Below are 228,549 nucleotides of genomic sequence, written 5' to 3'. Positions count from 1 at the left end.
GGCGACATCCCGGTCGGCTATCTGGAAGTCCTCGGTCGCCACCTGGAGAAGGTCCGTGATCTCTACACCGCGGCCGATCAGGCAGGCGAAGGCGTCGCGAAACTCCTCCAGGGCTGAGATCCGCCGCCCCGGGCGACGGCCGGTAAGGGCTGCGGCGGTGGTGACGGTGTCGGACGTGCCGTCAACTGGGCGGTGACAGTCCGGTGAGGAGGACTCCGGCCACGTTCTCCGCGCAGAGGCGCACGCGCGTTTCCTCCGTCGGCGTCAGCTTCGGGTTCATCATCGAGGCGAGCGCGATCTGGCCATGGAGTGCGCTCCCGCCCCGGCCCGGGTGGTCCGCGGGGCGGAGGCCCGCCGGGGGCGAGGTGGCCGACGAATTCCCGGGCCGCCGGGGAGGCGGGATTCCCCGGTGACGCGAAACGAGCTGACGATCATTACTGACGTGCAGTCAAATATTGCTGTAAGAACGGTCGTTGACGGCCTTATGGCGATATCGAAAGGGCGTACGCACGCCATCCACGCGGTGTAGCTTCTACCCGTCAGTAAAGGCCTGAGCAAGGGGGGACGCGTGGTTGCCTCTCCGCGGACCGAAAAGTTCGCCGCCCACCTGCGGATGCTGAAGGACCGCAGCGGCCGGGGGTACGACCGTCTCGGCAAGGAGGCGGGCGTCAGTGGTTCCAGCCTGCATCGGTACTGCTCCGGCCTCAGCGTCCCGACGGACTACCGGGTGGTGCACGCCTTTGCCAAGGTGTGCGGCGCCAGTGCGGAGGAGCTCCGCGAACTGCACCGGCTGTGGGCGCTGGCGGACACCGACCGGGACGTACCGGCCGCGACCGTCGAGGAGAACCCGGAGCGGGAACCGCGGGCGGAGAAGGACGAGCCCACCGTGCCCGCGCGGACGGGCGCCGGACCCGGCGACGGCACCGGGTCGGAGACCACCCCCGAAGAGACCGTGAAGCCGCGCCGGTCCCGGTGGGCCGTGCGGCTGTCCTCCCGTCCCGCGATCCTGGCCGCCGTGGTCGCGGTGGTGCTGGTGGCCGGCTTCGTGTGGCTGCCCGTCGGGAGCTCCGCCGGTGACGCGCCGGCGACCGGCGGCGGGCTGCTGTACTCACCCGCGTGCGGGTCGGTGAGCATGGGGCAGCACGACGAGTGCGTGCGCGAGGTCCAGACCCTGCTGACCCGGGCGAGGGGCACGCTCGCCGTCGACGGGGACTTCGGGCCGGAGACCCTGCGCAGGCTGACCGCGTTCCAGGTGCTGGCGGGGCTGCCGGCCACCAACGTGGTCGACGACGCCACCAAGAAGGCGCTCTACGCACAGCAGGTGAGCATGACGACCTGGTCGCCGGCGAAGGTGGCGCGGCGGATCCGTGAGGTGTTCGCCGAGGATCCCGACACCGCCGTGGCCGTCGCCCGCTGCGCGTCGTTCCTCGACCCGCTGTACGTACTGCCCAACACCAACGGCAGCCGCAACTGGGGCGTGTTCCAGATCTCCGACGCCCGCCTGCGGGACCTCGACGGCACCCCGCTGCGGGCGTTCGACCCGGACTGGAACATCAGGGCGGCCCACCGGCTGTGGAGCGTCCGGCACGACTTCCACGACTGGCCCTCCTGCGAGGCGGCGCTGAAGAGCACGCCGACGGGCACGCCGAAGAGCAGGCGCTGAGACGCCGAAGCCCGGAGCTCCGGGTACCGAAGCGGCGGTACCCGGAGCTCCGCTCCCCCGAGAGCGGCGTCAGACCGTGCCGTTCTCCCACCACCAGTCGCGGCCGAGGTCGGCCCTGCTGTCGACGTGCTGGTGGTCGACGGTGTACGTCTCCAGCCCGGAGAACCCGCAGGTCTCCGCCTTCTGGTAGACGGTCTTGGTGGCCACGCCCGGCACGTCGAGGTCGGCCGCCGTGCCGTACAGGTGCATGCTGTCGCTGGCCCCGCCGATCTCGGCGTTGTGCGCGATGCTGCGGAAGCCGGAGTTGACCGTGATCGGCTTGTCGCCCAGCTTCTTGCGCAGCGCCTCCAGCTTGTACATGCAGCGCCGGACGTTCTCCTTCACCTGCGACGCGCTCAGCTTGCCGCCGTTGAAGGTGCCGTCCGTCTGGTTGTAGAACTCGCTCCAGTTGAAGTGCAGCGTGGAGCCGTCCGACTGCTCCAGGGCGTTGAGCTTCGCCTGGGTGTTGGGCCCGACGCTGGCGTCGGCGGTGAGACCGTACGCCGCCTGGAACCGCTTCACGGCCGCGGCCGTACCGGGGCCGAAGTCGCCGTCGACGCCGACCCGGCTGTGGCTCGCGCTGTCCGCCGCCCAGCCCGCGATCCGGATCTGCAGTTCGGTCACGTCGGCGCCGGTGGCGCCCTGTTCCAGGGTGCGCGACCACGCGTAGGCCTGTGCGGTGCCCGAGAACAGCAGCTGGCCGAAGGCGATGCCGGCACCGGCGGCCAGCGTGCCGCGCAGCATGCTGCGGCGGTCGATGGGACGGAAGGAGGAGGTCATGGTCGTCCTTTCGGGAGAAGTCGGGAAGAAGAGGTCAGTAGGCGATCTGGAACGTCACGTTCTGCGCGTCGATGTCGTAGGCGTGCACGCGCAGGACGAAGTGGGTGCCGTCCAGGACGTCGGTGGCGACGGTCCCCCACTCGGTACCGTGGGTGGTGTACGCGTCGCCGTTGTTGCACTTGGTGGTGTGGTCGATGAACACCACACAGGCGTCCAGGTACACACCCGGCTCGTCCGTGATGAGCCGCAGGTTGATGTCGTTGCACCGCGAGGACGTGGTGTAGGTGCCGTACTCCTTGGCGGCCGCCTGGTAGTGGTACGTCAAGGTCTTCGCGCCGCCGTAGCAGCTGACGGCGGCGGCGGAGGCGGCCGAGGTCTGTGCGGAGGCGGGCGCGACGCCCACTGCCAGCAGGGCGGCCGCGGTGATCAGAGCCGCGGGGAGTGTCCTGATCCGGATCATGGTGGTGGTCTCCGTTCGGCGAGGGGGTGGGCGAGGGGTCAGAAGGCGATCTGCACGACGGCGTCGTCGCCCTCCAGGGGCACGCCGTTGGGCACCGTGAACCTGGTGCCGTCCAGGACGTCGGTGGCGATGGTCGTCCAGCTCCGGCCGACCTTGGTCCAGCGGTTGCAGACGCCGGTCTTCGCGAACTTCACGCAGGCGTTCACGTAGTCCGCGGTACCGCCGGTGACACGCATGTTGATGTCGTTGCAGCGGTCGGTGGTCCAGTAGGGGCCGAAGTCGAGCACGTCCCCGTAGCGCACCGTGACGGCCCCGCCGTAGCAGCTCGTGGCGGCGGTGGCGGCCGAGGCGCCGGACACCGAGGCGGGCGCCGGAGCGGTGGGACCGGAGGCGCGGTTGGCCAGCCGGTCCAGATCGGCCTGGGTGCCGTTGAACACGTCGGCGGTGGCCGGTGCCTGGATGCCCGGGAACAGCGCGGCGTCGGTGTACTGCCACATCGCCCAGGTCGTCGAGCCGTTCGGTACGGGTGGCTGGGTGATCGACTGGCGGTAGTCCGCGAGTTGCAGCGGATACCGGGCGAAGGCGGTGGTCGAACCCAGGCAGTCGTCCAGGAAGGACTTCTGGGTGTAGATGACCGGGGTGCGGCCGAAGGCCGCCTCCACCTTGTCGAGCCAGGCCCTGGCGTCGGCCACCGTGCCGTAGGTGGGGCAGCGTCCGGTGCCGTCGTCCATGCGCTCCAGGTCGAACACCGGCGGCAGGTCGCCCGCCCGCTGTCCGGTGTAGCCGGTCGCCCGTACGGCGGCGATGAACCGGTCGGCCTGCGCGGCACCCGTGCCGGGCGAGGTGCCCGTGTAGAAGTGGTACGGCGCGACGGCCAGCCCCGCCGCCCTGGCCGCCGGCAGGTCGGTGGCGAGGTATTCGTCGGTGACGTTCAGGCCCCGGGTGGCCTTGACCGTCGCGAACTCGACCCCCGAGGCCTTCACGGCCTTCCAGTCGATCGGCGCGCCGCCGGGGTGCTGGTACTTGGCGGTGTCCAGACCGTCGATGGAGTAGCCGGCCGGGCGCGGCGGCGTGCAGTACGTGTTACGGGCGGCCCAGTCCACCAGCTTCGCCCAGGTGTTGGGGCCCACGACGCCGTCGGCGCTGAGGTTGGCGCAGTGCTGGAACTCGATGACCCGGCCCTCGGTGCCGCCCCCGAAGTCGCCGTCGATCGTCAGCGGCGGGTAGTGGAACGGCTCCATGGCCAGATTCAGCCGGCACTGCACCTCCTCGACCTCGGTGCCCTTCGCGCCCTTCTGCAGGGTCGGCCGGGTGTCGGTGTGGCCGCACACGGTCGTCTGCGCCGTGCCCGACGTGCCCTGGGTGGCGCAGGTGTGCGGCTGGGCGGCCCAGGTGTTCAGTGCCGCCCAGGTCTGCGGGCCGAGCACACCGTCGGCGTCCAGCCCGGCGCACCGCTGGAACTCCTTGACCCGCGTCTCCGTCGCCGGCCCGAACGAGCCGTCCGCCGCGATCGGCGTGTACCGGCTCGGCTTCGTCGCCAGATCGAGCTCGCACTGTGCCTCGACGGTCGGGTCCCCCGTCGAGCCCCGCTGCAGTGTGGGCTGTGCGCTCGTGTGCCCGCAGACCGCGACCGCGGCGGCCGCGGCGGACTGCGCCGCCTGCACCGCCGTGGGCCCGTACAGAGGCAGGACCGCTGCCACGGCGAGGGTCAGACCCCGCAGAAGCGTCCTTCGTCCCATCTGGTGTTCCCCCTCAGATCGGTGACCGGGAGGCCCCGGCAGGGAACAGGCTGGCAGGGCTGGTCCCGCAGCGGCTCCGCTGCTCCCCGACAGGGACGCCGGGACAGTCGCAACGCCTGTGACCTGCGGGGACCGTTCACCGCTGGGACGCGGTCGGGACAGCAGACGGCGAGGTCCGTCGTGGCCGGGTCGGGCCGCTCGCCCGGCGGATGCGGACATCGGTCCGGAGAACGGGGCAACCCGGACCGACCCTCGCGGGTCTAGAGCTGTGACCGGAAGGGTTTGCCGGGAAGCTCGCGGCGTCCGGTGCGGTGCATCGGTGCGGTGCATCGCAAGGCGGAGCATCACCCGCGTACGGGATGTACTCGAGTGGTGCGACAACGCGGCGAGGTGCCGTGCCGGGCGTCGCGAGCCGGTGAACCTTTGCGGTCGCGGCACCAGCCACCGGTGACACACCATCAGGCCTCGCGTACGACGAGACGGCGAGGCCGACCATCCCGAAGGGGGACTCCATGCGCATCCGCCCGGCCGTCGCCGTCACGTCCCTGACGACCGCCCTTGCCGTGTCCGTGATTCCGGCGACCGCCCAGGCGGCGGACCGGGCCGCGTCCGGCGGTACGGCGTTCTCGGACGTCGTCGTCAACGGCGGCAAGGACGTCGTGCTCGGCCTGACCACCAGAAAGACCGTCACGATCACCTGGACGGCCGAGGACCCGGACGGCGTCGCCGCGTCCTGGGCCTACCTGTGGCACGGACCGAACACCGACGACGCCGACGGCATCCTGCCGCTGTACCCGCCGGCGGGTACGTGCACCGCGGCCTCCGCCGACCGCACCACCGTCACCTGCGAGGTGAGCTTCGCCGTGGACGCCGCACGGGACGTCCGCCACAACGGCCTCGCCGGCACCTGGAAGGTGCTCGCCGGAGCCCAGGACACCAACGACGACTGGACGGAGACCGACGTCGCCGGCACGGCCCGGATCCAGCGGCTGGCCAAGGTGACGGTGAACGCCTCGCCCGAGCCGGTGAAGAAGGGCGGGACCGTCACGGTCACCGGCAGGCTCACCCGCGCCAACTGGGAGAGCGGCGGCTACACCGGCTACCAGGGGCAGTCGGTACGGCTGCAGTTCCGCAAGAAGGGCAGTTCCGCGTACACCACCCTGAAGACCGTCACCAGCGGCAGCGGCGGCACGCTGAGGACCACGACCGGGGCGAAGACGGACGGCTACTTCCGCTTCCTCTTCCCCGGCACCGCCACCACCGGCCCGGCCACCGCCGCGGGCGACTTCGTCGACGTCAGGTGACGGACCGCCTCGTCCGGAGGAAAGGCCCGGCCCCGGGTCCGAAGGCAGGACTCGGGGCCGGGGCCGGGCCGGATGCGCCCGGTGCTGCAGGAGATGGGGTCAGCCGAGCAGCTTCGTGGCCAGGGTCGAGGCGTTGTACGAGCCCCAGCCGGTGGTGAAGTCCCAGCCGGAGGCCGCGGAGTAGGCGCCGTTGCTGCCGCTGGTGATGTCGTGGAAGCCGGTGCCGCTCGCCGTGTAGAGGGCGGGGTTGGCGAAGCCGAGGTTGGCCTTGCCCTTCGCCGCGGCCTGCTGGTTGTAGAGCGCCGCGAACGCCGCCCACTCGGGGGCCGCCGCGCTGGTGCCGCCGACCGAGGACCAGGAACCCTGCGAGTAGATGGAGACGCCGGGGCTGGGGTTGGCGTGCGCCGAGACGTCCGGGACCTGGCGGTAGCCGCCGCCCGCGCTCTTCTGGACGGCCGTCTGCCAGCTCGGGATCTTGAAGACGGAGGACTTGCCGCCACCGCCGCCGGACCAGGCCACCTCCTTGCTGAAGGCGTTGGCGGAGGTGACGGTCAGCTTGGTGCCGCCGACACCCGTGACGTACGGGTCGCTGGCCGGGTAGTCGACGGAGGTGCCGCCGTCGCCCGCGTCGTCGGAGCCGTCGTCACCGGAGGCCGCGTAGAAGCCGAGACCCTCGGCGGCGCCCGTCTTGAAGACGGCGTCCACGGCGTTGATGTTGGAGGTGGTGCGCTGGCTCTCGGCGGCGCCCCAGCTGATCGAGGTGGTGGGGATGCCGCTGTCGACGATGGCCTGGTACGTGTCGACCTCGCCGGCGTCGGAGTTGGGGCCCTCGAAGACCGTCACGTTCGCCTTCGGGGCGATCGCGTGCAGGACCTCGATGTCCAGCTCTACCTCGACCTGGCCGTCGCCGAGCGAGCCGGAGCCGCCGTCCACCTTGGACACGGTCGGGGTGGGCGACCCCAGGCTGTAGTTGGTGTCGTACTTGGTGATGTTGGACTGCTGGAAGCCGTCGAACTCCAGCAGCGCGATCTTCTGGCCGCTGCCGGTGTACGTGCTGGAGACGTTGTAGCCGCCCTTGAGCTGGGCGGGGGTGTAGCCGCCGCCGGGGCCGTCGTGCGGGGAGACGGTGTGCGGGGTCGCCTGGTGGTGCAGCTGGACACGGTTGTTGAGGCCCGCCACGTCGCTGACCAGGGAGGCGAGGGAGGACGGGAGGGTCGGCGCGCTGTCGTTGGCGTAGAAGGCGCGGCCCGAGGCGGCGTCCTTCCAGGTCGACAGCTCGGTGCCGAAGGCCTTCTGCAGCTGGGCGGCGGTGCCGCTGGCGTCGACCAGCAGGTTGCCCGAGTGCACCTTGCCGACGGTGACCCCCTGCGAGCGGAGGTAGTCCTTGACCTTCTTCACCTCGGCGTCGGTCCGGCCGAACCGGGCCGCGAACTGCTGCTTCGTCAGGTAGTGGCCGTACGAGGCCGAGTGCGGGTCGCTGACCTTGGCCACGAAGGTGTCAAGTGCCGTACCGCCGCGGGGGGTCAGGCTGATCGCCACCGATATCCGCTGGCCTGCGGCGACCTTGCCGGTGCGGGAGGCGTTGTGCTTGAGGCCGGGCAGGACGTCCCCGGCGACGGCGGCGCGGGCCGTGTGCGGGGCGTCGGACGCGTAGGCGGCGGGGACGACCGCCGTGACCAGGGCCGGCGCGGCGACCAGACCGAGCAGTTTCAGGCGTGACTTCACTGAAGTCCTCCGGTGGGGGGTGGGGGGTGGGGAGGTGTCCCGCGAACGGAATCCCGCGAGCGGAATCCCTCGACCGGAACGGGATCACCGTAGGAACTGCGGCCCTGCCCCCATAAGCGGGGTAACCCTTGCGTTGCGTGTTAACTGCGGGTGTCGAAGGTGCGGGGGACGCGGACGCGCGCGGGCTGACTGATCGTCATGGCCGCTGCCGTGGGGACGGGTTGGTCGTCGTCGACCGCGTCCACCGCCGCTCCGGACGCGATGACGGCGACCGCCATCGCGTGCGCCAGCGCGGTGCGCGAGCGGACGCCGAACTTGCGGTAGACCCGGGACAGCGCACCCTCCACCGTCTTGACACTGATGAACAGCTCCGCGGCGACCTCCCTGTTGGTCGCCCCGCCGCCGACCAGTTCGGCGATCCTCGCCTCCGCGGGCGTGAGTTCGGGCCCGCCGGCGCCCGCCTCGGCGCCGCGCTCCCCGGCCGCCAGCCGGGCGAGCTCGTCCCGGGCCCGGGACGCGAGCGGGGCCGCGCCGATCCGGGTCGCCGTCTCCAGGGCCTCGGCGAGCGCCTCGCGGGCCGCGTTGCGGCGGCGGGCCCGGCGCTCGACCGCGCCGAGTGCGATCAGGGTGCGTGCCAGCTCGACGGGGAGCGGGAGGTGACGGAGGCGTTCGACGGCGGTGCGCAGCCGTACCGCTCCCTCCTTCGCCCGGCCGAGGCCCGCCTCGCGCAGGCCCGCCGCCCGTTCCAGCGCCGCCAGTACGCTGCCGGGCGCGCCGTCCGGCAGCCGCGCGTGGGCGTCGTGGAGCACGGCACCGGCCGCGTCCGTCTCGCCCAGGACGACCAGGGCCTCGGCCAGGTCGGCGTACCAGTGCAACAGGGGAGGGTCGGCGGCGCACATGGCCTCGCCCAGCTCCTTGACGCGCTGCAGCGCCTCGACCGCGGCCGCCGCCCCGTGTGGATCGCCGCCGAGCAGTTCGGCCTGCCCGAGCACCGCAAGCGCGCGCAGCAGGAACAGCCGGTCGCCGTCGGCCTCCGAGGCCTGTACCGCTCGCGCGGCCAGCCGCCGTGCCTCGTCGGCGGCTCCGCCGGTGGTCGCGGCGAGCGCCGCCGCGTACAGCGCCGGAGCCGCCTGGGGCAGGGCGCGCGAGCAGCGGGCCGCGGTGCGCAGCGCCTCCCGGCAGTGCCCGGCGCGGACCTGGATCCGGGTCAGCGCCACCAGGGTCGCCGTCACCTCCTCGGCCCCGGCCGAGTCGCCGATCTCCTGGAGGAGCCGGACGACCTGCTCGCGGGCCTCGGTCACCTGGTCGGAGTCCAGGGCGAGGATCGCCCGCATCCGGATCAGCCGCCTGCTCTCCGGTCCGCCGCCGGCGCCGCCGACCAGGGCGAGCGCCTCTTCCAGCGCGGCGTCGGCGGCGACCGGCTCCCCGGCCAGGGACCGCACCCGGGCGAGGGTGGCGAGCGCCCCGATCCTGGTGTCCGTGTCGCCCGCCGCGGCCGCCTGCCGTGCCGCCCGCCGGGCCTGCCCGGCCGCCTCCGCCAACTCCCCGCAGAGCAGCCCCCGTACGGCGGCCCAGTGGTGCAGCCGTGCCTCGGAGCGCGGATCGCCGGCCGCGTCCCGGAGGCCCTCCGCGATCAGGTCCTCGGCGCTCTCCAGCGCCTGTCCGGCGCCGAGCAGCAGGACCAGGCGGGCCCGCACCCGCTGTGCCGCGGAGCCCGACCGGGCGAGGACGGTCCCGGCGGCCTCGCCCGCTTCCTCCGGGCGCCCGGCGTCGCACGCGTACTCGGCCGCGGCCAGCAGCCGTTCGGCACGTTCCGTCGGGCGGCCGGCGGGGGTGCGGCGGGCGGCGAGAGCGGCCAGTTCGAAGGCGGCGCCGGGGGAGCCGTCGCCGCGGGCGGACTCGGCCGCGGACATCAGGGTGCGGGCGGTGGCCTCGTCCTCGTACGGGCGGGCGAGCGCGAGGTGGCGGGCCCGCTCCACGGGCTCGGCCGCCGCGCGGGCCAGCAGGGCGTGCGCCTGCTGCCGGCCGTGCTCGGGGGCGTCGGCCTGCACGGCCGCGCGTAGTACGGGGTGCCGGAACCGTACGATCCCGTCGGCGTCGGCCGTCGCGACGCCGAGCCGTTCGGCCTCCGCGAGGTCCGCGGCGGGATCGGGGAGCCCCGCGGCACGCAGCAGGGTGAGGGTGGGGCGGGCGGCGGCGCTCGCGACGAGGAGGGTGTGCCGTACCGTCTCCGGCAGTGAACGGGCCTGCTCCAGAAGGAGGTTGCGCAGTCTCGGGGGTACGGGCGGGGTCGCGCCGAAACCGAGGGTCGCCGGGGCGTGCCGGGCGGCCCGTCCCAGCTCCCGCGCGTACCAGGGGTTGCCCGCGGCGGTCTCCTGGACCGCCCGCAGCAGTGCCGGCGGCAGGTCGGTACCGAGGTCGGCGCGGACGAGGTGGGCCGTCTCGCCGTCGGTGAGGGGCGGCACGGGGAGTTCGACGGTGCCGGGCGGGCAGCAGTGCAGCCGTTCGGGCTGTCCGCCGTCCGCCACCCGTTCGGCGGCGAGCATCCGGATGCCGGGACCTTCGAGACGGCGTACGGCGAAGGCGAGGACCTCGGCGGTCGGCTCGTCGAGCCACTGCAGACCGTCGACGACGAGCAGGACGGGGCCGGTGGCGGCCAGGGCGCGCAACGCGTCGAGGACGGCGACGCGTACCGCGAGACGGCCCCGGTCGTCCGCCGGCTCCGGGCCGCGCAGCAGGGCCGCCCGCAGCGCTGTCCGGGGCTCGGGCGGCAGGGTGTCCAGGCAGCTGTCCGGGACCCGTGCGAACAGGCCGATGAGCCCCGCGAACGGGAGCCGGGTCTCCTCCTCGGCGGGCGAGCAGTGCAGTACGGTGCCGGCCGGCGGGACGTCGGCGGCCAGGGCCCCGGCGAGAGCCGTCACCAGCGTGGACTTACCGATGCCGGCCGGACCGTGGAGGAGCACTCCGGGCCGTGCCGCCGCCTGGACTCGGGCGGCGTCGAGCAGCGCACGGCGCCCGGTCAGAAGCATGTGTTCATGACAACCGTCGATGATCGGCTTGTCAATGACATCGGTCACCTCCCCGACCCGCCCCCGCCCCCGTCCACGTCCGAGCCCGGTCGGTGAGCGAGCCGCCGGTTCACATGGCGCGGGACCGCGGTCCGACGGGGACCGTCACGGTGGCCTTGCCTCCGTCGCCTTCGGTGACGGTGAGCACCGGGCGGTGGCCGCCCGGCCTCCGGTAGTGCCGGAGGCGTCGGGGATGGTGGCGGCGGCTCCGGGGGCCGCGTCGAGGGGAATCAGAGGGCGAGGCCGTCGGTGTGGGGCGGTGGCCCGGACCGCCGCCGGTGCGGGGAGGGCGGGGCCTTGGAGGGCGAGGAGCGCCGAGGCGGCGGTCAGCCCGGCGAGCCGCGCCGTCCGGCGTCTCGCGCGGCCGGGCGGGCCTGCGGTGTGCGTCATGTGCGCCTGCCTGCCAAGTCCCTTGTCGTTGCGTGGAGATGACGTCACGTTGCGAGAGTGTCAAACGAAGAGCATGGCAGCGGTAAGAGATTTCGAGCGATGCCCGACAGACCGAACGGGATGAGGGCGAGGGGAGCGGCGGTTTGCCAACTCGCGGCGCTCATGAGGCTTGGAGGTGCCGGTCGCGGGGCATGGCCCTCCTACCGGACGGCAGGCCCGGTCAGGGCTCGGCAAGAGGAGGGCGTCATGGACGGTCGGATTCGCGTGCGCGTTGTTCGTCGGCCCGCTCCCCGGGGACAGGAGATCGACCGCAGGACGCCTTCCGGGCGCATCCTGCCGTACTAGGAACCCCCGCACCGGCTGCTTCCGCACCGGCTGCTTCCGCACTGGCTGCTCCTGCACTGGCTGCTCCTGCACCTGCTGCTTCCGCACCTGCTGCTTCCGCACCGGCTGCTCCCGCACCGGTCGGTCCCGTGGCGGGCGGGACGGTTTGCGGCCGGTGTTCACGGGGCAGCCGTACGAACCGGTAGCAGGGAGGCGCCGTGACCAACCCACCGGCACCGCACGAGGTGCCCTCCTCATGAACGACGCACCGTCCGGCCCCTTCGTCCACTCCGCCCTGTTCTACGGCGACGAGGACGAGTACCTGGCCGGGACGGTGCCCTTCGTCCACGACGCGCTGGCCGCCGGGGAACCGGTCGCCGTCGCCGTACCCGGGGAGAACCTCCGGCTGCTCCGTGACGCGCTGGGCGCCGACACCGGACCCGTGCGTCTCCTCGACATGCGGCAGGCCGGCCGCAACCCCGGCCGGATCCTCCCCGGCGTAGTGCACGCCTTCGCCGACGCCCAGCCGCCCGGGCGCCGGGTCCGTGTCGTCGGCGAGCCGGTCTGGCCCGGCCGTACGGCCGCCGAGTACCCGGCCTGCGTCCAGTACGAGGCCGTGATCAACACGGCGCTCCGGGGCCGCGAGATCACCGTCCTGTGCCCGTACGACACCGCCCGCCTGGACCCGCGTACCGTGGCCGACGCCCAGGCCACCCACCCGCTGTACCGCATCCCCGGCGTGCCCGAGCCGCACACCAGCGTCGCCTACGCCCCCGAGGCCGTCTTCGCCCGCTACAACCGGCCGCTGCCACCGGCCCCTTCCGTGGCCTTCGCCTTCGACGCCGGTTCCCTCCCCACCGCCCGGCACTTCGCGACCGCTGAGGCGGCCCGCCTCGGCCTGACCGGCGTCCGTCTGCACGACCTCGCCCTGATCACCGCCGAACTGACCACCAACAGCGTGGTGCACGGCGGCGGTTCGGGCACGCTGTGGGTGTGGGGGGAGGGGGAGTACGTGGTGTGCGAGGTGGCGGACAAAGGGCATCTGACGGACCCGCTGGCGGGGCGCCGTCCCGCGGCCCGGGACCAGCCGGGCGGGCGGGGTCTGCTGCTGGTGAACCTGGTGGCGGACCTGGTGCGCGTGCACACGGGGACGGCCGGCACGACGATCAGATGCCTGGTGGGGCGGGGCAGTTGACGACCGGCCCCGGGCCTGCCCGTCAGGCGGCCAGCGGGTCCAGCACCAGCGGTTCGATGCGGCCCTCCAGCATCGCGCCGATGCCCTGGACGACACACACGTCAGGACGTTCCGCGATGTGCACCGGCATACCGGTGGCCTGCCGCAGCAACTGGTCGAAACCGGGGAGCAGCGCCGAGCCGCCGACCATCATGATCCCGCGGTCGGCGAGATCGGCGACCAGGTCGGGCGGGCAGTCCCGCAGCACCTTGCCGATCCCGTCCAGCACCCCGGTGAGCGGCGTCTGGATGGCATCGCGTACGGCGGCGGTGTCGACCCGCACGCTGCGGGCGAGACCGGTGGCCACGTCCCGGCCGTGGATCTCGGTGGAGGCCGGGCCGTGCGGGGTGAGGCCGTTCCCGGACAGGGCGAGCTGCAGGGGCCGTACCGACTGGCTCGGCAGCATCAGCTCGTGCTCGTGCCGCAGGTGCTGCACGATCGCGTGGTCCACGGCCTCACCGCCGACCGGCATCCGCTCGGCGCACACGATCGACCCGAGGGAGAGCACCGCGACCTGGGTCGCGGCGGCCCCGCAGACCAGGATCATGGTCGCTTCAGGGCGCTCCACCGGCATCCCGCACCCCACGGCGGCGGCGATCAGCGTGTCGACCAGCTCCACCCGCCGCGCCCCCAGCCCCACCAGCGTCTCGATGGTCGCGCGCTGGGCCAGCGGGTCGGCGTCGTGCGGGGTGCAGGCCGCCGCCCGCAGCCGGGGCTTGCGGCGCAGCGAACGGCGGATCTTGTCGCCGAGCAGATGACGCAGCATCCGCTGGGCGATCTCGATGTCGACGACGCTACCGCCCGAGATGGGGCGCACGACGCGGATGTAGTCGGGCGTCCGGCCCGTCATCTTCTCCGCGAACTCACCGACGGCGATCAGGGCGCCGGTCCGGGTGTTCACGGCGGCCACGGAAGGCTGGTCGACGACCAGGCCCATGCCCTTCACGTACACCCGGGTGCGGGCGGCCCCCAGATCGACGGCGAAATGGCAACGGCGCAACTGCTCCAGACTGACGGTCACGGCAGATCCTCCCGAGTGCGCGGGCCGTACGGGGTGGCACCGCCGGTCGGCGGCCTGCTTCGCATCCTCCGGGGGATCCGGACGGCGCGCCTTCGGGGGAGGGCCGGGCGGGGCGCGGCTGAATGGGGGGTTTCCCGACTACAGGGTGCGGGCGGCTGCCAGGAGGGGACGCAGGCCCGGTTCGCCGCCGACGTGGAAGAGGGGAACGTCGGCCTGCCGGGCCGCCTGCCGTTCGGCTTCGGTGGCGCCGACCATCAGACACTTCGAGGGACGGACGCCGAGGTGCACAGGGCCCGCGACACCACGTGCCGGTCGGGCATCAGCGGTGAGTGCGGCCCGTCCCGGCCCGTGGACGCCTCCGTGCAGACGGCCGGGTCATGTCGTTTCGGCAGCCCCTGAGGCCCAGCTCAGCCGTACCACCAACTGCCCCTCGGCCGCGCCCTTGGCGATCACGGCACCCGCCTCCGCGGTCAGCTTCACCCCGAACTCCAGCTCCACCGAGTCGGGCCGCAGCGCGCCGTCCCGGAAGACCCGCAGCGCGGACTGGGCCGCCGCCCGCACCCCGTCCAGGGCCCCCTCGAAGGAACGGGCCGCCTGCGCCGCCGGTCCCGTACCGCCGTCGCGGGACACCGGACGGCTGCCGGCGACGCCCTCGGCCGACTCCACGAGGACGACGGCACCGTCCTCGGTCCTGAACTCCATCATTCTCGCCATGGCGCCCTGGCTCCCCCGTGTCCTCGACCCCGTAACCGGTCCATTGTGTCCGGAGGCGACGCCCCTTGTCCCGGCGCTGTGGCGGAAACCCGCCCGGGCACCTTCCCGCCAGCACCGCTCAACACCCGTGCGGCACCGGCGCCGTGACACTCTTCCCAGCGCTCGACGCACCTGATCGCGTCCTTCGAGAAGAGGCGTGGATGAGAGACGACCAACCATCGGGCGTGGGGCGGCCCTCCTGTCCGCGGGTCGCGTACGTCTCGCTGCGCGCCTCGGCGAGCGACGACCGGGGCGGCTCGGTCATCCAGGAGATCGTCCGGGCGGTGGGGGTGCGGTGACCCGGTTCCGGGGGTGACCCACGATGCCCCGGATCACCCCCAGCTCCACCAGGTCCTGCGGCCGGATCCGCAGCTGGCCGGCGGTGGCCTCGACCTCCTCCGGGGGGCGCTTGAGGATCGCCGCCGCCAGTTCCGGGGCGATGACCGAGAAGTAACTGTCGGGCGTGGCCCAGGTGTTGCCGGGTGCGGCCAGCGCCAGCGCGCCGCCCGAGCCGCCCTCGCCGATGACCAGGGTGGTGATCGGCGTACGGGCGGAAGCCACCGCGCCGAACAGCTCCGCGATCGCCGCGCCCACGCCCTGCCGTTCCGCCTCGGCGTCGTTGGCGGCGCCCGGGGTGTCGACGAGGGTGAGCACGGGGATCCCGAGGCGGTCGGCGAGCCGTATCAGACGGGTCGCGGTCCGGTAGCCGGCGGGCCGGGTCGCCGTGCCGGTCTGCGCGGCGAAGGCGACGGTACGGCCGTCCCGCTCGCCGAACCCGCACAGCATCCCGCCCGGATCCGCGCCGCCGCACCGGTCGCCGACGAGGGCGCCCCGGCGGTCACCGAACCAGGCGTCCAAGTAGGCCAGGGCACGCGGCCGCCGCGAAGACCGGGCCCGCTGGACGGCCTGCCATCCGGTGGCGGGCAGGCCGGTGCTGGGCAGCCCGGTGTCACCCAGGCCGGTGTCGCCCAGGCCGGTGTCACCCAGGCCGGTGTCGCCCAGGCCGGTGTCGCCCAGGCCGGTGTCACCCAGGCCGGTGTCACCCAGCCCGGTGTCGCCCAGGCCGGAGTCACCCAGGCCGGAGTCACCCAGCCCGGTATCGCCCAGGCCGGAGTCACCCAGCCCGGTGTCGCCCAGGCCGGTGTCACCCAGGGCGTCCGGCGGGTCCGCGGGGGCCGTGGCCGGGTTCGTGAGGAGGTGCAGCCACAGCCCGAGCGTCGCCTTCAGCTCTTCCAGCGGCACCACGGCGTCCGCCGACCCCGCCGCGAGCTGCGCCTGGGCCGTGTACGCCGCCGGGTCCGCGTCCGGCGGGCGGACCCGGGAGCCCGCGAAGCCCACCTGCGCCCCGGGCAGTGCCAGGATCACATCGGCACCGGCGCCCAGGGTGGCCCAGCCGCCGCCGGTCGTCGGATCGCGCAGGACCGCGATCTGCGGCAGCCCGGCCTCCCGGGTGAGCGCCGACTGCCGGGCCACCCGCTGGAGTTGGGACAGGGCGAGCATGCCCTCCTGCATCCGGCTGCCGCCGGTGGCTACCAGCGGGACGACCGGGAGCCGGTGCCCGCGGGCATGCGCGTACGCCGCCTCCAGCCGGTCCCCGGTCCGCTCGCCCAGCGAGCCACCGAGGAACCCGAACTCGAACACGATCAGCACGGCCGCCGTGCCCTCGACGCGCGCGGTGCCGACGACGACGGACTCCGCCTCGCCGGTGCGCCCGGCGGCACGGGCGCGCGAGGCGTCGTACCCCTGCCAGCCGAGGGGTCCGTCGGGCCGGGACTCCCGTGCCGGGTGCGGGAGTTCGGCGAAGGTGCCGGGGTCGGCGACGAGGTCGAGGAACTGCCGGGCGGAGAGCCGGTGCGGCCGGTTCTCAGACACCCAGGGACCGCTTCATGATCTTCCCCATGTCGTTGCGGGGGAGCGCGTCCAGGTAGCGGACGACACGCGGGCGCTTGTGCGGGGCGAGCCGGCCGGCCACATGGTCCGCCAACTCACGCTCCCCGGGCGGGGACTGCGGATCCGCCGGGACGATCCAGGCGACGATCCGCTCGCCCAGATCCGTGTCCGGCTCCCCGGTGACGGCGGCCTCCCGCACCCCCGGATACTCCAGGAGCGCGTTCTCGATCTCACCGGCCCCGATCTTGTAACCGCCGCTCTTGATCAGGTCGGTGGCCTTGCGGCCGACGATCCGCACATAGCCGTCGGGCTCGCGCACGGCCATGTCGCCGGTCCGGAACCAGCCGTCGGCGGTGAAGGCGGCGGCGGTGGCGTCGGGCCGGTTGAGGTACTCGGTGAACAGGTTCGGACCGCGCACCTGGATCTCCCCGACGGTCTCCCCGTCGAACGTGGCGATCGCGGTCCCGTCCTCTTCCACCAGCCGCAGCTCCACCCCCGGCAGCGGCACCCCGACGGTCCCCGCCCGCGCCTCCCCATCGGCCCTGACGCTGGTGTTCATCAGGGTTTCCGTCATGCCGTACCGCTCCACGACCCGCCGCCCGGTCGCGGCCGCGATCCGCTCGTGGTCGTGGACGGGCAGCGCGGCCGAGCCGGAGACCAGCAGCCGGGCCCGGCCGAGGGCCTTCGCCAGCGCGGGGTCGTCGGGCAGGGCCTCGGCGATCCGGTGGTACATGGTGGGGACGCCGAACAGCATGGTCGCGCCCTCGGTCAGTTCGCGGGTCACCCCGTCGGTGTCGAACCGCCCGAGGTGCCGCACGGAACCACCGCGCCGCAACGGCCCGAGAATCCCCAGCACCAGCCCGTGCACATGGAACAACGGCAGCCCGTGCACCAGGACGTCGTCGCCGGTCCACTGCCAGGCGTCGGCGAGCGCGTCCAGGGTGGCGGCGAGCGCCCGGCGCGGGATGACGGCGCCCTTGGGCGGGCCGGTGGTGCCGGAGGTGTAGACGACGAGGGCGGGGTCGGTCTCGGTGGTGTGGTCCTCGGGGACCGGGCCGACGGCCCGCACGTCGACGTCGATACGCGGCAGGGCGGCGACGGCTGCCGGGAGTTCGGCCCCCGGTGCGGCCAGCACCACGGCTGGCGCGCTGTCGGAGAGGATGTGCGTGAGTTCCTTGTCGCCGGACTTGGGGTTGAGCGGCACGGCGGCCCGGCCGGCGAGCAGGGTGCCGACGACGGCGACGGCCGTCTCCAGCTCCGGGGTCGCCCAGACGGCGACCCGGCCGGCGTCCCGGACCTGGCCGGCGAGGGCGCCCGCGGCGGCGGCGAGCTGCCCGTACGTCAGCGACCGAGCGCCGAACCGCAGGGCGACCTTCCCCCGGACTTCGTCCGGGGGAACCCCCGTCTCGCTGCGCTCGCCCGGACCGTCCACCAGGGCCGGAAACAGAAGGGACACGCGACGACTCCTCACCGGTCGGAACCTCGACAACCCCTTCCTACACCAGCCACCCCCTCCGGAACCGCCCCACCCGCACTCCGGCCCTCGGCCTTGATCACACTGTCCGGTCGCCCACTCACCGGCCGACAAGCCCCCATGAAGCGACGACACGCGCCGCCCTCTCCGGTTTCAGCAGCCGTTCCCGCCGGGGCCGCCGAAGAACAGGTAGGTGCCCCAGTCGGACGCCGTGTTGTTGGTGATCTGGACCGAGTAGCAGGGGCCAAAGACCGATCCGGCCTCCGACAGGGTCGCGTACACCGCGCCGCCGGTCACGGGGTTGACGGCTGCCGCCCGTTGGTACGCGGCCTTGCGGAAGCCCTCCCTGGCGTGCAGCCCGGAACCCATCGGGGGCCACGTGGACAGAATGGATCCGGCCTCGCCGCCGAACTTGGCGCGGGTGGCTCCGGTGGTCAGCGGCCCGTTGTTGAACCACGAGACCGGGTAGCAGCCGATCGGATGGTCGTCGAAATAGAACCACCACGCGTTGTTGGTGAGATAGAAACCCATCTTGTACTCGACCTGGGTTCCGCCCTGCTGCGAGACCAGCAGGGGGGCTCCCGGAGTCACATAGGGGTTGGCGACAGGAAGGAACGCGCCGCCCTCCAGGTTGTAGAAGGAATGGCCGGTGTGGTAGCTCTCCCGGGTCGCGAAGACGAAAAGGTGGGGTGTGGCGTTGCCGTACCGGGAGATGTCGATATGCCAACCGCATTCCACTGTCTGCAGGAGGGTGCCTTCCTGTCCTGCGTAGTACCACTGCTGGCTGAAGGTCGACTGCCCGCCGCCGGCGAATGGGCTCCACACATTGACCTTGCTCGACCCGCCCAGGGATTTGATGTTCTGCTCACCGGTTGCGTATCGCTTCGGGTATGGTTCCCCGCCCAGCTCGACCGTGTCGGGTGCAGTGCGCTCGATGAGGTGGTTCTTCCCCGAGAAGGCCGCCAGGTTCGGGAATTGACACAGTCGCGACAGGGTGGTGCGGTACAGCGGCGTGGTGCCGGCGGGAAAGGCCCGAGCGGTCTCGGGATCCTGCGGGCGCGGGTGCACGATCTCCCGCGATCTGGGGTCCGGTGGCGTCGGCTCGCCGGCTTCGGCCACCTGAGGCGGACCTTCGGCGGGTGCGGCGGCGAGACCGCCCCAGCGCTGCGCGGCAGGGTGCCGGTCCTCAGGGACGCAGTCGATGACCTGGCCGTCGGTTTCGACGAAACTTTCGACGGCGTTCACGCCCCTGTACAGATCGATGACATACGCCTTCATCTCCTCGAAGGCGGATGCGCTTTCGACGGCGGCGCCGGGAAATTGGCGCACTTCTTCATATCTGGCCGACGCGACGGATTCGAGGAATTCATTGAAGGGGTGCGGGGAAACAGTAGCGGTCATGGGGTGACGCTCCCGTGTAGGAATGTGGTGGCCGAGTGATCGGCGGCCGGATCGTCGGAATTGCGTACCGGCGGCACGTCGGTGACGACTCACTTGTCCTCAAGGTAATCTGGCCGCCTATTCCCCGCATACGTCCATTCGAGTGGTTCCAGGGGGTGTTTCAAGTGGTTGCTGAGGCATTTTCGTAATAGAGGTGAGAGGGAGGCGGCGCCGGCCATTCGGCGGCCCGAAGAAAGCCCGACGTCCGTGCTGCCCTCCGCCACGGCCCGCACGGCCTCGTCCGCGGAACGCACCGCGTCCTCCAGGAGGTTCAGCACGTTCCCCGCCGAAAGCTTCTCGGCGGTGTAGTACCGGTAGCCGGTAGCCGGTGTCCGGGTCGACCCGGGCGGGCCGCAGCAGATCCGGCTCGTCGTACCGGCGCAGCGCCTTCGGCGACAGCCGGCAGGCCTTCGCGAAGGCGTCGATGGTCAGCCACTCCATGCCGTACCTCGGGTTCCTCGGCGTCTGCCACCGATGCCGGGGCTTCACCGAAGGTGAAGGTCAACGGGGCGGCCGCGGTTGCGGTACGGCAGGCAGGAGTGGTTAGCCTGCGGCGGAACGGAAAACCGCCCGTCAACAGGACAAGGGAGCCCCCGCCGTGCCCCGAATAGCCCTCGCCACCTACGATCCCGGCGCGGAGCCGAGCAAGGACCAGGATCTGCCGGTGCTGCTGCGCGCGCTGACCGCCGCGGGGGCGGACGCCGTCGCCCGGCCCTGGGACGACCCCGACGTGGAGTGGGGCGCCTTCGACCTGGTCGTCATCCGCTCCACCTGGGACTACAGCTGGCGCACGGAGGAGTTCCTGCCGTGGGTGGAGCGGGTGGGGAAGGCGACCCGGATCGCGAATCCGGCCGCCGTGGTCCGCTGGAACAGCGACAAGCGGTATCTCGGTGATCTCGCGGCGGCCGGTGTGCCCGTCGTGCCGACCCGGTATCTCGCCCCGGGCGACCCGGTCGAGCTGCCGTCCGACCGCGACTTCGTCGTCAAGCCCACCTTCGGCGCCGGCGCCCGGTTCGCCGCCCGCTACACGCCCGGCGAGCACGGGACGGCCGTACGGCACCTGGCCCGGATGCGTGACGAGGGGCTGACCGCGATGGTCCAGCCGTACGTCGCCGGGATCGACGTCGGCGGCGAACGGGCGCTGCAGTTCTTCGGCGGGCGGCTGCTGCACGCCAGCCGCAAGCGGGCCGTCCTCACCCCGGGCACGGCGTACGACGCGGACAAGGTCGCCCACCCCGAGCTGGAGCGGTGGAACCCGACCCCGGCCGAACTCACGGTCGCCGAGCGCGCGTTGGCCGCCGTACCGGAGGCGCCGGAGCTGTTGTGCGCCCGGGTGGACCTGGTCGACGGGGCGGACGGGCAGCCGCAGGTGATGGAGCTGGAACTGGTCGAGCCGAACCTGTTCCTGTTCCTGCACCCGGGGTCGGTGGACGTGGTGGCGGAGGCGATCCTCAGCGCGGCTCGTCGATGACCGCGGTGCGCTGGAGCAGGCCCCAGGTGAACTCCGCGACCACCTGACGGCCGTCCGGCACTGTGAAGGTGAGGCCCCAGCGGGTGGGGGCCGTGCCCTCCAGGGGGCGGGCGGGGGCGAAGGCGCGGGCGGCCTCGTCGACCGTGCAGGACCAGGGGGTGAGGTCCTCGAGGGTCTCCAGCTTCGGGGCGGGGGCGCCGGGGGCGCGGACCAGCCATTCGTTCCAGACCGTGCCGCCGGGGCCGACCATGACCTCGAAGCGGAGGGTGGGCCACAGGGGGAGCGGCCACTGCCAGGCCAGGCACTCCAGGTCGCCGACGGTACGTCTGGTCTCGGAGCCGGGCGGGCCGAGGACCGAGCGGTAGCGAGACGCCGCGGCGCGGGAGCGGGGTGAGCGGGCCATCGCCTGCCACCGCTTGTTGGCCTCGCGCATGTCCGCGATCGACGCGCCCAGTTCACGCCGGGCGCCCTCGACCAGGTCCGGGTTGTGGTCGGCCATACGGCGCAGCAGCACCAGCTGGAAGTCCAGTCGCATGCCACCCATGGTGCACATACCGGCCCACGGCTGGTTCCCGGCCATTGCCCGGGCAATCCTCGGTGGCTAGCCTGTGTTCGTCATGCCGATCGCCTGTTGATATCTCGAACGTTCCCGCAGCTTTGACGATTTTGACGATATCTGGCGCTTAGACCCAAGGGAGGGGGCCGGACGTGGGACGCCTTGTGCCTGCCGTGACCCGGGCTCTCGACATTCTTGAGCTCTTCCTCGACGGGGACGGGACTCTCTCCGCCCCCGACATAGTGCGCAGACTCCAGCTGCCGCGCACCACCGTGCACGAGCTGGTGACCACGCTCTCCGCCCGGTCGTACATCGTGCCCGTACCCGGACAGCCCGGACGATACCGGCTCGGCGTCCGCCCGTACCAGCTCGGCAGCCGGTACGCCGAGCAGCTCGACCTCGCCGCCGAGGGCCAGCAGGTCGCCCGGTCCGTCGCCGAGACCTGTGACGAGACCGTCCATGTGGCGATCCTCGAAGGCACCGACGTCATCTACATCGCCAAGGTCGACTCCACGCACGCCGTCCGCATGGTCTCCGCCGCCGGCCGCCGCCTCCCCGCCCACTGCACCTCGGTCGGCAAGATGCTGCTGGCCTCGCTGTCGCAGCAGGAGCTGTCCGCGCGCATCCCCGACGACGCCGAACTCGTCGCGATGACCCCGAACAGCATCACCGAGCCGGACGCGCTGCGCGAGGCCCTCACGGAGATCCGCGCCCGCGGTATCGCCGTGGAGAGCCGGGAGTCCAATCCCGACGTCTCCTGTGTCGCCGCGCCGGTCCGCGACCGTACCGGCCAGGTCGTCGCGGCGATGTCCATCTCCGTCCCGATGATCCGCTGGAGCGACGAGCGCCGCGTCGAGCTGGAGCAGCTCGCGGCCAAGGGCGCCGCCGAGCTCTCCGAGCGCCTCGGTCACCGGAGCGTGGCATGACGACGGCGCACACGCCGCACACGCCGCACACGGCGTACGAGGTCGCGGTGGCGGCGGAGGCGACGCTCGGCGAGGGCCCGACGTGGGACGCGACGACCGGCCGCCTCCTCTGGATCGACGTCCTGGGGGCGCGGATCCACACGTACGACCCGGCCACCGGCCGCCGTACGATCCGTACCGCCGAGCAGCACATCGGTGCGGTCAAGCCCCGCGCGAACGGCGGCCTGGTCCTCAACCTCCGCGACGGCGTCGGGCTCCTCGACCCCGACGACACGTTCCGCTGGCTCCACCGCGAGCCGGTTCCCGGCCGCCGCGCCAACGACGCGGCGGTGGCGCCGGACGGCTCCCTGTGGGCGGGCACGATGCGCTACGACGAGACGGTGGGCGGTGGCACGCTGTCCCGGGTGACCGGCGACGGCTCGGTCACGACCCTGCTGCCCGATGTCACGGTCAGCAACGGAACGGGCTGGAGCCCGGACGGCAGCCGCGTGTACTACGTCGACACGCCGACGCGCCGGGTGGACGTCTTCGACTACGACGGCGAACTCCCCGCCAACCGGCGCCCGTTGGTGACCATCGAGGAGGGTGCCGGGTTCCCCGACGGGCTGACGGTCGACGCGGAGGGCTGTGTGTGGGTGGCGCTGTGGGGCGGGGGAGCGGTGCGCCGCTACACGCCTGACGGCGACCTGGACCGGATGATCAGCCTGCCGGCGTCGCTGACGACGGCCTGTGCGTTCGGCGGCGCCGACCTGACGGACCTGTACGTCACGACGGCACGGGTGGGACTGGAGCGGCCGCATCCGACGGCGGGTTCCCTGCTGGTGATTCCGGGGGCCGGGAAGGGAGTCGCCCAACCGGCGTTCCAGGGCTAGCGGTTGCCTCGACCGTCCATGCGGCTGCGGGTGCGGCTGCGGGTGCGTGGGGGCTGATCGCGCAGTTCCCCGCGCCCCTTGCGGGGCGCTGCACAGCCGCGTCTACAGAACCCCCGCCGCCTTCAGCTCCTCCGCGGTCAGCGGGGGGCGGGTCAGCTGCGGTCTCAGCGGGCCCACCAGCGCGCCCAGCACCACACCCGGCGCCAGCAGCACCTCCGCGCCCCGCTCCAGTGCCGTCACGTCCGTCACCCGGCGGGCGATGCGCCCGTTCCCCGTGGCCGTGTACATGAGTCGGGACACGTACGCGGCCAGGACCCGGTCCCGGGCCGTCGGCCCGTGCTCCGTCGCCCCCGGATAGAACACGTCCTGTCCGACGGCGAGGTCCCAGGCCGCCCCGACCGGCCGGGCGGCCGCCTTCTGGACGCGACGGGACAGGCCGGGTGTGCCGAGGCCGTGGCGCCGTGTCGACTCCCGCAGGAGCAGTGCGCTCTGCGCGCCCACGGCCAGTCCGTGACCGTAGACGGGGTTGTACGCGGCCAGGGCGTCGCCGAGGACCGTGAAGTTGTCTGGCCAGGCCGGCATCCGTTCGTAGAAGTACCGGCGGTTGACGGTGGCGCGGGTGAAGGCGACGTCGGACAGCGGCTCGGCCCGCCCGAGCAGGTCGCCGATGAGCGGGTGCCGCAGCCGCTCGCGGGCGAACGGGATGAAGTCGTCGGCGGAGGAGGTCGGTTCGCCCCCGCGGGTGCCGTTGAGGGTGACGATCCAGCGGCCGTTCTCGATGGGCAGCAGGAAGCCCGCCCGGCCGGGACCGCCGTCCCGCGGGTCCGGCTGCACGTTGACCACCGGGAAGCCGGCGCGGGCCTGCTCGGGTGCGAGGTAGAGCCGGCTGGCGTAGGCGACACCGGTGTCGACCTCGCGGCGCTCCGGCGCGGGCAGTCCGAGGGCCGCGAGCCAGCGGGGGGCGCCGGAACCCCGGCCGGTGGCGTCGACGACCAGGTCCGCCTCGACGGTCCGCTCCCGCCCGTCGCGGTCCCGCACCCGGACCCCGGTGACCGCCGCCGCGTCGCCCGTGAGCCCGAGCACCTCCGTGCCCCCGACCACCTCGACGTGCCCGTCCGCGAGGACCCGCGCCCGGACCGTCGCGTCCAGCAGGTCACGCCCGGCCAGGAGCACGTGGTGGGACTCGGGCCAGCGCCGGAACCAGCCGTGCGCCGAGAGGACGACCATGTCCGTGGTGACCGGGGCACGGCGCGCCCCGGCGTCCAGGAGTGCCGCGGTGATGCCCGGCAGCAGTTCCTCCATCGCCCGTACCCCGCCGGACCAGAGCATGTGGGCGTGCCGGGCCTGCGGAAGTCCCTTGCGGGGCGCGGGCGTCTCGGGCAGTTCGTCGCGTTCCACGACGACGACCCGGTCGGCGAGGCCGGCCAGGGCCCGGGCCGCGAGCATGCCGGTGTGGGATCCCCCCAGGACGACGGCGGCTCTGGCGGGGGAGGGACGTTCACTCATGCGTGGACATGCTCTCTGCCTGGACGGCCGCGCGGGTGCGTACCGCCGTGATCTCGTCGGGGTGGCGCAGAACCTCGGAAACGGCCTGGATCTCCTGGAGCAGATACGAGGTGTCGGTCTCGCCGGTGCCGCCGTCGGCCGGGGCGTGCCGTCCGTTCTCGACGGCCTCCAGGATCGTCACGGCGGCGGCGAGGGACTGTGCCCGGCCGGGCTCGTGGCCGAGGGCGAGAGCGGCGTCGTAGGCCCGGCCGCGCAGGTTCTCGTCGAGGAACCGGGACTGTTGCAGGAGCGTGTCGCGGATGTACGTCTCGCGGCGGATCAGGCGCATCTCGGCGGTGGCGCGCAGGGCGAGCGGTTCGCGACCGCCCGCGACGGTCCGCATCAGCTGGGCGAGCGGCTTCAGCCCGCGGTGCTGGCGGCGCACCAGCCAGCGGTCGTGGAAGTACTGGCCGGCGTGCGGGACGATGAAGCCGATCGCGACGAACGTGGCGGCGATGCAGGCGGCCGACGGTGCGATGTTGGCGTTCAGCCAGTCCAGGTCGTGGCCGGTCCAGCGGGCCACCACGGCCGTCAACTTGGCCGCGCTGAAGAGCAGGTTCGTCGCGTAGCCGATAGCCAGGAACCTGAGCCCCCAGCGCAGCCAGGCGTCGAGGCCTTCGGTGCGGATCCAGTTCCACACGAGCCGGGTCGTGATCGTGCAGGCCACGGTGTGCGCGAGGAGGTAGAGCAGGATCTCCTCGCGCATGAACGGCGTGCTCGCGTAGTAGGTGTCCAGGTTCCGGACCTGTTCCACGGGCACGTCGGCGAGCGCGAACAGCACCCACAGGGCGACGACCACGGCCGCGTAGACGGAGACCACCCGGCGGGTCGCGCGCCGTGTCTGCTCCCGGCGGTCGGTGTGGCCGTTGCGCCAGTGCACGACCAGCAGCAGCCAGGACGCGGACAGCGCGGTGATCAGGGAGTACACCAGGGGTGCCGCGATGTTCGGCACGCCGGTGACCCGGTTCGTCCAGGCGATGGTGCCCGGAGCGGCGAAGGCGAACACCGCGCAGGCGAACAGCAGCAGGCCGCCGACGGCACGCAGCAGCGGGTCCCGCCACAGTTTGAGGATGCTGGGCAGCTTGATCACCAGGGCCGCGGTCAGCACGATGCCCGGGAGCCAGAAGGAGATGTACATCCCGGTGAAGAACGCGGCCGGGCCCTCGGCCAGTCGGGAGGACGTCACCGCGCTCCGCCTTCACGCCTGCGGTAGCCGAGGGACCGCTGGACCGGATTGGGCGGAGCCTCGCCGCCCCGTCCGGGCAGGAAGGACCGGAGCGCGGCCGCGAGCCGGTGCCCGAAGTCGTCGGCCTCGGCCTCGTCGGCTTCCCGGGAGCCGTTGCGGGCGGCCACGGTCAGGGCGACGGAGTCCCAGCCCGGCCGCCCGGCGAGAGCGTTCGCCGCGGCCGCGTGATGATGCGTGTGACGTGCGTGCATGTGCCACAACTCATGTCCCAGGATGACCAGTTGTTGTACGGTCTCGGCCCGCTCCTCGACGATCACCAGGTCGAAGTCCCGGAACTCCACCCACAGTCCGGTGACCTCGATCTCGTCGGGGAACCGTTCGAAACGCAGCTCTACGGGCCGGCCCTCGCGTCTGAGGCTCATCTCCGCGCACAGCGCCCGGCACAACTCCCGTACGTCGGCGGGGGTCCGCGGTCTGGCGCCGACGGCGGCGGTGAGGCCGGCGGCGAGCCGGCGCATCTCCGCGGTCGTCCGGGAGCGCCGTGCCGCCGTGTTCGGCCGGGGGTGCCGCAGCCCGGCGGCGATCCGGGCCCACCGGTGCCACGCGCCGGCCAAGTCCATCGCTCCCCCTTCGTACCGCCCCGACGGCGGTCACCGCGCTGCGTCGGCCCGTCCGAGATTACGCGTCCGGATGTGTCCGCGTCATGCCTTCCGGTACCGGTGGTTCACCCGACAACGACCTTCGGCCGCAGGAATATCGGGCCGGACCCATTGACGCGGAAGCGCTTCGATTTTACGGTCCGTTCGAAGTTACGGGCGTGAGTCGATATCTCGAACAAGACGGCAGATCCTCGAAGGTAAGGGCAGGCAATGGGACGACCTGGCCTCAGTCGCAGGCACCTACTGGGCACGGCAGGCGGATTGGCGGCGGCGGCGAGCTTCGGCTTCGCGGCCCTCGGCACCGGAGCCGACGCACTCACCTCCACCGCGCGCACCCGCGTCCGCTACTGGAACCTCTTCAGCGGCGGCGACGGCTACAACATGATCGCGATGCTGGACGCCTTCCGTAAGGCGCACCCGGACATCGCGGTGAAGGACTCCACGCTCCAGTGGGGCAACCCCTTCTACACCAAGCTCGCCATGGCGGCCGCCGGCAACCGCGCCCCGGACCTCGGCGTCATGCACATCGGCCGGGTCGCCGGCTTCGCACCCGGCCGCCTCCTGGACGCCTGGGACGTCGGCCTGCTCGCCGAGTACGGCCTGCGGGAACAGGACTACAACCCCAAGCTGTGGCAGCGCGGCCTCATCGACGGCAAGCTCTACGCCCTCCCGCTCGACGTCCACGTCCAGCTCTGCTTCTACCGCAAGGACGTACTGAAGAAGGCCGGCCTGCTCGGCGCCGACGACCGGATCGTCCCGGTCACGTCCGTCGACGACTGGTTCGGGGTGCTCAAGGAGGCCAAGAAGGCCACCAGGAAGGGCCTGCAGACCATCGGCCTGTGGATCAACGACCAGAACTTCCAGTGGTGGTTCTTCGTCGCCTTCTACACCCAGCTCGGCGGCACCTGGTTCGACGACACCGACACCGAGGTCACCTTCGACACCGACAAGGCCACCCAGGTCCTGGAGTTCCTGCGCCGGCACGTCACCGAGGGATACGCCGACCCGACCATGGGGTCCGTCGGCGCCGAACAGTTCATCAACGGCGCCCCCTTCGCCTGGGAGGGCAACTGGTCGGTGCCCGTCTACAACGCGGCGAAGCTCGACTACGGCGCGATCCCGCTGCCGCCCGTCTTCGGCGGGCAGGCCACCCACGCCGAGTCGCACTCCTTCGTCCTGCCGCACCAGTCCGACCGCGGCGGCGCCACCGACGAGGCCGCCCACCGACTCGCCGCGTACGTGGTCACCCACGCCCGGCAGTGGGCGGCCGGCGGCCACATCCCGGCGTACACGCCGACCCTGTCGACGGCCGCGTACCAGAAGCTGTACCCGCAGAACGAGTACGTGTCGGCCATGGACCACCAGGCCAACGAGCCCAAGGTGTGGTTCGCGGGCTCCACCGGCATCCTCGCCCAGCGCGTCGGCCCGATCGTCGTCTCCTCGACGCTCGGCTCCGCCAGGCCCGACGCGGCGGCCGGCCGGATGAAGGCCGAGCTCGCCAAGCTGCTCGCGATGAAGAACCCCATGGACGGCAGGACCGCCGCGCAGGGAGGTACGACCGCATGACGACCGCCGAGACCGTTCTCGCCCCGGCACGCGCCAGGACCGCCGCCGACAGCGCCACCGTCCGCCGCCGGCAGGGTTTCCAGCACGGCGGCTGGTTCGTGGCGCCCTTCCTCCTCCTCTTCGCCCTCTTCGTGATCTGGCCGCTGCTGCGCGGTGTCTACCTCAGCCTCACGGATGCCAACATCACCGGCGCGGACGAGAGCTTCATCGGCCTCGACAACTACCGCGAGGCCCTCAAGGACCCGCTGATGTGGGACGCCCTCGGCCACAGCGCCTACTTCACGCTGCTGGTCGTGCCCTGCATCACGGTCCTCGCCTTCCTCCTCGCGATGCTCGCCCACCACATCGAGCGCGGGAAGTGGCTGTGGCGCCTGTGCTTCTTCGTGCCCTTCCTCCTCCCCTCCACCGTCGCCGGCAACCTCTGGCAGTGGCTGTTCAACCCCGGCACGGGAATGATCAACTATGTGTTCGGCATCGACACACCGTGGCTCACCGACAAGTCGTACGCGATGCTCGCCATCGTCCTCGAGACCCTCTGGTGGACGGCCGGCTTCAGCTTCCTGCTCTACCTCGCCGCGCTCCAGTCCATCCCCGCCCACCTCTACGAGGCGGCGAAGCTGGACGGCGCGGGCGCCTGGCACCGCGCGGTCCACATCACGCTCCCCATGCTGCGCAACATCACCGGCCTGGTCGTCGCCCTGCAGGTCCTCGCCTCGCTCCAGGTCTTCGACCAGGCCGTGGTCATGATGGACTTCGGCCCCGGCCCGGAGAACTCGACCCGCACCTTCGTGCAGTACACCCTCGAAGAGGGCTTCACCAGCTACCGCGTGGGCTACGCCTCCGCGATCTCCGTCATCTTCTTCGTGATCATCGCCGCCGTCGCCCTCGCGAGGATGTGGCTGCTGCGCAACCGCACCGAGGAGGCCACCCGATGACCACGGCCGTACAGCGCCGCAAGTCCACCTGGACGCCCAGCCAGATCGTCCTCACCCTCCTCGGCACGGCCGTCTCCGTCGTCTTCCTCGCCCCGCTCGCCTGGGGGCTGTTCACCTCCCTCAAGTCGGAGACCGAGGCCGTCGAGGTGCCGCCGCACTGGCTGCCCGAGCACTGGACGGGCCAGGCGTGGCGGGCCCTCTTCGACACCGGCAACATCACCGACTGGTTCGTGAACTCCCTGGTCGTCTCGGTCTGCGTGACGTCCGTCGTCCTGCTGGTGAGCGCGCTCGCCGGATACGGCTTCGCCCGCACCGAGTTCCGCGGCAAGGGCCCGCTGCTGGCCCTGGTCATGTCCGGCCTCATGGTCTCCCCGGCCGTCCTCGGTGTCCCCCTCTTCACCACCGTCCAGCAGATGGGGATGGTCGACACCTACTGGGGCATGATCCTTCCCCAGTGCGCCCCCGCCGCCATGGTCTACATCCTCTACAAGTTCTTCCAGGGCGTCCCGCGCGAACTGGAGGAGGCCGCCTTCATCGACGGCGCGGGCCGCTGGCGGGTCTTCTTCACGATCGTCCTCCCGCTCTCCCGCCCCTCCCTCGCCGCGGTCGGCATCTTCACCTTCATCGCCTCGTGGAACAACTTCCTGTGGCCCTACATGGTGACCAACAACCCCGACCTGATGACCATGCCGAACGGCATCGCGACCGTCATGAACTCCTACGGCATCCAGTGGGCCCAGCTCATGGCCGGCGGCCTCATGGCGGGCCTGCCGCTGATCGTCGTCTTCGTCTTCTTCCAGCGCCAGATCGTGGCGGGCGTCGCCCACACGGGCCTGGCCGGCCAGTGAGGAGCCCGAGTTGAAGCGCTTCCCCCGACTCGCCGCCCTGCTCGCGGCGACCGCGATCGCCCTCCTCCCCACCACCGCCTCCGCCGAGGTCACCTACCCCGACCCGCTCCCCCTGACCGGCCGGCAGATCATCCACGACCCCACCGTCCACCGGCTCGGCGACGGCCGGTACGTCGCCTACTCCACCGGCGGCATCATCGGCGCCCGCCTCTCCACGGACCTCCACGACTGGACCGACGCGGGCAACGCCTTCACCACGCCACCGAGCTGGTGGTACGACTACAACTCCACCGCCGACCCCTGGGCCCCCGACCTCTCCTACCGCGACGGCCGGTACTGGCTCTACTACGCGGTCTCCTCCTGGGGCACCAACCACTCCGCGATCGGCCTGGCCACCTCCCCGTCCGGCCTCCCCGGCACCTGGACCGACCACGGCCCCGCGTTCGCCTCCGGGACCACCGACTCCTGGAACGCCATCGACCCGGCACTCGTCCGCGCCGACGGCGGACTCTGGATGGCCTTCGGTTCGTACTGGACGGGCATCCGCATGGTCCAGCTCGACCCCGGAACCGGCAAGGCGATCCCCGGCGCCCCGGTCGCCCACCTCGCCACCCGCCCCGACGCCCCCTACGCCGTCGAAGGCGCCTCGATCCTCCACCACGGCCGCTACTACTACCTCTTCGCGTCCTACGACGCCTGCTGCGCGGGCGTGAACTCGACCTACAAGATCAGGGTCGGCCGCTCGACGTCGGTGACGGGCCCGTACGTGGACAGCACGGGGACACCGATGCTGGAGGGCGGCGGCGACCTGCTGCTGGCGAGCCACGGCCGCTACATCGGCCCGGGCGGCGAATCGACGTTCCGCACCCATGGCAAGACCTGGCTGGCGTACCACTACTACGACGCCGACGACAACGGCACGCCAAAGCTGGGGCTCAACCCCCTGAACTGGACAAATGACGGCTGGCCCAGCTTGCGTTAGGGGCGCGGGGTGGTGTCCATTCGCGGCTCCGCCGCGTGGGCGCGACCAGCCACAGACCACCTGTACCCGCCCACGATTCAGCACCCACCCACCCCCGAAAGGCGAACATTGCGCACCGCCCGCTTCACCCTCGACCCGGCCTTCAGCATCGGCGAAGTCAACCCCCGCCTCTTCGGCTCCTTCGTCGAGCACCTGGGCCGCTGCGTCTACACCGGCATCTTCGAGCCGACCCACCCCACGGCCGACGCCGAAGGCCTCCGCACCGACGTCCTCGACCTGGTCCGCGAACTCGGCGTCACCACCCTCCGCTACCCCGGCGGCAACTTCGTCTCCGGCTACAAGTGGGAGGACTCGGTCGGTCCGGTGGAGGAGCGCCCCCGCCGCCTCGACCTCGCCTGGCGGTCGACGGAGACCAACCGCTTCGGGCTCGGCGAGTACATCGCCTTCCTGAAGAAGGTCGGCCCGCAGGCCGAGCCCATGATGGCGATCAACCTCGGCACGCGGGGCGTGGCGGAGGCCCTGGAACTCCAGGAGTACGCCAACCAGCCCTCCGGAACCGCCCTGTCGGACCTCCGCGCCGCCCACGGCGACAAGGACCCCTTCGGCATCAGGCTCTGGTGTCTGGGCAACGAGATGGACGGCCCCTGGCAGACCGGCCACAAGACCGCCGGGGAATACGGCCGCGTCGCCGCCGAGACCGCCCGTGCCATGCGCCAGATGGACCCGTCCGTGGAACTGGTCGCCTGCGGTTCCTCCAGCCAGTCCATGCCGACCTTCGCCGAGTGGGAGGCGACGGTCCTCGCGGAGACGTACGACCTGGTCGACTACATCTCCCTGCACGCCTACTACGAGCCCCAGGACGGCGACGTCGACTCCTTCCTGGCGTCCGCCGTCGACATGGAGTCCTTCATCGAGAACGTCGTCGCCACCTGTGACCACGTGGGCGCCAGGCTGAAGTCCAAGAAGAAGATCAACCTCTCCTTCGACGAGTGGAACGTCTGGTACACCTCGAAGTGGCACGCGATCGAGAACTCCGACGCGCGGGACTGGCCCGAGGCCCCCCGCCTGCTGGAGGACAACTACAGCGTCCTGGACGCCGTGGTCTTCGGCTCCCTCCTCATCGCCCTGCTCCGCCACGCCGACCGCGTCACGGTGGCCTGCCTGGCCCAGCTGGTCAACGTCATCGCCCCGATCATGACCGAGCCCGGCGGCCCCGCCTGGCGCCAGACGACGTTCTTCCCCTTCGCCCAGGCGTCCCGGTACGGCAGGGGCCAGGTCCTGGACGTCCGCGTGGACTCACCGACGTACGACACGAAGAAGTACGGCGAGACGAGCCTGCTGCACGCGACAGCGGTCAGGGCCGACGACGGCACGGTGACCGTCTTCGCCGTCAACCGCAGCCGGACGGAGACCCTGCCCCTGGAGATCGCCCTGAGCGGCCTGGGCCTGACCCAGGTGGCCGAACACAGCGTCCTGGCGGACCCCGACCCGGACGCCCGCAACACACTGGAGGACCCGGAGCGGGTGGCGCCGCACCAGGCCGACGGCACGACTCTGCGGGACGGCGTCCTCACCGCTGCTCTGGAACCCCTGTCCTGGAATGTGATCCGCCTGGCGTAAAGGGCCCCGTAAGGGGCGCGGGGCCGTATCAATGTGCGGCTCCGCCGCGTGGGCGCGAGCAACCTCCCACAACCCGCACTCAACGGCCGGGGGAGTCCACCGAAGTCACCGGTACTCCTCCGGCCGCACTCCCCAGCAACTCCAGCCGCACAACCCCCGGCCCGAACTCGCTCGTACCGTCCGAAAGCACGGCCAGGGCCAGCGTATTGGCCCCCCGGGTCCGCAGAATCCCGTTCGGCAGCACGAACGTGTGCTGCGGGCCCACATCGTTGATGTACTGCCCGAGGTTCCACCCGTTCAGAAAGATCTGCACCCGATAGGCCCGCGCCGGATCGTCCTCAAGGACCAGCCCCACCGACGCGTCGACCCCGGCCGGCACGGCCAGCTTGAAGCCGGTGCGGTACCACGTGACGCCCATTCCCTTGTCCGCGCGCGGAAGTTCGGCTGGCTCCCACCCGCCGTCGGCGAACCCGGGCAGATGCCACCCCTGCCGCTCCCCGTAGAGGCCGCCGTTGTTCAGCGGCCCCCGCACCGGGTCGGGCGCGGTCTCGCCCTGGATCCGCCAACTCACCTTCGGCGCGGCGCCCTTGAAGGTCACGGCGGTCAGGCCGCGGGCCACCTTGTGGGTGTCCAGGGAGCGGCCGTCCATGTCGTGCTGCATCCGCCGCACCAGCACGGACAGCACATGCCGCCGCTGCTCGCGCCGTTCCTTCTGCGACGCGTTCTGCGACGCCTCCTCCGACTCCTTCTTCCACTTCTTCCGCAGCCCGGCGACGGAGAACTCGGCCGTGGCCGCCCAACTGCCCTGCCGGACCGTCTTCGTGTCCGGCACCGGCATCCGGTGCGAACCGAGCGGCTCCCCGTCCAGCCAGGCCATCAGCATGCCCTGGGTGCCCGTGCTGTAGGCGAGGGAGAGGGACTCCAGGTCCGCGAGGTCGCCGTCCACCCAGCCCCGGTACCAGACGTCCCCGTAGTGGAAGCCGTAGTCGTCGGCGAACAGCACCGGCTGACCGTCCGGGACGGGCGTCGTACTGAACGACGTCTTCTTGTCCGCGACCACCCACGACGAGTCGTCGAAGGCCATCGCCGACTCGGGGTTCTCGGCCTTCCGGCGCCAGCCGGACAGGACCGGCAGCGCCGGCTTCGGCGCCCCCGCCAGATCCGACGTGGCGACCAGGCTCTCCGAGAGGCCCACCCGGGTCTGTACCGGCCGCCCGTTCCAGGTGACCGAGGTGATCCCGCGCGGCCCCCACACCTCCACGCCGCTCGGCCCGACCGTGTCCCCGGTGAGCTGCACGGTCCCCCCGCTGAGCTTCGCGTGCCGCAGCAGCGCCGGGCCGTAGACCAGCAGGGTGCCGGACGGGGTGTCGTACGGGAACAGCCGTAGCGAGGTCGCCTCGTCGGCGAAGAGCAGCAGCAGCGGGGTGTCGCTCTCGCCGCGCTGCACCAGGACCCGGGTGAGGCCGCCCTGGCCGAGCGGCGCGGTGACGTGCAGGACGCCCTGGTCGTACACCCAGGCCGCTTCGGCGTCCAGGCGCTGGACGAAGGGCTCGGACGGGCACTCCAGGACCAGGTGTGCCATCTCGCCGTACCGGCCGGTGAACAGGGCGATGTCCTGCCGGCCGGCGGTGAACACGGCCATCGGCTGGGCGGTGGCGTACCGCAGCTTCCGCTTGCCGAGGGAGAGCCCGGTGGTGATGAGCCGGGCGTCCTTGGCCGGGACGGTGACCTCGATCTCGTCACCCCCGTCCCGCTTGTGGGTCTTGAGGGTGGACGTCACCTCGCTCGCACCGTCGTTGCGCAGCACGTACACATGCGCCTGGGTGTCCGGGTTGGTGAGGTGGTACGTCTTCAGCCCGTCCGCGTGGACGTCCGCCGCGCGCTCCAGCTTGGCGAAGTCCGGGACGCGTTGCAGGAGGTGGCCGAGCTGGTGCATCGGCGTGATCTTCGGGGTGACGTTGCGGGCCTCGTCGATGGCCGCCCCGTAGTCGTACGACGTGTAGACGACCGGCGCCGGCAGCCAGCCCCAGTTCGTGCCGCCGTAGGTCATGTAGACGTTGTGCAGGGTGATGCCGTTGGCGAGGTTGGTGAGGTAGAAGCGGCGTTCGTAGGCCGCGTCCCGGGTGCGCCGGGACTCGGCGTACCCCTTGCCGCCGAACTCGACCCCGCCCCACGGGTCGAACCAGCCGCCCCCGAACTCCGGTACGAACCCGGGCGTACGCGGGCTGGCGGTCGCGCCGCCCTTGAGGCCGCCGATCCCGAAGTCGCCCCAGTCCGGCGGGGTCTGGGTGGGGGCGGGGTAGCCGTCGAAGCCGTACAGCCACTTCCCGGTCTCGCCGCCGGTGTCGAAGGAGCCGGGGATCCAGTAGCCGTTGCGGCCCTTGTCGTTGTGGAAGAGGGGGACGTCGATGCCGTCCGCCCGGACCTTCTTGTACAGGTGGGACATGTAGGCGGGGCCGGACGGGTCGGCGACGTGGCCGTCGTACTCGTTCTCGATCTGGTACAGCAGGACGGTCCCGCCGCCGTCCGTGTGCTGGTGGCGGCGCACGATGCGGTTGACGGCCGTCAGCCACGCGTCGACGTGCCCGAGGTAGGTCGGGTCGGTGGTGCGGGCCGAGCCCTCCGTGGCGGTGAGCCAGCCGGGGAAGCCGCCGGCGTCGACCTCGGCGTTGATGTAGGGGCCGGGGCGGAGGATGACGTACAGCCCGGTCTCGGCGGCCGTGCGCAGGAACAGGTCCAGGTCGCGGACGCCGGTGAAGTCGTATTTCCCGGGCGCGGGGGAGTGGTAGTTCCACGCCACGTAGACGCTGACGGTGTTGTAGCCGTGCGCCCGCATCTTCTCCAGCACGTCCCGCCACAGGGACGGGCTCGGGAGCCGGAAGGGATGCAGTTCACCGGACCACACCACCAGCCGCCGGCCGTCGACGACCAGGGAGTACTGGTCGTGGCCGATGGCGTGCCGCCGTCCGTCGGCGCGCGGCGGGGCCGGGGCCGGGCCGGTCGGCACGGTGCGTGCCGCGTAGGCCGCGGGCGCCCCGGGGCCGCCACTGCCGCCCAGGGCGAAACCGAGCGCGGCCGAGCCGGCGAGGGCACTGAAGGTACGTCTGCTGAGCGCCAAGGGATCCTCCCGGGCGATCTTACGGGGCGCGGGTGCGCCCATTGTCCATGGGAGTACGCCCCACAATGGACGCATGAGGATCTCGGCACGAGCGGATTACGCGGTACGGGCGGTACTGGAGCTCGCCGTACGGCAGGACGACGGCCCGGTGAAGGCCGAGGAGATCGCCGGGGCGCAGGACATCCCGCACAAATTCCTGGAGGGCATTCTGGGTGACCTCCGGCGCGCCGGGATCGTCGACAGCCGGCGTGGCGGGGGCGGCGGCTACCGGCTGGCGCGGGACGCGTCCGCCATCACCGTGGCGGACCTCATCCGGGCGGTGGACGGCCCGATCGTCTCGGTACGCGGCGAACGCCCGACGGGTCTGGCCTACAGCGGCACCGCGCAGCCCCTCCTGCCCCTGTGGATCGCGCTGCGCGCGAACGTCCGCCGGATCCTCGAAGGAGTCACCGTGGCGGACATCGCGGCGGACGCCCTGCCGGAGCCGGTCCGGGCACTGGCCGCGGAACCGGCCGCCTGGGAGAACCCCTAGGTGTGGGGCGGGAGGCCACGGCGGCTGTGAAATCCGGTGGTGTGAATGGCCGGAGTTCGCCCTGACCGGTCGGCGTGGGGATTCCTACGATGCGAGCGCCCCGTTCTTCACAGGAAACTCACAGGTTCTTCAAAGGTGAACCATATCGAGCCTTGAGGGGCGTGAGGGTCCTGTGGTCCGCGGGTGTCACCCCCCACCCGATCACCGAACCGGAGAAACCATGAAACCCATGAGGCATGGACTCCTGCTCGGCGGAGCGCTCGCCGCGCTGCTCACCGCCGGGTTGCCCGCTCAGGCCAAGGCCTCGTCGTCGGCGGTCTTCGACGACCCGCCGCCGGACAAGATCGTGATCAACGTCGCCACGGTGAACGGCTCCGGCTGCCCGCAGGGCACCACCGCCGTCGCCGTCTCCGAGGACAACGAGGCCTTCACCGTCACCTACAGCGACTACCTCGCCCAGGCCGGCGGCAACTCCGACCCCACCGCCTTCCGGCGCAACTGTCAGCTCAACCTGGTCGTTCACGTGCCGGGCGGCTTCACCTACGCCATCGCCAGCGCCGACTACCGCGGCTTCGCCTCGCTCCAGCAGGGCGCCACCGGTACCCAGCGTGCCTCGTACTACTTCCAGGGCTCGTCCAACACGGCCTCCGCGAACCACCCCTTCCGGGGACCCTACGACGACAACTGGCAGGCCACCGACACCACCGACTGGGCCCAGCTGGTGTGGGCGCCCTGCGGGGTCCAGCGCAACTTCAACATCAACACGGAGCTGCGGGTGACCGCCGGGAGCGCGAACCCCGGCAAGGTCAGCTTCATGACCATGGACTCGACCGACGGTGAGATCAGCACCGTCTACCACCTGGCCTGGAAGCAGTGCCCCGCCAAGTAGGCCCCGTGAAGTCGTCCTGCGCCGCTCACAGGCTCCCCGGGCGGACCAGCCCGGTCCGCTTGATCCCCGTCAGGATGGGCGTGACCTCGATCGTCGTGACGTGTTCGAGGGCGCCGACGGTGTCGCTCAGGAAGAGGTAGAGCGCGTCGAGGTCGGCCGCGGCGACCGCCACCAGCAGGTTGGCCGAGCCGGTGGTCGCCGAGGCGAACCGCACCTGTGGATGGCGGCTGAGCCGCCGGCCGGTCTCCTCCAGGCCGCCGGGGGCCACCGTCATCCACATCAGCGCCTCGGTACGGATGCCCAGCCGGGCGAGATCGACCTCGGTCGCGAGCCGGACGACCATGCCGTGCGCCAGCGCCTCCAGGCGTCGGCGCGCGGTCAGCGCGGAGGTGTCGGCGCGGCGGGCGAGCTCCGTGCAGGAGGGCCCCGTAAGGGGCACGGGGAACTGCGCGACCAGCCCCGACGGCGCCGCAGTCGATAGGCGGCATATCGCGGCACTTCCAGCGGAGTGCTCAGTGCCCTGACCGGGAAGGCGGTTCCACTTGGCCGGTTGCTCCGGCGGGCGGTTCGTCCACGGCCGGCGTCTCCAGGGTGGTGGGCCATCGGCTCACCAGGAAGGGCGGATCGGTCCCGGCGGCGCGAGTCGTGTCAGGTCGGCGACGAGTTCGCTGAAGCGGGCCTCGCCCAGTGCCTGTCGCCACGGTGCGACGGCGGCCCGGGCAGCCTGGTCGGCGGCGCGCGTGGCGGCCCAGCCGGTCTCGGTCAGTCCCAGGAGGCGGGCGCGAGCATCGTACGGGTGTGGATGCCGCTCCACGTATCCCTTTCGGACCAGCTCCTCGACCAGCTGGGCGGCGGCCTGCTTGGTCACCCCCAGGTGCTCGGCCAGGTCGGCCGTGGTGGCGCCGCCTGCCGAGATGCGGACGAAGGCGAAGCCGTGTGCGGGTCGCAGATCCTCGAATCCCTGCCGGGACACCCTGGTGTGGATTTCCTGCACCAGCTGTCCGGAGAGTGCCAGCACACATGCGGAGAAGGCCACGGCGTCGTCCATGGGCTTGACTATAACTCGTCAATCCGCTTGTCTATCTAGACAAGTTACTTGTCTAGATAGGGGGCTGGCATGTCGTTCATCCGCAGTGACGAGGCCGTCGTACACGAGATCCACGGTGGCCGTTTCGTTTCCTACGTCCGTCCGGACACCGGCAGCCGGGACCTTGCCGCCTGGCGCGTCGAGATCCCGGCCGCAATGGCGGGGCCGGCCCACACGATCAGCGAGGAGGAGACGTTCTACGTCCTCTCCGGTCGCCTCCGGCTCACCATCGACGGTGAGAGCGCCGAGCTCCGCGCAGGTGACGCGGCAGTGGCACCTGCGGGTTCCGAACTGGCGATCGCCAACACCGACGACCAGACCGCCCGCATGTGGGTCACCACACGGGTCGGGCTCACCGCCGACATGGCTGACGGCAGCACCGTCACACCGCCCTGGGCGCACTAGGGTGCTGGCGGCGCAGGTTCGCCGGGTCGGCGCTCAGACCCTGCCCGCCACCGATGTCCGGAACGTGTTCCGGTACGTCTGGGGGGAGACGCCGATCGCCGCGTGCAGGTGCTGCCGCAGTGAGGTGCCCGTGGCGAAGCCGACCTCGGCCGCGATCCGGTCGACCGGCAGTTCGCTGGTCTCCAGGAGATGGCGGGCCCGGTGTACCCGCTGCTGAATCAGCCAGCGACCCGGGCTCGTCCCCGTCTCCTCCTGGAACCGGCGCGCGAAGGTGCGCTGACTCATCCGGGCATGCGCGGCCAACTCCCGCAGCGCGAGAGGCCGTTCCAGGTTCTCCAGGGCCCACGCCCGGGTGGCCGCCGTACCGGTGGCGCCCTCGTCCGGCACCGGCAGCTCGATGTACTGGGCCTGGCCGCCGTCCCGCCACGGCGGTACGACACACTGCCGGGCCACACTGTTGGCGACCGCGCTGCCGTGGTCGGAGCGCACGATGTGCAGGCACACGTCGACGCCGGAGGCCGCCCCGGCCGAGGTCAGGACGTCCCCGTCGTCGATGAACAGCACGTCCGGATCCAGTGCCACGTGCGGGAACATCCGCCGGAACCGCGGCGCGAGCGCCCAGTGCGTCGTCGCCGGCCGCCCGTCCAGCATCCCGGCCGCCGCGAGCGCGAAGGCGCCCGTGCAGATGGAGACGATCCGGGTACCGGGCCGGATCCGGGCCAGCGCGGCGGCAACGGGCTCGGGCAGCTCATCGGTGATCCGCGCCATGTCGTACGGCGGCACGACCACGGTGTCCGCACTCTCCAGCGCCTCGGGCCCGTGCCCGACGGTGACCGTGAAGTCGGCGTTGGTCGCCACCGTACGGTCGTCCGTCGCCGCGCAGGTCACCACGTCGTAGGCACCGGGAACACAGGTGAAGACCCGGTTCGGGATGCCCAGCTCGAACGGGTAGACCCCGTCGAGGGCGAGCACGACGACCCGGTGGGGGCGGGCGGGCAGGAAGCTGACGGCGACGGACATGGCACGATTCTATCGCTTGCCGCCCATCCGGCCATCGTGCGTGGCGGCGCAGCCGTACCGGCGTCCGCCGGGACGTCCCGACGGTGACCCCTCCGGAGTCCGGGTGACGCGGCGTTCTTGTCGCAGTGACAAGGGGAACCAGCGGACAGGGGTGTCTCTTCGGTTCGACGATCGGTGCACCCCGACCCTGTCGGCCGGGGTGGCGCAGGGACGCCACGTGCTGTGGAGCGAGCACTCCGACCGCGACCGGCTCCTGACACTCACTGCTCGACGTGCGTGAGGAAGCCGGCCCAGGCGGTGGGGGAGAGGGCGAGCGCGGGGCCCTGGCGGTTCTTGGAGTCGCGGATGTGGATGGTGGTGGGGCAGGTGGCTACTTCGACGCAGTCGCCGGAACCGCCGCTGCTGTAGGTCGACTTGTGCCACTGGAGGGCGACCTCGACGCAGTCGCCCTCGCTGCCGCTGCTGTAGCTGCTCTTGAACCAGGTCAGTTCGGACGTGCTCATAGCGCTCCTCGCATCCGCTCCAACAGGGCCCTGGAGTCCCGGAGGCTGAGGGCCTGCGAGCGCAGTTTTCCATACCGCTGGTGGAGGACGCTGATCTCTTTCGGATCGGCGATGAGGCGGCCGTTCTTCTGGCCTTCCGAATAAGCGAACCACTGATTCTCGGGGGTCTCAAGCAGTTGCAACGGGCCATCCAGGCCGGCGTGCACGGGCTGCTGAAGAGGCATGATCTGGACCTCTACGTTCCGGTGGCGCTCGACCATCTCCAGTAGATGGTCGAGCAGCTCTCGGGTCACGTCGTCGCCGCCCGTTCGCCGCTCCAGCAGGGCCTGTTCGATGATGAAGCTGAACGCGCACGGTCGCTCCCGCCGGGTGGACAGCAGTTCCTGCCGGGCGATGCGTGCGGCCACCCGGTCGTCCAGTTCCTGGTCGTTGGGAATCGGCGGCACGCTCAATGACACCGCACGCGTGTACTGCTCTGTCTGCAACAGACCCGGCACGACTCGGCATTCGTAGGTGTAGAGGTTGATCGCCGTCGCCTCCATCCGAGCCCACCGCCGGAACCACGCCGCCAACCCCGGCTGCCGAGCGAGATGTCCCGCCGCCCGCCGCAAGGCCCCCGTATTCCCCAGCACCCCCTCCGACGCCTCCACCAACGACTCGTCCGGCATCCGCCTCCCCAACTCCACCGATGCCACCGTGTGTTTCGAGAACCGCACCTGTTCCGCGAACTCCTCCCTGCTCAACCCCGCGTGCTCGCGCAACGCCTGGAGCACCGCTCCGAAGGTCCGCAGACTGTCCGACGACTCCGGCTCCACTCCATCGCCCACGTAGGCCACCTCCCACCCCCATGGTCACGGCTAGTGACCGGTACGGTCCAGTGCGTCACCGCGTACGCGGGCCCAGCGTACGCGGCTCTCAGCTGGATAACCGCTGGTCCGGAGCGGCAGATTGGGCGCATGGACGCTCCCCCCACCACCGTCACCGTGAGTCGAGCACTCGCCCAGCGGCTCAGTGCCACCCCGCGTGGCGCCCGTCTCGCCCGTCATCTCGCCGTCGCCCAACTCCACGCGTGGGGAGGGCCGTTCGCCGCCGTGGAGCTGATCGACAAGGTCTCGGTGATCGTCGCGGAGCTGGCGGCCAACGCCGTGACGCACGGGCGGGTGCCGGGGCGGGACTTCGAGCTGCGGGTGTCGCTGGTGACGGGGAGCGTGCGGGTCGAGGTCACGGACACCCTGGCCGAACGGCGGCCGCCCGCACCCGGCGCCGTACGGCCGGGCGGGCCGCTGGACGACGGCGGCCGGGGGCTCGTGCTGGTGGACGCGCTGGCCGATCGGTGGGAGGTGCTGAGCAGGGACTGCGCCGACGCACCGGGCAAGACCGTACGGGCCGAGGTGGACCTGCCGTTCCGGCGCAGACCCTGAGCGGGGCCCCGGGGGACGTGCCTCCGGGGCCCGGGCGTCAGCTGGAGACGCCGAGGGTGAGCGTGCCGGTGTAGCCGGCGGTGGTGGAGCCGGTGACGGTCATCAGGCCGGAGGTGGCGCCGCCGTCGTCGTAGATGGAGTCCTGGGCGAGGGTGGTGCGGGGGGTCGTGTTGGTCGAGTACGGCGAGACCTTGGCGACGGCCGTGGTGATGGTCTCGTCGATGAAGAGCTGGCCCGTGTGCACGGTCCTGCCGCCGGTGAAGGAGCCGTCGGAGGTCAGGGTGACACCCGTGTGGACCTTCACGTGGATGTGGATGCAGCGGCCCCGGTACCAGCCCGGGTAGATGGTGGTGATGTTGGCGACGCCGCTGGAGTTGGTGAGCACGCCACCGCGCAGGAAGGTGCCGTCGTCGGCCTCGTTGTGGCCGTTGTTGCCGACGTACCCGGAGTACTCGCCGAGCGCGTCGGTGTGCCAGACCTCCACGAGGGCGTTGGGGACGACGGTGCAGGCGGAGTTGACGACGGTCAGGGCGAGCTTGAACGTGATGCCGGGCTTGCCCTCCGTGATGTCGGTGCGGACCAGCGCGCCGTCGAGGTAGTAGGGGCCTTCGGTCATCTCCTCCGTGAGCGTGCAGACCGCCGCGGCGGCGGCCGGCTTGAGGTCGGGGGCGGCGGCTGCCGCGGGGGCCTCGGTCGAGACCGCTGCACCTACGGCCAGGGCAGCGGCGGTCGTCCCGGTGGCGACGAGTACGGTACGGCGCCCGACGGAGCGGGCACCTTCTGAGGTGTCTGTCATGGACACGGCACCGTAGGAATGGTTGCTGTCGGAAAGCTGTCAGTTCAGCAAAGTGAACAACCGTCAAGTCCTGAGTTGAGACAGCCGGACGGACGATCACGGTCCGGCGCCACGGAACGCGCGGTACCGGGCACGAAGGGGCCATTAGGGTCGTTCGCCGCGACGAGGGCACTCCTGGAACGGCGAGGGCTCGCGGGAATCAGCGTGGGATCCGGGTCTAATCGCCCCAGAGAACCGTGCTGGAGGAGGATTTCCATGGGTGCCACCCCGCTTCTGCCCACACCGTCCGGTCCCTACCTGGGCGCAGGGCGGCTGCCCGCCGATTTCTACTCCTTCGAGGAACTGCTGACGGACGGCGAGCGGGAGAAGATCGAGCGCGTCCGCGAGTTCCTCGACACGCAGGCCGCTCCCCTCGTCGACGACTACTGGGCGCGGGCCGAGTTCCCCTTCCAGCTGGTGGAGGGATTCGGCAGGCTCGGACTTGTGGACTGGGCGGACCCGGACTCCGCGGAATCCAGGCCGAGCAATCTCCTCTCGGGATTCCTCGCGCTGGAATTCGCCCATGCCGACGCGTCCTTGGCGACCTTCTCCGGCGTGCACACGGGGCTCGCCATGGGCTCGATCCTGGCCTGTGGCTCCGAGGAGCAGAAGCAGCGGTGGCTGCCGGCGATGAGCCGCTTCGAGAAGATCGGCGCCTTCGGGCTGACCGAGCCGCACGGGGGTTCCGACGTGGCCGGCGGCCTGCGGACGACCGCGCGCCGCGACGGCGACGGCTGGATCCTCGACGGGGCCAAACGGTGGATCGGCAACGCGACCTTCGCCGACCTGGTCGTCATCTGGGCGCGGGACACCGAGACGAACCACGTGCTGGGCTTCGTCGTGGAGAAGGACACCCCCGGGTTCACGGCGACGAAGATCGAGAACAAGATGGCGCTGCGGATCGTGCAGAACGCCGACATCGTGCTCGAAGGGTGTCGCGTTCCGGAGGCCAACCGGCTGCAGAACGCGAACTCGTTCAAGGACACCGCCGGCATCCTGCGCCAGACCCGCAGCGGGGTGGCCTGGCAGGCCGTGGGGACGATGTTCGGCGCCTACGAGATCGCGTTGCAGTACGCGAAGGAACGCGAGCAGTTCGGGCGCCCGATCGGCGGCTTCCAGCTCGTCCAGGACCTGCTGGTGAAGATGCTCGGCAATGCCACCGCCTCGTGCGGAATGGTGGTGCGTCTGGCCCAGTTGCAGGACGCCGGGATCTACCAGGACGAGCACTCCGCCCTGGCGAAGGCGTACTGCACCGTGCGGATGCGGGAGAGCGTCGGGTGGGCCCGGGAGCTGCTGGCCGGCAACGGCATCGTCCTCGACTACAAGGTCGGCCGCTTCGTCGCCGACGCCGAGGCCCTCTACTCGTACGAGGGCACCCGGGAGATCCAGACCCTGATCGTGGGACGCGCCGTCACCGGCGGCCTGAGCGCCTTCGTGAAGTGACGGCGATGACCACCGAACCCATGACCACCGAATCCGTCTTCACCGGCCTGAAGGTCCTCGACGCGTCCTCGTTCATCGCGGGACCGGCCGCGGCCACCGTGCTCTCCGACTTCGGAGCGGACGTCATCAAGATCGAGCCGCCGGGGGCGGGTGACCCCCAGCGGCGGCTGAGTTCCGTGCCGCCCAGTCCGCGGGCGAAGGCGAACTACAGCTGGCACCTCGCCAACCGCAACAAACGGGGCATGGTGCTGGACCTGAAGTCGCCGACGGCCGTCGAGGTCCTCAAGCGGCTCGTCGAGTGGGCCGACGTGGTGATCACCAACTTCCCGCACGGCACCCGCGAGAAGCTGCACCTCGGCTACGAGGAGGTCTCGGGCTGGAACCCGAGGGTCGTCTACGCCGATCTCACCGGCTTCGGGGACACCGGCCCCGACGCCCGGCTGCCGGGCTTCGACCTGACCGCCTTCTGGTCGCGCAGCGGCCTGCTGGCCTCCACCCGGGACGCGGGCGCCCCGCCGACCGTCCCGGTGTGGGGCAGCGGCGACTACACGACGGCGATCGCCATCTACGCGGCGATCACGACCGCCCTCTACCGCCGCGAGCGGACCGGACAGGGGGCCAACGTCGGGACGTCACTGCTCGCCACCGGCGTCTGGGCCACCGGAACCCTGGTGGCCGGCGCCCTCGCCGACGGCACCCCCTTCGAGCTGCACAACCGGAAGTCCCCGGCGAACCCGCTGAACAACCCCTACCGGACCGCGGACGGCGAGTGGCTCATGCTGGTCGCCTCACCCGCGCGCTGGCAGGGACTCGCGCGCGCCGTCGGACACCCCGAACTGCTGGAGGACCCCCGCTTCGCCGACCTGGAGGGTCTGATCCGGCACGCCCCCGCACTGGCCGAGCTGCTCGACACCGCCTTCCGCTCGCGGCCCTTCGCCCACTGGAAGGACGCGCTGGACCGGGAACGCATCACCTACAGCCTCATCCAGACACCGGAAGAGGCCGCGCGGGACCCGCAGCTGCGCGAGAACGACATCGTCGTCCCGCTGGCGGGGGTTAGCGGGCTGACCGAGACCGTCAGCAGCCCGGTCAACCTCCGAGGGGTGCCGAAGGTGCCGGCGAGACGGGCGCCGGACCTGGGCGAGCACAGCGACGAGATCCTCGCCGAGCTGGGCTTCGGCCCCGCCGAGATCGCCGAACTGCGCGCCCAGGGGACGGTCCCCGCGACGGAGACGGAGCCGCCGCGATGAGAACGGCGCCGGAGGGTTCCGCGGACCGGGACGCCTCTCCCCGTTCATCTCGGCTTCTCCCGGAAATCGCCCGGACGACGGACTCCGGCCGGTCGGCGTTCACCGGGTGACCCGGCGCCCGTTGATAGCGTCGGCGTACCCGTGCCGTCCGACCGAGAGAGACCTGATGCCCCCGACGATCCGCAGGGCCGTGATCCCCGCCGCCGGACTCGGCTCCCGTCTGCTGCCGCTGACGAAGGCCACTCCGAAGGAGATGCTCCCGGTCGGCGACAAACCGGTGATCGAGCACACCGTGCGGGAGCTGGTGGACTCCGGCATCACCGACATCACCATCGTCGTCTCGGGCGGCAAGAGCCTCATCCAGGACCACTTCCGGCCCAACCCCGGGCTCGTGGAGCAGTTGCGCGCCGACGGGAAGACCGCCTACGCCGACGCCGTCGAGGAGGTCGCCGAGCTGGCCCGCCGCGGTCACATCACCTACCTCGACCAGTACGGCCCGTACGGCAACGGCACGCCTGTGCTGAACGCCGCCCGCTCCTTCGGCGACGAGCCCGTCCTGGTGCTCTGGCCGGACGACGTGTTCGTCGCCGACGTCCCCCGCTCCCAGCAGCTGATCCGCGCCTACGAGCAGACCGGCTGCCCGGTGCTGGCCCTGCTGCCGATGGACCCCGCCGACTCGCAGCGCTACGGCGTGCCCATAGTCAAGGAGGACCTCGGCGACGGCCAGCTGCGCATCACCGGCCTGGTGGAGAAGCCCGCGCCGGCCGACGCTCCGTCCCCGTACGCGGCCATCGGCGGTTACGTCATCACCCCCGGCATCGTCGACGAACTGCGCGAACAGACCCGCCGCTGGTACGAGCACCGCACCGGCGAGGTCTACCTGACCGACGCCATCAACGCCTACGCCGCCAGCCGGGCCGTGTACGGGCAGGTCATCCAGGGCCGCTGGTACGACACCGGCAACCCGGCCGACTACCTCGTCGCCCAGATGGCCTTCGCCCTCTCCCACCCCGAGTACGGGCCCGTCCTGCGCGGCCTGGTCCGGGGACTCGACGAGGAGCTGGAGGACGTGCCGGATACGGTATGATCGTCTCAGAGCTGGTCGCCGCAAAACCCGGTGGCTGGTGATGCGTTGGTGGTCCAAGGAAAGACGCCCCGCTTCCTGCGGGGAAATGCAGGTGCAAGGCCTGCCCGGCGCTCCATCCGGTGCCCGTCCGCCTCATGCGGACGGGCACCGCGGCGTTTGGCCCCCACCTTCTTGGCTCTCGTTGCCCATGGCAACCCTTTCGGGCTAATCATCCCGCTTCACCCCCCTTTGGCCGCCTGTATCCAGAATCCGGCTGATATGAAACCTCCTGGCAAGAAGGAGACTTCGGGGGCGGGTATGACAACAGCACAGGTCGGTGTGGTGATCGTCGGCGCTGGACCGGCAGGGCTCGTGCTGGGGAACCTGCTCCTGGACCGCGGCGTCGACTGCGTGATCCTGGAGCGGCGCGGCCGGGACGCGGTGGAGGGCCGGGCCCGGGCCGGTTTCCTCGCCCCCCACTCGGTGCGGGTCCTGACGGAGAACGGCCTGGGGGCCGGCCTGCTCGCCCGCGGGCAGACCCACACGACCTGCCTGTTCCGCAGCGAGCGGGGCGAATTCACCCTGGACTACGGAAAACTGGGCCCCGGCGAGCCGCACACCGTCTACCCCCAGCAGGAACTCGTACGGGACCTGGTCGCCGCCTACCTGCGGCGCGGCGGGGAGATCCGGTTCGGCGCCGAGGCCGAGGAGGTGACCGGCGGCCGGGTGCGGGTGCGCGGCGGCACGGACGTCACCGGACGGTACGTCGCCGGATGCGACGGACACCGGGGGATCGGCCGCGCCGCGCTGACGGCCCACGGCAACCGGACCGCCCGCTGGGACCACGGCGTGTCCTGGCTGGCCGTGCTGGTCGCGGCCCCGCCCAGCCTGTCGGCCGTCGGATACGCCCTGCACCAGCGGGGGTTCGCCGGCCACATGGCCCGCACCGCCTCCGTCACCCGGTACTACCTGCAGTGCCCGCGCGGCACCGACCCCGCCGAGTGGAGCGAGGACCGGATCTGGACGGAGCTGGCGACCCGGATGCGGACGGCCGAGTTCGGACCGCTGCGCGAGGGCGCCGTACTGGAGAAGACGCTCGTCGACCTGCGCTCCGACGTACTGGAGACCTTGGGCGCCGGACGGCTGTGGCTGGCCGGCGACTCCGCCGGGCTCATCAGCCCCTCGGCGGCCAAGGGGGCCAACCTCGCGATCCTGCAGGCCGAGTCGCTCGCCCGGGCCCTGGAGGCGGCGCTGCTGCGCGGCGACGGCACCCGCCTCGCCCGGTACGCCGGCGACTGCCTGCGCCGCATCTGGCACGCCCACGAGTTCTCGCACTGGATGAGCGGCCTGCTGCACGGCCCCGACGGCGACGACGACACGGCCCGCTACGAGCGGGCGCTGCAGTACGCCCGCCTGGAGAGCCTCCGCACCTCCCGCTCCCACCAGGACTTCTTCGCCGAGAACTACACCGGCATCTGACCCCCGGGACCCACAACCCCCGGTTCTCCCCACCCCACGATCAACGGGAACCCTTCATGAACCTCTCCGTCGTTCAAGCATGTCTGACGGAAACCGACCTGGAACGGATCCGGCACGCGGCCGGCCATGTCCGCGACCATGACACCGACCGGGTCCTCGCCGACCTGCTGCCCGACCTGACCGCCGAGGAGCGGGCCGACGTCTCCCGCCATCTCGTCTACGACCACACCGCCGTGCTGGTCTTCCCCGCCTCCCTGGACGCCCTCCCCGGCGAACTGCGGCGCGCCGGGCTGGAACCGGGACCCCTCACACCGAGCGTGGTGGTACGCGGACGCCTCGCCCGGCGGTACGGCGCGGTCCTCGCCGAAAGCCCGGTCGGAATCGTGCACGTGCCCGTCGCCGAGCGGACCGTGGAGATCTTCGCGCTGCCCGTGCCGCCCGGCTCCCCGCTGGAGGCCGTCGCCGCCGACGAACGCGCCGCCGGCCACGAGTCCCACCACGCGTTCGCCGTGACCGCACCGGGACGGGTGATCCCGGCCGGACTGCGCACCCTGCTGGCCGAACGCGCGGGCGCCGTCCCGGACGGCGGCGGCTACAACGAACACGAGAACGTCACCGTCCTCTACTTCCGCACCGCCCACCACCGCCGCTTCGAGCTGCGCCTCCCCGGTCGCCACGAACCGGTGCCGGACCCGACCCGCTCCCTCCTCGGCGTCATGACCGGCGCCTGGGCCACCCAGGCCGTCCGCACCATGGCCGAACTCCGCATCGCCGACCACCTCGCCGCCCGGCCGGGCCTCGACGCCGACACCCTCGCGGACCGGACCGGCAGCGACCCCGACGCCCTGCGCCGGCTCCTGCGCTACCTGGCGACCCTGGGCCTGCTGACCGCATCGGCCGGCGGCACCTACCACCTCACCGCCCTCGGCGAGCCCCTGCACACCGGCACCGAGTTCTCCCTGCACCCCCTCGCGCTGCTGTACGGCGGCCCGTCTACGACTCCTTCGCGGGCCTGACGTACGCCGTACGCACCGGGCAGGAAGCTTTCGCCCACCGCTACGGACAGCACCACTTCACCTACTTCGCCGAACACCCCGAACTCGGCGGCCGCTTCCACCGGGCGATGGCCGCGAGCGCGGAGATGTTCACGCCGGTGCCCGACCTGGTCGACTTCTCCGGCGTACGGCGCGTGGTGGACGTGGGCGGCGGCAACGGGGCGCTGCTCGGCCGGGTACTGCGGTCCCACGGCCACGTCGAGGGCGTCCTCCTGGAGCGACCGGAGGCCCTGGAGGCGGCGCGGTCGGAACTGGCCGACCTGACCGGCCGGTGCACCTTCGCCGCCGGCGACTTCACCGAGTCCGTCCCGGAGGGCGGCGACGTCTACCTCCTGTCCCGCGTCCTGCACGACTGGGACGACGAACGCTGCGTGACCATCCTGCAGCGGTGCGCCGAGGCGATGCGCGAGGGCAGCCAACTGCTCGTTGTGGAACGCCTGTTGCCCGGCAACACAGCGGCAGCCTGGGACGTCCACATGCTGTGCAACGTGGGCGGCCGGGAGAGGGAAGAGGCCCATTACGGGCGCCTGCTGGAGGGGGCGGGCTTCAAGCCGACGGCCTGCCACGCGCTTCCCCTCGGAGCGTCGCTGTTGCACGCCGTGCGGGGCTGAGCACTCCGCTGGTTGCGCGGTCCGTCCACCGCGGGCCGGTGGGGGCTGGCCGCGCAGTTCCCTCCCCCAGCCTTCGGCCGGGGGGACCCCCAGCGCCCCTCACGGGGCACGGTTCCACCAGCCATGGCGACTTGTGACCCCGCCCGGATCAGGCGCCCCGCAAGGGGCGCGGGGAACTGCGCGAGCAACCACGATGGCGCCGCACCCGCCCCGCAGCCCTAGGGCGCCTGATACTCCAGCTGCAGATCGTGATCTTCATGTCTGGGATACGGGTTGCCGCCGGTAGTGACTGGTGCGTGATCGTGCCTGGTGGCGGCGGCGCCAGTCGGACCAGGCAAGCTGGTGGGCTGCGTCGCGGACGGGCAGGACGACGAGCGTGATGAACAGGCGGCAGATCTCGTAGCGGGACAGCGGGATCAGGTCGTCCGGCGTGGGGCGGTGTGCGTGTTCGTCGGCGCGGACGACGGCGAGGAAGGCGTGGGCCAGCATCGCGAGGGTGACCCAGCGGGCCCATGAGGGGTAGCGGCGGAGGCCGTACCCGTCCACGCACCGGCTCTCACCAGTAAGAACCCGACCAGCAGCTGGAGTTCTAGGCGGTTTCGAGTAGCCGCTTCCGCAGCAGGATTGTGCCGGATTCAGCGAGCCAGTCTGCGAGCGTACGCAGTCCGGGATGGATGACGCGCAGCGCCTCGAGGTCGGCGTGCCAGCGCGATCCGGCTGCCCAGCGTTCCCGCGCCTGGGCGATCTCGGGGTTGAGTGCGGTTGCCTCGGCGTGACTGATCTGCTCGTAGCGAATTGCGGCACCGGTGGCCTCGCTGATCACGGCGACCGCCTCGGCCGGGGTGGGGGCGTCCCCAGCCAGTTCCAGACTCCGTCCCGCGAACCGGTCCGGCTGGTCGAAGGCCAGCGCGGCGAACTCGGCGATGTCCTCCACCGCGATGATCTGGACAGGCTCGTCCGGCGGGAAGATGTGCCGGTGCACGCCGTGGACGATGCCGTCGAGGCCGATGGGCGTCGAACCAAGATAGTTCGACATGAACCGCACCGGACGCAGCACGGTCACCGACCTGATCCGCTCACGCAGGTAGTCCTCGATGCGTTTCTTCCCCTCGGAGCCACCCGGGCGACCCGGCGTGGACGCGACGCCCGTGAACACGACGTGCTCAACTCCCACCGCGGCCGCGGCATCGATCAGTGCCCGGCCCCGGGCGAACTCCCGCTCCACGTCGGAGCCGGCCGGGCCGAACGCCACGGGCGGTACAGCGAACAGTGCCGCCGCTCCCTCCAGCGCAGCGGGCAGACTCGACGGGTCGTCGAAGTCGCCGCGCACGAGCTGCGCTCCCTTGGTTTCAAGCGATTTGGCGGCGGGCGCGGTCGTGTCCCGCACGAGCGCGCGCACCGGCCTTCCGGCCGCCAGGAGCCGGTGTGCGGTGGCTCCGCCCTGCCGACCGGTCGCACCGGTCACGACAACCAAGCGGTCAGTGGTCATGTCGTCCTCCACCCCGGGATGGTCGGTGGGTAGGTCTGGTTGGCCCCGGGGTCGATGTGGAATGCTCCACCCGGTTGAGTCGAACGGACAAGGGATTACGTGACATGACCGCAGATCCCCAGGACGTCGGCCGGGCCGATGCCCGCCGTAACCGCAGGAAGGTGCTCGCCGCCGCTTCGCAGGCGTTCGACGAGCACGGCCTGGACGTCTCGCTCGGCGCGATCGCACGGCAGGCGGGGGTCGGCGCCGGCACCGTGTACCGGCACTTCCCCAGCAAGGAGATCCTGCTGGAGGCCGTACTCGTCCAGCAGCTCGACGACCTGGTGGAGACCGCTCGACAGTGGGCGGCCCGCAACGACCCTGCCGAAGCATTCTTCGGCTTCCTCCTGGAGGTCGTCGAAACGTCCCACGTGCGCAAGCACGCATGCGACGCCTTAACCACGCAAACGAGCTGGCCACGGCCAATCCTCGCCGCGTCGGCGCGACGGTTCAGCCAGGCACTTGACCAACTGCTCCGCGCGGCCCAGCACGCCGGCGGCGTCCGTACCGACGTCAACACGGACGATGTCACAGCCCTCACCGTCGGGTGCGCCACGATACGGGCCGCCCACCACGACCGGAACGGCGGCACCCGCATGGTGCGGCTGGCACTGGAGAGCCTGCGGGCTCCCTCATTCGTCACGCAAGGGCCGGTCTTTCGTGACTCTCCCGGCACGCTTCACGCAGCGTCGCGGTGCGAGGAATGCGGGGCCCAGCTCGAGGCCCGTTCCACTGGCCGCCCAGCGCGCTACTGTGGAGCGACCTGCCGGCAGCGAGCACATCGCCGCCGCCTCGGTACCGCAACGGTTTCCCAGCGGAAACGTATCCCTGAAATCGGACGCGCCAAGTAGGACGGTGCCCACGACCAAGGTTGCTGTTTCGATCCCGTCCCAGCCATTACCGGCGGCAAGCCGCATCCCAGACATGAAGATCACGATCTGCAGCTTGAGTATCAGTACTCCAGGCGTAGATCGTGACCTGATGCTGCTCACGCGCCCCGTCGCCCGCAGCTGACCGCCTAGCGAGGTCAGTTGACCTGGCCGGCAGGCCGTACGACGAGGTGGTTGACGTCCACGCCTTCGGGTTGACTGACGGCGAACAGGATTGTCTCGGCGATCTGCTCGGCGGTCAGTATCGGTGCCGCCGCGGGAGATCCACCGCGCTCGTCCCAGAATGGGGTGTCCACGACCCCTGGGGCGACAAGAGTGACGCGAACGTGGTCCCTGGCCACCAGGAGCCGGACGTTTTCGGCCAGGGCGTGCGCAGCCCACTTGGTGACGGAGTACAGGTTGCCGGGCGTGTTCCTGGTGCCCGCGACCGAACCGACGATCACGATCCGGCCCTTGGACTTCCTCAGGTGTGGCAGTGCCTCGCGTACCAGCAGGGCCGGCCCGAGGATGTTGGTGAGCACCATGGCACGCATGGCCGGAGGGTCGTGGTCCTCCAGCGTGCCGGGCAGGGAGAACCCGGCGTTCGCGATCACTGTGTCCAATCGGCCCCACAAGCCCGCGACTTGACGCACGGCAGCGGCGACATGGCTCTCGTCACCGGCGTCACCGCTGATGGTCAGCACCCGCTCGCCCGCTCCGGTGGACGTGGCGCACGCGGCCAGCCGATCGGCATCGCGGCCGGTGATCGCCACGCGGTGACCCTGCTTGAGCAGGACACGGGCAGTCGCCGCACCGATTCCACTCGAACCTCCGGTGATCAACGTGACGGCTTCCATGGCACGGCCTCCTTGGTGATGGCGCTATCGGTGACGCGCCAGGGCTCCAGGTGTCGATGAATGCAGGCTGGGGGGTGCCGACCTCGGGTGGGATCACCCAGAGCCCGCCGGCGGCTGGTCGAGGAGCCGTTGCGGCCCTCCGCTACTGATCATTGACCGGCTCGCCTAGCCGATCTGAAGGTCGGGGTGCCCCTCACCCGGCCGAGGCGAGGTGAGGAGCGCCCTCACGACGTGCGCCGCCCGGCTCCCTCAGGTTGAGTTCATTACCGGGCCCCGCGCCAGACATCCCCGTCACGGTCCCGTCAGTTACAGCCGCGCGGCAGCATGAGGGCAGCTGCCGTGGTGGCTATCAGCATCACAGCCGCGACGCACAAGGCGACCCGCAGACCCACAATGAACTCACCCCGGTCCGCGACCAAGGCTCCGAAGACCGCCACGGCGAGCGCGCCGCCCGTCTGCCGGAAGGAGTTCAGGATCCCGGCGGCCATTCCGGCCCGATCTGCGGCGATGTCGTTCAGCAGGATGGCGGTCAGGGAAGGTACGAAGAAACCTAGGCCGAGGCCGACCGGGATGAGCATCGCCGCGATCACTGGTCTGCTGGTGCCCTCGTCGATCCAGAGCAGACCGAACATCGCCAGCGCGAAGATCGCCTGTCCCATGACGATCGGCATCCGCGGCCCAAAGCGTGCCGCAGTCCTGGCCGAGGCCAGGTTGGCTCCGGCGATCACGGCCATCATCGGTAGGAACATCAGCCCCGCGGCCATGACGGACAGATTCAGAACATCCTGAAAGAACAGGCTCAGCACGAACACCAGCCCGTAGAACGCGGCATTGATGACGAAGCCGATCGCGACCGAAACCGTCACCGTGCGCGAACGGAAGAGGTCGAGCGGGACCAACGGCGCGGCGGTACGTGTCTCGATCATGATGAACGCGGCCGTCGCCACTGCGGCGAGTCCCAGGCAGCCCAGCACCACGGGTTCGCCGAAGCCGTTCTCCCCTCCGTCGATCACCGCGAAGGTGAGCGCCGCGAGCGCGGCGATCGCCGTGAGCTGGCCGTACGGATCGAGCGGCGTGGCACGGCGCGGCGAGCGCTCCGCGCGGGTCAACACCGCGAGGGTGGCGATGCCGACGGGCAGGTTGACCACGAAGATCGCCCGCCAGCTCAGAGTGCTGGACAGCACCCCGCCGGCCACCGGGCCGGCGGCAACCGCGACGGCTCCGCAGGTGGTCCACAGCGCGATGGCCCGTGCCCGTTAGGCCGCGTCCGGGAAGGCCTGCCGGACGAGGGCCAGCGAGGAGGGCAGCATGATCGCCGCCGCGCTCCCCTGGATCAGGCGGGCGGCGATCAGCTCGCCCAGCCCCGGCGCCAGTCCGCAGGCCGCCGAGGCGACCGTGAAGACCGCGACACCGGCGCCGAACGCGCGGCTCGCCCCGATGCGGTCGGAGAGCGTGCCCGCGGAAAGCAGGAGTGCGGCGAACATCAGCGTGTAGGCGTCCACGATCCATTGCAGTCCCGCCGTGTTGCCGCCGAAGGTCCGCCCGATCCCGGGCAGCGCCACGTTCATCGCCATGGTGTTGAGGTTGAGCAGAAAGATGCCCATGAACGTGGTCGCCAGGGTCAGCTTCGGTGCGGCCGTGCGTTGCCGGGCATCCTGTGAGGCGCGGACTGGTTCAAGAGTGGTCATCCGTCCAGGCTGGTGAGGCTCGCGAGGGCGAGGCAGACCGTGATCTTCCGGGGTGCGCCAGAGGTGGGTGCAACAGGGCCAGGCTCCGGGCTGGACCCGTGATCACACGCTGGCAGAATGACGACATGACCGAGTTCGGGAAATTCCTGCGGGCTCGCCGTGGCGACGTACGCCCGGCAGACGCCGGGCTGCCCGCCGGAACCGGCACGCGCCGTACGCCGGGTCTGCGCCGGGAGGAGGTGGCGGCGCTGGCCGGTGTGAGCATCGACTACTACATACGTCTGGAACGCGGCAAGGAGACCCATCCGAGCCCCTCCGTGGTCGCGGCGCTGGCCGACGCGCTCCGCCTCAGCCAGGAGGAGAGCAGCTTCCTGCACGAGCTGGCGGCGCGCGCGGCGCGGCGTGCGCCCGAGCCCCGTCCCCTGCCGTCACGGCGGGTCCGTCCGACCGTCACGCAGCTTCTGGAGACGCTCCGGCCCAACCCGGCGTATGTCGTGAGCCGCACCAACGACCTGCTGGCGGCCAATCCCGGCGGGCTGCGGCTGCTGCACGGCATCGCCGACTGGCCGGAGCGGCAGCGGAACACTGTACGGTACATCTTCCTGCACCCAGCTGCCCGCGAGCTGTGGGCGGACTGGGAACAGAAGGCCAAGGGGTGCGTCGCCCAGTTGCGGGCGATCGCCGGCAGCGATCCGGATGCCCCGGATCTCGCCGCACTCGTAGGTGAGCTAATCGTCAAGAGCCCCGACTTCAACCGGCTCTGGGAACGGTACGAGGTGCACACGATCGGCGACGGCGAGAAGACGCTCCGACACCCGGAGGTCGGCACGATGACGCTCTCACACGAAGGGCTGTCCCTCAACCGCGCACAAGGCCAGCGCCTCATCATCTACATGGCGCCGCCGGACAGCCCGGACCACGACAAGATGACGCTCCTCGACCTCGCCACCGGCCCGTCCGTCGGATCCGGCGAGACGGCGCCCGTCTCACCCTCTCGGAGACAGAACAGCTAGGTGTTCCAGGTGATCGAGAGGTCGTCGAACTTTGCGTGGTTGATCTCAACCTGTTCTCCGGTCAGGTCGAGCAGGACTGGGCAGTCGGAGAACCACTCGCTGTCCTGCACGTCCCAGACCAGCCAGGCATGAGTCAAGGCCCGCATCCGCCGTCGCAGATCCACCCGCCCGAAGCGGTGACCGATCCGCACCAGCAGCTCTTCCAGTTCCGCCGGCCAGACATCGGACCGCACATCGTCTTGCACGACAGACACAACGTCCCGCCGCACCTGAAGTCACGAACTCCCGCCACCTGACGGAACATCAGCCAAGTACACTCACGAATACACCCCTGACCAGCAGGAATAGCGAACTGCAACTGGAATACTAACCGGCCTGCCCCATACCCGCCGCGTTGGGCCAGCTCTGCGCGTTCGGCCACCCCGTGGCCGGCGCCGGGGCCAGTCCGGGTGGCGGAGGCGCCGGTGCCGTCATCCCCCGTACCTGCGCGGCGGTCAGCCCACCCCGCGCCGGAACCCCGGTCGGGGTGGGCCCGGCCGGAGCAGGCGCCGGCACGGGAACCGGGGCCTGCTGCATGGGCATCTGCATCGGCGGCGGCTGCACCGGTGCCTGCATCGGCGGCGCCTGCATAGGCGCCTGCATGGGCGCCTGCATCTGGGCCACCATCGGCTGAGGCTGCTGCATCGCCGCCGCCGGCATCGGCATCGGCATCCCGGCCGGCGGACCGGCGACGGGGAGCGGCATGCCGACACCGGCGGCGGGAGCGGCGGCGAGACCCGGCCCCATGGCCGGCGCCGCGGTGAGACCGGGGCCGGGCCCCATGCCGACGGCCTGCGCGAGCTGCATGCCCGCCCCGTTGGTCTCGCTCACCAGCCGGTCGACCGCCGCCGTACCCGAGCTGTAGCTGGTCCCATTGCCCAGCTCGGGCACGGCGGCTCCCCTCCTGGACCCGTAGAGCACCTGCTCCATGGCGGACACCAGGCGACGCACGTCCACCTCGGGGCGCACCACGAGCCTCAGGAAGCGGCTGGATGAACCGATCTTGTTTCCGCACTCGCGGACCAGGATGCGGTGCTCGGTGAGCATCCGGTCCCGGACCACCGTGCCCTCGGCGCCGACGGGAAGGCGCACGAAGAGGAAGTTGCCCTGCGAGGGATAGACGGTCAGACCGGGCAGGACGGAGAGCTGGCTGGCCATCTCCAGCCGGTCCTTGCGGACCTGGAGCAGGCTCTGCGCGTACTCGGCGCCGTGCTCCTTGAGCATGAAGACGACGTACTCGGCGAACGCGTTGAGGTTCCACTTCGGCAGCATCGAGCGGACCTTGCCGGCCAGCGAGGGGTTGGCGACCATGTAGCCGAACCGGATGCCGTGCAGACCGAAGTTCTTGCCGAGGCTGCGCAGCACGATGACGTTCGGCCGGAGCATCGCCTCCTGGACGACGCTGGGCTCGGCCTCGGCGTCGGCGAACTCCAGGAACGACTCGTCGATGACGATCAGGTCCAGGTCGGCCATGGCGTCCATGAACTGCACCAGCGCCTGCTTGTGCAGGAAGCCGCCGTCGGGGTTGTTGGGGTTGCAGATGACGGCGACCCGGGTGGCCCGCTTGCGGATGAACTCGGCGTACTGCGCGAGGTCGAGGGCGAAGCCGTTGGACTCCTGGAGCGGGAACATGTCGACGCGTTTGCCGGTCTCCATCGGCTGGTCGGTCCAGCGGCCGAAGGTGGGGACGGGGATGGCGAGGGACTCGCGGACCAGCAGGTGGTCGATCCAGGTGATCAGCTCGGTGGAGCCGTTGCCCATGGCGACGGCCTGCGGCGGGAGCTGGAGGAGCTGGCACAGCTCGGCGGTGATGGTGTCGGCGCTGCTCGGGTAGAACGTGATGATGTCCTTGAGTCTGGACGCCATCGTTTCCATCATCGCCGGGGTGGGAAAGTACGGATTGCAGGGAATGCAGAAGTCAACGGGACCGGCACCCTCGCCTCCCTCACGGGTCAGCGCCGCCATCGACGGGCTGTGCGCGCCGCTGCGGAACAACGAGGTGACGTTGCCGGCCATTGAACCTCCGTATGAGGCGGGCCCGGTGGGGACGACCGGGCCCGTCGTCTGGGTGGCCCGCGCGGGGGAGCACGGGCCACCCGTGAGTACGGAGGCGGGTGTTGCCCTGTTCAAGCGGTGTGAAAAAAGTGTGAGTTTACGTTTCTTCTTGGAACCGGGTGGTGCGGCGCCCCGACAGGGGCGCGGGGCTGTGCCGATATGCGGCTCCGCCGCGTGGGCGCGACCGGCCCCTTACCGGCCGCGCCCACGCTCTCTCAGGCCCCGAACGAATGAACCGTCCGTGTCCTGTAGACCTGCCCCGGCCGAAGCACCGTCGACGGGAAGTTCGCGTGGTTCGGCGAGTCAGGGAAGTGCTGGGTCTCCAGGCACAGCGCGTCCCCCTGCCGGTACGTCCGCCCACCCGTCCCCGTCAGCGTCCCGTCCAGGAAGTTCCCGGAGTAGAACTGCAGCCCCGGCTGGTCGGTGGCGATCTTCAGGGTGCGGCCCGACCGGGGGTCCCGCAGCGTCGCGATGTGCTCCGGCTTCGCGGTGATCCCCTTGTCGAGGACCCAGTTGTGGTCGTACCCCTTGGCCTGCACCTGCTGCGCGTGCCCGGCCCGGATGTCCCGCCCGATCGTCTTCGTCTCGCGGAAGTCGAAGGGCGTGCCGTGGACGGTCGCCAGCTCACCGGTCGGGATCAGCCCCGAGTCGGTCGGCGTGTACCGCCCCGCCGCGATCGTCAGTTCGTGGTCCTCGATCGTGCCGCTGCCCTCGCCGGCGAGGTTCCAGTAGACGTGGCTGGTGAGGTTGACGACCGTGGCCTTGTCGGTGGTGGCCCGGTAGTCGATGATCCACTCACCGTGCTTGGTGAGGGTGTACGTCACGGTCGCCTTGAGCGTGCCCGGGTAGCCCATCTCCCCGTCGACGCTGGTGTAGTGCAGGACGAGGCCGACGTCCGAGCCCTTGGTGAACGGCTCGACGTCCCAGACGTGCTTGTCGAAGCCCTGGGTGCCGCCATGCAGGCTGTTCACACCGTCGTTGACGGAGAGCTGGTAGCTCTTGCCGTCCAGGGTGAACTGCCCCTTGCCGATCCGGTTGCCGTAGCGGCCGATCAGCGCGCCGAAGTACGGCGATCCGGCAACGTAGTCGGCGATGTTGTCGAAGCCGTTGACCACGTTGGCGTAGTGGCCGCGCCGGTCCGGGACCTCCAGGGTCTGGACGACACCGCCCCAGTTGAGGACCTTCAGCCGGGTGCCGCCGTTCTCCAGCGACCAGCGGTAGATCTTGGTGCCGTCGGCGAGCTTCCCGAAGGACTCCTTCACCGGCTTCCTGCCTCCCGAGGCGGCCTCGGCAGTGCCTGTGCCGAGGGTGGTGGCGGCGATGCCCGCCGCCGCGGCTCCTGCGATGACCGTGCGTCTGTTCAGTTCCATGTGCGGCTCCCACAAAGGAGGGGCCCCGCCTTCCGGCGGGGCCCGAGCTGACTTACGAACCGGACTTGCGCTTGTTCCACACGTCGAAGCCGACCGCCGCGAGGAGGGCGAGGCCCTTGATGACCTGCTGCCAGTCGGTGCCGACGCTGAGGAGGTTCATGCCGTTGTTCAGCACGCCGAGGACGAGACCGCCGATGATGGCGCCGAGGATGGTGCCCACACCGCCGCTCATGGAAGCGCCGCCGATGAACGAGGAGGCGATAGCCTCCAGTTCGAAGCCGTCGCCCGCCTTCGGCGAGGCCGCGTTCAGCCGGGCGGCGACCACCAGACCGGCCAGGGCCGCGAGCACGCCCATGTTCAGGAAGACGTAGAAGGTGACCTTCTTGTCCTTGACGCCGGACAGCTTGGCCGCCGGCAGGTTGCCGCCGATCGCGTAGATGTGCCGGCCGAAGACCGCGTTGCGCATCACGTAGCCGTAGCCGACGACCAGCGCACCCAGGACGATCAGGACGATCGGGGCGCCCTTGTAGCTGGCGAGCAGCATGGTGAGGACCAGGATCGCGGCGATCAGCGCGGTCAGCTTCAGCAGGAACAGCCGGGTGGGCGGCACGTCCAGGGCGAACTCCTGCTGGCGGCGCCGGTCGCGGAACTCCTGCCAGACCACGGCGGCGATCAGCACGATGCCCAGCAGCAGCGTGATGTTGTGGTAGTTGGTGTGCGGGCCCACTTCGGGGAGGAAGCCGTTGCCCAGGTTCTGCAGGCCGTCCGGGAACGGGCCGATGGTCTGGCCCTGGAGCAGGATCTCGGTGAGACCGCGGAAGAGCAGCATCCCGGCGAGGGTGACGATGAACGACGGTATGCCCAAGTAGGCGATCAGCACACCCTGCAGCGCACCGGCCACGGCACCCATCGCCAGGCACAGGATCAACGCGAGCGGCCAGGCCACTCCGTGATTGACCGTCAGCACCGCCGCGAAGGCGCCCACGAACGCCGTCAACGATCCGACGGACAGGTCGATGTGCCCGGCGATGATCACCATCATCATGCCGATGGCCAGGATCAGGATGTAGCTGTTCTGCAGCACCAGGTTGGAGACGTTGCGCGGCAGCAGCAGGTCCCCGTCGGTCCACACGGCGAACAGGGCGACGATCAGGCCGAGCGCGATCAGCATGCCGTACTGGCGCATGTTGCGGCGCAGCCCGTCGAGGACCATCCGGAGCAGGTTCCCGTCGGCGGCCGATCCGCTCCTGCCCGGCGGCGCGGGCGCCGGGCTCTTGGCGGTGACATCCGTGCTCATCGCGTTACCTCTTTGTCCTTCGTCATATGGCGCATCAGCACTTCCTGCGTGGCCTCGGCCCGGGGCACCTCACCGGTCAGCCGGCCCGCGGCCATGGTGTAGATGCGGTCGCACATGCCGAGCAGTTCGGGCAGCTCGGAGGAGATGAAGACGACCGCCTTGCCCTGGGCGGCGAGCTGGTCGATGACCGTGTAGATCTCGTACTTGGCGCCGACGTCGATCCCGCGGGTCGGCTCGTCCAGGATCAGCACGTCCGGGCCCGCGAAGATCCACTTGCTGAGGACGACCTTCTGCTGGTTGCCGCCGGACAGCTTGCCCACCGGCTCGAAGACGGTCGGCGCCTTGATGTTCATGGACTTGCGGTAGCCCTCGGAGACCTGCCGCTCCTCGTGCTCGTCCACGATTCCGCGCTTGGCGACCTTGTTCAGCGCGGTCAGCGAGATGTTGCGGTTGATGGTGTCGATGAGGTTGAGGCCGTAGTGCTTGCGGTCCTCGGTGACATAGGCGATGCCGTGCCCGACCGCCTCGGCCACCGACTTGGTACGGATCTCCGTGCCGTCCTTGAGGACCGAGCCGCCCGCGTAACGGCCGTAGGCCCGCCCGAAGACGCTCATCGCCAGTTCGGTGCGGCCCGCGCCCATCAGGCCCGCGATACCGACGATCTCGCCGCGCCGGACATGGATCGACACGTCGTCGACGACCTTGCGCTCCTGGTCGATCGGGTGCAGCACGGTCCAGTCGCGGATCTCCAGGGCCGGTGCCGCGTCCTCCTCGCCCTCGTAGGAGGTGCGTTCGGGGAAGCGGTGGTCCAGGTCGCGGCCCACCATGCCCGCGATGATCCGCTCCTCCGTCGTCTCCTTCGACTTCACGTCGAGGGTCTCGATGGTGTGGCCGTCCCGCAGGATCGTCACCGAGTCGGCGACCCGGCGGATCTCGTTGAGCTTGTGCGAGATGATGATCGAGGTGATGCCCTGGTTCTTCAACTCCAGGATGAGGTCCAGGAGTTTGCCGCTGTCCTCGTCGTTCAGAGCCGCGGTCGGCTCGTCGAGGATGAGCAGCTTCACCTTCTTCGACAGCGCCTTGGCGATCTCCACCAGCTGCTGCTTGCCCACGCCGATGTCGGTGACGCGGGTCTCCGGGTGGTCGTCGAGACCGACCCGGCGCAGCAGTTGGGTGGCGTGCCGCAGGGTCTCCCGCCAGTCGATGAACCCGCCCTTGGCGTGTTCGTTGCCGAGGAAGATGTTCTCCGCCAGCGAGAGGTACGGCGACAGCGCCAGCTCCTGGTGGATGATGACGATGCCACGGTGCTCGCTCGCCCGGATGTCACCGAACTTGCAGAGCTCACCCTCGAAGAGGATCTCCCCCTCGTACGTGCCGTGCGGGTGGACGCCGGAGAGGACCTTCATCAGGGTCGACTTGCCGGCGCCGTTCTCCCCGCAGATGGCGTGGACCTCGCCCTGACGGACGGTCAGGGTGACGTCCGAGAGCGCCTTGACACCGGGAAAGGTCTTGACGATCGAGCGCATTTCCAGGACGGGTCCCGCCATGGTCGTGCCTTCCAATCAGTAGGACAACTAGTGGGGGACGGGGGTCACTTGAGCTCGGCGTCGGTGTAGTAACCACCCTTGACCAGGACGTCCTCGTAGTTGGACTTGTCGACGCTCACCGGCTGCAGCAGGTAGGCGGGGACGACCTTGGACCCGTTGTCGTACGTCTTGGTGTCGTTGACCTGCGGGGTCTTCTTGTTCAGCACGTCGTCGACCATGGTCGCGGCGACCTTGGCGAGCTGCCGGGTGTCCTTGTAGACGGTCTGCGTCTGCTCACCCGCGATGATCGACTTCACCGAGGCCAGCTCGGCGTCCTGGCCGGTGATGACGGGCAGCGGCTGGCTCTTGGAGCCGTAGCCGTCCGACTTCAGCGCGGCGAGGATGCCGATGGAGATGCCGTCGTAGGGCGAGAGCACCGCGTCGACGTTGGCGGACTTGTAGGAGGAGGTGAGGATGTCCTCCATGCGCGACTGCGCGGTCGCACCGTCCCAGCGCAGGGTGGTGACCTTGTTCAGGGCGGTCTGCCCGGACTTGACCACCAGCTCCTTCTTGTCGATGTACGGCTGGAGCACGCTCATCGCGCCGTTGAAGAAGTACTTGGTGTTGTTGTCGTCGTTGGAGCCGGCGAACAGCTCGATGTTGAACGGGCCCTTCTTGCCGCTGTCCAGGCCCAGCTTGTGCACGATGTACGTGCCCTGCTCGACACCGACCTTCTCGTTGTCGAAGGACGCGTAGTAGTCGACGTTCTTGGTGCCGAGGATGAGGCGGTCGTAGGCGATGACCGGGATGTTGGCGTCCGCGGCCTCCTGGAGCACGTTGTTCAGGGACTTGTTGTCGATGGCCGCGATGATCAGGCCCTTGACGCCCTGCGTGATCAGGTTCTCGATCTGCGAGACCTGGGTCTCCGGGTTGTCCTCGCCGTAGACCAGCTGGGTCTTGTAGCCCTTGGACTTCAGGTTCTTGACGACGTTGTTGCCGTCGGCGATCCAGCGTTCGGAGGACTTGGTCGGCATCGCGATGCCGATCGTGCCGCCCTTGGCGCTGCCGCTGTCCTCCTTGCTGCCGCCTTCACCGCTCTGGCCGCAGGCGGACAGGGTCAGGGCGAGGGAGGCGGCCCCGGCTATGAGAGTGAGGGCGCTTCTACGAGTGCGCATGTGATCGGTCCCTGTTCTTCTCGTCGTTGAGAGGTGGAAGCGCCCCGAAGGGGCGCGGGGAACTGCGCGACCAGCCACGACGGACCCGCAGTCCCCAACGTTCGTCAGGCAGAACCCTCGGTGGGGAACCGGTTGAGAACCCCCGGCAGCCGCGACCCCAGCGGCGCCATCGCCCCGTCCGCCCCGTGCCGGGCCAGCAGGTCCAGGGCGAGCCGCCCCCTCCGCACCCGCTCCTTGGCGGTGCTGAGAGTCACGTCCCGCAGGTGGTTGCCCCACGGGTAGATGCCGGGGGCCCTGGACAGGCCGAACTTGAGGTACACCGGCGCCCCGCGCCGGATCAGCTCGGCGACCTCGTACATCCGGACGTAGCCGCCGAGGTCGTCGGGGGCCTCGATGTACATGTCCATGGGAGCGCCGGACACCCGGCGGATCTCGGTGAGGTGATCGAGCGTCAGGTCGCTCGGCACGTTGACGGAGTCCGCGCCGAGGTGCTCGAAGACGGCGTACGAGGCCGGGTTGACCGGCCCGACGAGCGCGGACACCTTCAGCGTGGTGTCGGCCGGGATGATCCCCGCCTGCCGGGCCCGGTGCAGCGTCCAGAGCACGCCCTCGTCGGCGACGAGCAGGCACTTGACGCCCAACTCCGTCGCCCGCACCGCGTCTTCGACGCACCCTGCGACGGCGTCGTGGCCGCGTGCGCGCAGTCCGGCGCCCCGCGAGTCGGAGCGCACCGAGCCGCCGATGTCCCAGGTGCCGCGCGGGCCGGTGAACAGGCACAGCTCGATGTCCCGCTCGTTGGTCGCCTCGACCATCTCGGTGATCTCGGCGTCGGTGAGCATCCACACGCCGCTGCCCTGGCTGATCCGGTGGATCGGCACGTCCAGGCGCGAGGATTCCTTGAGTACGACGGCAAGCGCCTCGGGGCCCTCGCAGGAGGGGATCTCGGTGCGCCACTTGCCGCCGCCCGGGAAGCTGTGGGCGGAGGCATCGGCGGGGTCGAGGGCGGGCGCGCCCAGGCCGAGGGCGTTGAGTGCCTGCTCACCCGGTCGGCGGGCCGCCGTAACGGAAGCGTCGGTCGTCACAAGCTGTCCTTCACGTTCGGTATTTCGGACAAGGTTCGCGGCTCTGGGTATGGAAAACGGCTTGGTGGTACGCCGGTCACGGCGAGGTCAGGGCACGCCGCGACCGGCGTACGACTCAGGGGCGGAGCAGCACCTTGCCCACCTTCGGATCACCGGCCCCCACCAGCTCGATGGCCTGCGGGAACCCGGTCAGCGGCAGCTCGTGCGTGACCAGCGGCAGCGGGTCGAGGAGTCCGGCCCCGAAGACCCGTACCGTGTGCGCCCAGGCGTCCGGCGGTGCCCCGAAGACGGTGTGCACCTCCAGCTGCCGTACGACTAGGTCGGTCGGGTCCAGACCCTCGGCACCGGCGGCCGGGATACCGGTCAGGACCAGGCGTCCGCCACGCCGGAGCAGGGCGGCGGCGGTGCGCGCGGCGGACGCGGACCCGGCGGTCTCGATGACCACGTCGAAGTCGTCGGGGAGATCCTGGTCCCTGGTCCGGAAGTCGGTCGCCCCGAACTGCCGGGAGAGGGCCTCCCGGTCGTTCCGGGTCCCGACCACCAGCAGTTCGCCAGGCGAGATCGCCTTCAGGAACTGCACGGCGAACATCCCGAGCGTCCCGGTGCCGACCACCGCGACCCGCTCACCCGGCCGCGCGTTGCCCTTCAGCGCGGCCGCCGCGATACAGGCGGCGGGTTCGAGGAGGGCGGCGGCGGTCAGGTCCGCGTCGTCCGGCAGGGGGTGCAGCAGCCGGGCCGGCAGGGTGAGGGTGGCGGCCATGGCGCCCGGCTGGGTGAACCCGGTCTCCTCGTACCCGTCCGTGCACAGCGTGGTCTCGCCGGCGTGGCACCGGTCGCACACCTGGCAGTTCCGGAACCCCTCGCCGACGACCTTGCGCCCGACGAGCGAGGCAGGCACCCCGGCCCCCACCCGGGAGACGGTCCCCGACCACTCGTGGCCGGGCGTCAGCGGGTAACGGACGTACCCCTCAGGCCGGTTCCCCTGGTACACCTCGCGGTCGCTCCCGCAAATCCCGACCGCGTGCACGGCGACCAGCGCCTCGCCGGGACCGGGCTCGCGGGGCGTGTGCTCCTCGACCCGGTGGACGCCCGGCGCCTCGACGACGACCTGGGAGCTCACTTGGTCCCCTTGGGCTTGCGCTGTTCCCAGCCGTCGGCCCAGAGGTCGAAGCGGGCCTGCTGCTGCGGGAACTCGGCGGCGGCGTCGGCGTCGAACTCGACCCCGAGGCCGGGCGCGTCGGACAGCTGGAAGTACCCGTCGACGACCTCCGGCGCGCCCTTGACCACCTTCTTGATCTCGGCGTCGGCGAAGTCGTTGAAGTGCTCCAGGATCTTGAAGTTCGGGGAGGTGAACCCGACCTGGAGGGAGGCGGCGGTCAGCACGGACCCGCCGACGTTGTGCGGCGCGACCAGCACGTAGTGCGTCTCGGCGGTGGCGGCCAGCTTCCGCGTCTCCCAGATTCCACCGATATGGCCGACGTCCGGCTGGATGACGTCCACGGCCTGGCTCTCGAAGAGCTCGCGGAACTCGATGCGGTCGTGGATGCGCTCACCGGTGGCGACCGGGATGTCCACCTTGGCGGCGACCTTCTCCAGCGCCTTCAGGTTCTCCGGCGGGCAGGGCTCCTCCAGCCAGGCCGGCTTGAAGGGCGCCAGCTCGCGCGCGAGCCGGACCGCCGTCGCCGGCGAGAACCGCCCGTGCATCTCCAGCATCAGCTCGGCGTCCGGCCCGATGGCGTCCCGCACGGCCTCGATCAGCGACACGGAGTACAGCGTCTGCTCGTGGTCCAGCTCGAAGTGCCCGGTCCCGAACGGGTCGATTTTCAGCGCCTTGTACCCGCGCTCGATCACCCCCTGGGCGGCCTTGTGGTACGCCTCCGGCGTTCGCTCGGTCGTGTACCAGCCGTTGGCGTACGCCTTGACCTTGTCGGTGACCTTCCCGCCGAGCAGCTGCCACACCGGCACGCCCAGCGCCTTGCCCTTGATGTCCCAGCAGGCCATCTCCACCACGGCGATGCCGGACATGACGATCTCGCCCGCCCGGCCGTAGTCGCCGTACTTCATCCGGCGTACGAGGTCTTCCACTGCGAACGGGTCCGAACCGAGAATGTGGTTGGCCTCGGCCTCCCGCAGGTAGCCGATCAGCGCGTCGGTGTGACCGAGCATCCGGGTCTCGCCGACACCCGTGATCCCCTCGTCGGTGTGCACCTGGACGTACGTCAGGTTGCGCCACGGCGTCCCGACCACGTGCGTGCTGATTCCGGTGATGCGCACGGCAGTTGCCCCTCAGCTGTTCGAGATTTCGTCACACGTTCGAAATGCTGGCGTGACAGTAAGGATGGGACGGTCGGGGTGTCAATGGGTCGAACAGGTAACGGTTTCGGCAAGGCTTTCGACAGTTTTTCGGTCCCCCACAGAACCTTCACAGGGCCGGGTGGTTAAGTGACCGGTGGGGAACTTAGTCTTCCCGCGTCATGGACTACTGCCACCCGTGCCGACGGCACCTCAATGGCGCCCTCGCCTGCCCGGGATGCGGCGCTCCGGCCGAAACGCCACGCGCGGCCGCGCGGGAAGCGGCCGCCCCTGACCCGGCCGCGACCGGTGAAGCCCCCTACCCGGAGACGGAGTTCCGCGAGGACGTACCCGCGGCCGACCACGGTTACGACGGCGAGGGCGACGAGCCCCTGACGGGTGGCCGGGCGGACCGGCGGCGGGCGGCCCGCGGGCGCGGCGGCCGGAGCCGGGAACGAGCCGCCGAGAATCTTCCCGAGGCCACCGAGAATCTCGCCGAAGCCGGCGAGGAGCCTTCCGCGGCCGACGGGAGCCGTCGCGACCGCAAGGCCGCGGCCCATCGCCGACGACGCCGCAGGGTCCTGCTCGTGAGCGTGGCGTGTGTCCTGGCGGCGGGTGGCCTGAGCCTCGCCGAACTCGGCACGGACGCCATGCCGTTCACGAGCCCGGGCCCGGCCTCGGCGGGCGGCGACACCGCCGACGGCGGTACGTCGACGTCGTCCCCGGGTGCGACGGCCCAGCCCCTGGACGACGCGTCCGGCGCGTCCGGCCCGGCGGGCTCCGCCTCGGCCGACCCGTCCGCCTCCGCGTCCCCCTCCGCGTCGAAGGACAAGGAGTCGCAGTCGCCGTCGGCGTCCCCGAAGGACGCGTCGGCACAGTCGGCGACGACGGGCACGGCGACGAGGACACCGACGGCGGCACCGACCTCCGCGGCGGCATCGACCCCGGCCTCGAACCCGACGACGTCGACCCCGACTCCGACCCCGTCCCAGAGCCACTCGTGCACGCGGTTCCTGTGGTGGTGCAGCTGAAGAAGCGCCCACTGAAGCGCGCCCGAAGGTCTGCCGAAGCAAACCCGGCAAATCTTCGGGCGCCGTGTCACATCCGCAGGACCCGTTCCGTCATAGGTGTGTATCCCGCTGAACCCAACGGAGGAACACACCATGGAAGCCCGTCTGAACCTCTTCGCCAGCCCCACCGCCAACAAGCTGATCAAGGCGTTCAACGGCGCGGGCAAGGCCGCCGAGGGGACGTCGATCCCCGCCGCCACCCTGGAGCTGGTCAAGATCCGCGCCAGCCAGATCAACGGGTGCGGCTTCTGCCTCGACATGCACACCAAGGACGCGGCCGCCGCCGGCGAGACCCAGCAGCGCCTCCTCATGGTCGGCGCCTGGCGCGAGGCGACCGTGTTCACCGACGCCGAGCGCGCGGCGCTGGAGCTGGCCGAACAGGGCACCCGGATCGCCGACGCGGCGGGCGGGGTCCCCGACGAGGTGTGGCAGAACGCGGCCAAGCACTACACCGAGGAGGAACTCGTCGCGCTGGTGGCGACGATCGCCCTGATCAACGCCTACAACCGGCTGAACGTCATCTTCCAGCAGCCGGCCGGCGACTACCGCCCCGGCCAGTTCGCGTAACGAGCCCGCTCCAGGGGGGTGCCACCGTCCGGCCTCGGCGGCGCCCCCCTACGCGTCCAGCATCCGCCGCAGCAGATCCCGCAGCGACAGCCGTTCCGCGTCGGACAGCCCCGCCAGCGGCTCCCGCGCGAAGCGCAACCCGTCGCGCAGCTCGCGGGCGACCCGCAGGCCCTCGTCCGTCGCCGCGGCCAGCTTCACCCGGCGGTCGGCCGGGTCGGGCCGCCGCTCCGCGAGCCCCCGCGCCTCCAGCCGGTCCACGATCCCCGTCACGTTCGACGGCTCACACTTCAGCTTCTGCGCCAGTTTCCGCATCGGCAGCGGCTCCAGCGAGAGCAGGCTGAGCAGGCGCGCCTGCGCCCCGGTGAGCGCGTGCTCGCCCGCCGCCTCCTCGTAGTCCGCGTAGAAACGCGCCACGACATCCCCGATCAGCTCGACGACCTCGAAGGTCAGGGCGTCGGGGCGCCGGGGCTTCGCTGGGCTGGACGGTGAGGACGACATGCGCTCAGAGTACCCCGTTACTTGACATCATGAAATATTCAGGAGCATGGTTGTTTCAGATGCTGAAGTAATTAGGAAAGGCGCATGTCATGATCAACCGCGAGTGGCACCTGGCAAGCCGTCCCGTCGGCTGGCCGAAGCCGGAGGACTTCGCCCTGGTCGAGGCGGAGGTCCCGACCCCGGGTGAGGGACAGGTGCTGGTACGGAACGAGTACCTCTCCGTCGACCCGTACATGCGCGGCCGGATGAGTGCCGCCAAGTCCTACGTCGCCCCCTTCGAGCTGGGCAAGGTCATGCAGGGCGGGGCGGTCGGCGAGGTCGTCGAGTCCAACGCCGAGGGCATCGCGGTCGGCGACCACGTCCTGCACTTCCTCGGCTGGCGCGAGTACGCCGTCGTGGACGCGAAGAACGCCGTCAAGGTCGACGCGGCGGCCGCGCCCCTGTCGACCTACCTCGGCGTCCTCGGCATGACCGGCCTCACCGCTTACGCGGGCCTGCTGCGCACCGCCTCCTTCAAGGAGGGCGACTCCGTCTTCGTCTCCGGCGCGGCCGGCGCGGTCGGCAGCCAGGTCGGCCAGATCGCGAAGCTCAAGGGCGCCTCGCGGGTGATCGGCTCGGCCGGCTCCGACGAGAAGGTCAAGCTGCTGGTCGAGGAGTACGGCTTCGACGCCGCCTTCAACTACAAGAACGGCCCGGTCGCCGAGCAGCTCCGCGCCGCCGCGCCGGACGGCGTGGACGTCTACTTCGACAACGTCGGCGGCGACCACCTGGAGGCCGCCATCGGCCAGCTGAACCGGGACGGCCGGATCGCCGTCTGCGGCATGATCTCCGTCTACAACAGCACCGAGCCCGTCCCCGGCCCGAAGAACCTCGCCCGTCTCATCCAGACCCGCGGCCGGATCGAGGGCTTCCTGGTCGGCGACCACTACGACCTGCAGCCGCAGTTCGTCGCCGAGGTCGGCCCGTGGGTGGCCGCCGGGCAGCTGAAGTACCGCGAGACGGTCGTCGAGGGCATCGAGAACAACCTGGAGGCGTTCCTCGGGGTCCTGCGCGGCGACAACACCGGGAAGATGATCGTCAAGCTCTGACGCGACCGCGTGACGCCGGTACGACGGCTGTCGTTGTGTACGGCGGAGGCCGCACCCTTGGACGTGGGGTGCGGCCTCTCGTCTGCCGGGTGCGGAATCAGCGCCGGGTGCGGGTAGTCGTGGGCTGGTCGCGCCCACGCGGCGGAGCCGCGCATTCATACAGCCCCGCGCCCCCAAGGGGCGCGTTTCAGTCGGCCAGAGCTGCCACGTGCACCGCCTTCGCCAGCCGGTCGTTCTCCGGTGCCGCTCCTCCCGGGAACGCGAACCTCCGCCGCGTGTAGCCGTAGGCGACCCCGCTCCGGGGATCCGCGAACGCCTGCGACCCCGCCGCGCCGCTGTGGCCGATCGTGCCCGCGCCCAGGAACGGGTGCCAGGTGTCCGCCGTCGCCTGGAAACCCAGGCCGTACGACTTGTGGGTGCGCGCCACCAGGTCGTAGCCCACCGCGTGGAACTGGCCGAACTCCGCCACCGTGTCCTCCTTCAGCAGCGGGGCCTTGCCGTCGATCTCGCTGAGCAGCGCCGCGTACATCCCGGCCAGGCCGCGCGCCGACGCCACCCCGCCCATCGACGCCGGGCCCCTGGCGCGGACCCGCGGGTCGTTGGGCAGGGCCGCCAGGTCCATGGGCTCGGCCGCGTGCTTGTTGAAGGCGATCCCGGCGAGCGTCCGCGGGCCGGACGGGAGGGCGTCGAGCAGCGCCTGCTGCTCGGCCGTCGGCAGCATCGGCTGCGTCGTGCGGAAACGCGGCTCGTGCGCGGCCGGCAGGCCCAGGAAGAAGCCCAGGCCGTAGGGCGCCCGGACCCGCTCCTCGTACACGTCCTGGAGGGTACGGCCGGTCGCCCGCCGTACCACCTCGCCGGTGAGCGCGCCGATGACGAGGGCGTGGTAGCCGAAGGCCGTGCCCGGCCGCCAGAACGGCCGCTGGTCGGCAAGGCGTTCGGCCATCGCCCGGTCGTCCGCCAGCTCCTGCGGGCTGAACCCGGTGTCGGTGCCGATCAGACCCGCCTGGTGCGCGACCAGCTCCCGCAGGGTGAGCGTGCCCTTGCCCTCCGCGGCGAACTCCGGCCAGTAGTAGGTGACTTTACGGTCCAGTTCCAGCGTGCCGTCCTGCACCAGCATCGCCACGACCAGGTGCGCGGCGCCCTTGGTGGACGAGAACGCGCCATAGAGGGAGTCCCCGTCGGCCCCCTCGCCCGCCCACAGGTCGACAACCCGACGGCCGTGGACGTACGCACACAACTGTCCCTCGTAGTCGGCCCGTTCGCCGGCGACGAAGGCGGCGAATTCCTCGCGCACCGCTTCGAAGCCCTCCGCGACCGTGCCCCGGACGGTGATCTCCTGCGTCATCCGCTCTCCTCAACCGAGCCGCCGCGGGCAGCTCCCATGGTGAACAACGCCTGCTGGTTCCTGAGATCGGTACGGCGGGACGCACCCGTTCGACTCAACGGTGACCAGGAGGTCTTGGTGCCACCGCCTCCCGGTGGGTTCATGCCCCACTGTGCCCCGGGACCACGCCGGTAAAGTCTTCGCCATGCGTGATCTCGGGGTGGGCTTCGGATATCTGCTCAAGGGCCAGCGGTGGGTCGGCCGGCACGGCAAGCAGTACGGCTTCGGTCTGCTGCCCGGCCTGATCACCCTCGTCCTCTACGCGGCGGCGCTGGCCGCCCTCGCGATATGGGGAGAGGACTTCGTCGCCTGGGCCACCCCGTTCGCCGACGACTGGGCCGGCCCCTGGCAGGGCCTCTTCCGTGGCTTCCTCACCGCCGTCCTGTTCGCCCTCGGTCTTCTCGGCGCCGTCCTCACCTTCACCGCCGTGACCCTGCTGATCGGCCAGCCCTTCTACGAGAACCTCTCCGAGAAGGTCGACGCGGACGTCTCGCCCGACGGCACCGCGCCCGAGTCCGGGCTGCCGTTCTGGCGCGAGCTGTGGATCTCGGCCCGCGACAGCCTGCGCGTCCTGGTCCGGGCCGGCCTCTGGGGCCTGCTGCTCTTCGCCCTCGGCTTCCTCCCGCTCGTCGGGCAGACCGTCGTACCGGTCGTCGGGTTCTTCGTGACCGGCTTCTTCCTCACCGAGGAACTCGCCGCCGTCGCCCTCCAGCGCCGGGGCGTCGACCTGCGCGCCCGGCTCGCCCTGCTGCGCTCCCGCAAGACCCTGGTGTGGGGCTTCGGCACCCCGCTGGGCCTCGCCTTCCTGGTCCCCTTCGTCGCGGTGTTCCTGATGCCGGGCGCGGTCGCCGGCGCCACCCTCCTCGCCCGCGACCTGCTGGGCGAGGAGACGGCGCAGGAGGACCCGGATCAGGACCGGGACCGGCGGGTCACTTCCTGAAGCTCGCGTCCGCCGCCACGGTCACGATCGCCCGCACCTGGTCGATGATGTCCACCCGGTTCCGCACGAACTCCGGGTCGGTCACCTCGGTGGTGTTCCCGGCCCCGAACTGCAGCACCGGCGTGTGCACATGCCCGCCGGGCAGGCTGTCGTGCAGCCCCAGCCGGTCGCGCAGCAGCGTGGCCCGGTAGGCGATCTCGTTGGACAGATAGTCCCCGCCGCCCCCGGCCCGTGCCGTGGACCCGGGAGTGGGCCCGTCCGCCCGTACGACGGCCTCCGTGCCCCCCGCCGGGATCTCGGTCACCTCGGTGTGGTCGTACACCGGGAAACGCCCGGTCGGCGCCGCCACGATCGCCGCGTACGGCAGGGTCGTGGTCGTCCACTGCGGCTGCGAGGCCGGGTCGGCGACCGGGACGGTCTCCCTCCGGCTCACGTTGTCGTTGTCGGGGAACCCGCCCCGCCAGGCCCCGTTGGTGCGCTCCACGTCGAACCGCCCGACCCGCCCCTGACTCACGGTCGTGAACAGGTCCACCTTCGGCAGATACGGCCGCAGCGTCCGCTCCACCGTCCCCTGCGCGAAGTCGTCCCACCGCACCGGGAAGACGGCCGTCTCCACCCGCGCGGGCCCCTGCGCCGTCCGGACGACCGTGCCGTCGAGGGCCAGCGCGCTCGCCCCGGAGGGGTTGGAGATCCGGATGTCCCGGTCGAGCGTGAACGGGTCGAACCCGGTGACCAGGATCCGCCGCACGCCCTTGCCGGGATACCGGATGTCGGTCTGCCCGCGCGAGGTCCGCTCCAGCACGTCGAGCAGCGCCGCCCGCTGCCGCTCGCTCAGCCCGAACCCCGGCTCCCAGGTGCGCACGTCCCGGGTCATCCCGAGCCGCGCCCAGTACAGCGGCCGGTCGTCGTCCCGGCTGATGTCACCGGAGACCGGCCCCCGCCCCTGCGCCCGGTCCACGGCACGCCGCCACAACGCGGACCCGTCCCGCACGACGATCCGCCGGGCCTGCGCGTACGAGTGCGCGCCGCCGAGCGCCCGCGCGAACTCCGGCGCCACGGCGTCGAACCCGGACCGCCGGAGTATCTCCTGCGGTGCGGCCCGGTCGAGCCGCTGTTCCTCGGCGGTGGGGGAGGGCGCGGTGGCCGCGTGTGCGGCGCCCGGGGCGAGCGCCCCGGCCAGCAGGGCGATTCCAAGAACACCGATCCGAACGCGCAGCGATGTCACGGGAGTTGGCCTTCCGTCGCAGTGGGGTGCGTGGTGCCGTTCGGGCCGCAGTATCGCGTGCGGGGCGCGGTGTGGTCCACGCCGGGGGGAGCGACCGCGCCGTCTCCCGGTGTCTTCGGGCGGTGCGGCGGATCCCGGGGGTTTGTGAAGGGTTCGTACGGGATAGCTGTGAGGAGGGCGATCACCGGCCGTCGTCTCACAGGCGCGGCTAAGGTCTGGTGCGGGACCAGTCCCCCTTGAGCAGCCCCGGTCCGGGACCTGACCCCTGGACCGGGGCTTGCGGCTGGTCCGTCAGTCCCGCACCCCGAAGCCGTACACCGTCTCCGAGCGGTACACCGCGCCCGGGTCGAGGCGGGTGCTCGGGAACTCCGGGCGGTTGGGGGAGTCCGGGAAGTGCTGGGTCTCCAGGGCGACGCCGTCGCCCGGGGCGAAGGGGCCGGTCAGGTGCTCGGCCGTGTACAGCTGGACGCCGGGCTCGGTGGTGGCCACGGTGAGGGTGCGGCCGGAGGCCGGATCGTACAGCTCGGCGATCTCGGCGGGGGAGTCCGTGACCCCCTTGTCGAGGACCAGGTTGTGGTCGTAGCCGGAGCCCACCTTGCGGGCCGTACGGAAGTCGAAACGGGAGCCGGAGACGTCCGCCGGCGCCCCGGTCGGGATCAGGTCGCCGTCGACGGGGGTGTACCGGGAGGCGGCGATCCGGAGTTCATGGCCGCCCGCGTTCCCCGAGCCCGCGAGGTTGAAGTAGCTGTGGTTGGTGAGGTTCACCACGGTCGGCGCGTCGGTGACCGCCTCGTAGGAGACGCGCAGCGCGCCGGACGCGTCCAGCGTGTACGTCACCGTGAGCTCCAGCCGCCCCGGGAAGCCCTCCTCGCCGTGCGGGCTCACCCGCGTCAGCCGCACCCCGTGCTCGAGGCCCTCGACCTCCCACACCCGCTTGTCGAAGCCGCGGGCGCCGCCGTGCAGGGAGTTGGGCCCGTTGTTCGGCTCCAGGGCGTAGGTCACGCCGTCCAGCGGGAAGCGGGCGTGTGCGATCCGGTTGGCGTACCGGCCGACCAGCGCGCCGAAGTACGGACCCGGATGCTCCAGATAGCCGTCCAGGCCGGCGAACCCCAGCACCACGTCCGCCGTCCGGCCGTCCCGGTCCGGGACCTCGACCGACTGCACGATGCCGCCGTACGACAGGACCCGCACCCGGGTCCCCGCGCGCTCCAGCGTCCAGCGGTGCACCTCGGTGCCGTCGGAAAGTGTGCCGAAAAGTTCGCTCATGAGGGAAACCCTAAGCCAAGGGTCTAGTCCACCGGATCCTTCGCGGTGATGGTCCGGTAGGCGATCGAGGCGAGCTTCGACTGGCCGTCGGTGCTCGGATGGAACCAGTCCCAGTGACTCAGCTGATCCGTGCCGAAGCGGTACTCGTACACCGCCCCGCCGTCGAAACGGCACCGGCGGTCCTTGGCGCAGACCTGCGCCAGCACCTTGTTGTAGTCCTCGACCCGCTGTTGCACCCGGTCCCGGCGCACGGTCGCCGCACTGGTCAGGTTGTCCGCGTCGGCCAGCATCGACGGGCAGATGCCCAGCTTCCAGATCTGCTTGCCCAGCGGACTGGTCCGCCCCTGCGACCACAGCCGCTTCAGATTCGGCACGCTCGACACGTACACCTGCGTCTTCGGCAGCGACTTCCGCAGGATGCCCAGGGCGTCCTCGAACTGGGTGCGGAAGGCCGCCACCGAGGTCATCGCCCGTACCGACGTACGGCAGGCGTCGTTCGCCCCCGCCATCACCGTCACCAACTGCGGCCTGCGCACCACCGCGTCGGCCATCTGCCCCGACAGGTCGGCCATCCGGGCGCCGGTCACCGCGTAGTTCCAGCTGTGGTCAGCCGCCTTCGCCCGCCCCAGCAGCCGTACCGCCAGGCTGTCCACCCGCTCGCTGGTGCCGGTCGCCCAGGACACCTCAGGGCAGTCCGAGAGCACCGTGCACGCGTCGAAGCCGCGGGTGATGGAGTCGCCGACGGCCGCGATCGAGGCCGGGCTGCGGTCCCACACCGGCATGGTCCGCGAGGCACGCGTACGGGCGCTGTCGCCCCCCGAGGAGGAACCGCCGAACACGTCGCATCCGGCCAGCCCCAGTGCGGTGGTCGCGGCGACGACACCGACCAGGGCACGCGCACGCCGGCGTCGCTGCTTCCGCATACCCCGCTGGTCCTCTCCGTCGACTGGTTCGTCCCCCTTCATAACAACGCACGGGAGTTCCCACCCCCCGCCCTGCAACGGTCCACCCCCGTACAAGCGTCCCCCTGGGTGAATGGCAGGGGTTTCCTGGCAGTGGGACCGACGGTACGTCACACTCCTTGCGCCGCCGCACGGTAGCCTCGCCATCAACGCGGCCTTCGTGCCGCTGCCGCCAGCCAGCCAGCCAGATGTCCCGCTCTGCCCGGAGGTTCCGGTGACGACACGTGGAGTTCTGTACGTGCACTCCGCGCCGCGCGCGCTGTGCCCGCACGTCGAGTGGGCCGTCGCCGGGGTGCTAGGCACGCGCGTCAACCTCGACTGGATCCGGCAGCCGGCCGCCCCCGGCACCTGGCGCTCCGAGTTCTCCTGGCAGGGCGAGGTCGGCACGGCCTCCAAACTGGCCTCCGCACTGCGCGGCTGGCACCTGCTGCGCTTCGAGGTCACGGCCGAGCCCTGCGCGAAGGCCGAGGGCGAGCGCTACAGCTGCACCCCCGACCTCGGCATCTTCCACGCGGTCACCGGAATCCACGGAGACATCCTGATCCCGGAGGACCGCCTGAGGGCCGCGATGACCCGCTCACAGCGCGGCGAGACCGACCTTGAGGCCGAGATCTCCAAACTCCTGGGCAAGCCCTGGGACGACGAACTGGAGCCGTTCCGCTACGCGGGCGAGGGCGCCCCGGTCCGCTGGCTCCACCAGGTGGTGTGACGCCGGATGCCGTCCGCGGCGCCGTCGTGGCTTGGCGCGCCCACGCGGCGGTAGCCGCAGGTCACATACAGCCCCGCGCCCCTTACGGGGCGCTCTGCAGCGCCCTTCCTTCAGGGGCGCGGGGAACTGCGCGAACAACCCCCACCGGGCGGTCAGCCGACGACGAAACGCACTGTGGCCCGCACTCCGTCCAACGGAGTCCGGGCCACAAGCCTCAGCGCAGCGTCTCTCACACGGTCCTGAACGCCAGCACCACGTTGTGCCCACCGAACCCGAACGAGTCGTTGAGCACGGCGATCCGCCCCTCGGGCAGCGCACGCGCCTCACCCCGCACCACATCCGCGGTGACCTCGGGGTCGAGGTTGTCCAGGTTGATGGTCGGCGGTGCCGTACGGTTCACCAGCGCCAGGATCGACGCGACGGTCTCGATACCACCCGCACCGCCCAGCAGGTGCCCCGTCATCGACTTGGTCGCCGAGATGGCCATGTGGTCGACGTCGTCGCCGAACACCTTCCGCAGGGCCTTGACCTCGGCCACGTCACCCTGCGGCGTCGACGTCGCGTGCGCGTTGACGTGCACGATGTCGGCCGGCTTGAGATCCGTGTTGTCGAGCAGGTTCTGCAGCGCGTGCGCGATGCCGTTGCCCGACGGCTCCGGCTGTGTGATGTGGTGCGCGTCGGCGGAGATGCCCTGCCCGACCGCCTCGACGTAGATCCGCGCCCCGCGCGCCTTCGCGTGCTCCTCGGACTCCAGGACGATCACGCCCGCGCCCTCACCGAGGACGAAGCCGTCACGGCCGGAGTCGTAGGGACGCGACGCACCCTCGGGGTCGTCGTTGTTCTTGGACATCGCCATCATGTTGCCGAACGCGACGATCGGCAGCGGGTGGATCGCCGCCTCCGTGCCGCCGGCCACGACGATGTCCGCACGCCCGGTGCGGATCATCTCGATGGCGTACCCGATGGCCTCGGCGCCGGAGGCGCAGGCCGACACGGGCGTGTGCACACCGGCCCGCGCACCCAGTTCGATACCGACGTTGGCGGCCGGCGAGTTGGGCATCAGCATCGGCACGGTGTGCGGGGAGACGCGGCGTACGCCCTTCTCCTTGAGCACGTCGTACTGGTCGAGCAGGGTCGTCACACCACCGATGCCGGAGGCGATGACGGCGCCGACCCGGTCGGGGTTGGCGGACGAGTCCTCACCGGCCCTGGCGGTGAAACCGGCGTCCTTCCAGGCCTCCTGGGCGGCGATCAGCGCGAACTGCGCGGACCGGTCCAGCTTGCGGGCCTGCGGGCGCGGGATGATCTCGCCCGGTTCGACGGCGATCTGTGCCGCGATACGGACGGGCAGCTCGGCCGCCCAGTCCTGCTCCAGGAGGCGGACACCGGACTTGCCGGCGGTCAGGGCCTCCCAGAACGAAGCTGCGTCGCCACCCAGCGGTGTGGTTGCGCCGATACCGGTGACGACCACGGTGCGATTGGTCGGGCTCACGGGAATTCTTTCTCCAACGGATACGGGATTCGACGGCGCCACCGCCGGGTGGCGGGGCCTCGCAGACCGGGAACCTGCCGGGTACCCGGGCACGCGGCCCGGGACCCGGCGGGAACTCAGTCCTGGTGCTTGAGGATGTAGTTGGTGGCGTCCCCGACGGTCTTCAGGTTCTTGACGTCCTCGTCCGGGATCTTGACGTCGAAGCGCTCTTCGGCGGCGACGACGACCTCGACCATGGACAGCGAGTCGACGTCCAGGTCGTCGGTGAAGGACTTGTCCAGCTGGACGTCCTCCACGGGGATCCCGGCGATCTCGTTCACGATCTCGGCGAGACCGTCGACGATCTCCTTCTCAGTGGCGGCCATGTCAGGCGCTCCTTCTTAGATGTTCCAGACGGTTGCTGCGGTGTTGCTGGCGTTTCCGGTACCGGATGCATGATCCGGCACGGAGTGCCTAGGGGAGGGTAACGACAGTGGCGGCGTAGACGAGACCCGCCCCGAACCCGATGACGAGCGCGGTGTCGCCGCTCTTCGCCTCGCCGGTCGCCAGGAGCCGCTCCATCGCGAGCGGGATCGAGGCGGCCGAGGTGTTGCCGGTGGTGCGGATGTCACGGGCGACCGTGACGTGCTCCGGCAGCTTGAGAGTCTTCACCATCGAGTCGATGATCCGCACATTGGCCTGGTGCGGGATGAAGACGTCCAGGTCGTCCGCGCTGATCCCGGCCGCGTCCAGCGCCTGCTGAGCGACCTTCGCCATCTCGAACACGGCCCAGCGGAACACCGCCTGGCCCTCCTGCGTGATCGCGGGGAACTTGATGTTGCCCTGGCTGTCCACCGGCAGCCCGGACCTGTCACCGAAGTGAAGACGGTCCCAGGGAATCGTCTGCTTGATGGTCTCCGACTTGTCGCCCTCGGAGCCCCACACCGTCGGGCCGATCGCCGGCTCCTGCGAGGGGCCGACCACGACCGCGCCCGCGCCGTCGCCGAACAGGAAGGCCGTGGCCCGGTCCTCCAGGTCGGTCAGGTCGCTGAGCCGCTCCACGCCGATCACGAGCACGTACTCGGCGGAACCTTCCACCACCATGCCCTTGGCGAGCGTCAGGCCGTAGCCGAAGCCCGCGCAGCCGGCCGAGATGTCGAAGGCGGCGGCCTTGTTCGTGCCCAGCTTGTCGGCGATCTCGGTCGCCACGGCCGGGGTCTGGCTGAAGTGCGAGACCGTCGAGACGACCACGGCGCCGATCTGCTCGGCGGAGACGCCCGCGTCCGCGATCGCCTTGCCGGAGGCCTCGATCGACATCGCGGCCACGGTCTCGTCCGGGCCCGCCCAGTGCCGGGTCTCGATGCCGGAGCGCGACCGGATCCACTCGTCGGACGAGTCGATCGTCTCCAGGATCACCTCGTTGGGCACCACGCGGGTCGGGCGGTAGCCGCCGACGCCGAGGATGCGCGCGTACGGGGCACCCTTGCTGGGCTTGATCTTCGACATCGCAGTGGGCTCCTAATTCAGCTGTGCTCGGCGATGAGCTCGCGGGCCGCGTCGAGGTCGTCGGGGGTCTTCAGGGCCAGCGTCTTCACGCCGGGCAGCGCGCGCTTGGCCAGGCCGGTCAGGGTGCCCCCGGGGCACACCTCCAGCAGAGCGGTCACGCCGAGCTCCTTGAAGGTCTCCATGCACAAATCCCAGCGGACCGGGTTGGCGACCTGTCCGACCAGCCGCTCCACGATCCTGTCACCGGAGGTGACCGCCCGTCCGTCCCGGTTGGAGACGTAGGTGAGCTTCGGATCGGCGGGCGCGAGCTCCTTGGCGGCCTCGGCCAGCTTGTCGACCGCGGGAGCCATGTGATGCGTGTGGAAGGCACCGGCGACCTTGAGGGCGACGACCTTGCGGACGCCCTCGGGCTTGTCCTCGCTCAGCGCGGCGAGCTGCTCCAGGGTGCCCGCGGCGACGATCTGGCCTGCGCCGTTGATGTTCGCCGGGGTCAGGCCCAGCTTCTCCAGGTGCGCGACCGAGACGTCCGGGTCGCCGCCGAGCAGCGCCGACATGCCGGTCTCGGTGATCGCGGCGGCCTCGGCCATCGCCACACCCCGCTTGCGGACCAGGCGCAGCGCGTCGGTGTCGTCCAGGACGCCCGCGAAGGCGGCGGCGGTGATCTCACCGACGCTGTGTCCCGCGACCGCGCCCGGGGCGATGTCCGTCATGGCACCGAGTGCCGCGCCGGACAGGATCCCGGCGGCGACGAGCAGCGGCTGCGCGATCGCGGTGTCACGGATCTCGTCCGCGTCGGCGTTCGTGCCGTAGTGCACCAGATCGAGCCCGATGAGCTCGGACCATTCACGCAAGCGGTCCTGGGCACCGGGGAGTTCGAGCCAGGGGGTCAGGAAGCCGGGCGTCTGGGCGCCCTGGCCGGGAGCGACGAGTACGAGCACTCTCACACTCTCTCTTGGGGAACCCCACGGCCGCCCGTGGGGACAGGGACGAAGAACACGAGGGGGTTTTGTGGACCCCCGACAAAATCCTACGGCTGGGGATCTCCATCAACCAGACGCCCCAGGATCAGTGCGATCCGCAGCGTGAAGGCGGATCGTACATCGGACGGCGACCATCCGGTGACGTCAGTCACACGTCGAAGCCGGTAGCGCACGGTGTTCGGGTGAACGAAGAGCATTCGGGCCGCGCCCTCCAGGCTGCTCGCCTGTTCCAGATAGACGCTCAGCGTTTCCAGGAGCGCCGAGCCCGCTTCTTCCAGCGGTCTGTAGATCTCCTCCACCAACTGCTCGCGCGCGCCTGGATCACCCGCCATGGCGCGCTCCGGAAGCAGATCGTCCGCCAGTACCGGCCGCGGTGCGTCCTGCCAGGCGGAACAGGCCTTGAGCCCCGCGGCGGCGGCCTGCGCGGACCGGGTGGCGGCCAGCAGATCGGGTACCACGGGCCCCGCGACCACCGGCCCGGCGGCATAGGGTCCGATCAGCGACTTGGCGACGGCCAGCGGGTTGTCGTTGCCACCCGCGATGACCACCAGCCGGTCCCCGAGCACCCCGGTGAGCACCTGCAACTTGGCATGCCGGGCGGCCCGCCGGATGGCCTCGACGGTCAGCTCACTGTCCCCGTCGGGCGCGGTACCGAGCACGACGCACACATGCTCGGGCGAGTTCCAGCCCAGTGCGGCGGCCCGGCTCACCGCCCCCTCGTCGGCCTCCCCGCTCAGCACCGCGTTGACGACCAGCGACTCCAGCCGGGCGTCCCAGGCACCCCGTGCCTCGGCGGCCTGCGCGTACACCTGGGCGGTGGCGAAGGCGATCTCCCGGGCGTAGACCAGCAGCGCCTCCCGCAGCACGCTCTCGTCGCCGGGGGCCGCCACCTCGTCGATGGCGCTCTCCATGACCTCGATGGTCGTGCGCACCATCTCCACGGTCTGCCGCAGTGTGATCGCCCGGGTCAGCTCACGCGGGGCGGTCCCGAAGACGTCGGTGGAGATGGCCTGCGGTGCGTCGGGGTGCCGGAACCACTCGGTGAAGGCCGCGATACCCGCCTGGGCGACGAGCCCGATCCAGGAACGGTTCTCCGGTGGCATGGCCCGGTACCACGGCAGGGTCTCGTCCATCCGCGCGATGGCCTGGGCGGCGAGGCTGCCGGACGACTTCTCCAGCCGCTTCAGGGTCGCGGAGTGCTGGTGGACTGCATGAGCCGAGGGGTCGGACTTGCGGGTTACGGGTTCGGGCACGGGGACAAGACTGCCTTATCCGGACGGGAGCATGCGCCGCCGGGTGCCGACTCCGGTCTACGGTGGTTCCGTGATGGACGTACGGCGCGCGGCTGAGCGCTACCCCGGAGGGGACCCGGCAGCCGGAATCGAGTCCCGCCACGCCTTCTCCTTCGGGCCGCACTACGACCCCGACAACCTCCGCTTCGGCGCGATCATCGCCTGCAACGAGGAGCGCCTGGCGCCGGGCGCCGGCTTCGACGAGCATCCGCACAGCCACACCGAGATCGTGACCTGGGTGGTCGAGGGCGAGCTGACCCACCGCGACTCGGAGGGCAACGAGACGGTGGTGCGCCGGGGGGACGTGCAGCGGCTCAGCTCGGCGGGGGGCGTCCGCCACGTGGAGCGCAACGACGGGGAGCTGCCCCTGACCTTCGTCCAGATGTGGCTGGCCCCGGTACGGCCCGGCGGCGAGCCGTCGTACGAGATCGTCCGCGGCATCGCCGACTCGACGCCGTACGCCGTCCCGGAGGCCGCGGCGATGCTGCACGTGCGCCGGCTGGTGGCGGGGGAGCGGACGGCGGTCCCGGACGGGGCGTACGTGTATGTGCATGTGGTGCGGGGGGAAGTGCGGGTGGGTGGGGAGCCGTTGGGGGCGGGGGATTCGGTTCGGGTGGTGGGGGCGAAGGACTTGGCGGCGGAGGGGCTGACGCCGGCCGAGGTGTTGGTGTGGGAGATGGCGGGGTAGCTGCGGCCGTCCCCTGCCTGCGGGGCGGTGGGGGTTGCCCGCGCAGTTCCCCGCGCCCCTTACAGGGCGCTTCCCAGCCGTGTCCCACATAGCTGCGGGCAGGCGTGCCTCCCCCGGAGCCCGAAAGGCCTGGGGCCCCCAGGCGGCACGGGTGGGCGCGGCGGCACCCCGCAAGCGCCGGTAAGCGTCCCCACCCGCCCCCGGCCGACCTCAGCCGCGCAGCTCCGTCAGCAGCGAGTCCGTGAACGGCGGCCACGCGTCGACCGCCCAGGGGCCGAACGCCCGGTCCGTGAGGGCCACGGACGCCACCCCCGCGTCGGGGTCCACCCACAGGAACGTTCCCGACTGGCCGAAGTGGCCGAAGGTTCGGGCGGAGGACGAACTGCCCGTCCAGTGCGGGGACTTGCCGTCCCGGATCTCGAACCCCAGGCCCCAGTCGTTCGGGTTCTGGTGGCCGTACCCGGGCAACACGCCCTTCGTCCCGGGGTATTGGACGGTCAGCGTCGCCTCCGCCACCGTCCGCGGGTCCAGCAGCCTCGGCGCCTGCAACTCCGCCGCGAAGCGGAGCAGGTCGGCGACCGAGGAGACGCCGTCCTTCGCCGGTGACCCTTCGAGAGACGTCGACGTCATGTCCAGCGGCTCAAGCACCGCCTGCCGCAGATACTCGCCGAACGGAATCTCCGTCGCCTTGGCGACATGGTCCCCGAGCACCTCGAACCCGGCGTTGGAGTACAGCCGTCGCTCCCCGGGCGGTGCCGTCACCCGGTGTTCGTCGAAGGCCAGCCCCGAGGTGTGCGCGAGCAGATGCCGTACCGTCGCCCCCTGCGGCCCGGCGGGCTCGTCGAGCTCGACCGCCCCCTCCTCGTACGCGACGAGCACCGCGTACGCGGCGAGCGGCTTGGTCACGGAGGCCAGCGGGAAGCGCTGCCCAGCCGGACCGTGGGTGCCCAGGACCGTCCCGTCGGCCCGTACGGCACCCGCCGCGGCGGTGGGAACCGGCCAGTTCTCGATCAACGCAAGGCTCTGCAAGGACATGCCGACGAGCCTAAGCGGATCAGAGCGTCAGGGTCATCGTGGGGTCCGGCTTGTGGACGAAGCCGAGCGCGGCGTAGAGGGGCTCGGCCTCGGGCGACGCGGTCAGCATGACCTGCCCGGCGCCCCGCTGGCGGAACCAGGCCAGCAGTTCCGCCATGCACGCGCGCGCGTACCCGCGACGGCGCGCGTCCGGGTCGGTGGCCACGCTGAAGACGTAGCCGGAGCGCCCGTGCGGACTGGACGCCTTGCCGATGCGGTAGTCGATGGTCCCGACGACCAGCGCGGCCAGCGCCCCCGGCCGGTCCGGGTGGTCGACGACGAACGCGGCGAAGTCCCCGTCCGGCTCGCCCAGCCGCTGCCGGAGTCCCGGCAGCGCCGGGGCGTGCCAGTGGGTGGAGGCGTCCCCACCGGGCAGTGCGTCGATCATGATCTGGCGCAGACGCAGCACTTCGGGTGCGTCCTCGGGCCCGGCACGGCGTACGAGACTCATACCCGCGCACGGTAGTCAGCGGCCGTCCCCGGCGTCGCGCGGATTTCTTACCGTCTTACCGGGTTCTGCTTGCTTCGAGCGCACTCGAAGGTCATAGCGTGGGGTCATGACGGTGATGCAGACCTCGACCGCGGCCCCCACTCGGCAGTCCGACCGCGCACCCGCCGACATCTGTTCCGCCCCACCCCGCCGGCATCCGCGCCCCGAGGGCCAGGACCACTACACGATCAGCGAGGTCGTCGCCTTCACCGGACTGACCGCCCACACCCTGCGCTGGTACGAGCGGATCGGCCTGATGTCCCACATCGACCGCTCCCACACCGGCCAGCGCCGCTACAGCAACAGCGATCTGGACTGGCTGGACTTCGTGACCAAGCTCCGGCTGACCGGGATGCCGGTGGCGGACATGGTCCGGTACGCGGAGCTGGTGCGGGAGGGCGACGGCACCTACCAGGAGCGCCGGGAGCTGCTGGAGCAGACGCGCAGGGACGTCCTGTCCCGCATCGCCGAGCTGCACGACACGCTGTCGGTGCTGGACCGGAAGATCAGTTTCTACGGGACGGGCGGGAGCTGAGGCGCCCTCACAGCTCCGCCAGCAGCTCCGCCTTCTTCGCGGCGAACTCCTCGTCGGTGACCAGCCCCGCCTGGTGCAGTTCTCCCAGATGGCGAATCCGCTCCGCGATGTCGGCGGGGTCCCGCCGCCCCGCCGACGAGGGCAGCGCGGCCCCGCCCTTGGCCCGTACCGCCTCCAGGACCGCCGCGGCGAACGGCAGCGACTCGTGCACCGGACCGTATCCGAGCCCGAACACCACGGTCGCCGGATCCTGGTCGGCCGGGACCGCCGGCGCCGCCCCGGTGAGGTCCCCGCGGCGCAGCAGTCGTAGATGTCCCTCGAAGACCTCCGGGGACCGCCACTCCACACCCCCCAGGTCGGCCACCGCGAAGCGCTGGTCGCCGGCCTTCCACTTGGCCGTCGACGCGCCCGTCCACGACCAGCGGAAGTGCACGGCCTTGCCGTCGAAGCTCGCCTTGCCGTCGTACGCCTTGAACTGCCGGGGCGTCTCGGGCGCGGCCACCAGAAACCTCTCGGCCGGCTCGGACCCGGACTCGGTGAGCAGCGGCCGCAGTTCGTCGGCGTAGTACTCCGCGAGAGTCTCCCGCTCGGCGGGGAGGACGAGCCGGTAGGGGTCGCTGCCGTCCTTCAGCTGCCCGGCGGCCGCCTCCATCAGGGGATCGGCGCCCGGGCGCGGCTCGGCCCGCAGGACCACTGTGCCCCGTTTGCCAGGGGTGAGGGTCACCCCCGCGAGCGCGGCGAACGGCACCCGGCGTTCACCCAGCGTCTGGAAGAGCTTGGGTGTTCGAATCCCCCGTTCGTAGCGGATGAGCACGGAGTCGGACTCGAACTCCCAGGCGGCATGAAATCCGGCCAGTACGTCACCCATGCGGCTCATCGTATGCGGCACGTGCTTCTCAGTCCCATCCCCGCGCATACCGCACTTCCTGCTGTCTCTACGCGCGTCCGGCCATCGACGTGCCGGACAGATTCGCCCGGCACCCGTCATCGTCGTGGGCGCACGTCACCGCACCGTACGCGCCAACCCCGACGTCGGCGAGGTTGCGCAGGCTGTCCGTGCCCGGCTCGAAGTAGCCGGCGTGTCCCTGGGCGTCGTGCGCCGACAGCACCCGCGCCCCGAAGGAGGAGGAGACGGGGTCGGCGCCGTGGCCGAGTCCGCCGAACTCCATGTAGGGGACGTCCTGGATCCAGTCGGTGGCGTCCCGCATCGCCCACACCCGGGCGGAGGTACCCAGGTGCGAGGCGCTTTCGACCCGCATTCCGGGGCTGGCGGCCACGGCTATGTCGGACACCCGGCCGGGCATCTCGTGCGCGGCCACCCCGCAGACCACCGAGCCGTAACTGTGGCAGAACAACGACACCGGTGCCGTGCCGGGCAGCGCGCGCAGCAGCGCGTTGAGGCGTACGGCGCCCCGCGCGGCGGCCGTGCCGGTCGCCGCGCCCACGCCGAGCCCGTCGGGCGCGGTGTAGTCGGCCCAGGCGATCACCGCCGTACGGGTCGCGGGGCTCGCCGTGCGCTCCGCCCTGTACAGCGCCCTGGCCATGCCGACCGGGGCGGTGTACTGACGGTTCGTCCGCTGGAAGGTGAGCAGGTCGGTGTCGACGCCGGGGACGACGACGGAGACCCGCTCGGCCCTGCTGAGGTCGCCGAACACCTCGGCGACCCGGCCGCTGCCGTCCGGGTCGAAGGCGAGGATCTGCCGGCCCTTGGCCATCAGCGCCTCGTAGCGGTGCATCCGGCGGCCCGCGTCCTGTTGTCCGGCCGCGGTGAGCCGTGGGTCGTGCATACGTTTCTTCTCGATGGCGCGCTGCTGGTCGAGGGCGATGTGGTTGGCCCGGTAGCGCAGGCCTGCCGGGGCGCCGTTCATGTTGCCGACCGCGAGTGGGTAGCGGTGCACGAGCCGGTCGCGCTCCTGCCCGGTGAGCGCGGCGAAGAAGCGGGTGAGCCGTGCGGGGGACGCCTCCGGGTCCGGCAGGTGGAGACCGTGCAGGCTGCCGTGCTCCCACTTGTCGAGGGAGGTCTGCAGGGCGGTGGTCTCGCGGTGCGCGCGCATGGCCGTCCAACCGGTGGTCGCGAGCATCACGAACACCACGGCCAGGGCGAGCAGGGCGCGCCAGACGTTGAGCGGCGGGGAGGTGTCGAAGGAAGTCACTGGGAGGACACACTAGGAGAACGAAGGGGTCTCGCGGTAACCGAGTGACGGTTATCACGTTTCGGCAAACGCGTGGCGGATCTCGGCTCGTGCGGTCCGTCCCGGCTCTCTCAGCTCTCGCGGCTCTCACGCCAGTTGCCGGTGAGCGCCGGACCCACCTGGTCGAGGTAGGACGCGGTCAATTCGCGGATCGCCGTGACGCTGAAGTCCTCGCCGACGGACCAGTGCCGCTCGGTCACCCGGATGACCGCGCCGAACACGGCGACCACGAGCCGGGGCCGGGGGTCGGTGTTCGGGTCGACGCCCTCGCGCTCGGCGACGATCCGCGCGATCTCCTCCTCCGTCTCCGACTGGCGCCGCAGATGGGCGGCGAACAGGACCGGGGTCGCCTCGATCATCTTGTACGTGCGCATCAGCAGTTCCACCGGGACGTACCGCTCGATGGCCTCCTCGATGCTGTCCCAGCTGTCCATGACGGACCCGCGCAGCGCCTCCAGCGGGGTCTCCTCGGCCGGCCGCCGGCGCACCGCCTCGACGTAGTGCGCCTCGGTGAGCCGTGGCACGAAGAAGGCCACGTCCTCCTTGCTGGCGAAGTAGCGGAAGAAGGTGCGCTGCGAGACGTCGACGGACTCGGCGATCTCGTCGATGGTGGTGTGCTCGTAGCCCCGGGTCACGAACAGCTCCAGCGCGTTGCGCAGCAGCGCGTCCCGGGTGCGCTGTTTCTTGCGTTCGCGCAGCGTTTCCATGTCTGACAGTTACTGACTAGTGATTTCGTTTGTCAACTGTCAGCGGCTGTCACTAGCCTCGATCGTATGACTAGTCAGACCACGATCGACACGGCGGGGTCGGGGGACGCGACACCTACAGCCCTGCCGGAACAGCCGCCGGCCTCCGGCCTGCGCGGCCACCCCTGGTTCACCCTGATCACCGTCGCCGTCGGGGTCATGATGGTCGCCCTCGACGGCACCATCGTGGCCATCGCCAACCCGGCGATCCAGAAGGACCTCGGCGCCACCTTCGCCCAGGTGCAGTGGATCACCAACGGCTACTTCCTCGCCCTCGCGGTCTCCCTGATCACCGCGGGCAAGCTCGGTGACCGCTTCGGCCACCGGCAGACCTTCCTGATCGGCGTCGTCGGCTTCGCCGCCGCCTCGGGCGCCATCGGCCTGTCCGACAGCATCGGCCTGGTCGTCACCTTCCGCGTCTTCCAGGGCCTGTTCGGCGCGCTGCTGATGCCGGCCGCGCTCGGCCTGCTGCGGGCCACCTTCCCGGCCGAGAAGCTCAACATGGCGATCGGCATCTGGGGCATGGTCATCGGCGCCTCCACCGCGGGCGGCCCGATCCTCGGCGGTGTGCTGGTGCAGCACGTCAGCTGGCAGTCGGTGTTCTTCATCAACGTGCCGGTCGGCCTGCTCGCCCTCGTCCTGGGCGTCCTGATCCTGCGCGACCACCGCGCGGAGAACGCGCCGCGCTCCTTCGACCTGCTCGGCATCGCCCTGCTCTCCGGCGCGATGTTCTGCCTGGTCTGGGCGCTCATCAAGGCGCCGAGCTGGGGCTGGGGCGCCGGCCTGACGTGGACGTTCATCGCCGTGTCCGTGCTGGGCTTCGCCCTCTTCTCCTTCTGGGAGACCAGGGTCAAGGAGCCGCTGATCCCGCTCACCCTGTTCCGCTCGGTCCCGCTCTCCGCGGGCGTGGTCCTGATGGTCCTGATGGCCATCGCCTTCATGGGCGGCCTGTTCTTCGTGACGTTCTATTTGCAGAACGTGCATGGGATGGATCCGGTGGACGCCGGCCTCCATCTCCTGCCCCTCACCGGCATGATGATCGTCGGCTCGCCGCTGGCCGGTGCCGCGATCACCAAGCTCGGCCCGCGGATCCCGCTGGCCGGTGGCATGGCGGCCACCGCGATCGCCATGTACGGCATGTCCACCCTGAAGGCGGACACCGGCAGCGGCGTGATGTCCGTCTGGTTCGCCCTGCTCGGCCTCGGCCTCGCGCCGGTCATGGTCGGCGCCACCGAGGTCATCGTCGGCAACGCGGCGATGGAGCTGTCCGGTGTGGCCGGCGGTCTCCAGCAGGCCGCGATGCAGATCGGCGGCAGCCTCGGGACGGCCGTCCTGGGCGCCGTGATGGCCTCCAAGGTCGACAGCGACCTGCCGGGCAACTGGGCCGACGCGGGGCTGCCGAAGCTGACCGACGCGCAGCTGGCGCAGGCCTCCGAGGCGGTCCAGGTCGGTGTCGCGCCGGTCGCCAAGGGCACCCCCGCGGAGATCGCCGCGAAGATCTCCGACGTCGCCCACGACACGTTCATCTCCGGCATGAGCCTCGCCTCGTTGGTCGCGGCGGGCGTGGCGGCGGTCGCGATCCTGGTCGCGCTGCTCACCAAGCGCGGCGAGAACGCGGACGCCGGCGCGGGCGTCGGGCACGTCTGACGCGGGTTCAGCGCACCCCGTCGGCCGATATGTCCGGTTTCTTTGGGCGGAGTTCGCCTATCAGGGTGACTCCGCTAAAGATTTCTCGCCCTCGGCACGCGCCGCAGGTCACAGTGGGTCAAGTCCTCCGCAGGGCATGGGAGGACAGCCGGGCCGCGGCGCGCTGCTGGAGGGGGGCAGCGCGCGGGCAGGTCTGGGGACGCGGAACAGGGGTACCCGGTCATCGCACCCGAAGAGTCCATGGAGACGAGGGAGTTGATGATGGCGAGCTTCGGCCAACGAACACGCGGGTACCCCCGTTCAGGCGGCCGCACAGGTCCGCGGAGCGGGCTGGACCGTGGCACGCTCGGAATCATCGGCACGATATTCGCCGTGGTCGGCTTCTTCGCCCTCGGGATCGTGCTGGGGCCGGCGGCACTGGTGTGCGGCTGGCTCTCCATGGACCGCCGGTGGTCGCCGAACAGCTCGATTCCGGCGCTGGTGGCCGTGGTGCTGGGGGCGATCGATACGGTACTGGCGCTGTTCTGGCTGGCGGGCGTATCGGTCTAGCCGCGAGCCGGTGGGGGCTGGTCGCGCCCACCACGCGGCGGAGCCGCACCTCGACCCAGCCCCGCGCCCCTGAAGGGGCGCCCTAGCTGCGGGCGGTCGTGCCTCCCCCAGAGCCCGAAAGGCCTGGGGGGACCGCCGGGCGGCACGGGTGGGCGCAGCGGCACCCCGCCACCGGTGAGCGTCCCCCCGCGCCAGCCCCCACCCCCTCGCGCAAAGCGGTCACCTCGGCCCGCAACGCCCGCACCTCCTCGGTCAGCAGAGCGATCGCCTCCGTCTGCCGCCGCTCCTCCACGTCGTCCTTCTCGAACCGCGCGATGAACCACGTCGCGATGTTCGCCGTCACCACACCCAGCAGGGCGATCCCGGACAGCATCAGGCCGACCGCGATCATCCGGCCCAGCCCGGTCGTGGGCGCGTGGTCGCCGTATCCCACCGTCGTCATCGTCGTGAACGACCACCACAGCGCGTCACCCAGCGTCCGGATGTTCCCGTTCGGGGAGCCCCGTTCCACCGAGAGCACGGCCAGCGACCCGAACATCAGCAGTCCGACGACCGCGCCCACCACGTACGTCGTCAGCCGGATCTGCGAGGCCATCCGGGCCCGCCGCCCCACCAGCGTCAGCGTCGCGACGAGCCGTAGCAGCCGCAGCGGCTGGAGTATCGGCAACACCACCGCGCACAGGTCTATCCAGTGTGTCCGCACGAACTCCTTGCGCCGGGGCGCCAGAGCCAGCCGTACGAGGTAGTCGAGAGCGAACGAACCCCACACCACCCACTCCGCCACCGTGCACGCGGCGGTGAGGACATGGCCTGCGGAACTGTCCACGATCGGCAGCGCGTAGGCGACGGCGAAGGCCACCGCGAGCGCCAGCAACGGCCGTTGGGTCAGCTGCTCCCAACGCGCCTGCGCGGACTGTTCCTCCATGTGCGCATCGTAGGCATCATCCACGCCCCGAAGGGCGCGGGCCTGCGTCGAGCTGCGGCTCCGCCGCGTGGGCGCGATCGTCCCCCGGCGGACCCGCAGCTCCCCACCGGCCGCCCCGGCCGAAGCCGGACGCGGCGACTACGCGTCGCCGCCCGCCACGCCCGGGTGTGCCGCCGCCACGTCCAGCAGTTGGTACCGGTCGATGGCCTGCTTGAGCACCGAGCGGTCCAGCCTGCCCTCACGGGCCAGCTCGGTCAGCACCGCGACCACGATCGACTGGGCGTCGATGTGGAAGAACCGGCGTGCCGCGCCGCGCGTGTCGGCGAAGCCGAAGCCGTCGGCGCCCAGCGACTGGTACGTGCCCGGCACCCAGCGCGCGATCTGGTCCGGAACCGACCGCATCCAGTCGGACACGGCCACGAACGGACCCTCGGCGACGCTCAGCTTGCGCGTCACGTACGGGGTGCGCTGCTCCTCCTCCGGGTGCAGGAGGTTGTGCTCCTCGCAGGCCACGGCCTCCCGCCGGAGCTCGTTCCAGGAGGTGGCGGACCAGACGTCGGCCTTCACGTTCCAGTCCGCGGCGAGGATCCGCTGCGCCTCGATCGCCCACGGGACCGCGACACCGGACGCCATGATCTGCGCCGGGACGGTGCCGCCGGTGCCCGCGCTGATCCGGTGGATGCCCTTGAGGATGCCCTCGACGTCCACGTCGGCCGGCTCGGCCGGGTGCTGGATCGGCTCGTTGTAGACGGTCAGGTAGTAGAAGACGTCCTCGCCGTGCGGGTGCTCGGCGTCACCGCCGTACATCCGGCGCAGGCCGTCCTGGACGATGTGCGCGATCTCGTACGCGTACGCCGGGTCGTAGGCCACACAGCCCGGGTTCGTGGAGGCGAGCAGCTGGGAGTGGCCGTCGGCGTGCTGGAGGCCCTCGCCGGTCAGGGTCGTACGGCCGGCGGTCGCGCCCAGGACGAAACCGCGCGCCAACTGGTCGGCCATCTGCCAGAACTGGTCGCCGGTGCGCTGGAAACCGAACATCGAGTAGAAGACGTAGACCGGGATGAGCGGCTCGCCGTGGGTGGCGTAGGCCGAGCCCGCCGCGATCAGGGAGGCCGTGCAGCCTGCCTCGGAGATGCCGTCGTGCAGCATCTGGCCGGTCGGGGACTCCTTGTAGGCGAGCAGCAGGTCGCGGTCGACCGCCTCGTACTGCTGGCCGAGCGGGTTGTAGATCTTCGCGCTCGGGAAGAAGGAGTCCATGCCGAAGGTGCGGTACTCGTCCGGCGCGATCAGCACGAAGCGGCGGCCGAGCTCCTTGTCCCGCATGAGGTCCTTGAGGAGACGGACGAAGGCCATGGTGGTCGCGATGGACTGCTGGCCCGTGCCCTTCTTCACGGTCGCGTACGTCTTGTCGTCGGGAAGGGCGAGCGGCTTGGAGCGCACGACGCGGGTCGGGACGTAGCCGCCGAGCCCCTTGCGCCGGTCGTGCATGTACTGGATCTCCTCCGAGTTCCGGCCCGGGTGGTAGTACGGCGGCAGACCGGACTCCAGCTCCTGGTCGGAGATCGGCAGGTGCAGGCGGTCCCGGAAGCCCTTGAGGTCGGCGACCGTCAGCTTCTTCATCTGGTGCGTGGCGTTGCGGCCCTCGAAGTTCGGGCCCAGCGTCCAGCCCTTGATCGTCTTGGCCAGGATGACCGTCGGCTGGCCCCGGTGCTCGGTGGCCGCCTTGAACGCCGCGTAGATCTTGCGGTGGTCGTGTCCGCCGCGGCCCAGGTGCAGGATCTGGTCGTCGCTCATGTGCTCGACCATCGCGCGCAGCCGCTGGTCGTCGCCGAAGAAGTGGTCGCGGATGTACGCGCCGGACTCGGTGGCGTAGGTCTGGAACTGCCCGTCGGGGGTCGTGTTCATCTTGTTGACCAGGAGGCCGTCGCGGTCCTGGGCGAGCAGCGGGTCCCAGGTGCGGTCCCAGACCAGCTTGATCACGTTCCAGCCGGCGCCCCGGAAGACCGACTCCAGCTCCTGGATGATCTTGCCGTTGCCGCGCACCGGGCCGTCGAGCCGCTGGAGGTTGCAGTTGACGACGAAGGTCAGGTTGTCCAGGCCCTCGCGGGCGGCGATGGACAGCTGGCCGAGCGACTCCGGCTCGTCCATCTCGCCGTCACCGAGGAACGCCCAGACGTGCGAACCCGAGGTGTCGGCGATCCCGCGCGCGTGCATGTAGCGGTTCATCCGCGCCTGGTAGATCGCGCCGATCGGGCCGAGGCCCATGGACACCGTCGGGAACTCCCAGAAGTCCGGCATCGAGCGCGGGTGCGGGTAGCTGGAGAGGCCGTTCGGGTATTTCGACTTCTCCTGGCGGAAGCCGTCCAGCTGCTCCTCGCCGAGCCGGTCGAGCAGGAACGCGCGCGCGTAGATGCCGGGGGAGGCGTGGCCCTGGAAGAAGACCTGGTCGCCGCCGCGGCCGTCGTCCTTGCCGCGGAAGAAGTGGTTGAAGCCGACGTCGTAGAGGGACGCTGAGGAGGCGAAGGTGGCGATGTGGCCGCCGACGCCGATGCCAGGACGCTGCGCGCGGGAGACCATCACGGCCGCGTTCCAGCGGGTCGCGTTGAGGACCTTGCGCTCGATCTCCTCGTTGCCCGGGAAGAACGGCTCCGCGCGGGTGGGGATCGTGTTGACGTAGTCCGTGCTGCGCATCTCGGGTACGGCCACCCGCCGCTCGCGGGCGCGCTCGATCAGGCGGAGCATCAGATAACGGGCCCGTTCCCGGCCGCGCTCGTCCACGGCGGCGTCGAGCGAGTCGAGCCACTCCTGGGTTTCCTCGGGATCGAAGTCAGGAACCTGACTCGGAAGGCCGCCAATGATGATCGGATTGCGATCGGATCCGGAAGCCACGCTGTTCCTTACCTGTCAGAGGGGCACTGATTCCCTGCGTTTTCCTGCATATCCCTGCGTTTCCCTGCACCGCTGTCCATCGTCCACCTCGGGGCAGCGCACGTCATCTCTACCGTGAGGTAACTCGGGCCCGGCCAAAACGCAACGATACGCCCGGGGTGTGACGTGCTTGGCAAACTCGTTCGACCGTCGTATGTGAGGATGATTCCGAAAGGAACATAGCGGGCAAAAGGGAGTGGTGTGTGCCACACCCGTCTGCGATACGGTGCCGGGAGTTGCGGCGACACGGCCGGGATCGTCACCGTTTCGGCGGTCTGAACGGCCGGGTACTTGCGCGATCCGTCCCGCCCGTGTGGACTACGGCCAATGCTTCGCGCACGCGCGTGGCTGAGTTAATCAACAAGACATGATCAGGAGGCAACCCGTGAGCGCGACCGCGGACCACGCGGAGGAGCGGACCACCCCTGCCGTCAGGCTGGGGTTCCAGCCAGACCAGGTGGTCCAGGAGATCGGCTACGACGACGACGTCGACCAGGAACTCCGCGAGTCCATCGAAGACACCATCGGCACCGAGTTGGTGGACGAGGACTACGACGACGTGGCCGACGCCGTGGTGCTGTGGTTCCGTGAGGATGACGGCGACCTGACGGACGCGCTGGTGGATGCCGTCACGTACATGGAGGAAGGCGGCTGGATCCTGCTGCTGACTCCCAAGACGGGCCGTGACGGCTACGTCGAGCCGAGCGACATCGGCGAGGCGGCCACGACCGCCGGCCTCTCGCAGACCAAGGGTGTCAGCGTGGGCAAGGACTGGAACGGCAGCCGGCTGCTGACCCCGAAGGGCGCCGCCAAGAAGCGCTGAACTCCGCCCGACGGACGGACCGCGTCCCGGTCCGTCCGTCGGCCTGCCGTGATCGCCTCGTACGGGCCGCCGCATAGGGTGTCCTCACCCGAACAGCCCCTTACGAAGGGATGCAGCGATGGCGATCCAGGTCGGCGACAAGGCGCCCGACTTCGAGCTCAAGGACAACCACGGCAGGTCCGTGCGGCTGTCCGACTTCCGCGGCGAGAAGAACGTCGTGCTGCTCTTCTACCCGTTCGCCTTCACCGGCGTGTGCACCGGTGAGCTGTGCGAGCTGCGCGACCACCTGCCGCAGTTCGAGGACCGCGGCACCCAGCTGCTCGCCGTCTCCAACGACTCCATCCACACCCTGCGGGTCTTCGCCGAGCAGGAGGGCCTGGAGTACCCACTGCTCAGCGACTTCTGGCCGCACGGCGAGACCTCGCGCGCCTACGGCGTCTTCGACGAGGCCAAGGGCTGCGCGGTCCGCGGCACCTTCGTCATCGACAAGGAGGGCGTCGTGCGGTGGACCGTGGTCAACGGACTGCCGGACGCGCGCGACCTGAACGACTACGTGAAGGCGCTCGACGCCCTGTAGACCGCTTCAAGGACCGTTCGCCGATCCCCTAGGGGCCGACAGGGCCGACACCCGGTAATTCTCGGGGTCCAGGGCCTGCGGGGGGCGGGAACCCGTCACTAGGATCGAATCGTTGATCCGGTATCCGAAGCACGACGGGGGCTCCCCGCCCCTGGACACCACAAGGGAGGACTCGTGGGAGTCAGCCTCAGCAAGGGCGGCAACGTATCGCTGACGAAGGAGGCCCCGGGCCTGACCGCGGTCCTCGTCGGTCTGGGCTGGGACGTCCGGACCACCACCGGCACCGACTTCGACCTGGACGCCAGTGCGCTGCTGCTGAACCAGGAGGGCAAGGTCGGCAGCGACCAGAACTTCGTCTTCTTCAACAACCTCAAGAGCCCCGACGGCTCGGTCGAGCACACCGGCGACAACCTCACGGGTGAGGGCGAGGGCGACGACGAGGTGATCAAGGTCAACCTGGCCACGGTCCCCGCCGACGTGGACAAGATCGTCTTCCCGGTGTCGATCTACGACGCCGACAACCGCCAGCAGTCCTTCGGCCAGGTCCGCAACGCGTTCATCCGCGTGGTGAACCAGGCCGGCGGCGCCGAGATCGCCCGCTACGACCTGTCCGAGGACGCCTCGACCGAGACCGCCATGGTCTTCGGCGAGCTGTACCGCAACGGCGCGGAGTGGAAGTTCCGCGCCATCGGCCAGGGCTACGCCTCCGGCCTGCGCGGCATCGCCCAGGACTTCGGCGTCAACGTCTGAGCCCGTCCGGGCGCCCGCCGAGGGCGTTCGAAAGTCCGCACTGTCCGGCGTCGCACCGTTTACGGTCGGCGCCGGACGTGCAGGACAACCGGAGAAACACCGCTAGGGGAGGACCAGCACCATGGGCGTCACGCTCGCCAAGGGAGGCAATGTCTCCCTCTCCAAGGCCGCACCGAACCTCACCAACGTCATGATCGGACTCGGCTGGGACGCCCGCTCCACCACCGGCGCCCCCTTCGACCTGGACGCCAGCGCACTGCTGTGCAAGGACGGCCGGGTACTCGGCGACGAGTGGTTCGTCTTCTACAACCAGCTCAAGAGCCCCGACGGCTCCGTCGAGCACACCGGAGACAACCTCACCGGTGAGGGCGAGGGCGACGACGAATCGATTCTGGTCGATCTGCCCAAGGTGCCGACCCAGTGCGACAAGATCATCTTCCCGGTCTCCATCCACATGGCCGACGAGCGCGGCCAGACCTTCGGCCAGGTCTCCAACGCGTTCATCCGGGTCGTCAACCAGGCCGATGGCCAGGAGCTCGCCCGCTACGACCTCAGCGAGGACGCCTCCACCGAGACCGCCATGATCTTCGGCGAGCTCTACCGGTACCAGGGCGAATGGAAGTTCCGGGCCGTCGGCCAGGGGTACGCGTCAGGGCTGCGGGGTATCGCGCTCGACTTCGGTGTGAACGTCTCGTAGCACCCGTCACAGCCGGATGTCGGGCCCGCGCGAGCCGTAGGACACCGATGCCCTCTAGACTCCGTGGTCAACAGTGAGTAAAGCCGCGTACGGCGCGGGAGAGACCCGTACCACACCATGATGGGGTAGCCAGTGCTTCTGAAAACCTTCGGCTGGTCGTTCGCGATCACCGCGCTCGGCCTGGTCGCCGCGGTCTTCTACGGGGGGTGGGAGGCCTTCGGCATCGTCGCGATCCTCGCCGTCCTCGAGATCTCCCTGTCGTTCGACAACGCGGTCGTCAACGCCGGAATCCTGAAGAAGATGAGTGCCTTCTGGCAGAAGATCTTCCTCACGGTCGGCGTTCTCATCGCGGTCTTCGGCATGCGGCTGGTCTTCCCCGTCGTGATCGTCGCGGTCACCGCCAAGATGGGCCCCATCGAGGCCGTCGACCTCGCGCTCAACAACAAGGACCGCTACCAGGAACTGGTCACCGACGCCCACCCGGCGATCGCCGCCTTCGGCGGCATGTTCCTGCTGATGATCTTCCTCGACTTCATCTTCGAGGACCGGGACATCCAGTGGCTGCGCTGGATCGAGCGTCCGCTGGCCAAGCTCGGCAAGGTCGACATGCTCGCGGTCTGCATCGCCCTGATCGTCCTGCTGATCACCTCCTTCACCTTCGCCACCCACGCCCACCAGCACGGCGGCGGCCATGTCGACAAGGCGCAGACGGTCCTGATCGCCGGTATCGCCGGCCTGATCACCTACATGATCGTCGGCGGCCTCTCCGGCTTCTTCGAGGACCGGCTCGAAGCCGAGGAGGAGCGCGAGCACGAGGAGGAGGAAGAGGCCGAGCGCACCGGCAAGAAGAAGTCGGCGGTCGTACTGGCCGGTCAGGCCGCGTTCTTCATGTTCCTCTACCTGGAGGTCCTGGACGCGTCCTTCTCCTTCGACGGCGTCATCGGCGCCTTCGCCATCACCAACGACATCGTGCTGATGGCCCTCGGCCTCGGTATCGGCGCGATGTACGTCCGGTCGCTCACGGTCTACCTGGTCCGGCAGGGCACCCTGGACGACTACGTCTATCTGGAGCATGGCGCCCACTACGCGATCGGCGCGCTGGCGGTCATCCTGATGGTCACCATCCAGTACCAGATCAACGAGGTCATCACCGGTCTCGTCGGCGTCGTCCTGATCGGCTGGTCGTTCTGGTCCTCCGTGCGACGCAACCAGCGGTTGGCGGCGGCCGAGGGAAAAGCGGGGACGGACGAGAAGGCTGAGGTCTCGTCCGGCGTCTGAACCGGCTCGCCGGGCCGAAAACGGAGGGTGTGACACCCTTCTGGACGAGGAACGCTCTGTTCGGGGCGGCCGGCGCGGTCGGCCGCCCCGAGGCGTCGGCAGAAGTCTCTGGGGGCGGGAATGGGTTTCTTCGACGGGCTGCTGGGCGGAAGGGCGGCCGAGTTCGACTCGGGCAGCGCCGCGTCCAACTCCATCGAGCTCACCAAGCGGCACCAGCAGGTGTCCCTCACCAAGCAGGGCGCGGCCACCGGCAACCTGCGCATCAACCTGAGCTGGCGGATGCGGACGTCCGACTTCGACGGCGAACAGCGCACGAGCCTGTTCCGGCACCCCTTCAAGGCGCTCAGGCCGCCGGAGGTGATCGGGCACGGGCAGAGCATGGTCAACGTGGACCTCGACCTCGGGGCGCTGTACGAGCTGACCGACGGGAGCAAGGGTGTCGTACAGCCGCTCGGCGGCCTGCTCGGGGACGTGAACGCACCGCCGTACGTCAAGCTCAGCGGCGACGACCGGTTCGGGTCCGCGTCCGGGGAGACGATGTACGTCAACCTTGATCATCGCGACGACATCAAGCGGCTGCTGGTCTTCGTGTACATCTACGACCAGACGCCGGCGTTCGACCGCACCCACGCGATCGTGACGCTCTACCCCAGCAACGGGCCGCGGATCGAGATAGGCCTGGACGAACGGCATCCGCAGGCCCGGTCGTGTGCGGTGGTGATGATCGAGAACGTCAAGGGCGAACTGGTCGTCCGGCGCGAGGTGAAGTTCGTGTACGGGTTCCAGGGGGAGCTGGACCGGTTGTACGGGTGGGGGCTGCAGTGGGGGCGGGGTTACAAGACGAAGGTGGAGAAGTAGGGGGCCGCGCCCGCGCGGTCATCGTCCGATGAACTGCGGTCCCTGCGGCGGCAGCCGGAAGTCCGTGTTCGGGACCGTGGCCACCGGGATCGGGGCCGGCGGGGGGTAGCCGTAGCCCGACTGGGGCTGTTGCTGGGGGTAGCCGTGGGTCGGCGAGGCGGGCTGGGGGTAGCCGTACGTCGGCTGGGCCGGGACCGAGGTCGGCTGCTCGGGCGGCAGCGGCTGGGAGGCCGGGAGCTCCTCCAGCGACTCCGACTCGTCCACCGAGATGCCGAAGTCGGTCGCCAGGCCCTTGAGGCCGTTGCTGTAGCCCTCGCCCAGCGCGCGGAACTTCCAGCCCTCGCCCCTGCGGTACAGCTCGCCGCAGATCAGGGCGGTCTCGGCGCCGGTCTCCGGCTTGATGTCGAAGTGGGCCAGCGGCTCGGCGTCGGGAGCCGAGGCGTCGTACAACAGGATGCGCAGCGCGGGTACGTGTTCGAACGGGACGCCGTCCGCCGATGCGACCAGGAGGATTCGGCCGACATTCGGCTCGACACCGGGGAGATCTGTCTGGATCGTGTCGGTGAGGCCTTCCGCCATCCGTTTCTTGCCGATCCGCCAGACCTTCCCGGAGGGGTGCCGGGGCTGGTTGTAGAAGACGAAGTCCTCGTCGGAGCGCACACGTCCGTCGGGGCCGAGGAGCAGCGCCGAGGCATCGACGTCCGGGACTCCCTGCCCGGGGGTCCAGCGCAGTACCGCCCGGACCGTGGTGGCCTCCACGGGGACGTTCGACCCCTTCAGCATCGCGTGCGTCATGCGGTCATCCTGCCCTCTCGGTCCTGGTCACGACAACGCGGGGGGCTCCGCGACCGACACAGGCGGGTTACCTGGAATTCATGCCCGGCGGGAACCCTCGACATGGCTTTGTACGTACTATTACCGGCCACCCTTTACCCATTCCACAGGCCAGGCCCACGCCACGGGGGAGTTCTATGCGTCATTTCGGGCACATCGCACCTGAGGTGCGGCAGCGCCTCTTCCACCAGGAGCCGTGCGAGTTCACCGCCGACTCCCCGGCCCGGCTGCTCTCCGCGGCCCTGGGCGCCACGCTGTACAGCCCGGCCACCCGGGAGCGGCTCGCCGACGACATCGTCAAGCAGGCGGGACTCGGCGTGGTCTCGATGGTGCTGTGCCTGGAGGACTCCATCGGCGACGAGGACGTGGTGGCGGGCGAGGCGAACCTCGTCCGCCAGTTCGCCGACCTGGCCGCTCGGGTCCGGGCGGGCGTGGAGCTGCCGCTGCTCTTCATCCGGGTCCGCGAGCCCGAGCAGATCCCCGATCTGGTACGCCGGCTCGGCGGCGGCGTGTCGCTGCTGTCCGGGTTCGTGTTCCCGAAGTTCACCGAGGAGCGCGGCATCCCCTTCCTGGAGGCGCTGACCGGAGCGGAGGCGCGCAGCGGCCGCCGGCTCTTCGGCATGCCCGTCCTGGAGACGCCCGAGCTCATGTACCGGGAGACGCGCGTGGACGCCCTGGAGGGCATCGCCCGCGCCGTCGACAAGTACCGGAGCAGGGTGCTGGCGCTGAGGCTCGGGGTGACCGATTTCTGCTCCTCGTACGGGCTGCGGCGGGCGCCCGACATGACCGCCTACGACGTGCAGATCATCGCCTCCGTGATCGCGGACGTGGTGAACATGCTCGGCCGGGCCGACGGCACCGGATTCACGGTGACCGGGCCGGTCTGGGAGTACTTCCGGGTCCCCGAACGCATGTTCAAGCCGTTGCTGCGCTCCAGCCCCTTCCTGGAGGAGCAGGCCGTGGAACTGCGCGACCGCCTCATCGAGCACGCCATGGACGGCCTGCTCAGAGAGATCTCCCTGGACCACGCCAACGGCCTGCTCGGCAAGACCTGCATCCACCCCTCGCACGTCATCCCCGTACACGCGCTGTCGGTCGTCAGCCACGAGGAGTTCTCGGACGCCCAGGACATCCTGCGGCCGGAACGGGGCGGTGGGGGTGTACTTCGCTCGGCGTACACGAACAAGATGAACGAGGTGAAGCCGCACCGCGCCTGGGCCGAGCGGACCATGCTGCGGGCCGAGGTGTTCGGCGTGGCCAACGAGGACGTCGGCTTCGTGGAACTGCTCGCCGCCGGAATCCCCGGCTGACGGGCCCTAGGGGACGACACAGGAAGCACATGAACATCGCAGTGAACAACGGGGACTGGTCCGGCAGCTGGGTCGCCGAGCGGCTCGGCGTCGAACTCGTGGGCGACGACGGCCTGCGGGCCCTGCTCGGACTGGCCCTGCGCCGTAACCCCAAGCGGGCCCACCTGCTGGTCTCCAACGTGCTCGGCAAGCACGTGCCGCAGTCGCCCGCGGTGGTGTACGGCCACGGGTTCACCCTCGGCCGCCGGGTGCGTGACCTCCTCGGTGACGAGGAGGCGGCCCGGGCCGTGGTCCTGGGCTACGCCGAGACGGCCACCGGCCTCGGCCACTGCGTCGCGGACGGTATCGGCCTCGCCCCCTACCTGCACTCCACGCGGCGCCCGGTCCCGGGCATCACCCCGGCCGGAGGCTTCGAGGAGTCCCACTCCCACGCGACCTCGCATCTGCTGCTCCCCGAGGACCCGGGGCTGCTGGCCGGGGACGGCCCGCTGGTCCTGGTGGACGACGAGTTCTCCACGGGCAACACGGTCCTGAACACGATCAGGGATCTGCACGCCCGTTATCCGCGGAAACGTTACGTCGTGGTGGCTCTGGTCGATATGCGGTCACCCGCGGATGCGGGTCGCCTCGCGGATTTCGCCGGTGAGATCGGCGCCAGGGTGGACCTGGTGGCCGGCGCGTCGGGGACGGTACGGCTGCCGGAGGGGGTGCTGGAGAAGGGGCAGGAGTTGGTGGCGCGGTACGAGGAGAGTGCCGCGCCAGGTGGTCGGCCGGGTGCGGCGCCGTCCGGGCTGAGCGCGCCCCGCGGCGGAGCCGCACATGGACACGGCCCCGCGCCCCTTCAGGGCGTTGTCCCTGAAGCCGACGCCAAGGGCAATCCCCCAGGGACGCGGGGAACTGCGCGGCCGGCCCCCACCGCCCCGCAGGCGACCGAGGACCGCACCACCCCCCACGCCACCCGCATCGACCTGCACTGGCCGCACGGCCTTCCCGACGGCGGACGGCACGGATTCACCCCCGCACACCGAATACGCCTCGAAACGGCTCTCCCGGCCATGGCAGCACGCCTGGCCGAGGCGCTGCCCCTGGGCACCCGCCGCGTACTCACCCTCGGCTTCGAGGAGCTGATGTACGCCCCCCTCAGAGTCGCCCGTGAGCTGGAGGCCCTCGTCGCCGCCGAGGTGCGGTACTCCACCACCACCCGCTCTCCCGTCCTGGCCGTCGACGACCCCGGCTACGCCATCCGCAGCCGTCTCGTCTTCCCGGCCCACGACAACCCCGCCGACGGCCCCGGCGAGCGCTACGCGTACAACGTGGCCGGCGCCGGCTTCGACGCGGTGGTCGTCTTTGTCGACTCCACCGGCGACACCCCCGAACTGCACGCTCCGGACGGCCTGCTGGCCCGGCTCGGCGCGCATGCCCCGCATGTCCTGCTCGCGGTCGTACCCTCGTACGCCCCCGCGCCGACCGAAGAGAGCCCCGCCATGCTGCCCGAGCCCCTCCGCGGCCCCGCCTTCTCCTCGTACCCGCCGGAGGACGTCGGCTGGCTGCTCCAGGACCTCTCGGACGTCACGCTGGAGGCGCCGACGGAGGAGCGCGAGGAGGCCATCCAGGGCGGCGGCGCGCACTACGCCGAGTCGCTGCCGGTGGAGTACCAGCCGAGCGAGCAGTACCAGGCGTTGTTCCACGCGGCCCTGGAGACCTCGGCGGCCCGGCTCGCGCAGGCGGTCGGTGTCGTCACCGAGACCGTGATGGCCGAGCGGTCGCCGCGGCCGGTGCTGGTCTCGCTGGCGCGGGCCGGCACCCCGGTGGGCGTGCTGATGCGCCGCTGGGCGCGGTTCCGGTACGGCGCCGAGCTGCCGCACTACGCCGTGTCGATCGTGCGCGGCCGCGGTATCGACGCGAACGCGCTGCGCTGGCTGGCGGCCCACCACGATCCGCGGGACGTCGTGTTCGTGGACGGCTGGACCGGGAAGGGCGCGATCACCCGGGAACTCGCGGACGCGATCGCGGAGTTCGAGGAGCGGGCGGGCGTCTCCGGATTCGACCCGGAGATCGCGGTGCTCGCGGACCCCGGGTCGTGCGTGCGGACGTACGGCACCCGGGAGGACTTCCTGATCCCCTCCGCCTGCCTCAACTCGACGGTCTCCGGGCTGATCTCGCGGACCGTGCTGCGGGCCGACCTGGTGGGTCCCGACGACTTCCACGGCGCGAAGTTCTACCGCGAGCTGGCCGGGGCCGATGTGTCGGTGGCCTTCCTGGACGCGGTCGCGGCGCGGTTCGAGGAGGTCGTGGACGCGGTGGACGAGGCCGTGAAGGAGCTGGCCGTCGCGGACCGCACGCCGACCTGGGAGGGCTGGGCGGCCGTCGAGCGGATCAGCGAGGAGTACGGCATCCATGACGTGAACCTCGTCAAGCCGGGCGTGGGGGAGACCACCCGGGTGCTGCTGCGCCGGGTGCCCTGGAGGATCCTGGCGCGGGCCGGCGCGGGCGCCGACCTGGACCATGTGCGGCTGCTGGCCGAGCAGAGAGGTGTGCCGGTGGAGGAGGTCGGCGAACTGCCGTACACGTGTGTCGGGTTGATCCATCCCAAGTACACGCGCGGGGCGACCGGTGCCGACGGCAGGGCGGTGCACGTCTGATGGCGCTGCTGGTGGCGAGCGACCTCGACCGTACGCTGATCTACTCGGCGGGTGCCCTGGCGCTGACCATGCCGGACGCCCGGGCGCCCCGGCTGCTCTGTGTCGAGGTACACGAGAGCAGGCCGCTGTCGTACCTGACCGAGACGTCCGCGCGGTTGCTGACCGAGCTCGGCGACGCGGCCGTCTTCGTGCCGACGACCACCCGGACCCGTAAGCAGTACGAGCGGATCAACCTGCCGGGGCCCGCGCCGCGGTACGCCATCTGTGCCAACGGCGGCCATCTGCTGGTGGACGGGGTGTCCGACGGGGACTGGCACGGGCAGGTGCTGGCGCGGCTGGCCGACGAGTGCGCGCCGCTGGACGAGGTACAGGCGTATCTGGCCGAGCACGCCGACCCGGTGTGGCTGCGCAAGCTCCGGGTCGCCGAGGACCTGTTCGCCTACCTGGTGGTGGAGCGGGAGTTGCTGCCCGAGGAGTGGGTGAAGAGCCTCGCGGTGTGGGCGGAGAACCGCGGCTGGACGGTGTCGTTGCAGGGGCGGAAGATCTACGCGGTGCCGAAGCCGCTGACGAAGAGCGCGGCGATGCGGGAGGTCGCCCGGCGGACCGGCGCCGAACTGACGCTGGCCGCGGGGGACTCGCTGCTCGACGCCGACCTGTTGCTGGCCGCCGACCGCGGCTGGCGGCCGGGGCACGGCGAGTTGGTCGACGCCGGGTGGGCCGGGCCGGCCGTCGTCGCGTTGCCGGAGCGGGGGGTGCTCGCCGGAGAACGGATCCTGCGGGAATTCCTGAAGACGGTCCGTACGGAGGGCTAGCCGCAGCAGCCGCCGCCGCAACAACCGCCGGAGCTGGGGGCGGTGGCGGGTGTGGAAGCCGTACCGCCCACCGCCACCGTGGACAAGAGCTTTACAGTGTCTTCATGTCCTTGCGGGCATGCTGCCGGAGCGGACGACTCGGCCATGGGGCGGGACAGTTCGAAGGTGTCGCCGCAGGTGCGGCAGCGGTACTCGTATCGGGGCATGAGGACAGGCTAACGGGAGTACTGAGGAAGTGATGGGCATCACTTCACCTCAGAATTTCATGAGTGTTCCTTTCTGTCCGATACTTGTGCGGAGATTTTGAAAAGATCGCTGATAATTTAAGCTGGCCGCGAGGAGCCGAAAGACCGGGGGATGAGGGGGGCTCGCAGCGCCGCGCCCGCCGCGGCCCTGCCACCCGTCGTGTCTAACCACGCGCGCAAGACCGAGTGCGAGGGAGACGCAGTCGTGACGGACGCATCGGAGCGGACGGGCGACCCGGAGGGCGGCAATGACCAGGCCGGATCCCGGGATCGAAAGCCGTTCGAGCCGGACGCGACCCTGCATCTGAAGGTCGACGGCCTGCGTGCGGAGCATGCTCTGTGGCAGAAGGGCGACGACGCTCAGCGTGCGCAGGAGCTCGCACGGCAGAAGGCGGAGGCGCTGTGGAACGAGCTGCACGCCCTGCGGGCCGGGAAGGCCGACGCCGCGAAGGCGGAGAAGGGCGCGGGCGGCATCCTGGCACCCCGTGCGGGGGAGCGGCGGAAGAAGCCGGATCCGCCGAGGCATGACGAGACCCTGCATCTGAAGGTGGACGCCCTGCGGGCGGACGTCACGATGCAGATCCGGGTGCCCGGGCAGGGACAGCCCGAGCCGGAGTCGGCGGCCTCGGGCGGCCGTGCCGAGCGGCGCCGCAGCGCCCGCCCGTCGCCGCGTGAACGCGTGCTGGCGGCCGTGGCGGGACTCCGGGCCCACGTGGGGCCCCGACTGGCGCCACTGGCCCCGTACGCCCGGAAGGTGCGGCCGATGTACCCGCGGCCCGGCCGGACCGGCTGGCGGCGCTGGATACCGTCCTGGCGGCAGTGGCTGGGAGGCTTTTTCGGGAGCATCGGCCTGACCGGGCTGTTCCTCGTCGTCGCCTACGCGTCCACGGACATACCGTCCAACCTCAACACGTACGCCACCCAGCAGGACAATGTCTACTTCTGGTCCGACGGGACGCCGATGGCCCGGACCGGCTGGGTGCAGCGGCAGGACATGCCGCTCAAGGACATACCGGTGGACGTGCGCTGGGCGGTGCTCGCGGCGGAGAACGAGAGCTTCTACTCCGACCCCGGTATCTCCGTCAAAGGCATAGCCCGGGCCCTGTATCGCACGGTCGGTGAGGGGGACACCGAAGGCGGGTCCACTATTACCCAGCAATACGTGAAAAACGTCTATCTGACACAGAACCAGACGGTGAGCCGTAAATTCACCGAGGCGATGATCTCCCTCAAGCTCGACAACAAGATGAGCAAGGACCAGATTCTGGAGGGCTACCTCAACACCAGCTGGTTCGGCCGGGGGACGTACGGCATCCAGCGCGCCGCCCAGGCCTACTACGGCAAGGACGTCGGCCAGCTGAACGCCAGCCAGGCCGCCATGCTCGCCTCGCTGCTCAAGGGCGCCGGACTCTACGACCCGACGCTGAGCAAGGCCAACCACAAGCGGGCGGTGGAGCGCTGGTCCTGGATCCTGGACCGGATGGTCAAGATCGGCAAACTGTCGCCGGCCGAGCGGGCCAAGTACAAGACCTTCCCGGATCCGATCAAGAACAACAAGGTCTACGACACCGGTAACCAGAGCGACTATCTGGTCGAACTGGCCCAGCAGTACGCCAAGAAGTCCGCCCATATCTCGGACAAGCAGTTCGACCTCGGCGGATACCAGATCTACACGACCTTCGACCGGAAGAAGGAGGACACCCTCACCAAGGCGGTCAGCAAGGCCCGCAAGGCGGCCAAGGAGAGCGACCCCGACCTGGCGAAGGACGCTCACTACGGCGCCGCCTCGGTCGCCACCGACGGACGGATCGTCGCCGTGTACGGCGGACCCGACCACCGAACGCAGGGCTACAACGAGTCCAACGCGACCACCGTCCCGGCCGGCACCGCCTTCCTGCCCTTCGTCTACGCAGCCGGGCTCCAGAACGGCGTCCACAAGGAGCGCGGCGGGGCCGCCACCTCGGTCACCCCGGAGACCCTCTACGACGGGAACGACAAGATCCCCGTCACGACACCGGACGGGCCGTACTGGGACCGCAGCGGCAAGAAGGTCTACGCGAACAACGACGACGGGACGTCCTATGGACAGATCAGCCTGGCCCAGGCCCTCGCCCGGTCTGTGAACACACCGTTCATGCAACTCGGCATGGACACCGGGCTCGACAGGGTGCGGTCCACCGCGGTGGCCTCCGGGCTGCTCTCCGACAGCATCGGGGCACAGGTGCCGGCCCTGTCCATGGGCAGCTCCACACCCAGCGCGATCCGCATGGCGAGCGGCTACGCCACCTTCGCGGCCGGCGGCAACCACACCGAGCCGTACTCCGTCGCCAAGATCACCCGCAACGGCCACCGGGTCGCCCTCGACACCCCGCAGCCGACCCGCGCGGTCCGCGACGACGTGGCCGAGGACGTCGAGCAGGCACTCACCGAATCGTTCCGCCTCGCTCACCCGGGCGCCTCCACCAGTGCCGGCGCGGCGGGCAAGGCGGGTACCACCCATGCCACCGGCAAGGACACCGCCTCCTGGTACACCGGCACGGCCGCGTCCGTGACCACGTCCGTCGTCGTCTACCGCCTCGACCTGAGCAAATCCCTGGAGCCGCTCCCGCTCAAGGGACTCGCCGGCACCGGCGACGACAACGTCCCGTACGCGCTCTGGGCACAGGCCATGGGCCTTGACTGACCACCGAAGCCCGAAGCTCCCCACACCACCCGCAGAATGAGCCCCGCATGAAGCCCCGTACGAAGTCGACAACCGGCGGCCACCGCCGCAAGGCGCCCGCCCGTGACCGCCGTCCAGCCCGCCCGGAGTTCCTGACCCTGGCCGCCTTCCTCGTCGTCGCCTCCCTCGTCGCGGGCTATCTGGTGCTCACCCGACAGGACGACACGGCACCCACCGCAGCCGGCACCAGAAAGGCCTCCCCGTCGGCGTCGGCGAGCCCGAAGTGGGACGGCAAGACCAAGGTGCTGGGGGACGGCTCGACGTCATACACCGGCCCGCAGACCGGCCAGTTGAAGCCCGAGAAGCTCAAGCCGGGCGAGAAGCCGCCCCAGTTCGTCGTCTTCTCCTGGGACGGCGCCCTGGAGGGCGACGACCATCTCTTCTCGCACTACCGGGAGATGGCCAAGGAGTACAACGCCCACATGACCTTCTTCCTCACCGGCATCTACCTGCTGCCCAAGAGCAAGAAGGATCTCTACACCGGGCCCATGCACTCCCCGGGCGACGCCGCCATCGACTACGCCACCGACGAGCACATCCGCACCACCCTGGAGCAACTGCGCGAGGCCTACAACCAGGGCAACGAGATCGGCACCCACTTCAACGGCCACTTCTGCGAGAAGAAGGGCGGCGGCGAGTGGAGCGTCGCGCAGTGGAAGAGCGAGATCGACCAGTTCTACAAGTTCGTGGAGAACTGGAAGACCAACACCGGCTTCAAGGACATCCCCGCCCTGCCCTTCGACTTCAAGCAGGAGGTCGTCGGCGGCCGCGCCCCCTGCCTGGAGGGCCAGCCCAACCTGCTCAAGGCCCTGCAGAAGTACGGCTACAACTGGAAGTACGACGCCAGCTCCCCCGGTGACTACCAGATATGGCCGTCCAAGAAGAACGGCCTCTGGAACTTCCCGCTGGAACTGCTGCCCTACGGCGACAACATCCAGGCCCTGTCGATGGACTTCAACTTCCTCTACAACCAGTCCAACGGAGAGGTCGACGGCGACGCGTCCCAGTACGCCACCTGGGAGCAGGAAACCGTCAACTCCTACATGAACGGCTTCAACCGCGTCTACTACGGCAGCCGGGCCCCGCTGTTCATCGGCAACCACTTCGAGGACTGGAACGGCAGCATCTACATGAAGGCCATCGACCAGATCATCCCGAAGATCTGCACCAAGAAGGGCGTCAAGTGCGTCTCCTTCAAGGAACTCGCCGACTGGATGGACGCCCAGGACCCGGAGACCCTCGCCCGGCTGCGCTCCCTGGACCCGGCACAGGCCCCCGCCGACTGGTCGACCATCGTCAAGTGACCACGGCGCAGTGACCGCAGCGGGTGACACGGTTCAAGTACGGGGCACAGTAAGCGGATTCTCCAGATGCAACCCCCTTCACAGGAGCCGCACACGTCGTGCGAAGATGCCGTCGCCCGGTAGGTGTACCGGCGTAGAGGGGAAACACCATTGAAATCCAGAAAACTGAGCCGTAAGCGAAGCCGTGCGGCCATAGTCACGGCGGCGGCTGCCTCGGTCGTCGCCGGCGTCGCCCTCGTGCCCAACTGGAGCGCGGGCGCGGCCGTCGTCGACGACCCGACCGTGGACGCCGCGACCAAGGCGACCTTCCAGAAGCTGGCCGACGCGGTCTTCACCGACCGCACCCAGGCCCTCGTACGCGGGGCCACCACGAAGCAGAGCACGTCTCGCTTCTCCGGCGACGTCCGCCTGTCCAGCACCCAGTCGCGTGACGAGAACTCCGCGCTGACCCAGCTGCGCGGCCGCCAGGACAACCTCGCCAAGCTCGGCGAGACGTACAGCGCCGGCAACACCCGGGTCACGCTCGACGCGACCCGCGTCACCGGCCGTACCGCCAAGGCCGACGTCACCGAGACCACGACGCTGACCTACGCGAAGGCCACCGGCAACGCGCCGAAGACCACCGGCTTCCAGTCCCACCACGAGCTGACCTTCAAGGCCGACCAGCAGGGCACCTGGCAGCTCACCACCATCAAGGACACGGACGACGGCGGCCTCGCCGTCAACACCCTGTCCAAGCCCTCGGTCAAGGCGCCCGCCACCGGCGACGACGGCGACACCATGCCGAACGCCCCGCGCGCGGCGACCACCCGCAACCCGGCGGCCGTCCCGAAGACCAGCACCACGTACGACTACAAGGCCATGGCGGCCTACGCCGAGAAGTACTGGAACGTCTACAACAAGGACTACCCGGACTTCAACGGCCACGCGGACGGCGGCGACTGCACCAACTTCGTCAGCCAGTCCCTGAAGGCCGGCGGCTGGAAGCACGTCCCCGGCTACGTCTACGACTACACGAAGTGGTTCGGCACCGCCGACATCCAGTCCGACTCGTTCGTCGGCGTCAACGAGTGGTCCTGGTTCGCCCAGAACTCCAAGCGGACCACCCCGCTCGCCAACGTCTACCAGCTGGAGGTCGGCGACGTCCTCCAGATGGACTTCGACCGGGACGGGTCCAAGGACCACACGATGATCGTGACGTACAAGAGCAACGGCATCCCGTACGTCACGTACCACTCGAACAACACCCTGCGCAGGTCGGTGGCGAGCCTCGTCGCGTCGTACCCGAACGCGTACTACTACGCCTACCGCACCTGATCACCCGAGGTGACCGCCCGCTGCTCCGCTTCGGGGTGGCGGGCCCGCCAGTACGGGTTGTCGTGCGGCAGGTTCGTACTGACCCTGCCGTACATCCCGAACACCATCAGCACGATGCCCACCACGAAACTGAAGAGCACGTTCTGGATCCTGAAGGCCAGGAAGTTCGAATCCGTGTCGAGCAGGCCCAGGAACAGGAAGCCGTTCAGGATGAACAGCACACCGAGCACCATGTTCACCGTGGACGCGAAGTTCCCGCCGATCACCATCCCGACGAACAGCAGGACGCCGACACAGATCGACAGCACGCTCAGCGCGCCGTTGGTGTTCAGACCGATCGCGGTGTTGCCGCCGGTGTCGAAGAACCCGATGTTGTCGGTGAGCCCGAGGATCCCGAAGGCCAGCAGGAACAGACCCATCAGGCCCGCCCCGATCCGGTAGACCCTGTTCAGGCGGTGGTCGACGGGCAGCGCCTCGTCGAACATGATCCGCCGCCGCGGCGTCGGGTGCGTCACGTGTGAGGCCATCTCCGCCTCCCGATCTCGAATGCGGGTCGCCTACCCAATATCCGCCCGCGCCGACCGGTCGGCAACGGCTCACGGATGACCGGTGCCCCGGTCCTCCCGGATCTGCCCGACCACCCGCGCCACCGACGCCCGCACCGCTTCCGTCTCCGTCAGGAAGTGCCAGTAGTCGGGATGGCGCCCCTCCAGCGACCCGACCGCCCGCTCCAGCCGGGCCACCGCGTCGTCCAGGGGACGCGCGTGCCGCGGATCGGGACTGTTCCGCCCGGACATCGCCAGCCGCTGCGCGTCCCGGATCGCGAACCGGGTCCGCTCGATCTCCGCCTGCGGATCCTTCTGCACGGCGTTCAGCCGGGCCAGCCGGTCACCCGCCGCCGACACCGCCTCGTCGGTACTGTTCAGCAGCGCCCGCACGGTGGACAGCAGCGAGGTGGCGTCCGCCCACTTCTGCGCGTCCCGGGCGGCCTGCGCCTCCTTCAGCTTCTGCTCGGCCTGCCGGACGTTCTCCGCGGCATGCCGGGGCACCTGCTGCAGATCCTGCCAGCAGGCGGCCGAGAACCGCCGCCGCAGCTCGCTCAGCACCGGGTCCACCTGCCCGGCCCGAGTGGTCAGCGCCTGCGCGCGCGTGCGCAGACTCACCAGCCGGTGATCGATCTCGGCGGCCTTCTCCGGCAGCCGCTCCGCCTCGACCCGGATGGCCTCGGCCTCCCGCTGCACCCGCCCGGCCCGCTCCAGCGTGGCCTGCACACCATGCTGCCCCGCACCCTGGTTGAGCTTCGTCAGCTCCGGCGCGAGCGCGGCCAGCCGGGCCGCCAGCTCATCGGCCCTGATCCGGGTCTGCCGCACGGCGTCCAGCGCGTTGCTGGCGGCCAGCAGTGCCTGCCGGGCCCGCTCCACGGCCGGTGCGAGCCGTGCCAGCTGCGTCTCGGCCTTGCCCAGCAGCGGCCCGAGCGACTCCCCGAACCGGTCCAGCTCCCCCTTGACCCGGACCAGCTCGTCCTTGGCCCCGGAGATCTCCCCGCGCGCCCGCGCCGCGACCGCGGCTTCGAGATCGTCCCGGTCAAGGTCGTAGGCGTCTATGGCCTGGATGTACCGGTTGCTGACCTCGTCGATCCGCCGCCCCAGCGCCTCGAAGTCGGAGACGGCACGACGGGCGGCCGGGGCGTCGTCGACGGCGGAGATGGTCTCTATGGAGATCCGCAGATCCCGCTGGGCGGTGTCCAGCTCGTAGAAGGCGTTGGCCGCGGCGTCCTTGGCCGCCTGGGCCTCGGCCCGCTGGCTCTCCGCGCGCCCCCCGAACCACCGCCGGGTACCGCCCCCGGCGAACGCCCCCGGCACCACGAGCACGGCGAGCAACGGCAGGCTCACGAGGGTGAGCATGTCCCGGAGAGGAGTGCGCCGGTCCCGGGGGAGGGGCGAGTACGACTGCTCGGATGCCGCCGAAGTCGCCGATGTCGCCGTCACTTCTCCCTCTCCCGTGCCGCGGTGCGCCCCAGTGTGCTGGCGGTCCTCACATTCTCCCACCAGTGAAAGACGAACACACGGGCCGGTCAGTTCGCGGTTCGCGGGATCGGTGCGCGGTACTTCCCGGCGAGTTCGGCCCGGATACGGGTTTGCGGGACAGGGCCTCGGGCAATGTAGGCTGTCGACTCGTCTCGGGTGCGTAGCTCAGTGGTAGAGCGCCTGCCTTACAAGCAGGATGTCGGCGGTTCGAAACCGTCCGCGCCCACGTCATGAGAGGACCCCGGCCGATGCGGCCGGGGTCCTCTCGCGTTCTCAGGCCTCCTCGCGGGCGTGCTTGAGGCGGCTTCGGGCGTCCACCCGGTCCGTCGCCGTGACCTCCGCCCAGAAGCGGTGGCCGCTGACGAAGACCGCGAGTTCGTGTTCACGGCGGCGCAGCTTCTCCACCTCGGCCTGTTCGTCCTCGGTCCAGCCCGGGGAGGCGGGGCGCTCCACCTTGCGCCAGCCGCCGCCGTCACTGAATCCGTCCAGCGGCTCGACCGACCAGGGGAGCCGCTTCAGCAGGGCCGAGAGCTCGGCCCGGACCTGATGCAGCTCCTCCTGACCGGCGAGGAGGTCACTCGGAAAGTCATAGGTCGCAGCCACGCGGCAATGGTACGCCTGTTCGATTTTAGGTGGCGAGTTGGTTCGTGGGGTTCATGTGTTCGAGCGGGGTGTCCTGTGCCATCGAAGTTTGATCGGCGTAGCCCGCGCTCAATATTCGGTGGCACAGGGCATGGGGGCGGAGTGCCGGGCGCCACCCCCTACGGCCGCGCCAACTCCACCCGGACCGTCAGGTACGTCTCTCCCGGCCCTGGAGGCCGGTTCCAGGGCCGGGTGTGGAAGGTGTGCAGGCGGCCCCGGGTGAGCGCGAAGCGCGGCAGGCCGACGTGGAGTTCGTCCGCGAGGGCCTCCAGGGCGCGGCGCCGCCGCTCCTCGGCGGACGCGTCCGGCGGGGAGAGGAACGCCTCCGGTACGGGACCCCGGGTGTCGGCCGCGGTGTCGCGGAGCGTGCAGCCGTAGCGTTCCTCGCCGTTCTCCGCGACGGAGAGGTGGAAGACAGCGGGGCCCCCGTGGCCGGATTCGCTCCATACCGTCACCACGCGGGTGCCCGCGGAGGCGGCGAGGCCCGGGGAGACGAACCACCGTTCGTCGAAGCGCCCACCCCGGCTCGGTGCGAAGGCGAAGCTCCAGCCCGGACCGGCCCGGCCCACGGCCATCAGCGCATGGTCCGCCCAGGGGGCAGCATCCGCACCGCCCCGGAAGCGTCCCCGCGCCTCCCACAGCGTGGCCGGGTCGTGGAGGGCGGTGGCCTCGTCGGCGCCCAGCAGGGCCGGCAGCTCGGCCGGTGCCACCCCCTCCACGAGCAGGAAGCGGTACGACGTCAGGAAGTCGCCCCGGTCCCCGTCCGCCAGCCAGGCCAGGCCCGGCGGATCCAGGTCGGCGGAGGGCGGCGGGGCCTCGCCCGGCTGTCCGGCCCGGGGCGTGGCCAGCAGCTCCCGGCCGCGCTCCGGGGTGATCAGGGGGCCCAGGAGCGGGTCGGCGCACAGGCCGACCGGGGCGAGATGGTCGGCGCTGAGCGGACGCCACGCGGGCAGCGCGGCCCGCAGGGTGCGCCAGGCCGCGTCCGTCTCGCCCCAGCGTGCCTGTTCGCGGGCCTCTTCGACGGCGCGGCCGAAGGGGCCCTCGGCGGTGTAGCGGAAGGTGCCCTCCCGGATCTGGCGCAGGACCCCCTCCGCCGCCTCGCGCACCGCGTCCGAGGCACCGGGCAGGTCATGGGGCGACAGCTCCTGGTCCCGGCGCATACGCCCGTGCTCGGCCAGGAGCGCGGGCACGACCTCCGGAACGTACACGGGGTCGGTCGCCAGGCCGTGGAAGTACACCATGTACGTCTGGCCGAGCAGCCGGCGGATCTGGTCGCGCAGCCCCGCCGCCCGCGGCCTGCCGTACGACAGCGCTTCCGCCAGCGCGGTCTCGGCCCGCTCGTACCGCCCGCCCAGCGCGTCGAGCCGCGCTGCCTCCACGGCCGCGTCCTGGGCCCGTGTGGTGGCGTTGACGAACTCCGTCCCCGTCCGCTCCGAACCGCTCACCGCGAGACTGTGGAACTGCCGGTACATCGCCGCCATGAACGCCCCGAACGAGCCGTACCGCGTCGGCTGGTCCCCGTGCCAGGGCGCCCAGCTGTACACGGCCCACTCGCCCGCCCCGTCCACGTCCCCGGGGTCCAGCAGGACGTACACGGCGTCGGACTCCACGTCCAGTTGCAGCGCCCGCCCCCACATCCCGGCCAGGAGCACGTCCTCGGGCGGGGAGTCCTCGTCCAGTTCCCCGGGGAAGTACTCGGACAGGCCCGCCGCGTCCTCGTGCCACCGGGCCTGCTCGGTGCCGGCCAGCAGCCAGACGAAGCCGCCCGCGTGCCGCCAGCCGTCGGTCACCGCGAGGAACGTCCGGTACGACGGCGGCAGCCGGTGCCCGAGCCGCTCCTCCAGCGCGCGTATCCGCTCCTCGGACGCGGGCGGGAAGCCCAGCCACCGCGTCCGCAACGGCTCCTCGTCCCGCGCCGGCCGCTCGCCCTCCGACGTGTCCCCGTCCTGAGCGTCCGCCCACTCCTGGCTCCACCGCACCAGGAGCGACCGCCACTCCTCCATCGTGTCCGTCATGCCGGTGATCCTGGCAGCCGTCACTGACAACGCCCCGCCCGTGAGTGAGAGCCTAGTGAGAGCCTGGGGGCGGGGATCGCGTTCCCGCTGGGCGGGAGAACGGAGCAGGGGACAGGATGAGCGGGCAGCAGTCGACGTTCGTGAAGGTGTGCGGGCTCACCCAGGAGCAGCAGATCGACTGGGCCGTCGAGTTGGGGTACGACGCGATCGGGATCGTGGTGACCCCGAAGAGCAAGCGGTACTGCCCGCCCGGGCGGGCCGTGGAGCTCGCCGGGTACGCCCGGGGCCGGATCCCGGTCTTCGCCGTCGCCCTGACGTACGCCGAGACGGCCGAGGTCGCGGAGCACTTCGACACCGTCCAGATCTACGAGACCGCAGCCGTCCCCAACCTCGCTCTCGCCTCCGGCACCCCGCCCGAGCGGCCGGAGGCCCTCCAGTACTTCTTCTACGACGCCAGCGCGGGCAGCGGCGTGTTCGCCGACATCCCCGCCTGGGTCGCGGACGTGCCCGGGAAGGTCGTCATCGCCGGCGGCCTCGACGAACACAACGTGGCCGGTGTCATCGAGGACTTCGGTCCCTACGGCGTGGACGTCTCCAGCAGTGTCGAGACCGCGCCGGGGGTCAAGAGCCGCGAGAAGATGGCCTCCTTCATCGCCGCCGCCCGGACCCCCGGGCGGCACAGCCGCTGAGTGCTCCGCCGGACGCGCGGTGCTGTGCCGTCGCTCGGCTGCGGCGCCGTCGTGGCCGGTCGCGCCCCGTGCCCCTTCGCGGCGTCACGGGACCGCGGCCGGCTTCGCCCGGCCCGGTCAGTGCCCGGCTTCGCGCAACTCCCGCACGATACGGGCCGTCACCGGCACGGGTACCCCGTGACGGTCCGCCGCCCGCAGCAACGCGCCCCCGATCGCGTCGAGTTCGAGGGGCCGGCCGGCCTCCGCGTCGCGTTGCATCGAGGACTTGGCCGCGGGCGGGAAGGCGTCGTAGCGGGCCAGGGCCTGCGCCGGGTCGACCGGGGCGCCGCAGGCGCGGCTGACCGCGGCCGTCTCCGCGACGAGCGAGGCCAGTTCGTCGCGGTGCCGGGTGCGGGCCTCGCCGAGGGGGAGGCCGTAGCGGGTGGTGAGCAGGGCGAAGGGCGCGAGGAACGACATCTTCGCCCACAGGGCCGTGGTCTCGTCGTCCAGGACGCGGGTGGCGGGGCCGGCCGCGGTGAGGGCCTCGGCCAGGGCCTCCAGGCGGGGGCGGGGGACCTTGGCGCCGGTCAGGTCGATCTCCGCGAAGGGGCTGGTGTGTTCGACCAGGCCGGGGGCCGGGCGGGTGGACTCGACGCGGATCACCGAGGGGGCCACGCGGTCGGGAGCGTAGCGGGCACGCAGCAGCGCGGGGTGCTCCACGCCGTTCAGGAACGGCACGAGGAGGGCGTCGCCGACGGCCGTGGGCGGGATCCGGGTGAGGGCCGCGTCCAGTGCGGTGGCCTTGACGGTGATCAGGCAGGCGTCGACCGGTTCGCGGAGGGCCGTGTCGGCCTCCACGGCGGCGGTGAAGTCGCCGAAGAGGGTGCTGCGGACCTGGATTCCGGCGGTACGCAGGGTGCGGGCCGTCTCCTCGCCGGCCAGGCACAGCACGCGATGGCCGGCGCGGGAGAGCAGGGCCGCGAGCAGTCCGCCCACGCCACCGGGACCGAGAACGGCGACGGTGAGCCGGGGACCGGGTGCACTGTCCGGGCTGTCCGGGCCGGCAGGGGCGTTCGACGCGTTCGGCGGGTTCGACGCGTTCGGCGGGTTCGCCATGGTGTTGTCCTCTCGTCGGTCGGCCCCGGGAGCGGTGGCCGCCTCGGCACGATCCTCGCAGGACGGAGGGGAGCTGCGGGAGACTGGGGACATGTGCCGGAGTATCAAGACCCTGCGTCCGCCTCAGCTGGCCGAGGAGGCCACCGAGGAGGAGATCCGTGCTGCCGCGTTGCAGTACGTGCGGAAGGTGTCCGGGTTCCGGGCGCCGGCCGCGCACAACCGGGAGGCGTTCGAGCGGGCGGTGGACGCGGTGGCGGCGGCTACCGCCGAGCTGCTCGGGGGGCTGGAGGTACGGGGGAAGGCCGTACGCGAAGCCGCCGGTTGAGGCCGTGGGGGCTCGCAGGCCACTCGAGGCGCCGGGGGTGGCCTGGCGGAGGCTCGGCTGCCCGGGGCCGACGAGGCAGGTGACGGGTCAGGCCGGGCGTCTTCGCATCAGGAATCCCGCTCCCGCCCCCGCCCCGAACAGCGCCACCACCGAGACCGCCGTCGCCAGCCAGGTCGCGCCCAGCCACTGGGCGCCCAGGTAGCCGAGGGCGACGCTGTAGACCGCCCAGGTCAGGCCCGCCAGGGCGGACCAGGGGAGGAAGTCGCGGACGCGGCGGTGGGTCGCGCCGGCGCCCAGGGAGACGAGCGAGCGGCCGGCCGGGGCGAAGCGGGCGAGTATGACCAGTGCGCCGCCACCCCGGGTCAGGGCCTCGCCGAGACGTTCCTGCGCGCTGCTCAGCCGCCGGGAGCGGGCGATCGCGCGGTCCAGGCGGGCCCCGCCGCGCCAGGCCAGCCGGTAGGCGACCAGGTCGCCGAGGACCGACGCGGCGGCGGCGCAGAAGGTCAGCGCGAGGATGTCGGGTATGACGTGCGGGACGTGCCCGGGGGCCGCGCCGGTGCCCGCCGCCGCTGCCGTGGCCGCGGTGATGACCAGGACACCGCTGGGCAGGACCGGCAGGAACACATCAAGCAGCACCGAGAGGGCCACCATGGCGTATATCCATGGCCCGGCCTCCAGTGACCCCATGCTTTCCCACACGACGGTTCCCCCGTGATTGTCCTGTTGCGCCCCCCGACGTCAGCCATACAGCGTACGCGGAGGGTGTGACAGGAGTTTCACGGGGGGTTTGCCAGATCCGCAAAGGATTAAGCGGCCACCGGCGTGTTCCGCGCACCCGGCAGGACCGGCCGCTCTCCCGTCCCGGGCGCGGCCGTCCGGAGGACCGCCCGCGCGATCGCGTCGGCGTCCGACAGGGTCACCGAGTCCACACCCGGCCGGGCACCCGCCGCGGTCACCCAGTGCACGCCCTCCGTGGGCACGCCGAACGCGAACCGTCCCGGGTGCGGCAGGCCGTGGCGGTCGATCAGCCGGTACGGGCGCGGTGTCACGTCCAGGCCCCCGGTCTCGTGGCCGCCCACCCGGTGCGGGCGGCACGCGCCCTCCCGCAGCAGCCCGGCCAGCAGCTCGTCGGCGGTACGGCGCAGATCCGGCTCCGGGAGGCGGGCCTCTATGAGCGTGGTCACCCGCACCGCCGAGCCGGGGACCGCCGGGGAGCGGGCCACCCACGCGCCGTCCGCCCGGCCCACCTCCAGGCCGGGGCCCAGCACCTCCACCACGCCCGCCGCCAGCAGCGCGGTCAGCTCCTCGCCCCGGCGCCGGGGCGGCCCGATGGACAGGAACGCGTTGAGCGGGGTGTACCAGCCGTCCAGGTGGGCCCGCCGGGAGGCGCCGGTCAGGCCGCCATGGTCGACGATCAGCCGTATCTCGTTGCGCAGGTCGCGCAGTACGTCCAGGGCCGCCTTGAGCGGGCCGCGCACATTGCCGAGGGCGGCCTGTGCCGCGTCCTCGCGGAGGTACCCGAGGAGCCAGTTGCGCCAGTCCGCCGGACCGGTGAACTCCCGCTCCCCGTACGGGTGCTGGAGGCGCTTCCAGGACCAGCGGTCCGCGCCCGGGACGCCGGACTCGTCGAGTACGGCGGTCTCCGCGCGCCGGCCGTCGGCCGCGAGGAAGCGCTCGGTGAGGTCCGGGTCGCCGGTCAGGGCGGTGTAGTAGACCGTCTCCACCTCCTTCGCCACCAGCGGCCAGACCTCGGCGAGGAAGTCGGGCGCCTCGCCGGAGTCGGCGCGTTTGCGCAGGCCCGCGATCACCTCGGGGGTGAGCAGCAGCGGGCTGTGCCGGCCGTACGGGCCCTTGGCGTTGTCGCCGCGCGCCTGGTAGGGGACGCCCCGCCGGGAGCCGGCGTAGAGGCGGGGCTCGCGGCCGGAGGGCGTGTAGCGCAGGCCGCCGGCCGGTGCCCGGGTGAAACGGCCGCCCCGGCCGGTGGTGAGCAGGGCGAGGTGGTCGAAGAAGTTGAGGCCGAGGCCGCGCAGCAGCACCGGTTCGCCGGGGGCGATCGGGGTGAGATCGACGTCGGCCGGGTTGGCGGGCGGGATGTGGCGCAGGCCGTGCCGGGCGGCGTGTGCCGGATGGTGGCGGTTCTCGGGGGCCGCCGTCGCGGGGAGGTGGCCCTGGGCCAGTACCACCGCCGCCAGACCGGGCAGGGTTCGGCCGTCGTCGAGGGTGAGCGTCTGGCGGCCGTCGGGGGCGTCGGCGAGCCGTACGGCACGGGCGCGGTGGGTCTCGACGCGGACCGCCTCCGGTGCCCGGGCGACCGTCCTCGCGAACACCCACTCCAGGTAGCGGCCGTAGTGGGCGCGGGTCGGGTAGTCGTCGGGGTCCAGCTCGCCGGCCGCCCACTCGTGCAGGCTGGGGCCGGGCCGGACCGGTCCCGAGCACTCCACGCTGTCGTCGGTGAACAGGGTGACCTGGCTCGCCACGGTGTTCATCAGCAACTCCGCCGACTGCGCCGTACGCCAGACCCGGCCCGGGCCCGGCGGCGCCGGGTCGATCACATGGACGGTGAGGCGCGATCCCGGGGGCAGCAGCTCGGGTGCGGAGGCGCAGAGGCGTTCCAGGACGCTGGTGCCGCGCGGTCCGGCGCCGACCAGGGCGACGGCGACCGGGGCGGATTCCTGGGGCGAGGCAGACAAGGACGTGACTCCCGGGCGGGTGGGGGCGCTGGGCAGGAACACCGCCCGCACGGGATGGGGAAGCGGACGGTCCGCCTCATCATGCCGTCGCGATTAACAGAAGCCAACGCGTGCCCCAGCCGCCTCGGATGTCCTCATGGGGCGGTGAGGGTGGACTCCTCCACGGTCTCCAGGGTCCCGTTCCGCCGGGCCCGCTCCAGCCGGAGCCGGGCCGAACGGCCGTGCAGGGTCAGCGTCATGAGCTGGTTGCCGAACCACGGACCGCCCTTCCTCCGCCAGGTCACCGGAGGCGGGGCACAGCGTCCGTGCCGGGTGAACCGCCGCCCGAGGACCCGGGCCAGGGCGCTCCAGCCGAACCGGAAGCCGACCCGGATCGTCGGCGGCACGGAGTTGTGGACGGGCGAGCAGGTGAGTTGCAGCACACGGGAGGCGGGCCCGGTGCCGGCCGGCCACGCGGGCTCGGCGACATAGGCGTGATGGACGTCCCCGGAGAGCACACAGATCGACGCGGGGGCCCCGGGACCCGAGCCGGTACGGGCGATCAGACCGGCCAGTTCGGCGAAGGAGGCCGGGAAGGCCGCCCAGTGCTCCAGGTCGGCCGCGCGGCGCAGCCGCTCCCCGAACTCCGCCCAGCGGGCGCCCCGTTCGCCCCGGCACAGGGCCGCGTCCCAGGTCTCCAGGTCGTGTATGAGGTGCGGCAGCAGCCAGGGCAGCGAGGTGCCGACCAGGAGATGGTCGTACGACTCCCGGTCGGCCAGGGCCTGTTCGCGCAGCCACTCGGCCTCGCCGGGGTCGAGCATGGCGCGGTGGTGCTCGTCCAGCACCCGCGCCGCCCGGGTGTCCACCATCAGCAGCCGCGTCCGCCCGAAGTCGCGCCGGTAACTCCAGCGCACCGAGGCGGGATCGGTGTCGGCCTTGGCCGCGAAGGCACGCAACTCGTCGGTGCCGTCGGCGGATGCGCATACGGCCGTGTAGAGCGGGTCGGCGGCCAGCTCGGCCGGCGAGAGGTTCCCCAGATGCTGGTGCACCCAGTACGACATCAGCCCGCTCATCAGCCGCTCCTGCCACCAGGGCGTGGCCCGCATGTCGGCCAGCCAGGCGGCGGAGGTGTTCCAGTCGTCTATGACGTCGTGGTCGTCGAAGATCATGCAACTGGGCACGGTGGACAGCAGCCAGCGCACCTCGGGGTCGAGCCAGGACTCGTAGTAGAGACGGGTGTACTCCTCGTAGTCCGCGACCTCGGCGCCGGGCGGGTCCGACAGGTCGCGGCGGGCGGCCAGCCAGTGGTGGGTCGCCGCCGAGGTCTCGTCCGCGTACACCTGGTCGCCCAACAGCAGCAGCACGTCCGGCCGTTCACCGCCGGCGGCGACGCGTGTGGCCAGGCTGTCCAGGGCGTCGGGGCCGACCGGGTCCTGGCCGTCGGCCGGGGGAGCGGCCCAGCGGCAGGAGCCGAAGGTCACCCGCAGCTCGTCGCCCTCGGCGGGGACGCGTATCACCGAGGCCGGGAAACGGGAGTCCGGCAACGGCCACACCCGCGTGCCGTCCAGGATCACCTCGTACGACGTCGAGGTCCCCGGGGTCAGGCCGGTGACCGTGACCAGGGCGTAGTGGTGGCCCGCCACCTGGAAGGTGCGCGCGGTGCCGCCGGCGCCGTCCGGGCAGCGCACCTCGGCGGTGCACGGACGGCTCGTCTCGACCCAGACGGTCGCCGACGAGCCGTCGGTGTACCTCAGCAGTGGTCCCAGGCGCAGTCCGGCCACGTTCGCCCGCCCTCTTTCCCGGTCGGTTCGCCCCCGTCGCCCCGTACGGTACGGAACGACGGAGGTCAGCGGGGAGGCTTCGACGCGGGAAAGAGAGCGGGAAGGGGGGTGGAGCGTGGCCGGAACACGTGGGAAGCGGGACCTTCTACTGCGCCCGGCCGTCTGCCGGGCTGTCCGCCGGGTGGGTCAGCAGGCGGAGAGGTAGCTGGTGAGCGCGCTCTTCTCGGCGGAGTCGACCGAGAGGTCGTAGTAGTACTTCACCTGGACCCAGGCGCGGACGTAGGTGCAGCGGTACGACGTCAGCGACGGCATCCAGGTGGCCGGGTCCTGGTCGCCCTTGGACTGGTTGACGTTGTCCGTGACGGCGAGCAGCTGCGGGCGGGTGACGTCGTTGGCGAAGGACTCGCGCTGGGCGGTGGTCCAGTTGCGGGCACCGGAGTCCCAGGCCTCGGCCAGCGGCACGAGGTGGTCGATGTCGACGTCGGAGGCGGCGGTCCAGGTGGCGCCGTCGTAGGGGGAGTACCAGCTGCCGCTGGTGGCGGTGCAGGCGGAGTTGGTGACGACGTTCGAACCGTCGCGCTTGAGGATCCACTCACGGGTGTTGCAGGTACCGCTGATGGTGTCCCAGGTCGGGAACAGGTCGCGCGCGTAGCCGGTCCTGACCTCGGTCGCCACGGTGAGCGAGGCGAGGTAGGTGCGGGCGGTGGACGCGCTGACCGGCGTGGGGAGGGCGGCGGAGGCGCTCGGGGAGTTGAAAAGGGCGGCGGAGGCTATCAGGCCGGTGAGTGCCGCGAGTATGCTGACACGTCGACGCGCGTAGAACTTCGGCATGGGAACTCCCTTGTGGGGGTGGGGTGTTGGAGCGCGAGCGAGGGAATGCTCGCGCCGCCGTGTTGCCGGGGAGTGAGCGTTGGGTAAGAAGCTAGTGACGTGTGCATGACACGACAAGGGGTGCGACGTGACTCACAGGCGGGAGCTTCGGCCTTGGAAACCGGTGTGGTGGTCACGTACCGTGGAGGGCGTTGAAGGGGAGTAGCTCTTCGCCGGACCGTCGACATACTGCTCAGCCCGTCTGAGCCGGCGCCCGGAGGCGGACCTCGAGCACGAGGCCGCCAGCGAGACCTTCGGCAAGCAGTGCACGCCTGTGCCGCACAACGGCGCGGGCGATCCATGTGTGCTGCCGTGCCGAGGTGTCGTGTGTTCCGCGCGAAGTGCAGCACTCTCGGTGGGGTGGCCCCGACCGATTGAGGACCCTTGATCAGCATCACCGTGACGGCGCTCGTCTTCGGCGTCATCTTCCTCGCCGAACTGCCCGACAAGACCGCGCTCGCCGGCCTCGTCCTGGGCACGCGCTACCGGGCGTCCTACGTCTTCGCGGGCGTCGCGGCCGCCTTCCTCCTGCACGTCGTGCTCGCCGTCGCGGCCGGCAGCGTGCTGACCCTGCTGCCCCAGCAGATCGTGCACGCCCTGACCGGCGTGCTCTTCCTCGGCGGCGCGGCCGTGCTGCTGCTGAAGAAGGGCGAGGAGGAAGAGGAGATCCGCAAGCCCGCCGACCAGTCCTTCTGGAAGGTCGCCGGTACCGGGTTCATGCTCATCCTGGTCGCCGAGTTCGGCGACCTCACCCAGATCATGACGGCGAACCTCGCGGCCCGGTACGACGACCCGCTCTCCGTCGGCCTCGGCGCGGTGCTCGGCCTGTGGGCGGTGGCCGGACTCGGCATCGTGGGCGGCAAGGCGCTGATGAAGAAGGTGCCGCTGCGGCTGATCACGCAGATCGCGGCCGTGCTGATGCTGGCGCTGGGGGTGTGGAGCCTGTGGGAGGCGATCGCGGGCTGAGCCGGACGCGTCCCGTAGGGGGTCCGGCGAGCTGAAGAGTCCGTGAACGGCAGGCGACGGCGGTGGCGGGATGGCCGCTCTGTTTTGTACCGTGGAGAAACAAAGTGGCTCCCGCTCGTTTTCCCTGACCGGCGGGCGGGGCCGCTCTGTTCTGCTTTGCCCGGCCTGCTTAGGAGCTGCCCGATGACGGCCACCGTCCTCACCGCCCGCGCCCTCCTGCTCGACATGGACGGCACTCTCGTCAACTCGGACGCCGTCGTCGAACGCATCTGGCGGCGCTGGTCCGAGCGGCACGGGCTGGACGGCGACGAGGTCATGAAGGTCGTCCACGGGCGCCAGGGGCACGCGTCCATGGCGGTGCTGCTGCCGGACCGGCCGGTGCGGCAGAACCTCGCGGACAACGCGCGGATGCTGGCCGAGGAGACCGCCGACATGGACGGCGTGGTGGAGGTCCCGGGTGCCGCGGCCTTCCTCGCCTCGCTCAGCGGGCTGCCGCACGCCCTGGTGACCTCGGCGGACGTGGCACTGTCGACGGCGCGGATGGCGGCGGCCGGGCTGCCGCTGCCGGCGGTGCGGATCACGGCCGAGTCGGTGGGCGCGAGTAAGCCGGACCCCGAGGGCTTCCTGAAGGGAGCGGCCGAACTGGGCGTCGCGGCGGCGGACTGCGTGGTCTTCGAGGACTCGGGCGCGGGGATCGCGGCGGGGCGCGCGGCGGGCATGCGGGTGGTGGGAGTCGGGGCCCGGGCGGGTGCGCACGGGCCGGACGCGGTGGTGCGGGACCTGACGGGGGTGCGTGTGGAGGCCGCGGCCGACGGCTCCCTCCGGGTGCACGTCGGCTGAGGCGGCGGAGGGGCGGTTGTGGGCGAGTGCGGGCCCGGTGGGGGCTGGTCGCGCCCCGCGGCGGAGCCGCATATGAACACAGTCCCGCGCCCCTAGGGGTTGTCCTCGAAGTCGGTTTCAGGGTCAACGCCGGGAAGAGGCGCGGGGAACTGCGCGCTCTGCCCCCACCCACCCGCACCTGACCGACGACCGCAACCACCCCCTTCCGGCCCCCTCCCTACGGCTCGGTCGTCTCCGACTCCAGGGCCGCTCGCGTAGCCGTCCCGTACACCCCCGACTCGTCCGTCAGGATCCCCCGCGCCAGCTGGTACGTCCGTACCGCATCCTCCGTCGTGCGGTCGTAGTGGCCGTCGGCCCTCCCGGAGAACAGCCTCAGCTGCGTCAGCCGCAGCTGGAGCTCCGTCACCTCGGCGCCGCTGTCGCCGGCGCGCAGGACAGGCGCCGACGTGGGCTGCGCGGAGGCGGCCGTGCCGGTCGTGGACGCCGACTGGGTCGGCCTGGCCGAGCGGGACGCGGTCGCGGACGGACTCGGGCTCGCCGTCCGTGAGGACGAGGCCGTCGGCGACGCGCTCACGTCGGCGGAAGCGGACGGCACGGCCGGCGCCGGTGCCCCCGCCGACGTCACCGGCGCCGCCGCAGAAGGCGACCCCGTGCTCGGCGTCACGTCGGGAACGCTCTCCCGGACGTCCTTCGGCGCCGCCGTGTCCCGTGTCGGCGTCACATGGGAGAACAGCCGCTCGCGAAACCGGCCACCGCGAGGATCCCGAACACCGCCCCGGCGATCGACAGGACCAGCACCCACCGGGGCCGGCGCCGACGGGGTCGCGTCAGGTCGGAGGGGGGCGGTGCCGGTTCCGGCTCCGGTACCGCCCGCAGCGGCATGGTCGCCGCCTCGACCACCGGCAGCGGCTCGGTCTTCCCGCCGTCGGCCTCGGCCCCGCCTCCGGAGAGATCGATGTACGGCCGTATCCGCAGGGGGTCGAAGTCCTCCGCGGCCGCCTGTTCGGCCGTACGGGCGTCGCGCAGTGCGTCCGACGCCCGCCGGGTGCAGTCGCAGGAGGGCGTGTTGTCCGCCCCTCTCGGCGCCTCGCACTCCGGGCACAGGTGGGCCCCGGTCGTGTCCGTCACGGTGTTCGTCCCCTCCCCTCGTGTCCACACGCGGTCCCCCCGCGTCCCCCTCATGAACTCCACAGGTTATGCGGCGCACCCACACGTACGTTCGCCGGTTCCCCTTGTTTCAGGAGATGCGAAGAGGGCTCGACGGGCCATACCGGGTGACACCGTCCACGATGGAAGATGGCTGACAGCACCCCCGGGAGGTCTCCATGGCCCTGGACATGACGCACACCCAGGCGAAGGACGCGGAGCACGTACCCGGCAACGTGCTCGTCCCGATCGGTGCGCTGCTGCTCGGCCTGCTGCTGGCCGCACTGGACCAGACCATCGTGTCGACCGCGCTGCCGACGATCGTCAGTGACCTGGGCGGCCTGGAGCACCTGTCGTGGGTGGTCACCGCCTACCTGCTGGCCTCCACCGCCGCCACCCCGCTCTGGGGCAAGCTCGGTGACCAGTACGGGCGCAAGCGGCTCTTCCAGGCGGCGATCGTGATCTTCCTCGTCGGGTCGGCCCTGTGCGGGATGGCCCGGAACATGGGCGAGCTGATCGGCTTCCGCGCGCTGCAGGGCCTGGGCGGCGGCGGACTCCTGGTGCTGTCGATGGCGATCGTGGGGGACCTCGTGCCGCCGCGTGAACGGGGGCGCTACCAGGGACTGTTCGGTGCCGTCTTCGGCGCGACCAGCGTGCTGGGGCCGCTGCTCGGCGGGGTGCTCACCGAGCATCTGAGCTGGCGCTGGGTGTTCTACGTCAACCTGCCCGTGGGCGTGGTCGCGCTCGCCGTGATCGCCGTCGCCCTGCACATACCGCGCAGGACCGCCCGCCATGTCATCGACTACCTCGGTACGTTGCTGATCGCCGCCGTCGCCACCTGCCTGGTGCTGGTGGCCTCGCTGGGCGGCACGACCTGGCGCTGGGGGTCGCCCCAGATCGTCGGGCTCGCGGTGCTGGGGGTGCTGCTCGCCGTCGCCTTCGTGGCCGTCGAGCGGCGGGCCGCCGAACCCGTGCTCCCGCTGAAGCTCTTCGGCATCCGCACCTTCACGCTCGCCGCCGTGATCAGCTTCATCGTCGGCTTCGCGATGTTCGGCGCGATGACCTACCTGCCGACCTTCCTCCAGGTCGTGCAGGGCATCTCGCCGACCCTGTCGGGTGTGCACATGCTGCCGATGGTGATCGGCCTGCTGCTGTCCTCCACCCTGTCCGGACAGATCGTCAGCCACTCGGGCCGCTGGAAGGCGTTCCCGATCGCCGGCACCGCCGTCACCGCCTTCGGCCTGCTGCTGCTCCACCAACTCGACGAACACAGCTCGACGATCGAGATGAGCTGCTACTTCTTCGTCTTCGGCCTCGGCCTCGGGCTGGTCATGCAGGTGCTGGTGCTGATCGTGCAGAACTCCGTCTCGTACGAGGACCTCGGCGTCGCCACCTCCGGCGCGACCTTCTTCCGCTCCATCGGGGCCTCCTTCGGCGTGGCCATCTTCGGCTCGGTCTTCGCGAGCCGCCTCGCCGACAAGCTGGCCGACGCCTTCCAGGGCGTCCGCCTCCCGGCCGGTGTCACCCCGGACGCCCTCAAGGCGGACCCGCGCGGCATCGCCGAACTGCCGCCCGCGCTGCGCCCGGCGGCCCTGCACGCGTACGCGTCCTCGATCACCGACGTGTTCCTGTACGCCGCTCCGGTGGCCGCCCTCGGCTTCGTCCTGGCCTGGTTCCTCAAGGAGGACCGGCTGCGCGGCTCGGTCACCGCGCCGGACGCGTCGGAGACGATCCCGCCCAACCCGGTGCAACGTTCGTCGTACGACGAGTGCTGCCGGGCCCTGTCGCTGCTCGGCACCCGGGAGGGCCGCCGGGAGATCTACCGGAAGATCAACGAGCGGGCCGGGGCGGACCTGCTGCCCGCCGCCGGCTGGCTGCTGCTGCGGATCCGCAGGTACGGCTCGGTGGAGCCGGGCCGGCTCGCCGAGCGCGGGCCCGTCCCGATGGCCGTCGTCCTGGAGGGCGCCCGCCAGCTGGAGGAGCGGCACCTCGTCGACCGCCTGGGCCTCGACCTGACCCTGACTGAGCAGGGCCGCGAGATCGCCGAACGGCTCGCCAGGGCCCGCGAGGAGTCCCTGGCCGACCTCCTCGGCGACTGGTGGAGCCCGGACCGGCCCACCGACCTGGACCGCCTGGTACGCGACCTGACCGACGAACTGTGCGGCACCGAACGCGAACAGCCCCAGAACCCGGCCTCCCGACAGGTCAGTTGACGAGTTCCTTGCGGAACCAGTGCGCTGCGTAGACGTCGTCGTTGTGCGGTGCGGTCTCGGTGTAGCCGAGCCGCGCGTACAGGGCGCGGGCCTCGACGAGGTCGGTGCGGGTGTCCAGCACGAGCCGCCCGGCCCCGAGCGCGCGGGCCGCGTCCTCGGCCGCCGCGACCAGGAGCGCGGCGCCGCCCCTGCCGCGCAGCCCCTCGTGCACGAAGACCCGGGTGAGTTCGGCGGTGGCCGGGTCCAGGAGCCGTACGCCCGCGCTGCCGGCCGGCTCGCCGTCGTACCGTGCGATCAGCAACCGCCCGGTGGGCGGGACGAGTTCGGATCCCGGACGGGCGGCGATCTCGCGCTCCAGCTCGGCCGGTTCGGTTCGCCGGCCCTCGTGGCACAGGTACCAGCGGTCGCTGACCTCCGTGTAGTACGCCCGCCACAGGGCGGCGGCGACGGGCGAGTCGGGGAGTTCCGGGGTGATCGTCCAGACGGTCATGGACGGCAGTCTCGGCCGGGTCCGGGTGGGTCGTGCAACCGAATTCGGCGCGGGCCCGGTTCGGCCGCGTGGGTCCGGGCTGTTTGCGGGGCGCGGTACGGGTCACCCGGAGGGCGAGCCGGCCCGTCGGGCCGAGACACCGGAAGGCAACCATGTCCACAGGCTTGATCATCGCGATCGTGATCGTGGCCGCCGTGGTCGTCGTCGCGGCCGTGCTGGCCGCGCGCTCCAGGAGCCACGGCCCCCACGGCCTGAAGCAGCGCTTCGGGCCCGAGTACGAGCGTGCCGTGGCCCAGCACGGGGGCGACACCAAGGCGGCCGAGCAGGAACTCGCCGAACGGGTGCAGCGCCACGGTGACCTGCACGAGCGGCCGCTGGAACCGGCGGAGCGCGAACGCTACGCGGCCCGCTGGACGACCGCACAGGAACGCTTCGTCGACTCGCCGCGGGAGTCCGTGACCGAGATCGACCGGCTGCTCGCCGAAGTGGCGGCCGCCCGTGGCTTCCCGGCCGGTGCCGAGTTCGACGACCAGATCGCCGCGCTGTCCGTGCACCACGCCGACCACGTCGACGGCTACCGCCGCGTCCACCGAGCCGCCCAGGAGCCCGTGGACGGGGCCCAGCAGAACCAGGCGGGCACCGAGGAGATGCGTACGGCCATGATCGAGGCCCGCTCCCTCTTCGACGACCTGGTCACCTCGTCGGCCGGCGAGACCGGCCGCCACCGCGCCGGTGTCGGTGCCGACACCGGTGGCCATCCGCATCTGCCCTGGTCCGCCGACCGGAGCCGCCCGAAGGAGAGCTGACCGACATGACCGACGCGAGGACAGGGAACGGCCGCCAGCCCAAGGGCAGCGGCGACATATATCCCGGCGACGAAGCGATGCCGGGACGCGAGGAGCGCGCGACCGAGGGCACGACCGGGCGCGCGACCGAGGACACGACCGGCCGGGGCGACGCCTCCGTCAGGGGGGTCACCCCCGGGCGGGAGGACATCGCACCGGAGCGCAGGGACGACCGGGAAGAGGCGCCCGGGCAGGCGGTGCTGGTGGCCGGCAAGGGTCCGGGCCACGCGCCGGACACGGCCCGCGACGACCGGCGGACGCCGAACGGAGACCGGCTGGCGGCGAACGACGACCGGCGGACGCCGAACGGCGACCGACTGGGGGCGAACGACGACCGGCGGACGCCGAATGACGACCGACGGGCGGAGAACGACGACCGACGGGCGGAGAACGACGACCGGCTGATGCCGACCGAGGAGTGCGGGCAGCTGGAGCGGCGCCTCCAGCACGCGGTCACCGGTTTCGTCGACGAGCCGCGCGCGGCCGTCGAGGAGGCCGACCGGGCCCTCGAGGAACTCAGCGCCCGCTTCACCGACGCCGTCGACCGGCGCCGCCGTACCCTGCGCGGCAGTTGGCAGGACACCGACCGGGAGCACCCCGGCACGGCCGACACCGAACAGCTCCGGCTGGCCCTGCGCGACTACCGCGAACTGGCGGACCGGCTGCTACACATCTGAGTCCGCCACCGCCCCGGCCGCCGCCCGGCGCTCCCGCCACTCGCGTACGACCTCCTCGACGTCGTACGGCTTCTTGCCCAGCGGGGGCCCGGGCGGCGGCTTGAACATCATCTCCCGGATCTTCACGTTGACCTCCGTGATGATCTTGCGGACGATCCGCTCCGAGGGGGCCGCGTAGGCGGCCGCCAGAGCGTCCTCGGCCTCCTTGCGCAGCGCGAGGGCCGGAGGCAGCATCGCCAGGCCCTCCCGGGCCATCTTCCGTTTGACCCACCACAGTTCGTCGTAGGCCGCGTCCAGGTCGGCCGGCAACGGCTCACCCGTGCCCGCGAGTTGATCGAAGTCACCGCGCCGTTGCGCATCAAGGATCTGCTTGTCGACCCAGGATTCGAACGGCACCCCGGGTGGCTTTCGCTCGGTCATGACTTCATTGTGCCGGACGCCACCCCGCCGGGCGTTTTATCATGCGCCGGAGATCCACGAACGATTCAGGAACCGCGCAGGGGGAACGCACGTGCTCGAACTCACCATGGCCTCCGTGTCCGGGGACGCGGGCGAGACGGCCGGGATGCTCATGGCCGACGCGCCCAGCGAACCGGGCGCCGTGCTGCGAGTGGGCCGCGATGCCTCCGCCTGCCGGCTCGCCACGCCCGACGACTGGCTGTTCGTCTCCCGGGTGCACCTGGAGTTCCTGTGCGGGCCCGAGGGCGGCTGGCAGGTCACCTGGCTACGCGGTTCCCAGGCCGAACCCTCCTCCGAGGTACTGCTGACCGTCGGCGAGTACGCCCAGGCCATCGGGTACGGCGGCGCGGTCGCGCTGCCCCGGGGCGGCTCCGGCGAGATCGTCGTCCGGGACCGCACCGCCCCGCGCAGCGTCAACGTGGGCTTCTACCACGAGGCTTGAGACCCGGCCGGTCCCGAGCCCGGCCGGGCCGAGGCCGGGCTAGGCCAGTACCCGGGCCAGGGCGAAGCCGTCGTAGCCCTTGCTGCCGACCGTCTGGATCGCCGTGCCGCTCAGCCTCGGGTGGGCGGCGATCAGCTCGATCGCGGCACGGGTGCCGACCACGTCCGGTTCCCTGCTGTCCGCGTCGGCGACCCGGCCGCCGCGCACCACGTTGTCGACGATGATCAGGCTGCCGGCGCGGGTGAGCCGCAGCGCCCACTCCACGTAGTGCGGGTTGTTCGCCTTGTCGGCGTCGATGAAGACCAGGTCGAAGGGGGCCGGGTTCTCGTCGGCGAGCTTGGGCAGCGATTCCAGTGCGGGCCCGACCCGCACCTCGACGAGCCGCTCCAGCCCGGCGCGGGCGATGTTGCGGACCGCCACCTCGGCGTGCCGGGCGCTGTACTCCAGCGAGATCAGCCTGCCGTCGGCGGGCAGGGCGCGGGCCAGCCAGATGGTGCTGTAGCCGCCGAGGGTGCCGATCTCCAGGATGCTCCTGGCGTCCTGGAGCTGTGCGAGGAGCTGGAGCAGCTTGCCCTGGTTGGCGGTCACGTTGACGTGCGGGAGGTCGTTGACCTCGCTCTCACGCAGGGCCGCCTGGAGCGCCTCGTCGTCCGGTGAGAGGTGGCTGGTGAAGTAGAAGTCGACGTCGTCCCAGAGCTGAGAGCCGCTCATGCGTCCGCTGCCTTTCGGATATCCGGTAACCGTCCACTGACGGCTACCTGCTTAGCACTACTCAGGGGGCGGGCGACTCGGTGATCTCCCGCCCCGGTACCGGACGGAACTCAGCCGATCGGCGCAGGGGGCCGGCCCGGGGGCGGGGGCGGCTGCACCGGCGGCGGGGGCTGTACCGGCGAGGGCGGTGGGGCCGGGCGGCGGGAGTGTCGTACGGCCACCAGGGAGGTGACCGTGACGACCAGCGGCAGTGCGGCGCCGACCGTGAGCAGCCACAGCGGGATCCCGGCCGCCTCGCGCAGCCGGTCCTCGTAGATGACCTGCTGGACGGGGGTGTCCGAGGACGCCCGGCGCAGCACGTGGTCGTCGGAGATCCGGGACGGGTACGGGAACTCCTGGCCGATGGCCGTCAGATACGGGGTGCCGGCGGCCAGTTCGCGGAGATCGCCGTTCGGACGGCTGAGACGGCCGGCGTAGACGACCCTCGGGCGCTCGCCGCCGATCGCCGCGCGGGGCTCCATGCGGTGCGCGGCGAGCACGTACAGGCCCAGTGACTGCGGGGTGGCCGCGAGCCTGGACAGCCGCATCGGGTAGACGGGCCGGTCGCTGGCGAAGGCGAGGTGCAGCGGGTCGAGGGCGCCGTTCAGCGTGGTGCCCGCGGTCTCGGGGGCGAGCCTGACCGCGACGTACTCCCAGTGCTGCTCGACGTAGGGCCGTAGCGCGGTCTCCAGGCGGGGCGGGAACGGGAAGCCGTGGCCGCGCAGCCAGCCGTCCAGGGCGCCGGGGTCGGTGGCGGTCAGCTGGGCCACGTCGAACGGGCCGAGCCGCCGGCGGCCGACGACGCCGACGCCGGGGGCCTGTGCGGCGCCGTCGGGCGGGCCGGCCGTCGTGGTGCCGCCCGTGGTGAGGGGCCAGTCGCCGTTCTGGGGCCAGAAGTGGTACCGGGTGCGGTGCGCCGGGGCGGTGAGGGTGTGCAGCTCGTCGAAGAGGGCCGGGTCGGCGAGGGCGACGGTGGCGCGGTGCGGGACGGGCATGATCCAGGCGGCGCGGTCGGCGTCGCCGTCGACCGTCAGCCGCATCACGATCTGTTCGCGGGTGCCGTCCCAGCGCAGGACGGACTCCTCCCGGCCGACGGCGACCTGCTGCCGGCCGCCGGGGACGAGGGCGCCGCAGCCGCAGGCGAAGGCGGGGACGGCGAGCCAGCCGAGCTGGATGCCGGCGAGCAGGAGCAGGACCGTGAGTAAACGCGTGCGTCGGCGGGGTCGCCGCTGGCCGATCATGAACCGATGCCCTCCGCCGTACCGTCGATCAGGACTTCAGACGGTATAGCGGAGGCGTGGCCCCAGGGGGTGCGCTTCCGGACGGCTACCGTCTGTCTGCCGACGGTACGGGCGGGAGGTGCGGTTGGTTCGACCGGTGCAGGTGGGGTGGGGCCGAGGGGGGGGCTGAGCGTCGTGCTTCGTCTGCGGCGCCGTTGTGGCTGGTCGCGCAGTTCCCCGCGCCCCTAAGCGGGGCGCTCGCGCGCCCCTGGCGGGGGTGTCTCAGGTGGAGCTCTCGAGCGAAGGTGCCGAGCCCGGGAGGGGCTTGCCTGCTGTTTCTGTCATGCGCCAGGCCGCGAAGCCGCCGATGACCGCAGCCGCCATCATGTAGTACGCGGGCATCATCATGTTGCCCGTCGCTCCGATCAGGGCCGTCACCACCAGCGGGGTCGTGCCGCCGAAGAGGGAGACCGAGACGTTGAAGCCGATCGACAGGGAGCCGTAGCGGACCCGGGTCGGGAAGAGGGCCGGGAGGGCCGCCGGCATCGCCGCCGTGAAGCAGACCAGGAGGAGGCCCAGGGCGCCCATGCCGAGCCCGACCGCCAGCAGGCTGCCCTGGCGGATCAGGAGCAGGGCCGGGACGGAGAGGAGGAGGAAGCCCGCGCAGCCCGCGGCGATCACCGGGCGGCGCCCGACGCGGTCGGTGAGCGCGCCGGCGAACGGCTGGACGATCATCATCAGGGCCATCACGGCGAGGACCACCAGCAGGCCGTGCGTCTCGTCGTACTTCAGCTCGCTCGTCAGGTAGCTCGGCATGTACGACAGCAGCATGTAGTCCGTGACGTTGAAGACCAGGACCAGGGCCATGCACAGGAGCAGGGCCCGCCACTGGCCGGTGATCATCTCGCGGAGGGGCACCTTCGGGCGGGACTGCTCGGCCTTCTCGAGCTCGGCGGCGAAGGCGGGGGTCTCCTCCAGGCGCATCCGCAGGAAGAGGCCGATGATGCCCATCGGGCCGGCGATCAGGAACGGGACGCGCCAGCCCCAGGAGGTGAGGTCGCCGTCGGAGAGCAGGGCCGTCATCAGGGTGACCAAGCCCGCCCCGCCGATGTAGCCCGCCAGCGTGCCGAACTCCAGCCAGCTGCCGAAGAAGCCGCGCTTCTTGTCCGGCGCGTACTCGGCGATGAACGTGGACGCGCCCGCGTACTCGCCGCCGGTCGAGAAGCCCTGCACCAGGCGGGCGGCGAGGAGCAGGATCGGGGCGCCGACGCCGATCGTCGCGTACGAGGGGATCAGGCCGATCGCGAAGGTGCCGGCCGCCATCATGATCATGGTGACGGCGAGCACCTTCTGGCGGCCCACGCGGTCGCCGAGCGGGCCGAAGACCATGCCGCCGAGCGGGCGGACCAGGAACGCCGCGGCGAAGGCGCCGAACGTGGACAGCAGCTGGGCGGTCGGGTTGCCGGACGGGAAGAAGACCTTGCCCAGGGTCACCGCGATGTAGCTGTAGACGCCGAAGTCGAACCACTCCATGGCGTTGCCGACCGCGGCCGCCTTCACGGCGCGTTTCACCAGCGCGGGGTCGGTGACGGTCGCAGCGGGGGCGGCCGTGCGGGGGCCGGGGATCTTGACGGACGGGGTGACGGCAGTGGCGGTCGCCAAAACGGGGCTCGCCTACCTTTCGACGGGGACGGGGGCGCGGCCCGTACGGCGCCGGACGGGTCGGAAAGCGACGATAGGAGGACTTGGGCCCGTTACGTCACGTACACGCATCCGTGCATTGTGCAGCTAAATGCGGTCTACGCAGGGACGTCTGCCCGCTCCCGCGGTCGTATCCGGACCACGCACTGTGATCCTTGTCGCGTTCCACGCACGCAACCGTGCGCCCTTCGCACTGTCGTCTTCAGGACAAAACGCGGACGGACGTCAGGTGAAGAGAGGGCTGCCCGCGTCTCTCACAGAAAGGAATGGGAGCCTCATAGGGGTTCTCAGAGTTCTCAAGGTTCTCAGGGTCCTCAGGGTTCTCAGGGTTCTCAGAGCGAACGAGCGGGGCGGGAGGCCGGCGCGGCGTGGCGAACGTGGAACGCAGGGGGAGACGGGGAGACGCGTTCGGGGGAGCGGAGCCGGGGACGCGGTTCAGAATGGCCCTGCTCGGGCTGTGGGCGGTGGCCGCGATCCTCGCCGTACGGCAGATGGCCGTCGTCCTCGGCACTCCGAGCGGGGACCGGCTGACGGATCTGGAGACCTGGGTCGGCCCGGAGGGCGTGCTGCACGTCAAGGGCTCGCTCTACGACTCGACCCAGTTCACCGGCTCCCCCTTCGGGGGGCTGGTGCTCAAGCCGCTCACCAGGGCCGCCGAGCAGGCCCTCGGCTGGGGCTGGACCTTCGGCACGCTGCTGCTGGTGGTCGCCCTCGGCCTGGTCGCCGCCCGCGCGCTGCCGCAGCCGCTGAGCCGCCGTACCGCGCTGCTGGCCGCCCCGGTCGCCATCAGCTTGCTGATGCTCTCGCTGCCGGTCCGCAACACCCTCTGGCTCGGCCAGACCAGCATCATCCCGGTGCTGTTCGTCCTGCTCGGCTGCTTCGCCGCCCGCGGGCAGCGCGACGCCGGACTGTGCGTCGGCCTGGCCGCCGCGCTCCAGCCGGCTCTGTTGCTGTTCGCCCCGCTGCTCTGGTTCACCGGCCGCCGCCGGGCCGCCCTCGCCTCCGGCGTCACCTTCGCCGTGTGCACCGCGCTGGCCTGGGCGGCGCTGCCGCACGACTCGTACACCTACTGGGTCCACCACACGGCCGGAGTGGGCTTGGGCGGCGAGGCCGACGCGCTCGCCAACCAGTCGCTGCACGGCGCCCTGCTGCGGTTCGGGCTGAGCGGCCCGCTGGAGATCGTCCTGTTCCTGGCGCTCGCCGCGGCCGTGGCCGTCCTCGCGCTGCGCCGGGCGGTGCGCTACGCCCGGGACGGGCAGCTGCTGCTGGCGGTCGCGATCACCGGCTGCGCGGTGGTGGCGGTGTCGCCGGCCGCCTGGCAGCACCAGCTGCTGTGGGTGCTGCTCGCGGTGGTCGGCCGGACCGGGCGGCGCGCCGCCGACCGGTCGGTGTGGCCGGTCGTGGTGGTCATGGTGATGACGCTGCCCGCCAAGGCGCTGCTGCCGAACCAGTCCCTCTTCGTCCCGGTGCGCGACAACGCCGTCCTGCTGGCCGCCCTGGCCGCGGCCACGGTCGTACCGTTCCTGTCCCGTGCCGCCCCGGAGTTCGCCCGCCCGCTCCCGACGGACTACGCGGAGCCGGTGCCGGCCCGCTTCCGCCGGGTGCCGCTGGCCCCCTGGCTGCGCCGGGTCCTGACCCGGCCGAACCTCTTCCTCGAACTGCTCGCGATGCGGCTCGTCTACTTCGCCTACCAGCAGGTCCGGCTGGCCGCCGCCGGGGACGGGAACGGCACCTCCGGGCGGGCCCGCGCCGAGCACCACGGGCACCAGGTCCTCGACATCGAGCGGTTCCTGCACCTCGACATCGAGCACTGGGCCAACCACGCGGTGTACGGCATCGGCTGGCTGCGGGACTTCTTCGACTTCTACTACGAGTCCTTCCACTTCGTCGTCCCGCTGACCGTCCTCGCGGTCCTCTACGTCCGCCGCCCGGTCGACTACCGCTGGGCCCGTACCGCCCTCGGCTTCGCCACCGCCTTCGCCCTGATCGGCTTCTGGCTCTACCCGCTGGCCCCGCCGCGTCTGATGCCGGGCCTCGGCGTCATCGACACGGTGCACGGCCCGCAGAACTTCGCCAAGCCGGACTACGGCACCCTCACCCAGCTGACCAACCAGTACGCGGCGATGCCCTCGCTGCACTTCGGCTGGTCACTGTGGTGCGGGATCGTGATCGCCGTGGTCGCCCCGAAGTGGTGGCTGAAGGCCCTCGGTCTGCTGCACCCGCTCTTCACGGTCTCGGCGATCATCGCCACCGGCAACCACTGGGCCCTGGACGCGGTGGGTGGCGCGGCGGTGGTCGGCGCGGGCTTCGGCGTCGGCTATCTGTTGCAGGGCCCGCGGGCCCTGCGGGCGGCGAGGGCCGACAGGGAAGCCCGGGAGCCGGTGACGGCAGCGGCTCCCGGGTGACGCATGGTGGGCTGTCAAGCGCCCGGTTGGAAGTGCTGCGATGCGTCGTCGGTCGTCCGCAGGCCGGTGGGGGCTGGTCGTGCCCAGGCGGCGGCAGCCGCACATTCAGTACAGCCCCCGCGTCCCTTCGGGGCGCTGACCTTTGGGGCGCTGACCTTTGGGGCGCTGACGTTTGGGGCGCTGCCGAACAGCAGCCGACTTCCCCCGGCCTGCTTACAGCCGCTGGATGATCGTCCCGGTGGCCAGGCCGCCGCCCGCGCACATCGTGATGAGGGCGAACTCCTTGTCCGTGCGCTCCAGTTCGTGCAGGGCCGTGGTGATCAGGCGGGCGCCCGTGGCCCCCACGGGATGGCCCAGGGCGATCGCGCCGCCGTTGACGTTGACCTTGTCCAGGCTCTGCTCGAAGACCTGGGCCCAGCTCAGCACCACCGACGCGAACGCCTCGTTGATCTCGACCAGGTCGATGTCCTTGAGGGTCATGCCGGCCTTGCCGAGCACGGCCCGGGTCGCGTCGATCGGGCCGTCGAGGTGGAAGTGCGGGTCGGCGCCGACCAGGGCCTGGGCGACGATCCGGGCCCGCGGGCGCAGCTTCAGGGCGCGGGCCATCCGCTTCGACGCCCACATGATGGCGGCCGCCCCGTCCGAGATCTGGGAGGAGTTGCCCGCGGTGTGGACGGCCGTCGGCATCACCGGCTTCAGGCCGGACAGCGCCTCCATGGACGTGTCGCGCAGGCCCTCGTCCCTGTCGACCAGGCGCCACATGCCCTGCCCTGCGTGCTGCTCCTCCTCCGTCGTCGGCACCTGCACGGCGAAGGTCTCCCGCTTGAAGCGCTCCTCGGCCCAGGCGTACGCCGCCCGCTCCTGTGAGAGCAGCCCGAGCGAGTCGACGTCCTCCCTGGTCAGGCCCCGGTGGCGGGCGATGCGCTCGGCGGCCTCGAACTGGTTCGGCAGATCGACGTTCCACTCGTCGGGGAAGGGCTTGCCCGGCCCGTGCTTGGAGCCGGAGCCCAGCGGCACCCGCGACATCGCCTCGATCCCGCAGCTGATCCCGACGTCGATGACCCCGGCGGCGATCATGTTGGCGGTCATGTGCGAGGCCTGCTGCGAGGAGCCGCACTGGCAGTCGACGGTCGTGGCCGCGGTCTCGTACGGCAGCCCGACGGTCAGCCAGGCCGTACGCGCGGGGTTCATGGACTGCTCGCCGGCGTGGGTCACCGTGCCGCCGACGATCTGCTCGACGCAGTCGGCGGGGATGCGGGTGCGGCCGAGGAGTTCACGGTAGGTCTCGCCCAGGAGATAGGCGGGGTGCAGGTTGGCGAGCGCGCCACCGCGCTTGCCGATGGGGGTGCGTACGGCTTCGACGATCACGGGTTCCGCGGCCATGGGGGCTCGGTCCTCTCCTCGGTCACCCGCGCGGCGCAGGGGCGTCCCGGCCCGGCCCGCCACGCAGAACTAGAACGCGTACCAGTTCTGTGTGCAGTCTGCTGACAGCCTGTCCGCAACCGCAAGGGGGGTGCACGCAATTGGGGCGACCGCGCCCCTTGCGACTTGTAGAACCCGTTACTACCTTCACGGCAATCGGCTCTTTCTGATGGCCCGTCAGATAGTCGTCGCAAGACATACGTATCCAGGTTCGTACACGGTGGGAGTGAGTCGCCATGCCCTGTCCCGCACTGCCCGACGGGTTCGACCTCACCGACCCCGATCTGCTTCATCACCGGGTGCCGCTCCCGGAGTTCGCCGAGCTGCGCCGGGCGGAACCGGTCCGCTGGATCGAACAGCCGCACGGCCTCGCCGGCTTCGCGGACGACGGGTACTGGGCCGTCACCCGGCACGCGGACGTCAAGTACGTCTCCACGCACCCCGAGATCTTCTCGTCCTGGCTCAACACCGCGATCATCCGCTTCGGCGAGCACATGCAGCGGGACGCCATCGACGCCCAGCGGCTGATCCTGCTCAACATGGACCCGCCCGAGCACACCCGGGTCCGCCAGATCATCCAGCGCGGCTTCACCCCGCGCTCCATCCGCGCCCTGGAGGAGCGGCTGCGCGCCCGCGCCGGGGCGATCACCGACGCGGCCCGCGCCCACTCCGGGCCCTTCGACTTCGTCACCGAGGTCGCCTGCGAGCTCCCCCTCCAGGCGATCGCGGAACTGATCGGCATCCCGCAGGACGACCGGGCCAAGATCTTCGACTGGTCCAACAAGATGATCTCGTACGACGACCCGGAGTACGCGATCACCGAGGCGGTGGGCGCCGAGTCCGCCACCGAGCTGATCGCCTACGCGATGAACATGGCCGCCGACCGCAAGCAGTGCCCGGCCAAGGACATCGTCTCCACGCTGGTCGCCGCCGAGGACGAGGGCAACCTCAACTCCGACGAGTTCGGCTTTTTCGTGCTGATGCTCGCGGTGGCCGGCAATGAGACCACCCGCAACGCCATCACCCACGGCATGCACGCGTTCCTGACACACCCCGACGCCTGGGACCTCTACAAGCGCGAGCGCCCCTCGACCGCCGCCGAGGAGATCGTGCGCTGGGCCACCCCGGTCAACTCCTTCCAGCGCACCGCCACCCAGGACACCGAGCTGGGCGGCAAACTGATCCGCAAGGGCGACCGGGTCGGCGTCTTCTACGCCTCGGCCAACCACGACCCCGAGGTCTTCACCGACCCCGACACCTTCGACATCACCCGCGACCCCAACCCCCACCTCGGCTTCGGCGGCGGCGGCCCGCACTACTGCCTGGGCAAGTCCCTCGCGGTCCTCGAAATCGACCTGATCTTCAACGCGATAGCCGACGCGATGCCGACCCTGCGCCTGGTCAGCGACCCGGACCGGCTGCGCTCGGCGTGGATCAACGGGGTGAAGCACCTCCAGGTCACCACGGCATAACCCCTCGACCCGGGCCGACGGCTCCCGGCGCCGCCGGCCCGCCCCGAGGGAGGCAGGAGCACCCCCTCCCTACGCCCCGTTCCTGCCTCCCCCGAGACACCGGTGCCGCACGCCCCGTTCCTGCCTCCCCCGAGACACCGGTGCCGCACGCTCCCCTCACTCCCGCCCGGACGCCACCACCGCCAGCACCCCGGCGACCACCGCCGCGACGAGCAGCGGGATCCCCAGGTCCTCGTGGAGGACCAGCCAGGCGCCCAGGACCGCGCCGACGGCCAGCGCGAGGACCGCGGCCACGCGGCGCGGGGAGTGCGGCCTGGTGGCGTCGCCGAGGTGGGACTCGGAGACCAGACCGGTCAGGGTGGTCGTCAGGACCGTGGTCGCCGTCAGGTCGGGGATCCCCAGCTTGCGGACGTTCGCGTTGCGCACACCCATCGCGAAGGCGGTCAGCGCGATCAGGGTGTACGTCGTCGCCGTCCCGCCGGGCCGGGCGAAGGCCACCACGGCGGACGCGGCCACCAGGACCGCCTCCGTGGTCAGGGTCACCCGCATCCACCGCCTGCGGGAGCCGCCGAACCGGGCCGCGACCCGGCCGCCCACCGCCGCGCCCAGCAGGAAGGCGGCCAGCGAGGCCGCCGAGTGGGGGACGGAGAAGCCGGGCGCCCCGGCGGCGGCGAAGCCCAGGACCACCACGTTGCCGGTCATGTTCGCGGTGAAGACGTGCCCGAGGCCGAGATAGCTGACGGCGTCGATGATGCCGCTCAGCAGGGTCAGGGCCAGCAGTACGAACACCAGCCGCACACCGCGGGTCTCGGGATCGGGGGTCGGTGTAGCCGTGTGCATCGCTCCTCCGGGGGACGCGCCGGACCGGGCGGCTCGCCGGCTCTGGGGTTCGGTGGCCCCGGGGTTTGGTGGCCCCGGGGTTCGGTGGTTCTGGGGTTCGGTGGTTCTGGGGTTCGCCGGTTCTGGGGTTTGCCGGTTCTGGGGTTCGCCGGCTCTGGGGTTCGGTGGCTCTGGGGTTCGGTGGCCCCGGGTTCGGTGGTTCTGGGGTTCGGCGGCCCCGGGGTTCGCCGGCTCTTGGGTTAGGCGGCCCCGGGGGTTCGGTGGCTCTGGGGCATCAGTCCACCACGTCCGGACATGCGTCGGCACCCTCGCCCGGGAGGAGGGGGCGAGGGTGCCGAGGTGCGGGGGAGCGGGCCGGCCGGCTCAGTACCAGCCGTTGGCCTGCCAGAAGCTCCAGGCGGCCGTCGGGCTGCCGTAGCGGGAGTTCATGTAGTCCAGACCCCACTTGATCTGGGTGGCCGGGTTGGTCTTCCAGTCGGACCCGGCGGACGCCATCTTCGAGCCCGGCAGGGCCTGGACCAGGCCGTAGGCGCCGGAGGAGCTGTTGGTGGCGCTGGGGTTCCAGCCGCTCTCATGCGAGACGATCTTGCTGAACGCGTTGAACTGCGCGGCGTCCGGGATCATCTTGTGCGCGATCGCCTGAGCGGAGGAGGCCGAGCCGGTGGCGGCCTGGGCGGGCGCCGCGCTCAGCGCCATACCGGCGGTGGCGGCGGCCACGGCGGCGGCGGTGAGGACCTTCTTCGGGGAGGCGATGCGGCGGATGATGGACACGGACACGGAGAACCTCGTTCGTCGGGGACAGGGGGTCGCCGTGCTCCGGAACCACCCGTGGGCGGCGGCCGTGTGCGTCGGCTCCGTGGCCCGCTGGGGGGCCGGTGGTGCCTGGCGACGTGGTCCAGAGAAGCAGGCCGGAAACCCGTCCGCAATCACCCCTTTTACTAGTTGTGGTCGCATAGGCGGTGAAGGTCCGTTGTGTGGCGTGGCTCTCAATGCGCAGGTCAGAGGCCCTGGCGAAACGGACATTTGGGGAAAGTTTGTCTACTGCCCGGGATCGTAGGTGACCTGCGTCATGTGGGGTGCTTCACCGGTCGCGTCACCGGCTGCGTACGACGCCTCACGCCCCGGGGCCGTCGAATGTGACCGCGGTCTCGAAAGCGGCCCGTCTGGTCGCCCGGCGCAGCGCCCGCAGCAGGGCCGGCCCCAGAACGAGGGTGAGGACGACCGTGCACAGGGCCCGGCCCAGGTTCCAGCCCATGGCGGTGGCCAGACTGTAGGCGAGGAACCGGGCCAGATTGGCGGCGGGTCCGGCGTGCGGGTCGAAGGCGATGTTCGAGGCGGTGCCGGCCAGCAGCGGCCAGCCGGCCAGGTCCACGACCATGCCGTAGCCGAACGCGGCCAGGAAGCCGTAGCCCGCCAGCAGTGCCAGCTCACCGCGCCCACGCAGCCGCCCGGCGCCCGGCAGGAGCCCGGCGCCCATGGTGAACCACGCCATCGCCAGCATCTGGAACGGCAGCCAGGGCCCCACCCCGCCGGTGAGCAGCGCCGACGCGAACATGGTGAGCGAGCCGAGGGTGAACCCGAAGCCCGGCCCCAGTACCCGCCCGCTCAGCACCATCAGGAAGAACATCGGCTCGATCCCGGCGGTGCCCGCGCCGATCGGCCGCAGCGCCGCACCGGTCGCGGCCAGCACGCCGAGCATGGCGACCGCCTTCGGACCGAGCCCCGACTCGGAGATCGTCGCCCCCAGCACGGCGACCAGCAGGAGCAGCAGGCCCGCGAAGAGCCAGGGCGCGTCCTGGGCGTGCGAGGTGAGCCGGGAGGACGGCGGGGCGAGGAAGGGCCAGCCGACCGCGACCACGCCGACGGTACTGACGAGAAGCAGGGCGGCCAGCGAGCGGGGGCCGAGCCGCACCGGGCCGGTCATGCCAGCGCCTCGCGCACCTGGGCCACGGTCAGCCACCGCTGCGGCGCGAGGACCTTCGTCACCTGTGGGGCGAAGGACGGCGAGGACACGACGATGTCGTCCGTCGGCCCGTCCGCGATCACCTCGCCCTCCGCGAGCAGCACGACCCGGTGCGCGATCTCCGCGGCCAGTTCCACGTCGTGCGTGGCCAGCACGATCGCGTGCCCGTCGGCGGCGAGCCCGCGCAGCACGCCGACCAGCCGGGCCTTCGCCGCGTAGTCGAGGCCCCGGGTCGGCTCGTCCAGCAGGAGCAGCGGCGGCCGGGCGGCCAGCACCACGGCCAGCGCCAGCACCAGCCGCTGCCCCTCGGAGAGGTCACGGGGATGGGTGCCGTCGGCGACCCCGGGGAGCAGTGCGGACACCAGCTCACGACAGGTCCCGGGCGCCGCTCCGGCATCCCGGTCGGCGGCCGCGCACTCGGCGCCGACCGTGTCGGCGTACAGCAGGTCACGGGGTTCCTGCGGGACCAGACCGACCAGGCGTACGAGGTCACGCGGGCGGGTGCGATGCGGCACCGCGCCGCCGACCCGGACCGTCCCGGAGCCCGGCTCCACCAGCCCGACCAGGGCGCCCAGCAGCGTGGACTTCCCGGCGCCGTTACGTCCCATGAGGGCGACGGTCTCGCCGGACGCGACGGTGAGATCGACACCGCACAGCGCGTCCACCCGGTCCCGGCGGACGGCGAGGGAGCGGACCTCGGCGAGAAGAGGGGCGGGGGCCGCGGGGGGAGTGGTGGGAGTGGTGGGAGCGGGAGCGCCGGGGGCCCGATGGTCCCGGGCCGCCCGCCCGGCGAGGCGCTCCCGGAGCCCGCCCGCCCGGCGCCGGGCGTCGCGCACGGTCATCGGCAGCGGCGACCATCCGGCCAGCCGTCCCAGCTCCACCACCGGCGGACACACCGGCGACACGGCCATCACCTCGGCGGGAGTGCCGCACACCGGCGCGGCCCCCGGCTCCGGGAGCAGCACGACCCGGTCGGCGTACTGCACCACCCGCTCCAGCCGGTGCTCGGCCAGGAACACCGTGGTCCCCAGGTCGTGCACCAGCCGCTGGAGCACGGCCAGCACCTCCTCGGCGGCGGCCGGGTCGAGCGCGGAGGTCGGCTCGTCGAGGACCAGGACCTCCGGATGCGGGGTGAGCACCGACCCGATCGCGACCCGCTGCCGCTGGCCGCCCGAGAGCGTGCCGATCGCCCGGTCCCGCAGCCCGTCGAGCCCCAGCAGATCGAGGGTCTCCTCCACCCGCCGCCGCATCACGGCCGGGGCGATCCCCAACGACTCCATCCCGTAGGCGAGTTCGTCCTCCACCGTGCCGGTCACGAAGTGCGCGAGCGGATCCTGGCCCACCGTGCCGACGACATCGGCGAGTTCACGCGGCTTGTGCGTCCGGGTGTCCCGCCCGGCGACGGTGACCCGGCCGCGCAGCGTGCCGCCGGTGAAGTGCGGTACCAGCCCGCTGACGGAGTTCAGGATCGTCGACTTGCCGGTACCGGACGGGCCCACCAGAAGGACGAGTTCACCTTCCGGCACCTCGAAGTCGACCCCCCGGACGGCCGGCCGGGCCGCGCCCTCGTACGTCACGGAGACGTCCTCGAAACGGATCACGACGGCTCCTTCGGCACGACGAGGGCGGGCAGCAGCCCGAGCAGCACGGCAGCCGCGGGCCACAGCGGAAGCGTGGGGGCGACCAGCGGTACGACCCCGGGATGCAGGGCGTCCGCATCCCGTACGGCGGCGAGCGCCAGCAGCCCGGCGACGGCGGCGCCCGACCCGGACACCAGCCAGGCCCGCGCGTCCCACGCGTCCGGCCGGTAGCGGGTGCGCAGCGAACGGCGGCCACCGAGCCGCAGCCCCGCCAGCGCGGCGATCACCCCGGCCGGCAGCAGGAGCAGCCCGTAACCGCCGCCGTCGGCGGCGAGCAGCGCGTACGTTCCCGCGCACACCCCGAGCAGCCCGCCGAGGGTCAGCGCCGCCGTCGTACGACGGACCCGGTCCGGTACGTCGGCGCTGCGGCCGTAACCGCGCGCGTCCATCGCGGCGGCGAGGGCGACCGAGCGCTCCAACGCGCCCTCCAGGACCGGCAGCCTGACCTGGAGCAGACCCCGGACGCCGGAGTCGGGCCGGCCGCGCAGCCGGCGGGCGGCACGCAACCGCTGCACGTCGGCGATCAGGTTCGGCGCGAAGGTGAGGGCGACGACCACGGCCACGCCCAGCTCGTACAGGGCGCCGGGCAGCGACTTCAGGAGACGGGCCGGATCGGCGAGCGCGTTCGCGGCGCCGACGCAGATCAGCAGGGTGGCGATCCTGAGGCCGTCGTAGAGGGCGAAGGCCAGTGCCTCGGCGGTGACCCGGCCACCGAGCCGGATGCCCTGCGCCCAGTGGGGGAGCGGCACCTCGGGGAGGGTGACGAGGGTGTGCGAGCCGGGGATGGGGGAGCCGAGGAGGACGGTGAAGGCGAGGCGGATGAGCAGGACGGCGAGGGCGAGCCTGGCGAAGGCGGAGTAGTGACGGGACCCCTGCGCGCGGCTCCGGCAGGCGGCCACGACGTAGCCGGTGACCGAGACGAGGAGGGCGAGGAGGAGGGGGTTGGTGGTCCGCGAGGCGGCGACCCCGAGGCAGAGCGCCCAGAGCCACCAGGCACCGGGGTGTACAGGGGAGCGGCGCCGGTGCCGGGGGCCGGGGAGTTTCGCCGGCCCGCGCTTGCGGGGTGCCTCCCCCACCCCCGGCTTCGCTCGTGCGGGAGGATCCTCGTCGCCCGCCCTCCCCCACTCCCGGCTTCGTTCGAGCGGGGGGACCCCCGTCGTCCCGGCGGCACGACCACCCGCGGCCAGGCCGGTCACGGCTGGGCAGCGCCCCTTCACGGGCACGGGGCTGTACCGATCTGCGGCTCCGCCACGGGGCGCGACCAGCCCCCACACACCCGCGCTGTGACGATCACCCATTCTTCCGCCGCCGCGCCTGCCAGAGCCCTCCCGCGGCCACCACCACGACCACCCCCGCCCCGGCCAGCCACCCCACGGACGGCCCACCGCCCGGCGTACCCCCCGCCGCCACCTTCTCCCCGCACCCCTTCTGCGGATAGCCCCCGATCGCACACAGCAACGCGTTCGCGTCGTACCGCAACGGCTTCGCCACCGCGGCCAGCGCCTCCGCCGCCGTGGCGTCGTCCGGCACCACCGCGCACGCGGTCCGCCGCACCGGCGGCCGCTCCGCGGACGGCGCGTCCGCCGCCGTACCGAAGTCGATGACCAGCCCCACCCGTTTCTTCCCCCGGACGGCGGCCGTGTCGCCACAGATCGTCCCGAAGCCCGCCGTCCCGCGTGGCCGCGACGCGTCCCCCGAGTCCTCGCTCACCGCGAACCGGAACCCCTCGACCGCGCCGTCGTCCGGCCGCGCCGTGGCGGGTCCCTGTGTGGCGTACGTCCACCGCGAGCCGTCCCGCTCCCAGAAGGACCAGTAGCGGTAACCGGCGGCCTCCGCCGGCGTGGCCGTCGCCAGCAAGGTCAGCGCGGCCACGACCAGCAGCACCGCACGGCGGACGCCGGTCACGGCTGTCGCTGCTTCCGGCGCCCGCTGAACAGGAAGCCGATGCCGATGCCGGCGACGAGCCCGGTACCGACGATCCACCAGACGCTGGTGCCCGAGGACTTCTTCTCCTCGGTGTGTCCGGCCGCGGCCGCAGGGGCCGGGCCCGTCGCGTTGAGCGCCGTCACCAGGTCCGTACCGCCGAAGTCACGCGGATCCGCGCCCATCGCGTGCGCCGCGAAGATCAGCTCCGCGTAGGCCGAAGGTCCGCTCTGCGTGGCCCACGGCACCGCGTGGGCCTCCAGCCAGGCGTACGGCTTCCGTGCCGGCCTGGTCCAGCCCTGCGCGGCCATGGCCACGACCGCGTCGGCGGTGTTGCCGTAGTCCGGCTGGGGCTTGGCACCGGCGAGCGCGGAGACCAGGTGGTTGCCGTGGTCGTACATGGCCTCCCCCAGATACGCGGCGCCGTTGCGGGACGCGTCGGCCGGCGTCAGCGCCTTGTCGGAGTTCTCGCAGGCATAGCCCTCCTCCGGGGCCTTCCCGGCCGTGGCCGCGAACCCCTTGCCGAGGGCACCGAGCACCCCGGCGGCCGTCGCGTCCGCGTTGGCGGCCAGCTTTCCGTTCTTGTCCGGCTGGTAGGCGATGCCGCCGCCGCCCGCCGCGTCGCAGTGGAGGGACCACTTGGCGAGGAGGCCGGCCGCCGCCTCGTCGGTGCCCTCGCCGGCCGCGGTGAGCGCGCCGATGACCACGCCGGTGGAGTTGGTGTCGCTGGGCGAGCCGGGGGTGTAACCCCAGCCGCCGTCCTTGTTCCGCTGCGCCTTCAGCCAGGTCACCGCCTTGCCGACGGCGTCGTCGTGCCCGCCGACCGCCGCCAGCGCCTGTACGGCGGCGGCCGTGCTGTTCGTGTCGACCGTCACCTTGGCGTCGCAGGCCGCGGTCGGCTCGGCACGGAACATCGCGTACGAGCCGTTCGCGCACTGCTGCCCGGTCAGCCAGTCCACCGCCTTCGCGGCCGGGGTCAGGCCCACCGTGTGCTGGGCGAGCAGGGCGAGCGACTGGCGCGCCAGACGCCGTCGTACTTGGGGTCCGTCCTGCCGAACAGCCCCGACGGGAGCACCGTCGAAGCGGACGGGGACGGGTCGTCGGCGGCCGTCGCGGTCAGGGCGGGCGTGGCGGCGCCGATGACGGCGGTGGCGGCCAGCACCGCGGCGCTGCGGCGGAGGACGGTCATGATCGGCGGGTGCCTCTCCCTGCGGGGGAGCCGGGCGGCACGGGACACCCCCGGCGGCTCGGCTCCGTGAACCTCGACGGTGCCGCGCGCCGGCGGGTGCCGACGCACATGGGCCGATCAACGTCCCGCGCGGGGCGGTCCGGCTCACCGTCGGTGCGACGGTTCACGGACAGGGGTGTCCCCGGTTCGGGCGAAGCCGAGAACCGGGGAGGGGCAGCGCCGGGTTTGCACCGGCTTTCCCTCGTACGGGTGATGACGACCCGGCTACTTTACCGGCCGCCGAATCGAAGCTGAGGGGCGGCTGTGGGTCGTAGCCGCTGGTTGCGGCGCAGCGCTCAGGCTGCTGTCACGATCGGGGCGATGCCCGCGGACAGGTGGCGGCCCATCCGGCGCAGGGCGTCGTCGCAGCCGGCGGGGTCCTCGCCGACGGCCACCCAGAGCGCCAGCCGGTCGTCGACGGTCGCGTGCGGCCCGGCGGTGACCTGCCGGCCGGCGTCCTGGGTGAGGATCATGCGGTCGGCGCCGGGCTCCTGTGCCGCGTCGGGGGAGAGGGCCAGGTGGTCGAGGCGGCCGGTGGCGGCCGGGTACGCGAACCGGATCGCGGCCGCCCGCTGCCGGGTGGGCGTGGTGTCCGGCACCTCGCCGGTGGCCAGCGCGGCGGCGGCCTGCGCGAGGTCCACACCGGTGGCCCGTTTGACGAGGAGCGGGATCAGGTCGCCCGGGAGGCACGGGGTGACGTCGGTGACCCGGGGGCCACGGTCGGTGAGCCGCAACCCGATGTGCAGCACACCCCGGGTGAGGCCGAGGGCGTGCACGGCGCGGTCGACGGCCAGGCGCAGGAAACGGTTGTGCAGCAGGCCGTCGTGGGCGTGCACGGTGTGCCGGAGCGGCTGCCGGGCGGGCGCCGGGCCCAGGGTCGTACGGGTGATGGCGACGATACGGATCTCGCCGTCCAGGACGACGGTCTCGGCGCTGACCCTGGGCGTGCCCGGGTCGTCGACGGGGGCCGCGCCGGCGACGAGCGCGGCCCGCAGCGCGGCCGGGTCGGCGCAGGCGGCGGCCGTGGCGAGGGAGGGGCCGGGGAGCCCCAACTGCCCGGCGATCCGCGCGGCAGCGACCGTGTACTCGGCCGAGTGGGCCAGCACGCCGCGGACCCGGTGCCGGGCCGCGAACCGCACCACCGCCGACGCCGTCGCCCCGTCCTTGCCGGGGTCCGCCGCGAGGTGACCCGCCAGGCACGGGTGGGCCCAGGCGGGCGGCGCGGCGTCCACCAGCACCACGGGGCGGGCCGCGGCGACGCGCGTCAGCGTGAACTCGTCGTACGCGCGCCGACGGCCTGCGCCGAGGAGCAGGACGGGCTGCGACATCGGTGCCCCTCACCTTCCGGGAGGAGGCGGGCGGCTGGTCGCCCCGGATGCCGCTCCCCCATAGGCGGCACCCGGGGCGGGTCGGTTCGACCGTGGCCAGGTGTCGTGATCGTTCCTGATCCTTTCTGGCGTACCGTCATATGTCAACGATTGCTGCCCCCTTCCGCAGTGACCCTTGTCATGTCTGGTGAGCGGGGTGGGGAATTGGATAACCTCGCGTCTGCTCGGCCGACCGACTGCTCGGCTGACCGACTGCTCGGCTGACCGACCGGTCAACGACGTGTCTCCAGGGGGACCTTGGTGAGTGACACCCATGCCCCGCTCACCGGCGTACTGGCACGGCTCGGGGAACTGACCGGACGGCCCGGGCGGCTGTCCGAGGTACTGGACGTGGCCGATCTGTCGTACCGCACCGGGATTCCCGTCGGGACCGTCGTCGAACTGCTCGCCGGCGGGGCCGCGCCCGAGGCAGGTCTGGCCGAACGAGTGCGGCAGCGGCTGGACTTCATCCGCGAGAACCGGCGCCGGCCCGACGGCAAGCGGTACTCGCTGGGCGAGCTCGCGGCGATCGCCGGCACCAGCAGGCAGTGGCTGAGCGAGTGGCGCAAGAGCGGCATGCCGGGCCTCGAACACACCGACCGGCTGAGGCGGTTCTTCGGACTGCCGCCCGGCTTCTTCACCGCCGACGAACCCGAGGCGCTGTACGAGGCGCTGCAACCGGTACTGCAGGGGCTGGAGGCACAGGCCGACCCGCTGACCCGGCTGCGCGAGAGCGGCCTGGTCCGGCTGGCCGCCCGCGCACCGCAGATGAACGCGCGCCAGCTCGCCACCCTCGCCGACCTGGCGGAGATGCTCATCACGTCCGAGAGCGTCACCGCCGGGCAGGCCGTCAACTAGGTCTTGAGCAGGCCGTCTCGCGACTCCGCGGACCGCCGGCGGGCCCGGAGGGGGAGTTCGCGAACGCCGTCGCGGGGGATTCCGCTACACCGCCACGTACGTGACCGGTTCGCTCCCCGCCACCGGCTCCACGCGCCCCAGTTTCACCAGGCGCCGCAGATGGGCCTCCGCCTCCGAGACGGCGATGTTCCGTGATCCGTAGGGGATCTGCTCCCAGGGCCGGTTCCACTCCATCCGCACGGCCAACTCCCATAGCGTGAGGGGCTGTTGGAGTAGCGCGAGGAGCGAGGTGAGACGCTCCTCGTGGTGGGCCAGGAGCTCCCGGACCCGTGCCGGTGCGTCGGTGAAGGTGTGCTGGTGGGCCGGGAGGACCTGGGCGGGGGCCAGCCGTCCGATGCGTTCCAGGGAATCGAGATAGTCGCCGAGAGGGTCGGTGACGGTCGCGTCGTCGGGATCCTCGTAGAGACCGACGTGCGGGGTGATCTCGGGGAGCAGGTGATCACCGGAGAACAACCGTCCACGCCCCGGCAGTTGACTTGGATGCTCCTCCTCCAGATGCAGGCAGACATGCCCGGGCGTGTGCCCCGGAGTCCAGACCGCACGCAGCCGCCGACCGGGCAGGTCGAGCAACTCACCGGGAAGGATCTCGCGATCGGGAAGGGCGGGAGACAGACCCGGCGGAGAGTTCCGCCGACGGGGTCCGCCCCGCAGCGGCGCCACGTGCTCCTCGGGCGCACCGGCGGCCGTCAGCTTCGCCGCCATGTAGGTGAACCACCGCTCGGGCCGGGTCTCCCGAGCCCGCCGCACGATGGCCGCGTCGGCGGCGTGCATGGCGAGCCAGGCCCCGGAGGCGTCCCGCACCCGCCCCGACAGCCCGTGATGATCGGGGTGATGGTGGGTGATGACGACCCCGTACACCTCACCGACCCCCGTACCGCACGCCGCCAGCCCCGCCACCAGCACATCCCAGGACCCGGGATCGTCCCACCCGGTGTCGACCAGCACCGGCCCACGATCGGTGTCGACGACGTACACCAGCGTGTACCCAAGAGGATTGTCCGGAATGGGAACCTCGACGGACCGCACACCCCCGCCGTGATCACGCACGCCCACCACCGACCGTCGCCCGCCCGGCCGCTCCTGCCCGTCCTGCCCGTTCACCATTCCGCACCCTCCGCCCCCGCACCGCCGCACGGCCATCGCTCACTATAACTAGAACTGGTTTCACATCCGATGGTCCGAGGAGAAGTTCACTTGAGGAGCCTCTGACCAGCGGCGGAGCCGTCGTTGCCGGTCGTTGTTGGGGCCCGCGACGCGACCTTGCCGCAGTCGTCCGTGACCAGGTCGGCCCGGCCCTGGCCGCCGGCATCGACCCGGCCTCGTCCCAGGCCGATCCGATCGTCGCGGCGTTCACGGCGCACTGCGCGCACCTCCTCCCCCGCGACGGCCACCTGCACATACGGCGCACGAGTGCCTGAGATCTCCCGGCTTCCGCGGATCGGCTGAGGCTGCTCACGCCGAGAGGGCTCGGAGCGTTCGACGAGGTGGCCGCGTTCGAAGCGGACCCCGGCACGGACCACTATGCGCAGGTGAATGCCGTCGGCCCACACGTACACGCAGTCCGTGGCCGACAGATCGCGGTCCATGAAGGCAGCGTGGTCGGCCTGCCGCTGGGCCGTCAGCCGCGTGACCGTGGCCGGCGACAGCCCGGCCGAACCGCCGGGAATCAGCCGAGCGGTGAGAGCCGCACCCGGAAGGCGGTCGACGGCAGGTACGGGGCGGTCCGTGGCGGGGGTGACGGCCCGCGGACGGCCCACGCGACTTGACGGCACTCCCGACCAGCGGCAAAACCGCTGGTGAAGGCCTATTCGGCCGCTGCCCTGGCTTAGTTCAACTAGAACTGGTATCAGTTCTGAAACATCGTCAGGAAGGGTGGCGGGGCGCCATGACCGAGTTCCTGGAACACGGACAGCTGTTCATCGGCGGGGAGTTGACCGATCCTCTGGGCAAGGACGTCATCGAGGTGGTCTCGCCGCACACCGAGGAGGTCTTCGGGCGGGTGCCGCATGCCTCGCGGGAGGACGTGGACCGGGCGGTCGGGGTCGCGCGGCGGGCCTTCGACCAGGGACCCTGGCCGCGGATGAGCCTTGAGGAGCGGGTCGAGGTCGTCACCCGGATCAAGGACGCGATCGCCGTACGGCACGAGGAGATCGCGCGCGTGATCTCCTCCGAGAACGGTTCGCCGTACTCGTGGAGCGTGCTCGCGCAGGCGCTCGGCGCGATGATGGTGTGGGACTCGGCGATCAAGGTGGCACGCGACTTCACGTACGAGGAGACGCGCGACGGGGTGCTGGGGAAGATCCTGGTGCGGCGGGAGCCGGTCGGGGTCGTGGCGGCCGTCGTGCCCTGGAACGTGCCGCAGTTCGTGGCCGCCGCCAAGCTCGCCCCCGCGCTGCTCACCGGCTGCACGGTGGTGCTCAAGCCGTCCCCGGAGTCGCCGCTGGACGCGTACATACTCGGTGAGATCACCAAGGAGGCCGGGCTGCCGGACGGCGTCCTGTCCATCCTCCCGGCGGACCGCGAGGTGAGTGAGTACCTGGTCGCGCACCCGGGCGTCGACAAGGTCTCCTTCACCGGCTCGGTCGCGGCCGGCAAGCGGGTGATGGAGGTCGCCGCGCGGAACCTCACCCGCGTGACGCTGGAGCTGGGCGGCAAGTCGGCCGCGGTCGTGCTGCCGGACGCCGACGTGGCGGCCTCCGTCGCCGGGATCGTCCCCGCGGCCTGGATGAACAACGGCCAGGCGTGCGTCGCGCAGACCCGCGTCCTCGTCCCGCGCTCCCGCTACGACGAGTTCGCCGACGCCCTCGCGGCCGCGGCGAGCGCCCTGAAGGTCGGTGACCCGCTGGACCCGGCCACCCAGGTGGGCCCGCTCGTCGCCCGCCGCCAGCAGCAACGGAATCTGGACTACATCCGGATCGGCCAGGAGGAAGGCGCGAAGATCCTCACGGGCGGCGGCCGTCCGGCGGGTCAGGAGAAGGGCTGGTACGTGGAGCCGACCCTCTTCGGCGACGTCGACAACTCCATGCGGATAGCCAGGGAGGAGATCTTCGGTCCGGTGATCTGCCTCCTCCCCTACGGCGACGAGTCCGAGGCCCTGAAGATCGCGAACGACTCGGACTACGGGCTGAGCGGGAGCGTGTGGACGGCGGACGTGGAGCACGGCATCGAGGTCGCGCGGCAGGTCCGGACGGGCACCTACTCCGTCAACACCTTCAGCCTGGACATGCTCGGGCCGTTCGGTGGCTACAAGAACTCCGGTCTGGGCCGGGAGTTCGGGCCCGAGGGCTACAGCGAGTTCCTCGAACACAAGATGATCCACCTCCCGGCCGGCTGGGAGGGGTGAGGGGCGGCCATGGGTGACCGCTGGCACGTCGAGGTCGACCGTTCGATCTGTATCGGCTCGGCCCAGTGCGTCAACCGCGCCACCGGGGCCTTCCGCCTCGACTCCGCCATGCAGTCCCACCCCGTGGACCCGGAGACGGACGCCAACGGCAGGATCCTCGACGCGGCCGAGAACTGCCCGGTGGAGGCGATCACGATCACCCTGCTGGGCAGCGGGGAACCCGTCTTCCCGCCCGAGGAGTAGCTTCCCCTGAGGGCTGGCTTTCCTCCCGGGGCCTGGCTTCCGCCCCGGGGGGCTTCCGCCTGGGGGCTTGCTTCCGCCTGGGGTCTGGCTTCCGCCTGGGGGTCTGGCTTCCGCCTGGGGGGTCTGGCTCCCCCGGGACCTGGCTTCTCCCGAGGACCGGCTCCCGGCCGGGTCTGGTGCTGTGACCGGCAAGGTTTGCCGGGAAGCTCGCGGCGTCCGGTGCGGGGCATCGCAAGGCGGAGCATCACCCGCGTACTGGATGTACTCGGGTGGTGCGACAACGCGGCGAGGTGCCGTGCCGGGCGTCGCGAGCCGGTGAACCTTTCCCGGCGCAGCACTAGCGGGGCTGAAGGGCGGCGAACAGCGCCCTGGCGCGCGTGCCGTCCGGCTGCTGCCAGACTCCGGTGACATGCCCGGCCGCGTCGTCGGGCGGCAGCGAGCCGGGGATCAGTACCCGCCGCAGCCGCAGGACCAGGCCGTCGTCCCCAACGGCGAACTCGGTGCTGTCGTCGGTGTCGAGGGGGGCGCCGATGCCGGGAAGCGGGGCCGTTCCGGTGTATCCGCGGGCGACCTCCCGGTCCGGGGTGTCGGTGATGCTCTGTGCCTGCGCCGCGGCACGCCCCTCGATCAGGGCGCCCAACTCGGCCGTCAGCACGGGGTCGTGGCAGCCGTCGTAGGCCCAGCGCGTACCGAGCACACCGTGCTCCATGGTGCCGACGAGCGCGTGCTCGGCGCCGTCGAGCGGGGCGGCGCGATAGGTGAGCGGCAGGAGATACGCGTCCGTGCCCTCGGTGACGACCATGAACTCGATCCCCACCTCGCCCTCCGGGTCGTCGAGCCGGAACCCGCCGGCCTTGACCAACTCCGGTGCGGCGGGGCCGTGGTACCAGGGGCGGGTGGGGAGCCAGCCGGCCAGGAGCTCGACCTTGGTGGGCTTGAGGGTGGTGCGGTGGATGAGTGCCATGGGGAGATTCTCTGATCGGGCGCGGGGTCCCGCCAGAGACTTTCCGCCCCGGCGGCTGATCCGCGGGGCGGCCCGGGCCCGCCTGGCTCGGCTCCGGCCCGCCGCTGGCTCGGCCCTGGCCTGCCGTCGGCCTGACCGACGGCCCGCCGACGGCTCGGCCCCGGGCCTCCGAAGGCGCCGCCCCGGGCCGCCGGCGCGAGCAGCCTGGAGATGCTCTGCTCCGGTTGCAGCACGGCACCCACGAACAGTCGCGCAAGGTCCACGCAGAGGCCCAGCGGGTCTCCCTGGCGGCTCCGGAGTCGGCGACCCGGCTGCTGCTGGAGCGCTGGGCGGGGGAGACCGCGATCGGGCGGAGCTGGAGCGGGCTGGAGAGGGTGGGCTAGCGCCGCCGGAGGCGTGGGCCGGTGCCAGAGGCATGGGGCGGCGCCCCGGAAGCGATCGCGTATGCGCTGTATCAGGAAAAGTGGAAAAAATCCACCATTGGGGTGTTCTAATCCCCATCGGGCGTTCTATCCTGGTAACAGCCTACGGGGCGAGTGAGGGAGTCCGACCGGAGTAGCCGACTCAGGCGTGACGCAGATGCATACGCATCCGCCGGTGCCGACGTCGACGGTCGGGCTGAGAGGTCGAAAGGCAGCAGTTGGGCCGGACGGCGACCCCCAATACCTGATCCGGACCATGCCGGCGAAGGGAACCCGTCTCGTAGGTCTTCGCATGCCCTCCCGAGCCCGGTCCCGGTCCGTGCCGTGGGCCCTACGGCTTCCCGCCCGGCTCCGTGAGGTCGATCAGCCGGCACACCGTCTCGATGTCGATCTTCACCTGGGCGATGGAGGCGCGGCCCGAGAGCCAGGTGATCAGGGCCGAGTGCCAGGTGTGCTCGATGACGCGGACGGCGGAGAGCTGGGCGGGGGTCGGGTCGGTCAGGCCCATCGCGTCCAGGATGATCGCCGTCGTCTGCCGGGAGACCTGGTCCACCTCGGGGGAGACGCTGCGGTCGGCGAAGGTCAAGGCCCGGACCATCGCGTCGGCCAGGTGCGGCTCGCGCTGGAGCGCCCGGAAGGCCCGCATCAGGGTCTCGGCGACCCGCTCGGACGCCGTCTCGCCCGCCGGGGGCTTCTTGCGCAGCGTGCCGTGCATGTGCTCCAGCTGGTCCTGCATGGTCGCGACCAGCAGATGGACCTTGGACGGGAAGTACCGGTAGAGCGTGCCCAGCGCCACCTGGGAGGACTCGGCCACCTCGCGCATCTGCACCGCGTCGAAACCACCCCTGCTGGCCAGCTGTGCGCTCGCGTGCAGGATCCGGCGGCGCCGCGCCTCCTGCCGCTCGGTGAGCGGCGGGGTGGCCGATCTGGCGCCGATGTCCACCTTGGCTTCCGCAGGCATGGGTCCCGTCCGTGACAGTCGGTGAGGGCAGTGCTCAGGGCGAGTGATCAGACAGCATGGCAGGGGTCGCGTCGTGGCGCGAATCACCTGATCCACTGCTCACTCCGCTCCTACCTGCCGGTAGATTCAGAGCCTCTTGAACGATCAAGTCTGAAACTTGTTCTAGATTAGCGTCCCGGCGTAACCTCGCGGGAAAATGCAGGGAGAAGGGGGCCCAGAGTGACCGCTGAGGCCAGGCGGGCGGGTGCCGACGAGGAACCCGCCGCCGACGGCGAGCGACCGCTCGACATCGCGCTCCTCACCTATAAAGGGAACCCGTTCTGCGGCGGCCAGGGCGTCTACGTACGGCACCTCTCCCGTGAGCTGGCCCGCCTCGGTCACCGTGTCGAGGTGATCGGCTCGCAGCCGTACCCCGTCCTCGACGAGGGCTACCCCGGGCTCAGCCTCACCGAGCTGCCCAGCCTCGATCTGTACCGCTCCCCGGACCCCTTCCGGACGCCCGGGCGGGACGAGTACCGGGACTGGGTCGACGCGCTCGAAGTGGCCACCATGTGGACCGGCGGCTTCCCCGAACCGCTGACCTTCTCCCTCCGCGCCCGCCGCCATCTGCGCGCCCGCGCCGGGGAGTTCGACGTCGTCCACGACAACCAGACGCTGGGGTACGGCCTGCTGGGGGACGTCGGCGCGCCCCTCGTCACCACCATCCACCACCCCATCACGGTCGACCGGCAGTTGGAGCTGGACGCGGCCGAGGGATGGAAGCGGCGGTTCTCGGTACGGCGCTGGTACGCCTTCACCCGGATGCAGAAGCGGGTCGCCCGCCGGCTGCCTTCCGTGCTCACCGTCTCCGGCACCTCCCGCCAGGAGATCGTCGACCATCTCGGCGTACGCGAGGACCGCGTCCACGTCGTCCACATCGGCGCCGACACCGACCTCTTCGCGCCGAATCCCGCGGTACCGCAGGTGCCCGGCCGGATCGTCACCACCTCCAGCGCGGACGTGCCCCTGAAGGGGCTGGTCTTCCTGGTCGAGGCCCTCGCCAAGGTACGGACCGAGCATCCCGCCGCCCACCTCGTCGTCGTCGGCAAGCGGCCCGCCGAGGGGCCCGTCGCCCAGGCCATGGAGCGGTACGGCCTCGACGGCGCCGTCGAGTTCGTGAAGGGCATCTCCGACGCCGAACTCGTCGACCTGATCCGTTCGGCCGAGGTCGCGTGCGTGCCGTCGCTCTACGAGGGGTTCTCCCTGCCCGCCGCCGAGGCAATGGCGACCGGCACCCCGCTGCTCGCCACGACGGGCGGCGCGATTCCCGAGGTCGCCGGACGGGACGGGGAGACCTGCCTGGCCGTGCCGCCGGGCGACGCCGACGCGCTGGCCGTCGGCCTGAGCCGCCTCCTCTCCGACCCTGAACTGCGGGTACGGCTGGGCCGGGCCGGCCGTGAGCGCGTACTGCGGCACTTCACCTGGGCCCGCGCCGCGGAGGGCACGGTGGCCCGGTACCGCGAGGCGATCGCCGCCGCACCGAACCGAACCGGGGCGCGCGCGACTGCGACAGTGGGCCGCCCGGCGACCACGGCCGCCGACCGTCCCAGGGCCGCAGCCGCCGACCGTCCCAGGGCCGCGGCCGCCGACCGTCCCAGGGCCGCGGCCGCCGACCGCCCCGCGACCACGGCTGCCGATGGCCCCCCCGACCGTCCCAGGGCCGCGGCCCCCGGCCGCCCCGCGACCACGGCGGCCGACGGCGCGGCCACCCCGGCGGCTGCTCGCCCCGCGACCACGGCCGTCGAACGCCCCGCGGTGTCGGAGGCCCCAGAGGTCGTCTCCCCGGACTTTGTCTCTTCAGAGGTTGTCAATTCCGAAGGCAGGGCTACGTGCTGACCGTCGACTTCTCCCGGTTCCCGCTCGCCCCGGGCGACCGCGTCCTGGACCTCGGCTGCGGGGCGGGACGCCACGCCTTCGAGTGCTACCGGCGCGGCGCCCAGGTCGTGGCGCTCGACCAGAACGGCGAGGAGATCCGCGAGGTCGCCAAGTGGTTCGCGGCGATGGAGGAGGCCGGCGAGGCCCCGGCCGGCGCGACGGCCACCGCCATGGAGGGCGACGCGCTGGCGCTCCCCTTCCCCGACGAGTCCTTCGACGTCGTCATCATCTCCGAGGTCATGGAGCACATCCCCGACGACAAGGGCGTGCTCGCCGAGATGGTGCGCGTGCTCAGGCCCGGCGGGCGGATAGCCGTCACCGTGCCGCGCTACGGCCCCGAGAAGGTCTGCTGGACCCTCTCCGACGCCTATCACGAGGTCGAGGGCGGGCACATCCGCATCTACAAGGCCGACGAGCTGGTCGGGAAGATCAAGGAAGCCGGTCTGCGGCCGTACGGCACGCATCACGCGCACGCGCTGCACTCGCCGTACTGGTGGCTGAAGTGCGCGTTCGGCGTCGACAACGACAAGGCGCTGCCGGTACGGGCGTACCACAAGCTGCTCGTCTGGGACATCATGAAGAAGCCGCTGGCCACGCGCGTGGCCGAGCAGGCGCTGAACCCGGTCATGGGCAAGAGCTTCGTCGTCTACGCCACCAAGCCGCACCTGCCCCGGACCGAGGCCGGGACCGACGCCGGGACCGACGCCCTCGCGGACACCGAGGTGGCCGCCAAGTGACCACTCCCCGGACAGAACACCTCGTCCTGCCCGGGGTCCTCACCGCCGAGCAGGCTGCCGCGACCGTCCGCGGCATCCTCGCCGTACAGCGGGAGGACGGCGCGATCCCGTGGTTCCGAGGGCACCACCTGGACCCCTGGGACCACACCGAGGCCGCGATGGCGCTGGACGCGGCCGGGGAGCACACCGCCGCCGAGCGGGCCTACACCTGGCTCGCCGAGCACCAGAACGAGGACGGTTCCTGGTACGCGGCCTACGCCGACGGCGCGTACGACGACGTCACCGACCGCGCCCGCGAGTCCAACTTCGTCGCCTACATCGCCGTAGGCGTCTGGCACCACTACCTGTCCACCGGCGACGACACCTTCCTCGACCGGATGTGGCCCGCCGTCTACGCGGCCGTCGAGTGGGTACTGCGGTTGCAGCAGCCCGGCGGCGAGATCGGCTGGCGCCGTGAGGACGACGGGACGGCCACCGACGACGCGCTGCTGACCGGGAGTTCGTCGGTCCACCACGCGCTGCGCTGCGCGCTCGCCATCGCCGAGCAGCGGGAAGAGCCGCAGCCGGACTGGGAGTTGGCGGTGGGCGCGCTGCGGCACGCGATACGGCGCCACCCGGAACGGTTCCTGGACAAGGACCGGTACTCGATGGACTGGTACTACCCGGTGCTGGGTGGGGCGTTGACGGGTGCGGAGGCGGGTGCGCGGATCGAGAAGGACTGGGAGCGGTTCGTCGTGCCCGGGTTCGGGGTGCGGTGTGTCGTCCCCAATCCGTGGGTGACGGGCGGGGAGTCGGCCGAACTCGCCCTCGCGTTGTGGGCGGTGGGCGAGTCCGACCGGGCGTTGGAGATCCTGCAGTCCATCCAGCATCTGCGGGACACGGATTCGGGGCTGTACTGGACCGGATACGTCTTCGAGGACGACGCGATCTGGCCGCGGGAGCTGACCACGTGGACGGCGGGGTCGCTGTTGCTGGCGGTGGCCGCGCTCGGGGGGCATGACGCCACGTGCGCGGTGTTCGGGGGAGCGCAGCTTCCCGCTGGGCTCGAGGTGGATTGCTGCCCCTGAGGGGGCGGGGGCGCGGCCTGCGGCGGGTGCGCCGCCGTGGGGGCTTGTCGCGCCCGCACGGCGGAGCCGCGTATCGACATCACCCCGCGCCCCTCAGGGGCGCGTGACCTGGACCGGCGTTCTCAGTGCCGGTGCATCCGGTTGGCGATCGCGTGGCCGATGAACAGGTAGACGACCGCCGCGAGGCCGTATCCTGCCACCACCCTCGCCCACGCCTCGTCGAACGTGAACAGGTCGCGTGACCAGCCGGCCAGCCAGCCGGCCGCGTCGTGGATGAACTGGACCAGGCTGTTCGCCCGGTTCGCGTCCAGCAGGTACATCAGGATCCACAGGCCCAGGATGAGGGCCATCACGTCGGCTACGATCGCCACGACCGTGCCGGCCGAGTTGGGGCCGTTCCGATAAGCAGGGGACATAGGGTCCGGGTTGCCGCGGATCGGTCCTTGAAACCTGTACGGCGTTCTCCCCGAGTGGCGAGGTGCCGCCGTCTGGGTGACGCTGCCGTAGGAGGCAACCGCTCGGGGAGGACATCGAGACACACGGGAGGACCCCGTGCCCGCACCGATACGGCGCCTGGTCGTCGCGCTGACCCTCTGCTGCGCACTCGTCGCAGGCGTGACCGCATGCAGCAGCACTCAGAGCAAGTCCACCGACACCGGCATGGCCGCGGTACCCGTGGCCGACACGCCCAGTCCGAGTACGTCCGCCGAGAAACAGAAGTTCGCGAAGACCCGGTTCATCGCCAACGCGTCACTCGCGGCCGGCGCGACCTACCAGTGGATCGTGAAGCCCTGGAAGGCCGGCAAGTTCAAGAAGGGCGCCCACGGCCGCACCTTCGCCCTGATCAAGGCCGGTCTCGCGGGCGCCTTCGCCTACAACCGGCTCCAGGCCGCCAAGCGGAACGCCCAGGCTGATCCGCTGCTGTCCAAGGCCATCGCGCCGCTCTCGTCCGGCATCGACGCGCTGAAGGATCTGCCGTCCAAGCTCCGCAAGGGTGACGGGAGTGCGGCCAGTTCGTTCAACGACATCATCAACAACGTGAAGGACGCGGGGAAGAGCGCCGGCGCCCCGGTCACCAACCAGGTGCCTTCGGCGTCCCAACTCACCCACTGAGCAACGTTGTTCGGGTACGGCGCCGGAGAGTCCGCGTGTCGTACGCCCGTTGTTCGACTCGTTCGCCCGGTGTCCGGCCGGAGTTGACGCTTCCGGCGGGGACTGCTCGAGGCGGTCCCCGATGCCACCTCCGGCCGGCTGGGTGACAGCACCCTGGTGCTGCGGGCCGGCGACGGGGCCGCCCCCGCGAGCCCGCCCACGTCAGGATGACCTGCCCGGTCTCCGAGGTCCGCGAGGAGTTCCAGGGCGAGGAGTACTCCGACGGCGTCGAGTTCCAGGCCCGCTGCCCGCAAGGTGCGCGGTGCGCGGCTGGGTCCGCCGGGCCCGGGAGCTGACCCTGGACCCGCCCGCCGTCTTCCGCTGAATCAGGGTCGGCCTGCTAGGAGTTGAGTTCCGCGAGCACCCGCAGGGTGTGTGGGTCGGGCGCCAGCGCCAGCAGATCGGTCACCGGGCCCTTGCGCCACGACTCCAGCCGCTCGGCGATGCGTTCGCGCGGGCCGACCAGCGAGATCTCGTCGGCGAACGCGTCCGGCACCGCCAGCACCGCCTCCTCGCGCCGCCCGGACAGGAACAGCTCCTGGATCCGCCGCGCCTCCTCCTCGTACCCCATGCGTGCCATGAGGTCGGCGTGGAAGTTGCGGGCCGCGTGGCCCATCCCGCCGATGTAGAAGCCGAGCATGGCCTTCACGGGCAGCAGCCCCGCGGCCACGTCGTCGCAGACCTTCACCTGGGCCATGGGGGCGACCAGGAAGCCCTCCGGCAGGTCGGCCACCGCGGGCCCGTACACCTCGGGCCGGCTCGGCGCCCAGTACAGCGGCAGCCAGCCGTCGGCGATCCGGACCGTCTGGGCGACGTTCTTCGGTCCCTCGGCGCCGAGCAGGATCGGCAGACCGGCCCGGAGCGGGTGGGTGATCGGCTTCAGCGGCTTGCCGAGACCGGTGGCGTCCGGGCCCCGGTACGGATGGGAGTGGAAGCGCCCTGCCGACTCGACCGGCCCCTCCCGCCGCAGCACCTGCCGTACCACGTCCACGTACTCCCTGGTCGCGGTGAGCGGCGAGGTGGGGAACGGGCGGCCGTACCAGCCCTCCACGACCTGCGGCCCGGACAGCCCGAGCCCCAGCATCACCCGGCCCCCCGACAGATGGTCCAGGGTCAGCGCGTGCATCGCGGTGGTGGTCGGCGAGCGAGCCGCCATCTGGGCAACGGCCGTTCCCAGTCTGATGGTTGTCGTCTGTGCGGCGATCCAGGTCAGCGGGGTGAAGGCGTCCGAGCCCCAGGACTCCGCCGTCCACACCGAGTGGTACCCGAGCCGTTCTGCCTCCCGCGCCAGCGGCACATGGTCCGAAGAAGGCCCCCGCCCCCAGTATCCGAGCGCCAACCCGAGCCGCATACAAGCCTCCTGACGGAGCGTCAGACAATCGGGGGACGACTGTACGACAACGGCCCCTCGCCCGGAAGGGCAAGGGGCCGTAGGCGGTCCTGCGGTGGATCAGCCGCGCTGGATCCCGGAGGTGTCCTGCAGCACGCCACGGCGGCCGTCCTGCGTCTGCGCCACCAGGGCGCCACCGCGCTGCTCGACGGCCAAGTACCAGGTGCCGGGCGCCAGTTCGGCGATCGGCGCGGGCGAGCCGTCCTCCGCGAAGAGCGGCCGGGCCACCGGGACGGCGAACCAGAACGGCGAGAAGTCGGGCGCGGGGGTGGCCGGCTGCTGCTGGGCGGCGGCCGGGGGCTGCTGCTGGCCGAACGGCTGACCGGGCTGCGGCTGGGCACCGTAGGGCTGCTGCGGGGCGGCGGCACCGGGGTAGCCGTAGCCGCCGGAGGGCTGGGCGCCGTAGGGCTGCGGAGCCTGCGGCTTGGGGGCCGGGACCAGAGCGGCCTGGAGGGCCGGGACCAGCGGGGTGGCGATCGCGGCCGCGGCCAGGACCAGTGCCGCGATCAGGCCGAGGATCAGACCGGAACCGGCGCCGATGTCGGCGGTGTCGAGGTCGTCGAACGCGCCCAGGGGGTCGATGGTCGACCAGAACGCGGTCCACAGGGAGAACACGGTGAGCCCGACGCCGATCTGGCCCAGGTCGAGACCGACGAACTTCAGCGGCTGCGGCAGCGCGCGGGCGAGGACGATCAGGACCGCGCCGGCGATCCCGCCGACGTACATGCTCATCACCAGGCCGAGGTTGTCCCAGGCGTTCGGGCCGGACTTGTCGAACGTGTCGAGGAACGACGCGATGAAGAGCAACACCGCTGCTCCGATCACCACGCCGTCGCCTCTAGTGAGGGAGCGGATATTCACTTCAGGTCCTTCGTAGGTCGTCTCGTCGGCGGAGGAGGCGTCGCGGGGGTGTGCCCCTCGTCGTAGGAATCGTAGGAGGGACACTATCGTCCGAACGATCAGGGTGTCCGCCCGGATCCGCCTGCCGATGCCTACCCGCGCAGGAAACTCACGATTCCCTCAGAGATTCCCTGCGCCGCCTTCTGCCGCCAGGCACCGCTCGTCAGCAATGCCGCGTCCTTGCTATCGCGCATGTTGCCGCACTCGATGAACACCTTGGGAACCGTTGACAGATTGAGACCGCCGAGATCCTTACGTACATCGAGCCCCGTGCCGTTGCCGACGTAGTTGGACGGGGCGCTTCCTGTGACCTTCGCGAAGTCGCTCTCGACGTGCTCGCCGAGGGTGCGTGAGGGGCCGACGATCGGGCGGGTGTCGGCGGCGCCGGAGTGTACGGACGCGGGCAGGATGACGTGGAAGCCGCGGTCGCCCTCGGGTGCCCCGTCGGCGTGGAGGGAGATGGCGGCGTCGGCGTGCGCGTCGTTCCCGATCTTCGCCCGCTGGTCCACGCAGGGTCCCCAGACGGGCCGGTCCCCGTCATGGGTCAGTTTCACCGTGGCGCCCTGCTCCTCCAGCAGCGTCCGCAGCCGGTGCGCGACGTCGAGCGTGAACCGCGCCTCCGAGTAGCCGGCGTTGGTGGCCGTCCCCGTTGTGTCGCACTCCTTCCAGTTCGTCCCGATATCCACCTTCTGGTTGATCTCGGACGCGTGCTGGAAGTTCCCCGGGTTGTGCCCCGGGTCGATGACGACGACCTTGCCCTTGAGCGGGGCAGCCGCACCGGGGCTGGGCACCTTGGCGTCGTCGCCGGGCGACACGGGCGCCGACCTGGGCGTCGCCGCGTCCGTCTTCTCGCCGCCACTCCCGGCGGGCTTCCCCACCCCCTCGAACACCACCCATCCGAGCAGCGCACCGGGCACGAGCGCGGCGAGAGCGACAGTCATGGGCGCCCGCCGGGAGCGCCGCTGCTGCGGGGGATCGAATTCCGGGCCTGTGTACGACACGTCTGCCACCCTAACCGCCGTCCGGGGTGTCCATACGGTCCGTGAGGGCCGTTTGGATGACGGCTCAGGGGCGGTTCTTCCGCCCCCGTCCGCATGGACGGTGAGAGATGTGTGAGACGGCCGCCGTACCCGTCAGGACTCGGCAGCTGTGCCGATCGCCGCGCACCTCAACCGTGCGGTGCCACGCGGGTTCCGACCGCCACCTCCTGCACCAAGTGGCCCCCGCCGCGGCTGCCGAGGACGGGGGCCTTCTGCATCGTTCATGCGACCGACGTACCTCCCTGTACCCCGCGCGACCGCGCCTAGAGTTCGCACAGCACCCGAACACCTCTGGGGGGAACCATGAGAGCCCGCACCACCATCGCTGCCATCACGGCCGCGCTCGCCATCACCCTCGTCGGCTGTAGCAGCGACAGCAAGACCGACGCTGCCGAGCCGAAGACCAGCGCGCGCAGCAAGCCCAGCGCCGACATCAGCGCCGCCGAGAAGGCCGTCGGCATCCCGCCCGAGCCGACTGCGGTCATGCGTGTCGAACTCCTACGCGCCCTTGCCGCGGCCAACCCGGGCATCGTGAAGTACGAGGACAAGGCCATCGACGCCGCGCGTAACCAGTGCAGCGCACTCGACAGCGACAAGGCTGACTGGGCCGCTTCCCAGCGCTTCACCTACAAGGACGTCACGACCACCGAGGCGCAGGGCAAACAGATCAACGAGGCGCTCAAGGGCCTCAACTTCTGCAAGGTCTGACCACACCGCACCATCGGCAAGGACGTCGCCGACCACGAGTCCCGCCTCCGCACGCTGGAGCACACCATCTGGCGTGCGGCCGGTGACGCCGCCGTCCTCGGCGCGGGTGCCGGAGTGCTCGCCCACTTCCTCATGCGATGACCGCGACCCTGCTCTCCTTCGGGAGGGCGAGGCCGCTTTTTTTCGTGCGTCCGGGGCCAGCCTGGGCATCGATGGTCCTGACGAACCGGTGGAGGGCGCCTGATAGACCGAATGCTCACACCCAAAGGAGGGGCAGGAATGACGTACGCCGAAGACCCGAAGCGTCGGGCGCGCCTGCTGCGAGACCTCGCAGACGCTTTCCCGGTCCCGGGGGGCAAGAGGCCTGCGTCTGTGCTCTACGCGCCGTCGGGATTGGATGACCCGAAGGAGTGGACGGTCCCGAAGGCGTAGGCGAGAAGAGCCCCCAGCGCAGGCCGTAATGGACCGCCTGGGGGCTTTCTGTCGCCCGACACCGGGTTGCGCGCAACCGCGCCGTCCGACCGTCAGCGGGCAATCTGCGGCAATCCTCAAGCGATCCCGGGCCATCCCGCGCATCCTGAACACCCGACCACCAGGCGACGGAGGCGACATGACGCTCAGGTTCCTTGGCACGACCAGCGAGGAAGGCGACTGCCCCACCCTCTACGAGATCGAGGGCACCGACGAGATCCTCGTCCAGGGCGACCGAGAGACCGCCCCCGAGCACCTCGCGCAGCTGCGGGACGTCAAGCCGTCCGAGACCTTCGTTCGGGTCCCGCGCAGCCTGCTGACTCGCTACGCGCCCCAGGCCGCTGCACCCGAGCTCCAGCCGTTCGTCTCCATCAGCCACCTGTTCCGCGAGTTCCGGCACACGGCCTGGCGGCTGGAGACCCGCCGCGGCTACGCCTCCGACCTCAAGAGCCCCAACTGGCCGAAGTTCCAGGCCGGCGAGACCTTCGGCTTCAACCCGGACAGCGCCTGGCATGCCAACGTCCGCACCCAGACCGAGGCAGGGAAGCGATTCGAGCGGGTCCGGCTGGTCGACGAGCCGATGACCGAGGGACAACGGTTCCTGCTCGCGACGGGCCAGGGAGCCGTGGCCGCCGGCGAAGACATCCGCAACCTCACCCGCCGCGACGCCGAGCAGCTGCGGCTGCCCGACTTCGACTTCTGGGTCTTCGACAGCAGGATCGTGGCCCGGTTCGCGTTCGACGAGAACAACACAACCCTCGGCGTATACGTCACCGAGGACCCCGCCGAAGTCCTCGCCGCTTGCCAGGCCCGGGACGCTGCATGGCATCACGCTCTGCCTACGCAGGAGTTCGCCGAACGGGTACGTTCCACCGTGTGAGCACCGACTTCCAGACCGCCCGCGAAGCCCTCGGCGCGCGCCTGCGCGAACTGCGCGTCGAGGCAGGCCTGGAAGGCAAGGCCGTGGCGGCCGAACTCGGCTGGCAGACCTCGAAGGTCAGCCGCCTGCAGAACGGCAAGCAGACCCCCACCCGCGACGACCTCACCGCCTGGACCCAGGCCATCGGCCGACCCGACGTCGAGGCCGAACTGCACGGGCTGCTCGCCGCCTTGGACATGAAGCAGCAGCACCGGTCGTGGCGGCGGCAGCTGGCCGGCGGACACCGGGCGCGCCAAGAGATCGCCGTCCGGCAGACCGACAACACCACGATGATCCGAGGCCTGGAAGTCGTCCGCGTGCCGGGCCTGTTTCAGACCCCGGAGTACGCGCGGGTCCTGTTCGAGACGAACGCCACGTTCCGCGGAATCCCTTCGACGACCGAGGCCGCGGTCGAGGCCCGGATGCGCCGCCAGAACGCGCTGTACGACCCGGAGAAGACGTTCCGCTTCCTGGTGTGCGAGGCCGCGCTCTACCACCGGTCATGCCCTGCTGACGTGATGGCCGAGCAACTCGACCGGCTTTACAACCTCGTCGGCCAGCGGCGCATCGAGATCGGCATCCTGCCGTTCGGGGCGCAGCTGCGGCGTACTGCCCCGCACGCATTCTGGATCTATGACCGGCGCCTGGTCATCGTTGAGACCATCAGCGAGGAACTGTGGCTTAACGGCGACGAGGACATTGAGCTGTACGAACGGGCCTGGGATTGGCTCGCCGAGTCCGCCGAGCACGGCCCCGCGGCACGCCGTCTGATCGGCCGCGCGCGGGCCTCCCTGGACCTCACATAGGCAATCCGCCGCAAGCCCCCGGCTACATGCGCAATCGGGCGCAATCGGCCCGCAGGCGGGCAATCACAGCCCCTACGGTCCCGGGCATGGCCCAACCCACCAGCACCGCCCTGCGGTACGAAGCCGGTGATGCGTGGCTCGCCAACTGCGCCCCGCACGCCCACCTTGTACGTGAAGCCTGGTCGAAAGACGCCCTGGCTCCCATAGCGTCCGGCGCCCACTGGCTCGTCGCCGCCGCCCGGCTCGTCCACACCATGCCGGCCCTCACCCGTATCCCCGAAGGGCAGCGCGGCCCCGTCCTCGCGGACACGCAGGGCGACAGCGCATGGTGGCTCGTGCCCCTCGACGCCGCCGAGGAACTCGCCGACGTCCGCTCGGTGTCCGTGAAGCCGCCCGGCTGGAACCTGGACTGTCCGCCCTCCGGCCGGATGCTGTTCGGGCACCTGTGGCTGAACCACCCGGACGGGACTGGCGTCCTCACCGACCCTGCCGTACTCGCGGCCGCGCTCGGCGCGGGCGGCTACCGCTTCCGGACCGGGGGTCCAGGAGTGACCGCAGACGTGTCCATGACCGAGGCGCAACAGCAGCTTGCGCCAGACGTCGAGACCATGCGCAGCACCGCGCACCGGTTCCTCGCCCCGGACGCCCGCCCCATCCCCACCGATGAGGTGACGACGCTGCGGGCCGCGCTGCGCGGGCAGATCGAAGAACTCATCCCCACCATTGAGGCGATGACCCGCCAGCTCCCGGCGGACGACATCCCGAGCGCATGCGCCCTCGCCTGCACCAGGGAGGCCAGCATGCGGCTCGGCCTGCGCCCCGGCTACAACAGCCCCGGCCAGATGACGGTGGCAATGAAGCTCGCCCGGTCCGTGATGGCCCTGTGCGACCACTACGAAAACCTTGGCGGCCAGCCGGTCATTCCGTCCCCAGTAGGCGCCTCAAGCCCCTGCCCCGGCTTCCCCACCCATGGACAGGTCGAGCGCCGGGGCAGCTCTTAGCCGCCTCCCGCACCACGGTGCGAGAGGCCCGGCGCCCCGACCGAGGGCGCCCATGCACAACAGGAGGAAGACGTGACCGTCGCATTAGAGCGTCCCGTGGGTACCGACCCGCTCACCCTGGTCGACTCCCAGGTGAGCGACGTGCTCACCCGTCGGATCGTCACCGACCACCCGGAGATCAGCGCCGACACCGCGCGCCGCATCGTCGGCCAGGCCGCCGCGTTCATCGCCGCGTCCGGTCGGCAGTCGGGCCAGCCCCTCGCCCCGAGCATGCTGGTCGACTACGGCTGGCACGCGTTCATCCTGCACACCGTCGACTACGCCGACTTCTGCCAGCGCGTCGTCGGCCACTTCGTCCACCACGTCCCGACCGCCGAGGACGAGCAGGCCCCCGGCGGGCCGCAGGCCACCCGAGACCGCACCCTCGCCGCCATCACGGCCGCCGGGTACGCCATCGACGAAGAGCTGTGGCCGGACATGGCCGACTGCACCCAATGCCACGCGGGGTGCACCGACAGCCCGAACAGCGGCAAGCACTGACCCATCCTGTGCAAGACTCCAGCCGCCCGAATCTCCCGGGCGGCTGGCCCTCCGAGCGGAGCACCACGTGACTGACACGGCGATCGCCTGGGACACCTACTCGCGGCAGCGCCCCGAACGGCGGCCAGTGAACTCGCGCGGCGAAACCACCTGGTTCAACTGGACCCAGTACGAAGACCACGGTCCGGACACCGAACTCCTCGGCGTCACCGCGGGGGACCGCGTCCTGGATCTGGGCTGCGGCAAGGGCGGCAACGCTGCCCACCTGGCTGCCCTCGGCATGCACGCCGTCGGCGTGGACGTCTCGCCCAAGCAGCTGGCCGCGGCGCGGGCCCGGTGGGGTGACGTGCCGGGCCTGGAGCTGCACCAGGCGGATGCCGTCCAGTTCCTGCAGCAGCTCCAGCACTACGACGCCGTGTACTCGGTGTACGGCGCCCTGTGGTTCACCGACCCGGCCCGGCTGCTGCCCGCCATTCGCGAGCGGCTACGGCCGGGCGGCCGACTCGTGTTCTCGCAGCGGCCCCCGGTCGAGGGCTGCTACGGCTGTCAGGCGTCGTACATCCCGCGCGGCAGCGACGAGGACCCGCTCGTCGTGAAGCGCTGGGACTACGAACGTGATGCGTGGGGGCGGCTGCTTGCCGAGCACGGCTTTGGTGATGTGCGCGCCGAAGTGCTGGCCGCGCCGCCCGGGCGGCGCACGGTGGGAACGCTGATCGTCACGGCGCGGGCTTGAGCCGCCCAGGCGTGCCAGCGGTTATCCCGGCCTCGGACGTGTTCGCAGCCGTCACCTGATCGCCCGTCCGGGTCGGCACCCCCGGCGTAACGCCGGCTGGACGGGCTCAAGGCCCCGGCGGGTGCACCTCTGCTGCCGGGGCCTCTTCCTGCCGTTCAGCGACCACGCGGCGGCTTCAGCGCCGCCTCGACCGAACCCCGAACGCGAACCGCTCTGCGCAGCTGGTCCACCAGGAAATCGCGACTCTAACCGCGCCCTCAGATCCCCGCCCCCGTTCGCCGCAGCACGCGCAGCGAGTCGTGCGCCGAGACCTCCGTGAACGCGCCCGACTCCAGGGCGCGGAGGTAGACGCGGTAAGGGGCCTGGCCGGTGAACTCGTCCTTCGGGTCCGGGAAGACGTCGTGGATCAGCAGGAGCCCGCCTTGGGCCACATGGGGGGCCCAGCCCTCGTAGTCGGCGGTGGCGTGCTCGTCGGTGTGGCCGCCGTCGATGAAGACGAACCCGAGGGGCGAGTTCCAGAACGCGGCGATCTGCGGGGAACGGCCGACGACAGCGACGACGTGCTCTTCGAGCCCGGCCCGGTGCAGGGTGCGCCGGAACGTCGGCAGCGTGTCCATCAGCCCGAGCTCCGGATCGACCGTCTCCGGGTCGTGGTAGTCCCAGCCCGGCTGCTGCTCCTCGCTGCCCCGGTGATGGTCGACGGTGACGGCGGTGACCCCGGTGGCGCGCGCCGCGTCGGCGAGGAGAAGCGTGGAGCGTCCGCAGTAGGTCCCGACCTCCAGGAGGGGGAGGCCGAGTTCCCCGGCTTCGACGGCGGCCGCGTACAGCGCCAGCCCCTCGTGCGGGGGCATGAACCCCTTGGCCGCCTCGAAGGCGGCGAGGATCTCGGGCTGGGGGGCGGGCGTGAGCATGGGGACCTTTCGATCGTGCGACATTCCGCCCGCCATGCTGCCGCACCCCCTGCCGTTGCCCCGACAGGGGGTGCGAAGGAAATGCCCTTGGTGGAAAAGGGCGCGAGGCTGTGTCCACGTGCGGCTCCGCCGCGTGGGGGCGGGACCAGCCCCCACGCACCCGCGGCCGCCGAACGGCGGACCGCGGCCCCCGCTAGGCGCTCACCGTCTCACCCGGCAACGAAAGATCCAGATCCACCGCCCGCTCATCCCCCGCATGCGACGCCGAAGAAGCCAACGGCCCGTGCCCCGCCGCCTTCGCGGCCAGCACATACGCCCCCTCGGTAGGCACCGCCAGCGCATACGTACCGTCGTCGCCGGACAGCGTGGCCCCCGCCTGCCGCCCCCGCCGGTCGATCAGCGTGACCTTGGCGCGGGCCACCGGAACGCCCGCGGCGTCCAGCACACGCCCACGGAAGCCCCGCAGCACTTCCTCGGCGTCGGCCAGCACGGCGTCCTCGTCGCTGCTCGCCCGCAGCTGCGTGTGCTGTGCGGCCTCCATCGCCGGCATGCTCCGCTTCGGCAGCAGCAGGGCGAGGACCAGGCCCACGGCCACCGCTCCCGTCGCGATCAGGAAGGAGACCCGGAAGCCGTGCATGGTCGGGATGGCGACGCCGCCCACCTTGTTCGCCGTGTTGGCCAGCACCATGCCGATGACGGCGCTGGACACGGACGTACCGATGGACCGCATCAGCGTGTTGAGACCGTTCGCCGCGCCCGTCTCCGACGCCGGCACCGCGCCGACGATCAGGGCCGGGAGGGACGAGTACGCGAGGCCGATGCCGGCGCCCAGCACCACCGCGATGACCAGGCTCTGCCAGGCCGCGCTCATCAGGCCGAGGCCCGCGCCGTAGCCGATGCCGATGATCAGCATGCCGAGGATCAGGGTGGTCTTCGGGCCGTACTTGGCGGACAGCCGGGCGTAGAGGGGGGCCGTGAACATCATCGTCAGGCCCAGCGGGGCGACCAGCAGACCGGCGGTGACCATCGACTGACCGAGGCCGTAGCCGGTGGCCTTCGGGAGCTGGAGCAGCTGCGGCAGGACCAGCGAGACGACGTAGAAGCTGACGCCGACCATGATCGAGGCGAGGTTGGTGAAGAGCACCGCCGGGCGGGCCGTGGTGCGCAGGTCGACCAGCGGGGCCTTGACCCGCAGCTCCATCACGCCCCACAGGAGGAGGACGACGGCGGAGGCGGCGAAGAGGCCGAGCGTGGTGCCGGAGGTCCAGCCCCAGTCGCTGCCCTTGGTGATCGGGAGGAGGAAGAGGACCAGGCCGACGGAGAGACCGATCGCGCCCAGGACGTCGAACGTGCCCTCGGCGCGCGCCGGGGACTCCGGTACGGCGAAGAGGGTGAGGCCGATGGCTGCCACGCCCAGGCCGGCGGCGCCGTAGAACAGGGCGTGCCAGTCGGCGTGCTGCGCGACCAGGGCCGCGGCGGGCAGCGCGAGACCGCCGCCGACGCCGATCGAGGAGCTCATCAGGGCCATCGCCGAGGCGAGCTTCTCGCGCGGCAGCATGTCGCGCATCAGGCCGATGCCCAGCGGGATCGCGCCCATGGCGAAGCCCTGGAGGGTGCGGCCGACGATCATCGTGAGCAGTTCGCTGGTGAGTGCGCTGATCAGCGCGCCCACCACCATCACGGAGAGGCTGAATATCAGCATCCGCCGCTTGCCGTACAGGTCGCCGAGGCGGCCCATGATCGGAGTGGCCACGGCGCCGGACAGGAGGGTCGAGGTCAGGACCCAGGTCGCGTTGCTGGGCTCCGTGCCCAGCAGTTGCGGCAGGTCCTTGATGACCGGAACGAGCAGGGTCTGCATCACCGCGACCACGATGCCCGCGAAGGCGAGTACCGGGACCACGGCCCCGCTCGCGCCCCGGGCGGGCTGGTCGGTCGTCGTGTGCGTCATTGAGTGAGGCCTCCGGGCCAAGAGAGTGACGGTAAGTGCGCGAAGAGACGGATCCGGCATCGGATAAGTGGTGGGTAAACCTCGTATGCACAGGCAACTATTCCGTTGCTTCGAGCTGCTAACGAATTCTTGACCGTCCCATGGGTTTCTGATCCACGGTCAGGCTCTGGTCAATTTGTGGAACGTGTTCTAGCCTCACGCGCCATGAGTGCCACGAGGAGTGCCGTGAGTGCTGCGAAGGCGTATGTCGCCGGGGTTGGAATGACCCGGTTCGAGAAGCCCGAGACCCGGGACTGGCAGTACTGGGACATGGTCCGGGAGGCGGGCGGGTCCGCGCTCGCGGACGCGGGGATCTCGTACGGCGATGTGGAACAGGTTCCTGTCGGGTACTGTTTCCAGCCCTCCACCGCCGGCCAGCGCGCCGCGTACGAACTGGGTCTCACCGGCGTCCCCGTCTACAACGTCAACAACAACTGCGCCACCGGCGCCACCGCCCTGATGCTGGCCCGGCAGCTCGTCGAGGGCGGGGCGGCCGACTGCGTCCTGGCCCTCGGCTTCGAGAAGATGAAGAAGGGCGCGCTCGGAAGCGGCGCGGACGGCGGGGCCCGCGGCGGAGCCGCTGATGACTGGAGCGCCACCTCTCCCGTCGCCCGGCACTACGGGATCATGGCCGCCCGGCACGGCTTCGAGATGACCCCGCCCACCGCGCAGATCTTCGGCGACGCGGCCCGCGAGCACATGGAGCGTTACGGCACCACCGAGGCGCAACTCGCCGCCGTGGCCGCCAAGAACCACCGGCACTCCGCGCACAACCCGTACGCCCAGTTCCAGGACGTGTACGACGTCGCCGACATCCTTGCCGCCCGCACCGTCCACCGCCCGCTCACCAAACTGCAGTGCTCGCCCACCTCCGACGGCGCGGCGGCGGCCGTGGTCGTCTCGGAACGGTTCGCCGAGCGGCGGGGCCTCACCGGCCTCGTCGAGATCGTCGCGCAGGCGATGACGACGGACACCGAGGAGTCCTTCGCGTCGGGCTCGTGCATCGACGTCGTCGGGCAGCCGATGTCACGGGCGGCGGCCCGTCAGGTGTACGACCGCTCAGGACTCGGCATCGAGGACGTCGACGTCGTGGAACTGCACGACTGCTTCTCCGTCAACGAGCTGCTGACGTACGAGGCGCTCGGCATGTGCCCGGTGGGCGAGTCGGGCAAGCTCGTCGAGTCCGGGGCCACGACGTACGGCGGCCGCTGGGTGGTGAACCCCTCCGGAGGGCTCATCTCCAAGGGACACCCGCTCGGCGCGACCGGCCTCGCGCAGACCGCCGAACTGGTGTGGCAGCTGCGGGGCACGGCGGGGGAGCGGCAGGTGCCGGGCGCGCGAGTGGGGCTCGCGCACAACATCGGGCTGGGCGGGGCGGCGGTGGTGACCCTGCTCCGCAGGACGGTGTAGGCCGTACGACCGCGAAGGGCCAGGTGCGGGGCGGGTGTAGGCCGTACGACCGCGAAGGGCCGGGTGCGGGGAGGGGTGTAGGCCGTACGACCGCGAAGGGCCAGGTGCGGGGAGGGGTGGAGGCCGTACGACCGGGAAGGGCCCGGTGCGGGGCGGTGTAGGCCGTACGACCGAGGACCAGGTGGGCCGAAAAGCCGATGCAAGGACCGTAACCGGCTTGAGAGCATGACGGTCATGCTCGAAGCCGCGGACACCTCACGCATATCCCGCCGTACCGCGCCCCCCACCTGGCTGGTGGTGGCGCTGGCGTGTGCCGGGCAGTTCCTGGTCGTGCTCGACGTGTCCGTGGTGAACGTGGCGCTGCCGTCGATGCGCGCGGACCTGGAGCTGAGCGCGTCGGGCCTGCAGTGGGTGGTGAACGCGTACGCCATCGCCTTCGCCGGCTTCATGCTGCTCGGCGGCCGGGCCGGTGACCTGTACGGACGTAAGCGGATGTTCCTGGTCGGGCTCGCTCTGTTCACGCTGGCCTCGTTCGGCGGCGGCCTCGCCCAGGACGGCTGGCAGTTGCTGCTCGCCCGGGCCGTGCAGGGGCTGGGCGCGGCGGTCCTCGCACCCTCGACGCTGACCCTGCTCACGGCCGCCGTGCCGGAGGGCCCGGCCCGGGCGCGGGCGATCGGCACCTGGACGGCGGTCGGTGCCGGCGGCGGCGCGGCCGGCGGGCTGGTCGGCGGGGTGCTGGTGGACGTGCTGTCCTGGCGCTGGGTGCTGCTGATCAACGTGCCGGTGGGTGCGCTGGTCCTCGCCGGGTCCGTGGTGTGGCTGACGGAGAGCCGGGCCGGGGACGGGCGGCGGCTCGACCTGCCCGGCGCGCTGCTGGTGACGGCGGGCCTGGCGACCCTGGCCTACGGCGTCTCGCAGACCGAGGCCAAGGGATGGACGGCGGCGGCCACCTTGGTCCCGCTGGCCGCCGGGCTCGCCCTGCTCGGGCTGTTCCTGGCCGTCGAGGCGCGTACGGCGGCCCCGCTGATGCCGCTCGGCCTGCTGGGGCGGCGGACGGTGGCGTCGGCCAACGCGGCCATGCTGGTGTCCGGGGCGGCGATGTTCTGCATGTGGTACTTCATGACGCTCTACGCCCAGAACGTCCTCGGCTACTCCCCGCTGGAGGCGGGCTTCGCCCTGGTGCCCAGCTCGGTCGCGGTGCTCGTCGGCTCCAAGCTGGCGCCCCGGCTGATGCGGCGGGCGGGCACGCGGCCGGTGGCGGTGACGGGCACGCTGGTCGCGGCGACCGGGTTCGGCTGGCAGTCGACCATGGGCCCGCACGGCGCCTACACGACGGCGATCATGTTCCCCGGGATCCTGATGATGCTCGGCGCGGGCCTGGCCGCGACCCCGCTGGCCGCGCTGGCCACCTCCGGGGCGGCGCCGGGGGAGGCCGGACTGCTCTCGGGGCTCGTCAACACCTCGCGCACGATGGGCGGTTCGCTGGGGCTCGCGGTGATGTCGACGGTCGCGGCGGCCCGGACCGGTACGGGCGGCGGGGCCGCGGCCCTGACCGAGGGGTACGCGCTGGCCTTCCGCACCAGCACCGGGCTGCTGCTGGCGGGGGCGGTGCTGATGCTGCTGTGGCTGCCGGGAAGAATTTCACCGACGCCCGCTGGATGAGGCAACGGTCCGGGCGGCTCGTGGACTCCTCTTTACATCTGGGAGGTGCCCATGGGGGAACGGGAGAACGCTCGGAACGAGGAGTTCCAGAGCTTCATGATCGGCCGCTGGCCGCGGCTGATGCGTACGGCATATCTCCTCACGGGGGAGCAGCACGCCGCCGAGGACCTGGTCCAGTCGACGCTCGAGCGGGTCTTCGTGGCCCGGCGGAAGGTCGGTTCGGCCGACGATCCGGAGGCGTACGTACGGCGCGTGATGATGAACGCGCACGCACGCAGGCACAGAAGGAAACTCAAGGAGTTCCTCGCGCCGAAGGACGACTCGCCCGTGCTACCCGACGGCGAACTGGTTCGTCTGCCTGGCCCCGCAGGGCACGGCCTACAAGCTGGCGGAGGTGACGACGAAGTAAGCGGGCGGGCCGGGCCGGCGGGTGCTCACAGCCACCCCTGCTGCCGGGCCTCCCGTACCGCCTCCGTGCGGTTGCGGGTGCCGGTCTTGCCGATCGCGGCGGACAGGTAGTTGCGGACCGTCGACTCCGACAGATGCAGTTTCGCCGCGACGTCGGCGACGGTCGCGCCGTCCACCGACGCCTTCAGCACATCGCACTCGCGGGCGGTGAGCGGGTTCGGCCCGGCGCTGAGCGCGGCCGCGGCGAGCGCCGGGTCGACCACGGTCTCCCCGGTGAGCACCTGCCGGATCGCCCGGGCCAGGTCCTCGACCGGACCGTCCTTGACGAGGAAGCCGGCCGCCCCGGCCTCCATGGCCCGGCGCAGATAGCCGGGCCGGCCGAAGGTGGTCAGGATCAGCACCCGGCAGTCGGGCGCCTGCGCGCGGAGTTCCGCGGCGGCGTCCAGGCCGCTGATCCCCGGCAGTTCGATGTCGAGGAGGGCCACATCGGGCCGGTGGACGAGCGCGGCGTCCACGATCGCGTCACCCGTGGCCACCTGGGCGACGACCTCGATGTCCGGCTCCATCCCGAGCAGTAAGGCGAGGGCCCCGCGCATCATGCCCTGGTCCTCGGCGAGCAGCACCCTGATCGACTTGGCGGGCCGGTGGTCCCGGGGCATCTCGTTCGCAGGCTCGTACACAGCCCAAGCCTAGCCCCGGGCCCGGCAATTAAAGAGTGGTCCTTGTTCCTCGCCGCAGGGCTTGACGGCGGTTGACCGTACTCAAACAATCACCTCTGCAATTCCCCTAATGCCCGGCGAACGGTCGGCATTTCGACCGCTGAATAGGTTCGGTATTTCGGTCGAACGACGTTCGGTATACCGACCAGGAACCCGCACCGCCCTACGAGGAACCGAAGAAGAGGTGCATCGTGTTCTCAGTGACCCTACGAGCCCTGCGCTCCTGTCCGCCACGCGCCAGGAGAGCCTTGCTGTCCGCGCTCGCGGCCTTCGCGACCGTCGCCGCGCTCGTCGTCGGGGCCGGCGCCCCGCAGGCCGCCGCCGCGAGTTCGCTGCCCTGTGACGTCTACGCCACCGCCGGCACGCCGTGCGTGGCCGCGCACAGCCTGGTCCGGGCGCTGTACTCGTCGTACAGCGGATCCCTGTACCAGGTGCAGCGCGCCTCGGACGGCGCCACCGCGAACATCGGTCTGCTGGCCACCGGCGGATACGCCAACGCGGCCGCGCAGGACTCCTTCTGCTCCGGTACGACCTGCATCATCACCAAGATCTACGACCAGTCCAGCAAGCACAACGACCTCACCGTCGAGGGTGCGGGCGGGGCCGGCGCGGCCGATGTCGGGGCCCCCGCGGACGCGCTGCCGGTGACCCTCGGCGGGCACCAGGTCTACGGCCTGGAGATCTCGGCCGGCATGGGCTACCGGGACAACTCCACCTCCGGTGTCGCCACCAACGGCGCCGCCGAGGGGATGTACATGGTCACCTCCGGCACCCATGTCAACGGCAGCTGCTGCTTCGACTACGGCAACGCCGAGACCAACAACAAGGACACCGGCAACGGCCACATGGACGCCATCAACTTCGGCACCGAGTGCTGGTTCGCGCCCTGCTACGGCTCGGGCCCCTGGGTGCAGGCGGACCTGGAGAACGGGCTGTTCCAGTCCAACCTCGGCTACAGCACCAACACCTCCAACACGGGGACGGGGGCGATCCCTTTCGTCACCGCGCTGCTGAAGAACAACGGCCAGGACCATTTCGCACTGAAATGGGGAAACGCGCAATCCGGCGGTCTCACCACCACGTATTCCGGCGGTGAGCCCACCACCAGCGGCTACTCGCCCATGCACCAGGAGGGCGCGATCGTCCTCGGCACCGGCGGGGACAACAGCAACGGCTCCATCGGCTCGTTCTTCGAGGGCGTGATGACCTCCGGCATCCCGACCGACGCCGCCGACAACGCCGTCCAGTCCAACATCGTCTCCGTCGGCTACGGCGGCGCGACCGGCTCCACCGGCACGCTCAACCCCGCCTCGGAGATCTCCCTGAAGGCCACGACGTCCTGCTGCACCACCGACTACGTCCGCCACCAGGCCAACGCGGCGGTCCTCTCCGCCATCACCTCCAGCAGCTCCGCCCTGGACAAGAGCGACGCCACCTGGATCGTCCGCCGCGGACTGGCCAGCAGCTCCTGCGTCTCCTTCGAGTCGCGGAACTACCCGGGCGACTTCCTGCGGCACTACAACTTCAAGCTCCTGAGGCAGCCCATGGACGGCACCGCCACGTTCAGAGCCGACGCCACGTTCTGCCCGGAGACCGGCAAGAGCGGCACGGGCACCTCGTTCGCCTCGTACAACTACCCGACGCGATATCTGCGCCACTACAACTACAACGTCTACATAGCGAGCGACGGCGGTTCCAACGCCTGGGACAGCGCGACCTCGTGGTCCGACGACGTGAGCTGGGTCGTCAGCTCGCCCTGGGCGCCGTAGGCGCCACCGTCAAAGCGGTCAGCAACTCCAGCGACTCGGTGGGGAGTTCCGCGGTGACCGTGAAGCCGCCGCGCGGCGACGGGCCGGCTCTCAGAGAGCCGCCCGCCGCCGCGAGGCGCTCGGTCAGCCCCTTCAGGCCGGTGCCGCCGACGCCCTCATGGCGGGGCTCGGCGGTGTCCGCGCCGGTGCCGTCGTCGGTGACCGTCAACCGGACCTGGTCGGCACCGCTGTCGACGCTGATCTCGCAGCGGGTGGCGTCGCTGTGCCGGACCACGTTGGTGACCGCCTCGCGCACCACCCAGCCGAGCAGCGTCTCGGTCTGCGGGGCGAGCGGCGTCCCGGTCTGCGTGACGACCGGCTCGACGCTCGCCGCCGAGAGGACCGAGCGGGCCCGGTCGAGTTCCGTGGCCAGGCTGCCCTCGCGGTAGCCGGTGACCGCCTCGCGGATCTCGGTGAGCGCCTGCCGGCCCACCGACTCGATGTCGGAGATCTGGGAGAGGGCCGCCTCCATGTCACGGGGGGCGAGGCGGCGGGCCGCCTCCGACTTGACGACGATCACCGAGAGGGTGTGGCCGAGCAGGTCGTGCAGATCCCGGGAGAAGCGCAGCCGCTCCTTCTCCACCGCGCGCCGGGCCAGCTCCTCGCGGGCGGCGCGCAGCTCCCGTACCGCCTCGGACAGGGAGAGGATCGCGGCGGTCACCATGGTGGACAGGAAGGTGCCGTAGGCGACGTTGATCGCGTCCCAGCCCGCCCGGAACACCGAGACCGCCGCCGCGAGGGCGGTCAGCGACAGGCCGATCTGACCCAGCCGCGGGCCGCGCAGACAGGCCCCGGTGGCGAGGCCGAGCAGCGGGAAGAAGTACAGCCAGCTGCCGCCGTAGCCGAGGGCGAGGCCGCAGGTGATCAGGCCCATCAGGCCGAGCGCCACCCGCGTCGAGACCGCCTCGCGCGCCTCCTTCACAAAGGAGCGGAACACGACGTAGATGTAGAGGGAGTTGAAGGCGAACAGGCCCAGGCCGCCGATCCAGGGGTTGGCGGTCTTGCCCTGGAGGAGGTTGGAGAAGGAGCCAAGGCCCAGCAGCAGCCACGGCAGCAGGGAGAAGCCGGTCGGCGGCGGGCCCGGGTTCTCGGGCCACTCGCCCTTGCGGCGCGCCTCCTTCCGCGCGGCCGTGAACTCCGCCCTGTCGGCCTTCCACCGAGTCCGCGCCGCCCGCCAGCGGCGTGTCCGGCAGGTGATCACTCGCATCCAGGACATCTCTCTCGCTCCCCCGGTCACACGGTCCGCCCGGTCCGGCGGTACGCCGGCACGCTCTTGGCCGCCCCCGCGAAGGACACGGCCCGCTCTGTCCGGCCTGCCGTCCCACCCGTCCATGTCATGACCACGAGGCTACAAACCCGGGCCGCCGCACGGCAGATGCGCTTGTACGGACTCGGGCAGGACAAATGTCCTGGCCCGGTCCCGCTGTATCTTCCGGCCCAGCTGGATCTGACACTGCGTCAGGAGCCTTCACAAGTGTGGAGCGCTCCGCTATACAAGGGGCGCTGGACTGGAACGCGTTCTAGGGAGGGTCCGGCGGATCAGGCCGGCTGCGGGTGACAGCGCTTCTCGGCCGGGCCGAGCGGGCCGGACGCGGGTGCCGGGCCCGCCGCCGACCTGATGCGCCGGACGCCCCCCGGGACCCGCTCCGTGGACGACCTCGGTGCGGCCGACGGTGCGGACGGTCGTGCCGAGGTCTTGAGACACCTCAGGAGCCGTATGCCCATCGACGCAGCCAAGGCCCTCGCCGCCGAACCCCGGTCCGGGGAGATCGGCTGGGAGCGCCGGGACGTCCAGCTCTACCACCTCGGCATCGGCGCGGGCCGCCCGGCCACCGACCCCGACGAACTGCGCTACACCCTGGAGACCCGGCTGCACGTGCTGCCCAGCTTCGCCACCGTCGCGGGCGCCGGCTCGCCCGGGGTGATCAGCGGACTGTCCATGCCCGGTGTCGACGTCGACCTCGCCAAGGTGCTGCACGGCGGCCAGTCCCTCACCCTGCACCGGCCCATCCCGGTCGCGGGCACGGCGACCGCGACCGGCCGGATCGCCGCCGTGTACGACAAGGGCAAGGCGGCCGTCCTGGTGATGCGCACCGAGGTCGCGGACGCCGACGGCCCGCTGTGGACCAACGACGCGCAGATCTTCGTACGGGGGGAGGGCGGCTGGGGCGGCGACCGCGGCCCCGCCACCCGGCTGGACCCGCCGGCCGGCCGGCCCGACCGGACCGTCGAGCGCCCGATCCGCGAGGACCAGGCCCTGCTCTACCGCCTCTCCGGCGACTACAACCCGCTGCACGCCGACCCGGAGTTCGCCAAGCTCGCCGGCTTCGACCGGCCCATCCTGCACGGGCTGTGCACCTACGGCATGACGCTCAAGGCGGTCGTGGACACCCTGCTCGGCGGGGACGTGAGCAGGGTGCGGTCGTACACGACGCGGTTCGCCGGGGTGGTCTACCCGGGGGAGACCCTGCGCATCCGCATGTGGCAGGGCGACTCGCGGGTCCGCGTCGCCGTCAGTGCCGTCGAGCGCGAGGACGCGCCCGTCCTCGCCGACACGATCGTCGAACACTCGTGAACCCGCTTGATCCGGTACGCAGTTGAGGGGAGAGCCGCACCATGCGCGCAGCCGTACTGCAGGAGATAGGCCAGGAGAAGCTTGAGGTCCTCGACGATGTCGAGGCGGTCGGATTCGGCCCCGGCAGGGTGCGGATCCGGGTGCGTGCCACCGGGCTGTGCCACTCGGACCTGTCGGCGATGAACGGGGTACTGCCGCAGCCGGCCCCGTTCGTGCCGGGCCACGAGGGCGCGGGCGAGGTCCTGGAGGTGGGGGAGGGCGTCACCCGGGTGAAGCCGGGCGACCGGGTGGTCGTCTGCTGGCTGCCGGCCTGCGGGGGGTGTCCGGCCTGCAGGCGCGGGCAGACCGAGCTGTGCCTGGCCGGTTTCATGAACGCCGGCACCCCCAACTTCAGGCGCCCCGGCGGTGACGTCTTCGGCTTCGCGGGCACCGGCACCTTCGCCGAGGAGGTCGTGGTCGACGCCGGGTGCGCGGTGCCGATCCCGGACGACGTGCCCTTCGACATCGCCGCGCTGATCGGCTGCGGGGTGACCACCGGACTCGGCGCGGCCCTCAACACGGCCGATGTGGAGGCCGGTTCGTCGGTCGCCGTGATCGGGTGCGGAGGGGTCGGGATCTCGGCGATCCAGGGGGCGCGGCTCAAGGGCGCGGCCGAGATCGTCGCCGTCGACCCGGTCCAGTCGCGGCGCGAGTCGGCCCTCAGGTTCGGGGCGACGAAGGCGGTCTCGCCCGACGAACTGCCCGGCGCCAAGCAGGAGGTGACCGGCGGCGAGGGCTTCGACTACGTCTTCGAGGTCGTCGGCAGGTCCGCCACCGCGCGCACGGCGTACGAGAACACCCGGCGCGGCGGCACCCTCGTGGTCGTCGGCGCCGGCGCCATGGACGACTTCCTCCAGCTCAACATGTTCGAGCTGTTCTTCGACGAGAAGCGGATCCTGCCGTCGATGTACGGCGGCGGGGACGTGGTCGGCTCCTACGAGCGCACGATCGCCCTGTGGCGGGCCGGCCGCGTCGACCTGGAGGGCCTGATCACCCACCGGGTGCCGCTGGCGGAGATCAACGAGGCCCTGGACCAGATGCGCACCGGCACCGCGCTGCGCACCTGCATAGAGATCTGAGGGGCCGCCGTATGCCGGACAGGCCACTCGAAGGGCTCAGTGCGATCGTCACCGGCGCGGGCCGGGGGCTCGGCCGGGCCGAGGCGCTGGAACTGGCCCGGCTGGGCGCGGCCGTCGTCGTCAACGACTTCGGCCAGCCCGGACGGGACGGCTCGGGGACGGCCTCCACGGGCCCCGCGGAGCAGGTCGCCGAGGAGATCCGCGCCGCGGGCGGCCAGGCCGTCGCCCACACCGGAGACATCGCCGACTTCGCACAGGCGCGAGACCTTCTCACCCTGGCGACAACCCGTTACGGGAAGCTGGACATCCTCGTCAACAACGCCGGCATCCTGCGCGACCGCATGGTCTTCTCCATGACCGAGGACGAGTGGGACTCGGTGATCCGGGTCCACCTCAAGGGCCACTTCAACACCACCCGCTTCGCGGCCGCGCACTGGCGGGAGCGGTCCAAGGCGGCCGGTGGCGCCAAGGTCTACGGCCGGATCGTCAACACGTCCTCCGAGGCCTTCCTCGCCGGTTCCGCGGGCCAGCCCAACTACGCGGCCGCGAAAGGCGGCATCGTCGGCCTGACCACCTCCACCGCCCTCGCCCTCGCCAAGTACGGCGTGACCGTCAACGTGATCTGCCCGCGGGCCCGCACCCGGATGACCGAGGACGTCTTCGCCGGGTTCGAGCGGCCCGCCGAGGGCCTCGATCCGCTCGCGCCCGAACACGTCGCCCCGCTCGTCGGCTACCTGGCGTCCCCGGCCGCCGAGCGGATCAACGGCCAGCTGCTGGTCGTGCACGGCGGCATGGTCGCGATCGTCGAACGGCCGCGGGTCCAGGCCAGGTTCGACAGCAAGCAGGACACCTTCGGCTACGACGAACTCGACGCCGTGCTCACCCCGCACTACGCCGACCGGCCGCCGGGCGAGACCTTCGCGGCGGCGGAGGTACTGGGGCTGAAGCGGCAGTAGCACGGCAAACGACAGCGGCCCCACCCCACGAGGGCGGAGCCGCTGTACGTACGTACCGTCAGGCCGCGGTCTCGGCCGGCTCCGGCTTGCGGTGCCGGCCGCTCGGGGCCGATTCGCCGTCCTGGGCCGAGACCGGACCGCGGTGCTTGCCGTGGCTGTCGGACCCCTGCAGGTCGGCGGACAGGTGCTGAGACGTGCTGGTGTCGCTCATCGGAAGAATTCACCCCGTCAACATGATCTTTCTTACAGCGCGGCGAGTTTAACCAACCCGCCACAGGGCGAATCCAGCCAGGCACGCCGACCGGTGCTACTTCGTTACAAGCCGCCTCTATTTCGTTACGAGCCGTCCCAGCGGAGCCTGTTGCAAGGGCACCGGCCGGGCCACGACAGGCCCCGGAGGATCAGGTTCCGCCGGCTGCCCGGGCGTACCCGACGCCCCGGCAGCCGTGCCGTCCCGAACCGGATCCCCCGAGCCCGCGTCCCCCGGCCCCCCGTGTTCCCCCGCCTCCCCCCAGGGCACCGCGACCTCCGCCACGCCGCACGGGACCTCCCCCGTGGCGTACGGCAGCCGCAGCACCCCGTCCCGCGTCCACAACCCGGCGCCGGCCAACCACCCGTCCGGTGCCGGGAGATGGCGCACTCCGCGTTCTTTCGGCCGCCAGGCGCCGACCCAGCTGCCCAGCGGACCGTCGATGCGCAGCGCCACCCCGCAGCTCTCCGGCATCAGCACCAGCCCCGGCTGGATCGCGAACGGCGTCACCGTGCACTCCGCCAGCCGCAGGCTCTCCGGGAAGCGCACCGGCAGCGTGCTGCCGAGGACACCCCAGCCCAACCGCTCCCGCCCGGGGGAGGGCGCGTCCGAGCCGACCAGGATCAGCCCGCTGTCCGGGTCGGCGACCAGCAGCCGGTCGTCGCTGTCCGCCGCGATCTGCAACAGCGGCGACACCTCGCCGCCCCGCTCCAGATCGACCACCACCGCCTTGGTCCGCCCGCCCAGCTCCCGGTCCAGCGCCAGCATCCGCCCGCCCCGGTCCAGCCATACCCCGCCCGAACAGCGCCCCGGAACCACCGCGAGCCGCTCCGGCCCGAAGGCCCCGCCCGCCACCAGCCATACCACCGAGGAACGCGGCCCGACGGCGAGCGCGCAGGCGTCACCGCCACCCGGCGCGGGCGGCAGCAGCCGCAGCGAGGTCCCCGCGTCCGGGCACTCCACCGCGCCCAGCGGCAGCTCACCGGTGCCGGGCCCGGTCGGATAGAGCAGGGCGAAGTGGTGGCGCCCGTCCACCCGCCGGTGGATGAGCACCCGCCCGTCGCCCATCGGCTGCACCTCCGTGCCCGGCTCCTCGGGCTGGTTGCCGGGCAGCGGCACGGCGTACGGCTCGGGGCCGTCCAGCGTCCACCGTTCCGGGTACCAGGAACCTTCCTGCTGGGCCAGCCGGGCCGCGTACGCCCCGTCCGCCGTGATGGTGCAGCCCGCTCTCGGCGCGCTGTCGTCCTCGTCCGCAGCCGAGGGTTCGATCGCACAGGCCGTCATCGCTCGGTCACCTCCGGCAACGAAGCTAGTTTTCGCACGCACAGACGGGGGAGCGGCGGGCTACGGCTTCACACATACGGGTGCACACTCGACGATTCGCCTGAGGAAACGGGGACGCATGTGCTGGGCGTTGCCTCCCGTGGGCGAGCAGGTACGGCCCCGGGGAACAGGCAGGTAGCCTTTCCCCGTGCCCCGTCTGTCAGAAGTCATCGCCGCGCTGGAGAACCTGTGGCCCGCCGAGCGGGCCGAGTCCTGGGACGCGGTCGGCACCGTCGTGGGCGACCCCGAGCAGGAGGTCACCCGGGTCCTGTTCGCCGTCGACCCGGTGCGGGACATCGTCGACGAGGCGGTGAAGCTCGGCGCCGACCTGCTGGTCACCCACCACCCCCTCTACCTGCGCGGTACGACGACGGTCGCGGCGACCCACTTCAAGGGCCGGGTGGTCCACACCCTCATCAAGAACGACATCGCGCTGCACGTCGCCCACACCAACGCCGACACCGCCGACCCGGGCGTCTCCGACGCGCTCGCGGGGGCCCTGGACCTGCGGGTGGTACGACCCCTCGTCCCGGACCCCACCGACCCGGCCGGCCGCCGGGGCCTGGGCCGGGTCTGCGAACTCGACCACCCGGTGACCGTCCGCGACCTCGCCGAACGGGCCGCCGCCCGGCTGCCCGCCACCGCGCAGGGCATCCGCGTCGCCGGCGACCCCGAGGCCCTCGTCCGCACGATCGCCGTCAGCGGCGGCAGCGGCGACAGCCTCTTCGACGTCGTACGCGCCGCCGGGGTGGACGCCTTCCTCACGGCGGACCTGCGCCACCACCCGGCCTCCGAAGCCGTGGCCCACAGTCCCCTCGCGCTGCTCGACGCGGCGCACTGGGCCACCGAATGGCCCTGGTGCGAGCTGGCCGCAACCCAGCTCGACGAAATCTCCGACCGCCACGGCTGGGACCTCCGCGTGCACGTCTCCAAGACGGTCACCGACCCCTGGACCAGCCACTCACCGTCCCTTGGAGCCCCCAACTGAACGCCGCGCCCGCCGACCAGATCCGACTCCTCGACGTCCAGGCCCTGGACGTCCGCCTCCAGCAGCTGGCGCACAAGCGGAAGTCGCTGCCCGAACACGCCGAGATCGACTCGCTGACGAAGGACCTCACCCAGCTGCGCGACCTGCTCGTGGCCGCGCAGACCGAGGAGAGCGACACCGCCCGCGAGCAGACCAAGGCCGAGCAGGACGTGGACCAGGTGCGCCAGCGCGCCGCCCGCGACCAGCAGCGCCTGGACTCCGGCGCGGTCACCTCCCCGAAGGACCTGGAGAACCTCCAGAAGGAGATCGTCTCCCTCGCCAAGCGCCAGGGCGACCTGGAGGACGTCGTCCTGGAGGTCATGGAGCGCCGCGAGTCCGCCCAGGAGCGGGTCGCCGAACTGACCGAGCGGACCGGCGCCGTCCAGGGCCGCATCGACGAGGCCACCGCCCGCCGCAACGCCGCGTCCCAGGAGCTCGACGCCGAGGCGGCCAAGGTCACCAAGGAGCGCGAGGTCATCGCGGGCACGATCCCGGCCGACCTGCTGAAGCTCTACGACAAGCTGCGCGAGCAGCAGGGCGGCGTCGGCGCGGCCAAGCTGTACGCGCGCAGCTGCCAGGGCTGCCGTCAGGAGCTCGCCATCACCGAGCTGAACGAGATCCGCTCGGCCGCGCCCGACACGGTGGTGCGCTGCGAGAACTGCCGCCGCATCCTGGTGCGCACCTCCGAGTCGGGTCTGTAGGAACACTTAAGGGGCGTACGTGGCAAGGGAGTTCATCGTCGAGGCGGACGGCGGCTCCCGGGGCAACCCGGGACCGGCCGGCTACGGCGCGGTGGTCATCGACGCGGCGACCGGTGAGACGCTGGCGGAGGCGGCCGAGTACCTCGGCGTCGTCACCAACAACGTCGCCGAGTACCGGGGGCTGTTGGCGGGACTGCGCGCGGCCCGGGAACTCGACCCTTCCGCGACCGTCCACGTCCGCATGGACTCCAAGCTGGTCGTCGAGCAGATGACGGGCCGCTGGAAGATCAAGCACCCCGACATGAAGCCCCTGGCGGCGGAGGCGGCCCGGGTGTTCCCGGCGGACCGGGTGACCTACGAGTGGATCCCGAGAGCCGAGAACAAGCACGCCGACCGCCTGGCGAACGAGGCGATGGACGCGGGCAAGCGGGGCGAGCAGTGGTCGGCTGCGGCGTCCACGGCGGAGCTGGACGCGGGCGCGAAGGAACGAACCGCAGCGGCAGCGCCCCTTCAGGGGCGCGGGGAACTGCGCGACCAGCCCCCACCGGCCGGCACTGTGACGACCGCCGAGGCCCCCGCCCCCGACACCCGCGCCGCGCGCAACGTGGCGACCTCGCCGAAGCCAACCTCCGGCTGGGCGTCGCCGGACATGGGTGCCCCGGCCACCTTCGTCCTCCTCCGCCACGGCGAAACCCCCCTCACCCCCCAGAAACGCTTCTCCGGCAGCGGCGGCACCGACCCCGCCCTCTCCGACGCCGGCCAGGAGCAGGCGCGGCGCGCCGCCGAGACCCTCGCCCGCCGCGGCACGATCGAGGTGATCCTCGCCTCCCCGCTCACCCGCACCCGCCAGACCGCCGAGGCCGTGGCCACCCGCCTGGGCCTCGACGTCACGGTCGAGGAGGGCCTCAAGGAGACGGACTTCGGTGCATGGGAGGGCCTCACCTTCGGCGAGGTCCGCGAGCGCTACCCGGACGACCTGAACGCCTGGCTCGCCGACCCGGAGGCCCACCCCACCGGCGGCGGCGAGAGCTTCGCCGAGACGGCGACCCGCATCGCGGCGACCCGGGACAAGCTGGTCGCGGCCTACGCGGGCCGCACGGTCCTGCTGGTCACCCACGTCACGCCGATCAAGACGTTCGTGCGGCTCGCCCTCGGCGCCCCGGCCAAGTCCCTGTTCCGCATGGAACTGTCGGCGGCCTCGCTGTCGGCGGTGGCGTACTACGCGGACGGCAACGCGAGCGTACGGCTCTTCAACGACACGTCCCACCTGCGCCCCTGAGGCCCGCCGCGGCCCGCGCCAGCGACTCGACGCGGGCCCAGTCCCGGGTGGCCACGGCGTCCGCCGGGAGCATCCACGTGCCGCCCACGCAGCCGACGTTGGGGAGGGCGAGGTACTCCGGGGCGTTCGCCGCGCCGATGCCTCCGGTCGGGCAGAAGCGGGCCCGCGGGAGCGGGCCCGCAAGTGACTTCAGGTAGGCCGTCCCGCCGGCGGCCTGCGCCGGGAAGAACTTCATCTCCCGCACCCCGCGTTCGAGCAGCGCCACCACCTCGGAGGCGGTCGACACGCCCGGCAGGAACGGTACGCCGGACGCGGCCATCGCCCCCAGCAGCCCGTCCGTCCACCCCGGGCTCACGAGGAACCGGGCCCCGGCCGCCACGCACTCCGTGACCTGTCCGGGCGTCAGCACGGTCCCCGCCCCCACCACCGCGTCCGGCACCGCACCGGCGATCGACCGGATCGCGTCCAGCGCGGCCGGGGTCCGCAGGGTCACCTCGATCGCGGGCAGCCCCCCGGCCACCAGGGCCCGCGCGAGCGGTACGGCATCGCCGGCGTCCTCGATCACGACGACGGGGACGACGGGGGCGAGATCCAGCACGGAGGTGGGCATGGCCGACATCCTGCCGAGGTGATGCGCACCGCGCAAAGGTCGTTGCGCATGTTGCAATCCGTCGTACCGTCTAGTGAACCTCGTCCACCAACACATCCAGCGCCCAGGCCTGCCCCGCCTTCCCCGGCGCCGCGACCTCCACCTCGTACCCCAGGTCCCGCAACGCCTCCACCAGCTCACCCGGGCCGCTCGGCGCGATCCCGGCGGTCACCAGACTCCGTACGATCCGACCCTTCGTCGCCTTGTTGAAGTGGCTCACCACCTTCCGCGTCGGCGCGTGCAGCACCCGCACGGTCGCCGTCCGCGAAGCCACCTCCCCCTTCGGCTTCCACGCCGCCGCGTACGCCGCCGACCGCAGATCCAGCACCAGCCCCGACCCGGCCGCCTCCGGCAGCACCTCGGCCATCGGCTTCCGCCAGTGCGCCCCCAGCGCCCCGAGCCCCGGCAGCCTCACCCCCATCGAGCAGCGGTAGGAGGGGATCCGGTCCGTCACCCGGACAGCGCCCCACAGCCCCGAGAACACCAGCAACGACCGAGCGGCCCGCCGCTTCGCCGCAGCGTCCAGGGAGGCCAGGCCGAGGGCGTCGTACAGCACCCCCGTGTAGATCTCCCCGGCCGGCCGTGCGCCCGCCGTCCGCAGCCCCGCGTTCTTGGCGACCTCGCCGCGCAGTCCCTCGCTCAGCCCGAGGACCTCCCGCGCCTTCTCCTCGTCACCGGCGCACAGGTCGACCAGTTCGGCGAGCACGGCCTCGCGGGCGTCCGCGAGCCCCGGCAGGGACAGCGACCGAGGCTTCAACGGGGCACCACGGCCCGAGGACGCCTTGCCTTCCGAGGGCGGCAGCAGGACCAGCACACGTACTCCTCTTCACCGTCGAGCTCACCAGCAAGCTCACCATCACGTTCGTCATCAAGTCCGTCAGCAAGCGCGTCATCGACGCTCCGCGCCAGCGTAGAGCGCCGGACCGGCACGATGTGACTACGCTCGTCCTATGCCCAGCCGCCACATACGTGTCAAGGGCGCCCCCGAGGCACCCCTCCGGGCCGCGCTCGCCGCGCTCCGGGCCGACCTCGGCATCCAGGAGGCTTTCCTGACCGAGGTGCTCGCGGAGGCCGAGAGCGCCGCCAGGTACCCGGCCGTGCCCGCCCACGACGCGACCGACATCCCCTTCCTCACGATCGACCCGCCCACCGCCCAGGACCTCGACCAGGCGATGCACCTCTCCCGGCGCCGCGGCGGCTATCGCGTCCGGTACGCCATCGCCGACGTCGCCGCCTTCGTCGTGCCCGGCGGCGCGCTGGACTCCGAGGCGCACCACCGCGTGAACACGCTCTACTTCCCGGACGAGCGGGTCCCGCTGCACCCCGCCGTCCTCGGCGAGGGCGCGGCCAGCCTGCTCCCCGGCCAGACCTGCCCGGCCGTCCTGTGGACCATCGACCTGGACGAAGAGGGGCGCACGCTGACCGCCGACGTCCGCCGGTCCCTCGTCCGCAGCCGGGCCAAGCTCGACTACGCCGGCGTGCAGCAGCACCTCGACGACGGGACCGCCGAGGAACCCCTCGCCCTGCTCAAGGAGATCGGCGAGGCGCGCGAACGGCTGGAGGTGGAACGCGGCGGCATCTCGCTCAACGTGCCGGAGCAGGAGATCGTCGAGTACGACCACACCTACCGGCTCAGCTACCGCGCCCCGTTGCCCGCCGAGGCCTGGAACGCCCAGATCTCCCTGCTCACCGGCATGGCCGCCGCCGATCTGATGCTGGCCCACGGCACCGGCGTCCTGCGTACCCTGCCCACCGCCCCCGACGGGGCGGTCGCGCGGCTGCGCCGTACCGCCACAGCCCTGCACATCGAATGGTCGCACCATGTCTCGTACGCCGAGCTGATCCGCTCCCTGAACCCCCACCGCCCCCGCCACGCGGCCTTCCTCCAGGAGTGCACCACGCTGCTGCGCGGCGCCGGCTACACGGTCTTCCGGGACGGCGTGCTGCCCGCGATCGCCCCCCACGCGGCCGTGGCCGCCCCCTACGCGCACTGCACCGCGCCGCTGCGCCGCCTGGCCGACCGCTACGCCTCGGAGCTGTGCCTGGCGGCGGCCGCCGGCGAGACCCCGCCCGACTGGGTGCTGATGGCACTGGACCCGCTCCCCAAGGAGATGGCCGAGGGCTCGCGGCGGGCGGGCACGGTGGAGCGGGAGTGCGTCGACATCGTCGAGGCGGCCCTGCTCAAGGACCGGATCGGGGAGGTCTTCGACGGGTGCGTGGTGGAGGTCGAGGCGCGTCAGCCGACCGTGGGGAAGGTGCTGTTGCAGCAGCCCGCCGTCATAGGCCGGATCGAGGCCGGCGCGCCGCTTCCGCTGGGCGAGCGGCTTGCGGTGCGGCTGACCCAGGCCGACCCGGGGACGACGAAGGTGCGGTTCGCGCCCGCGTGAGCCGTCGTACGAGACCGGTGGCGTCGTCGGCGTGGAACCGTACGACGCTCACCTCGCGGCGGCGGCCCAGCAGGGTGAAGTGGGCTATAAGAGCGGCCAGTTCGAGGGTGACCGAGGTCTGGGAGCCGAGGGGCACGTCGAGTCGGGCCTCGGCGTCCGGTCGTGCTGGTAACGCGTCTCGTGCGTGGGGTCGTCTCGGCGAACAGCGCGGCCAGTTCGGGCGAGACGGGCCCCTCGGCGGGCAGCTCGCCCGCGTCCAGCAGAGCCCGCAGCCGCTGCCGCCGCTCCCGGAGCCCCGCCTCCTGCCGGGCGAGGTCCTCGTCGAGTTCGGTGAGCACCTCGACGAGATCCTTGCCGGCGTCGTCCGCGAGCACGTCCCGTACCTCGGTGAGCCCGAGCCCCGGCTCGGTCAGCCGCCGGATCCGGGCGAGGACCACGGCATGCCGGAGGGTGTAGTCCCGATAGCCGTTGGAGAGGCGCTCGGGCTCGGGCAGCAGGCCCAGGTGGTGGGTATGCCGCACCGTGCGCGGGTGACGCCGACGGTGGCGGCGAGTTCTCCGATCCGCATGACACCAGTACAGACGTTGACGTCGCGGCAAGGTCAACCGAGCAGCCGCGGGCTCAGGCGGTGACGAACCAGCGGATCAGAGCGTCGTCGAGGTCGTCGCCCCGGTCGTCGTCCCCGTCCGCGGCCCAGGCCACGAACCCGTCGGGCCGGACGAGGAGGCCGGTCAGCTCCGGCCGCCCCGGGCAGGCCGCACCGACGACGTCCACCCGGTCGCCGTACCCCGCCGCCCGGGCGCGCAGCTTCGGGTCGTCCGCGAGGTCGAACAGCACCGCCCGGCCGCCATGCAGCCGGTCGCCCAGCCGGGTGCCGTCGGAGAACTCCAGGTCAGGGGCGCTCCGCCCGGTCAGCGGGTGCTCGCCGGGCAGGTCGTACCGCTGCCAGACACCGGAGATCTGCTTGACGAGGTAGGTCGTCCCGTCCCTTGTGAGCGCGAGATCGGTGACCACCCGGCGCAGGGCGCGGGCGTGCCGGTCGGGCCGCATCACGGCGATCTGGGCGCGGGTCCAGTCCAGCACCCAGGCGCCGATCGGATGCCGTTCGCCGGTGTAGCTGTCGAGCAGGGACTCCGGGGCCCGCCCGCGCGCCACGGCGGCCAGCTTCCAGCCGAGGTTCATGGCGTCGCCGAGCCCGAGGTTGAGCCCCTGGCCGCCGAACGGCGAGTGCACGTGCGCCGCGTCCCCGGCGAGCAGCACCCGGCCCTTGCGGTAGGTGCTCGCCTGCCGGGCGTTGTCGGTGAACCGCGTCGACGAGTGCACCTCGTGGATGGTCACCTCGGGCACCCCCGACACCCGGCGCAAGGCGGCCTGGAGCTCCTCGGCGGTGATGGGCGCGGAGCGGTCGGCGGGCGGCCCGTCGAACTCGACGGTGAGGATCCGGCCGGGGAAGGGCCCGTTGACGTACGTCCCCACGTCGGTGGTGTTCCACCCCTTCCCCAGCCGTTCGCCCCCGGTCATCTCGACGACCGCCTGGTAGCCGGTGATCTCCGGTTCGGTCCCCGGGAAGTCGATCCCGGCGAGCTTGCGGACGGTACTCCGCCCGCCGTCGCACCCGACGAGCCAGCCGGCCCGGACCGTCTCGGAGGCGCCCAGCCGTACGGTGACGCCCTCCTCGTCGGCGTCGAAGCCGGTCACCTCCACGCCCCGGCGGACCTCGACGCCGAGCCGCTCGGCGCGGGCGGCCAGGATCCGCTCCAGGTCGGCCTGCGGGACACCGAGGCCGACCCGGTCGGCGGGGCCGATGTCGGCGAACGCCGGGTCGGAGTCGTCGAACAGGTCACCGCGCATCATGATCCCGGCGAAGTGCCCGGCGAACTTCGGGGGAGTGCGGGGCGCGTCCTTCGGGGGAGTGGGGGGCGCGTCCTTCGAGGGAGTGCGGGCCGCGTCTTTCGGGGGAGTGCGGGGCGTGTCGGCACCGCGGTCCCCGAGGAAGGCCTGCAACCGCCACCGGTTCCGCTCCCAGGCCTCCGCGAGCTCGGGCAGCATGCCCCGCCGGTAGAGGGCCACCGCGCCGGCCGTGTTGATGCCGCCCGCCTTGATGGTCACGTCCACCTCGGCCAGCCGCTCCACCACCAGCACACGCGCCCCGCCGAGCCGCAGCTCCCCGGCGAGAAAGAGCCCGACGGGCCCGCCGCCGGCCACCACCACGTCGTATTCGTCCACGTTTTCGTCCACGTTCTTGCGCTCCGTTGTCGTCGTAGTCATGGCTTCACTGTAGTCACTAAAAGTTTCGAGCGGCTATAGTTTTCTTGTGATCGATGAGAACAGGCCAGGGGAGTCCCTGCGGGAGCGCAAGAAACGGGAGACGCGGCAGCGGATCTCGAACGTCGCCACGGTGATGTTCCGGGAACACGGCTTCGACCAGGTGACCGTCGCCGAGGTCGCGCGGGCGGCGGGCGTCTCGGCGATGACCGTCTTCAACTACTTCCCGCGCAAGGAGGACCTGTTCCTCGACCGCATCCCGGAGGCCGTCCGCGCCTTCTCCGGGGCGGTACGGGACCGCGCCCCCGGCGAGCCCCCGCTCACGGCGCTGCGCCGCCTGGCCTTCCGGTTCATCGACGCGGGGCACCCGCTGGGCGGCCTGGGGGAGGGCTTCGAGGGCTTCTGGCCGGTCGTGGCCGCCTCGCCGGCGCTGCTGGCGCGTGCCCGCGAGGGGGCCGAGGAGGTGGAACGGGCGCTGGCCGGAGCGCTCGCCGAGGCCGGGCAGGCCGACCCGGAGCTGCTGGCGGCCGTGACCGTCGCCGCGTACCGCGCGGTGTGCGTGGCCTCCGTGCGGCGCCAGCTCGCGGGCGAGCCGTTCCCGGCGATCGCGGAGGACCACCGGGCGCGGATGGGGGCGGCGTTCGACGCGCTGGAGCGGATGGGGCATGGAACCGGCACCTGAACGTGTTGCACCCTTGACGCGCAGGGGGTCGCACAGGGGGTGCCGGAAGTGGCGGAACAAGCACGGTGGACGAGGGCTCGGCTGGGCCGCTGCGGACCGCCGCTCGACCTGCTGACGGCGCATTTCGAGCGCCACACCTACGCCCCGCACGCACACGCGGAGTTCACGATCGGGGTGTGCGTGGGCGGCTCCGAGATCATCGACTACCGGGGCGGCCACATCCGCAACGGCCCCGGCGCGATCGTCGTACTGGCCCCCGGAGAGATGCACACCGGCGGCCCGGCCACCCCGACCGAGGGCTACGCCTACCGCGCCCTGTACGCGAACTCGTCCCTGGTGGCGGAGGGCACCCTGGGCACCGGCACACCGCACTTCCGCGAGCCGGTACTGGACGACCCGGAACTGGCCGCGGCCCTCCGCCAGACCCACACCGACCTGGCCACCTGCCCCGACCCGCTGGAAGCGGAATCCCGCCTCCCGTGGCTGCTGACGGCCCTGTCCCGCCGCCACTCCACGGCCCGCCCGGCAACGGACCACGTCCCCGGAGCGCAGGGGATATCCCTCCTGGTCCGAGACAGACTCGCCGACGAACTCACGTCTCCTCCCTCACTCTCCGACCTGGCGGCCGACCTGGGCCTCTCCCGCTACCAGCTCCTCAGGGCCTTCCGCACGACGATGGGCGTCCCGCCGTACGCCTGGCTGGCCCAGTACCGGGTGACCCGGGCCCGCGCCCTGCTGGACTCGGGCCTGCGCCCGGCGGAGGTCGCGACCCTGGTGGGCTTCGCCGACCAGGCCCACCTCACCCGCTGGTTCCGCCGAGTACTGGGCGTGACCCCCGCCGCCTACCGCAACAGCGTTCAAGACGCGGGACGGTACTGACACCCATGCTCTGTACATGACTGCACGAGGCTGGTTCCTCTTCTCCCTCATGGGAGTGATCTGGGGCATCCCCTATCTGATGATCAAGGTGGCGGTGGACGAGGTGTCCCCGTCGATGGTGGTGTTCGCGCGGTGTGCCGTGGGCGCCCTGCTCCTCCTTCCCCTGGCGGTCCGCCAGGGAGGCCTGTGGCTGACGATCCGCACCCACTGGCGCCCGATGCTGGCCTTCGCGTGCATAGAGATCATGGGCCCCTGGTTCACGCTCACGGACGCCGAACGCCACCTGTCCAGCTCCACGGCGGGCCTGTTGATAGCGGGCGTACCGATCGTGGGCGTGGTGGCGGCACGCTACTTCGGCGGCGAGCGGGAGCACCTGGGCGCACGCCGGATCGCGGGCCTCCTGATCGGCCTGGCCGGCGTGGGCGTCCTGACCGTCCCCCACCTGACCGGCGGCGACGCCCGCTCCCTGGGCGAGGTCCTGCTGACGGTGCTCGGCTACGCGACGGCACCCCTGATAGCGGCCCGCCGCCTGAAGGACGTCCCGACGCTGCAGCTCATAGCGCCGTGCCTGACCCTGGCAACGATCGTCTACGCCCCCGCGGCCGCAGCCACCTGGCCCGCCTCCGTGCCCTCTTCCGGCGCCCTCTTCTCCCTCCTCGCCCTGGGCGTCCTCTGCACGGCGGTGGCCTTCGTGGCCTTCCTGGAACTGATCAAGGAGATAGGCCCGACCCGCTCGACGGTGATCACGTACGTCAACCCGGCGGTGGCGGTGGCGGCGGGCGCGCTGTTCCTGGACGAGCGTTTCACCGCGACGATCGCGGTCGCCTTCACCCTCATCCTGGCGGGGTCGGTGCTGGCGACGATGGCCTCGGCACCGAAGGGGTCGGTGGAGCCGGTGCTGGGGGCCTCGGAACCGAAGGCGCCGGCAGCCCCGGTGCCGGGCCGCCCCGCCCGGCAGTGGCTCCGCCGCGGCCCGGACCCCCGGCCGGAACGAGACGAGGCCGGCGCCCGGTAACATGGTCGACACGGCAGACGAGCCGGGCGGACGGCCGCGTGGAGTCCCCTCAGGGGGCTTCCCGAGGAACGTCCGGGCTCCACAGGGCAGGGTGGTGGCTAACGGCCACCCGAGGCGACTCGCGGGACAGTGCCACAGAAAGCAAACCGCCCAGCGCTCAGGCGCTGGGTAAGGGTGAAACGGTGGTGTAAGAGACCACCAGTGCCCAGGGCGACCTGGGCAGCTAGGTAAACCCCACCCGGAGCAAGGTCAAAAGGAAGCACCCTGGTGCTTCTGCGGGGACGTTCGAGGGCTGCCCGCCCGAGCCCCCGGGTAGACCGCACGAGGCCGGTGGCAACACCGGCCCTAGATGGATGGCCGTCACCCCGGCACCCGCGAGGGACCGGGGCACAGAACCCGGCGTACAGCCCGACTCGTCTGCCGCTCTCTATTTCCGCAGGTCAGAGCCCATGTTCACTCGTTGAACAAACCGGCCGGGTCGAATCCGGGTCGAATCCGGGCCGTGCAGGTGGGTGACAACGTGGCGATGTACGCCGCGTATTGTTGACTCTGTCCAACCTATAAGGGGATGGATGGGGCCTATTGGGCGCCTGCTCGGGTGTGAGGGCAGTTGACAGTCCGCAGACGGCGAGTCGAGAGGCCCCAGGCATACTCGAAAGTATCGTCCGGCGTGTCTCCGTATGCGTGTTGTGTATGGGCGTGCGGGGTTGGCGGTCCACCCCACCTGTGTTTATCGCGCTCGCCTTCCGTATTTCCACGAGCCAGGTCCTTGCCGGTCGCCTCCTGTGTGGCCGATGCCTATGTTTGGCACGCACTGGCGCTCCCGACTACTTCGGCGCCGTCAAGTTCGCGGTCGAGGTCAGAGCGGGCATCGACTTGGGCATCGGCCTTGAGCGAGGTGCCTGGGATCTCGCTGATGGCGCACGGGCCTGACGCGAAGAGACGCTGATAGGCGGCTTTCCTGGAGGGCGAAGCCGTTGGCGCGGTCGACGGCGTGCCTTGTCGCAGCCGATGTGCTGGACATGCCGGCCGGGGGTTATTCGCTTGGCTCCGCCTGTCCCCGGCGTCGATCCTGATAGCCGCTAGAACGAGATGCCGAGAGCCGAGCCCATGGTCGACGGTACATGCACGACAGGAGCACCGATGGACGCCGGAGACTACCTCGCGCAGCAGATCGAGGCCATGCGGCAGATGCTCGCCGACACCGAGCCTGCCTCCCTGCGGACCAGCTATCTGGCCGATCCGTCGGCCGGTAACCCGGTGCTCCAGGGATCGACCGCGACGGCTCTCGTACCTCGCTGGAACGAACGCTCCAGTGGATTGTGGGTCCCCGCATCCTTCCAGGAACCGGCGCCAATCGATCTGACCGCGGTCTACCTCACACCGGAAGAGATCTTCGGATTCCAGCTGCCTGCCGACTACACCCGGCGCCAACTGCAGCGCCTTCCCCTGGAGGGGGTTCTGCGCTTTTGCGCCCTGGCCCTCAACGCCTTGGCCGTTCCCGGCGCATCCGCCAGCGAGGTCGACCAGCAGTTCGCCGACCGGCTGTTTAAGGAGCCGATCCGCGGGCGGGTTCTCAACCTGCTCCGGGACGAGACCCGTCGACTCCTCGTTCCCCAGGCCTTCATGCTCCTGGCCCGTATGGCTATGGAAGCCTCGCCGGACACACTGTCGGAAGGCACATCCCAAGGCGACGTCCTGGGCGCCTTTTTCGCCCTCACGCAGATGATGGGAGTGTTCCCCGACTCCGGCCCGACCATCATCGGCGACCGGCCGGGCACGCTGGGCCGCGAGATCATCGCCAACCAGCACTTCAACCACAACTGGTCCGTCGCGGGATTCCTGGCCCGCTATGCGCGCCGCTGGCTGCAATTGCCGGCCGAGCACCAGGGTGAGCCGGGCATCGTCGACCTCGGTGAGGTCTACCGGGACTGCACGGGCATCCAGTTCGACTCCCTGGCGGCCGTCGCCGGCTACTTGTGGATGGTCACCACGTCCGGCCGTTTCGTCATCGAACCGGGCGAACTGGGCGGCCTAAACATACCTGCCGAGCAGGTCGAGGCTGTGCTGGCGCTAATCAGCACCGACCTGTCGGGCATGCGCGAGGCGGTGCGCAGTCAACAGCCCGATCAGCGCACCGAATGGGCTTTCGACCCCTTCCAGCAGTGGCCGGTCCTCCGCCTGCCCGAGGGCCGGCTGCTTGTCCTCGACCCCCGCCACCTGCTCAACCGCGCCTTCGGATGGCTGCCGATCTGGGACATCAAGTTTCCACCGCCGGGGCACACCAGGCCCGTCGGGCACCGCAAGCTTGCGGCCCGGGCCGAGTCGGCCCTGCGTCACCTCAGCGAGGTCTACGTCAGCGAGGTCCTGCACCGGATCGTGGGCGACGAGGGCACCACCCGCCGGGTCTACGACGACGCCGAACTCAAGGCGGCCTACACCGCCGAAGGCCAGCGCATCGCCGACGCCGCGATCGACTACCCCGGCACCTGGATTGTTATCGAGGTCACGACCTCCCAGCTGCGCCGCGAAGCCGCCACCGCCGTACCCGGCGAATCACAGATCGAGGACATCGACAAGCTCATCGAGGAACTCGACCAGATCGACGCGACCATCGCCGCATTGCGCCGCGACGAGGCCGCGCTCACCGGCACGTCGGCTCCCGCGGAGCGCCGCTACCTCCCCCTGCTCGTGCTGCCCGAGGGCTTCCCCGTCAACCCGGTCACCCTCACCGTCATCCGTGAACGTGCCCGGGCGCGCGGGCTGCTGCAGGCACTGGACACCGATCCGGTGGAGATCGTAGACATCGAAGAACTGGAAATGATCGAAGGCATCCAGGAGGAGTCCGGCCCCGGGATGCTGGACATCCTGCGCGGCAAGCAGTCCGGCGGTCTGCGCAATGCCGCCGTACGCGACCACATCTTCCACGTCATGCGGCTTCATCCCAGCCGACCCGCCCGGCAGTCCGAACTACTGGACGCGGCGCTGAAGCCGCTCGCCGACGCCCTGCCGCGCCCGCCGCATGGCGGCACTGTCACCGACCACAACCGCCCACGAGGCTGACCATCGCACACCTGACGGAACATCAACGCTACCCGTTAGACGGTAGGGCGTACGCGATCTCACGCGAACCCGGGCCTCCGCCAGCCGGTCTGCCCCTCGACGCCGTCCTTAGCGTGGGTGCCCTCGATGCCGGGATCGCAGTAGAACCTGGTCGGTGCCCCACCGAGGCCCTCGCCCCAGCGGGGGCGGGGGCCTCAGGCGTGCGCGGCCCGTACCGCAGTCCAACAGGGCAGGTTTAGTGGCCACTTGCCCGCTGGTCTAGAGCCCTTGCACGCAGACACCCTGCTAACATGAAAGCACGTCACGTGTGATAAGACGTACCGCCTCCTCTTTAGCGCTGCGGCCCTGAAGAAGATGCTGATGGTCCTCGGAACCGTCTCGGTGCGAACGCTCGCAGGTGTCGCCGAAGCGCCGGGCACCGAGTGTCCCCGGAGCGGACAGCGAGTGTGTGGGCCCCGATGGCTCCGCTGCACGCGGACTTCCGGGATGCCCACGAGAGGTCTCTTCCGTGACCATCAATTCCATCGTTCTCGCCGGGAATTCGGCTGACGACCCAAGCGATGACCTCGAGGCCGAGCCGGTCGAAGCGCCGCTGCAGGTGGTCCCCGTGGCGACCACCACCACTGTGGTCGGCACACCGACACTGCGCGTAGTAGACCCTCGGTCGGCCGCCAAGGCCGCGACTGAGCTCGGCGCGCTCAAGGGCGTGGACCTGGATCCGGACACGCTCCGGCGGCTACTGATGTGCTGCGTGGAGCCCGACGGGTTCCGTGTCACGCGTCACCGGACCGGTACCGGGTGGCTCTCGATCATCGAGACCCGCCAATTCGTGACCCTGTTCACGCTGACCCCGAGCAACGACCGGCTTGGGGACCAGCTGATCTATGCCGCCGATCCGTCGTTCGACGCCAAGACCGTGAAAACGGACGGTCGCCGGATTGGCCACATCGCGGTCCCGATGCCGGAGTCGGACGGCATGTACGCGAAGTTGGTCTACACGGCCACCAAGGACACTCTTCTGGAGGCCACCGACCGCAACTGCCAGGCCGTGCGCAAGGACAACCCGCAGCACGACATCGGCCCCGACATCATCCACCGCTCACTGACCACGGTCTTCACGACCCTCCGCTACACCGGTGGGACCAACGAGCTGGAGCAGGTCAGCGTGGACGGCAACAGCCGGCTGGCCAGTGCCTACGCACAGATCAAGATCGACCCGCGCTGGCTGCCTCAGCGGCTGCGTAAGCAGTACGAGGATGACGAGCGCCCGATGCTGTTGCCCTCGATGTTGATGGACTGCGACCTCAACGAACGTCGCGATCTGACCCGCAAGATCATCAAGGCAAACGAGGACCGGCTCGCCCTTCCGGTGGGCAAGTCGCTCAAGGACCTTAAGGAGCGCAATCGGGCTGTCTGCGCGCTCAACGCCCTTACCGCGCCGGTCCAGGTGATCGTCGGATACGAGGACGACGACCCCGAGACCCATGGCGTGACCCGGTTCGCCTCGGCGGTGCGCTCGCTGCTGGTGCGGATGAACGTCGGGGTGAAGACCTTCGACACGGGCGCCCAGAACGCGGTCATGGCGGAAGAGATCGTGCTCGCCGCGCAGCAGAGTGGGCACTTCGACGAAGACCAGGTCGAACTGCTGATCGGCCGGGAAGATGTCTCCGAGGTCATGGAGGCGTACGGCCTCGACCCCGACCTGCGCGACCTGCGGGCCATGATGGTCATCAGCCTCTGTTCGGTGAACTCCGCCAAGCTCAACAAGCCCATGCGTGAGAAGTTCGGCAAGCGGAAGGTGATGCTCTCGCACCGCTCCGCCGTCGCAAGCGAGTTGGTCCTGCGCTCCTATGGCGCCGTCATGAGCTCCAACGACCTAGAACGCAGCCGCACTGCGCTCAACTCCGGCTGCATCTGGCAGTCGCTCGTCGACCACCCCTGGCGGCCGGCAATGATCAACGACGACGACTCCGTCGATTTGGTGCTGAAGCTCGCGCTCAAGGAACTGGCGCCGGTCGGAGACAAAGAAGTTGTTACCGGGGAGCCGGGCCGCTACGCCAGGCTGCTCGGAGTGCTCGGCATGGTGGCCCTGGTCATCGGTGGCGGGCTGACCAGCCCCAAGGGCTCCAGTGAGAAGGAAGTCAACGACCTCATCGACCGGTCCAGCGTCGCGAGTATCGTCGACAAGCTGACGAACTTCCCCTGGGGCCTGCGCATGCTGGCCGAGAACATCAAGCGAAACCGCGCCGGTACGTCGCTGCTCGGGATCCGGGTTCCCGACGGGACGACGGACATCGAGACCTTCGACGACGCGACGGCCTCGGTGACCGCGCGGGACGCCCGTCTGCGCCATGCGGTGCGCATCGCAGTACAGGGCAGCGCCGAGAAGACCGCAGCCTCCGCAGAGGAGAACGCCTTCAACGAGCTGTGCCGCAAGATCGTGCATGCCGACGAAGCATTCCAGAACTACCGGGCGATCCGTAGCCAGAATCCCTCTCCGGAGCTCATGCCCTTTCACCAGACCGACGGGCCGATCAAGAAGCTTGAGGTGATGGCCAAGGCCCTGAATCGAATGACGGCGGAGGACCACGAGCAGTGAGCACTTCGCCATGGGCCGGGGTTGTGCCTATGACCAGGAGTCGGTACCTGTACCTTGCCGATCTTGCCGGAGACAATCTCCTGGCCAGCCGCCCCGTCGCTCAGAACATTGATAGGCCGTACGACGGCGATGAGGAGAAGGCCGTGTACGTCGTGGTCAACCGCGACGGCCTCGCGTGTTACGCCGGTCAGACCCGTCCCGCCAAGTCGTGGACGGGGGCAGCGGGCATCCGGCTCAACCAGCACATGGTGGAGCCGTCCAAGCGTGACTAGACCTACCCGCCAGCCAATCTGGCAGGCCAGCATGCTTCCACCTCAACCGCTCCCAAGTCCGTTAGTCGAGGGACTCGTTGGGCTCGGCTTGCCATATCGGCCGCGTGCGGCAGCAGGACCCGGAAGACCGCTCTCTGTCCCGGCGCGGTCCTCAGTTCCACCCGTCAACGATGGGCGCTGACCAGGGACAGGCCGAGGCCGGCGCCGGTCGTGCCGGTGCGGGAGCGGCCGGCTCGGCAGCAGCGTTCGAAGACCCGGTCGGCCTGTTCCTGGGGCAGGCCGGGGCCCTGGTCGGCGACTTCGAGGACGGCGTGGCCGTCGGAGGTGCCGACTCCGATGCGGATCGGGGATCCGGTGGGGGCGCGGGCGATGGCGTTGCCGACCAGGTTGGAGACGACCTGGCGCAGGGCGGCCTCGTCGGCCAGGGCCGCGGCGGAGGCGGGGGTGTCGTCGTCGGGGCCGGTGAGGGTGACCGGGCGGGTGGGGGCCAGGGCGCGTACGTCGTGAAGGGCGTCGACGGCGAGCGTGCGCGGGTCGGTGGGGGCGAGCTGGAGGGGGATGCCCGTGGGGTCAGCTCCGGCCTGGGTCTCGTCGAGGCGGGCGAGCTTCAGCAAGTCCTTCACCCGGCGGGCCAGACGTTTGGCCTCGCGACATCGTCCTGCTGTCCATCCCCGTTCTGCCCATCGGACGGCCGGGCATCAGCCGTTTCACCGAGGTGCTAGGCGCTGCGCTCGCGGGCAACGGACTGACTCTGGTCACGCATCTGGCGCGTGCGTAGGGAAGATCCCTGCCGGACGTGTGCGCCCACGTGGACGACTCTGCCGCGATCGGGTTCGGGCGCCCGTTTGACGAGGGCCGGTCGAAGCCCTCCACCGTGCGGGCGTCAGCGTCGTGGTCCCGCCCCCGGAGGCGGGAGACTCTCCGGCGACCGGATTCATCGGCCGCATCCAGAATGGCGGGGGCGCCGCTCTCACGTCCAGGACGTCTTCACCGCGATGGCCTGCAACGTCGCACGCGTCGCCGACTGGATCGACACTGCACCCAGAACACCACGCCGGGCTACGCACTTCCGCACTCTGTGCTCAACCATCAAGTGACCAGCCCAAGATCACCAACAGAGCCACGGCATTGGCTTTAGGGCTCGTCGAGCACCTTGATATCGCGCCATACGTGCTCGTACTTCTCACGCGCCACACGGACCCAGGGGGGTGGAGCGCTCCATTCGACGGTCACCTCGCGCTCGCCCCAGGCGACCTGCACGATCCGGCGATCACCTGCAAAGTCGACCACGAGATCACGGCGAAGGAACAGCAGCTGTCCACGCCACGGGTCCTCCGTTCGGAAGACCGCCGAGGCGCGGACGCCGTCGACGTCGACGAGGTCCAGCGTGCCGGGGAGTTGACGAAGCCTGAATCGAGCGGCGAACTCGTAGGACGGCACGTCATAGGACCGATCGAGCGCAGTTGGTGACTCTCCTTCACCGGTAGCGAGTTCTACGGCCACCTGGCCAACGCCGATGCCCTCCTCCTGCCAGTCGCGACGCAATGACGGGCGGGAGTCGGGATCGTCGTCGAAGCGGATGTCGAACCGCGGACTCCACGGTGTCTCACCAGCAAACACCCCCCGGATCGTGGGGATCTCGGGGAAGAAGTGGTTTCCGGGGTAGTCAAGGCCCTGAGCGAGCTTGAGCGCGGGGGCTGTATCCGTGGGCTCCAGCAGGAGCGTACGGAAGAACCCGAACACCTTTCGCCCATCGCGCCGGTGTTCCAGAAAGCCCTCGACGAGCAGCCATTCTTCAGCGACCTCATGGAGGCTCGCCGACGACCGCAGTCCCGCCGGAACGTGCACTGCGCCAGTGCGGAGCCATTCCTCGTCGTTCGTCGGACTGGCCGGCGCCCACTCCGGGAGTGGGAAGGGCATCACCGGGGGTTCATCGGGAAACGTCGGGTCGACGTCCGGTGCGACGTTGCGCCCGCCGGCTCCCCACCACTCCGGGAGGCGTCCGGCGTCGGCGAGACGGCCAATTAGCTCGTAATAGGCGATCCATCCATACTTTTTGCCGTAACGCTCCACTCTTGTGCGCCTGGATGAAGAGCGCCTCTCGGAGGCCTCCATGATGTTCCGATCGACGTCGCCGAGCATCGCGGTACGCCATCCGAGCTCCCAGACGCGGGCCATGACCTCACCGCGAGCACGACGGAAATCAGCGTGGGCGAAGTCGTAGTTGCTCCTGCCCTCGATGGCGGATCCGATCACGTAGTTCTCGAAGTCCAGGCCGAAGGTTTTGTCGCACTCCTCGGCGTTCGGGTCGTCCTCCGCCATCACGGGAGCCGGAGGTACGACCCCGAACGTCAGCGCGAGCGGGTCAACTCCCCCAGGAACGGCGCCACGGTGGAGGATCCCGGCGAGTTCATAGGTTGCCCGCACGTAGCTGCGCAGCAGTTCATGAGAAGTCGGCATGGTCCCGCTGTCGAGGAAGCGGTCACGCAGCTCGCCGAGCCACTCCGTGAGCGCGTGCTCGAACGAACCACCCGGGTCGGGCATCTGGTGGGCGCTGGCGGCGCCGAACGCGGCCCCGATAACGCGCTCGACAACGTACGGGTCGTCAACATCGACCATACGAGCAGCAAGATCGAAAAGACGCTGCGGTTCCGGTCGGCCGTAGCGTTGCAGGGCCTTGGTCGAGAGATCGCGCACATCGCGGTTCGTGGACGTCAACAGCCATGCCACCGCGAGCGCGTGCAGGTCGTCCGTCTCGGCGCGGTGCATGCTTCCGCTCCAGCGCTCGATCACCCGCTTCAGGTTCTTCAGAAGCAGGTCATCGGCGCGGTGGCGGATCCATTCGGTCCACTTTCGGTCACGCTTCACGAGGGTCAGTGAGCGGAGAACCCGGTCGAGGAAGCCAGCGTTCAGCTTGTGCGCGGAGGACGCGCGGACCTCCCAGAGCCGGTCGAACGGATGCAGACCTCCGTACCCGCGAGGCCTGGGAGCGTTCCAGTTCCCTGTGCCGATCAGTGTCACGAGTTCGTCGACGGTGCGGTCGTCAAGGAACTCGGATTCCGAGTTGAGTTCCTGCGCGAGCACCCAGGACCGGTGCCCTTCCGGGGCGAAGCGCCAGAGGTGGTGCGCTGAGAACCGGCGGGGCACCAGCCCGACGAGGCTGATGACGACGTCTTCACCAAGAGGGTGGCCGTCCTCGCCGACGAGGGACTCCCACAACGTCGCATCTGCGAGGCGGTCCTCCAGCTCGGCATGGGTCAAACGCGCAAGGAGCGCGTCAGCGATGAGATATCCGCCAAGACGATCGAAGAGGAATGCCGTCTCAGTGTCGTCTCTACCGTCGGCCTCCTCTCGGAGGAGAACCCCTTCCTCTTCGAGGCGCCGAAACAAGCTCTCGTCCCAGTTTGTCTCACCGGCGTCGAGAATGGCCTTCGCATCGTCGGACGGCAGGCGGCGGACGCCGCGGGTCCACATCTCCCAGGCGAGTGCGGAGAGGCGCCGCTTGATCTGGTCGACGGGCACCGTGGCACGGGCGGGATCCTGGCCAAGTCGCTGGACGACGCCCTGGCGATACAGCTCGAATACGCCAACCAGTGATGTCGGAAGTGCTTCGGCGCCCACTGGCTCTCGGCGGTCGTGGTTGGCCGCTTCGCAGTACATGCGGACGAAGAGCGGGTTCTCAAACATCCCGGTCGGCAACCAGGCGCCGGCAGCATTGATCAGATAGTGGTCGAAGTAGGTGCGGACGATCTCGTTGACTTCTGCCTGGTACCACTCAAGCTCCGTGGCCACGGCAATATCCGGGACAGCGTAAGCGGCGAGCGCCTCGCGGAGGGTGACGATCACCAGCACATTCGGGTAGTCACCGAGCGCTGGTGCCAACTCATCGAGCAGGACGCGCCACTCCGAGGGCCTCTCGGCTTCGTTCAGGCCGTCGATCACCAGAGGGATTCGGGCGCCAGCCCGGGCACCGGCTGAGTTGAGAGCCTCAAGCAAGTCCTCGAAACGATCGATCTTCAGCCCGGGGATGCGGCGGGCCAGGTCGTCGAGGCTTCCGCCGGCTCGCAGTCGTCCGCCCTGGATGAATACCCCGGCTGTTGGTCGGTCGGCCAGCGCTGTCAGTTGGGCGGCAAGGTGCGTCTTGCCCTGGCCTGCAGCTGCTACGACCGCGATCAAGGGGGCTTCGGCATCTGCTTGCACATCCTTCAGCCACCGTACGACGTCACGGATTTCCGACCCTAGGCCGGTCGCGGCCAGAGCAACTGGCAGGCGCTGCTTTCTCAGCTTGAGCACAAAGGTGCGGAGCTTGCGCGGGGACGTGGCCGGCGGTTGAAGATCAGCGGTCCGCTCACGAGCCTCGATCGGCCGAAGGCCACGTCCGGCATCGGCGATCGCCCGCAACTCCCCGACAAACCGTTCAAGATCAGCGATGATCTCTTCGGTTGCCGTACGTGTGGCCTCGTCGTCGATGTCCGCAAGGGCGTCCTGGAGCGCACCACTGCGGTCGGCGATGAGGTCTGTGTGCTCAGCGAGCCAGTCGAACGACGCGGAGCGCAGAAGGGCACGGTCGATTCGGCGTTCCACATGGTTCGACGTGTGCAACGGAGGCACCCATCGGGCCTTGACCGGTGCCACAGAGCGCTCATGAGCTCGCGCGAGCGTGTCCGGGGACAGCACCAACTCTCCAAAGAAGGTGGAGCGGAGTTCGTCGTATCCGGAAAGCTCGGCATCGAAGTTTTCGGTGGCCCACAGCTTGGTCGAGATGCCGTTGGCCGGGCCGAGGCCGTGGATCCACCCCTCATCCTTCTTGGCAGGACGTTGCGGCAGGCAGAGTACGAAGTCGGTCAGCCCGGCGACGTACTTGATCGCCTTTGCGACGGAGTCCTCGATCTGGCTGCGCTGTGCGCTGGTGAGCTCGTTGTCCTTGCCCAGGATGAACCATTTGCACGACCATCCCCACACCCGGCCGGGCTCCCCGAGCACACCAGGGTGTTCGACGTGTAGATAGAACTCGACCCCAGGCTGATTCCGCCGCTCACGAAGGGTGCCCAGCCTGCCGTAGCGGCGGGACACGATCGCTCGCGTGAGCGCCTCGAAGTTCTTGTCGGCGGCGCCAGGCAGGCGTGCCAGATCAGTCAGCTCCACCGCTACCTCAACTGTCCGTGTCCGACCGCGGCGTCCCGTCCTCGTTCCAGTGGTGCCGAGAGAACACCTCGACCCGCGCACCGAGGTTGACGAGCACCTTCACAAACCCCTGAACCTCGGACTCCTCGGTCCAGACCCGTACCGTTGATCCGGTGCGCTGGACCGAATGATCGAGGGCATAGATGTCGACATCGGACCGCCCCATGTCGTAGAGCCTCAACTTACCCAGCTCATCGGCGAGCGCTCGGGGCATGCGCTCATCAGCGCGTAGCCAGTCGTCGTCGGACCACTCCGCCTCGGCCAAGGTCTTGAGAGCCTCCATCCGCTCCATCGCCGCCTCGGCTCCGGAGACTGTCTCGAACGTGCCGATCAGGACCAGATCCATCGAGTGCTCCGAGCCGTAGCTGTGCCAGATCCTCATGCTGCCTCCCGCAGAGCTTGCACCGCATCCAGGATGGAGTCCTCGATCGGCGTTCCTGCCGATGCGTATGCGTGGGGCCGTAGAACACCGGCCGCATCGACGTGCATGTGCGCGTCCAGAGGGTGTTCACCAGGAATGACCTCGACCGCCGGTACCAAGGATTCGAGCCCGGAGCGTGAGATCGCAAGCCGCACCTGAGGCCTTGCGGTTCGCATCCAGTGCACCAGGCGCTCCGCATCGGCGTCAGAGATACCGGGCGTAGCGGCGGTCGGCTGCTCCGGCAGAAGCAGCAGTTCAGACGCTCCGACGTCAGCTGCGAACGCTGAGAGGTCATCGAGCTCGCCGATCGTGTCGGCGTTCACGACCGCGTTGATGCCGATCGGCGCAACTGAACGGAGGAGGCCGGCGGCGGAGATCACTGCCGCAAACGGCCGCCTCCGAAGCCGCTCGTATGTAGGTCCGACCCCGTCGACGGACAGGCGTGCGAAGTGCACGGAGCCTCGCAAGGCGTCGGTAACTGCCGGAGTGAGGCGATGTCCGTGCGTCGTGAATGTCACGGCCATCGAGGTGGACTCCGCGACCCGAGCACAGAGTTCGACGAACTGACGATGCGCGGTCGGCTCTCCGCCTCCAAACCCGACTCCGAGGCATCCAGCGGCGTCGAGTTCGACCGCCCAGGCAACCACACGGTCCACGTCGAGCGAGCTGGCGTGCTTAGGCGCGTAGCAGTAGGCACAACGGAGTTCGCAAGCGTTCGTCAAAGCAACAGACAGGTAGCGGGGAGCACGGGAGATCCGCTCCGCTGGCACCTTCACCTCGTCGAGCAGGACGTTGAGCCCGGAAAGCCGATCGAAGAAGTGCACGCCAGCTTCGGACATACGAACCTTGTACCTCACCAGCAGCATGATGCCAGTACCTCAGCGCGTCCCGCAGGCTCTGTAGGAGCGGACGCTATTTGATCTCGTTGTGGGAGATCTTCCTAACCGCCAGGGCCTTTGGGATGGCAGTCTTTGATCCGGTGACCGCCGAGACGACAGATGCGGCCCGGCTGTGACGGAAGAGGCGCAGTGTGCGGTCACCGGTGCGGGGGGTAAATCTAATGGCGGATCCGACGATCATGGGAGAGACGCCAAGCGATCGCTACTGCCGTGGAGCTGGAGACCGTGAAGCCTGTCGAGAGTGCTCAGCGTGAGCGGCCTGCGCCCGTGTCCGATGAACAGCTGGTCTGGTGGAGCAGGACCGGTCGGAGCGGCTGCAGCTGATCGGACAGGGTGGGCTGCTGCAGCGGCTGACCAAGCGGGTCCTGAATCTGCTCTGGAAGGTGAGATCACCGATCACCTCGGCTACGAGAAGCACGATGCTGGCGGCCGGGGGCAGTGGCATCTCCCGCAACGGGGGGCCGGGCCAAGACCGTGCTGACCGACGCCGGGCCGGTCGAGGTCAAGGTGCCGCGAGACACCTCGGGCACGTTCGAACCGCAGACCGCAGACCGCAGACCGCAGACCGCAGACCGGGCCGCCCGCGCAGCAGGCCGGGCCGGGTGCGCGGTGACAAGGCCTACTCCGATGGATCCCCGGTAGGGGCTACCGCCTCGCCATGTCTATCCGCGAGGAGGCAAAGCGGGCCCGAGCAGCTACTCGGCGACCGCAGGCGGTTCAGAATCGAAGAGTCCTCCCAGAACCCGGAGCGCTTCCACTCTGGGACCGCCAACTTACGGATCCGCGTTCCAAAGCAGCGACCCAGCGGCTCGATATCTTGTCGCTGACGATGGTCAACACCGCGTCCAGGCCCTGCTCCAGCCAAGGCACCGGGGCGGCGTAGACCGTGACCGGTGAGTTCGCGCTTGTCAACTCAAAGGCGCCGTCCGGGCACTTGCTGCCACCCTGGCATCGTCAGGATCACACTCTGGGAGCACCGCGATGACCAGCACGCCTCCGGCCACCTCCGCGCAGCAGCGACGCGTGCAGTGGAAGACCATCGACAAGGCACTTGCCCCCTACTCGACCGAGTCGCTGCTGGTCTTGCTGGAAGCCGCGCTGATGGCACCGACCTGCTCCCGATTCCATGACCATCTCTTGCTGCTGTGGACGCGCGTCATTCGCAGCGGGCGCCGTTCTGGTGCGATGGTCATGGCCGAGGTGCTGCCGGTCCTCGTCGAGGCTGCGGTGCAGGGCGCCCCCGGACGGGGCGTCCTCACTGAGGGGAAGCCGAACGACGTACGAGCTGGTGTGCGCTTCGCTGGAATGCTGCTGCACCCGGGGGACCTGGATCACCCCCTTCTGGTGCTCCGCAGCCTGCGGCTGACGGCATGTGCCGTCGACGAGCACCTGCTCGGCGCGGTCGGGTTCGGCCTCGGCGACGTCATCGAGCTCGCCGTGCGCTACACCGACCGACGGATGAGGGAATGCGTGCATGCCTGGCCGACCTCCGAAGAAGGCCCGGACGGCGAGACGATCTCATGCTGGCTCACCCAGGCCAGCGTGGATGCCGTCGCGGTAGCGGAGCGCGACTGCCTCGACGACATCGTCTCTGCCTGCGACCACCCGAAGCGCGCACACCGGGCGCTGGCGTGGCTGACAGCAGACATCGGGAAGCTGAAGCTGAAGTACGACCCGATGCGACAGCTGCTCGGCCCCGTGCTGGCCGTACGGGCCCACGGCCGGAGGATCCCCGTACCGGCCAGCGAAGCCCTCCAAGCCGTCACGGCTGCCGCCGAACAGCTCCTGCGACAGCTCGGATTCAACCAGGACCTGGCCCAGCGCGTTCAGAACCTAGCCGTGATACGGGTTGCCGACGTACTGCAATTGCACAGCGTTCCCCGCCCTGACGAAGTGGCCCGGATCAGCGCGCCCCAGCTTCGCTTGGAGGTCGCGGTCGTCAGCGCGCTCCTCGACGGTGACCTCGGGCCGCGAGTCGAGGCCGCCCGGCGGGTCCTGCTGGAGGAGACCTCACCGGAGCAGGGACGGCTGGTGGTGTATGCGGGGCCGCGTTTCCTCGTGCGCGAGGTGGTCACCGACACCCTCATGGTGCATGTCGAGGAGCTCGCCGAGATGGCAGCCGATGCCGGCGGGAACCCAGCCACGCTGGCCCTGTTCGTGTGGGAGATGACCCAGCATCCGGGAGTGGATGCGATCGCCTACCTCCACCTGCTTGATGCGTGGGGCAGCTGGCGCCGTAACGGCACACTCCTTGCGCCCGGCGAATCCGCGCCGGAGGTTGCCGTCATCCCGCGGCGAGGCAGAGACCTGTCCTGGGACCGGGCCGCCACCTGGGCACCGATCGACAAGGTCCTCGCGGACGCGGGCCTGCCCGCCTCCGTGGAGTGGACAGCCACGAAGATCGTCGACCTCCCCGATGGAGCGGCGGGGCTGCAGGCGGACCTCCACCACTACGCAACTCCAACCGCGGCTGCAGCCGTGAGTACCCACCCGCCGCTCGCCGTGACTGTCCGCCCCGGCCCGCCCGGCGAGGCACCGCTGGACTTCCCGGGCCTGATCGGCCTGGCCGACGCGATCCGCACCACCATCACCGCCCATCCTGTGATCGCCCAGCACTTCAACCTCCCCGACCAGGTCCCGATCACCGTGGAGCTGACCCAGGCCCTGGCGGACCCGGCGCAGCTGCCCAACGACGGAACAGACACCGAGGCCCTGCCGACGGCCTTCGCCTACTTGTCTCCGCCGATCCGCCCAGCACTACCGTCCGACTCGTCCTGGGGCCCGATTTCCTAGGGGCTTTCGCGGGTGACGGACGCGAAGGACACCGCGCCCTGGGCCAAGCCCTCCACCACTGCGCCAGCCAGGTCCGCGAAGGGCGAGACGCAGGAAACGGCCCCGATGCCGGACCCTTCACCAAGGCGTGGAACCAGGCCGACCCAGTCCTGGCCCTCAACGTCTTCGAGAACCCGTGGCCCGCTCAGACCCCCGAGTACGCCGTGCCGGACGGCGAACACGTTCAGATCCGCGCCCTGCGTTCCGCGGCAGCGGCCGTCCGGGAAGCCGGGGTCCCAGCCGGCCTGTGGCGCGGGCGCGACGCCGTGCGCCCGGCCGAGCAGGTCCTTCACGCGCTGGAGGCGTTGATCGACACGGAGATCCGCTCCTTCGAGCCCGCACTTACCACCGAACTGGCCCGTCACCTCAACGCCGCCTGGTGCGCCCGGACACACCGCCACCACGAGTTGCTGTGCAATCTGGCCGCGCCCTGGGCTGACAACTGGGTAGGGGAGGCTCAGCGGCGTACATCCGACGACTCGGTGGCTACCTCCGCGCTGAACCTGCTCCTGCAGGAGGCACTGGCCACGCCGCCCCAAGGAGATCGCGCCGTCGACCTACTGGCCGTGGCAGACCTGATCGCCCTCGCCGAACTGATTCTGTACAGCGGGATCACAGCCGTCGCAGGAGCCCGCGGACTGCACGGCCTGGAACTCCAGGTACATGCCACCGGCGTCTTTCACATCGACCAGCCAGATGCCGAGGACCCGACCGCCACTACCACCCACCTTGGACTGGACCAGAAAGCGTGGACTCGCGCGCGCCACCACCATTGGTTGGCCCAGAGTCGGCAGAGCACCCTTGCTGATCTGCCGGCCCCGCCTCACGTCGGGCCCCGGACGCACAGGACGCCCGGGGCGTTCACTGCCCTCCGGCCGGCCCCCGGCTCTTCCCTCGCCCGCGCTGACCAGGAACTGTGCCGGGCGTGGGGCTTCGGATTCGACGCCCTCGGCGCAGTGCTCGGCACGGCAGTGGACTGGCCAACTGGTCCCGAGGGATACGGCATCACCACGCCCGATGAGCTGGCCCGCGAGGCGGCCGCCTGGTCAGGCGTGCCCATCTCGGAAACCCGTGCTGCGATCGACCCACTTGTCCTCGACCGCGGCAACGCCGCCGATGACCGCGAGCACCGGTACACGGAGGTCGAGCGGCGCCCACGGCTCACCACCCACCCGCTGATCTCCGCAGATCCCGGGCAACTGCTGCTTCTTCCGTGGGTGATCCACACTGCGCAGGAGGTTTACGCAGCCGCTTTCCAGGATGGACGCCTGCCACATCGAGACCTGCCCGCGCGGGTCCGCGGCGCCCTCGCCAAGCACCGCCAAGCCATAGAACAGCAGTTGGAGAGGGACATCGCCGCCATCGCGAACCGTCTCGGACTGCCCCACGTCGCCAACTTCAGAGAGAAGGACGCCGAGCGTGCCGGCCTGCCCACCACAGGAGGGGAGGTCGATCTGCTCATTGCTGACCCTGCGACCGCCCGCCTCTGGGTTGTAGAGGCCAAGCATCCCCACCCCGGGCACGCGCCGCACGCAGTAATCCAGCACATCAGACGCTTCACCGACCCTAAGGACGGCTACCTGACGAAGGTCCTGCGCAAGGTGGACGCGGTCGCCTCCAACCCTCAGGCCGTGGCGCTCGCCTGCGCTGCTCCCACAGACGGCCCTTGGCGCGTCGTGCCGTTGATCGTCACCCAGGCCATCGACCCCACGGCATTCATCGCCGACCCGAGAGTAGCCTTCACCATCACCGACTACCTCGACCAGGTTCTGACCACTCCAGCAGACCCCGGGCCGGGATGGTGGACGCCACCCGATGAGTACACCGCCAGAAGTTGATCAGGCTGGACCGCTGCCAGACTCGCCGCTCAATGCTCCTCGCCGTGAGGACTGATCAGCGGACCGACGGTTCGGCGGACCGACACGACCTCGGACACAGAGTGCTTGCCTGCAACGTCATCGCCCAACACGGGGTGTCGGCTAGGTTCACAGTGCGCGGAGGCGGCGGCGTGTGCGGGGCGGCTCGGGCAGCAGTCGCATGGCCATGATGGAACCGTCCTCGCGCAGCGAAACAGGTCCGTCCCAGTCGTCCTGGCGGCGGACAGCCCGCCACCTCGAACGCAGAGCGTGTGCGTCGCGCCGGTACTCCTCCACCCGCCCATCGCGCAGGTGATCGAAGAGGCTCGCCTCAAGACCAGAGAACGCCTCCACCCGCGTGCCGTTCAACCGGAAGACGTGATCCGTCCCGACAAAGGACATCCCGCCGATCTCGTGATCGATGTCCTGCACGGTTCCCGTACCGGCATGCGTGAAGCCCTTGAAGTGTCGCTTGCCCTGCCGCTCCGTCAGGTACTGCGCCGTTGGCTCACCGCCGCCGGTGAACCCCATCAGTCCAGCTGCCCCTGCCCGCGCGAGGGCCCTGCGGAACCACGGGTACTGGTCCGGCATCATCTGGAAGCCGCTCACGCGTTGCTCGCCCTCGCAGTCAGTGCCCGGGACGCGGACGTCGGGGTAGATGTTCAGGTCCTGCAGTTCGCGATCTGCGTTCAGTGCGTCCGGTGGCATCGGCAGGGAGCCGTCGCCGGGGGCATGCAGCACGTGCACGATGATGCCGCCCTGCCCGAGCAGCTCCGTCGACGTCACCAGGGTCGGCGTCTGATCCCAGGGGCCGATGTGTACCGCCTCGACCTGCGCTGAGGCAGCGGCTAGCTGGGTGTTCGCGTAAGAGCCCTTCGCATGGGTCCCCTTGCACGCGAGAGGGACGACCTTCGACGGCTCGCCGGGCTTCCACGCCTCCAGGAGGAAGTCGGGACGCAACTTCACCCAGTCCCGTCGCTTGACGTCCTTGCCCGCCAGCGCCCAGCCCGCCTGCAAGGCGATGTCCGCGTCCACGACCGAGACCAAGTGGTCCGGGTACCGCTTCTTGAGCGCTCGCTCGGCGACGGCGAGCGCGAATCCGATGCCCAACTCGCCAGACTGAACAGTCTTGTAGTGGCGCCTGGGGTTCAACCCTTCTTCCGAAAGCGCCATATACCGACCAGGGCTGCCGTCCAGTGCCTGGCAGTACTTCAGACAACCCCAGTGCTCAGCCAGCCCGCGCCCGGCTCCCTGCCGGGACAGCACAGCGGCACGCCCCAGCGCGTGCAGCACGTCCCACGGAGTGAGCCTGAATGATGGACCGACCTGGGTGGCAGGCAACGCCCTCAACCCCGGCTTCCGCCGAAGCGGTTCGCGCCCGTCCTCCCGCCGTTCCTTGTCGTCCTTCGCAGTGGCATCGGCAACGGCTCCCGCCAACGCGCTGGTCGAGTCGATCTGCACACTCCAGGCCTCCACCAGTTCCTTGAGCACCTGTGCTGCTTCTGCCACGGCTTCTCCCCCTGCGTCGCATCGGTGGCGTAACGACAAGATCGAGACGCTAGGTCGGATACGACGGGCGCACACAAGGGGACATACCCGCGCACAGTCCGAAAACGGACGCCAGAGCATCTGCCGTGCTGCTCGACGCGGCCAGGGCCTTGCCAGGAGCCGAACCCCGGTCGAAGGTTCGAATCGGGGGCAACTGGTACTGCCGCGAATTGGCTGGACCTCTGTGAGGGCTGCAGAGGGAGGGGCGGTCAATCTGCTGAGGCGGTCATCGAAGCAAGGAGCGGCTGAGGCCGCCGCCCCTGGACGCGAGTTGGAGGCAGGAGGGCAGGCGCTCAGGGCGCGGACGCCGCGCCGGCCACGAAGGTAGATCCGTTCCGCAACGATGTCGTCGGAGTGTCGATGTGTGAGAACGCGGTTCCGAACACGGTGACCATGACTTCCTCCACGGCGAGGGGTGGGTGGGCGTAGGTGTCCCAGGTTTCGGAGAATTTGGCGTGCCGGGAGAGTGCTTGCACGGTTTTCGGGTCGTGCTTGCCGGACCCGCCGAGCGTGGTGGTGTAGAAGTGCTTGAGGTCGTGGAAACGGGTTCTGTCCGGAAGCCCGGCTTGCTTCACCGTCCTTCGCCATTTCTGATGGAAGTGGCTGATCAGTACGGGTCGGCCATAACGGTTCGTGACGATCAGGTCCTCGTCCGGTGGCTCGACGTAGCCGCGTGCCCGACGGCGGCGCTCGGCGCCTGGTGAGACGGGTTCCGGCTCAGAGAACCGTGACACGTGGTGTAGCAGCCGCTCGATCAAGAAGTGATCCACTGGCAAGGTGGCGTAGCTGGCCTTGGTCTTGAGGCGTACGGCCTTACCGCGCTGCCGTTGTTCTTCGATGTGCAGCAGGTCGTGTTTCCAGGCGACCTGGCTTCGCTTCAGTCCGAAGGCCTCGCCCTGGCGTAGTCCGGCGCAGGCTCCGAGCCAGATCAGGACCTCGTAGCGCGGCGCGACCTTCCGCATTGTCGCCGCTGCCGCGGCGACCTGCCCAGGAGACAGCGCGACCTTGACGCGTGGTGTGACGTCCGGGAGGTCGATCCTCGCCACGATGTTGGCAGGGAGCGAGACGTCCTCGTCCAGCATGTAGTGCACGAGGATGCGCCAGGTCTTGAAGATCTGGACGACGGTGCAGGCAGAGTCGAGGCCTTCCTTGTCGAGGAGGTAGTCGACGAAGGCCATGGAATCGCGGCGGCGCAGGCTGCTTGCGGTTCGGTGGCCGGCGAACGGCAGGATGTGGCTCCGGAGATGGCTTTCGTAGGTGTCGCAGGTATTGATGTTCTTCTTCCGCTTGCGTCTCCTTTCCATCATCTCGGTTGCGAAGTATTCAACCGGAAGGCTGCCCGGATTACTGTCGCGCGCCGTCTGCCTTTCGGTCTCTGTGAGCACGTTGTCTAGGAAGTCGCGGGCTTCCTGCCAGATGGCAAAAGCCGGCCGTTTCTCTTTTCCTGAGCAGTCGGTGTACCGGGCCTGCCAGCGATGGCCTCGGCCGTGGTCCGAAGACGGGTACAGAGGTTGCTGTGGCGTGCCGCACCGGCACGGGGTGTCACCGCGTTCTGGTTTTGGATATCTCTTGTGCCAGCGATCGAACGGCTCGATTGGCTTGCTCATGTGCCTCGCCCACGAAACTGAGCTGCATGCTGGACCTGTCGCCGACCTTTTGCACTGGGTAGGCGGTGGGCGCGACGACGTTGTTGCTGCCCGCCACGGCGATACTGTCCGTTACGACGAGTAGTTATGCACAGCTGTTCATGGTGCACGCAAAGGTGTGACGGTCGAGTCGCCGTGTGCCAGCACGTGAACCGTCACCGGACCCGCGACTCCTGTCCCTGGGTATGCAAATCCGTCGTCTCAGAGAGGAACGGGGATACAGCCTGGAAGAACTCGCAGAGCTCAGCGGGCTGAGCTTTCGCGGCCTCATCTATATCGAGCACGGGCAGCGCAGCCCCAGCGTGCTGACGCTTCTGGATATCGCAGCAGGACTCGGTGTGGAACCGGGCGAGCTCGTCAACCATGTAGCGCGCGAGGTGCCAGGCAAACGGGACTCACCATAGTTCGCAGGCGGTCAATAGGGGATCGGTGTTTCCTGCCAGCACGCGACGCCCGTTTGGGCTTTGCTGCTCGCGGGCAGGGTTTTCAGGCCGAATGACCGCGGGCGTCAGGGGGGATTAGCCGGCGGGCCTGTGGTCACGAGGGGCCCGCGCGTTCGATGCTCGCGGTTCGCGTACGGGCGGGTTGCCCTCAAGGTCTTGGCGGAGGGGCGGACCGCTGTCCGAACTTCGCTCGCCAGTGCTGGCCGAGGTGGTAACAAGGTGGACTCACCTGCCTTCTGGTGAGTTGCTGCTCACCGAGGGCGGCAGCTGCTCCGTGCCATGGGTTAGCCGCAAGTGGCGAGGCTGAAGTGCACCGGAGGACATTCATGTCCGGAAATGATTGTGCATGAGCCCCGTCACATTGCCCAGTGTGCAGCCGCCAGGGATCCTAAAAGGCTTGCCAGAGTGGCAGGCGTTTGGGGGATGTGATGGCCCGCCCGGCAGTACGTGATGGCAGCGATCCCAAAGCCGTCCGTGACACTCGCGTCTTGATCGACTGTCTGCAGGAGCTGGTGCGGGGCGCCGTCTCCAAGACCATCCGTGATTGTGCCAAGTACCCGGAAACGGTGTGGCTCGCGGACGCTCCCGATGGGACCGTGCGCCGTGCTGTGGACGCCGACCCTCGCATCATGGTGGTCAAGCACCGTCCACCCCAAGAAGCACCGCGGCTGCCGGCGATCTTGCACGGCAGGGTGTCCGCCGAGGCCGCCGCCACCGCTGGACCGCAACCTCCCGGCCTGATCGACAACACACCGAATGACCGTCAAATAGCCGACGACCAGGCAAGCGTGGAGGAGAACCAACTGGCTCTGGAGAGCGGCAGCTCCGAAGAACGCAAGGCGTACGAGACGTGGGCCGGCAAGTGGATGCGATGGTCACAGGAAGAGCTGGCGGCCGAGCCGCAACGGCGACTGCACCAGCAGCTGTACCGGATGGCCAAGAAGATCGAGCAGGACAGCGACACCTTCGAAGTAGTCCTGGCCGTAGGTCTCTTGCAACTCGGAGCCGGTCGTCCCTCGGCCCGGGTCCGCCGGCACATCGTGACCACACCGGTGACCCTCACCGTTGAACCGGCATCGATCAACGTGACCGTTTCTCTCGTGCCGGAGCACCCCGGCCGTCTGGAAGACACCGACTTCCTCAGCGAGTCCGACGGCTACACGTCGGAGCTGCTGGGGGTCGTACGCTCCGCTGTCGAGGACGTCCCCTTCCACCCGCTGTCGGACCGGGCTGCACAGGCCGTGCGCTCGTGGGCGCAGCGGGCTTTCGGAGTCGACCGCGTGCTCCCGTTCGACCCCACCGGCCAGCACCCCGACCGCACCGCTGAACCCCAGACGCGGTCACTGCATCTCGCGCCCGCGCTCATCCTGCGCGAACACAGCCAGCGCTCCGTCCTCGGCTTCTACGAGAGCATCGCCCGGGCGCTGAAGCGTCCGGGAGCACAGGCTCCTTTGGGGCTGGCGCAGCTGCTGTATGACCTTGAACCGGAGCACCGGACGGCCTGGGGGAGCAGGAATGGCTCCGTGCCGCCGGCACTGGGACCGGATCCGCTGTTCCCGATGGTCACCAACGCTGCCCAGCGCGATGTCCTGGACCGGCTGCAGCGCGACACCAGTGTCGTGGTCCAGGGCCCGCCGGGCACCGGAAAGACACACACCATCAGCAACCTGATCGCCGCACTCCTCGCGGACGGCAAGCGAGTCCTGGTCACCAGCGCCAAAAGCCAGGCTCTGAACGTGCTGCGCGACCAGCTGCCGTCCAAGCTGCGCAGCATGTGCGTGATCCAAGGCGATCAGTGGCAGGGCGGTAACTCCGATCTGAGCCAGTCGCTGGGAGCATTGGCACACCTGAACGCGACAACGAACCTTGCTCGGCTCCAACAGCGCATCGACGACCAACAGACGCAGCGGCACCAGCTCATGGCAGAGCAGGCCAAAGTCCAAGACCGCCTGCGTCAGGTACGCGAGGTCGAGTGGTACGAGCACCCCGAGATCGCGCCGGGCTACCGAGGGCGGCTCGACGACATCGTGCAGGCAGTGGAACACGGCGCAGCTGAATATCAGTGGCTGCCGCCCCTGGATGTCCAGGCCCCACAGGTCCCGCCCCTGACCACGGACGAAGCTGAGCGACTGTGGCTGCTGGTTGCCCAGCACGGCCCCGGAATCCTCGACGCCCGCATCCAGTACTGCCCGGACCCGGCAACGCTGCCGGACCCGACGGAGGTTTCCCGCCGCATCACGGAACTTCAAGGAGCCGAGGAAGCCGTCGGCCGCGAGCCGGTCACACCGCTGGCGCAGGAACTGGCGGACCACGGTGACGCGCGGCTCATGGTGCTGGAAGCGCTCCTGGACCGAGCTCAGCAGGCCCTGCAGAGGGTCGGGTTGTCCGCGGACCCCACCTCCTGGCAGGCGGATATCTGGTCCACGCGTGCGCTGCAGGACGGCATCGCCCAGCGATGGCAGCAGCTGTGGGACAGCATCCGAAACGCCTCACAGCGTGCACAGCAGACCCACGACGAGATAGCCGCCGCCTCCTTCCTGGAAGTGGAGATCCCGCGCCTGTCCGAAAGCGAGGAGAAGGAGCTCCTGATCGCGGGCCGCAATCTGGAGCAACACGTCCTGCGCACCGGAAAACTGAACACGCGATGGCCCCGACCGGCCGTCGTCAAGCAAGCCCGATTCCTCCTCGAACAGTGCCGGGTAGAAGGCATGGCGCCGGCCAGCCGGGAGCACATCACCGCGGTCGTACGGCAACTGGAGATGCGTGCCCACGCCCGCACCCTGCGCGGCCGGTGGACCGGCGTCGGATCGGCCGTCGGACAGGACACCGCCGAACTGATGACGTCCGAGCTCCTGGACAGGGCCGTCATCCTGCAAGCCATCGACACCTGCGTGGAGGTCATCCGCCAGGTCCACGCAACCCTGCTGGCCGACGGAATTCAGACACCGGTCACCACCGCCGAGCAGTGGCGCGACATCCGCCAGGCCACGGCCCAGGCCCGTCAACTCCTGCACATCAGGACCGCAGCACAACGCTTCGAAGAGCTTCTCAAGAGTCTTCCCCCGCCTCACCCGCATGGCGTGGAAGAGCTGCAGCGCGCGGTGGATGCCGTAGCGGCCCGTGATGCGCAGGCCTACGCGCAGGCGGTGGAGGCACTGGCTGCGGCATACCAGCGTGAGGCAGACCGGCGCGAGACCGGGAAACTCTTCGAGTGCCTTGCCGAGGCCCACCCCGAACTCGCCAAGGACTTCGCCGGCGATCCCCTCGCCCCGCACTGGCGCTCCCGGTTCGCCGTGCTGCCCCAGGCCTGGGCATGGAGGCAGGCTCAGGACTTCCTCGACACCCACCTGCTCCCAGGACGCGAAGAGCAACTCGAGGGCGAACTGGCCCAGACCCAAGGCCGGCTGCACGACCTGGTGGAACAGCTGGTCTGCGACCGCGCAGCACTCCATTGCGTCAGCCGCATGACCACCAAGCACAAACAGGCCCTTGCTGCGTACGCCAGCGCCGTGGCCAACGCAGGCAAGGGAACCACCGAGTACGGCAAACGCCACCAGCGTCACGCGCGCTCAGCTATGCAGACAGCGCAAGGAGCGGTACCGGCGTGGATCATGCCGCTGAACCAGGTAGCGGAAACGATCAGTCCAGAGCCGGACTCCTTCGACGTCGTCATCGTCGATGAAGCAAGCCAAGTGGGCCTGGACGGCCTGCTTTTGCTCTGGCTCGCACCCCGCATCATCGTCGTCGGCGACGACCGGCAATGCGCCCCGTTCTACAGCGGCAGCAAGCATGACCGGATCACCCAGATCTTCGACGAGCGCATGGCCGGCCTCGAACCCTGGCAGCGCGAAGGCTTCGACCCCAAGTCCAACTTGTACGAACTGCTGCAGTCCCGCTTCACTGAAGTGATCCGTCTCGCCGAGCACTTCCGGTGCATGCCGGAGATCATCAAATGGTCCTCCATGCAGTTCTATCCCGACAACCAGCTGGTCCTGCTGCGCCAGCACGGCTCCGACCGCCTCCCTCCGCTGAAGGTCGTCCACGTGCCCGAAGGGCACTGCGAAGGACGCCGGGACAAACTCATCAACCGGCCCGAGGCAGAGGCCGTCGTCAACGAACTGCACCGCCTCACCCAGGACCCTGCCTACGCCGACCGCAGCATTGGCGTGATCATCCTGCGCCACGGCGACCAGACCCGCCTGGTCCAGGACCTCGTCGACCAGCGCATCGACGTATCGGCCCGCGAACGCCACAGCATCCAGGTCGGCACACCCGAACAGTTCCAGGGAGACCAGCGCGACGTCATCCTCCTGTCGATGGTCGTCGACGGAGCCAACGTCATCGCCGCGACCGGCCGGAACCACGAACGACGCTTCAACGTGGCCGCCAGCCGGGCCCGCGACCAGATGTGGCTCTTCCATTCCCTGACCATCGACCAGCTCAGCAGCAAAGACCTGCGCCGCTCCCTGCTCACCTACATGGTGAGCCCGCCCCCGCCCTACACACACCCCCACCAGCCCGCCAACGTCAGCGCAGACCGACACTGCGAGCCCTTCGACTCGCTCTTCGAGCAGCGCGTCTTCCTGCGCATCAAGGAACGCGGCTACGACGTAGTACCCCAGTGGGAAGTCAACGGAAAACGCATCGACCTCGTCGTCACCGGAGGCCACGGACGCCTCGCAGTCGAGTGCGACGGAAGCCCTCACCACTCCACCCCGAAACAGATCCACGACGACGCCGAGCGCGAGCGGGAGCTTCGCCGCGCCGGCTGGACGTTCTGGCGTATACGCAGCAGCGCCTTCGCCCTCTCACCCGACGAGGCCTTGGAACCTCTGTGGGAACGCCTGACCGAGCTGGGCATCCATCCCCGCACGGTCCGCGAGCCATCCATCGATGACGCGCTGACCGACATGCCCTGGACTCCGGTCGGCCTGGCCGAGGCCGAACCCGACGAAGACGCGGACCCCTACGACGGCGAGCCGGACGAAGACAGCGAGGGACACTGACATGGACAACTACGACGACAGCACCCTCGAAGAACTGGCCGCCATGGTCTGCGGTGACGAGCCGGGCATGAAACGCCGAGCGGGCTGGGAACTCGCTCCCTTCCTCCGCCGGGCCGGCTGGGAAGACGTCCCCGACCACGACGGCAGCCCGCGCCACCGCTGGGTACACACCATCCTGCGCGAACGGCAGGAAGACCAGGCAGGAGACACCGAGCGCGTCATCCTGCGCCTGGCCGACCGACGGGAATACCAACAACAACCCGCCGACTACGACGCCGTCATCCAACGCCTCCAGGAAGTCCTCGCCCTCGAAGGCCGCCGCATCGACTACCACAAAGGGCAGCCGTTCCTCATCGAGTACGACCCCGACGAACCCCCTCGCCCCCAGCGGGTAGAGCTGAAGGTGGCCATCACCGACATCGTCTCCGACCCCGACCTGGCCCGCGCCGTTCAGCTACGCCTCGACGAAGCCCGCATCTGCCAAGAACACGGCGCCTACACCTCCGCCGTCATCATGCTCGGGAGCCTCCTCGAAGGCGTCCTCGTCCACGCCGCCGACGTCAGAAACGCAACCGTGCCGCTGACCCGCCCCGCCCGCGACACCCGACTGCAGGACCTCATTCAGCACGCCCACACCAACCAGTGGATCGACCAAGACGCAAAAATGGCCTCAGACCTGCTACGCACCTACCGCAACCTGGTCCACCCCCTCGCGGAGAAACGAGCCAAACACAGCGCAGACTTCGACACAGCCGACCTCTGCTGGTCCACAGTCAACGCTGTGCTCAACGACCTGGCGGCAAGCAACCCTCAATAGGCGTCGGTAACGACGTTAACGAGTTTGACAGGAATGTGGCAGCCCCTTTCTTACCCGTTAACGTCGCGTTGCTGTAGCTTGCACCATCGACAGCGACCGCAGACTGAACGCAAATCTCTCATGGAAGCCGTCAACAGCCCCGGCGTGGACATAACCAAATTTACTGCCAAAGGCGGAAGGTGGCTTTGCGGCGAGCACCTTCGAACCGGAAAGATCCGGGGCGTACTGAGATTCTCCGGGGCGGCGCACACAATGGAGAAGCGTCTGAGTCATTCAACTGTAGATGTTTCCCCGAGCTCAACTGACGGTCCCTCTGTTGCAGCCTGCTCGGGAATCTCAATCGGGGGCGATTCCAGAGAGACCGTTCCGAAGAATGCCTCGAAGATGAGGTCGAACTCGCAACCAGCGGAGTCTTTAAAGACAGGCAGGCCGCGGATGGCTTCGGCAGTGGTATACCGCTCGCAGAACGTGCGAGCACGGTCGTTCTTGTTGTTCGATTCGTTCGTCTGCAAGTCCGGATAGTAGGCCTCGATGGCCCCGCGCTCCCACACGTAGATGTTCTCTTCGCGGAGCATTCGCAGCAGGTCCAGCTTCATCTTCTCTAGCTCAGGGTCACTGGCTTCCTCCAGGATCCTGCGCGCCGCGCCTGAAGCGGATCGGGCGAAGAAGGCGTCTACAGCGGCGTTCAACTCGTCGAACCCGCACAGTCCCTGGGCGTGCTCCTCCTGCTTGATCTTGGCCTGCCGCCACAGTTCCCGTGCGCTGCCGCTGGTACGGATTCCCTTGAGGGTCCTGCTGGAAACCTCATCCGATTCTTCCTCCTCCACCAACTCCGTGACCCGGCACACGAGCCGATCACGCAGTTCACGGCACTTTTCACTGGCGCCCAGCTTGTCGAAGCCGTCAAGCACGGCATCCAGGTCAGCGATGACTGCGACTCGCATCTCGAAACGCTGGAAGAACTTGCGGTACCGCTCGATGCTTCCTTTTCCCTCTACCTTGGCGATCGCGGCTCCGCGCTTCTCGAAATCCCACTGGGGGCTGAGAGTGCGCGCGATATGGGGAATGAGAGTTCGGTCGCTGGGGCCCTCCACGAGCAGAACGGAGTTGGCGAAGAAGGCGGCCTCGTTGTTCTCGTACGTGATGATCTCGAACTGGTCCCGGGCGTTCATGTCGGACAGGTCAATCACACAGGTCCGGCTGGCCGGCGGATCCAGAGTGTGGTCCTTGACGACCTTCACGAAGGTACCGGTTGCCCCGGGGGCACAGAACGCAGACGAGTGAGTACTGACCAGGACGTCGTTGTAGTGAGAGAAGATCGTCAGGGCTTCAAAGAGTTTGCGCTGCGCCTGCGGATGGAGGAAGACCTCCGGCTCTTCGAACAAGAGCAGACAGGGCTGCTGGGCACTGTCGGGCTGCGAAGGCCGTGCAGTCTTGAGGTCCACGTACGTACGCAGGATCGCGAACGCCACCGACCTGCGCAGACCGTCTCCCTTGGTCTTGAAGGGGCCACTGACGCCGTCGTTGATGGCGATCTGGGCCTCCTCCAACAAACTGCGAAGTCGGGGTGGGGGAATCTCCAGACGCACACTCGCACGAGGGAAGGACTCTTGGAGGTTCTGCTGGATCAACGTCTCGATCTGGCGCACCTCCGGCAGCCGCCGGTCCGACTCGCTGCCGTCCTCCTCCTCCACCACATTGAGTTGGTTCCGCAGTTGATCGAAAGAGGCTTCCAGCTCAGGGAGTTGATGCTCGATGTCTTCGAATAGAAGGGACAGGAGCCGACCGAACGTTGCTGATGACGTGGTCTTGAGATCGTCGTTCAGCTCTTTCACGGCCGGGATGTAGATTGGCTCCGGCAGCAACGGAGCCACCGATTTATCCAGGCCGGTCATCAGAGGATCGTCGCCCGTGCTGTAGGCGCCTTCCGGAAGAGCGGCGACGAGTTCAGCCCACTCTCGTCTCACGGCCACACGCGTGATCTTGCCGGACAGCTTGTCGAAGATCTCTGGGTAGACACCTCGAACGTTCGCCTCCAGCTCCTCAGTGGAGATCTTGGGGCGGAGTACCTCCTCAAGAGCTGGTTTCCGCAAGCGAGCATCGCTGGGCACCTTCTTGACCACCCACATGGAGCCCTTGCCCGGACTGGCGTACGTCCGGGCCAAGGTGAGGCGGCCGTCGCTCACCTCTGGCTCAATACGTGAGCGGTGACTGTCTTCCAGGCGCTGAAGGTCAGCCTCGTGGATTTCGGAGAAGCTGAGCTGGATGCGGACGGGGCGGGCGGGATTGAGGAAATCGGCCTCCGTGACGGCGGCTGAGCGCAAGAAGATGTTCAAGGCCTGGAACACAGACGACTTCCCCGCGTTGTTCTCGCCGATCAGACAACCAAAGCGGGAGAGGCGGATGTCAACCTGGCTGAGCCCGCGGAAGTTATCGATCTTGATGTGTGCGAGGCGCATGGTGCTCCAGAAGACTGTCGGGCCGAACCGACATCGTAGAGGCCCGTGTCGCCTCGACGTGGAAGTTCGAACACCACGGAAGCAAGGCCCCTTCCATGAGTTGACGCAGCACAGGGTGCAAGGGTCCTCGAACGGGGGCAGGAAGTGGGAGGCGTTTACGCATCGACTCGATGGGGTGCATCGGACCTGCCTACTGAGTGAGCGTTTTCAGCTCGGCCACCGATCGGGTGACGCCGACAGGGTGCGCAACGCACGAGGCTCCCGTGCCGTTGGGGGAGGTGTTCGAAGTCTCAACCCACAGGCGCAGGAGCCGCGTTGGTTCCGTATTCTGCCGCACTCGACCTACCTCATGCCCTGGTCGAGTGGGCAACCATGCTCATCGTCACCCGCGAGGGTGGCCGACGGTGCAAACTCCCGCCGCACCAGCGTGCGCTGGTCGGCCTGGTGTACCTGCGACGCCACGACACCCTCGCGCAACTCGCGGCAGGCTTAGGCATCTCCGTCGGCACCGCCCATGCCTACACCGCAGCCGTCATCGCCCTGCTCGCCGACCGCGCACCCGGGCTCCTGCGAAACCTGCGCGAAGCCGACCCCGACTACGTCCTGCTGGACGGCACCCTCGCGGAGTGCGACCGGGTCGGCGACAGCCGGGCCGACTTCTCCCAAAAACACCGACGCCACGGCGTGAACGTGCAGGTGGTGACCGATCCAGCAGGACGACTGCTGTGGATCTCACCCGCACTGCCCGGCCGCGCGCACGACCTGACCGCGGCCCGCACCCACCGGATCCTCCGGATCTGCGAACGCCAAGGCATTCCGATCCTCGCCGACCGCGCATACATCGGAGCCGGCCCGTGGGTGACGACACCCCTCAGACGCCTGCCCGGCCGCGACCTCACACCAACCCAGCAAACCGTCAACCGCGCGCTGTCGGCGGCACGCGCGGCGGTCGAGCGCGGCGTCGCACGACTGAAGTCCTGGCGGATCTTCCGCAAAGCCCGCTGCAGTCCCAACCGCATGTCGTCAATCGCAGCCGCCATCCTCACCCTGGAGCGGCACCGCTGAAAAGGCTCAGTGATAGAGATGGTCTGAGGCAATGTCGCGGTCCCGCACCGATCCGGTAATCGGACCAGCGTGATCAGTGCTCGGGATCCCTGTCATCCTGTGGTGAGGCGGGGTCTGGCAGTGATGAAGTGGAACCAGTTCGCCGATACGGACGGACTGCCGCACGCTCAGATGGATCAGCGGTCGGGGTCACGACCTCAGTGTCGATCACGCCCCACGGTCTGACCGTGATCGCTAATCTGCCCATGGTCCGTCTATCGGATCGGCTACCCTACGTGCTGCGAGTGGCTGGGGGAGGTGACGGGATCAACCTGCAGTGCCAACTTCCCCTGTACAAATACTCATCCCTGAAATGCGCAGCGGAGTTCCACCTCGTCTGGGTAACGCCGCAGCTGGAACCCCCACCTAAAGTCAGGGCACAACCAGGACGATTCAATGATTGACGAGCAGCTTGGACTGGATACGGCAGCGGCCGAGCAGACTGTCGTTTCTGTATTCAGGCAGATTGTTGCTGTCCTTGCGAGCCGGTCCAACGCGGCGATCGATGACGTTGCCCTGTTCCACCTGGCGAACACGTTGTTCGCTGCGTTTGCCAGGGCGGGGGAGGACGGCCTCACAACAGAGCAGATCAAGGCGGCCTGCGCCGCCTTCCCGGACGAGCTAGTCAAGGACCGCCTGAGCGTGCTGAAAGGGCTCGGCGCGATCCAGCCTGCCTTTGACAAGCCCTACCAACGTGAGTACCGGGCCTCCTTCACCAGCTACGTCTCCATGCTGTTCGTCCAGCGGATGTTGGCCCGCGGAGGTCAGTCGGAACTGCACCAGCTTCTGACGATGGAGAAGATCAGGCTGGAAGGCGGGGAGAGCACAACCGAGGAAGCCCTTGAGGTAGTGGTCGGTATCACCACCGCACTTCGACTGCTCGTCGCCGAACTCGTAGCGCTGACCGTCAGCGGCACGGTGGAAAACCTGCGGGAGCGCGCGCCACTGCTATGGAACGCCAAGTCGCTGATCGACCAGGCGTCCGCAGTGCACGAGATCCTGTTGCAGTTCTGGCCCGCACTCAGCCGTAAATGCGGCGAACTGCGCTCGGCGATCGCCGCCTACGAAGATGCCTCGACGAACGCCTCGGCTCGCCTCATGGCAGCAGCGGGAACTTCCCGGGCCTTGAATCTCCTACCCCCCGAGATGTGGAAGCGCTTCGCGAACCGCGCATCGGTGGACGAGCTCGCGGCGGTCCTGGCCGATCAGGTATTCGACGCGCCATCCCCATGGCACGACGTCGCTGACCTCGCGGAGGCCGTGGCCCGCACGCCACAGACAACTACCAACCGCCCGACACCACCGCGGTCCCCAGTTCCCGATAACAAAGAACAGCCCTACCAGGAATGGAAGGACGCCGAGGCCGAACGGCTGGCGGCAATCGCCGAGGAAGCGCTCAGCGGCGAGGACTCTGTGGCAGTCGAACACCTTCTGTCGGACATCGGCTGGGTAACAGCACGCCGCCTACTGTCCGACCTGACCGCCGCGAGCAACAACGACCGACTCCCCTACCGACTGACCTGGACCGGCCCGGTCCAGGTACGGGCAGGCAGTGTCCCCTCCTGGCTCACCTGGGGCGTGTTCGAACGAGTACGGAGACCCGCGTGAGTGATCCGGACGAGGCACTGTGGTGGGCGAGGGTGCGGGCCGAAGGCCCGCTGCGCATGCCGGCAGCCACAAGAACACCGGCAGGCATGCTGCGCGTAGTGGAGCAGGATGGTGAGATCTTCTGGCTGGTGCCCCGCCCACCCGACGACGTCACGCCAGCCGTGCTCCGCGAACTGCAGATGCCCTTGCTCTCCGTGAGACACCCCAACGAGACCAACCGGGTCCTTGCCGCAGCGCTGCGTTGCTGCTGGACCGATGTTCAGGCAAGCCCCTGGCCAGGCCAGTCGGCAACGATGCACGAGGTACTGGACGTCGTGGACCAGCTCATCCCCGGACGCGAAAGAGAAATTCTGCACCGCTTCGCAATGGGAGCATTCCGCCGCCTGCACACCAGTCGGTGGTTGTACATCGATGGCCAGGCGCAGACAGTCCGTCTTGGCCCCTGGACAGCCACCTGGCCCGACCAGGACATCTCCCTACTGCGGGACCTATGGCGTGAAATACCGCCCCCTCGACCTCCCGGGCAGGCGCACCGATGAGCGGCCTCTTCGACGACATGCTCCAGCCGCTCGGCGATAAACAGCGCGACGCGCTGGTCTCAGCCTGGGCCGCCCTTGAGTACGGCAGCGAGCCTGCAAGCGAAGCGGCGCTTCCCGCCCTCCGAGACGCGGCACTGCGTCACCAGCTTGACCAGATGCTGCACATGACCGGCCGCACGCTGGTCCCCGCAGGCGCCAACCTCTGGACATCGGGATACCGGGACGATATCGCTGCAGAACTCGTCGCGAATGGCTGGGGGATACTGCCGCCGCTGGAAAGAGCCGCGCTGATCCTGGTACTGATCCACTCAGTTGCGATCCCCCGGGCAGAAGGACGCCTGAGTGGGGACAACTGGCAGTCGAACCACCCCACGACACCGACCCAGCTGCGGAAACTCTCGCAGATCCACGGGCAACTGCGCCTGTCTGAGGCCCTGCAACGACTGCGCGCAGCAGGCCTGGTCCGCACGGCGCGCGTACCAGACCACGAGACAGCAGGATCCTCCTACATTCCCGGGCCCGCACTACGCCGACTCACACCAGCCGCGCGCCAACGACTCCAGGAAAACCTGATCCTGGCCGTGGGCCCGGATACTGCTCTCGCTACCGCGATCACGGTCCGCCGGAACCTCGGCAACCCCCAGAAATGACGAATTCTTCAAGGAACGGTGCATGGACAAAAAAGAGCCGCCGAAAGACATTGTCGGCGACCGTGTCCTGGTCGGCCTCCAGAGCGTGCGAATCTCCAGGCTCTCCACCCACCCCATCCCGCTGGCAGCCGGCACCCTCATCGCCGTGGCAGGACAAGGGCCGAAAGACTCCAACGGAGCAGGGAAGTCGTCACTCCTGGCCCAGATCAGCTTGCTGCATGCCGACGAACAGTGGCGATTCAGCTCCGGCGCACCCGCCGCAGTCGACCTGCTGTTCAACTCCGAAGACGCCGGCGGCGAGGAGCACTGGGGCAACGCCGACTACGGATACCTCATCGGCGTGTTTGCACCCCCTATGGGCGCCCTCGCCCAGTTGCAGGCCGGCGCCCTGACCGTGTGGATCCGGATCGACAGAAACAGCCAAAAAGGCAGCCCCCGGCTGAAACTGCGCTGGCAGGAAGGACTGCTTCTACCCGCTGGAGACAGCGAAGCCGAACGGGAACAGTCCGCGGACTCGGTGTGGCACGCCTTGCCTCCACAGGCCGGACGATACGACGTGGCGGCCCGCGACCTTCCGTACACGCTCTACGGGGACCACGTGCGCTGCGTGTCGTTCCTGTCGACATCGGTACGGGCCAGTGCCGCCCCCAACCTCCTCGCCCAGCCACTCAACGAGATCTCCGAGCGGCGGATCTTCGAGGCAATCGCCGTACTCACCGGCATTGAGCACGAACTACAGCAGGAACGCCAGGCACGCCGCAACGAGTACGACCGCCTCCAAAAGGCCAGCAAAGCCGAGTCCGACCTCGCCACATGGGAAGAGCAGACTCAGATCACCGAAGAGGGCATCGAGGCCCGCGACCAGGCGCGCAAGGACGTTATCGACGCCGCTGACCGCTGGCGGTCACATACAGCACAGATGCTGTACAACGCCCTCCAACGCGATGCCGACATCCAATCCGAGATAGCCGGGGCCGACGCCGAGATCGAACAGGACAAGCGCACAGCGCACGAGCTAGCCAGGCGAGCGAAGGAACTGGCCGACGACGAGGCATTCACGAAAAGACAGAAGGCCGCGCAGAGCACATTCACAAAGCTCGACGACGCCGACCGCGACCTGGGCGAGCAGGTGGCAACTCTGCAACAGCAGATCGAAGAAGCCGACGGCTGGTGGCGTGAGGCAAAACTCAATGCCCGTGACGCCGACGGCCGCGACGAACCAACCGCCCAACGAGAGCGTGCCGACGCGGGCGCCGAGTTGGACAAGAGGGTCAAGGCAGTCGGAGTGGCGGAGAAGGCACTATCCGATGCCGAGGAAGGCTTGGAGGACGCGGAAAGCGGCAAAGACCTGGCAAGACAGCAGATCGACCTCCTCGCAACCGAGAGAATCGAGGCCATCTGTCTCCTTGACGCCGTTGCCCTCACTGATCAGCAGAGGCCAAAGTGGGAGCCGGCCCTGTGGCCGTACCGTGCAGCCGCCGTCGTGGACCACCACCACCTCAAGATGGCCAGTGACCTCCTCGCGGACCTGCCCGGCTCGATCTTGATCGCGGCCAATCTGACCGCAGCCGCAAGGAACGCTGACCTCCCGTGCAACACCAACTCGGACTACGACCTGAGCGGTTTCCTCGCGTCGCTGGACTCGCGAGTCACAGCCCACGCCAACCCTGATCGTGTCTACGATGATGCGGGCATCGTGACGATCGGCGGTTTTCCCCGGCCCGTGACCGACCGCGCTGCCCGCATCGCCGCTGCACGAGACCGCGTCCGTCAGGAATTCGACAGTCACCGGGAAGCCGTGCGGATGCAGAAGGCCGCCGAGCAGCAAGTCGCCGGTGCTGAGCGCAGACTGAACGGCGTAAGAGCCGCAGCCGAAGCCGTTGAGTTGCACAGAAAGATCAGCACTCTGCAGGCGGAAGACCAGGCCGCCCGAGACGAGCGCGCGAAACTGGCCCCTGACCTCACTGCCGCAGCTGCCGAACGGGACGAGGTGCTCCGTCTGGAGGGGCGCCGCGAAAACGAAATCAAGTCTCTGCGCGCACAGAAGGCTGCCCTCGACGAAACCACCAGAGAGAGGCAAGAAAAACGGGGAAGTCTCGAAAAGGAGCAAGTACAGCTGGACCTCGCCGGACTGAGAGCCCGCTGGAACGGTACGGACGAGTCCGCCCGAGACTACCTGCTAGCCCTGCCAGAAACCCAGCAAGCCTGGACGCCTGAAGACTGGTGGGAAGAAGCCAAGACTCTGATCAACACCGCGATATCCAACTGCTTCCCTCCAGCCGCCTCTCACACCAGACCGAAAGAAGTCACCAGCCTGCTGGCCGAGTTCAGCCAGCGCGGCCCAGACAGCAGCACAAAGGCACAAGCG

At 70.5% G+C, this 228,549-nt stretch carries 194 protein-coding genes, 1 tRNA gene, 1 other RNA gene, 9 pseudogenes and 1 riboswitch (2 of these 206 running past the window's edge); of the genes and pseudogenes, 100 read left to right on the top strand and 105 right to left on the bottom strand.

The window, feature by feature from the left end:
* A protein-coding gene (locus tag AB0N16_RS12840) for a hypothetical protein (RefSeq protein WP_365795903.1) crosses the window boundary here: on the top strand, positions 1-117 show its final stretch. 249 nt of this gene lie to the left of the window's left edge; only the last 117 of its 366 coding nucleotides appear in the window; its start codon lies beyond the left edge, outside the window; the stop codon is at positions 115-117.
* Positions 118-568: 451 nt separating this feature from the next.
* Entirely contained in the window at positions 569-1,663 is a 1,095-nt protein-coding gene (locus AB0N16_RS12835; protein WP_365795901.1) for a helix-turn-helix domain-containing protein, read from the top strand.
* Between the two features lie 69 nt (positions 1,664-1,732).
* Here AB0N16_RS12835 and AB0N16_RS12830 read toward each other — a convergent pair whose 3' ends face one another.
* The 3 genes from AB0N16_RS12830 to AB0N16_RS12820 are packed head-to-tail and all read right to left on the bottom strand — an operon-like array spanning position 1,733 to position 4,681.
* Positions 1,733-2,482 carry a D-Ala-D-Ala carboxypeptidase family metallohydrolase gene (locus AB0N16_RS12830; RefSeq protein WP_365795899.1) on the bottom strand — a complete coding sequence of 250 codons (750 nt, stop codon included), beginning with the start codon at positions 2,480-2,482 and terminating at the stop codon, positions 1,733-1,735.
* A 34-nt stretch (positions 2,483-2,516) separates the two neighbouring features.
* Entirely contained in the window at positions 2,517-2,942 is a 426-nt protein-coding gene (locus AB0N16_RS12825) for a hypothetical protein (RefSeq protein WP_365795898.1), read from the bottom strand.
* A gap of 38 nt (positions 2,943-2,980) precedes the next feature.
* Entirely contained in the window at positions 2,981-4,681 is a 1,701-nt protein-coding gene (locus tag AB0N16_RS12820) for a GH25 family lysozyme (protein WP_365795896.1), read from the bottom strand.
* Between the two features lie 512 nt (positions 4,682-5,193).
* On the opposite strand from AB0N16_RS12820, the gene AB0N16_RS12815 reads away from it, so the two are divergent.
* Positions 5,194-5,985 carry a hypothetical protein gene (locus tag AB0N16_RS12815; RefSeq protein ID WP_365795894.1) on the top strand — a complete coding sequence of 264 codons (792 nt, stop codon included), beginning with the start codon at positions 5,194-5,196 and terminating at the stop codon, positions 5,983-5,985.
* A gap of 99 nt (positions 5,986-6,084) precedes the next feature.
* On the opposite strand, the gene AB0N16_RS12810 is transcribed toward AB0N16_RS12815, so the two are convergent.
* Entirely contained in the window at positions 6,085-7,710 is a 1,626-nt protein-coding gene (locus AB0N16_RS12810; protein ID WP_365795893.1) for a S53 family peptidase, read from the bottom strand.
* A gap of 140 nt (positions 7,711-7,850) precedes the next feature.
* The gene (locus AB0N16_RS12805; RefSeq protein WP_365795891.1) at positions 7,851-10,739 is read right to left on the bottom strand and encodes an AAA family ATPase; all 2,889 of its coding nucleotides are present in this window, start codon (positions 10,737-10,739) and stop codon (positions 7,851-7,853) included.
* 1,009 nt (positions 10,740-11,748) lie between these two features.
* On the opposite strand from AB0N16_RS12805, the gene AB0N16_RS12800 reads away from it, so the two are divergent.
* Positions 11,749-12,687, top strand: coding sequence for a sensor histidine kinase (locus AB0N16_RS12800; RefSeq protein WP_365795889.1), 939 nt, complete (start codon positions 11,749-11,751; stop codon positions 12,685-12,687).
* Between the two features lie 22 nt (positions 12,688-12,709).
* On the opposite strand, the gene AB0N16_RS12795 is transcribed toward AB0N16_RS12800, so the two are convergent.
* Together AB0N16_RS12795 and AB0N16_RS12790 are read right to left on the bottom strand one after the other, a co-directional pair.
* A complete protein-coding gene (locus AB0N16_RS12795; protein WP_365795887.1) occupies positions 12,710-13,747 on the bottom strand; it encodes a rod shape-determining protein in 1,038 nt (345 codons plus the stop codon).
* Positions 13,748-14,122: 375 nt separating this feature from the next.
* Complete coding sequence (locus tag AB0N16_RS12790; protein ID WP_365795885.1) at positions 14,123-14,461, bottom strand: CU044_2847 family protein; 339 nt, start codon at positions 14,459-14,461, stop codon at positions 14,123-14,125.
* A gap of 200 nt (positions 14,462-14,661) precedes the next feature.
* On the opposite strand from AB0N16_RS12790, the gene AB0N16_RS12785 reads away from it, so the two are divergent.
* Positions 14,662-14,799 carry a hypothetical protein gene (locus AB0N16_RS12785; protein ID WP_365795883.1) on the top strand — a complete coding sequence of 46 codons (138 nt, stop codon included), beginning with the start codon at positions 14,662-14,664 and terminating at the stop codon, positions 14,797-14,799.
* Here AB0N16_RS12785 and AB0N16_RS12780 read toward each other — a convergent pair.
* The 4 genes and pseudogenes from AB0N16_RS12780 to AB0N16_RS12765 all read right to left on the bottom strand — a co-directional run.
* Positions 14,762-16,372: a carboxyl transferase domain-containing protein gene (locus tag AB0N16_RS12780; RefSeq protein WP_365795881.1), complete on the bottom strand. Its 1,611-nt coding sequence runs from the start codon at positions 16,370-16,372 to the stop codon at positions 14,762-14,764. The two genes, AB0N16_RS12785 and AB0N16_RS12780, sit on opposite strands and share 38 nt — an antisense overlap.
* Positions 16,365-17,846, bottom strand: a complete 1,482-nt coding sequence (locus AB0N16_RS12775) for an acyl-CoA synthetase (protein WP_365795879.1) — start codon at positions 17,844-17,846, stop codon at positions 16,365-16,367. Before AB0N16_RS12775 ends, AB0N16_RS12780 begins: the two co-directional genes overlap by 8 nt.
* A 171-nt stretch (positions 17,847-18,017) precedes the next feature.
* A complete protein-coding gene (locus tag AB0N16_RS12770) occupies positions 18,018-19,265 on the bottom strand; it encodes a neprosin family prolyl endopeptidase (RefSeq protein ID WP_365795877.1) in 1,248 nt (415 codons plus the stop codon).
* Positions 19,266-19,609: 344 nt separating this feature from the next.
* Positions 19,610-19,745: pseudogene (locus AB0N16_RS12765) on the bottom strand (MerR family DNA-binding transcriptional regulator); the annotation flags it as partial.
* A gap of 157 nt (positions 19,746-19,902) precedes the next feature.
* Here AB0N16_RS12765 and AB0N16_RS12760 point away from each other — a divergent pair.
* On the top strand, positions 19,903-20,775 hold the full coding sequence (locus tag AB0N16_RS12760) for a hypothetical protein (protein WP_365795875.1): 873 nt from the start codon (positions 19,903-19,905) through the stop codon (positions 20,773-20,775).
* On the opposite strand, the gene AB0N16_RS12755 is transcribed toward AB0N16_RS12760, so the two are convergent.
* Complete coding sequence (locus tag AB0N16_RS12755; RefSeq protein WP_365795873.1) at positions 20,756-21,310, bottom strand: hypothetical protein; 555 nt, start codon at positions 21,308-21,310, stop codon at positions 20,756-20,758. The genes AB0N16_RS12760 and AB0N16_RS12755 overlap by 20 nt on opposite strands.
* 173 nt (positions 21,311-21,483) lie before the next feature.
* Between AB0N16_RS12755 and AB0N16_RS12750 the strand changes: the two genes are divergently transcribed.
* Together AB0N16_RS12750 and AB0N16_RS12745 are read left to right on the top strand one after the other, a co-directional pair.
* Complete coding sequence (locus AB0N16_RS12750) at positions 21,484-22,257, top strand: IclR family transcriptional regulator (protein WP_365795871.1); 774 nt, start codon at positions 21,484-21,486, stop codon at positions 22,255-22,257.
* The gene (locus AB0N16_RS12745) at positions 22,254-23,129 is read left to right on the top strand and encodes an SMP-30/gluconolactonase/LRE family protein (RefSeq protein WP_365795870.1); all 876 of its coding nucleotides are present in this window, start codon (positions 22,254-22,256) and stop codon (positions 23,127-23,129) included. Before AB0N16_RS12750 ends, AB0N16_RS12745 begins: the two co-directional genes overlap by 4 nt.
* Positions 23,130-23,231: 102 nt before the next feature.
* Here AB0N16_RS12745 and AB0N16_RS12740 read toward each other — a convergent pair whose 3' ends face one another.
* The 3 genes from AB0N16_RS12740 to AB0N16_RS12730 are packed head-to-tail and all read right to left on the bottom strand — an operon-like array spanning position 23,232 to position 26,480.
* Positions 23,232-24,635, bottom strand: coding sequence for an FAD-dependent monooxygenase (locus tag AB0N16_RS12740; RefSeq protein ID WP_365795868.1), 1,404 nt, complete (start codon positions 24,633-24,635; stop codon positions 23,232-23,234).
* Positions 24,628-25,812 carry an MAB_1171c family putative transporter gene (locus AB0N16_RS12735; protein WP_365796203.1) on the bottom strand — a complete coding sequence of 395 codons (1,185 nt, stop codon included), beginning with the start codon at positions 25,810-25,812 and terminating at the stop codon, positions 24,628-24,630. The genes AB0N16_RS12740 and AB0N16_RS12735 overlap by 8 nt, the downstream gene beginning before the upstream one ends.
* Before the next feature lie 44 nt (positions 25,813-25,856).
* Positions 25,857-26,480 (bottom strand): toxin-antitoxin system, toxin component family protein, encoded by a 624-nt coding sequence (locus tag AB0N16_RS12730; protein WP_365795866.1) that lies wholly within the window; start codon positions 26,478-26,480, stop codon positions 25,857-25,859.
* Positions 26,481-26,729: 249 nt separating this feature from the next.
* Between AB0N16_RS12730 and AB0N16_RS12725 the strand changes: the two genes are divergently transcribed.
* From AB0N16_RS12725 to AB0N16_RS12705, 5 genes are all read left to right on the top strand, one after another.
* Positions 26,730-28,085, top strand: a complete 1,356-nt coding sequence (locus AB0N16_RS12725; RefSeq protein WP_365795864.1) for an extracellular solute-binding protein — start codon at positions 26,730-26,732, stop codon at positions 28,083-28,085.
* Positions 28,082-29,020, top strand: coding sequence for a sugar ABC transporter permease (locus AB0N16_RS12720; RefSeq protein WP_365795862.1), 939 nt, complete (start codon positions 28,082-28,084; stop codon positions 29,018-29,020). Before AB0N16_RS12725 ends, AB0N16_RS12720 begins: the two co-directional genes overlap by 4 nt.
* The gene (locus tag AB0N16_RS12715; RefSeq protein ID WP_365795860.1) at positions 29,017-29,868 is read left to right on the top strand and encodes a carbohydrate ABC transporter permease; all 852 of its coding nucleotides are present in this window, start codon (positions 29,017-29,019) and stop codon (positions 29,866-29,868) included. The genes AB0N16_RS12720 and AB0N16_RS12715 overlap by 4 nt, the downstream gene beginning before the upstream one ends.
* 10 nt (positions 29,869-29,878) lie before the next feature.
* On the top strand, positions 29,879-30,850 hold the full coding sequence (locus AB0N16_RS12710; protein ID WP_365795858.1) for an arabinan endo-1,5-alpha-L-arabinosidase: 972 nt from the start codon (positions 29,879-29,881) through the stop codon (positions 30,848-30,850).
* Positions 30,851-30,958: 108 nt separating this feature from the next.
* Positions 30,959-32,470: an alpha-N-arabinofuranosidase gene (locus AB0N16_RS12705; protein ID WP_365795856.1), complete on the top strand. Its 1,512-nt coding sequence runs from the start codon at positions 30,959-30,961 to the stop codon at positions 32,468-32,470.
* Positions 32,471-32,549: 79 nt separating this feature from the next.
* Here AB0N16_RS12705 and AB0N16_RS12700 read toward each other — a convergent pair whose 3' ends face one another.
* A complete protein-coding gene (locus AB0N16_RS12700) occupies positions 32,550-35,588 on the bottom strand; it encodes a beta-galactosidase (protein ID WP_365795854.1) in 3,039 nt (1,012 codons plus the stop codon).
* A gap of 73 nt (positions 35,589-35,661) precedes the next feature.
* On the opposite strand from AB0N16_RS12700, the gene AB0N16_RS12695 reads away from it, so the two are divergent.
* Positions 35,662-36,120, top strand: a complete 459-nt coding sequence (locus AB0N16_RS12695) for an Rrf2 family transcriptional regulator (protein ID WP_365795852.1) — start codon at positions 35,662-35,664, stop codon at positions 36,118-36,120.
* A gap of 229 nt (positions 36,121-36,349) precedes the next feature.
* On the top strand, positions 36,350-37,009 hold the full coding sequence (locus AB0N16_RS12690; RefSeq protein ID WP_365795850.1) for a DUF4360 domain-containing protein: 660 nt from the start codon (positions 36,350-36,352) through the stop codon (positions 37,007-37,009).
* A gap of 25 nt (positions 37,010-37,034) precedes the next feature.
* On the opposite strand, the gene AB0N16_RS12685 is transcribed toward AB0N16_RS12690, so the two are convergent.
* Together AB0N16_RS12685 and AB0N16_RS12680 are read right to left on the bottom strand one after the other, a co-directional pair.
* Positions 37,035-37,448: an Lrp/AsnC family transcriptional regulator gene (locus AB0N16_RS12685; RefSeq protein WP_365795848.1), complete on the bottom strand. Its 414-nt coding sequence runs from the start codon at positions 37,446-37,448 to the stop codon at positions 37,035-37,037.
* 168 nt (positions 37,449-37,616) lie between these two features.
* Positions 37,617-38,057: a MarR family winged helix-turn-helix transcriptional regulator gene (locus AB0N16_RS12680; protein WP_365795846.1), complete on the bottom strand. Its 441-nt coding sequence runs from the start codon at positions 38,055-38,057 to the stop codon at positions 37,617-37,619.
* A gap of 69 nt (positions 38,058-38,126) precedes the next feature.
* Here AB0N16_RS12680 and AB0N16_RS12675 point away from each other — a divergent pair, with 69 nt between their 5' ends.
* Positions 38,127-38,501 carry a cupin domain-containing protein gene (locus AB0N16_RS12675; RefSeq protein WP_365795844.1) on the top strand — a complete coding sequence of 125 codons (375 nt, stop codon included), beginning with the start codon at positions 38,127-38,129 and terminating at the stop codon, positions 38,499-38,501.
* 33 nt (positions 38,502-38,534) lie between these two features.
* On the opposite strand, the gene AB0N16_RS12670 is transcribed toward AB0N16_RS12675, so the two are convergent.
* From AB0N16_RS12670 to AB0N16_RS12660, 3 genes are all read right to left on the bottom strand, one after another.
* Positions 38,535-39,521: a helix-turn-helix domain-containing protein gene (locus tag AB0N16_RS12670; protein WP_365795842.1), complete on the bottom strand. Its 987-nt coding sequence runs from the start codon at positions 39,519-39,521 to the stop codon at positions 38,535-38,537.
* 260 nt (positions 39,522-39,781) lie between these two features.
* Entirely contained in the window at positions 39,782-40,024 is a 243-nt protein-coding gene (locus AB0N16_RS12665) for a DUF397 domain-containing protein (protein WP_365795840.1), read from the bottom strand.
* Positions 40,021-40,851, bottom strand: a complete 831-nt coding sequence (locus AB0N16_RS12660; protein WP_365795838.1) for a helix-turn-helix transcriptional regulator — start codon at positions 40,849-40,851, stop codon at positions 40,021-40,023. Before AB0N16_RS12660 ends, AB0N16_RS12665 begins: the two co-directional genes overlap by 4 nt.
* Positions 40,852-40,980: 129 nt before the next feature.
* On the opposite strand from AB0N16_RS12660, the gene AB0N16_RS12655 reads away from it, so the two are divergent.
* Complete coding sequence (locus AB0N16_RS12655) at positions 40,981-41,445, top strand: ATP-binding protein (RefSeq protein ID WP_365795836.1); 465 nt, start codon at positions 40,981-40,983, stop codon at positions 41,443-41,445.
* Positions 41,446-41,482: 37 nt separating this feature from the next.
* Here AB0N16_RS12655 and AB0N16_RS12650 read toward each other — a convergent pair whose 3' ends face one another.
* Positions 41,483-42,241 (bottom strand): intradiol ring-cleavage dioxygenase, encoded by a 759-nt coding sequence (locus AB0N16_RS12650; RefSeq protein ID WP_365795835.1) that lies wholly within the window; start codon positions 42,239-42,241, stop codon positions 41,483-41,485.
* 255 nt (positions 42,242-42,496) lie between these two features.
* Between AB0N16_RS12650 and AB0N16_RS12645 the strand changes: the two genes are divergently transcribed.
* From AB0N16_RS12645 to AB0N16_RS12620, 6 genes are all read left to right on the top strand, one after another.
* Complete coding sequence (locus AB0N16_RS12645) at positions 42,497-43,723, top strand: acyl-CoA dehydrogenase family protein (protein ID WP_365795833.1); 1,227 nt, start codon at positions 42,497-42,499, stop codon at positions 43,721-43,723.
* Between the two features lie 5 nt (positions 43,724-43,728).
* Entirely contained in the window at positions 43,729-44,973 is a 1,245-nt protein-coding gene (locus AB0N16_RS12640) for a CoA transferase (RefSeq protein WP_365795831.1), read from the top strand.
* 166 nt (positions 44,974-45,139) lie between these two features.
* Positions 45,140-46,060, top strand: coding sequence for a UTP--glucose-1-phosphate uridylyltransferase (locus tag AB0N16_RS12635; protein WP_365795829.1), 921 nt, complete (start codon positions 45,140-45,142; stop codon positions 46,058-46,060).
* A 297-nt stretch (positions 46,061-46,357) separates the two neighbouring features.
* Complete coding sequence (locus AB0N16_RS12630; RefSeq protein ID WP_365795828.1) at positions 46,358-47,518, top strand: 4-hydroxybenzoate 3-monooxygenase; 1,161 nt, start codon at positions 46,358-46,360, stop codon at positions 47,516-47,518.
* 56 nt (positions 47,519-47,574) lie between these two features.
* A complete protein-coding gene (locus AB0N16_RS12625; protein WP_365795827.1) occupies positions 47,575-48,534 on the top strand; it encodes a methyltransferase dimerization domain-containing protein in 960 nt (319 codons plus the stop codon).
* On the top strand, positions 48,531-49,184 hold the full coding sequence (locus tag AB0N16_RS12620) for a methyltransferase (RefSeq protein WP_365796201.1): 654 nt from the start codon (positions 48,531-48,533) through the stop codon (positions 49,182-49,184). Before AB0N16_RS12625 ends, AB0N16_RS12620 begins: the two co-directional genes overlap by 4 nt.
* A gap of 255 nt (positions 49,185-49,439) precedes the next feature.
* Here the strand turns inward: AB0N16_RS12620 and AB0N16_RS12615 are convergent.
* Positions 49,440-49,730: pseudogene (locus AB0N16_RS12615) on the bottom strand (IS701 family transposase); the annotation flags it as partial.
* A 43-nt stretch (positions 49,731-49,773) separates the two neighbouring features.
* Positions 49,774-50,673: an NmrA/HSCARG family protein gene (locus tag AB0N16_RS12610; protein WP_365795825.1), complete on the bottom strand. Its 900-nt coding sequence runs from the start codon at positions 50,671-50,673 to the stop codon at positions 49,774-49,776.
* Positions 50,674-50,777: 104 nt separating this feature from the next.
* Between AB0N16_RS12610 and AB0N16_RS12605 the strand changes: the two genes are divergently transcribed.
* Positions 50,778-51,563: a helix-turn-helix domain-containing protein gene (locus AB0N16_RS12605; RefSeq protein WP_365795823.1), complete on the top strand. Its 786-nt coding sequence runs from the start codon at positions 50,778-50,780 to the stop codon at positions 51,561-51,563.
* A gap of 176 nt (positions 51,564-51,739) precedes the next feature.
* Here the strand turns inward: AB0N16_RS12605 and AB0N16_RS12600 are convergent, their stop codons facing one another.
* Both AB0N16_RS12600 and AB0N16_RS12595 read right to left on the bottom strand, forming a co-directional pair.
* Positions 51,740-52,438 (bottom strand): SDR family oxidoreductase, encoded by a 699-nt coding sequence (locus AB0N16_RS12600; RefSeq protein ID WP_365795821.1) that lies wholly within the window; start codon positions 52,436-52,438, stop codon positions 51,740-51,742.
* 302 nt (positions 52,439-52,740) lie between these two features.
* Positions 52,741-54,042 (bottom strand): annotated as a pseudogene (locus tag AB0N16_RS12595) (MFS transporter).
* Positions 54,043-54,251: 209 nt separating this feature from the next.
* Between AB0N16_RS12595 and AB0N16_RS12590 the strand changes: the two are divergent.
* A complete protein-coding gene (locus AB0N16_RS12590) occupies positions 54,252-55,139 on the top strand; it encodes a helix-turn-helix transcriptional regulator (RefSeq protein WP_365795819.1) in 888 nt (295 codons plus the stop codon).
* Here AB0N16_RS12590 and AB0N16_RS12585 read toward each other — a convergent pair.
* The 9 genes from AB0N16_RS12585 to AB0N16_RS12545 all read right to left on the bottom strand — a co-directional run bounded on the left by AB0N16_RS12585 (position 55,136) and on the right by AB0N16_RS12545 (position 65,957).
* Positions 55,136-55,384: a hypothetical protein gene (locus tag AB0N16_RS12585; RefSeq protein WP_365795817.1), complete on the bottom strand. Its 249-nt coding sequence runs from the start codon at positions 55,382-55,384 to the stop codon at positions 55,136-55,138. The two genes, AB0N16_RS12590 and AB0N16_RS12585, sit on opposite strands and share 4 nt — an antisense overlap.
* 121 nt (positions 55,385-55,505) lie before the next feature.
* A complete protein-coding gene (locus tag AB0N16_RS12580; protein WP_365795815.1) occupies positions 55,506-57,194 on the bottom strand; it encodes a histidinol-phosphate transaminase in 1,689 nt (562 codons plus the stop codon).
* Between the two features lie 254 nt (positions 57,195-57,448).
* On the bottom strand, positions 57,449-58,603 hold the full coding sequence (locus AB0N16_RS12575; protein ID WP_365795813.1) for an aldose epimerase family protein: 1,155 nt from the start codon (positions 58,601-58,603) through the stop codon (positions 57,449-57,451).
* A gap of 52 nt (positions 58,604-58,655) precedes the next feature.
* Positions 58,656-59,900 carry a multiple monosaccharide ABC transporter permease gene (gene mmsB, locus AB0N16_RS12570; protein WP_365795811.1) on the bottom strand — a complete coding sequence of 415 codons (1,245 nt, stop codon included), beginning with the start codon at positions 59,898-59,900 and terminating at the stop codon, positions 58,656-58,658.
* Complete coding sequence (gene mmsA / locus AB0N16_RS12565) at positions 59,897-61,447, bottom strand: multiple monosaccharide ABC transporter ATP-binding protein (protein ID WP_365795809.1); 1,551 nt, start codon at positions 61,445-61,447, stop codon at positions 59,897-59,899. Before mmsA ends, mmsB begins: the two co-directional genes overlap by 4 nt.
* A 44-nt stretch (positions 61,448-61,491) precedes the next feature.
* The gene (gene chvE / locus AB0N16_RS12560) at positions 61,492-62,601 is read right to left on the bottom strand and encodes a multiple monosaccharide ABC transporter substrate-binding protein (protein ID WP_365795807.1); all 1,110 of its coding nucleotides are present in this window, start codon (positions 62,599-62,601) and stop codon (positions 61,492-61,494) included.
* 104 nt (positions 62,602-62,705) lie between these two features.
* On the bottom strand, positions 62,706-63,683 hold the full coding sequence (locus AB0N16_RS12555; protein WP_365795805.1) for a hypothetical protein: 978 nt from the start codon (positions 63,681-63,683) through the stop codon (positions 62,706-62,708).
* A gap of 115 nt (positions 63,684-63,798) precedes the next feature.
* Entirely contained in the window at positions 63,799-64,803 is a 1,005-nt protein-coding gene (locus AB0N16_RS12550; protein WP_365795803.1) for an alcohol dehydrogenase catalytic domain-containing protein, read from the bottom strand.
* On the bottom strand, positions 64,800-65,957 hold the full coding sequence (locus AB0N16_RS12545; protein WP_365795801.1) for a mandelate racemase/muconate lactonizing enzyme family protein: 1,158 nt from the start codon (positions 65,955-65,957) through the stop codon (positions 64,800-64,802). Before AB0N16_RS12545 ends, AB0N16_RS12550 begins: the two co-directional genes overlap by 4 nt.
* Positions 65,958-66,157: 200 nt before the next feature.
* Here AB0N16_RS12545 and AB0N16_RS12540 point away from each other — a divergent pair, with 200 nt between their 5' ends.
* Positions 66,158-67,006 carry a hypothetical protein gene (locus AB0N16_RS12540; RefSeq protein ID WP_365795799.1) on the top strand — a complete coding sequence of 283 codons (849 nt, stop codon included), beginning with the start codon at positions 66,158-66,160 and terminating at the stop codon, positions 67,004-67,006.
* Positions 67,007-67,138: 132 nt separating this feature from the next.
* Positions 67,139-67,612: a carboxymuconolactone decarboxylase family protein gene (locus AB0N16_RS12535; protein WP_365795797.1), complete on the top strand. Its 474-nt coding sequence runs from the start codon at positions 67,139-67,141 to the stop codon at positions 67,610-67,612.
* Between the two features lie 48 nt (positions 67,613-67,660).
* On the opposite strand, the gene AB0N16_RS12530 is transcribed toward AB0N16_RS12535, so the two are convergent.
* Positions 67,661-68,110: a MarR family transcriptional regulator gene (locus tag AB0N16_RS12530; protein WP_365795795.1), complete on the bottom strand. Its 450-nt coding sequence runs from the start codon at positions 68,108-68,110 to the stop codon at positions 67,661-67,663.
* A gap of 89 nt (positions 68,111-68,199) precedes the next feature.
* Here AB0N16_RS12530 and AB0N16_RS12525 point away from each other — a divergent pair, with 89 nt between their 5' ends.
* Positions 68,200-69,198 (top strand): NADP-dependent oxidoreductase, encoded by a 999-nt coding sequence (locus AB0N16_RS12525; RefSeq protein WP_365795793.1) that lies wholly within the window; start codon positions 68,200-68,202, stop codon positions 69,196-69,198.
* 187 nt (positions 69,199-69,385) lie between these two features.
* Here AB0N16_RS12525 and AB0N16_RS12520 read toward each other — a convergent pair whose 3' ends face one another.
* Positions 69,386-70,543 carry a serine hydrolase domain-containing protein gene (locus tag AB0N16_RS12520; protein ID WP_365795791.1) on the bottom strand — a complete coding sequence of 386 codons (1,158 nt, stop codon included), beginning with the start codon at positions 70,541-70,543 and terminating at the stop codon, positions 69,386-69,388.
* 184 nt (positions 70,544-70,727) lie between these two features.
* Between AB0N16_RS12520 and AB0N16_RS12515 the strand changes: the two genes are divergently transcribed.
* The gene (locus AB0N16_RS12515; RefSeq protein ID WP_365795789.1) at positions 70,728-71,522 is read left to right on the top strand and encodes an EI24 domain-containing protein; all 795 of its coding nucleotides are present in this window, start codon (positions 70,728-70,730) and stop codon (positions 71,520-71,522) included.
* On the opposite strand, the gene AB0N16_RS12510 is transcribed toward AB0N16_RS12515, so the two are convergent.
* The 3 genes from AB0N16_RS12510 to AB0N16_RS12500 all read right to left on the bottom strand — a co-directional run bounded on the left by AB0N16_RS12510 (position 71,512) and on the right by AB0N16_RS12500 (position 74,936).
* A complete protein-coding gene (locus AB0N16_RS12510; RefSeq protein WP_365795787.1) occupies positions 71,512-72,747 on the bottom strand; it encodes a pyroglutamyl peptidase in 1,236 nt (411 codons plus the stop codon). The genes AB0N16_RS12515 and AB0N16_RS12510 overlap by 11 nt on opposite strands.
* Before the next feature lie 291 nt (positions 72,748-73,038).
* Entirely contained in the window at positions 73,039-74,013 is a 975-nt protein-coding gene (locus AB0N16_RS12505; protein WP_365795785.1) for an aldose epimerase family protein, read from the bottom strand.
* A 23-nt stretch (positions 74,014-74,036) separates the two neighbouring features.
* Positions 74,037-74,936 (bottom strand): SGNH/GDSL hydrolase family protein, encoded by a 900-nt coding sequence (locus AB0N16_RS12500; protein ID WP_365795783.1) that lies wholly within the window; start codon positions 74,934-74,936, stop codon positions 74,037-74,039.
* Positions 74,937-75,189: 253 nt separating this feature from the next.
* Here AB0N16_RS12500 and AB0N16_RS12495 point away from each other — a divergent pair, with 253 nt between their 5' ends.
* Entirely contained in the window at positions 75,190-75,684 is a 495-nt protein-coding gene (locus AB0N16_RS12495; protein ID WP_365795781.1) for a DUF3145 domain-containing protein, read from the top strand.
* Positions 75,685-75,913: 229 nt separating this feature from the next.
* Here AB0N16_RS12495 and fabF read toward each other — a convergent pair whose 3' ends face one another.
* From fabF to fasR, 5 genes are all read right to left on the bottom strand, one after another.
* On the bottom strand, positions 75,914-77,176 hold the full coding sequence (gene fabF / locus AB0N16_RS12490) for a beta-ketoacyl-ACP synthase II (RefSeq protein ID WP_365795779.1): 1,263 nt from the start codon (positions 77,174-77,176) through the stop codon (positions 75,914-75,916).
* Positions 77,177-77,292: 116 nt separating this feature from the next.
* On the bottom strand, positions 77,293-77,541 hold the full coding sequence (locus tag AB0N16_RS12485; RefSeq protein ID WP_351731548.1) for an acyl carrier protein: 249 nt from the start codon (positions 77,539-77,541) through the stop codon (positions 77,293-77,295).
* An 88-nt stretch (positions 77,542-77,629) separates the two neighbouring features.
* The gene (locus AB0N16_RS12480; RefSeq protein WP_365795777.1) at positions 77,630-78,661 is read right to left on the bottom strand and encodes a ketoacyl-ACP synthase III; all 1,032 of its coding nucleotides are present in this window, start codon (positions 78,659-78,661) and stop codon (positions 77,630-77,632) included.
* 17 nt (positions 78,662-78,678) lie between these two features.
* Positions 78,679-79,599: an ACP S-malonyltransferase gene (locus AB0N16_RS12475; RefSeq protein WP_365795775.1), complete on the bottom strand. Its 921-nt coding sequence runs from the start codon at positions 79,597-79,599 to the stop codon at positions 78,679-78,681.
* Between the two features lie 89 nt (positions 79,600-79,688).
* Positions 79,689-80,894, bottom strand: coding sequence for a fatty acid biosynthesis transcriptional regulator FasR (gene fasR, locus AB0N16_RS12470; RefSeq protein ID WP_365795773.1), 1,206 nt, complete (start codon positions 80,892-80,894; stop codon positions 79,689-79,691).
* A 73-nt stretch (positions 80,895-80,967) separates the two neighbouring features.
* Here fasR and AB0N16_RS12465 point away from each other — a divergent pair, with 73 nt between their 5' ends.
* On the top strand, positions 80,968-81,621 hold the full coding sequence (locus tag AB0N16_RS12465; RefSeq protein WP_365796199.1) for a pirin family protein: 654 nt from the start codon (positions 80,968-80,970) through the stop codon (positions 81,619-81,621).
* A gap of 210 nt (positions 81,622-81,831) precedes the next feature.
* On the opposite strand, the gene AB0N16_RS12460 is transcribed toward AB0N16_RS12465, so the two are convergent.
* Together AB0N16_RS12460 and AB0N16_RS12455 are read right to left on the bottom strand one after the other, a co-directional pair.
* Complete coding sequence (locus tag AB0N16_RS12460; RefSeq protein WP_365795771.1) at positions 81,832-82,656, bottom strand: serine hydrolase domain-containing protein; 825 nt, start codon at positions 82,654-82,656, stop codon at positions 81,832-81,834.
* A 19-nt stretch (positions 82,657-82,675) separates the two neighbouring features.
* A complete protein-coding gene (locus tag AB0N16_RS12455) occupies positions 82,676-83,146 on the bottom strand; it encodes an N-acetyltransferase (RefSeq protein WP_365795769.1) in 471 nt (156 codons plus the stop codon).
* A gap of 106 nt (positions 83,147-83,252) precedes the next feature.
* On the opposite strand from AB0N16_RS12455, the gene AB0N16_RS12450 reads away from it, so the two are divergent.
* Complete coding sequence (locus tag AB0N16_RS12450) at positions 83,253-83,720, top strand: MerR family transcriptional regulator (RefSeq protein WP_365795767.1); 468 nt, start codon at positions 83,253-83,255, stop codon at positions 83,718-83,720.
* 7 nt (positions 83,721-83,727) lie between these two features.
* Here the strand turns inward: AB0N16_RS12450 and AB0N16_RS12445 are convergent, their stop codons facing one another.
* The 3 genes from AB0N16_RS12445 to AB0N16_RS12435 all read right to left on the bottom strand — a co-directional run bounded on the left by AB0N16_RS12445 (position 83,728) and on the right by AB0N16_RS12435 (position 86,619).
* Positions 83,728-84,588, bottom strand: coding sequence for a DUF4429 domain-containing protein (locus AB0N16_RS12445; RefSeq protein WP_365795765.1), 861 nt, complete (start codon positions 84,586-84,588; stop codon positions 83,728-83,730).
* A gap of 67 nt (positions 84,589-84,655) precedes the next feature.
* Positions 84,656-85,873: an alpha/beta hydrolase gene (locus AB0N16_RS12440; protein WP_365795763.1), complete on the bottom strand. Its 1,218-nt coding sequence runs from the start codon at positions 85,871-85,873 to the stop codon at positions 84,656-84,658.
* A 110-nt stretch (positions 85,874-85,983) separates the two neighbouring features.
* Positions 85,984-86,619 (bottom strand): TetR family transcriptional regulator, encoded by a 636-nt coding sequence (locus AB0N16_RS12435; RefSeq protein WP_365795761.1) that lies wholly within the window; start codon positions 86,617-86,619, stop codon positions 85,984-85,986.
* A gap of 66 nt (positions 86,620-86,685) precedes the next feature.
* Between AB0N16_RS12435 and AB0N16_RS12430 the strand changes: the two genes are divergently transcribed.
* Both AB0N16_RS12430 and AB0N16_RS12425 read left to right on the top strand, forming a co-directional pair.
* On the top strand, positions 86,686-88,305 hold the full coding sequence (locus AB0N16_RS12430) for an MFS transporter (RefSeq protein ID WP_365795759.1): 1,620 nt from the start codon (positions 86,686-86,688) through the stop codon (positions 88,303-88,305).
* 261 nt (positions 88,306-88,566) lie between these two features.
* Positions 88,567-88,854 (top strand): small hydrophobic protein, encoded by a 288-nt coding sequence (locus AB0N16_RS12425; protein WP_365796197.1) that lies wholly within the window; start codon positions 88,567-88,569, stop codon positions 88,852-88,854.
* An 82-nt stretch (positions 88,855-88,936) separates the two neighbouring features.
* On the opposite strand, the gene AB0N16_RS12420 is transcribed toward AB0N16_RS12425, so the two are convergent.
* Positions 88,937-89,779, bottom strand: coding sequence for a potassium channel family protein (locus AB0N16_RS12420; RefSeq protein ID WP_365795757.1), 843 nt, complete (start codon positions 89,777-89,779; stop codon positions 88,937-88,939).
* Positions 89,780-89,917: 138 nt separating this feature from the next.
* Complete coding sequence (gene aceE, locus AB0N16_RS12415; RefSeq protein ID WP_365795755.1) at positions 89,918-92,665, bottom strand: pyruvate dehydrogenase (acetyl-transferring), homodimeric type; 2,748 nt, start codon at positions 92,663-92,665, stop codon at positions 89,918-89,920.
* 424 nt (positions 92,666-93,089) lie between these two features.
* Between aceE and AB0N16_RS12410 the strand changes: the two genes are divergently transcribed.
* From AB0N16_RS12410 to AB0N16_RS12385, 6 genes are all read left to right on the top strand, one after another.
* Complete coding sequence (locus tag AB0N16_RS12410) at positions 93,090-93,527, top strand: DUF3052 domain-containing protein (RefSeq protein ID WP_352218654.1); 438 nt, start codon at positions 93,090-93,092, stop codon at positions 93,525-93,527.
* A gap of 118 nt (positions 93,528-93,645) precedes the next feature.
* The gene (locus AB0N16_RS12405; RefSeq protein ID WP_365795753.1) at positions 93,646-94,104 is read left to right on the top strand and encodes a peroxiredoxin; all 459 of its coding nucleotides are present in this window, start codon (positions 93,646-93,648) and stop codon (positions 94,102-94,104) included.
* 174 nt (positions 94,105-94,278) lie between these two features.
* A complete protein-coding gene (locus AB0N16_RS12400) occupies positions 94,279-94,854 on the top strand; it encodes a TerD family protein (RefSeq protein WP_365795751.1) in 576 nt (191 codons plus the stop codon).
* Positions 94,855-94,975: 121 nt separating this feature from the next.
* Positions 94,976-95,551 (top strand): TerD family protein, encoded by a 576-nt coding sequence (locus AB0N16_RS12395; RefSeq protein ID WP_365795749.1) that lies wholly within the window; start codon positions 94,976-94,978, stop codon positions 95,549-95,551.
* Positions 95,552-95,683: 132 nt separating this feature from the next.
* The gene (locus AB0N16_RS12390) at positions 95,684-96,829 is read left to right on the top strand and encodes a DUF475 domain-containing protein (RefSeq protein ID WP_365795747.1); all 1,146 of its coding nucleotides are present in this window, start codon (positions 95,684-95,686) and stop codon (positions 96,827-96,829) included.
* Between the two features lie 120 nt (positions 96,830-96,949).
* Positions 96,950-97,687: a Tellurium resistance gene (locus AB0N16_RS12385; RefSeq protein ID WP_362565576.1), complete on the top strand. Its 738-nt coding sequence runs from the start codon at positions 96,950-96,952 to the stop codon at positions 97,685-97,687.
* Positions 97,688-97,705: 18 nt separating this feature from the next.
* On the opposite strand, the gene AB0N16_RS12380 is transcribed toward AB0N16_RS12385, so the two are convergent.
* Positions 97,706-98,482, bottom strand: a complete 777-nt coding sequence (locus AB0N16_RS12380; protein WP_365795745.1) for a TerD family protein — start codon at positions 98,480-98,482, stop codon at positions 97,706-97,708.
* 176 nt (positions 98,483-98,658) lie between these two features.
* Here AB0N16_RS12380 and AB0N16_RS12375 point away from each other — a divergent pair, with 176 nt between their 5' ends.
* Genes AB0N16_RS12375 through AB0N16_RS12365 form a run of 3 tightly spaced genes read left to right on the top strand, consistent with a single transcriptional unit; the run spans position 98,659 to position 103,285 of the window.
* Positions 98,659-99,831, top strand: coding sequence for an HpcH/HpaI aldolase/citrate lyase family protein (locus AB0N16_RS12375; RefSeq protein WP_365795743.1), 1,173 nt, complete (start codon positions 98,659-98,661; stop codon positions 99,829-99,831).
* Positions 99,832-99,860: 29 nt separating this feature from the next.
* Positions 99,861-102,473: a phosphoribosyltransferase domain-containing protein gene (locus AB0N16_RS12370; RefSeq protein ID WP_365795741.1), complete on the top strand. Its 2,613-nt coding sequence runs from the start codon at positions 99,861-99,863 to the stop codon at positions 102,471-102,473.
* Positions 102,473-103,285, top strand: coding sequence for an HAD family hydrolase (locus tag AB0N16_RS12365; protein ID WP_365795739.1), 813 nt, complete (start codon positions 102,473-102,475; stop codon positions 103,283-103,285). Before AB0N16_RS12370 ends, AB0N16_RS12365 begins: the two co-directional genes overlap by 1 nt.
* On the opposite strand, the gene AB0N16_RS12360 is transcribed toward AB0N16_RS12365, so the two are convergent.
* The gene (locus AB0N16_RS12360; RefSeq protein WP_365795737.1) at positions 103,282-103,491 is read right to left on the bottom strand and encodes a zinc ribbon domain-containing protein; all 210 of its coding nucleotides are present in this window, start codon (positions 103,489-103,491) and stop codon (positions 103,282-103,284) included. The genes AB0N16_RS12365 and AB0N16_RS12360 overlap by 4 nt on opposite strands.
* Positions 103,492-104,104: 613 nt before the next feature.
* Here AB0N16_RS12360 and AB0N16_RS12355 point away from each other — a divergent pair.
* From AB0N16_RS12355 to AB0N16_RS12345, 3 genes are all read left to right on the top strand, one after another.
* Positions 104,105-106,213, top strand: coding sequence for a transglycosylase domain-containing protein (locus tag AB0N16_RS12355; RefSeq protein WP_365796195.1), 2,109 nt, complete (start codon positions 104,105-104,107; stop codon positions 106,211-106,213).
* Between the two features lie 47 nt (positions 106,214-106,260).
* A complete protein-coding gene (locus tag AB0N16_RS12350) occupies positions 106,261-107,556 on the top strand; it encodes a hypothetical protein (protein WP_365795735.1) in 1,296 nt (431 codons plus the stop codon).
* Positions 107,557-107,706: 150 nt separating this feature from the next.
* Positions 107,707-108,873, top strand: coding sequence for an amidase domain-containing protein (locus tag AB0N16_RS12345; RefSeq protein WP_365795733.1), 1,167 nt, complete (start codon positions 107,707-107,709; stop codon positions 108,871-108,873).
* Here the strand turns inward: AB0N16_RS12345 and AB0N16_RS12340 are convergent.
* Together AB0N16_RS12340 and AB0N16_RS12335 are read right to left on the bottom strand one after the other, a co-directional pair.
* The gene (locus AB0N16_RS12340) at positions 108,861-109,400 is read right to left on the bottom strand and encodes a DUF4383 domain-containing protein (RefSeq protein ID WP_365795731.1); all 540 of its coding nucleotides are present in this window, start codon (positions 109,398-109,400) and stop codon (positions 108,861-108,863) included. The two genes, AB0N16_RS12345 and AB0N16_RS12340, sit on opposite strands and share 13 nt — an antisense overlap.
* Positions 109,401-109,469: 69 nt before the next feature.
* Positions 109,470-110,777 carry a hypothetical protein gene (locus tag AB0N16_RS12335; protein WP_365795729.1) on the bottom strand — a complete coding sequence of 436 codons (1,308 nt, stop codon included), beginning with the start codon at positions 110,775-110,777 and terminating at the stop codon, positions 109,470-109,472.
* Positions 110,778-111,054: 277 nt separating this feature from the next.
* Here AB0N16_RS12335 and AB0N16_RS12330 point away from each other — a divergent pair.
* A tRNA-Val gene (locus AB0N16_RS12330) sits at positions 111,055-111,126 on the top strand.
* Positions 111,127-111,173: 47 nt separating this feature from the next.
* On the opposite strand, the gene AB0N16_RS12325 is transcribed toward AB0N16_RS12330, so the two are convergent.
* Positions 111,174-111,503 carry a hypothetical protein gene (locus AB0N16_RS12325; RefSeq protein WP_365795727.1) on the bottom strand — a complete coding sequence of 110 codons (330 nt, stop codon included), beginning with the start codon at positions 111,501-111,503 and terminating at the stop codon, positions 111,174-111,176.
* Positions 111,504-111,661: 158 nt separating this feature from the next.
* Positions 111,662-113,557: an SMI1/KNR4 family protein gene (locus tag AB0N16_RS12320; RefSeq protein ID WP_365795726.1), complete on the bottom strand. Its 1,896-nt coding sequence runs from the start codon at positions 113,555-113,557 to the stop codon at positions 111,662-111,664.
* A 116-nt stretch (positions 113,558-113,673) separates the two neighbouring features.
* On the opposite strand from AB0N16_RS12320, the gene AB0N16_RS12315 reads away from it, so the two are divergent.
* A complete protein-coding gene (locus AB0N16_RS12315; RefSeq protein ID WP_365795724.1) occupies positions 113,674-114,246 on the top strand; it encodes a hypothetical protein in 573 nt (190 codons plus the stop codon).
* 117 nt (positions 114,247-114,363) lie between these two features.
* On the opposite strand, the gene AB0N16_RS12310 is transcribed toward AB0N16_RS12315, so the two are convergent.
* Positions 114,364-115,341: a 2-dehydropantoate 2-reductase gene (locus AB0N16_RS12310; protein WP_365795722.1), complete on the bottom strand. Its 978-nt coding sequence runs from the start codon at positions 115,339-115,341 to the stop codon at positions 114,364-114,366.
* A 91-nt stretch (positions 115,342-115,432) separates the two neighbouring features.
* Between AB0N16_RS12310 and AB0N16_RS12305 the strand changes: the two genes are divergently transcribed.
* Positions 115,433-115,666 (top strand): DUF2277 domain-containing protein, encoded by a 234-nt coding sequence (locus AB0N16_RS12305; protein WP_365795720.1) that lies wholly within the window; start codon positions 115,433-115,435, stop codon positions 115,664-115,666.
* 87 nt (positions 115,667-115,753) lie between these two features.
* On the opposite strand, the gene AB0N16_RS12300 is transcribed toward AB0N16_RS12305, so the two are convergent.
* The 4 genes from AB0N16_RS12300 to AB0N16_RS12285 form a co-directional block, all read right to left on the bottom strand.
* Positions 115,754-116,365 carry a VTT domain-containing protein gene (locus AB0N16_RS12300; protein ID WP_365795718.1) on the bottom strand — a complete coding sequence of 204 codons (612 nt, stop codon included), beginning with the start codon at positions 116,363-116,365 and terminating at the stop codon, positions 115,754-115,756.
* A 107-nt stretch (positions 116,366-116,472) separates the two neighbouring features.
* Positions 116,473-118,356: an FAD/NAD(P)-binding protein gene (locus tag AB0N16_RS12295; RefSeq protein ID WP_365795716.1), complete on the bottom strand. Its 1,884-nt coding sequence runs from the start codon at positions 118,354-118,356 to the stop codon at positions 116,473-116,475.
* Positions 118,357-118,490: 134 nt separating this feature from the next.
* Complete coding sequence (locus AB0N16_RS12290) at positions 118,491-120,116, bottom strand: alkaline phosphatase D family protein (RefSeq protein ID WP_365795714.1); 1,626 nt, start codon at positions 120,114-120,116, stop codon at positions 118,491-118,493.
* A gap of 186 nt (positions 120,117-120,302) precedes the next feature.
* Entirely contained in the window at positions 120,303-120,947 is a 645-nt protein-coding gene (locus tag AB0N16_RS12285; protein WP_365795712.1) for an HNH endonuclease family protein, read from the bottom strand.
* A gap of 423 nt (positions 120,948-121,370) precedes the next feature.
* Here AB0N16_RS12285 and AB0N16_RS12280 point away from each other — a divergent pair, with 423 nt between their 5' ends.
* Together AB0N16_RS12280 and AB0N16_RS12275 are read left to right on the top strand one after the other, a co-directional pair.
* Entirely contained in the window at positions 121,371-121,952 is a 582-nt protein-coding gene (locus tag AB0N16_RS12280; protein WP_365795710.1) for a TMEM165/GDT1 family protein, read from the top strand.
* 183 nt (positions 121,953-122,135) lie between these two features.
* On the top strand, positions 122,136-122,792 hold the full coding sequence (locus tag AB0N16_RS12275; protein ID WP_365795708.1) for an HAD-IA family hydrolase: 657 nt from the start codon (positions 122,136-122,138) through the stop codon (positions 122,790-122,792).
* Positions 122,793-123,009: 217 nt separating this feature from the next.
* Here the strand turns inward: AB0N16_RS12275 and AB0N16_RS12270 are convergent, their stop codons facing one another.
* Both AB0N16_RS12270 and AB0N16_RS12265 read right to left on the bottom strand, forming a co-directional pair.
* Positions 123,010-123,456 carry a peptidoglycan-binding protein gene (locus AB0N16_RS12270; RefSeq protein ID WP_365795706.1) on the bottom strand — a complete coding sequence of 149 codons (447 nt, stop codon included), beginning with the start codon at positions 123,454-123,456 and terminating at the stop codon, positions 123,010-123,012.
* A 53-nt stretch (positions 123,457-123,509) separates the two neighbouring features.
* Positions 123,510-123,920, bottom strand: coding sequence for a hypothetical protein (locus AB0N16_RS12265; protein ID WP_365795704.1), 411 nt, complete (start codon positions 123,918-123,920; stop codon positions 123,510-123,512).
* 197 nt (positions 123,921-124,117) lie between these two features.
* Here AB0N16_RS12265 and AB0N16_RS12260 point away from each other — a divergent pair, with 197 nt between their 5' ends.
* On the top strand, positions 124,118-126,151 hold the full coding sequence (locus AB0N16_RS12260) for an MDR family MFS transporter (protein WP_365795702.1): 2,034 nt from the start codon (positions 124,118-124,120) through the stop codon (positions 126,149-126,151).
* On the opposite strand, the gene AB0N16_RS12255 is transcribed toward AB0N16_RS12260, so the two are convergent.
* The gene (locus tag AB0N16_RS12255; RefSeq protein ID WP_365795700.1) at positions 126,144-126,641 is read right to left on the bottom strand and encodes a GNAT family N-acetyltransferase; all 498 of its coding nucleotides are present in this window, start codon (positions 126,639-126,641) and stop codon (positions 126,144-126,146) included. The genes AB0N16_RS12260 and AB0N16_RS12255 overlap by 8 nt on opposite strands.
* A 152-nt stretch (positions 126,642-126,793) precedes the next feature.
* On the opposite strand from AB0N16_RS12255, the gene AB0N16_RS12250 reads away from it, so the two are divergent.
* Together AB0N16_RS12250 and AB0N16_RS12245 are read left to right on the top strand one after the other, a co-directional pair.
* Entirely contained in the window at positions 126,794-127,447 is a 654-nt protein-coding gene (locus tag AB0N16_RS12250) for a hypothetical protein (RefSeq protein ID WP_365795699.1), read from the top strand.
* Positions 127,448-127,452: 5 nt separating this feature from the next.
* Complete coding sequence (locus AB0N16_RS12245; RefSeq protein ID WP_365795697.1) at positions 127,453-128,163, top strand: hypothetical protein; 711 nt, start codon at positions 127,453-127,455, stop codon at positions 128,161-128,163.
* Here the strand turns inward: AB0N16_RS12245 and AB0N16_RS12240 are convergent.
* On the bottom strand, positions 128,152-128,583 hold the full coding sequence (locus AB0N16_RS12240; protein ID WP_365795695.1) for a DUF1992 domain-containing protein: 432 nt from the start codon (positions 128,581-128,583) through the stop codon (positions 128,152-128,154). The two genes, AB0N16_RS12245 and AB0N16_RS12240, sit on opposite strands and share 12 nt — an antisense overlap.
* Positions 128,584-128,674: 91 nt before the next feature.
* Between AB0N16_RS12240 and AB0N16_RS12235 the strand changes: the two genes are divergently transcribed.
* Positions 128,675-129,064, top strand: coding sequence for a hypothetical protein (locus AB0N16_RS12235; RefSeq protein WP_365795693.1), 390 nt, complete (start codon positions 128,675-128,677; stop codon positions 129,062-129,064).
* A 39-nt stretch (positions 129,065-129,103) separates the two neighbouring features.
* Here the strand turns inward: AB0N16_RS12235 and AB0N16_RS12230 are convergent, their stop codons facing one another.
* The 3 genes from AB0N16_RS12230 to proP all read right to left on the bottom strand — a co-directional run bounded on the left by AB0N16_RS12230 (position 129,104) and on the right by proP (position 132,660).
* Positions 129,104-129,775 (bottom strand): O-methyltransferase, encoded by a 672-nt coding sequence (locus AB0N16_RS12230; protein ID WP_365795691.1) that lies wholly within the window; start codon positions 129,773-129,775, stop codon positions 129,104-129,106.
* Between the two features lie 110 nt (positions 129,776-129,885).
* Positions 129,886-131,055: a DUF2330 domain-containing protein gene (locus AB0N16_RS12225; protein ID WP_365795689.1), complete on the bottom strand. Its 1,170-nt coding sequence runs from the start codon at positions 131,053-131,055 to the stop codon at positions 129,886-129,888.
* Positions 131,056-131,316: 261 nt separating this feature from the next.
* Complete coding sequence (gene proP, locus AB0N16_RS12220; protein ID WP_365796193.1) at positions 131,317-132,660, bottom strand: glycine betaine/L-proline transporter ProP; 1,344 nt, start codon at positions 132,658-132,660, stop codon at positions 131,317-131,319.
* A 443-nt stretch (positions 132,661-133,103) separates the two neighbouring features.
* Between proP and AB0N16_RS12215 the strand changes: the two genes are divergently transcribed.
* Positions 133,104-135,140 carry a bifunctional glycosyltransferase 87/phosphatase PAP2 family protein gene (locus tag AB0N16_RS12215; RefSeq protein ID WP_365795687.1) on the top strand — a complete coding sequence of 679 codons (2,037 nt, stop codon included), beginning with the start codon at positions 133,104-133,106 and terminating at the stop codon, positions 135,138-135,140.
* Positions 135,141-135,353: 213 nt separating this feature from the next.
* Here AB0N16_RS12215 and AB0N16_RS12210 read toward each other — a convergent pair whose 3' ends face one another.
* Entirely contained in the window at positions 135,354-136,523 is a 1,170-nt protein-coding gene (locus AB0N16_RS12210) for a steroid 3-ketoacyl-CoA thiolase (protein ID WP_365795685.1), read from the bottom strand.
* 275 nt (positions 136,524-136,798) lie between these two features.
* On the opposite strand from AB0N16_RS12210, the gene AB0N16_RS12205 reads away from it, so the two are divergent.
* A complete protein-coding gene (locus AB0N16_RS12205; protein WP_365795683.1) occupies positions 136,799-138,034 on the top strand; it encodes a cytochrome P450 in 1,236 nt (411 codons plus the stop codon).
* Positions 138,035-138,190: 156 nt separating this feature from the next.
* On the opposite strand, the gene AB0N16_RS12200 is transcribed toward AB0N16_RS12205, so the two are convergent.
* From AB0N16_RS12200 to AB0N16_RS12165, 8 genes and pseudogenes are all read right to left on the bottom strand, one after another.
* Complete coding sequence (locus AB0N16_RS12200) at positions 138,191-138,874, bottom strand: YoaK family protein (protein ID WP_365795681.1); 684 nt, start codon at positions 138,872-138,874, stop codon at positions 138,191-138,193.
* 363 nt (positions 138,875-139,237) lie between these two features.
* The gene (locus AB0N16_RS12195) at positions 139,238-139,651 is read right to left on the bottom strand and encodes a transglycosylase SLT domain-containing protein (RefSeq protein WP_365795679.1); all 414 of its coding nucleotides are present in this window, start codon (positions 139,649-139,651) and stop codon (positions 139,238-139,240) included.
* A gap of 337 nt (positions 139,652-139,988) precedes the next feature.
* The gene (locus tag AB0N16_RS12190) at positions 139,989-140,798 is read right to left on the bottom strand and encodes an ECF transporter S component (RefSeq protein ID WP_365795677.1); all 810 of its coding nucleotides are present in this window, start codon (positions 140,796-140,798) and stop codon (positions 139,989-139,991) included.
* Positions 140,795-142,438, bottom strand: a complete 1,644-nt coding sequence (locus AB0N16_RS12185) for an ATP-binding cassette domain-containing protein (protein WP_365795675.1) — start codon at positions 142,436-142,438, stop codon at positions 140,795-140,797. Before AB0N16_RS12185 ends, AB0N16_RS12190 begins: the two co-directional genes overlap by 4 nt.
* Positions 142,435-143,553, bottom strand: a complete 1,119-nt coding sequence (locus AB0N16_RS12180; protein WP_365795673.1) for a CbiQ family ECF transporter T component — start codon at positions 143,551-143,553, stop codon at positions 142,435-142,437. Before AB0N16_RS12180 ends, AB0N16_RS12185 begins: the two co-directional genes overlap by 4 nt.
* A 214-nt stretch (positions 143,554-143,767) precedes the next feature.
* Positions 143,768-144,382 carry an SCO2322 family protein gene (locus AB0N16_RS12175; RefSeq protein WP_365795671.1) on the bottom strand — a complete coding sequence of 205 codons (615 nt, stop codon included), beginning with the start codon at positions 144,380-144,382 and terminating at the stop codon, positions 143,768-143,770.
* Positions 144,379-145,589: pseudogene (locus AB0N16_RS12170) on the bottom strand (prenyltransferase/squalene oxidase repeat-containing protein). The gene AB0N16_RS12175 and the pseudogene AB0N16_RS12170 overlap by 4 nt, the downstream one beginning before the upstream one ends.
* A 335-nt stretch (positions 145,590-145,924) precedes the next feature.
* Positions 145,925-146,956 (bottom strand): hypothetical protein, encoded by a 1,032-nt coding sequence (locus AB0N16_RS12165; RefSeq protein WP_365795669.1) that lies wholly within the window; start codon positions 146,954-146,956, stop codon positions 145,925-145,927.
* Between the two features lie 300 nt (positions 146,957-147,256).
* Here AB0N16_RS12165 and AB0N16_RS12160 point away from each other — a divergent pair, with 300 nt between their 5' ends.
* Positions 147,257-147,853, top strand: coding sequence for an XRE family transcriptional regulator (locus tag AB0N16_RS12160; RefSeq protein WP_365795667.1), 597 nt, complete (start codon positions 147,257-147,259; stop codon positions 147,851-147,853).
* A gap of 84 nt (positions 147,854-147,937) precedes the next feature.
* Here AB0N16_RS12160 and AB0N16_RS12155 read toward each other — a convergent pair whose 3' ends face one another.
* Positions 147,938-148,969 carry an MBL fold metallo-hydrolase gene (locus tag AB0N16_RS12155; RefSeq protein ID WP_365796191.1) on the bottom strand — a complete coding sequence of 344 codons (1,032 nt, stop codon included), beginning with the start codon at positions 148,967-148,969 and terminating at the stop codon, positions 147,938-147,940.
* A 188-nt stretch (positions 148,970-149,157) separates the two neighbouring features.
* Between AB0N16_RS12155 and AB0N16_RS12150 the strand changes: the two are divergent.
* Positions 149,158-149,295 (top strand): annotated as a pseudogene (locus tag AB0N16_RS12150) (MerR family transcriptional regulator); the annotation flags it as partial.
* 138 nt (positions 149,296-149,433) lie between these two features.
* On the opposite strand, the pseudogene AB0N16_RS12145 reads toward AB0N16_RS12150, so the two are convergent.
* Positions 149,434-149,565, bottom strand: a pseudogene (locus AB0N16_RS12145) (IS256 family transposase); the annotation flags it as partial.
* A gap of 233 nt (positions 149,566-149,798) precedes the next feature.
* Here AB0N16_RS12145 and AB0N16_RS12140 point away from each other — a divergent pair.
* On the top strand, positions 149,799-151,256 hold the full coding sequence (locus AB0N16_RS12140; RefSeq protein ID WP_365795665.1) for an aldehyde dehydrogenase: 1,458 nt from the start codon (positions 149,799-149,801) through the stop codon (positions 151,254-151,256).
* Between the two features lie 9 nt (positions 151,257-151,265).
* On the top strand, positions 151,266-151,499 hold the full coding sequence (locus AB0N16_RS12135; RefSeq protein WP_351731702.1) for a ferredoxin: 234 nt from the start codon (positions 151,266-151,268) through the stop codon (positions 151,497-151,499).
* 337 nt (positions 151,500-151,836) lie between these two features.
* Here AB0N16_RS12135 and AB0N16_RS12130 read toward each other — a convergent pair whose 3' ends face one another.
* On the bottom strand, positions 151,837-152,463 hold the full coding sequence (locus AB0N16_RS12130; protein WP_365795663.1) for a 1,4-alpha-glucan branching protein: 627 nt from the start codon (positions 152,461-152,463) through the stop codon (positions 151,837-151,839).
* A 224-nt stretch (positions 152,464-152,687) separates the two neighbouring features.
* Here AB0N16_RS12130 and AB0N16_RS12125 point away from each other — a divergent pair, with 224 nt between their 5' ends.
* Positions 152,688-152,846, top strand: coding sequence for a hypothetical protein (locus AB0N16_RS12125; protein ID WP_365795661.1), 159 nt, complete (start codon positions 152,688-152,690; stop codon positions 152,844-152,846).
* A 145-nt stretch (positions 152,847-152,991) separates the two neighbouring features.
* Positions 152,992-153,173, top strand: a riboswitch (TPP riboswitch).
* 43 nt (positions 153,174-153,216) lie between these two features.
* Here the strand turns inward: AB0N16_RS12125 and AB0N16_RS12120 are convergent.
* Entirely contained in the window at positions 153,217-153,846 is a 630-nt protein-coding gene (locus tag AB0N16_RS12120; RefSeq protein ID WP_362574440.1) for a TetR family transcriptional regulator, read from the bottom strand.
* A 219-nt stretch (positions 153,847-154,065) separates the two neighbouring features.
* Between AB0N16_RS12120 and AB0N16_RS12115 the strand changes: the two genes are divergently transcribed.
* Genes AB0N16_RS12115 through AB0N16_RS12105 form a run of 3 tightly spaced genes read left to right on the top strand, consistent with a single transcriptional unit; the run spans position 154,066 to position 157,564 of the window.
* A complete protein-coding gene (locus tag AB0N16_RS12115) occupies positions 154,066-155,721 on the top strand; it encodes a glycosyltransferase family 4 protein (protein ID WP_365795659.1) in 1,656 nt (551 codons plus the stop codon).
* Positions 155,715-156,497, top strand: a complete 783-nt coding sequence (locus tag AB0N16_RS12110; RefSeq protein ID WP_365795657.1) for a class I SAM-dependent methyltransferase — start codon at positions 155,715-155,717, stop codon at positions 156,495-156,497. Before AB0N16_RS12115 ends, AB0N16_RS12110 begins: the two co-directional genes overlap by 7 nt.
* Positions 156,494-157,564, top strand: a complete 1,071-nt coding sequence (locus tag AB0N16_RS12105) for a prenyltransferase/squalene oxidase repeat-containing protein (RefSeq protein WP_365795655.1) — start codon at positions 156,494-156,496, stop codon at positions 157,562-157,564. The genes AB0N16_RS12110 and AB0N16_RS12105 overlap by 4 nt, the downstream gene beginning before the upstream one ends.
* A gap of 122 nt (positions 157,565-157,686) precedes the next feature.
* On the opposite strand, the gene AB0N16_RS12100 is transcribed toward AB0N16_RS12105, so the two are convergent.
* Entirely contained in the window at positions 157,687-157,980 is a 294-nt protein-coding gene (locus AB0N16_RS12100) for a hypothetical protein (protein WP_365795653.1), read from the bottom strand.
* Positions 157,981-158,116: 136 nt separating this feature from the next.
* On the opposite strand from AB0N16_RS12100, the gene AB0N16_RS12095 reads away from it, so the two are divergent.
* Positions 158,117-158,677 carry a hypothetical protein gene (locus AB0N16_RS12095; RefSeq protein ID WP_365795652.1) on the top strand — a complete coding sequence of 187 codons (561 nt, stop codon included), beginning with the start codon at positions 158,117-158,119 and terminating at the stop codon, positions 158,675-158,677.
* 379 nt (positions 158,678-159,056) lie between these two features.
* On the opposite strand, the gene AB0N16_RS12090 is transcribed toward AB0N16_RS12095, so the two are convergent.
* The 3 genes from AB0N16_RS12090 to AB0N16_RS12080 all read right to left on the bottom strand — a co-directional run bounded on the left by AB0N16_RS12090 (position 159,057) and on the right by AB0N16_RS12080 (position 162,007).
* Positions 159,057-160,067: an LLM class F420-dependent oxidoreductase gene (locus AB0N16_RS12090; RefSeq protein WP_365795650.1), complete on the bottom strand. Its 1,011-nt coding sequence runs from the start codon at positions 160,065-160,067 to the stop codon at positions 159,057-159,059.
* Between the two features lie 99 nt (positions 160,068-160,166).
* Complete coding sequence (locus tag AB0N16_RS12085; RefSeq protein ID WP_365795648.1) at positions 160,167-160,967, bottom strand: hypothetical protein; 801 nt, start codon at positions 160,965-160,967, stop codon at positions 160,167-160,169.
* A 131-nt stretch (positions 160,968-161,098) separates the two neighbouring features.
* Positions 161,099-162,007: an N-acetylmuramoyl-L-alanine amidase gene (locus AB0N16_RS12080; RefSeq protein WP_365795646.1), complete on the bottom strand. Its 909-nt coding sequence runs from the start codon at positions 162,005-162,007 to the stop codon at positions 161,099-161,101.
* Positions 162,008-162,349: 342 nt separating this feature from the next.
* On the opposite strand from AB0N16_RS12080, the gene AB0N16_RS12075 reads away from it, so the two are divergent.
* The 6 genes from AB0N16_RS12075 (at position 162,350) to AB0N16_RS12050 (ending at position 167,224) form a co-directional block, all read left to right on the top strand.
* The gene (locus AB0N16_RS12075; protein WP_365795644.1) at positions 162,350-162,754 is read left to right on the top strand and encodes a hypothetical protein; all 405 of its coding nucleotides are present in this window, start codon (positions 162,350-162,352) and stop codon (positions 162,752-162,754) included.
* 610 nt (positions 162,755-163,364) lie between these two features.
* Entirely contained in the window at positions 163,365-164,105 is a 741-nt protein-coding gene (locus AB0N16_RS12070) for a DUF6879 family protein (RefSeq protein WP_365795642.1), read from the top strand.
* The gene (locus AB0N16_RS12065) at positions 164,102-164,950 is read left to right on the top strand and encodes a helix-turn-helix transcriptional regulator (RefSeq protein WP_365795640.1); all 849 of its coding nucleotides are present in this window, start codon (positions 164,102-164,104) and stop codon (positions 164,948-164,950) included. The genes AB0N16_RS12070 and AB0N16_RS12065 overlap by 4 nt, the downstream gene beginning before the upstream one ends.
* Positions 164,951-165,036: 86 nt before the next feature.
* Positions 165,037-165,951, top strand: a complete 915-nt coding sequence (locus AB0N16_RS12060; protein ID WP_365795638.1) for a DUF6415 family natural product biosynthesis protein — start codon at positions 165,037-165,039, stop codon at positions 165,949-165,951.
* Between the two features lie 72 nt (positions 165,952-166,023).
* A complete protein-coding gene (locus AB0N16_RS12055) occupies positions 166,024-166,491 on the top strand; it encodes a hypothetical protein (protein WP_365795636.1) in 468 nt (155 codons plus the stop codon).
* Between the two features lie 67 nt (positions 166,492-166,558).
* Positions 166,559-167,224 carry a class I SAM-dependent methyltransferase gene (locus AB0N16_RS12050; RefSeq protein ID WP_365795634.1) on the top strand — a complete coding sequence of 222 codons (666 nt, stop codon included), beginning with the start codon at positions 166,559-166,561 and terminating at the stop codon, positions 167,222-167,224.
* Positions 167,225-167,481: 257 nt separating this feature from the next.
* Here the strand turns inward: AB0N16_RS12050 and AB0N16_RS12045 are convergent, their stop codons facing one another.
* Positions 167,482-168,159 (bottom strand): class I SAM-dependent methyltransferase, encoded by a 678-nt coding sequence (locus AB0N16_RS12045; protein ID WP_365795632.1) that lies wholly within the window; start codon positions 168,157-168,159, stop codon positions 167,482-167,484.
* 169 nt (positions 168,160-168,328) lie between these two features.
* A complete protein-coding gene (locus AB0N16_RS12040; protein ID WP_365795630.1) occupies positions 168,329-170,083 on the bottom strand; it encodes an MFS transporter in 1,755 nt (584 codons plus the stop codon).
* Between the two features lie 225 nt (positions 170,084-170,308).
* Here AB0N16_RS12040 and AB0N16_RS12035 point away from each other — a divergent pair, with 225 nt between their 5' ends.
* The 3 genes and pseudogenes from AB0N16_RS12035 to AB0N16_RS12025 form a co-directional block, all read left to right on the top strand.
* Positions 170,309-171,532 carry a lipid-transfer protein gene (locus tag AB0N16_RS12035; RefSeq protein ID WP_365795628.1) on the top strand — a complete coding sequence of 408 codons (1,224 nt, stop codon included), beginning with the start codon at positions 170,309-170,311 and terminating at the stop codon, positions 171,530-171,532.
* Positions 171,533-171,766: 234 nt separating this feature from the next.
* Positions 171,767-173,194, top strand: coding sequence for an MFS transporter (locus tag AB0N16_RS12030; protein WP_365795626.1), 1,428 nt, complete (start codon positions 171,767-171,769; stop codon positions 173,192-173,194).
* Between the two features lie 51 nt (positions 173,195-173,245).
* Positions 173,246-173,527, top strand: a pseudogene (locus AB0N16_RS12025) (sigma factor); the annotation flags it as partial.
* Positions 173,528-173,628: 101 nt separating this feature from the next.
* Here AB0N16_RS12025 and AB0N16_RS12020 read toward each other — a convergent pair.
* The gene (locus tag AB0N16_RS12020) at positions 173,629-174,261 is read right to left on the bottom strand and encodes a response regulator transcription factor (protein WP_351692874.1); all 633 of its coding nucleotides are present in this window, start codon (positions 174,259-174,261) and stop codon (positions 173,629-173,631) included.
* A gap of 260 nt (positions 174,262-174,521) precedes the next feature.
* Here AB0N16_RS12020 and AB0N16_RS12015 point away from each other — a divergent pair, with 260 nt between their 5' ends.
* Complete coding sequence (locus AB0N16_RS12015) at positions 174,522-176,090, top strand: alpha-L-arabinofuranosidase B (RefSeq protein ID WP_365795624.1); 1,569 nt, start codon at positions 174,522-174,524, stop codon at positions 176,088-176,090.
* Here the strand turns inward: AB0N16_RS12015 and AB0N16_RS12010 are convergent.
* Entirely contained in the window at positions 176,068-177,345 is a 1,278-nt protein-coding gene (locus AB0N16_RS12010) for a sensor histidine kinase (protein ID WP_365795622.1), read from the bottom strand. The genes AB0N16_RS12015 and AB0N16_RS12010 overlap by 23 nt on opposite strands.
* A gap of 501 nt (positions 177,346-177,846) precedes the next feature.
* On the opposite strand from AB0N16_RS12010, the gene AB0N16_RS12005 reads away from it, so the two are divergent.
* From AB0N16_RS12005 to AB0N16_RS11995, 3 genes are read left to right on the top strand one after another with little or no spacing between them, the layout of a single operon-like run.
* Complete coding sequence (locus tag AB0N16_RS12005; protein ID WP_365795620.1) at positions 177,847-178,704, top strand: MaoC/PaaZ C-terminal domain-containing protein; 858 nt, start codon at positions 177,847-177,849, stop codon at positions 178,702-178,704.
* Positions 178,705-178,745: 41 nt separating this feature from the next.
* On the top strand, positions 178,746-179,822 hold the full coding sequence (locus AB0N16_RS12000) for a Zn-dependent alcohol dehydrogenase (RefSeq protein WP_365795618.1): 1,077 nt from the start codon (positions 178,746-178,748) through the stop codon (positions 179,820-179,822).
* An 11-nt stretch (positions 179,823-179,833) separates the two neighbouring features.
* A complete protein-coding gene (locus tag AB0N16_RS11995) occupies positions 179,834-180,778 on the top strand; it encodes a 3-oxoacyl-ACP reductase (protein ID WP_365795616.1) in 945 nt (314 codons plus the stop codon).
* Positions 180,779-180,836: 58 nt separating this feature from the next.
* On the opposite strand, the gene AB0N16_RS11990 is transcribed toward AB0N16_RS11995, so the two are convergent.
* A complete protein-coding gene (locus AB0N16_RS11990; RefSeq protein ID WP_365795614.1) occupies positions 180,837-180,989 on the bottom strand; it encodes a hypothetical protein in 153 nt (50 codons plus the stop codon).
* A 117-nt stretch (positions 180,990-181,106) separates the two neighbouring features.
* Positions 181,107-182,312, bottom strand: a complete 1,206-nt coding sequence (locus AB0N16_RS11985) for a hypothetical protein (RefSeq protein WP_365795612.1) — start codon at positions 182,310-182,312, stop codon at positions 181,107-181,109.
* 187 nt (positions 182,313-182,499) lie between these two features.
* Between AB0N16_RS11985 and AB0N16_RS11980 the strand changes: the two genes are divergently transcribed.
* The 3 genes from AB0N16_RS11980 to AB0N16_RS11970 are packed head-to-tail and all read left to right on the top strand — an operon-like array spanning position 182,500 to position 185,358.
* A complete protein-coding gene (locus AB0N16_RS11980; protein ID WP_365795610.1) occupies positions 182,500-183,339 on the top strand; it encodes a Nif3-like dinuclear metal center hexameric protein in 840 nt (279 codons plus the stop codon).
* Complete coding sequence (locus AB0N16_RS11975; RefSeq protein WP_365796189.1) at positions 183,336-184,079, top strand: C4-type zinc ribbon domain-containing protein; 744 nt, start codon at positions 183,336-183,338, stop codon at positions 184,077-184,079. Before AB0N16_RS11980 ends, AB0N16_RS11975 begins: the two co-directional genes overlap by 4 nt.
* A gap of 19 nt (positions 184,080-184,098) precedes the next feature.
* Complete coding sequence (locus AB0N16_RS11970) at positions 184,099-185,358, top strand: bifunctional RNase H/acid phosphatase (protein WP_365795608.1); 1,260 nt, start codon at positions 184,099-184,101, stop codon at positions 185,356-185,358.
* Here AB0N16_RS11970 and eda read toward each other — a convergent pair.
* Together eda and yaaA are read right to left on the bottom strand one after the other, a co-directional pair.
* On the bottom strand, positions 185,330-185,977 hold the full coding sequence (gene eda, locus AB0N16_RS11965) for a bifunctional 4-hydroxy-2-oxoglutarate aldolase/2-dehydro-3-deoxy-phosphogluconate aldolase (protein WP_365795606.1): 648 nt from the start codon (positions 185,975-185,977) through the stop codon (positions 185,330-185,332). The genes AB0N16_RS11970 and eda overlap by 29 nt on opposite strands.
* Positions 185,978-186,038: 61 nt before the next feature.
* Complete coding sequence (gene yaaA / locus AB0N16_RS11960) at positions 186,039-186,821, bottom strand: peroxide stress protein YaaA (protein WP_365795604.1); 783 nt, start codon at positions 186,819-186,821, stop codon at positions 186,039-186,041.
* Positions 186,822-186,957: 136 nt separating this feature from the next.
* On the opposite strand from yaaA, the gene AB0N16_RS11955 reads away from it, so the two are divergent.
* On the top strand, positions 186,958-188,394 hold the full coding sequence (locus AB0N16_RS11955) for an RNB domain-containing ribonuclease (protein ID WP_365795602.1): 1,437 nt from the start codon (positions 186,958-186,960) through the stop codon (positions 188,392-188,394).
* 194 nt (positions 188,395-188,588) lie between these two features.
* Here AB0N16_RS11955 and AB0N16_RS11950 read toward each other — a convergent pair.
* Positions 188,589-188,962: pseudogene (locus AB0N16_RS11950) on the bottom strand (MerR family transcriptional regulator); the annotation flags it as partial.
* A 53-nt stretch (positions 188,963-189,015) separates the two neighbouring features.
* Entirely contained in the window at positions 189,016-190,662 is a 1,647-nt protein-coding gene (locus tag AB0N16_RS11945) for an FAD-dependent monooxygenase (RefSeq protein ID WP_365795600.1), read from the bottom strand.
* Positions 190,663-190,708: 46 nt separating this feature from the next.
* Here AB0N16_RS11945 and AB0N16_RS11940 point away from each other — a divergent pair, with 46 nt between their 5' ends.
* The 7 genes from AB0N16_RS11940 to AB0N16_RS11910 all read left to right on the top strand — a co-directional run bounded on the left by AB0N16_RS11940 (position 190,709) and on the right by AB0N16_RS11910 (position 199,169).
* Positions 190,709-191,341 carry a TetR family transcriptional regulator gene (locus AB0N16_RS11940; RefSeq protein WP_365795598.1) on the top strand — a complete coding sequence of 211 codons (633 nt, stop codon included), beginning with the start codon at positions 190,709-190,711 and terminating at the stop codon, positions 191,339-191,341.
* Positions 191,342-191,389: 48 nt separating this feature from the next.
* Positions 191,390-192,220, top strand: coding sequence for an AraC family transcriptional regulator (locus AB0N16_RS11935; RefSeq protein WP_365795596.1), 831 nt, complete (start codon positions 191,390-191,392; stop codon positions 192,218-192,220).
* A 16-nt stretch (positions 192,221-192,236) separates the two neighbouring features.
* The gene (locus AB0N16_RS11930; protein WP_365795594.1) at positions 192,237-193,235 is read left to right on the top strand and encodes a DMT family transporter; all 999 of its coding nucleotides are present in this window, start codon (positions 192,237-192,239) and stop codon (positions 193,233-193,235) included.
* An 18-nt stretch (positions 193,236-193,253) separates the two neighbouring features.
* Positions 193,254-193,655: RNase P RNA component class A (rnpB, locus tag AB0N16_RS11925), an RNA gene on the top strand.
* Between the two features lie 723 nt (positions 193,656-194,378).
* A complete protein-coding gene (locus AB0N16_RS11920; protein WP_086803136.1) occupies positions 194,379-196,298 on the top strand; it encodes a hypothetical protein in 1,920 nt (639 codons plus the stop codon).
* A gap of 508 nt (positions 196,299-196,806) precedes the next feature.
* Positions 196,807-198,897 carry a hypothetical protein gene (locus AB0N16_RS11915; RefSeq protein WP_086799885.1) on the top strand — a complete coding sequence of 697 codons (2,091 nt, stop codon included), beginning with the start codon at positions 196,807-196,809 and terminating at the stop codon, positions 198,895-198,897.
* A 29-nt stretch (positions 198,898-198,926) separates the two neighbouring features.
* On the top strand, positions 198,927-199,169 hold the full coding sequence (locus AB0N16_RS11910; protein ID WP_365795592.1) for a hypothetical protein: 243 nt from the start codon (positions 198,927-198,929) through the stop codon (positions 199,167-199,169).
* Positions 199,170-199,333: 164 nt separating this feature from the next.
* On the opposite strand, the gene AB0N16_RS11905 is transcribed toward AB0N16_RS11910, so the two are convergent.
* The 4 genes from AB0N16_RS11905 to AB0N16_RS11890 all read right to left on the bottom strand — a co-directional run bounded on the left by AB0N16_RS11905 (position 199,334) and on the right by AB0N16_RS11890 (position 205,640).
* Positions 199,334-199,792, bottom strand: coding sequence for an ATP-binding protein (locus tag AB0N16_RS11905; RefSeq protein ID WP_365795590.1), 459 nt, complete (start codon positions 199,790-199,792; stop codon positions 199,334-199,336).
* Positions 199,793-200,303: 511 nt separating this feature from the next.
* The gene (locus AB0N16_RS11900) at positions 200,304-204,314 is read right to left on the bottom strand and encodes an ATP-binding protein (RefSeq protein WP_365795588.1); all 4,011 of its coding nucleotides are present in this window, start codon (positions 204,312-204,314) and stop codon (positions 200,304-200,306) included.
* A 7-nt stretch (positions 204,315-204,321) separates the two neighbouring features.
* Entirely contained in the window at positions 204,322-204,735 is a 414-nt protein-coding gene (locus AB0N16_RS11895; RefSeq protein ID WP_086799517.1) for a DUF6375 family protein, read from the bottom strand.
* Positions 204,732-205,640: a radical SAM protein gene (locus AB0N16_RS11890; RefSeq protein ID WP_218780753.1), complete on the bottom strand. Its 909-nt coding sequence runs from the start codon at positions 205,638-205,640 to the stop codon at positions 204,732-204,734. The genes AB0N16_RS11895 and AB0N16_RS11890 overlap by 4 nt, the downstream gene beginning before the upstream one ends.
* Before the next feature lie 458 nt (positions 205,641-206,098).
* Here AB0N16_RS11890 and AB0N16_RS11885 point away from each other — a divergent pair.
* Both AB0N16_RS11885 and AB0N16_RS11880 read left to right on the top strand, forming a co-directional pair.
* Positions 206,099-206,216 (top strand): annotated as a pseudogene (locus AB0N16_RS11885) (transposase); the annotation flags it as partial.
* Positions 206,217-206,654: 438 nt separating this feature from the next.
* The gene (locus AB0N16_RS11880) at positions 206,655-208,466 is read left to right on the top strand and encodes a hypothetical protein (RefSeq protein ID WP_365795586.1); all 1,812 of its coding nucleotides are present in this window, start codon (positions 206,655-206,657) and stop codon (positions 208,464-208,466) included.
* Here the strand turns inward: AB0N16_RS11880 and AB0N16_RS11875 are convergent.
* Positions 208,463-208,798 (bottom strand): hypothetical protein, encoded by a 336-nt coding sequence (locus AB0N16_RS11875; protein ID WP_365795584.1) that lies wholly within the window; start codon positions 208,796-208,798, stop codon positions 208,463-208,465. The genes AB0N16_RS11880 and AB0N16_RS11875 overlap by 4 nt on opposite strands.
* Before the next feature lie 12 nt (positions 208,799-208,810).
* Between AB0N16_RS11875 and AB0N16_RS11870 the strand changes: the two genes are divergently transcribed.
* Positions 208,811-210,343, top strand: coding sequence for a hypothetical protein (locus tag AB0N16_RS11870; protein WP_365795582.1), 1,533 nt, complete (start codon positions 208,811-208,813; stop codon positions 210,341-210,343).
* Between the two features lie 147 nt (positions 210,344-210,490).
* On the opposite strand, the gene AB0N16_RS11865 is transcribed toward AB0N16_RS11870, so the two are convergent.
* Both AB0N16_RS11865 and AB0N16_RS11860 read right to left on the bottom strand, forming a co-directional pair.
* A complete protein-coding gene (locus AB0N16_RS11865) occupies positions 210,491-211,870 on the bottom strand; it encodes a hypothetical protein (protein WP_365795580.1) in 1,380 nt (459 codons plus the stop codon).
* Positions 211,871-212,202: 332 nt separating this feature from the next.
* The gene (locus AB0N16_RS11860) at positions 212,203-213,516 is read right to left on the bottom strand and encodes a site-specific integrase (RefSeq protein WP_365795578.1); all 1,314 of its coding nucleotides are present in this window, start codon (positions 213,514-213,516) and stop codon (positions 212,203-212,205) included.
* A gap of 224 nt (positions 213,517-213,740) precedes the next feature.
* Between AB0N16_RS11860 and AB0N16_RS11855 the strand changes: the two genes are divergently transcribed.
* From AB0N16_RS11855 to AB0N16_RS11845, 3 genes are all read left to right on the top strand, one after another.
* Positions 213,741-213,959 (top strand): helix-turn-helix transcriptional regulator, encoded by a 219-nt coding sequence (locus AB0N16_RS11855; protein WP_234388233.1) that lies wholly within the window; start codon positions 213,741-213,743, stop codon positions 213,957-213,959.
* A 527-nt stretch (positions 213,960-214,486) separates the two neighbouring features.
* Positions 214,487-219,004 carry an AAA domain-containing protein gene (locus AB0N16_RS11850; RefSeq protein ID WP_365795576.1) on the top strand — a complete coding sequence of 1,506 codons (4,518 nt, stop codon included), beginning with the start codon at positions 214,487-214,489 and terminating at the stop codon, positions 219,002-219,004.
* A gap of 1 nt (position 219,005) precedes the next feature.
* On the top strand, positions 219,006-219,821 hold the full coding sequence (locus tag AB0N16_RS11845; RefSeq protein ID WP_104786645.1) for a hypothetical protein: 816 nt from the start codon (positions 219,006-219,008) through the stop codon (positions 219,819-219,821).
* Between the two features lie 269 nt (positions 219,822-220,090).
* Here AB0N16_RS11845 and AB0N16_RS11840 read toward each other — a convergent pair whose 3' ends face one another.
* Entirely contained in the window at positions 220,091-222,280 is a 2,190-nt protein-coding gene (locus AB0N16_RS11840) for an AAA family ATPase (RefSeq protein ID WP_356355776.1), read from the bottom strand.
* 315 nt (positions 222,281-222,595) lie between these two features.
* Here AB0N16_RS11840 and AB0N16_RS11835 point away from each other — a divergent pair, with 315 nt between their 5' ends.
* The 4 genes from AB0N16_RS11835 to AB0N16_RS11820 all read left to right on the top strand — a co-directional run.
* The gene (locus AB0N16_RS11835; RefSeq protein ID WP_365795573.1) at positions 222,596-223,345 is read left to right on the top strand and encodes a transposase family protein; all 750 of its coding nucleotides are present in this window, start codon (positions 222,596-222,598) and stop codon (positions 223,343-223,345) included.
* 435 nt (positions 223,346-223,780) lie between these two features.
* Complete coding sequence (locus AB0N16_RS11830) at positions 223,781-224,992, top strand: hypothetical protein (RefSeq protein WP_104786637.1); 1,212 nt, start codon at positions 223,781-223,783, stop codon at positions 224,990-224,992.
* 535 nt (positions 224,993-225,527) lie between these two features.
* Positions 225,528-226,181 (top strand): hypothetical protein, encoded by a 654-nt coding sequence (locus tag AB0N16_RS11825; RefSeq protein WP_086800011.1) that lies wholly within the window; start codon positions 225,528-225,530, stop codon positions 226,179-226,181.
* 22 nt (positions 226,182-226,203) lie between these two features.
* Positions 226,204-228,549, top strand: the 5' portion of a protein-coding gene (locus AB0N16_RS11820) for a hypothetical protein (protein WP_365795571.1). Its footprint extends 750 nt past the window's final position; only the first 2,346 of its 3,096 coding nucleotides appear in the window; it begins with the start codon at positions 226,204-226,206; the stop codon falls past the right edge of the window.

It is taken from the genome of Streptomyces sp. NPDC051105, assembly GCF_040682795.1.
GTDB lineage: Bacteria > Actinomycetota > Actinomycetes > Streptomycetales > Streptomycetaceae > Streptomyces.
This window is presented reverse-complemented; position numbering and strand designations above follow the sequence as displayed.

Bases quoted from the DNA above. Each gene is read 5' to 3' on its own strand.
- AB0N16_RS12360 (WP_365795737.1), bottom strand. From the start codon at position 103,491: ATGCCCCGATACGAGTACCGCTGCCGCACCTGCGGCGACACCTTCGAA.
- AB0N16_RS12385 (WP_362565576.1), top strand. From the start codon at position 96,950: ATGGGTTTCTTCGACGGGCTGCTGGGCGGAAGGGCGGCCGAGTTCGAC.
- AB0N16_RS12260 (WP_365795702.1), top strand. From the start codon at position 124,118: ATGGCCCTGGACATGACGCACACCCAGGCGAAGGACGCGGAGCACGTA.
- AB0N16_RS12815 (WP_365795894.1), top strand. From the start codon at position 5,194: ATGCGCATCCGCCCGGCCGTCGCCGTCACGTCCCTGACGACCGCCCTT.
- AB0N16_RS12465 (WP_365796199.1), top strand. From the start codon at position 80,968: ATGGACGTACGGCGCGCGGCTGAGCGCTACCCCGGAGGGGACCCGGCA.
- AB0N16_RS12350 (WP_365795735.1), top strand. From the start codon at position 106,261: ATGAAGCCCCGTACGAAGTCGACAACCGGCGGCCACCGCCGCAAGGCG.
- AB0N16_RS12460 (WP_365795771.1), bottom strand. From the start codon at position 82,656: ATGTCCTTGCAGAGCCTTGCGTTGATCGAGAACTGGCCGGTTCCCACC.
- AB0N16_RS11830 (WP_104786637.1), top strand. From the start codon at position 223,781: ATGATTGACGAGCAGCTTGGACTGGATACGGCAGCGGCCGAGCAGACT.
- AB0N16_RS12625 (WP_365795827.1), top strand. From the start codon at position 47,575: ATGAACCTCTCCGTCGTTCAAGCATGTCTGACGGAAACCGACCTGGAA.
- AB0N16_RS11930 (WP_365795594.1), top strand. From the start codon at position 192,237: ATGACTGCACGAGGCTGGTTCCTCTTCTCCCTCATGGGAGTGATCTGG.
- AB0N16_RS12380 (WP_365795745.1), bottom strand. From the start codon at position 98,482: ATGACGCACGCGATGCTGAAGGGGTCGAACGTCCCCGTGGAGGCCACC.
- AB0N16_RS11990 (WP_365795614.1), bottom strand. From the start codon at position 180,989: ATGAGCGACACCAGCACGTCTCAGCACCTGTCCGCCGACCTGCAGGGG.
- AB0N16_RS12580 (WP_365795815.1), bottom strand. From the start codon at position 57,194: ATGGCCGGCAACGTCACCTCGTTGTTCCGCAGCGGCGCGCACAGCCCG.
- AB0N16_RS12690 (WP_365795850.1), top strand. From the start codon at position 36,350: ATGAGGCATGGACTCCTGCTCGGCGGAGCGCTCGCCGCGCTGCTCACC.
- AB0N16_RS12340 (WP_365795731.1), bottom strand. From the start codon at position 109,400: ATGGCCTCACACGTGACGCACCCGACGCCGCGGCGGCGGATCATGTTC.
- AB0N16_RS12040 (WP_365795630.1), bottom strand. From the start codon at position 170,083: ATGACGCACACGACGACCGACCAGCCCGCCCGGGGCGCGAGCGGGGCC.
- AB0N16_RS12790 (WP_365795885.1), bottom strand. From the start codon at position 14,461: ATGGCGAGAATGATGGAGTTCAGGACCGAGGACGGTGCCGTCGTCCTC.
- AB0N16_RS12785 (WP_365795883.1), top strand. From the start codon at position 14,662: ATGAGAGACGACCAACCATCGGGCGTGGGGCGGCCCTCCTGTCCGCGG.
- AB0N16_RS12630 (WP_365795828.1), top strand. From the start codon at position 46,358: ATGACAACAGCACAGGTCGGTGTGGTGATCGTCGGCGCTGGACCGGCA.
- AB0N16_RS12060 (WP_365795638.1), top strand. From the start codon at position 165,037: ATGGCCCAACCCACCAGCACCGCCCTGCGGTACGAAGCCGGTGATGCG.
- AB0N16_RS12070 (WP_365795642.1), top strand. From the start codon at position 163,365: ATGACGCTCAGGTTCCTTGGCACGACCAGCGAGGAAGGCGACTGCCCC.
- AB0N16_RS11890 (WP_218780753.1), bottom strand. From the start codon at position 205,640: ATGCTGCTGGTGAGGTACAAGGTTCGTATGTCCGAAGCTGGCGTGCAC.
- AB0N16_RS12435 (WP_365795761.1), bottom strand. From the start codon at position 86,619: ATGGAAACGCTGCGCGAACGCAAGAAACAGCGCACCCGGGACGCGCTG.
- AB0N16_RS12680 (WP_365795846.1), bottom strand. From the start codon at position 38,057: ATGGACGACGCCGTGGCCTTCTCCGCATGTGTGCTGGCACTCTCCGGA.
- AB0N16_RS12725 (WP_365795864.1), top strand. From the start codon at position 26,730: ATGGGACGACCTGGCCTCAGTCGCAGGCACCTACTGGGCACGGCAGGC.
- AB0N16_RS12745 (WP_365795870.1), top strand. From the start codon at position 22,254: ATGACGACGGCGCACACGCCGCACACGCCGCACACGGCGTACGAGGTC.
- AB0N16_RS12605 (WP_365795823.1), top strand. From the start codon at position 50,778: ATGACCGCAGATCCCCAGGACGTCGGCCGGGCCGATGCCCGCCGTAAC.
- AB0N16_RS12335 (WP_365795729.1), bottom strand. From the start codon at position 110,777: ATGCTCACCCTCGTGAGCCTGCCGTTGCTCGCCGTGCTCGTGGTGCCG.
- AB0N16_RS11955 (WP_365795602.1), top strand. From the start codon at position 186,958: ATGCCCAGCCGCCACATACGTGTCAAGGGCGCCCCCGAGGCACCCCTC.
- AB0N16_RS12695 (WP_365795852.1), top strand. From the start codon at position 35,662: ATGAGGATCTCGGCACGAGCGGATTACGCGGTACGGGCGGTACTGGAG.
- AB0N16_RS12650 (WP_365795835.1), bottom strand. From the start codon at position 42,241: ATGACAGACACCTCAGAAGGTGCCCGCTCCGTCGGGCGCCGTACCGTA.
- AB0N16_RS12640 (WP_365795831.1), top strand. From the start codon at position 43,729: ATGACCACCGAACCCATGACCACCGAATCCGTCTTCACCGGCCTGAAG.
- AB0N16_RS12240 (WP_365795695.1), bottom strand. From the start codon at position 128,583: ATGACCGAGCGAAAGCCACCCGGGGTGCCGTTCGAATCCTGGGTCGAC.
- AB0N16_RS12730 (WP_365795866.1), bottom strand. From the start codon at position 26,480: ATGGACTTGGCCGGCGCGTGGCACCGGTGGGCCCGGATCGCCGCCGGG.
- AB0N16_RS12370 (WP_365795741.1), top strand. From the start codon at position 99,861: ATGAACATCGCAGTGAACAACGGGGACTGGTCCGGCAGCTGGGTCGCC.
- AB0N16_RS12230 (WP_365795691.1), bottom strand. From the start codon at position 129,775: ATGAGCGGCTCTCAGCTCTGGGACGACGTCGACTTCTACTTCACCAGC.
- AB0N16_RS12430 (WP_365795759.1), top strand. From the start codon at position 86,686: ATGACTAGTCAGACCACGATCGACACGGCGGGGTCGGGGGACGCGACA.
- AB0N16_RS12315 (WP_365795724.1), top strand. From the start codon at position 113,674: ATGAGCGGGCAGCAGTCGACGTTCGTGAAGGTGTGCGGGCTCACCCAG.
- AB0N16_RS11945 (WP_365795600.1), bottom strand. From the start codon at position 190,662: ATGACTACGACGACAACGGAGCGCAAGAACGTGGACGAAAACGTGGAC.
- AB0N16_RS12100 (WP_365795653.1), bottom strand. From the start codon at position 157,980: ATGTCCCCTGCTTATCGGAACGGCCCCAACTCGGCCGGCACGGTCGTG.
- AB0N16_RS12320 (WP_365795726.1), bottom strand. From the start codon at position 113,557: ATGACGGACACGATGGAGGAGTGGCGGTCGCTCCTGGTGCGGTGGAGC.
- AB0N16_RS12395 (WP_365795749.1), top strand. From the start codon at position 94,976: ATGGGCGTCACGCTCGCCAAGGGAGGCAATGTCTCCCTCTCCAAGGCC.
- AB0N16_RS12755 (WP_365795873.1), bottom strand. From the start codon at position 21,310: ATGCGACTGGACTTCCAGCTGGTGCTGCTGCGCCGTATGGCCGACCAC.
- AB0N16_RS12480 (WP_365795777.1), bottom strand. From the start codon at position 78,661: ATGTCGAAGATCAAGCCCAGCAAGGGTGCCCCGTACGCGCGCATCCTC.
- AB0N16_RS12075 (WP_365795644.1), top strand. From the start codon at position 162,350: ATGAGAGCCCGCACCACCATCGCTGCCATCACGGCCGCGCTCGCCATC.
- AB0N16_RS11985 (WP_365795612.1), bottom strand. From the start codon at position 182,312: ATGACGGCCTGTGCGATCGAACCCTCGGCTGCGGACGAGGACGACAGC.
- AB0N16_RS12675 (WP_365795844.1), top strand. From the start codon at position 38,127: ATGTCGTTCATCCGCAGTGACGAGGCCGTCGTACACGAGATCCACGGT.
- AB0N16_RS12515 (WP_365795789.1), top strand. From the start codon at position 70,728: ATGCGTGATCTCGGGGTGGGCTTCGGATATCTGCTCAAGGGCCAGCGG.
- AB0N16_RS12130 (WP_365795663.1), bottom strand. From the start codon at position 152,463: ATGGCACTCATCCACCGCACCACCCTCAAGCCCACCAAGGTCGAGCTC.
- eda (WP_365795606.1), bottom strand. From the start codon at position 185,977: ATGTCGGCCATGCCCACCTCCGTGCTGGATCTCGCCCCCGTCGTCCCC.
- mmsA (WP_365795809.1), bottom strand. From the start codon at position 61,447: ATGGCGGGACCCGTCCTGGAAATGCGCTCGATCGTCAAGACCTTTCCC.
- AB0N16_RS12135 (WP_351731702.1), top strand. From the start codon at position 151,266: ATGGGTGACCGCTGGCACGTCGAGGTCGACCGTTCGATCTGTATCGGC.
- AB0N16_RS12540 (WP_365795799.1), top strand. From the start codon at position 66,158: ATGGACTACTGCCACCCGTGCCGACGGCACCTCAATGGCGCCCTCGCC.
- AB0N16_RS12655 (WP_365795836.1), top strand. From the start codon at position 40,981: ATGGACGCTCCCCCCACCACCGTCACCGTGAGTCGAGCACTCGCCCAG.
- AB0N16_RS12825 (WP_365795898.1), bottom strand. From the start codon at position 2,942: ATGATCCGGATCAGGACACTCCCCGCGGCTCTGATCACCGCGGCCGCC.
- AB0N16_RS12505 (WP_365795785.1), bottom strand. From the start codon at position 74,013: ATGAGCGAACTTTTCGGCACACTTTCCGACGGCACCGAGGTGCACCGC.
- AB0N16_RS12820 (WP_365795896.1), bottom strand. From the start codon at position 4,681: ATGGGACGAAGGACGCTTCTGCGGGGTCTGACCCTCGCCGTGGCAGCG.
- AB0N16_RS12245 (WP_365795697.1), top strand. From the start codon at position 127,453: ATGACCGACGCGAGGACAGGGAACGGCCGCCAGCCCAAGGGCAGCGGC.
- AB0N16_RS11920 (WP_086803136.1), top strand. From the start codon at position 194,379: ATGGACGCCGGAGACTACCTCGCGCAGCAGATCGAGGCCATGCGGCAG.
- AB0N16_RS11860 (WP_365795578.1), bottom strand. From the start codon at position 213,516: ATGAGCAAGCCAATCGAGCCGTTCGATCGCTGGCACAAGAGATATCCA.
- AB0N16_RS12375 (WP_365795743.1), top strand. From the start codon at position 98,659: ATGCGTCATTTCGGGCACATCGCACCTGAGGTGCGGCAGCGCCTCTTC.
- AB0N16_RS12800 (WP_365795889.1), top strand. From the start codon at position 11,749: ATGAACGACGCACCGTCCGGCCCCTTCGTCCACTCCGCCCTGTTCTAC.
- mmsB (WP_365795811.1), bottom strand. From the start codon at position 59,900: ATGAGCACGGATGTCACCGCCAAGAGCCCGGCGCCCGCGCCGCCGGGC.
- AB0N16_RS12450 (WP_365795767.1), top strand. From the start codon at position 83,253: ATGACGGTGATGCAGACCTCGACCGCGGCCCCCACTCGGCAGTCCGAC.
- AB0N16_RS11910 (WP_365795592.1), top strand. From the start codon at position 198,927: ATGACCAGGAGTCGGTACCTGTACCTTGCCGATCTTGCCGGAGACAAT.
- AB0N16_RS12425 (WP_365796197.1), top strand. From the start codon at position 88,567: ATGGCGAGCTTCGGCCAACGAACACGCGGGTACCCCCGTTCAGGCGGC.
- AB0N16_RS12525 (WP_365795793.1), top strand. From the start codon at position 68,200: ATGATCAACCGCGAGTGGCACCTGGCAAGCCGTCCCGTCGGCTGGCCG.
- AB0N16_RS12120 (WP_362574440.1), bottom strand. From the start codon at position 153,846: ATGCCTGCGGAAGCCAAGGTGGACATCGGCGCCAGATCGGCCACCCCG.
- AB0N16_RS12830 (WP_365795899.1), bottom strand. From the start codon at position 2,482: ATGACCTCCTCCTTCCGTCCCATCGACCGCCGCAGCATGCTGCGCGGC.
- AB0N16_RS12500 (WP_365795783.1), bottom strand. From the start codon at position 74,936: ATGCGGAAGCAGCGACGCCGGCGTGCGCGTGCCCTGGTCGGTGTCGTC.
- AB0N16_RS12715 (WP_365795860.1), top strand. From the start codon at position 29,017: ATGACCACGGCCGTACAGCGCCGCAAGTCCACCTGGACGCCCAGCCAG.
- AB0N16_RS12670 (WP_365795842.1), bottom strand. From the start codon at position 39,521: ATGTCCGTCGCCGTCAGCTTCCTGCCCGCCCGCCCCCACCGGGTCGTC.
- AB0N16_RS12455 (WP_365795769.1), bottom strand. From the start codon at position 83,146: ATGAGTCTCGTACGCCGTGCCGGGCCCGAGGACGCACCCGAAGTGCTG.
- AB0N16_RS11880 (WP_365795586.1), top strand. From the start codon at position 206,655: ATGACCAGCACGCCTCCGGCCACCTCCGCGCAGCAGCGACGCGTGCAG.
- AB0N16_RS12305 (WP_365795720.1), top strand. From the start codon at position 115,433: ATGTGCCGGAGTATCAAGACCCTGCGTCCGCCTCAGCTGGCCGAGGAG.
- AB0N16_RS12250 (WP_365795699.1), top strand. From the start codon at position 126,794: ATGTCCACAGGCTTGATCATCGCGATCGTGATCGTGGCCGCCGTGGTC.
- AB0N16_RS12485 (WP_351731548.1), bottom strand. From the start codon at position 77,541: ATGGCCGCCACTGAGAAGGAGATCGTCGACGGTCTCGCCGAGATCGTG.
- AB0N16_RS12770 (WP_365795877.1), bottom strand. From the start codon at position 19,265: ATGACCGCTACTGTTTCCCCGCACCCCTTCAATGAATTCCTCGAATCC.
- AB0N16_RS12140 (WP_365795665.1), top strand. From the start codon at position 149,799: ATGACCGAGTTCCTGGAACACGGACAGCTGTTCATCGGCGGGGAGTTG.
- AB0N16_RS12030 (WP_365795626.1), top strand. From the start codon at position 171,767: ATGCTCGAAGCCGCGGACACCTCACGCATATCCCGCCGTACCGCGCCC.
- AB0N16_RS12530 (WP_365795795.1), bottom strand. From the start codon at position 68,110: ATGTCGTCCTCACCGTCCAGCCCAGCGAAGCCCCGGCGCCCCGACGCC.
- AB0N16_RS12575 (WP_365795813.1), bottom strand. From the start codon at position 58,603: ATGGAACTGAACAGACGCACGGTCATCGCAGGAGCCGCGGCGGCGGGC.
- AB0N16_RS12225 (WP_365795689.1), bottom strand. From the start codon at position 131,055: ATGATCGGCCAGCGGCGACCCCGCCGACGCACGCGTTTACTCACGGTC.
- AB0N16_RS12010 (WP_365795622.1), bottom strand. From the start codon at position 177,345: ATGTCCTGGATGCGAGTGATCACCTGCCGGACACGCCGCTGGCGGGCG.
- AB0N16_RS12020 (WP_351692874.1), bottom strand. From the start codon at position 174,261: ATGCCCCGGGACCACCGGCCCGCCAAGTCGATCAGGGTGCTGCTCGCC.
- AB0N16_RS11845 (WP_104786645.1), top strand. From the start codon at position 219,006: ATGGACAACTACGACGACAGCACCCTCGAAGAACTGGCCGCCATGGTC.
- AB0N16_RS12205 (WP_365795683.1), top strand. From the start codon at position 136,799: ATGCCCTGTCCCGCACTGCCCGACGGGTTCGACCTCACCGACCCCGAT.
- AB0N16_RS12600 (WP_365795821.1), bottom strand. From the start codon at position 52,438: ATGGAAGCCGTCACGTTGATCACCGGAGGTTCGAGTGGAATCGGTGCG.
- AB0N16_RS12665 (WP_365795840.1), bottom strand. From the start codon at position 40,024: ATGAGCACGTCCGAACTGACCTGGTTCAAGAGCAGCTACAGCAGCGGC.
- AB0N16_RS12520 (WP_365795791.1), bottom strand. From the start codon at position 70,543: ATGACGCAGGAGATCACCGTCCGGGGCACGGTCGCGGAGGGCTTCGAA.
- AB0N16_RS12310 (WP_365795722.1), bottom strand. From the start codon at position 115,341: ATGGCGAACCCGCCGAACGCGTCGAACCCGCCGAACGCGTCGAACGCC.
- AB0N16_RS12000 (WP_365795618.1), top strand. From the start codon at position 178,746: ATGCGCGCAGCCGTACTGCAGGAGATAGGCCAGGAGAAGCTTGAGGTC.
- chvE (WP_365795807.1), bottom strand. From the start codon at position 62,601: ATGCGCACTCGTAGAAGCGCCCTCACTCTCATAGCCGGGGCCGCCTCC.
- AB0N16_RS11855 (WP_234388233.1), top strand. From the start codon at position 213,741: ATGCAAATCCGTCGTCTCAGAGAGGAACGGGGATACAGCCTGGAAGAA.
- AB0N16_RS12590 (WP_365795819.1), top strand. From the start codon at position 54,252: ATGACCGAGTTCGGGAAATTCCTGCGGGCTCGCCGTGGCGACGTACGC.
- AB0N16_RS12610 (WP_365795825.1), bottom strand. From the start codon at position 50,673: ATGACCACTGACCGCTTGGTTGTCGTGACCGGTGCGACCGGTCGGCAG.
- AB0N16_RS12445 (WP_365795765.1), bottom strand. From the start codon at position 84,588: ATGGGTGACGTACTGGCCGGATTTCATGCCGCCTGGGAGTTCGAGTCC.
- AB0N16_RS11895 (WP_086799517.1), bottom strand. From the start codon at position 204,735: ATGAGGATCTGGCACAGCTACGGCTCGGAGCACTCGATGGATCTGGTC.
- AB0N16_RS11825 (WP_086800011.1), top strand. From the start codon at position 225,528: ATGAGCGGCCTCTTCGACGACATGCTCCAGCCGCTCGGCGATAAACAG.
- AB0N16_RS12535 (WP_365795797.1), top strand. From the start codon at position 67,139: ATGGAAGCCCGTCTGAACCTCTTCGCCAGCCCCACCGCCAACAAGCTG.
- AB0N16_RS12210 (WP_365795685.1), bottom strand. From the start codon at position 136,523: ATGGCCGCGGAACCCGTGATCGTCGAAGCCGTACGCACCCCCATCGGC.
- AB0N16_RS12285 (WP_365795712.1), bottom strand. From the start codon at position 120,947: ATGCCGAAGTTCTACGCGCGTCGACGTGTCAGCATACTCGCGGCACTC.
- AB0N16_RS12190 (WP_365795677.1), bottom strand. From the start codon at position 140,798: ATGACCGGCCCGGTGCGGCTCGGCCCCCGCTCGCTGGCCGCCCTGCTT.
- AB0N16_RS12045 (WP_365795632.1), bottom strand. From the start codon at position 168,159: ATGTCGCACGATCGAAAGGTCCCCATGCTCACGCCCGCCCCCCAGCCC.
- AB0N16_RS12635 (WP_365795829.1), top strand. From the start codon at position 45,140: ATGCCCCCGACGATCCGCAGGGCCGTGATCCCCGCCGCCGGACTCGGC.
- AB0N16_RS12740 (WP_365795868.1), bottom strand. From the start codon at position 24,635: ATGAGTGAACGTCCCTCCCCCGCCAGAGCCGCCGTCGTCCTGGGGGGA.
- AB0N16_RS12735 (WP_365796203.1), bottom strand. From the start codon at position 25,812: ATGTACATCTCCTTCTGGCTCCCGGGCATCGTGCTGACCGCGGCCCTG.
- AB0N16_RS12720 (WP_365795862.1), top strand. From the start codon at position 28,082: ATGACGACCGCCGAGACCGTTCTCGCCCCGGCACGCGCCAGGACCGCC.
- AB0N16_RS11995 (WP_365795616.1), top strand. From the start codon at position 179,834: ATGCCGGACAGGCCACTCGAAGGGCTCAGTGCGATCGTCACCGGCGCG.
- AB0N16_RS12275 (WP_365795708.1), top strand. From the start codon at position 122,136: ATGACGGCCACCGTCCTCACCGCCCGCGCCCTCCTGCTCGACATGGAC.
- AB0N16_RS12200 (WP_365795681.1), bottom strand. From the start codon at position 138,874: ATGCACACGGCTACACCGACCCCCGATCCCGAGACCCGCGGTGTGCGG.
- AB0N16_RS12365 (WP_365795739.1), top strand. From the start codon at position 102,473: ATGGCGCTGCTGGTGGCGAGCGACCTCGACCGTACGCTGATCTACTCG.
- AB0N16_RS12255 (WP_365795700.1), bottom strand. From the start codon at position 126,641: ATGACCGTCTGGACGATCACCCCGGAACTCCCCGACTCGCCCGTCGCC.
- AB0N16_RS12405 (WP_365795753.1), top strand. From the start codon at position 93,646: ATGGCGATCCAGGTCGGCGACAAGGCGCCCGACTTCGAGCTCAAGGAC.
- AB0N16_RS12645 (WP_365795833.1), top strand. From the start codon at position 42,497: ATGGGTGCCACCCCGCTTCTGCCCACACCGTCCGGTCCCTACCTGGGC.
- AB0N16_RS12420 (WP_365795757.1), bottom strand. From the start codon at position 89,779: ATGGAGGAACAGTCCGCGCAGGCGCGTTGGGAGCAGCTGACCCAACGG.
- AB0N16_RS12355 (WP_365796195.1), top strand. From the start codon at position 104,105: ATGCAGATCCGGGTGCCCGGGCAGGGACAGCCCGAGCCGGAGTCGGCG.
- AB0N16_RS12090 (WP_365795650.1), bottom strand. From the start codon at position 160,067: ATGCGGCTCGGGTTGGCGCTCGGATACTGGGGGCGGGGGCCTTCTTCG.
- AB0N16_RS12805 (WP_365795891.1), bottom strand. From the start codon at position 10,739: ATGCTTCTGACCGGGCGCCGTGCGCTGCTCGACGCCGCCCGAGTCCAG.
- AB0N16_RS12005 (WP_365795620.1), top strand. From the start codon at position 177,847: ATGCCCATCGACGCAGCCAAGGCCCTCGCCGCCGAACCCCGGTCCGGG.
- AB0N16_RS11840 (WP_356355776.1), bottom strand. From the start codon at position 222,280: ATGCGCCTCGCACACATCAAGATCGATAACTTCCGCGGGCTCAGCCAG.
- AB0N16_RS12165 (WP_365795669.1), bottom strand. From the start codon at position 146,956: ATGTCGCAGCCCGTCCTGCTCCTCGGCGCAGGCCGTCGGCGCGCGTAC.